This window comes from Streptomyces erythrochromogenes (genome assembly GCF_036170895.1).
In the GTDB taxonomy this organism is placed as follows: domain Bacteria; phylum Actinomycetota; class Actinomycetes; order Streptomycetales; family Streptomycetaceae; genus Streptomyces; species Streptomyces erythrochromogenes.
Genome location: NZ_CP108036.1, coordinates 6,412,844 through 6,639,354, shown reverse-complemented (window position 1 = coordinate 6,639,354; position 226,511 = coordinate 6,412,844). Strand labels below are relative to the sequence as shown.

At 72.1% G+C, this 226,511-nt stretch carries 212 protein-coding genes and 9 tRNA genes (2 of these 221 running past the window's edge); 69 read left to right on the top strand and 152 right to left on the bottom strand.

The genetic code is table 11. The features are described 5' to 3' along the window. The 12 genes from coaBC to pyrR form a co-directional block, all read right to left on the bottom strand. A protein-coding gene (gene coaBC / locus OHA91_RS30425) for a bifunctional phosphopantothenoylcysteine decarboxylase/phosphopantothenate--cysteine ligase CoaBC (protein WP_031150168.1) crosses the window boundary here: on the bottom strand, positions 1-789 show its 5' portion. Its footprint begins 426 nt before the window's first position; only the first 789 of its 1,215 coding nucleotides appear in the window; it begins with the start codon at positions 787-789; the stop codon falls past the left edge of the window. 129 nt (positions 790-918) lie between these two features. Next, positions 919-1,191, bottom strand: coding sequence for a DNA-directed RNA polymerase subunit omega (rpoZ, locus tag OHA91_RS30420; protein ID WP_004948662.1), 273 nt, complete (start codon positions 1,189-1,191; stop codon positions 919-921). A 74-nt stretch (positions 1,192-1,265) separates the two neighbouring features. Next, positions 1,266-1,829: a guanylate kinase gene (gmk, locus tag OHA91_RS30415; RefSeq protein ID WP_031150170.1), complete on the bottom strand. Its 564-nt coding sequence runs from the start codon at positions 1,827-1,829 to the stop codon at positions 1,266-1,268. A gap of 61 nt (positions 1,830-1,890) precedes the next feature. Next, positions 1,891-2,214 (bottom strand): integration host factor, encoded by a 324-nt coding sequence (locus OHA91_RS30410; RefSeq protein ID WP_030008746.1) that lies wholly within the window; start codon positions 2,212-2,214, stop codon positions 1,891-1,893. A 336-nt stretch (positions 2,215-2,550) separates the two neighbouring features. Next, a complete protein-coding gene (gene pyrF / locus OHA91_RS30405) occupies positions 2,551-3,390 on the bottom strand; it encodes an orotidine-5'-phosphate decarboxylase (RefSeq protein ID WP_031150173.1) in 840 nt (279 codons plus the stop codon). After that, positions 3,387-4,496 carry a quinone-dependent dihydroorotate dehydrogenase gene (locus OHA91_RS30400; protein ID WP_266503051.1) on the bottom strand — a complete coding sequence of 370 codons (1,110 nt, stop codon included), beginning with the start codon at positions 4,494-4,496 and terminating at the stop codon, positions 3,387-3,389. Before OHA91_RS30400 ends, pyrF begins: the two co-directional genes overlap by 4 nt. Positions 4,497-4,585: 89 nt before the next feature. Beyond that, the gene (gene carB, locus OHA91_RS30395) at positions 4,586-7,894 is read right to left on the bottom strand and encodes a carbamoyl-phosphate synthase large subunit (protein WP_031150176.1); all 3,309 of its coding nucleotides are present in this window, start codon (positions 7,892-7,894) and stop codon (positions 4,586-4,588) included. Beyond that, a complete protein-coding gene (carA, locus tag OHA91_RS30390; protein WP_031150178.1) occupies positions 7,887-9,035 on the bottom strand; it encodes a glutamine-hydrolyzing carbamoyl-phosphate synthase small subunit in 1,149 nt (382 codons plus the stop codon). The genes carB and carA overlap by 8 nt, the downstream gene beginning before the upstream one ends. Beyond that, on the bottom strand, positions 9,032-9,613 hold the full coding sequence (locus OHA91_RS30385) for a PH-like domain-containing protein (RefSeq protein ID WP_328740381.1): 582 nt from the start codon (positions 9,611-9,613) through the stop codon (positions 9,032-9,034). The genes carA and OHA91_RS30385 overlap by 4 nt, the downstream gene beginning before the upstream one ends. Then, positions 9,610-10,896 carry a dihydroorotase gene (locus tag OHA91_RS30380; RefSeq protein ID WP_031150182.1) on the bottom strand — a complete coding sequence of 429 codons (1,287 nt, stop codon included), beginning with the start codon at positions 10,894-10,896 and terminating at the stop codon, positions 9,610-9,612. The genes OHA91_RS30385 and OHA91_RS30380 overlap by 4 nt, the downstream gene beginning before the upstream one ends. A 2-nt stretch (positions 10,897-10,898) precedes the next feature. Next, entirely contained in the window at positions 10,899-11,894 is a 996-nt protein-coding gene (locus OHA91_RS30375) for an aspartate carbamoyltransferase catalytic subunit (protein ID WP_031150184.1), read from the bottom strand. 129 nt (positions 11,895-12,023) lie between these two features. Further along, positions 12,024-12,599, bottom strand: a complete 576-nt coding sequence (gene pyrR, locus OHA91_RS30370) for a bifunctional pyr operon transcriptional regulator/uracil phosphoribosyltransferase PyrR (RefSeq protein ID WP_030656222.1) — start codon at positions 12,597-12,599, stop codon at positions 12,024-12,026. Between the two features lie 287 nt (positions 12,600-12,886). Here pyrR and bldD point away from each other — a divergent pair, with 287 nt between their 5' ends. Then, a complete protein-coding gene (gene bldD / locus OHA91_RS30365) occupies positions 12,887-13,387 on the top strand; it encodes a transcriptional regulator BldD (RefSeq protein WP_030026184.1) in 501 nt (166 codons plus the stop codon). Between the two features lie 210 nt (positions 13,388-13,597). On the opposite strand, the gene nusB is transcribed toward bldD, so the two are convergent. From nusB to OHA91_RS30290, 15 genes are all read right to left on the bottom strand, one after another. After that, positions 13,598-14,032, bottom strand: a complete 435-nt coding sequence (nusB, locus tag OHA91_RS30360; RefSeq protein ID WP_030830207.1) for a transcription antitermination factor NusB — start codon at positions 14,030-14,032, stop codon at positions 13,598-13,600. A 2-nt stretch (positions 14,033-14,034) separates the two neighbouring features. Beyond that, positions 14,035-14,601 carry an elongation factor P gene (gene efp / locus OHA91_RS30355; protein ID WP_030830204.1) on the bottom strand — a complete coding sequence of 189 codons (567 nt, stop codon included), beginning with the start codon at positions 14,599-14,601 and terminating at the stop codon, positions 14,035-14,037. 59 nt (positions 14,602-14,660) lie between these two features. Beyond that, the gene (locus OHA91_RS30350; RefSeq protein WP_031150188.1) at positions 14,661-15,767 is read right to left on the bottom strand and encodes an aminopeptidase P family protein; all 1,107 of its coding nucleotides are present in this window, start codon (positions 15,765-15,767) and stop codon (positions 14,661-14,663) included. A gap of 109 nt (positions 15,768-15,876) precedes the next feature. Further along, the gene (locus OHA91_RS30345; RefSeq protein ID WP_031150190.1) at positions 15,877-16,653 is read right to left on the bottom strand and encodes an AAA family ATPase; all 777 of its coding nucleotides are present in this window, start codon (positions 16,651-16,653) and stop codon (positions 15,877-15,879) included. A 92-nt stretch (positions 16,654-16,745) separates the two neighbouring features. Continuing rightward, positions 16,746-17,186: a type II 3-dehydroquinate dehydratase gene (gene aroQ / locus OHA91_RS30340; RefSeq protein ID WP_031150192.1), complete on the bottom strand. Its 441-nt coding sequence runs from the start codon at positions 17,184-17,186 to the stop codon at positions 16,746-16,748. Continuing rightward, positions 17,183-18,274, bottom strand: a complete 1,092-nt coding sequence (aroB, locus tag OHA91_RS30335) for a 3-dehydroquinate synthase (RefSeq protein WP_031150195.1) — start codon at positions 18,272-18,274, stop codon at positions 17,183-17,185. The genes aroQ and aroB overlap by 4 nt, the downstream gene beginning before the upstream one ends. Continuing rightward, positions 18,271-18,789 carry a shikimate kinase gene (locus OHA91_RS30330; protein ID WP_031150197.1) on the bottom strand — a complete coding sequence of 173 codons (519 nt, stop codon included), beginning with the start codon at positions 18,787-18,789 and terminating at the stop codon, positions 18,271-18,273. Before OHA91_RS30330 ends, aroB begins: the two co-directional genes overlap by 4 nt. Continuing rightward, a complete protein-coding gene (gene aroC, locus OHA91_RS30325) occupies positions 18,786-19,970 on the bottom strand; it encodes a chorismate synthase (protein WP_031150199.1) in 1,185 nt (394 codons plus the stop codon). The genes OHA91_RS30330 and aroC overlap by 4 nt, the downstream gene beginning before the upstream one ends. Positions 19,971-20,103: 133 nt before the next feature. After that, on the bottom strand, positions 20,104-20,229 hold the full coding sequence (locus OHA91_RS30320) for a hypothetical protein (RefSeq protein WP_266503038.1): 126 nt from the start codon (positions 20,227-20,229) through the stop codon (positions 20,104-20,106). Between the two features lie 182 nt (positions 20,230-20,411). Further along, complete coding sequence (locus OHA91_RS30315; RefSeq protein ID WP_031150203.1) at positions 20,412-21,239, bottom strand: shikimate dehydrogenase; 828 nt, start codon at positions 21,237-21,239, stop codon at positions 20,412-20,414. 6 nt (positions 21,240-21,245) lie between these two features. Then, positions 21,246-22,994 (bottom strand): endolytic transglycosylase MltG, encoded by a 1,749-nt coding sequence (mltG, locus tag OHA91_RS30310; RefSeq protein WP_328740379.1) that lies wholly within the window; start codon positions 22,992-22,994, stop codon positions 21,246-21,248. A 129-nt stretch (positions 22,995-23,123) separates the two neighbouring features. Beyond that, positions 23,124-23,594: a Holliday junction resolvase RuvX gene (gene ruvX, locus OHA91_RS30305; protein ID WP_030028999.1), complete on the bottom strand. Its 471-nt coding sequence runs from the start codon at positions 23,592-23,594 to the stop codon at positions 23,124-23,126. A gap of 2 nt (positions 23,595-23,596) precedes the next feature. Next, positions 23,597-26,266 (bottom strand): alanine--tRNA ligase, encoded by a 2,670-nt coding sequence (gene alaS, locus OHA91_RS30300; RefSeq protein ID WP_031150207.1) that lies wholly within the window; start codon positions 26,264-26,266, stop codon positions 23,597-23,599. Further along, on the bottom strand, positions 26,266-26,610 hold the full coding sequence (locus OHA91_RS30295; protein ID WP_031150209.1) for a DUF6167 family protein: 345 nt from the start codon (positions 26,608-26,610) through the stop codon (positions 26,266-26,268). Before OHA91_RS30295 ends, alaS begins: the two co-directional genes overlap by 1 nt. A gap of 8 nt (positions 26,611-26,618) precedes the next feature. Then, positions 26,619-27,086, bottom strand: a complete 468-nt coding sequence (locus tag OHA91_RS30290) for a DUF948 domain-containing protein (RefSeq protein ID WP_031150211.1) — start codon at positions 27,084-27,086, stop codon at positions 26,619-26,621. A 161-nt stretch (positions 27,087-27,247) separates the two neighbouring features. Here OHA91_RS30290 and OHA91_RS30285 point away from each other — a divergent pair, with 161 nt between their 5' ends. Then, positions 27,248-29,461, top strand: coding sequence for an ATP-binding protein (locus OHA91_RS30285; RefSeq protein WP_328740377.1), 2,214 nt, complete (start codon positions 27,248-27,250; stop codon positions 29,459-29,461). A 100-nt stretch (positions 29,462-29,561) separates the two neighbouring features. Here the strand turns inward: OHA91_RS30285 and rpsD are convergent, their stop codons facing one another. Next, positions 29,562-30,173 carry a 30S ribosomal protein S4 gene (gene rpsD, locus OHA91_RS30280; protein ID WP_030026606.1) on the bottom strand — a complete coding sequence of 204 codons (612 nt, stop codon included), beginning with the start codon at positions 30,171-30,173 and terminating at the stop codon, positions 29,562-29,564. Positions 30,174-30,459: 286 nt separating this feature from the next. Here rpsD and OHA91_RS30275 point away from each other — a divergent pair, with 286 nt between their 5' ends. Continuing rightward, complete coding sequence (locus tag OHA91_RS30275; RefSeq protein WP_328740375.1) at positions 30,460-31,155, top strand: DUF2470 domain-containing protein; 696 nt, start codon at positions 30,460-30,462, stop codon at positions 31,153-31,155. An 88-nt stretch (positions 31,156-31,243) separates the two neighbouring features. Here the strand turns inward: OHA91_RS30275 and OHA91_RS30270 are convergent, their stop codons facing one another. From OHA91_RS30270 to OHA91_RS30250, 5 genes are all read right to left on the bottom strand, one after another. After that, positions 31,244-32,149 carry a DUF2199 domain-containing protein gene (locus OHA91_RS30270; protein WP_328740374.1) on the bottom strand — a complete coding sequence of 302 codons (906 nt, stop codon included), beginning with the start codon at positions 32,147-32,149 and terminating at the stop codon, positions 31,244-31,246. Positions 32,150-32,195: 46 nt separating this feature from the next. Then, complete coding sequence (locus OHA91_RS30265) at positions 32,196-33,554, bottom strand: replication-associated recombination protein A (RefSeq protein ID WP_328740372.1); 1,359 nt, start codon at positions 33,552-33,554, stop codon at positions 32,196-32,198. Between the two features lie 41 nt (positions 33,555-33,595). Then, positions 33,596-34,213 (bottom strand): vitamin K epoxide reductase family protein, encoded by a 618-nt coding sequence (locus OHA91_RS30260; protein WP_266503018.1) that lies wholly within the window; start codon positions 34,211-34,213, stop codon positions 33,596-33,598. A 120-nt stretch (positions 34,214-34,333) separates the two neighbouring features. Next, positions 34,334-35,596, bottom strand: coding sequence for a histidine--tRNA ligase (gene hisS / locus OHA91_RS30255; protein ID WP_031150223.1), 1,263 nt, complete (start codon positions 35,594-35,596; stop codon positions 34,334-34,336). A 10-nt stretch (positions 35,597-35,606) separates the two neighbouring features. After that, positions 35,607-36,320 (bottom strand): MBL fold metallo-hydrolase, encoded by a 714-nt coding sequence (locus tag OHA91_RS30250; RefSeq protein ID WP_031150225.1) that lies wholly within the window; start codon positions 36,318-36,320, stop codon positions 35,607-35,609. Between the two features lie 154 nt (positions 36,321-36,474). On the opposite strand from OHA91_RS30250, the gene OHA91_RS30245 reads away from it, so the two are divergent. Both OHA91_RS30245 and OHA91_RS30240 read left to right on the top strand, forming a co-directional pair. Next, positions 36,475-37,266, top strand: a complete 792-nt coding sequence (locus tag OHA91_RS30245) for a peptidylprolyl isomerase (RefSeq protein ID WP_031150227.1) — start codon at positions 36,475-36,477, stop codon at positions 37,264-37,266. 187 nt (positions 37,267-37,453) lie between these two features. After that, complete coding sequence (locus OHA91_RS30240; protein WP_031150228.1) at positions 37,454-38,683, top strand: DUF349 domain-containing protein; 1,230 nt, start codon at positions 37,454-37,456, stop codon at positions 38,681-38,683. Between the two features lie 67 nt (positions 38,684-38,750). Here the strand turns inward: OHA91_RS30240 and OHA91_RS30235 are convergent, their stop codons facing one another. The 12 genes from OHA91_RS30235 to OHA91_RS30180 form a co-directional block, all read right to left on the bottom strand. Then, complete coding sequence (locus tag OHA91_RS30235) at positions 38,751-41,201, bottom strand: RelA/SpoT family protein (RefSeq protein WP_031150229.1); 2,451 nt, start codon at positions 41,199-41,201, stop codon at positions 38,751-38,753. A 202-nt stretch (positions 41,202-41,403) separates the two neighbouring features. Then, entirely contained in the window at positions 41,404-41,958 is a 555-nt protein-coding gene (locus OHA91_RS30230) for an adenine phosphoribosyltransferase (RefSeq protein WP_037632259.1), read from the bottom strand. Further along, positions 41,955-43,013, bottom strand: coding sequence for a protein translocase subunit SecF (secF, locus tag OHA91_RS30225; RefSeq protein ID WP_031150233.1), 1,059 nt, complete (start codon positions 43,011-43,013; stop codon positions 41,955-41,957). Before secF ends, OHA91_RS30230 begins: the two co-directional genes overlap by 4 nt. A 3-nt stretch (positions 43,014-43,016) precedes the next feature. Further along, the gene (secD, locus tag OHA91_RS30220; protein ID WP_031150235.1) at positions 43,017-44,795 is read right to left on the bottom strand and encodes a protein translocase subunit SecD; all 1,779 of its coding nucleotides are present in this window, start codon (positions 44,793-44,795) and stop codon (positions 43,017-43,019) included. A gap of 153 nt (positions 44,796-44,948) precedes the next feature. Beyond that, positions 44,949-45,392: a preprotein translocase subunit YajC gene (gene yajC / locus OHA91_RS30215; protein ID WP_031150236.1), complete on the bottom strand. Its 444-nt coding sequence runs from the start codon at positions 45,390-45,392 to the stop codon at positions 44,949-44,951. 165 nt (positions 45,393-45,557) lie between these two features. Beyond that, a complete protein-coding gene (gene ruvB / locus OHA91_RS30210) occupies positions 45,558-46,631 on the bottom strand; it encodes a Holliday junction branch migration DNA helicase RuvB (protein WP_031150237.1) in 1,074 nt (357 codons plus the stop codon). Between the two features lie 99 nt (positions 46,632-46,730). Continuing rightward, positions 46,731-47,363: a Holliday junction branch migration protein RuvA gene (gene ruvA, locus OHA91_RS30205; protein WP_328740371.1), complete on the bottom strand. Its 633-nt coding sequence runs from the start codon at positions 47,361-47,363 to the stop codon at positions 46,731-46,733. Continuing rightward, positions 47,360-47,899 carry a crossover junction endodeoxyribonuclease RuvC gene (gene ruvC, locus OHA91_RS30200; protein WP_328740370.1) on the bottom strand — a complete coding sequence of 180 codons (540 nt, stop codon included), beginning with the start codon at positions 47,897-47,899 and terminating at the stop codon, positions 47,360-47,362. Before ruvC ends, ruvA begins: the two co-directional genes overlap by 4 nt. 205 nt (positions 47,900-48,104) lie before the next feature. Then, positions 48,105-48,857, bottom strand: coding sequence for a YebC/PmpR family DNA-binding transcriptional regulator (locus OHA91_RS30195; protein WP_031150240.1), 753 nt, complete (start codon positions 48,855-48,857; stop codon positions 48,105-48,107). Positions 48,858-48,914: 57 nt separating this feature from the next. Beyond that, the gene (gene pdxT / locus OHA91_RS30190; RefSeq protein WP_031150241.1) at positions 48,915-49,508 is read right to left on the bottom strand and encodes a pyridoxal 5'-phosphate synthase glutaminase subunit PdxT; all 594 of its coding nucleotides are present in this window, start codon (positions 49,506-49,508) and stop codon (positions 48,915-48,917) included. Positions 49,509-49,515: 7 nt separating this feature from the next. Then, complete coding sequence (gene pdxS / locus OHA91_RS30185; protein ID WP_030656154.1) at positions 49,516-50,433, bottom strand: pyridoxal 5'-phosphate synthase lyase subunit PdxS; 918 nt, start codon at positions 50,431-50,433, stop codon at positions 49,516-49,518. A gap of 127 nt (positions 50,434-50,560) precedes the next feature. Further along, the gene (locus tag OHA91_RS30180) at positions 50,561-51,103 is read right to left on the bottom strand and encodes a LemA family protein (RefSeq protein ID WP_031150242.1); all 543 of its coding nucleotides are present in this window, start codon (positions 51,101-51,103) and stop codon (positions 50,561-50,563) included. 130 nt (positions 51,104-51,233) lie between these two features. On the opposite strand from OHA91_RS30180, the gene OHA91_RS30175 reads away from it, so the two are divergent. Beyond that, positions 51,234-51,596: a hypothetical protein gene (locus OHA91_RS30175; protein WP_328740369.1), complete on the top strand. Its 363-nt coding sequence runs from the start codon at positions 51,234-51,236 to the stop codon at positions 51,594-51,596. An 18-nt stretch (positions 51,597-51,614) separates the two neighbouring features. Here the strand turns inward: OHA91_RS30175 and OHA91_RS30170 are convergent, their stop codons facing one another. Genes OHA91_RS30170 through pgsA form a run of 3 tightly spaced genes read right to left on the bottom strand, consistent with a single transcriptional unit; the run spans position 51,615 to position 54,354 of the window. Then, positions 51,615-52,787: a glycosyltransferase family 4 protein gene (locus tag OHA91_RS30170; protein ID WP_031150245.1), complete on the bottom strand. Its 1,173-nt coding sequence runs from the start codon at positions 52,785-52,787 to the stop codon at positions 51,615-51,617. Then, positions 52,784-53,689: a phosphatidylinositol mannoside acyltransferase gene (locus OHA91_RS30165; RefSeq protein ID WP_266503000.1), complete on the bottom strand. Its 906-nt coding sequence runs from the start codon at positions 53,687-53,689 to the stop codon at positions 52,784-52,786. Before OHA91_RS30165 ends, OHA91_RS30170 begins: the two co-directional genes overlap by 4 nt. Beyond that, positions 53,689-54,354 carry a phosphatidylinositol phosphate synthase gene (gene pgsA / locus OHA91_RS30160; protein WP_031150249.1) on the bottom strand — a complete coding sequence of 222 codons (666 nt, stop codon included), beginning with the start codon at positions 54,352-54,354 and terminating at the stop codon, positions 53,689-53,691. Before pgsA ends, OHA91_RS30165 begins: the two co-directional genes overlap by 1 nt. A gap of 301 nt (positions 54,355-54,655) precedes the next feature. On the opposite strand from pgsA, the gene OHA91_RS30155 reads away from it, so the two are divergent. From OHA91_RS30155 to OHA91_RS30145, 3 genes are all read left to right on the top strand, one after another. Then, a complete protein-coding gene (locus tag OHA91_RS30155; protein WP_031150251.1) occupies positions 54,656-56,851 on the top strand; it encodes an elongation factor G-like protein EF-G2 in 2,196 nt (731 codons plus the stop codon). Between the two features lie 139 nt (positions 56,852-56,990). Then, the gene (locus OHA91_RS30150; RefSeq protein WP_266502999.1) at positions 56,991-58,655 is read left to right on the top strand and encodes a hypothetical protein; all 1,665 of its coding nucleotides are present in this window, start codon (positions 56,991-56,993) and stop codon (positions 58,653-58,655) included. Between the two features lie 42 nt (positions 58,656-58,697). Further along, the gene (locus tag OHA91_RS30145; protein ID WP_266502997.1) at positions 58,698-59,099 is read left to right on the top strand and encodes a DnaJ family domain-containing protein; all 402 of its coding nucleotides are present in this window, start codon (positions 58,698-58,700) and stop codon (positions 59,097-59,099) included. 51 nt (positions 59,100-59,150) lie between these two features. Here the strand turns inward: OHA91_RS30145 and OHA91_RS30140 are convergent, their stop codons facing one another. Then, positions 59,151-59,711, bottom strand: coding sequence for an HIT family protein (locus OHA91_RS30140; RefSeq protein ID WP_030830117.1), 561 nt, complete (start codon positions 59,709-59,711; stop codon positions 59,151-59,153). A gap of 71 nt (positions 59,712-59,782) precedes the next feature. Then, entirely contained in the window at positions 59,783-61,759 is a 1,977-nt protein-coding gene (gene thrS / locus OHA91_RS30135) for a threonine--tRNA ligase (RefSeq protein ID WP_031150257.1), read from the bottom strand. Between the two features lie 757 nt (positions 61,760-62,516). Between thrS and OHA91_RS30130 the strand changes: the two genes are divergently transcribed. Next, positions 62,517-63,041: a GNAT family N-acetyltransferase gene (locus OHA91_RS30130; protein WP_328740368.1), complete on the top strand. Its 525-nt coding sequence runs from the start codon at positions 62,517-62,519 to the stop codon at positions 63,039-63,041. Here the strand turns inward: OHA91_RS30130 and OHA91_RS30125 are convergent. Further along, entirely contained in the window at positions 62,983-64,221 is a 1,239-nt protein-coding gene (locus OHA91_RS30125) for a hypothetical protein (RefSeq protein WP_266502992.1), read from the bottom strand. The genes OHA91_RS30130 and OHA91_RS30125 overlap by 59 nt on opposite strands. After that, positions 64,221-64,835 (bottom strand): DUF4365 domain-containing protein, encoded by a 615-nt coding sequence (locus OHA91_RS30120; RefSeq protein WP_031150263.1) that lies wholly within the window; start codon positions 64,833-64,835, stop codon positions 64,221-64,223. Before OHA91_RS30120 ends, OHA91_RS30125 begins: the two co-directional genes overlap by 1 nt. 222 nt (positions 64,836-65,057) lie before the next feature. Here OHA91_RS30120 and OHA91_RS30115 point away from each other — a divergent pair, with 222 nt between their 5' ends. Then, complete coding sequence (locus tag OHA91_RS30115; RefSeq protein WP_031150265.1) at positions 65,058-65,783, top strand: 3'-5' exonuclease; 726 nt, start codon at positions 65,058-65,060, stop codon at positions 65,781-65,783. 62 nt (positions 65,784-65,845) lie between these two features. On the opposite strand, the gene OHA91_RS30110 is transcribed toward OHA91_RS30115, so the two are convergent. Continuing rightward, positions 65,846-65,917: transfer RNA gene (locus OHA91_RS30110), tRNA-Val, on the bottom strand. A 139-nt stretch (positions 65,918-66,056) separates the two neighbouring features. Between OHA91_RS30110 and OHA91_RS30105 the strand changes: the two genes are divergently transcribed. Beyond that, positions 66,057-68,408: an SCO7613 C-terminal domain-containing membrane protein gene (locus OHA91_RS30105; RefSeq protein WP_328740367.1), complete on the top strand. Its 2,352-nt coding sequence runs from the start codon at positions 66,057-66,059 to the stop codon at positions 68,406-68,408. A gap of 59 nt (positions 68,409-68,467) precedes the next feature. On the opposite strand, the gene OHA91_RS30100 is transcribed toward OHA91_RS30105, so the two are convergent. Together OHA91_RS30100 and OHA91_RS30095 are read right to left on the bottom strand one after the other, a co-directional pair. Then, positions 68,468-68,539, bottom strand: a tRNA-Val gene (locus tag OHA91_RS30100). A gap of 46 nt (positions 68,540-68,585) precedes the next feature. Then, the gene (locus OHA91_RS30095) at positions 68,586-69,056 is read right to left on the bottom strand and encodes a TIGR02611 family protein (protein WP_031150269.1); all 471 of its coding nucleotides are present in this window, start codon (positions 69,054-69,056) and stop codon (positions 68,586-68,588) included. Positions 69,057-69,232: 176 nt separating this feature from the next. Here OHA91_RS30095 and OHA91_RS30090 point away from each other — a divergent pair, with 176 nt between their 5' ends. Together OHA91_RS30090 and OHA91_RS30085 are read left to right on the top strand one after the other, a co-directional pair. Next, the gene (locus tag OHA91_RS30090; protein ID WP_030011909.1) at positions 69,233-69,646 is read left to right on the top strand and encodes an SsgA family sporulation/cell division regulator; all 414 of its coding nucleotides are present in this window, start codon (positions 69,233-69,235) and stop codon (positions 69,644-69,646) included. A gap of 197 nt (positions 69,647-69,843) precedes the next feature. Then, positions 69,844-70,464 (top strand): CGNR zinc finger domain-containing protein, encoded by a 621-nt coding sequence (locus OHA91_RS30085; RefSeq protein WP_031150271.1) that lies wholly within the window; start codon positions 69,844-69,846, stop codon positions 70,462-70,464. Here the strand turns inward: OHA91_RS30085 and OHA91_RS30080 are convergent. Both OHA91_RS30080 and OHA91_RS30075 read right to left on the bottom strand, forming a co-directional pair. Further along, positions 70,405-70,578, bottom strand: coding sequence for a hypothetical protein (locus OHA91_RS30080; RefSeq protein WP_173675212.1), 174 nt, complete (start codon positions 70,576-70,578; stop codon positions 70,405-70,407). The genes OHA91_RS30085 and OHA91_RS30080 overlap by 60 nt on opposite strands. Before the next feature lie 252 nt (positions 70,579-70,830). Then, entirely contained in the window at positions 70,831-71,274 is a 444-nt protein-coding gene (locus OHA91_RS30075) for a hypothetical protein (protein WP_031150273.1), read from the bottom strand. 158 nt (positions 71,275-71,432) lie between these two features. Between OHA91_RS30075 and OHA91_RS30070 the strand changes: the two genes are divergently transcribed. Beyond that, complete coding sequence (locus OHA91_RS30070; RefSeq protein ID WP_031150275.1) at positions 71,433-71,927, top strand: DsbA family protein; 495 nt, start codon at positions 71,433-71,435, stop codon at positions 71,925-71,927. A gap of 48 nt (positions 71,928-71,975) precedes the next feature. On the opposite strand, the gene OHA91_RS30065 is transcribed toward OHA91_RS30070, so the two are convergent. Genes OHA91_RS30065 through OHA91_RS30055 form a run of 3 tightly spaced genes read right to left on the bottom strand, consistent with a single transcriptional unit; the run spans position 71,976 to position 74,762 of the window. Beyond that, positions 71,976-72,818, bottom strand: a complete 843-nt coding sequence (locus tag OHA91_RS30065) for a GNAT family N-acetyltransferase (RefSeq protein WP_031150277.1) — start codon at positions 72,816-72,818, stop codon at positions 71,976-71,978. 43 nt (positions 72,819-72,861) lie between these two features. After that, positions 72,862-73,683 carry an aminotransferase class IV gene (locus OHA91_RS30060; protein ID WP_031150279.1) on the bottom strand — a complete coding sequence of 274 codons (822 nt, stop codon included), beginning with the start codon at positions 73,681-73,683 and terminating at the stop codon, positions 72,862-72,864. Continuing rightward, positions 73,680-74,762 carry a chorismate-binding protein gene (locus tag OHA91_RS30055; RefSeq protein WP_328740365.1) on the bottom strand — a complete coding sequence of 361 codons (1,083 nt, stop codon included), beginning with the start codon at positions 74,760-74,762 and terminating at the stop codon, positions 73,680-73,682. The genes OHA91_RS30060 and OHA91_RS30055 overlap by 4 nt, the downstream gene beginning before the upstream one ends. A gap of 180 nt (positions 74,763-74,942) precedes the next feature. On the opposite strand from OHA91_RS30055, the gene OHA91_RS30050 reads away from it, so the two are divergent. The 5 genes from OHA91_RS30050 (at position 74,943) to OHA91_RS30030 (ending at position 75,407) form a co-directional block, all read left to right on the top strand. Further along, positions 74,943-75,015: transfer RNA gene (locus OHA91_RS30050), tRNA-Gly, on the top strand. Between the two features lie 39 nt (positions 75,016-75,054). Further along, positions 75,055-75,128 (top strand) — tRNA-Cys (locus OHA91_RS30045). Position 75,129: 1 nt separating this feature from the next. Next, a tRNA-Val gene (locus OHA91_RS30040) sits at positions 75,130-75,201 on the top strand. A 19-nt stretch (positions 75,202-75,220) separates the two neighbouring features. Continuing rightward, positions 75,221-75,292, top strand: a tRNA-Val gene (locus OHA91_RS30035). Positions 75,293-75,332: 40 nt separating this feature from the next. Continuing rightward, positions 75,333-75,407, top strand: a tRNA-Val gene (locus OHA91_RS30030). Between the two features lie 236 nt (positions 75,408-75,643). Here the strand turns inward: OHA91_RS30030 and OHA91_RS30025 are convergent. Then, on the bottom strand, positions 75,644-75,853 hold the full coding sequence (locus tag OHA91_RS30025; protein WP_381625941.1) for a hypothetical protein: 210 nt from the start codon (positions 75,851-75,853) through the stop codon (positions 75,644-75,646). 527 nt (positions 75,854-76,380) lie between these two features. Here OHA91_RS30025 and OHA91_RS30020 point away from each other — a divergent pair. After that, the gene (locus tag OHA91_RS30020; protein WP_078959264.1) at positions 76,381-77,577 is read left to right on the top strand and encodes a serine/threonine-protein kinase; all 1,197 of its coding nucleotides are present in this window, start codon (positions 76,381-76,383) and stop codon (positions 77,575-77,577) included. 6 nt (positions 77,578-77,583) lie between these two features. On the opposite strand, the gene OHA91_RS30015 is transcribed toward OHA91_RS30020, so the two are convergent. The 8 genes from OHA91_RS30015 to OHA91_RS29980 all read right to left on the bottom strand — a co-directional run bounded on the left by OHA91_RS30015 (position 77,584) and on the right by OHA91_RS29980 (position 88,537). Beyond that, on the bottom strand, positions 77,584-78,396 hold the full coding sequence (locus OHA91_RS30015) for a TrmH family RNA methyltransferase (protein WP_031150287.1): 813 nt from the start codon (positions 78,394-78,396) through the stop codon (positions 77,584-77,586). A 42-nt stretch (positions 78,397-78,438) separates the two neighbouring features. Further along, complete coding sequence (cobA, locus tag OHA91_RS30010; RefSeq protein WP_031150289.1) at positions 78,439-79,674, bottom strand: uroporphyrinogen-III C-methyltransferase; 1,236 nt, start codon at positions 79,672-79,674, stop codon at positions 78,439-78,441. A 364-nt stretch (positions 79,675-80,038) separates the two neighbouring features. After that, the gene (gene cobT, locus OHA91_RS30005; RefSeq protein ID WP_328740364.1) at positions 80,039-83,323 is read right to left on the bottom strand and encodes a nicotinate-nucleotide--dimethylbenzimidazole phosphoribosyltransferase; all 3,285 of its coding nucleotides are present in this window, start codon (positions 83,321-83,323) and stop codon (positions 80,039-80,041) included. A gap of 274 nt (positions 83,324-83,597) precedes the next feature. Beyond that, positions 83,598-84,800 carry a precorrin-6y C5,15-methyltransferase (decarboxylating) subunit CbiE gene (cbiE, locus tag OHA91_RS30000; protein WP_266502975.1) on the bottom strand — a complete coding sequence of 401 codons (1,203 nt, stop codon included), beginning with the start codon at positions 84,798-84,800 and terminating at the stop codon, positions 83,598-83,600. A 71-nt stretch (positions 84,801-84,871) separates the two neighbouring features. Next, the gene (locus tag OHA91_RS29995) at positions 84,872-85,588 is read right to left on the bottom strand and encodes a GNAT family N-acetyltransferase (RefSeq protein WP_328740363.1); all 717 of its coding nucleotides are present in this window, start codon (positions 85,586-85,588) and stop codon (positions 84,872-84,874) included. Between the two features lie 257 nt (positions 85,589-85,845). Next, the gene (locus OHA91_RS29990; protein ID WP_031150296.1) at positions 85,846-86,709 is read right to left on the bottom strand and encodes a MetQ/NlpA family ABC transporter substrate-binding protein; all 864 of its coding nucleotides are present in this window, start codon (positions 86,707-86,709) and stop codon (positions 85,846-85,848) included. Positions 86,710-86,825: 116 nt separating this feature from the next. Then, on the bottom strand, positions 86,826-87,494 hold the full coding sequence (locus OHA91_RS29985) for a methionine ABC transporter permease (RefSeq protein WP_031150298.1): 669 nt from the start codon (positions 87,492-87,494) through the stop codon (positions 86,826-86,828). Further along, a complete protein-coding gene (locus OHA91_RS29980) occupies positions 87,491-88,537 on the bottom strand; it encodes a methionine ABC transporter ATP-binding protein (protein ID WP_031150300.1) in 1,047 nt (348 codons plus the stop codon). The genes OHA91_RS29985 and OHA91_RS29980 overlap by 4 nt, the downstream gene beginning before the upstream one ends. Positions 88,538-89,133: 596 nt before the next feature. Here OHA91_RS29980 and OHA91_RS29975 point away from each other — a divergent pair. Continuing rightward, entirely contained in the window at positions 89,134-89,502 is a 369-nt protein-coding gene (locus OHA91_RS29975) for a hypothetical protein (protein WP_031150302.1), read from the top strand. Beyond that, entirely contained in the window at positions 89,495-89,914 is a 420-nt protein-coding gene (locus OHA91_RS29970) for a hypothetical protein (RefSeq protein ID WP_031150304.1), read from the top strand. Before OHA91_RS29975 ends, OHA91_RS29970 begins: the two co-directional genes overlap by 8 nt. A 32-nt stretch (positions 89,915-89,946) precedes the next feature. Here OHA91_RS29970 and OHA91_RS29965 read toward each other — a convergent pair whose 3' ends face one another. The 3 genes from OHA91_RS29965 to OHA91_RS29955 all read right to left on the bottom strand — a co-directional run bounded on the left by OHA91_RS29965 (position 89,947) and on the right by OHA91_RS29955 (position 92,321). After that, entirely contained in the window at positions 89,947-90,453 is a 507-nt protein-coding gene (locus tag OHA91_RS29965; RefSeq protein WP_031150306.1) for a GNAT family N-acetyltransferase, read from the bottom strand. 37 nt (positions 90,454-90,490) lie between these two features. Continuing rightward, positions 90,491-91,078, bottom strand: a complete 588-nt coding sequence (locus tag OHA91_RS29960; protein WP_078959260.1) for an RNA polymerase sigma factor — start codon at positions 91,076-91,078, stop codon at positions 90,491-90,493. Between the two features lie 73 nt (positions 91,079-91,151). Next, positions 91,152-92,321: a glycerophosphodiester phosphodiesterase gene (locus tag OHA91_RS29955; protein ID WP_328740362.1), complete on the bottom strand. Its 1,170-nt coding sequence runs from the start codon at positions 92,319-92,321 to the stop codon at positions 91,152-91,154. A 325-nt stretch (positions 92,322-92,646) separates the two neighbouring features. Here OHA91_RS29955 and OHA91_RS29950 point away from each other — a divergent pair, with 325 nt between their 5' ends. Beyond that, complete coding sequence (locus OHA91_RS29950) at positions 92,647-93,276, top strand: lysophospholipid acyltransferase family protein (protein WP_328740360.1); 630 nt, start codon at positions 92,647-92,649, stop codon at positions 93,274-93,276. A gap of 30 nt (positions 93,277-93,306) precedes the next feature. Here OHA91_RS29950 and OHA91_RS29945 read toward each other — a convergent pair whose 3' ends face one another. The 3 genes from OHA91_RS29945 to OHA91_RS29935 form a co-directional block, all read right to left on the bottom strand. Next, positions 93,307-94,782 (bottom strand): hypothetical protein, encoded by a 1,476-nt coding sequence (locus OHA91_RS29945; RefSeq protein ID WP_031150314.1) that lies wholly within the window; start codon positions 94,780-94,782, stop codon positions 93,307-93,309. Positions 94,783-94,855: 73 nt separating this feature from the next. Then, entirely contained in the window at positions 94,856-96,400 is a 1,545-nt protein-coding gene (locus OHA91_RS29940; RefSeq protein WP_266502962.1) for an MFS transporter, read from the bottom strand. Next, a complete protein-coding gene (locus OHA91_RS29935; RefSeq protein WP_266502958.1) occupies positions 96,397-96,948 on the bottom strand; it encodes a TetR/AcrR family transcriptional regulator in 552 nt (183 codons plus the stop codon). Before OHA91_RS29935 ends, OHA91_RS29940 begins: the two co-directional genes overlap by 4 nt. A gap of 90 nt (positions 96,949-97,038) precedes the next feature. Here OHA91_RS29935 and OHA91_RS29930 point away from each other — a divergent pair, with 90 nt between their 5' ends. Both OHA91_RS29930 and OHA91_RS29925 read left to right on the top strand, forming a co-directional pair. Then, positions 97,039-97,548 carry an HAD domain-containing protein gene (locus tag OHA91_RS29930; RefSeq protein ID WP_031150320.1) on the top strand — a complete coding sequence of 170 codons (510 nt, stop codon included), beginning with the start codon at positions 97,039-97,041 and terminating at the stop codon, positions 97,546-97,548. Positions 97,549-97,651: 103 nt separating this feature from the next. After that, positions 97,652-98,824: a hypothetical protein gene (locus OHA91_RS29925; RefSeq protein WP_031150322.1), complete on the top strand. Its 1,173-nt coding sequence runs from the start codon at positions 97,652-97,654 to the stop codon at positions 98,822-98,824. Positions 98,825-98,980: 156 nt separating this feature from the next. Here OHA91_RS29925 and argH read toward each other — a convergent pair whose 3' ends face one another. Together argH and OHA91_RS29915 are read right to left on the bottom strand one after the other, a co-directional pair. Further along, on the bottom strand, positions 98,981-100,411 hold the full coding sequence (gene argH, locus OHA91_RS29920) for an argininosuccinate lyase (RefSeq protein WP_328740359.1): 1,431 nt from the start codon (positions 100,409-100,411) through the stop codon (positions 98,981-98,983). Between the two features lie 99 nt (positions 100,412-100,510). Further along, the gene (locus tag OHA91_RS29915; RefSeq protein WP_031150326.1) at positions 100,511-101,704 is read right to left on the bottom strand and encodes an argininosuccinate synthase; all 1,194 of its coding nucleotides are present in this window, start codon (positions 101,702-101,704) and stop codon (positions 100,511-100,513) included. 171 nt (positions 101,705-101,875) lie between these two features. Here OHA91_RS29915 and OHA91_RS29910 point away from each other — a divergent pair, with 171 nt between their 5' ends. Genes OHA91_RS29910 through OHA91_RS29900 form a run of 3 tightly spaced genes read left to right on the top strand, consistent with a single transcriptional unit; the run spans position 101,876 to position 104,723 of the window. Then, positions 101,876-103,393 (top strand): hypothetical protein, encoded by a 1,518-nt coding sequence (locus tag OHA91_RS29910; RefSeq protein WP_328740358.1) that lies wholly within the window; start codon positions 101,876-101,878, stop codon positions 103,391-103,393. A gap of 43 nt (positions 103,394-103,436) precedes the next feature. Further along, the gene (locus OHA91_RS29905; RefSeq protein WP_031150330.1) at positions 103,437-104,018 is read left to right on the top strand and encodes a pyridoxamine 5'-phosphate oxidase family protein; all 582 of its coding nucleotides are present in this window, start codon (positions 103,437-103,439) and stop codon (positions 104,016-104,018) included. A gap of 6 nt (positions 104,019-104,024) precedes the next feature. Continuing rightward, complete coding sequence (locus OHA91_RS29900; RefSeq protein ID WP_328741186.1) at positions 104,025-104,723, top strand: L,D-transpeptidase family protein; 699 nt, start codon at positions 104,025-104,027, stop codon at positions 104,721-104,723. On the opposite strand, the gene OHA91_RS29895 is transcribed toward OHA91_RS29900, so the two are convergent. The 8 genes from OHA91_RS29895 to OHA91_RS29860 all read right to left on the bottom strand — a co-directional run bounded on the left by OHA91_RS29895 (position 104,720) and on the right by OHA91_RS29860 (position 112,942). Continuing rightward, the gene (locus tag OHA91_RS29895) at positions 104,720-105,628 is read right to left on the bottom strand and encodes a hypothetical protein (protein ID WP_328740357.1); all 909 of its coding nucleotides are present in this window, start codon (positions 105,626-105,628) and stop codon (positions 104,720-104,722) included. The genes OHA91_RS29900 and OHA91_RS29895 overlap by 4 nt on opposite strands. 79 nt (positions 105,629-105,707) lie before the next feature. Continuing rightward, a complete protein-coding gene (locus OHA91_RS29890; protein ID WP_030841787.1) occupies positions 105,708-106,244 on the bottom strand; it encodes an arginine repressor in 537 nt (178 codons plus the stop codon). 7 nt (positions 106,245-106,251) lie between these two features. Then, the gene (locus tag OHA91_RS29885) at positions 106,252-107,457 is read right to left on the bottom strand and encodes an acetylornithine transaminase (RefSeq protein ID WP_328740356.1); all 1,206 of its coding nucleotides are present in this window, start codon (positions 107,455-107,457) and stop codon (positions 106,252-106,254) included. Continuing rightward, positions 107,454-108,398 (bottom strand): acetylglutamate kinase, encoded by a 945-nt coding sequence (gene argB, locus OHA91_RS29880; protein ID WP_031150338.1) that lies wholly within the window; start codon positions 108,396-108,398, stop codon positions 107,454-107,456. Before argB ends, OHA91_RS29885 begins: the two co-directional genes overlap by 4 nt. Then, complete coding sequence (gene argJ, locus OHA91_RS29875) at positions 108,395-109,567, bottom strand: bifunctional glutamate N-acetyltransferase/amino-acid acetyltransferase ArgJ (RefSeq protein ID WP_266502947.1); 1,173 nt, start codon at positions 109,565-109,567, stop codon at positions 108,395-108,397. Before argJ ends, argB begins: the two co-directional genes overlap by 4 nt. Then, the gene (gene argC, locus OHA91_RS29870) at positions 109,564-110,592 is read right to left on the bottom strand and encodes an N-acetyl-gamma-glutamyl-phosphate reductase (RefSeq protein WP_328740355.1); all 1,029 of its coding nucleotides are present in this window, start codon (positions 110,590-110,592) and stop codon (positions 109,564-109,566) included. The genes argJ and argC overlap by 4 nt, the downstream gene beginning before the upstream one ends. A gap of 294 nt (positions 110,593-110,886) precedes the next feature. Next, a complete protein-coding gene (locus tag OHA91_RS29865; protein WP_266502943.1) occupies positions 110,887-111,462 on the bottom strand; it encodes a histidine phosphatase family protein in 576 nt (191 codons plus the stop codon). 31 nt (positions 111,463-111,493) lie between these two features. Further along, a complete protein-coding gene (locus tag OHA91_RS29860) occupies positions 111,494-112,942 on the bottom strand; it encodes an aminotransferase-like domain-containing protein (RefSeq protein WP_328740354.1) in 1,449 nt (482 codons plus the stop codon). On the opposite strand from OHA91_RS29860, the gene OHA91_RS29855 reads away from it, so the two are divergent. Together OHA91_RS29855 and OHA91_RS29850 are read left to right on the top strand one after the other, a co-directional pair. Further along, positions 112,941-113,870, top strand: coding sequence for a DMT family transporter (locus tag OHA91_RS29855; RefSeq protein WP_328740353.1), 930 nt, complete (start codon positions 112,941-112,943; stop codon positions 113,868-113,870). The genes OHA91_RS29860 and OHA91_RS29855 overlap by 2 nt on opposite strands. Before the next feature lie 33 nt (positions 113,871-113,903). Continuing rightward, entirely contained in the window at positions 113,904-114,101 is a 198-nt protein-coding gene (locus OHA91_RS29850; RefSeq protein ID WP_031150351.1) for a DUF1918 domain-containing protein, read from the top strand. Between the two features lie 2 nt (positions 114,102-114,103). Here the strand turns inward: OHA91_RS29850 and OHA91_RS29845 are convergent, their stop codons facing one another. Continuing rightward, positions 114,104-115,345: a glycoside hydrolase family 10 protein gene (locus tag OHA91_RS29845; protein ID WP_031150353.1), complete on the bottom strand. Its 1,242-nt coding sequence runs from the start codon at positions 115,343-115,345 to the stop codon at positions 114,104-114,106. A 139-nt stretch (positions 115,346-115,484) separates the two neighbouring features. Between OHA91_RS29845 and OHA91_RS29840 the strand changes: the two genes are divergently transcribed. Continuing rightward, positions 115,485-116,378: a 3-hydroxybutyryl-CoA dehydrogenase gene (locus tag OHA91_RS29840; protein ID WP_051893114.1), complete on the top strand. Its 894-nt coding sequence runs from the start codon at positions 115,485-115,487 to the stop codon at positions 116,376-116,378. 26 nt (positions 116,379-116,404) lie between these two features. On the opposite strand, the gene OHA91_RS29835 is transcribed toward OHA91_RS29840, so the two are convergent. From OHA91_RS29835 to infC, 10 genes are all read right to left on the bottom strand, one after another. Continuing rightward, positions 116,405-116,941, bottom strand: a complete 537-nt coding sequence (locus OHA91_RS29835; protein WP_078959262.1) for an NUDIX hydrolase — start codon at positions 116,939-116,941, stop codon at positions 116,405-116,407. Positions 116,942-116,994: 53 nt separating this feature from the next. Further along, on the bottom strand, positions 116,995-118,335 hold the full coding sequence (locus OHA91_RS29830) for a hypothetical protein (protein WP_031150360.1): 1,341 nt from the start codon (positions 118,333-118,335) through the stop codon (positions 116,995-116,997). A gap of 339 nt (positions 118,336-118,674) precedes the next feature. Beyond that, complete coding sequence (locus tag OHA91_RS29825) at positions 118,675-119,757, bottom strand: PP2C family protein-serine/threonine phosphatase (RefSeq protein ID WP_051893115.1); 1,083 nt, start codon at positions 119,755-119,757, stop codon at positions 118,675-118,677. Between the two features lie 152 nt (positions 119,758-119,909). Continuing rightward, a complete protein-coding gene (gene pheT, locus OHA91_RS29820; protein WP_031150365.1) occupies positions 119,910-122,438 on the bottom strand; it encodes a phenylalanine--tRNA ligase subunit beta in 2,529 nt (842 codons plus the stop codon). Then, the gene (gene pheS / locus OHA91_RS29815) at positions 122,438-123,565 is read right to left on the bottom strand and encodes a phenylalanine--tRNA ligase subunit alpha (protein ID WP_031150368.1); all 1,128 of its coding nucleotides are present in this window, start codon (positions 123,563-123,565) and stop codon (positions 122,438-122,440) included. The genes pheT and pheS overlap by 1 nt, the downstream gene beginning before the upstream one ends. A 152-nt stretch (positions 123,566-123,717) precedes the next feature. Next, complete coding sequence (locus tag OHA91_RS29810; protein WP_266502932.1) at positions 123,718-124,959, bottom strand: sensor histidine kinase; 1,242 nt, start codon at positions 124,957-124,959, stop codon at positions 123,718-123,720. A gap of 55 nt (positions 124,960-125,014) precedes the next feature. Continuing rightward, on the bottom strand, positions 125,015-125,875 hold the full coding sequence (locus OHA91_RS29805; protein WP_031150372.1) for a TrmH family RNA methyltransferase: 861 nt from the start codon (positions 125,873-125,875) through the stop codon (positions 125,015-125,017). A gap of 134 nt (positions 125,876-126,009) precedes the next feature. Then, positions 126,010-126,396: a 50S ribosomal protein L20 gene (gene rplT / locus OHA91_RS29800; RefSeq protein ID WP_007263143.1), complete on the bottom strand. Its 387-nt coding sequence runs from the start codon at positions 126,394-126,396 to the stop codon at positions 126,010-126,012. A gap of 107 nt (positions 126,397-126,503) precedes the next feature. Further along, positions 126,504-126,698: a 50S ribosomal protein L35 gene (rpmI, locus tag OHA91_RS29795; protein ID WP_030012385.1), complete on the bottom strand. Its 195-nt coding sequence runs from the start codon at positions 126,696-126,698 to the stop codon at positions 126,504-126,506. Positions 126,699-126,802: 104 nt separating this feature from the next. Further along, on the bottom strand, positions 126,803-127,516 hold the full coding sequence (infC, locus tag OHA91_RS29790; protein WP_030656016.1) for a translation initiation factor IF-3: 714 nt from the start codon (positions 127,514-127,516) through the stop codon (positions 126,803-126,805). A 325-nt stretch (positions 127,517-127,841) separates the two neighbouring features. Between infC and OHA91_RS29785 the strand changes: the two genes are divergently transcribed. Further along, positions 127,842-128,225: a DUF1844 domain-containing protein gene (locus OHA91_RS29785; RefSeq protein WP_031150375.1), complete on the top strand. Its 384-nt coding sequence runs from the start codon at positions 127,842-127,844 to the stop codon at positions 128,223-128,225. Between the two features lie 91 nt (positions 128,226-128,316). Here the strand turns inward: OHA91_RS29785 and OHA91_RS29780 are convergent, their stop codons facing one another. Genes OHA91_RS29780 through OHA91_RS29770 form a run of 3 tightly spaced genes read right to left on the bottom strand, consistent with a single transcriptional unit; the run spans position 128,317 to position 131,087 of the window. Then, positions 128,317-129,057 carry an SseB family protein gene (locus OHA91_RS29780; protein ID WP_031150377.1) on the bottom strand — a complete coding sequence of 247 codons (741 nt, stop codon included), beginning with the start codon at positions 129,055-129,057 and terminating at the stop codon, positions 128,317-128,319. Positions 129,058-129,078: 21 nt separating this feature from the next. After that, the gene (gene mycP / locus OHA91_RS29775) at positions 129,079-130,287 is read right to left on the bottom strand and encodes a type VII secretion-associated serine protease mycosin (protein WP_031150379.1); all 1,209 of its coding nucleotides are present in this window, start codon (positions 130,285-130,287) and stop codon (positions 129,079-129,081) included. Continuing rightward, a complete protein-coding gene (locus OHA91_RS29770) occupies positions 130,284-131,087 on the bottom strand; it encodes a hypothetical protein (protein ID WP_266502928.1) in 804 nt (267 codons plus the stop codon). The genes mycP and OHA91_RS29770 overlap by 4 nt, the downstream gene beginning before the upstream one ends. 704 nt (positions 131,088-131,791) lie before the next feature. Here OHA91_RS29770 and OHA91_RS29765 point away from each other — a divergent pair. Beyond that, the gene (locus OHA91_RS29765; RefSeq protein WP_266502926.1) at positions 131,792-132,994 is read left to right on the top strand and encodes an alanine racemase; all 1,203 of its coding nucleotides are present in this window, start codon (positions 131,792-131,794) and stop codon (positions 132,992-132,994) included. 7 nt (positions 132,995-133,001) lie between these two features. Here the strand turns inward: OHA91_RS29765 and OHA91_RS29760 are convergent, their stop codons facing one another. From OHA91_RS29760 to OHA91_RS29745, 4 genes are all read right to left on the bottom strand, one after another. Next, positions 133,002-134,297 carry a haloacid dehalogenase-like hydrolase gene (locus tag OHA91_RS29760; RefSeq protein ID WP_266502924.1) on the bottom strand — a complete coding sequence of 432 codons (1,296 nt, stop codon included), beginning with the start codon at positions 134,295-134,297 and terminating at the stop codon, positions 133,002-133,004. A 103-nt stretch (positions 134,298-134,400) separates the two neighbouring features. Beyond that, positions 134,401-135,192 (bottom strand): 3-oxoacyl-ACP reductase, encoded by a 792-nt coding sequence (locus OHA91_RS29755; protein ID WP_031150387.1) that lies wholly within the window; start codon positions 135,190-135,192, stop codon positions 134,401-134,403. Between the two features lie 3 nt (positions 135,193-135,195). After that, on the bottom strand, positions 135,196-136,560 hold the full coding sequence (locus OHA91_RS29750; protein WP_031150389.1) for an aldehyde dehydrogenase family protein: 1,365 nt from the start codon (positions 136,558-136,560) through the stop codon (positions 135,196-135,198). A gap of 37 nt (positions 136,561-136,597) precedes the next feature. After that, positions 136,598-137,968 (bottom strand): glutamine synthetase family protein, encoded by a 1,371-nt coding sequence (locus OHA91_RS29745; RefSeq protein WP_031150391.1) that lies wholly within the window; start codon positions 137,966-137,968, stop codon positions 136,598-136,600. Positions 137,969-138,045: 77 nt separating this feature from the next. Between OHA91_RS29745 and OHA91_RS29740 the strand changes: the two genes are divergently transcribed. The 4 genes from OHA91_RS29740 (at position 138,046) to OHA91_RS29725 (ending at position 142,115) form a co-directional block, all read left to right on the top strand. Then, positions 138,046-138,792, top strand: coding sequence for a FadR/GntR family transcriptional regulator (locus OHA91_RS29740; protein ID WP_328740352.1), 747 nt, complete (start codon positions 138,046-138,048; stop codon positions 138,790-138,792). A gap of 134 nt (positions 138,793-138,926) precedes the next feature. Continuing rightward, positions 138,927-140,405, top strand: a complete 1,479-nt coding sequence (eat, locus tag OHA91_RS29735) for an ethanolamine permease (protein WP_328740351.1) — start codon at positions 138,927-138,929, stop codon at positions 140,403-140,405. 72 nt (positions 140,406-140,477) lie between these two features. Continuing rightward, entirely contained in the window at positions 140,478-141,185 is a 708-nt protein-coding gene (locus OHA91_RS29730) for a gamma-glutamyl-gamma-aminobutyrate hydrolase family protein (RefSeq protein WP_031150395.1), read from the top strand. A gap of 120 nt (positions 141,186-141,305) precedes the next feature. Next, positions 141,306-142,115 carry a hypothetical protein gene (locus OHA91_RS29725; RefSeq protein ID WP_266502922.1) on the top strand — a complete coding sequence of 270 codons (810 nt, stop codon included), beginning with the start codon at positions 141,306-141,308 and terminating at the stop codon, positions 142,113-142,115. A gap of 45 nt (positions 142,116-142,160) precedes the next feature. On the opposite strand, the gene OHA91_RS29720 is transcribed toward OHA91_RS29725, so the two are convergent. After that, positions 142,161-142,511 (bottom strand): hypothetical protein, encoded by a 351-nt coding sequence (locus tag OHA91_RS29720; RefSeq protein WP_328740350.1) that lies wholly within the window; start codon positions 142,509-142,511, stop codon positions 142,161-142,163. Positions 142,512-142,745: 234 nt separating this feature from the next. On the opposite strand from OHA91_RS29720, the gene OHA91_RS29715 reads away from it, so the two are divergent. Then, positions 142,746-143,543, top strand: a complete 798-nt coding sequence (locus tag OHA91_RS29715) for a thioesterase family protein (RefSeq protein WP_328740349.1) — start codon at positions 142,746-142,748, stop codon at positions 143,541-143,543. On the opposite strand, the gene OHA91_RS29710 is transcribed toward OHA91_RS29715, so the two are convergent. Beyond that, entirely contained in the window at positions 143,540-144,463 is a 924-nt protein-coding gene (locus OHA91_RS29710; protein ID WP_328740348.1) for a LysR family transcriptional regulator, read from the bottom strand. The two genes, OHA91_RS29715 and OHA91_RS29710, sit on opposite strands and share 4 nt — an antisense overlap. A 70-nt stretch (positions 144,464-144,533) precedes the next feature. Here OHA91_RS29710 and OHA91_RS29705 point away from each other — a divergent pair, with 70 nt between their 5' ends. Beyond that, on the top strand, positions 144,534-145,646 hold the full coding sequence (locus OHA91_RS29705) for a TDT family transporter (RefSeq protein ID WP_051893116.1): 1,113 nt from the start codon (positions 144,534-144,536) through the stop codon (positions 145,644-145,646). Between the two features lie 891 nt (positions 145,647-146,537). On the opposite strand, the gene OHA91_RS29700 is transcribed toward OHA91_RS29705, so the two are convergent. Further along, positions 146,538-147,257, bottom strand: a complete 720-nt coding sequence (locus OHA91_RS29700) for a helical backbone metal receptor (protein ID WP_266502914.1) — start codon at positions 147,255-147,257, stop codon at positions 146,538-146,540. 8 nt (positions 147,258-147,265) lie between these two features. Next, the gene (locus tag OHA91_RS29695; protein ID WP_328740347.1) at positions 147,266-147,898 is read right to left on the bottom strand and encodes a helix-turn-helix domain-containing protein; all 633 of its coding nucleotides are present in this window, start codon (positions 147,896-147,898) and stop codon (positions 147,266-147,268) included. 219 nt (positions 147,899-148,117) lie between these two features. On the opposite strand from OHA91_RS29695, the gene OHA91_RS29690 reads away from it, so the two are divergent. From OHA91_RS29690 to OHA91_RS29675, 4 genes are all read left to right on the top strand, one after another. Then, positions 148,118-149,023: a 5'-3' exonuclease gene (locus OHA91_RS29690; RefSeq protein WP_031153827.1), complete on the top strand. Its 906-nt coding sequence runs from the start codon at positions 148,118-148,120 to the stop codon at positions 149,021-149,023. Between the two features lie 48 nt (positions 149,024-149,071). Then, complete coding sequence (locus OHA91_RS29685) at positions 149,072-149,911, top strand: siderophore-interacting protein (protein ID WP_031153829.1); 840 nt, start codon at positions 149,072-149,074, stop codon at positions 149,909-149,911. A 437-nt stretch (positions 149,912-150,348) separates the two neighbouring features. Continuing rightward, positions 150,349-151,887, top strand: coding sequence for a serine hydrolase (locus OHA91_RS29680; RefSeq protein WP_328740346.1), 1,539 nt, complete (start codon positions 150,349-150,351; stop codon positions 151,885-151,887). A 19-nt stretch (positions 151,888-151,906) separates the two neighbouring features. Further along, positions 151,907-152,863, top strand: a complete 957-nt coding sequence (locus OHA91_RS29675; protein WP_031153834.1) for an RluA family pseudouridine synthase — start codon at positions 151,907-151,909, stop codon at positions 152,861-152,863. Between the two features lie 167 nt (positions 152,864-153,030). Here OHA91_RS29675 and OHA91_RS29670 read toward each other — a convergent pair whose 3' ends face one another. From OHA91_RS29670 to OHA91_RS29615, 12 genes are all read right to left on the bottom strand, one after another. Beyond that, positions 153,031-155,871, bottom strand: a complete 2,841-nt coding sequence (locus tag OHA91_RS29670; RefSeq protein WP_031153836.1) for a DEAD/DEAH box helicase — start codon at positions 155,869-155,871, stop codon at positions 153,031-153,033. Positions 155,872-155,917: 46 nt separating this feature from the next. Beyond that, positions 155,918-156,805: a diacylglycerol kinase gene (locus tag OHA91_RS29665; protein ID WP_328740345.1), complete on the bottom strand. Its 888-nt coding sequence runs from the start codon at positions 156,803-156,805 to the stop codon at positions 155,918-155,920. A gap of 81 nt (positions 156,806-156,886) precedes the next feature. Next, positions 156,887-157,852 (bottom strand): twin-arginine translocase subunit TatC, encoded by a 966-nt coding sequence (gene tatC / locus OHA91_RS29660; RefSeq protein ID WP_031153841.1) that lies wholly within the window; start codon positions 157,850-157,852, stop codon positions 156,887-156,889. 47 nt (positions 157,853-157,899) lie between these two features. After that, positions 157,900-158,184: a Sec-independent protein translocase subunit TatA gene (gene tatA, locus OHA91_RS29655; protein ID WP_031153843.1), complete on the bottom strand. Its 285-nt coding sequence runs from the start codon at positions 158,182-158,184 to the stop codon at positions 157,900-157,902. 166 nt (positions 158,185-158,350) lie between these two features. Further along, positions 158,351-158,551, bottom strand: coding sequence for a hypothetical protein (locus OHA91_RS29650; protein ID WP_328740344.1), 201 nt, complete (start codon positions 158,549-158,551; stop codon positions 158,351-158,353). Positions 158,552-158,577: 26 nt separating this feature from the next. Next, positions 158,578-158,805 carry a CpXC domain-containing protein gene (locus tag OHA91_RS29645; protein ID WP_030025910.1) on the bottom strand — a complete coding sequence of 76 codons (228 nt, stop codon included), beginning with the start codon at positions 158,803-158,805 and terminating at the stop codon, positions 158,578-158,580. Positions 158,806-158,819: 14 nt separating this feature from the next. Continuing rightward, positions 158,820-159,788, bottom strand: coding sequence for a helix-turn-helix transcriptional regulator (locus OHA91_RS29640; protein ID WP_031153845.1), 969 nt, complete (start codon positions 159,786-159,788; stop codon positions 158,820-158,822). Between the two features lie 120 nt (positions 159,789-159,908). Further along, a complete protein-coding gene (locus OHA91_RS29635; RefSeq protein ID WP_031153846.1) occupies positions 159,909-160,865 on the bottom strand; it encodes a helix-turn-helix transcriptional regulator in 957 nt (318 codons plus the stop codon). 123 nt (positions 160,866-160,988) lie between these two features. Continuing rightward, entirely contained in the window at positions 160,989-161,375 is a 387-nt protein-coding gene (locus tag OHA91_RS29630) for an FKBP-type peptidyl-prolyl cis-trans isomerase (protein ID WP_030655948.1), read from the bottom strand. Between the two features lie 41 nt (positions 161,376-161,416). Beyond that, the gene (locus OHA91_RS29625; RefSeq protein ID WP_031153847.1) at positions 161,417-162,358 is read right to left on the bottom strand and encodes an FKBP-type peptidyl-prolyl cis-trans isomerase; all 942 of its coding nucleotides are present in this window, start codon (positions 162,356-162,358) and stop codon (positions 161,417-161,419) included. A gap of 126 nt (positions 162,359-162,484) precedes the next feature. Next, positions 162,485-163,846 (bottom strand): Pup--protein ligase, encoded by a 1,362-nt coding sequence (gene pafA / locus OHA91_RS29620; protein WP_031153848.1) that lies wholly within the window; start codon positions 163,844-163,846, stop codon positions 162,485-162,487. 140 nt (positions 163,847-163,986) lie between these two features. Next, the gene (locus tag OHA91_RS29615; protein WP_328740343.1) at positions 163,987-165,249 is read right to left on the bottom strand and encodes an MFS transporter; all 1,263 of its coding nucleotides are present in this window, start codon (positions 165,247-165,249) and stop codon (positions 163,987-163,989) included. 135 nt (positions 165,250-165,384) lie between these two features. Between OHA91_RS29615 and OHA91_RS29610 the strand changes: the two genes are divergently transcribed. Continuing rightward, positions 165,385-166,383, top strand: a complete 999-nt coding sequence (locus OHA91_RS29610; RefSeq protein ID WP_328740342.1) for a LacI family DNA-binding transcriptional regulator — start codon at positions 165,385-165,387, stop codon at positions 166,381-166,383. Positions 166,384-166,453: 70 nt separating this feature from the next. On the opposite strand, the gene prcA is transcribed toward OHA91_RS29610, so the two are convergent. The 6 genes from prcA to arc all read right to left on the bottom strand — a co-directional run bounded on the left by prcA (position 166,454) and on the right by arc (position 172,637). Then, positions 166,454-167,218 (bottom strand): proteasome subunit alpha, encoded by a 765-nt coding sequence (prcA, locus tag OHA91_RS29605; RefSeq protein ID WP_030655938.1) that lies wholly within the window; start codon positions 167,216-167,218, stop codon positions 166,454-166,456. Positions 167,219-167,264: 46 nt separating this feature from the next. Further along, positions 167,265-168,104, bottom strand: coding sequence for a proteasome subunit beta (gene prcB, locus OHA91_RS29600; RefSeq protein ID WP_328740341.1), 840 nt, complete (start codon positions 168,102-168,104; stop codon positions 167,265-167,267). Then, positions 168,056-168,337 carry an endonuclease VII domain-containing protein gene (locus tag OHA91_RS29595; RefSeq protein WP_328740340.1) on the bottom strand — a complete coding sequence of 94 codons (282 nt, stop codon included), beginning with the start codon at positions 168,335-168,337 and terminating at the stop codon, positions 168,056-168,058. Before OHA91_RS29595 ends, prcB begins: the two co-directional genes overlap by 49 nt. A 364-nt stretch (positions 168,338-168,701) precedes the next feature. Further along, positions 168,702-168,914, bottom strand: coding sequence for a ubiquitin-like protein Pup (locus OHA91_RS29590; RefSeq protein WP_030016348.1), 213 nt, complete (start codon positions 168,912-168,914; stop codon positions 168,702-168,704). A 182-nt stretch (positions 168,915-169,096) separates the two neighbouring features. Further along, a complete protein-coding gene (dop, locus tag OHA91_RS29585; protein ID WP_031153856.1) occupies positions 169,097-170,608 on the bottom strand; it encodes a depupylase/deamidase Dop in 1,512 nt (503 codons plus the stop codon). A gap of 262 nt (positions 170,609-170,870) precedes the next feature. Continuing rightward, positions 170,871-172,637, bottom strand: coding sequence for a proteasome ATPase (gene arc, locus OHA91_RS29580; protein ID WP_030655926.1), 1,767 nt, complete (start codon positions 172,635-172,637; stop codon positions 170,871-170,873). Positions 172,638-172,901: 264 nt separating this feature from the next. Between arc and OHA91_RS29575 the strand changes: the two genes are divergently transcribed. Next, the gene (locus OHA91_RS29575; RefSeq protein WP_328740339.1) at positions 172,902-173,222 is read left to right on the top strand and encodes a ferredoxin; all 321 of its coding nucleotides are present in this window, start codon (positions 172,902-172,904) and stop codon (positions 173,220-173,222) included. 4 nt (positions 173,223-173,226) lie between these two features. Here OHA91_RS29575 and OHA91_RS29570 read toward each other — a convergent pair whose 3' ends face one another. The 3 genes from OHA91_RS29570 to OHA91_RS29560 form a co-directional block, all read right to left on the bottom strand. Then, positions 173,227-173,820 (bottom strand): hypothetical protein, encoded by a 594-nt coding sequence (locus tag OHA91_RS29570; RefSeq protein ID WP_245240187.1) that lies wholly within the window; start codon positions 173,818-173,820, stop codon positions 173,227-173,229. A 188-nt stretch (positions 173,821-174,008) separates the two neighbouring features. Continuing rightward, positions 174,009-174,905 (bottom strand): tRNA (adenine-N1)-methyltransferase, encoded by an 897-nt coding sequence (locus OHA91_RS29565; protein ID WP_328740338.1) that lies wholly within the window; start codon positions 174,903-174,905, stop codon positions 174,009-174,011. A gap of 18 nt (positions 174,906-174,923) precedes the next feature. Continuing rightward, positions 174,924-176,057 carry a site-2 protease family protein gene (locus OHA91_RS29560; protein WP_107064758.1) on the bottom strand — a complete coding sequence of 378 codons (1,134 nt, stop codon included), beginning with the start codon at positions 176,055-176,057 and terminating at the stop codon, positions 174,924-174,926. Positions 176,058-176,280: 223 nt separating this feature from the next. On the opposite strand from OHA91_RS29560, the gene OHA91_RS29555 reads away from it, so the two are divergent. Next, positions 176,281-177,174: a RecB family exonuclease gene (locus OHA91_RS29555; RefSeq protein ID WP_209441524.1), complete on the top strand. Its 894-nt coding sequence runs from the start codon at positions 176,281-176,283 to the stop codon at positions 177,172-177,174. On the opposite strand, the gene OHA91_RS29550 is transcribed toward OHA91_RS29555, so the two are convergent. Further along, entirely contained in the window at positions 177,171-177,353 is a 183-nt protein-coding gene (locus tag OHA91_RS29550; RefSeq protein ID WP_245240188.1) for a hypothetical protein, read from the bottom strand. The two genes, OHA91_RS29555 and OHA91_RS29550, sit on opposite strands and share 4 nt — an antisense overlap. A 219-nt stretch (positions 177,354-177,572) precedes the next feature. On the opposite strand from OHA91_RS29550, the gene OHA91_RS29545 reads away from it, so the two are divergent. Beyond that, positions 177,573-178,244, top strand: a complete 672-nt coding sequence (locus OHA91_RS29545; protein WP_031153871.1) for a response regulator — start codon at positions 177,573-177,575, stop codon at positions 178,242-178,244. 111 nt (positions 178,245-178,355) lie between these two features. On the opposite strand, the gene OHA91_RS29540 is transcribed toward OHA91_RS29545, so the two are convergent. From OHA91_RS29540 to metH, 4 genes are all read right to left on the bottom strand, one after another. Further along, positions 178,356-179,939, bottom strand: a complete 1,584-nt coding sequence (locus OHA91_RS29540) for an ABC transporter substrate-binding protein (RefSeq protein WP_328740337.1) — start codon at positions 179,937-179,939, stop codon at positions 178,356-178,358. A gap of 71 nt (positions 179,940-180,010) precedes the next feature. Next, complete coding sequence (locus tag OHA91_RS29535; protein ID WP_031153876.1) at positions 180,011-181,615, bottom strand: ABC transporter substrate-binding protein; 1,605 nt, start codon at positions 181,613-181,615, stop codon at positions 180,011-180,013. A gap of 612 nt (positions 181,616-182,227) precedes the next feature. Then, positions 182,228-182,929 (bottom strand): HAD family hydrolase, encoded by a 702-nt coding sequence (locus tag OHA91_RS29530; RefSeq protein ID WP_031153878.1) that lies wholly within the window; start codon positions 182,927-182,929, stop codon positions 182,228-182,230. A gap of 111 nt (positions 182,930-183,040) precedes the next feature. Next, the gene (gene metH / locus OHA91_RS29525; RefSeq protein WP_031153879.1) at positions 183,041-186,553 is read right to left on the bottom strand and encodes a methionine synthase; all 3,513 of its coding nucleotides are present in this window, start codon (positions 186,551-186,553) and stop codon (positions 183,041-183,043) included. 275 nt (positions 186,554-186,828) lie between these two features. On the opposite strand from metH, the gene OHA91_RS29520 reads away from it, so the two are divergent. From OHA91_RS29520 to OHA91_RS29500, 5 genes are all read left to right on the top strand, one after another. Further along, complete coding sequence (locus tag OHA91_RS29520; protein WP_031153881.1) at positions 186,829-187,596, top strand: IclR family transcriptional regulator; 768 nt, start codon at positions 186,829-186,831, stop codon at positions 187,594-187,596. 314 nt (positions 187,597-187,910) lie between these two features. After that, complete coding sequence (locus OHA91_RS29515) at positions 187,911-188,693, top strand: MIP/aquaporin family protein (RefSeq protein ID WP_031153883.1); 783 nt, start codon at positions 187,911-187,913, stop codon at positions 188,691-188,693. A gap of 79 nt (positions 188,694-188,772) precedes the next feature. After that, positions 188,773-190,299 (top strand): glycerol kinase GlpK, encoded by a 1,527-nt coding sequence (glpK, locus tag OHA91_RS29510; protein ID WP_031153885.1) that lies wholly within the window; start codon positions 188,773-188,775, stop codon positions 190,297-190,299. Positions 190,300-190,340: 41 nt separating this feature from the next. Continuing rightward, positions 190,341-191,948 (top strand): glycerol-3-phosphate dehydrogenase/oxidase, encoded by a 1,608-nt coding sequence (locus OHA91_RS29505; RefSeq protein ID WP_031153887.1) that lies wholly within the window; start codon positions 190,341-190,343, stop codon positions 191,946-191,948. A gap of 126 nt (positions 191,949-192,074) precedes the next feature. Next, entirely contained in the window at positions 192,075-193,106 is a 1,032-nt protein-coding gene (locus OHA91_RS29500) for a PAC2 family protein (protein ID WP_051893363.1), read from the top strand. Positions 193,107-193,185: 79 nt separating this feature from the next. Here OHA91_RS29500 and mshC read toward each other — a convergent pair whose 3' ends face one another. The 4 genes from mshC to OHA91_RS29480 form a co-directional block, all read right to left on the bottom strand. Beyond that, entirely contained in the window at positions 193,186-194,415 is a 1,230-nt protein-coding gene (mshC, locus tag OHA91_RS29495; protein WP_031153892.1) for a cysteine--1-D-myo-inosityl 2-amino-2-deoxy-alpha-D-glucopyranoside ligase, read from the bottom strand. Between the two features lie 110 nt (positions 194,416-194,525). Continuing rightward, the gene (locus OHA91_RS29490) at positions 194,526-195,374 is read right to left on the bottom strand and encodes an SCO1664 family protein (RefSeq protein WP_266502900.1); all 849 of its coding nucleotides are present in this window, start codon (positions 195,372-195,374) and stop codon (positions 194,526-194,528) included. After that, a complete protein-coding gene (locus tag OHA91_RS29485) occupies positions 195,338-195,928 on the bottom strand; it encodes a DUF3090 domain-containing protein (protein ID WP_030963750.1) in 591 nt (196 codons plus the stop codon). The genes OHA91_RS29490 and OHA91_RS29485 overlap by 37 nt, the downstream gene beginning before the upstream one ends. Positions 195,929-196,005: 77 nt before the next feature. Further along, positions 196,006-196,725, bottom strand: a complete 720-nt coding sequence (locus OHA91_RS29480) for a histidine phosphatase family protein (RefSeq protein ID WP_328740335.1) — start codon at positions 196,723-196,725, stop codon at positions 196,006-196,008. Positions 196,726-196,780: 55 nt separating this feature from the next. Here OHA91_RS29480 and corA point away from each other — a divergent pair, with 55 nt between their 5' ends. Beyond that, the gene (corA, locus tag OHA91_RS29475) at positions 196,781-197,773 is read left to right on the top strand and encodes a magnesium/cobalt transporter CorA (RefSeq protein ID WP_031153900.1); all 993 of its coding nucleotides are present in this window, start codon (positions 196,781-196,783) and stop codon (positions 197,771-197,773) included. Here corA and OHA91_RS29470 read toward each other — a convergent pair. After that, a complete protein-coding gene (locus OHA91_RS29470; RefSeq protein ID WP_031153902.1) occupies positions 197,770-198,558 on the bottom strand; it encodes a hypothetical protein in 789 nt (262 codons plus the stop codon). The two genes, corA and OHA91_RS29470, sit on opposite strands and share 4 nt — an antisense overlap. Before the next feature lie 192 nt (positions 198,559-198,750). Beyond that, positions 198,751-199,800 carry an LLM class F420-dependent oxidoreductase gene (locus tag OHA91_RS29465; RefSeq protein WP_328740334.1) on the bottom strand — a complete coding sequence of 350 codons (1,050 nt, stop codon included), beginning with the start codon at positions 199,798-199,800 and terminating at the stop codon, positions 198,751-198,753. A gap of 100 nt (positions 199,801-199,900) precedes the next feature. On the opposite strand from OHA91_RS29465, the gene OHA91_RS29460 reads away from it, so the two are divergent. After that, the gene (locus OHA91_RS29460) at positions 199,901-200,884 is read left to right on the top strand and encodes an aldo/keto reductase (protein ID WP_031153906.1); all 984 of its coding nucleotides are present in this window, start codon (positions 199,901-199,903) and stop codon (positions 200,882-200,884) included. Positions 200,885-201,210: 326 nt separating this feature from the next. Continuing rightward, positions 201,211-203,328, top strand: coding sequence for an ATP-binding domain-containing protein (locus tag OHA91_RS29455; protein ID WP_328740333.1), 2,118 nt, complete (start codon positions 201,211-201,213; stop codon positions 203,326-203,328). A gap of 65 nt (positions 203,329-203,393) precedes the next feature. Here the strand turns inward: OHA91_RS29455 and OHA91_RS29450 are convergent, their stop codons facing one another. After that, positions 203,394-204,074, bottom strand: coding sequence for a hypothetical protein (locus OHA91_RS29450; protein WP_031153910.1), 681 nt, complete (start codon positions 204,072-204,074; stop codon positions 203,394-203,396). Between the two features lie 47 nt (positions 204,075-204,121). Here OHA91_RS29450 and OHA91_RS29445 point away from each other — a divergent pair, with 47 nt between their 5' ends. After that, the gene (locus OHA91_RS29445) at positions 204,122-204,310 is read left to right on the top strand and encodes a DUF5703 family protein (RefSeq protein ID WP_030037337.1); all 189 of its coding nucleotides are present in this window, start codon (positions 204,122-204,124) and stop codon (positions 204,308-204,310) included. A 40-nt stretch (positions 204,311-204,350) separates the two neighbouring features. Here the strand turns inward: OHA91_RS29445 and OHA91_RS29440 are convergent, their stop codons facing one another. The 3 genes from OHA91_RS29440 to OHA91_RS29430 form a co-directional block, all read right to left on the bottom strand. Then, positions 204,351-205,118, bottom strand: coding sequence for a chaplin (locus OHA91_RS29440; protein ID WP_328740332.1), 768 nt, complete (start codon positions 205,116-205,118; stop codon positions 204,351-204,353). 199 nt (positions 205,119-205,317) lie between these two features. Next, a complete protein-coding gene (gene chpH, locus OHA91_RS29435) occupies positions 205,318-205,551 on the bottom strand; it encodes a chaplin ChpH (protein WP_030963738.1) in 234 nt (77 codons plus the stop codon). 131 nt (positions 205,552-205,682) lie between these two features. Further along, a complete protein-coding gene (locus tag OHA91_RS29430; protein WP_031153916.1) occupies positions 205,683-207,008 on the bottom strand; it encodes a M20/M25/M40 family metallo-hydrolase in 1,326 nt (441 codons plus the stop codon). A 172-nt stretch (positions 207,009-207,180) separates the two neighbouring features. On the opposite strand from OHA91_RS29430, the gene OHA91_RS29425 reads away from it, so the two are divergent. Next, positions 207,181-207,265, top strand: a tRNA-Leu gene (locus tag OHA91_RS29425). A 146-nt stretch (positions 207,266-207,411) separates the two neighbouring features. Continuing rightward, a tRNA-Leu gene (locus OHA91_RS29420) sits at positions 207,412-207,496 on the top strand. Positions 207,497-207,583: 87 nt separating this feature from the next. Here the strand turns inward: OHA91_RS29420 and OHA91_RS29415 are convergent. The 5 genes from OHA91_RS29415 to OHA91_RS29395 form a co-directional block, all read right to left on the bottom strand. Beyond that, positions 207,584-208,993 (bottom strand): hypothetical protein, encoded by a 1,410-nt coding sequence (locus tag OHA91_RS29415; protein WP_328740331.1) that lies wholly within the window; start codon positions 208,991-208,993, stop codon positions 207,584-207,586. Positions 208,994-209,078: 85 nt separating this feature from the next. Then, a complete protein-coding gene (locus OHA91_RS29410) occupies positions 209,079-209,960 on the bottom strand; it encodes an aminoglycoside phosphotransferase family protein (RefSeq protein ID WP_328740330.1) in 882 nt (293 codons plus the stop codon). Positions 209,961-210,156: 196 nt separating this feature from the next. Continuing rightward, positions 210,157-211,596, bottom strand: a complete 1,440-nt coding sequence (locus tag OHA91_RS29405) for an amino acid permease (RefSeq protein WP_031153918.1) — start codon at positions 211,594-211,596, stop codon at positions 210,157-210,159. Between the two features lie 210 nt (positions 211,597-211,806). After that, positions 211,807-213,351 carry an APC family permease gene (locus OHA91_RS29400; protein ID WP_031153920.1) on the bottom strand — a complete coding sequence of 515 codons (1,545 nt, stop codon included), beginning with the start codon at positions 213,349-213,351 and terminating at the stop codon, positions 211,807-211,809. Between the two features lie 93 nt (positions 213,352-213,444). Continuing rightward, a complete protein-coding gene (locus OHA91_RS29395; RefSeq protein WP_031153922.1) occupies positions 213,445-214,392 on the bottom strand; it encodes a hypothetical protein in 948 nt (315 codons plus the stop codon). A gap of 376 nt (positions 214,393-214,768) precedes the next feature. Between OHA91_RS29395 and OHA91_RS29390 the strand changes: the two genes are divergently transcribed. After that, the gene (locus OHA91_RS29390; RefSeq protein ID WP_328740329.1) at positions 214,769-215,194 is read left to right on the top strand and encodes an ASCH domain-containing protein; all 426 of its coding nucleotides are present in this window, start codon (positions 214,769-214,771) and stop codon (positions 215,192-215,194) included. Positions 215,195-215,291: 97 nt separating this feature from the next. On the opposite strand, the gene OHA91_RS29385 is transcribed toward OHA91_RS29390, so the two are convergent. Continuing rightward, positions 215,292-216,947: an FAD-binding dehydrogenase gene (locus OHA91_RS29385; RefSeq protein WP_031153926.1), complete on the bottom strand. Its 1,656-nt coding sequence runs from the start codon at positions 216,945-216,947 to the stop codon at positions 215,292-215,294. Positions 216,948-217,031: 84 nt separating this feature from the next. Between OHA91_RS29385 and OHA91_RS29380 the strand changes: the two genes are divergently transcribed. From OHA91_RS29380 to OHA91_RS29345, 8 genes are all read left to right on the top strand, one after another. Continuing rightward, on the top strand, positions 217,032-217,553 hold the full coding sequence (locus OHA91_RS29380) for an NUDIX domain-containing protein (protein WP_031153929.1): 522 nt from the start codon (positions 217,032-217,034) through the stop codon (positions 217,551-217,553). Between the two features lie 9 nt (positions 217,554-217,562). Beyond that, the gene (locus tag OHA91_RS29375) at positions 217,563-217,961 is read left to right on the top strand and encodes a YidH family protein (protein WP_031153931.1); all 399 of its coding nucleotides are present in this window, start codon (positions 217,563-217,565) and stop codon (positions 217,959-217,961) included. After that, entirely contained in the window at positions 217,958-218,275 is a 318-nt protein-coding gene (locus OHA91_RS29370) for a DUF202 domain-containing protein (protein ID WP_031153933.1), read from the top strand. The genes OHA91_RS29375 and OHA91_RS29370 overlap by 4 nt, the downstream gene beginning before the upstream one ends. Positions 218,276-218,412: 137 nt before the next feature. Further along, positions 218,413-218,709, top strand: coding sequence for a hypothetical protein (locus OHA91_RS29365; RefSeq protein ID WP_031153935.1), 297 nt, complete (start codon positions 218,413-218,415; stop codon positions 218,707-218,709). A gap of 146 nt (positions 218,710-218,855) precedes the next feature. Next, a complete protein-coding gene (locus OHA91_RS29360) occupies positions 218,856-219,767 on the top strand; it encodes an MBL fold metallo-hydrolase (RefSeq protein ID WP_031153937.1) in 912 nt (303 codons plus the stop codon). Positions 219,768-219,901: 134 nt separating this feature from the next. Continuing rightward, on the top strand, positions 219,902-220,951 hold the full coding sequence (locus tag OHA91_RS29355; protein ID WP_031153939.1) for a phosphotransferase family protein: 1,050 nt from the start codon (positions 219,902-219,904) through the stop codon (positions 220,949-220,951). A gap of 10 nt (positions 220,952-220,961) precedes the next feature. After that, positions 220,962-222,194: an acyl-CoA dehydrogenase family protein gene (locus OHA91_RS29350; protein WP_328740328.1), complete on the top strand. Its 1,233-nt coding sequence runs from the start codon at positions 220,962-220,964 to the stop codon at positions 222,192-222,194. A 32-nt stretch (positions 222,195-222,226) separates the two neighbouring features. Beyond that, positions 222,227-222,649 carry a beta/alpha barrel domain-containing protein gene (locus tag OHA91_RS29345; RefSeq protein ID WP_328740327.1) on the top strand — a complete coding sequence of 141 codons (423 nt, stop codon included), beginning with the start codon at positions 222,227-222,229 and terminating at the stop codon, positions 222,647-222,649. Here the strand turns inward: OHA91_RS29345 and OHA91_RS29340 are convergent. The 3 genes from OHA91_RS29340 to OHA91_RS29330 all read right to left on the bottom strand — a co-directional run bounded on the left by OHA91_RS29340 (position 222,588) and on the right by OHA91_RS29330 (position 225,834). Then, positions 222,588-223,193, bottom strand: coding sequence for a TetR/AcrR family transcriptional regulator (locus OHA91_RS29340; protein WP_030661506.1), 606 nt, complete (start codon positions 223,191-223,193; stop codon positions 222,588-222,590). The genes OHA91_RS29345 and OHA91_RS29340 overlap by 62 nt on opposite strands. A gap of 68 nt (positions 223,194-223,261) precedes the next feature. Next, complete coding sequence (locus tag OHA91_RS29335) at positions 223,262-225,085, bottom strand: AMP-binding protein (RefSeq protein ID WP_328740326.1); 1,824 nt, start codon at positions 225,083-225,085, stop codon at positions 223,262-223,264. Beyond that, complete coding sequence (locus tag OHA91_RS29330; protein ID WP_031153950.1) at positions 225,070-225,834, bottom strand: SDR family oxidoreductase; 765 nt, start codon at positions 225,832-225,834, stop codon at positions 225,070-225,072. Before OHA91_RS29330 ends, OHA91_RS29335 begins: the two co-directional genes overlap by 16 nt. 94 nt (positions 225,835-225,928) lie before the next feature. On the opposite strand from OHA91_RS29330, the gene OHA91_RS29325 reads away from it, so the two are divergent. After that, a protein-coding gene (locus OHA91_RS29325) for an exo-beta-N-acetylmuramidase NamZ family protein (protein WP_328740325.1) crosses the window boundary here: on the top strand, positions 225,929-226,511 show its start. Its footprint extends 701 nt past the window's final position; the window shows 583 of its 1,284 coding nt (coding positions 1-583); it begins with the start codon at positions 225,929-225,931; its stop codon lies off the right edge, out of view.

Here is a 226,511-nt window from a genome sequence, read left to right as displayed (position 1 = left end):
CGCCTTGAGCACGGCTTCCCGCAGCTGTACGGCCGTCCCCACGCGTACGACGTCCACCCCGGCGGGATCGGCCAGCGCGGTGTTGGCCGCGATCAGGGTGACCCGCGCCCCGCGGGCAACGGCCGTACGGGCGAGCGCGTAGCCCTGCTTGCCGGAGGAGCGGTTCCCGAGGAAGCGCACCGGGTCCAGCGGTTCGCGGGTGCCGCCCGCGCTGATCACGACGTGGCGCCCGGCGAGGTCGGGCGCGGCCACGCCGCGGCGCAGGACCTGCCGGCACACCTCGAAGATCTCCTCGGGGTCGGGCAGCCGCCCCTTGCCGGTGTCCTTGCCGGTGAGCCGGCCCACGGCGGGCTCGATGACGAGGGCGCCGCGGCGGCGCAGCGTGGCCACGTTCTCCTGGGTGGCGGGGTGCTCCCACATCTCGGTGTGCATCGCGGGCGCGAAGACGACCGGACAGCGGGCGGTGAGCAGCGTGTTCGTGAGCAGGTCGTCGGCCAGCCCGTGGGCGGCCTTGGCCAGCAGGTCGGCGGTGGCCGGGGCGACGACGACGAGGTCCGCGCTCTGGCCGATGCGCACGTGCGGCACCTCGTGGACGGTCTCCCACACCTCGGTGGAGGCCGGGTTCCCGGAGAGGGCGGCCCAGGTGGCCTCGCCGACGAAGTTCAGGGAGGCCGCCGTGGGCACCACCCGCACGTCGTGCCCGGACTCGGTCAGCCGGCGCAGCAGCTCGCACGCCTTGTAGGCGGCGATCCCGCCGCTGACGCCCAGCACGACCTTCGGCTTACCCATCCGCGCACACCCCTTTGACACTCTCGACTCGTCCGACGCGTTCGGCTCTGATCGTCGTACCCACCCATGACACACCACAGGCCCGGCAGATGTTCTGCCGGGCCTGTGGTGAAGGAATTTCTCGGTGCCTTACTGGGCCGGGGCCTCGATGGCCTCGGAGGTCAGCAGACCCGCGTTGATCTCGCGCAGCGCGATCGAAAGCGGCTTCTCGTGGACGTGGGTGTCCACCAGCGGGCCGACGTACTCGAGCAGACCCTCACCGAGCTGCGAGTAGTACGCGTTGATCTGACGCGCGCGCTTGGCCGCGTAGATCACGAGGCTGTACTTCGAGTCAGTGGCCTCGAGCAGCTCGTCGATCGGCGGGTTGATGATGCCCTCGGGCGCAGTGATGGAAGAGGACACGCTCTACCTTCCGAAGATGGATGAAAGATTGGGCCGTCTGTGGTCGGGCGATGCAGTGAAGATCTACCGACGATTCAGACAACTTCCATCAAGGCTAGCAGCTCACGGGCCACGTCCTCGACGGAGGTGTTGACCAGGGTGACGTCGAACTCCGACTCGGCAGCGAGTTCGATCTTGGCAGCGCCGAGTCGGCGCTCGATCACCTCGGCCGATTCGGTACCCCGGCCGGTGAGCCGGCGGACCAGCTCCTCCCAGCTCGGCGGGGCCAGGAAGACCAGCTGGGCCTCGGGCATGGACTCGCGGACGAGCCGGGCGCCCTGGAGGTCGATCTCCAGCAGTACGGGCTCGCCGTTTTCCAGGCGCTCCAGCACCGCGCCGCGCGGTGTGCCGTAGCGGTTGCCCGCGAACTCGGCCCACTCCAGCAGCTCGCCGTTGGCGATCAGCTTGTCGAACTCGTCGTCGTTGACGAAGAAGTACTGGACTCCGTGTCGCTCACCGGGCCGCGGTTTGCGGGTGGTGGCCGACACCGAGAGCCATACCTCGGGGTGAACCTTGCGCATATGCGCGACGACCGTGCTCTTGCCGACCCCTGAGGGGCCGGAGAGCACGGTCAGCCGCGGACGAACCTCTGCTGCCATAGAGCGATTATCCAGGTTCTCAGGACTGCCTGAGAACGCCGGGAGAACTTCAGTCGACGCTTCAGGCGCCGGTGCTGCCGAACTCACGCTCCAGAGAGGCGATCTGGTTGGAACCGAGACCTCGGACACGCCGGGACTCGGAGATGCCGAGACGCTCCATGATCTGCTTGGCGCGCACCTTGCCCACGCCAGGCAGGGACTCCAGCAGGGCGGAGACCTTCATCTTGCCGATGACGTCGTTCTCCTGGCCCGTCTTGATGACCTCTTGGAGCGAGGCGCCGGAGTGCTTGAGTCGATTCTTCACCTCGGCCCGCTCCCGGCGAGCCGCGGCGGCCTTTTCGAGCGCGGCTGCGCGCTGTTCAGGGGTAAGGGGCGGAAGAGCCACGCCTACGTCACCTCGGATGTCGAACTGTCGGATACGGACCGGTGGGGAACCCAAGGGCACCACACCAGGCGAGCTCCCGAACAGCGATGGAACTCGTTCGCTGCACGTTCACTCTGCTCGGAGACTAGCGGCCAACACCGCTCCAGTCAGCGAGAACGAACGAAAAGTCCTGGTCAGCCTCCGCTGAACCGTACATCACGGACAAAATACCCCTGTTTTGTCCGGTGAAGAGCGTTCGATTTTCGTCAGAAAGTGCGAGACCCCACTCCGCGCAGATGCGGAGCGGGGTCCCACAGGGGTCTCCCAGGAGTCTCTCGGGGGTCCTTCCGGCACTCCTTACGCGGAAACGGCCTCGCGGATCTCGTCGGAGAAGCGGCGGGCCGCGCCGCGCAGCGCCGTGACGTCCGGTCCGTGCTTGAGGACGCCCCGCGAGACGTTCGGGACCACGTTGCGCACGGCCTTGCCGAAGACCGCCGGCAGGTCCGCCGCGGTCGCGCCCTGCGCGCCGATGCCGGGGGCCAGCAGCGGGCCGTTGATGTCCAGGTCGAAGGAGGACAGATCGCCCAGGGTGGCGCCGACCACCGCGCCGAAGGATCCCATCGGGGAGGCGTCCGCGTTCTCCGCGGCCAGGTGCGCCAGCATCGTGGCCCCGATGGTCCGGCCGTCCTCACGGACCGCCCGCTGGACCTCGGCGCCCTCCGGGTTCGACGTCAGGGCCAGGACGAACAGGCCGGCGCCCGACTCGCGCGCCAGCTCGACCGCGGGGGCGAGGGAGCCGTAGCCCAGGTACGGGGACACCGTCAGCGCGTCCGAGAACAGCGGCGAGGCCGGGTCCAGGAAGGCCGAGGCGTACGCGGCCATCGTCGAGCCGATGTCGCCCCGCTTGGCGTCCATGACGACCAGGGTTCCGGCCGCCCGGGCGTCCGCGACGGTCTGCTCCAGGACGGCGACGCCCTTGGAGCCGAACCGCTCGAAGAAGGCGGCCTGCGGCTTGAAGACCGCCACCGACTCCGCGAGCGCCTCGACGACCGTGCGGGAGAAGCGCTCCAGACCCGCGATGTCGTCCTGGAGGCCCCACTGCGCCAGCAGGGCGGCGTGCGGGTCGATGCCCACGCACAGCGGGCCGCGGGAGTCCATCGCGGCGCGCAGGCGGGTGCCGAACGGGGTCAGGGTCACTGTGCGGCCTTTCGGGTCTCGGCGCCCACCGCGTCGGCGAGCGTCGCGTACGGGCTGGCGGCCAGGCGTGCGGCCAGGCCCTTGTGGATGGCGCGGGCGTAGAAGGGGCCCTCGTAGATGAAGGCGCTGTAGCCCTGGATCAGCGTGGCGCCGGCCAGGATGCGCTGCCAGGCGTCCTCGGCGTTCTCGATGCCGCCGACCCCCACCAGCACCAGGCGGTCGCCCACACGGGCGTACAGGCGCCGCAGGACCTCCAGGGAGCGCTCCTTGACGGGCGCGCCGGAGAGTCCGCCGGTCTCCTTGACCAGGGACGGGGAGGACTTCAGGCCGAGGCCCTCCCGGGCGATGGTGGTGTTCGTGGCGATGATGCCGTCGAGGCCGAGCTCCAGGGCCAGGTCGGCGACGGCGTCGACGTCCTCGTCCGCGAGGTCGGGGGCGATCTTGACCAGCAGGGGGACGCGGCGGTCGGTCACGGTGCGGTCCGCGGCCTCGCGCACGGCCGTCAGCAGCGGGCGCAGCGACTCGGTGGCCTGGAGGTTGCGCAGGCCGGGGGTGTTCGGGGAGGAGACGTTGACGACGAGGTAGTCGGCGTGGCGGGCGAGCCGCTCGGTGGAGGTGACGTAGTCCCCCACGGCCTCCTCCTCGGGCACGACCTTCGTCTTGCCGATGTTGACGCCGACGGTCGTCCTGAAGACCGCCTCGCGGGCCGCCAGGCGGGCCGCGACGGCCGCCGAGCCCTCGTTGTTGAAGCCCATGCGGTTGATCAGGGCGCGGTCCGGCACGAGCCGGAAGAGCCGCTTCTTGGGGTTGCCGGGCTGCGGCTCGGCGGTGACCGTGCCGATCTCGATGTGGTCGAAGCCGAGCATCGACATGCCGTCGATGGCGACGGCGTTCTTGTCGAAGCCCGCCGCGAGCCCGAAGGGGCCGTGCATGCGCAGGCCCAGGGCCTCGGTGCGCAGCTCCTTGTGGCGCGGGGCCAGGGCGGCCGCCACGAAGGTGCGCAGCACGGGGGTGCGGGCCGCGAGGCGGATCCAGCGGAAGGCCATGTAGTGGGCGGCTTCCGGGTCCATCCGCTTGAAGACCAGGTTGAAGAAGATCTTGTACATCGTCGAGAGGATCCCTCTGCGCTCGTGAAGAGGGGGACACCCGTCGTGAAACCGGTGTCCCCCTCTCCCTGTCCGGGCTGTACGGGTGCTTAGTCGCGGGCCGCGGTCAGGTGCTCCGCGTGCTCCTGGAGGGAGCGGACGCCCACGTCGCCGCGGTTGAGCGCGTCGATGCCCTGGACGGCCGCGGCGAGCGCCTGGACCGTCGTCAGGCACGGGACGCCGCGGGCCACGGCCGCCGTGCGGATCTCGTAGCCGTCGAGGCGGCCGCCGGTGCCGTACGGGGTGTTGACGATCAGGTCGACCTGGCCGTCGTGGATCAGCTGGACGATGGTCTTCTCGCCGTTCGGGCCCTCGCCCTCGCTGAGCTTGCGCACGACGGTGACGTTGATGCCGTTGCGGCGCAGGACCTCGGCGGTGCCGGAGGTGGCCATCAGCTCGAAGCCGTGGGCGACGAGCTCGCGGGCCGGGAAGATCATCGAGCGCTTGTCGCGGTTGGCGACGGAGATGAACGCGCGGCCCTTGGTGGGCAGCGGGCCGTAGGCGCCGGCCTGGGACTTGGCGTAGGCGGTGCCGAAGACGGCGTCGATGCCCATGACCTCGCCGGTGGAGCGCATCTCCGGGCCGAGGACGGTGTCCACGCCGCGGCCGTGGATGTCGCGGAAGCGCGACCACGGCATGACGGCCTCCTTGACGGAGATCGGCGCGTCGATCGGCAGGGTGCCGCCGTCGCCGGTCTTCGGGAGCAGGCCCTCCTCGCGCAGCTCGGCGATGGTGGCGCCGAGCGAGATGCGGGCGGCGGCCTTCGCGAGCGGGACGGCGGTGGCCTTCGAGGTGAAGGGGACGGTCCGGGAGGCGCGCGGGTTGGCCTCCAGGACGTAGAGGATGTCGCCCGCCATCGCGAACTGGATGTTGATCAGGCCGCGGACGCCGACGCCCTTGGCGATGGCTTCGGTGGAGGCGCGCAGGCGCTTGATGTCGTAGCCGCCGAGGGTGATCGGGGGCAGGGCGCAGGCCGAGTCGCCGGAGTGGATGCCGGCTTCCTCGATGTGCTCCATGACGCCGCCGAGGTAGAGCTCGTTGCCGTCGTAGAGGGCGTCGACGTCGATCTCGATGGCGTCGTCGAGGAAGCGGTCGACCAGCACGGGGCGGGTCGGGGAGATCTCGGTGGACTCCGCGATGTACGACTCCAGGCGGGCCTCGTCGTAGACGATCTCCATGCCGCGGCCGCCGAGCACGTAGGACGGGCGCACCAGGACCGGGTAGCCGATCTCGTCGGCGATCGCCTTCGCGCCGGCGAAGGTGGTGGCGGTGCCGTGCTTGGGGGCCGGCAGGCCGGCCTCGGCGAGGACCCGGCCGAAGGCGCCGCGGTCCTCGGCGGCGTGGATGGCCTCGGGCGAGGTGCCCACGACGGGGACGCCGTTGTCCTTGAGGGCCTGGGCCAGGCCCAGGGGGGTCTGGCCGCCGAGCTGGACGACGACGCCGGCGATGGGGCCGGCCAGCGACTCGGCGTGGACGATCTCCAGCACGTCCTCGAGCGTGAGCGGCTCGAAGTACAGGCGGTCGGAGGTGTCGTAGTCGGTGGAGACGGTCTCCGGGTTGCAGTTGACCATCACGGTCTCGTAGCCGGCGTCGCTGAGGGCGAAGGAGGCGTGGACGCAGGAGTAGTCGAACTCGATGCCCTGGCCGATGCGGTTCGGGCCGGAGCCCAGGATGATGACCGCGGGCTTGGTGCGCGGGGCGACCTCGGACTCCTCGTCGTACGAGGAGTAGAAGTACGGGGTCTTCGCGGCGAACTCGGCGGCGCAGGTGTCGACCGTCTTGTAGACCGGGCGGACGCCGAGGGCGTGGCGGACCTCGCGGACGACGTCCTCGCGCAGGCCGCGGATCTCGGCGATCTGGGCGTCGGAGAAACCGTGGCGCTTGGCCTCGGCGAGCAGCTCGGGTTCGAGCTTCTCGGCGCCGGCGAGATCGTCGGCGATCTCCTTGATCAGGAAGAGCTGGTCGACGAACCAGGGGTCGATCTTCGTGGACTCGAAGACCTCTTCCTGGGTGGCGCCGGCGCGGATGGCCTGCATGACGGTGTTGATGCGTCCGTCGGTGGGGCGCACGGCGGTGGCGAGGAGCTCGTCCTTGTCGCCGGGCTCGCCGACGAAGGTGAACTGCGAGCCCTTCTTCTCCAGGGAGCGCAGGGCCTTCTGGAGGGCCTCCGTGAAGTTGCGGCCGATGGCCATGGCCTCGCCGACCGACTTCATGGTCGTGGTGAGGGTGGCGTCGGCGAGCGGGAACTTCTCGAAGGCGAAGCGGGGGGCCTTGACGACGACGTAGTCGAGGGTCGGCTCGAAGGAGGCCGGGGTCTTCTCGGTGATGTCGTTGGGGACCTCGTCGAGGGTGTAGCCGATGGCCAGCTTGGCGGCGATCTTGGCGATCGGGAAGCCGGTGGCCTTCGACGCGAGCGCCGAGGAGCGCGAGACGCGCGGGTTCATCTCGATGACGATGACGCGGCCGTCGACCGGGTCGATCGCGAACTGGATGTTGCAGCCGCCGGTGTCGACGCCGACCTCGCGGATGATCGCGATGCCGATGTCGCGCAGCCGCTGGTACTCGCGGTCGGTGAGCGTCATGGCCGGGGCGACGGTGATCGAGTCGCCGGTGTGGACGCCCATCGGGTCGAAGTTCTCGATGGAGCAGACGACGACCACGTTGTCCTTGGTGTCGCGCATCAGCTCCAGCTCGTACTCCTTCCAGCCGAGGATGGACTCCTCCAGGAGCACCTCGGTGGTCGGGGAGAGCGTGAGGCCCTGGCCGGCGATGCGGCGCAGCTCGTCCTCGTCGTGGGCGAAGCCGGAGCCGGCGCCGCCCATGGTGAAGGAGGGGCGGACGACGACGGGGTAGCCGCCGAGGGTCTCGACGCCCCCCAGGACGTCGTCCATCGAGTGGCAGATGACCGAGCGGGCGGACTCGCCGTAGCCGATCTTGGCCTTGACGGCTTCGACGACGCCCTTGAAGAGGTCGCGGTCCTCGCCCTTGTTGATGGCCTCGACGTTGGCGCCGATGAGCTCGACGCCGTACTTCTCCAGCACACCCTGCTCGTGCATGGAGATGGCGGTGTTCAGCGCGGTCTGGCCGCCGAGGGTCGGGAGCAGCGCGTCGGGGCGCTCCTTCGCGATGATCTTCTCGACGAACTCGGGGGTGATCGGCTCGACGTACGTGGCGTCGGCGATCTCCGGGTCGGTCATGATCGTCGCGGGGTTGGAGTTGACCAGGATGACGCGCAGGCCCTCGGCCTTGAGGACGCGGCAGGCCTGGGTGCCGGAGTAGTCGAACTCTGCGGCCTGTCCGATGACGATCGGGCCGGAGCCGATGACCAGGACGGACTGGATATCGGTGCGCTTAGGCACGCTCGGCCTCCATCAGGGATACGAAGCGGTCGAAGAGGTACGCGGCGTCGTGCGGGCCGGCGGCCGCTTCGGGGTGGTACTGGACGGAGAAGGCCGGCTGGTCGAGCAGCTGGAGGCCTTCGACGACCTGGTCGTTCAGGCAGACGTGGGAGACCTCGGCGCGGCCGTAGGGGGTCTCGGAGACCCTGTCGAGGGGCGCGTCCACGGCGAAGCCGTGGTTGTGCGCGGTGACCTCGACCTTGCCGGTGGTCCGGTCCTGGACCGGCTGGTTGATGCCGCGGTGGCCGTACTTCAGCTTGTAGGTGCCGAAGCCGAGGGCGCGGCCGAGGATCTGGTTGCCGAAGCAGATGCCGAAGAGCGGGGTCTTGCGCTCCAGGACGCCCTGCATGACGGCGACGGGGCCGTCGGCGGTGGCCGGGTCGCCCGGGCCGTTGGAGAAGAACACGCCGTCGGGGTTGACGGCGTAGACGTCCTCGACGGTGGCGGTGGCGGGCAGCACGTGGACCTCGATGCCGCGCTCGGCCATGCGGTGCGGGGTCATGCCCTTGATGCCGAGGTCGACGGCGGCGACGGTGAAGCGCTTCTCGCCGATGGCGGGGACGACGTACGTCTCCTTGGTGGCGACCTCGGCGGAGAGGTTCGCGCCCTTCATCTCGGGCTGGGAGCGGACCTTGGCCAGCAGGGCCTCGTCGCGGATGCCGACCCAGGCCTCGCCGGAGAAGATGCCGACGCGCATGGCGCCGCGCTCGCGCAGGTGGCGGGTCAGGGCGCGGGTGTCGATGCCGGAGATGCCGACGACGCCCTGCTTGACGAGCTCCTCGTCCAGCGTGCGCCGGGAGCGCCAGTTGGAGGGGACGCGGGCGGGGTCGCGCACGACGTAGCCGGAGACCCAGATGCGGGAGGACTCGGGGTCCTCGTCGTTGACGCCGGTGTTGCCCACGTGGGGGGCGGTCATGACGACGACCTGCCGGTGGTACGACGGGTCGGTGAGGGTCTCCTGGTATCCGGTCATGCCGGTGGAGAACACGGCCTCGCCGAAGGTCTCCCCCACTGCGCCGTAGGCGCGGCCGCGGAAGATGCGGCCGTCCTCCAGGACGAGTACGGCGGGAGCTTTGGCTGCTCCCCTGGTGGAGGTCGTCATCGTTCGGCGCCTTCCGTCGTGATGGATGAGTTCATGAGGTTGATCGCTTCGACCCATGCGGCGTGTTCGGCCGCGCGGTCGGAGCGGAATCCGGAGTCGATCAGCTTGTCGCCGTGCGCCCATGTGACGACGAGCAGACCGCCCTCGGTGAGTACCTTGCCCGCGATTCCCTTGTCGAGGCGGGCGCCGCGCAGCTGCGCGGCCGGTACGAAGAAGTCGTTGGCACCCGGTCGGACCACGTCCAGGCCCGCGTCGGTGAGCGTGAGCTCGACCCGACTGCGGACGCCCAGGCCGTGGGCGACGATCCGGTCGAGCCACTGCCCGGCGGTGGTGGACCCGTGGTACCGGCCGGTGAGTGCCAGCCGGTGCTCGGGGAGTCCGTCGGGGGCGGCGGGGAGTTCGGGCAGATCGTTCTGCAGGGCCCCTCGCCATTTCCAGCCCTGCCGCATCAGCCAGTACACGAACGCGATGAAGACGACCAGGCCGACCACCCATGCGATGCGGGCGCCTACGTTGGTCACCTCCGCCGACTGTCGTTCGGCGGCCTCGGCGGCCAGTTGGATTACTGCAGGTGTCACGCCAGTTTCCCGTCCACGACCGTTGCCCGGCCCCGCAGGAAGGTGTGAGTGACGCGTCCCGGCAGCTCACGGCCCTCGTAAGGCGTGTTGCGGCTGCGGGAGGCGAAGTGTGCGGGGTCCACGACACCACGGTACGAGGTATCGACCAAGGTCAGGTTCGCGGGTTCACCTGCCGAGACGGGACGGCCGTGGTTCTCGAGACTGCCGATGCGGGCCGGGGCGAAGCTCATGCGCTCGGCGACGCCCGCCCAGTCGAGCAGCCCGGTCTCCACCATCGTCTGCTGGACGACGGAGAGCGCGGTCTCCAGGCCGACCATGCCCATGGCGGCGGCGGCCCACTCGCAGTCCTTGTCCTCGTGCGGGTGCGGGGCGTGGTCGGTGGCGACGATGTCGATCGTGCCGTCGGCGAGGGCCTCGCGCAGGGCCATGACGTCGCGCTCGGTGCGCAGCGGCGGGTTGACCTTGTAGACCGCGTTGTACGAGCGGACGAGTTCGTCGGTGAGGAGCAGGTGGTGCGGGGTGACCTCGGCGGTGACGTCGATGCCGCGGGACTTGGCCCAGCGGACGATCTCGACGGAGCCGGCGGTGGAGAGGTGGCAGATGTGGACGCGGGAGCCGACGTGCTCGGCGAGGAGGACGTCGCGGGCGATGATCGACTCTTCGGCGACGGCGGGCCAGCCGCCGAGGCCGAGTTCGGCGGAGACGATGCCCTCGTTCATCTGGGCGCCCTCGGTGAGGCGGGGCTCCTGGGCGTGCTGGGCGACGACGCCGCCGAAGGCCTTCACGTATTCCAGGGCGCGGCGCATGATCACGGCGTCGTCGACGCACTTGCCGTCGTCGGAGAAGACGGTGACGCGGGCGGCGGACTCGTGCATGGCGCCGAGTTCGGAGAGCTGCTTGCCCTCCAGGCCGACGGTGACGGCGCCGATGGGCTGCACGTCGCAGTAGCCGGATTCCTTGCCCAGGCGCCAGACCTGCTCGACGACGCCGGCGGTGTCGGCGACGGGGAAGGTGTTCGCCATGGCGAAGACGGCGGTGTAGCCGCCGGAGGCGGCGGCGCGGGTGCCGGTCAGGACGGTCTCGGAGTCCTCGCGGCCCGGCTCGCGCAGGTGGGTGTGCAGGTCGACGAGGCCGGGGAGGAGGACCTGGCCCTCGGCCTCGATGACGGTCGCGCCCTCGGCGGACAGGTTCCGGCCCACCTCGGCGATGGTCTCGCCGTCGATCAGGACGTCCTGCGCCTCGCCGCCGAGTACCTTCGCGCCACGGATAAGGATCTTGCTCATGGTTACTTGCTCTCCTCGGTACGGGCGGGGGCGGCGGGGGTGGTCGTGACGGCGGGCTCGGAGCCTCCGAGCAGCAGGTAGAGGACGGCCATCCGGGTGGAGACGCCGTTGGCGACCTGCTCGACGGCCGTGCAGCGGTCGGAGTCCGCGACCTGGGCGGTGATCTCCATGCCGCGGTTCATCGGGCCGGGGTGCATCACGATGGCGTGCTCGGGCATCTTGGCCATGCGGTCGCCGTCGAGGCCGTAGCGGCGGGAGTACTCGCGCTCGGTCGGGAAGAAGGCGGCGTTCATGCGTTCGCGCTGCACACGCAGCATCATCACCGCATCGGACTTCGGCAGCACGTCGTCGAGGCTGTACGAGACCTCGCACGGCCAGGTCTCGACGCCGATCGGGACCAGCGTGGGCGGCGCCACCAGGGTGACCTCGGCGCCGAGGGTGTGCAGCAGGTGGACGTTGGAGCGGGCCACGCGGCTGTGCAGGACGTCGCCGACGATGGTGATGCGGCGGCCGCCGAGGTCCTTGCCGAGGCCCGCGTCGCGGCCGACGAGGCGGCGGCGCATGGTGAAGGCGTCCAGCAGGGCCTGGGTGGGGTGCTCGTGGGTGCCGTCGCCGGCGTTGACGACGGCGGAGTCGATCCAGCCGGAGGTCGCGAGCCGGTAGGGGGCGCCGGAGGCGTGGTGGCGGATGACGACGGCGTCGGCGCCCATCGCCTCCAGGGTCAGCGCGGTGTCCTTCAGGGATTCGCCCTTGGAAACCGAGGAACCCTTGGCGGAGAAGTTGATGACGTCGGCGGAGAGCCGCTTGGCGGCCGCCTCGAAGGAGATCCGGGTGCGGGTCGAGTCCTCGAAGAAGAGGTTGACGACGGTGAGGCCGCGCAGGGTGGGCAGCTTCTTGATCGGCCGGTCCGCGACGCGGGCCATCTCCTCGGCGGTGTCGAGGATCAGGACGGCGTCGTCGCGCGTGAGATCGGCGGCCGAGATGAGGTGGCGCTTCATCTGGATGGCTCCGTAGGTCGGGAGGGCGTGGTGCAGGCGGACTGACGTGCAGCGGACGGACGTGCAGGGGTGCGAGCGGGCAGGGCAGGGCTCGGCGCGGACCCCGCCGGGGTCCGTCGTCGTGGTGGGCTACTGCCCTGCTGCCTGGGCGGTCCGCTGGCCGAGCAGCACGGCGTCACGGCCGTCCTCCTCCTGGAGCTGGACCTTGACGGTCTCCCGCAGCGACGTGGGGAGGTTCTTGCCGACGTAGTCGGCGCGGATCGGCAGTTCGCGGTGGCCGCGGTCGACGAGGACGGCGAGCTGCACGGCGCGGGGCCGGCCGAGGTCGCCGAGGGCGTCGAGCGCGGCGCGGATGGTGCGGCCGGAGAAGAGGACGTCGTCGACGAGGACGACGAGGCGGCCGTCGAGGTCGTCGCCGGGGATCTCGGTGCGACCGATCGCGCGGGCGGGCTTCATCCGCAGGTCGTCGCGGTACATGGTGATGTCGAGGGAGCCGACCGGGATCTTCGTTCCGGTGATCTCTTCGAGCTTGGCGGCCAGCCGGCGGGCCAGGTACACACCGCGGGTGGGAATGCCGAGGAGCACCACGTCGTCGGCGCCCTTGGCGCGTTCGACGATCTCGTGGGCGATACGGGTCAGGACCCGTGCGATGTCCTGCGCCTCCAGTACGGGGCGCGCGGAATCGGAGTTCTGCTGGGCGTCCATGAAAAGGACCTCCTTCTCCGCCTCACGGGACGGACCTTAAAGGACGTCTGATGTACGTCTCCCACGGTACCAGGGCGTCGGCGGTGGGTCGGCACCCGGGGGTGGCGCGGGGGCGCTCACGGGGCTGCTGGCGCCGCCCTCGCGGGGGGAGGGAGACCATTCGGCTTGACGCACCCAAGTAACGCTGCGTAACCTCACAGTGAGTTACCAGCCGCGCGGCGGAGCCGCACGTAGTTACGTAGTCGCAGTGTCCATACAGTCACAGCGTCACAGCGTCCGGGAGCGTTATGTCCAGCGAATACGCCAAACAGCTCGGGGCCAAGCTCCGCGCCATCCGCACCCAGCAGGGCCTTTCCCTCCACGGTGTCGAGGAGAAGTCGCAGGGCCGTTGGAAGGCCGTGGTGGTCGGGTCGTACGAGCGCGGGGACCGCGCCGTGACCGTCCAGCGCCTTGCCGAACTGGCGGACTTCTACGGGGTGCCGGTGCAGGAACTGCTGCCGGGCACGACTCCCGGCGGAGCGGCCGAGCCGCCGCCGAAGCTGCGCCTCGACCTGGAGCGCCTGGCGGGCGTCCCCGCCGAGAAGGCCGGCCCGCTGCAGCGTTACGCGGCGACGATCCAGAGCCAGCGCGGGGACTACAACGGCAAGGTGCTGTCGATCCGCCAGGACGACCTGCGCACCCTGGCCGTCATCTACGACCAGTCGCCCTCGGTCCTGACCGAGCAGCTCATCAGCTGGGGCGTGCTGGACGCGGACGCCCGCCGCGCGGTGGCGCACGAGGACGTCTGATCCTCACGCTGCACACCAGCAGAAACGTTACCGGTGGCTGCCGGACCCTTGCGGGGTCCGGCAGCCACCGGTTTTTTCGTCCCTCGCGCCCCGACCGCGGAAACGGGACCTGGACCGGGACCGGCGACACAACGGAAGGGCCCGCAGCGTGTGCGCTGCGGGCCCTTCCGTAAGGCGGTGCCGGTGCTGCTGTGGGCGGCGGCGTGCGGGTCAGCTCTCGCTGCGCCGCAGGCTCGGCTTCAGGTCCTTGAAACGGGCCAGCAGCCCGTTCACGAACGAGGGGGACTCGTCCGTCGAGAACTCCTTGGCCAGCTGGACGGCCTCGTCGATGGCCACGGCGTCCGGGGTGTCGTCCACCCAGATCAGCTCGTAGGCACCGAGCCGCACGATGTTCCGGTCCACGACCGGCATGCGGTCGAGGTCCCAGTCCACGGCGTAGGTGACGATCAGGTCGTCGATGCGGTTCACCTTGTCGGCGTAACCCTCGACAAGATCCATCGTGAAGGCGCTGACCGGCGGCTGCCGGTCGTCCGACCGCGCGTGGCGGATCCAGTCCGCGAGGACCTCGCGGACGGACACCCCGCGCTGGTCGGCCTCGAAAAGGATCTGGAAGGCGCGCTTGCGCGCGTTGCTCCGGGCAGCCACGGTTAGCTGTTCACCCGGCCGAGGTAGTCGCTGCTGCGGGTGTCGACCTTGACCTTCTCGCCCGTGTTGACGAAGAGCGGGACCTGGATCTCGTGGCCGGTCTCCAGGCGCGCCGGCTTGGTGCCGCCGGTGGAGCGGTCGCCCTGGACGCCCGGGTCGGTGTGCTCGATGACGAGCTCGACGGCGGCCGGGAGCTCGACGTAGAGCACCTCGCCCTCGTGCTGCGCCACGGAGGCGGTGAAGCCCTCGATGAGGAAGTTGGCGGCGTCGCCGACAGCCTTCTTGTCGACCATCAGCTGGTCGTAGGTCTGCATGTCCATGAACACGAAGTACTCGCCGTCCATGTAGGAGAACTGCATGTCACGGCGGTCGATGGTGGCCGTCTCGACCTTCGTGCCGGCGTTGAAGGTCTTGTCGACGACCTTGCCGGAGAGCACGTGCTTGAGCTTGGTGCGCACGAAGGCCGGGCCCTTGCCGGGCTTGACGTGCTGGAACTCGACGACGGACCAGAGCTGGTCACCGTCGAGCTTGAGCACCATGCCGTTCTTGAGGTCGTTCGTGGAAGCCACGGTTGCGGAATCTCCTGCACTGGAAGACCACGGGTGCGCGCACAACCCGGCAGTGCGGGCTAGAGCGCGAGCAGCTCCTTGGTCGTAATGGTGAGTAGCTCGGGACCGCCGTCCGCCTCGGGGCGTACGACGAGCGTGTCATCGATCCGGACACCTCCCCGGCCGGGGAGGTGAACCCCCGGTTCGACGGTGACCGGCACGCAAGCGTCCAGTTTACCCATTGCCGTAGGTGCAAGCTGCGGGTCCTCGTCGATTTCGAGGCCGACGCCGTGTCCCGTCCACGGAGCGAGGGCCTCCGCGTGCCCGGCGGAGTCCAGTACGGATCGGGCCGCGTGGTCGACCTCGCGGTAGGCGGCCCCCGGCAGCAGCGCCTCGCGGCCCGCCCGCTGGGCGGTGAAGACGCAGTCGTAGAGCTCGATCTGCCAGTCGGCGGGGGTGGTGCCGATGACGAACGTCCGGCCGATCTCGCACCGGTAGCCGCGGTAGTTGGCGCCCAGGCAGACCGAGAGGAAGTCCCCCTCCTCCACCCTGCGGTCGGAGGGCCGGTGCCGGGAGCGCCCGGAGTGCGGGCCGGTGCCGACGGAGGTCGGGAAGGCCGGGCCGTCCGCACCGTGGTCGACGAGGCGCCGCTCCAGCTCCAGGGCGAGGTGGCGTTCGGTGCGCCCGACGAGGATGGACTCCAGCAGCTCGCCCAGGGCCTGGTCGGCGATCTCGGCGGCGATCCGCAGGCAGGCGATCTCCCCCTCGTCCTTGACGAGGCGCTGCTGCTCCACGGCCGTCCCGAGGTCCGCGAGGCGCAGCTTGGGCGCGACGGAGCGCAGGGCCCGGTGCCGGGCGACGGTGAGGTGGTGCTCCTCCACGGCGAGCGAGTCGGCGCGGACGGAGGAGGCGGCGTCGGCCGCCGCGACGGCGGGATCCCCGCCGCGGGCGGCCAGCACGGTGACACGGAGGTGTTCGTCGAGGCGGCCCTCGTCGGCTTCGCCGGTGGGTGCGCCGACGCAGAACATCGCGTCCTCGGTCGGTCCGACGAGGAGTACGGCGCCGAGCGGTGACGCCCCGGAGAGGTAGCGGACGTTCGCCGGACGCGTGATCAGCGCGGCGGCGTTCCCCGCGGCGGCGCATCGGTCGCGAAGCAGGCCCCGACGGGCGGCGTACACGTCTGACATGTCTTCGAGCGTACGAGCGCCCCGCGGATCCGGCCCGGCGAGCGCGTCCGGACGGGGCGCGGCACGGCAGAGCGGGGCGGGGCGCGGCGCCGCGCTCCCCCGCGGGCGGCTACCAGCCGCTGGGCGCCGGCATGGCCCTGGCCAGGGCCTCGTCGAGGGCGCGGGCGGTGCCCTCGACGTCGAGGTGGGAGTTGTCGATGATCGGCAGCCCGGAGCCGTACCAGCCGGCCATCCGGCCGTGGATGCGGGCGACTTCCTCGTCGGAGAGCCGTCGGTTGCCGGAGCGCTCGGCGTTGCGCTCCAGGACGATCTCCAGTCCGGGCAGGAGTACGACCGGCAGCAGCGTCGGGCCCACGTGCCGTTTCCAGCCGCCCAGGCCCACCACGGGCCGGTCGGGGAAGACGGCGTCGTCGAGGATGCAGGAGATGCCGTTGGCCAGGTAGTTGCGGGCCGCGAAGCCGCAGGTGCGGCGGGCGAGGCGGTACTGCGCCTCGGAGTGCTCGTTCCAGCCGGCCTGCGGGTCGGCGAAGCCGGAGCAGACCCATTCCCGCACGTCGTCCAGGCTGACGTGGGCGGTCGGCACGGGCCGGGTGCTGGCCCAGTGCCGGGCCACGGTGGTCTTCCCCGCGCCGGCCGGCCCGATCAGCAGTACGGCGAGCACCGCTCCGCCGGTTCCCGCCACCGCGGGCGGCAGCGGGATGTGCCCGGTGGCCTCCGGCACGGGCGCCACCTGCGGCGGCGGCGGTGGCGGGGCCTGGTGCTGGGCCGACGGCGGGGGCGGGTGCGAACCCGGCCAGCCCTGCGCCGGGGGTATAGGCGGCTGCGGGGGCGTCGAAGGACGCTGCCCCGGCTGCCCCCAGGCCCCGCCACCCACTCCTTGGTGCATCCGCTGCCACTCCGTCTCGTTCCTGCGACTGATGCGAGAACGTTATATGACCGCGGTGGCCCGGCCGTCCACCAGGCCACCGGGCGGGTGCGTCAGGCGTCGATCTCGTCCGCCAGCGCCCGCAGCGCCAGCCGGTAGGAGCCGATGCCGAAGCCTGCCACGGTCCCGGTCGCCACGGCAGCGATGACCGAGGTGTGCCGGAACTCCTCGCGGGCGTACGGGTTCGAGATGTGCACCTCGATCAGCGGCGCCGTGCGCTGCGCGGCCGCGTCCCGCATGCCGTACGAGTAGTGGGTGAAGGCCCCCGGGTTGATGACCACGGGGAGCTTCCCGTCGGCCGCCTCGTGCAGCCAGCGGATCATCTCGCCCTCGTCGTTGGTCTCGCGGACCTCGACGTCGAAGCCGAGCTCCTCGCCCAGCGAGCGGCAGCTGTCCACGAGTCCCGCGTACGAGGTGGCCCCGTACACGTCGGGCTCGCGCGAGCCGAGCCGGCCCAGGTTCGGGCCGTTCAGCACGAGCACGCGGCGGCTCACGCCGACACCTCGCCGTAGGCGGCGATCAGGTGCGCCGGGTCGGGGCCCTCCAGGACGGTCGGCTTGCCCAGTCCGTCCAGGACGATGAAGCGCAGCAGGTTGCCGCGGGACTTCTTGTCGACCTGCATGGTCTGGAGCAGCTTGGGCCACTGGTCGCCGCGGTAGGTCAGCGGCAGCCCGACCGAGGCGAGGACCGCCTTGTGCCGGTCGGCGGTGGCGTCGTCGAGGCGGCCGGCGAGCCGGCCGAGTTCGGCGGCGAAGACCATGCCGACCGACACGGCCGCGCCGTGCCGCCACTTGTAGCGCTCGTTCTTCTCGATGGCGTGCGCGAGGGTGTGGCCGTAGTTGAGGATCTCCCGCAGCCCCGATTCCTTGAGGTCGCTGGAGACGACGTCCGCCTTGACCTGGATGGAGCGCACGATCAGCTCGGCGGTGTGCGGGCCTGCGGGCGTACGGGCCGCCTGCGGGTCCTCCTCGATCAGGTCGAGGATCACCGGGTCGGAGATGAAGCCGGCCTTGATGATCTCGGCGAGGCCGCTGACGTAGTCGTTGACCGGCAGCGACTCCAGCGCCGCCAGGTCGCACAGCACTCCGGCCGGCGGGTGGAAGGCGCCGACGAGGTTCTTGCCCTCGGCGGTGTTGATGCCGGTCTTGCCGCCGACGGCCGCGTCCACCATCGCCAGGACGGTGGTCGGTACGGCGACCCAGCGCACGCCGCGCAGCCAGCTGGCCGCGACGAAGCCCGCGAGGTCGGTGGTGGCTCCGCCGCCGACGCCGACGATGACGTCGGTGCGGGTGAAGCCGGACTGGCCGAGCGCCTTCCAGCAGTAGGCCGCGACCTCGATCGTCTTGGCTTCCTCGGCGTTCGGCACCTGGATGGCGACCGCCTCGTAGCCCTGGTCGGCGAGGTCGTCGCGCAGGGCCTCACCGGTCGAGGCGAGGGCCTCGGGGTGGATCACGGCGACCCGCTGGGCCTTCGTACCGATCAGGGAGCCGAGCTCGCCGAGCAGCTGCCGCCCGACCAGCACGTCGTACGCGTCGTGTCCGGCGGTCGCGCCGACCTGGATCCGCGTCACCTGGTCTGTCATACGTCCTTCAACTCCAGAGCGTCGAGGACCGCCTGGGCGACCTCTTCGGGGGTGCGGTCGTCGGTGGCCACCACGACGCGCGCGACTTCGGTGTACAGGGGGCGCCTGGCCTCCATCAGCTCGCGCCACTGGCGGCGCGGGTTGACGGCGAGCAGCGGGCGCGCGGCGCCGAGGCCCACGCGCCGTACGGCTTCCTCGACGTCCATCGAGAGATAGGCGACGGGCAGGCCGGTCAGCAGCTCGCGGGTGCCCTCGTCGAGGACGGCGCCGCCGCCGAGGGCGAGGACTCCGGTGTGCCCGGAGACGGCGGCCGCGACGGCCTGCCGCTCCAGCTCGCGGAAGTACGGCTCGCCCTCGTCGACGAAGATGTCGGAGATCGGCCGGCCCTGGGCCGCGACGATGTCCGCGTCGGTGTCCCGGTAGCGGACGCCGAGCCGCTCGGCGAGCAGCGCCCCCACCGTGGACTTGCCGGACCCCATGGGCCCGACGAGGACGACGAGCGGTCCGGCCGTCACCGGATCTGCAGGTTGTCGAGGTAGGACCGGACGTTGCGGCGGGTCTCGGGGACCGAGTCTCCGCCGAACTTCTCGACGACGGCGTCGGCCAGCACGAGGGCGACCATGGCCTCGGCGACGATGCCGGCGGCCGGCACGGCGCACACGTCGGAGCGCTGGTGGTGGGCCACCGTCGCCTCTCCGGTGGCCACGTCGACGGTCGCCAGCGCGCGCGGGACGGTCGCGATGGGCTTCATCGCGGCGCGGACGCGGAGCAGTTCGCCGGTGGTCAGGCCGCCTTCGGTGCCGCCGGAGCGGCCGGAGGTGCGCTTGATGCCCTCGGGGGTGGAGACGATCTCGTCGTGCGCCTGCGAGCCGGGCACGCGGGCGAGCTCGAAGCCGTCGCCGACCTCGACGCCCTTGATGGCCTGGATGCCCATGAGGGCGGCGGCGAGGCGGGCGTCGAGCCGGCGGTCCCAGTGGACGTGCGAGCCGAGGCCGACCGGGACGCCGTAGGCGAGGACCTCGACGACGCCGCCGAGGGTGTCGCCGTCCTTGTGGGCCTGGTCGATCTCCGCGACCATCGCCTTGCTGGCATCGGCGTCGAGGCAGCGCACCGGGTCGGCGTCGAGCCTGTCGACGTCGGCCGGGGTCGGGTAGACGCCGTACGGGGCCTTGGCCGCGGCCAGCTCGACCACGTGGGAGACGATCTCGATGCCCGCGACCTCCTTGATGAAGGACCGGGCGACGGCGCCGAGGGCGACGCGGGCGGCGGTCTCACGGGCGCTGGCGCGCTCCAGGATCGGCCGGGCCTCGTCGAAGCCGTACTTCTGCATGCCCGCGAGGTCGGCGTGGCCGGGGCGCGGACGGGTCAGCGGCGCGTTGCGGCCGGTGTCCTTCAGGAGCGAGGGGTCGACCGGGTCGGCCGACATGACGGTCTCCCACTTGGGCCACTCGGTGTTGCCGATCATGACCGCGACCGGGCCGCCCTGGGACAGGCCGTGGCGGACGCCGCCGAGGAAGGTGATCTCGTCCTGCTCGAACTTCATGCGGGCACCGCGGCCATAGCCGAGCCGGCGCCGGGCCAGGTGATCGGCCACCAGCTCGGTGGTGACCGGGACGCCGGCGGGAAGACCCTCCAGCGTCGCGACCAGTGCCGGTCCGTGCGACTCTCCTGCGGTCAGCCAACGCAACCTGCTCAACGATGCTCCTCATGCTCGCGCCTGGTACTGCGACGGCGCGATCGGGTGCGCGGCCCGGACCCGCCTCACCCGAATCCTCCCACGTCCGGAGTGGTTTCACGGGCCCCGGTCCAGCTATCGGACGCCCTGCTGGTCAGCGGACCCGGCTGCGGCGCCCGCGGAGCCAGCTGATCGCCGTCCAGACGCCCACGGAACCTATGAGTCCGAAAACGACGGCCTTGGCCCAGACGGGCAGGTCCCCGAAGGCCACTCTGATCATGCCGAACAGCGCCAGAGGGACATCCCACTTCGACGCGAGTGCCTGATCCGTGTCCGTCCCGTCCAACCCGACCCCCTGTAAAAGTGCAGGTGAACAGGGTAACGGGCCAAATTACCGGCGAGTAGGCGAGATCCCGCCAAGATCATCCGACAGGGCTGGGGCCGCCTGCGGGCGCCGGAGCCTCAGTGGGCCCCGGAAAGGGCCGCGAGGCCCGCCCGCCGCATCACTTCGAGCGGCGCCGGGGAGCGGCCGGTCATCTGCTCGACCTGGAGGACCGCCTGGTGCACCAGCAGGTCCAGGCCGCCCAGCAGATTGCCGCCGCGCTGCGACCATGCTGCGGCGAGGGCCGTGGGCCAGGGCTCGTAGAGGACGTCGAAGAGGGTGCCCGGGGCGTCCGGGACGGCCGCGGCCAGTTCGTCGGTGGCTCCGGCCGGGGTGGTCGCGATGACCAGGGGCGCCTGGAGCGCACCGGCCGCCTCGGACCAGTCGGCCGTGCGGACGGCCACGCCGAGCCGCTCGCCCCACTGCCGCATCTCGTCGGCGCGCACCGACGAGCGGACGTACGCCGTGACCTCGCCGGTGCAGATCCGCGAGAGCGCGGCGAGCGCCGAGGAGGCGGTGGCCCCGGCGCCGAGGATGGCGGCCGAGGACACCTTCTCCACGCCGCGCTCGTGCAGCGCGGCGACGATGCCCGGGATGTCGGTGTTGTCGCCCAGGCGCCGGCCGTCCTCGGTGAGGACGACCGTGTTGACCGCCTCGACGGAGGCCGCCGTGTCGCTGACGCCGTCCAGCAGCGGGATGACCGCCCGCTTGAGCGGCATGGTCAGCGACAGTCCGGCCCACTCGGGACCGAGCCCGGAGACGAACCCCGGGAGCGCGGCCTCGTCGATCTCGAACCGGTCGTACGACCAGTCGTCGAGGCCGAGCTCCTGGTACGCGGCACGGTGCAGCACCGGTGAGAGCGAGTGCTCGATGGGCGAACCCAGCACCGCGGCCCGTATCCGTGTCATGTCCTGCTACCCGCCGTTCTTCTGCTTCTGCCGTTCCTGGAACTCGGCCACGAGCTTGAGGTGCTCGTCGTAGGTCTTGGTGAAGGTCGTCGTGTGGCCGTCGACCGACACGAAGAACATCCAGCCGCCGTGGTCCGGATTGAGCGTAGCGGTCAGCGCGTCCATGCCGGGGTTCCCGATCGGGCCGACCGGCAGACCCTTGATGAAGTGGGTGTTGTACGGGTTGTTGAACGCCTGGGCTTCCTTGAGGTTGAAGTTGATCTCGCTCTGGTTCTTGACGTAGTTGTACGTCGAGTCGAACTCGATCTTCTGGTTCGTGACGTCGTTGGTCTTCTTCATGCGGTTGTAGACGACCTCGGACATCTTGCGGAAGTCGTCGTGGTTCTTGCCCTCGGCGTTGACGAGACTGGCGACCGTGACGACCTGCAGCGGGTTCTCCAGCCCCAGCTCCTTGGCCTTGGCCTCGATGCCCAGCTCCGAGTACTTGTCGGAGGCGTTCTTGACCATCAGCTTGAGCAGCGACTCGGGGGTGCTGTCCTTGCTGAGGTCGTAGCGCGTCGGGAACAGGAAGCCCTCGAGCGGGTCGATGAGCTTGGGGTTGTTGCCGGCCCAGGCCGGCAGCCCCAGGTTCTTGGCCTCGCGCTGGGCGATCTCCTTGGTGGTGCCCTCCGGCTTGCCCAGCTTCTTGTCGATCGCCTCGTACACCTTGGAGTTGCGCATGCCCTCGGTGACGGTGATGACGTTGAGCTTGGTGGGGTCGATCATCAGCGCGACGGCGGCCGCACCCGACATCTTCTTGTTCATCGGGTAGACGCCGGGCTGGATGGACTTGCCCTTGGGGTTGGCATTCGCCGCGTCGACGAAGGCCTGGGCGCTGGCGACGACACCGGCTTCCTTGAGGATGCGGCCCATCTGCCCCAGGCCCGCGCCCTTGGGGATCTCGACGTCGACCACCTCGCCGGCGCCCTCCCCCGCGAAGTCCTCGGCGGGGGCGAACCTCGCCTTGATGTAGGAGTAGCCGTAGTAGCCGCCACCGCCGACCACGCCGAGGATGACCACGGCCGCGATCAGGCAGGCCATGCCGCTGCGCTGCTTGGGCTTGCCGCCCTTCGAACGGCCGCCGCGGCGGCCGTTGGACTCGTCGCCGTCGTCCTCGCCGTCGCGACCGCCGCCGGCGACGGGGAGGATGCTCTCGGGCTCCTCCTCCTGCTCGACGGGCTCCGGCTCCAGGTGGCGCCGGCCGGGGGGCTGCGGCGGCGGGTAGGCCTCGTCCGTGCTGTAGAGGTCAGGGGTCTCCCCCGGGTAGCCGGCCGACGGCTGCTGGGCGTAGTTCGCTCCCGCGTACGGGTCGGTCTGCACGGCCGCCGTGTACTGGCCCTGGCCGGTGTCCCAGCCCTGGCTGTCGTACGCCGGCTGCTGGGGCGGGTCCGGCTGCTGCGCGTACTGCTGCTGCGGGGCGTACCCCTGCTGCGGCTGCGCGTACTGCTGCTGGGCCTGCTGCGGGGCGTACCCCTGCTGCGGCTGCTGCTGGGCGTACTGCTGCTGGTACTCGGGGTACTGCTGATACTCCTGGTACTGCGGCTGCTGGGGATGCTGCTGCTGGTACTGGGGCTCCTGCTGGTACTCCTGCTGCGGGGCACCGGCGTACGGCACCTGGCCCTGCTGGGTCTGGTGCCCGGTCCACCCCTGGTCCCCGTACAGGGGGTCCTCGGGGTGCCAGGGTTCGGGGCCACGGCCCCGGCCATACTCAGTCATCGGTCCCCTAGAGCCGCGAGACGCGAGGCCACGGACTCCGTCGTCCGTGCCACCCGGTTCCGCCTCTTTGACGGTGGGCGACGGCTGTTCGAATGCCGTCTCATCGCGCGGAACGTTACCGTATCGCGATCAGACAACCACTTCGACGCACTCACCAGGCGGATTACCTGATACCCGTTCGGTCTCAAGAGCGTTCTGAAGGATCACCACAGCGGCGGCCTGGTCGATGACCGACCTGCCCTTCTTCGCGTTCCTGCCGGAGGCCCGCAACCCCTGGGCGGCGGTGACCGTGGTCATCCGCTCGTCCACCAGACGGACCGTCACCGGCTTGATGCCCTTGGCGAGTTCGTTCGCGAAGGCGCGCACCTTGGCCGCGGCCGGCCCCTCCCGCCCGCTGAGCGAGCGGGGGAGGCCGACCACGACTTCGAGGGGCTCGTACTCCTCGACGAGCTGCCGCAGCCGCCGGTGGGCGAAGGGGATGTCCCGGCCCGGAACGGTTTCCACCGGTGTGGCCAACACCCCATCGGGGTCACAGGACGCGACCCCGATCCGGGCGTCCCCGACGTCGATGGCCAGTCGGCGGCCGCGGCGCAGGGTCATCGTCAGACCGTCTCGACGACGAGGCGCTCGACGGCGCTGATGGCCTCCGGGACCGCGGCCGGGTTCTGGCCGCCGCCCTGGGCGACGTCCGGCTTGCCGCCACCGCCGCCGCCGAGGGTCTTGGCGGCCGTACGGACCAGGTCGCCGGCCTTGAGACCGCGCTCGCGGGCGGCCTCGTTGGTGGCGATGACGGTCAGCGGGCGGTCGTTCGCCACGGTGAAGAGGGCCACGACGGCCGGGCGGTCGCCAGGGATGCGGCCGCGGACGTCGAGGACCAGCTTGCGCAGGTCGTCGGCACCGATGCCGTCCGCCACCTGGCCGACGACGAGGGCGACGCCCTTGATGTCCTGGGCGTTCTGGGCGAGCCCGGCGGCGGCCTGGAGGACCTTCTCCGCGCGGAACTTCTCGATCTCCTTCTCGGCGTCCTTCAGCTTGCCGAGCATGGAGGCGATCTTCTCCGGCAGCTCCTCCGGACGGCCCTTGACCAGTTCCTGGAGCTGGGCGACGACCGTGTGCTCCTTGGCGAGGAAGTTGTACGCGTCCACGCCGACGAGGGCCTCGACACGGCGCACGCCGGAGCCGATGGAGGACTCGCCGAGCAGCTTGACCAGACCCAGCTGGGCGGTGTTGCCGACGTGCGTGCCGCCGCACAGCTCCTTGGAGAAGTCGCCGATGGTCACGACGCGGACCCGCTCGCCGTACTTCTCGCCGAACTCGGCGATGGCGCCCTGCTTCTTCGCCTCGTCGATGCTCATGATCTCGGCGGTCACTTCGAGCTCGCGCGAGAGCACGTCGTTGATCTTCTGCTCGACGTCGGTGAGGACCGAGCCGGGGACGGCGTTCGGGGATCCGAAGTCGAAGCGGAAGCGGCCGGGGCTGTTCTCCGAACCGGCCTGGGCGGCGGTCGGGCCGAGCGCGTCGCGCAGCGCCTGGTGGGTCAGGTGCGTGGCCGAGTGGGCACGGGCGATGGCCCGGCGGCGCCGGACGTCGATGGCGGCGTACGCGGAGGCACCCACCGTCACCTCGCCGACCTGGACGGACCCCTTGTGCACGGAGACGCCCGGGACCGGCTGCTGGACGTCGCGGATCTCGATGACGGCGCCGGTGTCGAGCTTGATCCGGCCCTGGTCGGCGAGCTGGCCGCCGCCCTCGGCGTAGAAGGGGGTGCGGTCGAGGACGACCTCGACCTCGTCGCCCTCGGAGGCGGCGGGCGCGGAGACGCCGTTGACCAGCAGGCCGACGATGGTGGACTCGCCCTGCGTGGTGGCGTAGCCGGTGAACTCGGTGGCGCCGGAGCCGTCGGCGATCTCCCGGTAGGCGGACATGTCCGCGTGGCCGGTCTTCTTGGCCTTGGCGTCGGCCTTGGCGCGGTCGCGCTGCTCCTGCATCAGGCGGCGGAAGCCGGGCTCGTCCACGGAGAGGCCCTGCTCGGCGGCCATCTCCAGGGTGAGGTCGATCGGGAAGCCCCAGGTGTCGTGGAGCAGGAACGCCTTGTCGCCGGAGAGGACCGTGCCGCCGGCGGCCTTGGTCTCGGTCACGGCGGTGTCGAGGATGTTGGTGCCGCCCTTGATGGCCTTCAGGAAGGCGGCCTCTTCGGCGAGGGCGACGGTCTCGATGCGCTTGCGGTCGGTGATGAGCTCCGGGTACTGCTGGCCCATCGTCTCGATCACGACGTTGATCAGGTCCTGGACGACCGGACCGGTGGCGCCCATGAGGCGCATGTTGCGGATGGCGCGGCGCATGATGCGGCGCAGCACGTAGCCGCGGCCCTCGTTGCCGGGGGTGACGCCGTCGCCGATGAGCATCGTCGAGGTGCGGATGTGGTCGGCGACCACACGCAGCGAGACGTCCGTGTGCTGGGCGGCGCCGTACTGCACGCCGGTCAGCTCGGTGGCCTTGTCCATGACGACGCGCAGGGTGTCGGTCTCGTACATGTTCTGCACGCCCTGCAGGATCATCGCGAGGCGCTCGAGGCCGAGACCGGTGTCGATGTTCTTCGACGGCAGGTCGCCGAGGATCGGGAAGTCTTCCTTCCCGTCGCCGGCGCCGCGCTCGTACTGCATGAAGACCAGGTTCCAGATCTCCACGTAGCGCTCGTCGTTGACGGCCGGGCCGCCCTCGACGCCGAACTCGGGGCCTCGGTCGTAGTTGATCTCGGAGCACGGGCCGCAGGGACCCGGGACGCCCATGGACCAGAAGTTGTCCTTCTTGCCCAGGCGCTGGATGCGCTCGGCCGGGACGCCGATCTTGTCGCGCCAGATCTGCTCGGCCTCGTCGTCGTCGAGGTAGACGGTGATCCAGAGCTTCTCCGGCTCCAGGCCGTAGCCGCCGTCCGCCACGGAGCTGGTGAGCAGCTCCCAGGCGTACTTGATGGCGCCTTCCTTGAAGTAGTCGCCGAAGGAGAAGTTGCCGCACATCTGGAAGAACGTGCCGTGGCGGGTGGTCTTGCCCACCTCTTCGATGTCCGGCGTACGGACGCACTTCTGGACGCTGGTGAGCGTCGGGGCCGGCGGCTTGGTCTCACCCAGGAAGTAGGGCTTGAACGGCACCATGCCGGCGGGCACCAGCAGCAGAGTCGGGTCGTCCGCGATGAGCGACGCCGAAGGGACAACGGCGTGACCGCGCTCCTCGAAGAAGCTCAGCCAGCGGCGGCGGATTTCAGCCGACTCCATCAGTGGTCCTCATTCCGGTTGTACGAAAGCTTTGGTCGGTTGTCGATCTGGTGGTTCTCGATGGCCCGCAGCCGCCTCGGCCCGGGGAGGGCGGTGACGTCGTCGGGCCGGTCGGGGTCCTGGTGGAGCCCCAGTGCATCGTTCAGCTCGTCCTCGCGCTGCGTCATTCCCGCTTTGACGTCGAGGGCGAAGTCCTTGAGGCGGTGGCCCGCCTCCACGGCCTTGTCGGCGGCCTGGGCCGCGAGGCTCTCCGGCGTCAGCTTCTTGAGCTGGCGGTTGACCTTGGTGGTGGCCCACACGCCGGCGGCTGCGCCGGCGGTGAACCAGAAGGCTCGGCGGAACATCGGCGGTCTCAGTCCTTCTGCTTCCGGCGCCGGGCGGCCGGCACCGTTCGGCCAACGATCACAGTACGGCCACCGCCGTCACTCCGTGTACGGCGGGAGGCCTTGGGCGGCACGGCGCCCGATGCCCCGGCATCCCCCTTGCCCAGCGCCTTGCGGACGCCGTAGCCGAAGGCCGCGACCTTCACGAGCGGCCCGCCGAAGGCGGTGGCCACGGTGGAGGACAGGGCGGAGGCGTTGGACGTGACCTCCTGGACGTCGCTCGCGATGGCGTCGACCCGGTCGAGCTGGGTGCGCGCGGAGCGGACGGTGCTGGAGGCGTCCGCCAGCAGCGGTACGGCCTGGTCGGTCACTTCGGACACCAGCTTGGTGGTCGCCCTGAGGACCTGCGCCAGCCGCACCAGGGCGACGGCGAGGAAGGAGATCAGGATGGCCCAGAAGACGGCCACGATGATCCCGGCCACCTCTACACCGGACACGTCACACCGCTCTCTGTCTCTACCCGAACCGCCGGCGGCAGCGATTCCTACAAATGGTCCTCCGACCCTATCGCGCCGGGGATCCCCGGCCCTACCCGAATTCGGGGTCGGGGGCACGCGTCTTGGACGCAGCGCATCCGGACCAGTACGCTCCGTGTCCCATGCGACACAGACCCCTTCGACGTACCGCCCGGGGCAATCTTCCCTCGGAGCTGAGCGGGTTCATCGGGCGGGGTGCCGAACTCGCCGAGCTGGGGGGCCTGCTGGAGGTCTCGCGGCTGGTGACCGTGACCGGTGTGGGCGGGGTCGGCAAGTCACGGCTGGTCCTCGCGGCTGCCCGGTCGGCCGCCGAGGACGCGCGCGAGGCCTCGGAAGCGCAAGGGGCACAAGGGGCGCACGCTCCGGTGGAGGAACGCTACTGCGACGGCGTCTGGCTGGCCGAGCTGGCCTGCGTACGGGATCCGGCGCTGCTGGAGCTGACGCTCTCCGAGGCGCTCGGGCTGACCGACCACACCACCCGGCCGCCCCGGACCGTCCTGGCCGAGCACCTGGCCGACAAGCGGCTGCTGCTGGTCCTGGACGGCTTCGAGCAGCTGGTGGACGAGACCGCTTCTCTGGTACGGGAGCTGCTGCTGCGCTCTCCCGGCCTGCGGGTACTGGCTGCGGGCCGGCGCCCGCTGGAGGTGGCCGGGGAGCGGACGTTCCCGCTGGCCCCGCCGGTCCCGGAGGAGGCACTGGCGCTGCTGGAGGCGCGCGTGTCCGCCGCCGACCCGGCCTTCGCGGCGAGCGCGGCAGACCGGGCGGCGCTCGTGGAGGTGTGCGCGCGCCTCGACGGGATCCCGCTCGCCCTGGAGCTGGCGGCGGGCCGGCTGCGGATGCTGTCCCCGGCCCAGGTGCTCTCCCGGCTGGAGGACCGCTTCGGGCTGCTGACGGGCGGCGCGCGCGGGGGGCTCCCCCGGCACCGGACGCTGCGTACGGCCATCGGCTGGAGCCATGAGCTGTGCACTCCGGCGGAGCGGCTGCTGTGGGCGCGCCTGTCGGTGTTCGCGGGGCAGTTCGACCTCGACGCCGCCGAGTACGTGTGTGCCGGGCCCGACATGCCGGTGGAGGGCGTGCTGGACCTGGTGGGCGAGCTGCTCGCCCAGTCCCTGCTGGTCCGGGAGGAGACGGCCGCCGGGGTGCGCTTCCGGATGTTGGAGACCGTACGGCTGTACGGGGCGGGCTGGCTGGAGTCGCTGGGTGACGCGGTGCGGCTGCGGCGGCGGCACCGGGACTGGTACATGGGGCTGGCGACCTGGTGCGAGCTGGACTGGTTCAGCCCCCGCCAGCACGAGGTGGCGGCGCTGGTGGAGGCGGAGCTGCCGAACCTGCGGCTCGCCCTGGAGTGCTGCCTCGACGAGCCGGACGAGCTGCACCTGGGCCAGTACCTGGCGGGCACCCTGTGGTTCTACTGGGCGGGCTGCGGGCGCCTGACCGAGGGCCGGCACTGGCTGGACCGGACCCTGGACCCCCCGGGCGGGCAGGAGACGCAGTACGAGGGCTCACGGCTGAAGGCCCTGTGGGTGCTGGGGTACGTCGCGGCCCTCCAGGGCGACGCGACGGCCTCGATGTGCGCCCTGTACGAGTGCCGGGACGGGGCGGCGCGCAGCGGGAACCGGGTGGCGGCCGCCTACGCGGTGCACCGCCTGGGCTGCCTGGCCCTCGTCTCGGACGACATGGCCCGGGCCCGGGAGCTGCTGGGCGAGGCGCTGGAGCAGTACCGGGCGGCCGGCGAGCTGAACAGCAACGTGCTGATGTGCCAGGTCGAGCTGGGGATGGCGCTGGCCTTCCTCGGGGACCTGCCGGGCGCGCTCGCGCTGTGCGGGGAGGTCCGGGAGATCTGCGACGAGCGCGGGGAGCGCTGGACGAAGGCGTACGCCCTCTACGTGCTGGCCTACGCGGCCCTGGAGGCGGGCGGCACGCAGGAGGCCCGGCGGCTGCTGACCGAGTGCGTGGAGATCAACCACGCCTTCAACGACCTGGTCGGGCTGGTCCTCGCGCTGGAGCTGCTCGCGCTGGTCACGGTCGCGGAGGGCGATCCGGCCGAGGCCGCGGTGCTCCAGGGCGCGGCGGAGCCGATGTGGGGCGGGGTGGGGCTGCAGCTGTTCGGCTCGGGGTGCTTCAACGCCCCGCGGCTGATGTGCCGGGAGCGGGCGGGGGAGGTGCTGGGCGCCGAGCGCTACGCGGCGTACGCGGCCGAGGGGCGGGAGCTGTGCCGGGAGTCGCTGGTGGTGCGGGCGCTGCGCGGGGCGGCGCGGGTGCCGCGTCCGGCGGGGCTGGGCGGGGTGCCGGGTCCGCGGGTCTCGCGCAGCACGGCCCGGGCGGACCAGCCGTAGCCGCCGTCACCCGCGTTCACCCGGAACGCGGAAAACCCGCCGCCCCATGGAGGGGACGGCGGGTTTCCACCAGCCTGTGAGGGCTACGCCTGCCGGAAGATCAGCGGGCGTAGTACTCGACGACGAGCTGCTCGTCGCAGATGACCGGGATTTCCTTGCGGTTCGGGTCACGGTCCAGGCGGAAGGCCAGGGCCTTCAGGTTGACCTGCAGGTAGCGCGGGGTCTCGCCCTCGCCTGCGTAGCCACCCTCACGGGCAACCTGGAACGGAACCTTCTCGCGGCTGCGCTCGCGCACGGTGATGACGTCGTCCGGGCGGACACGGAACGACGGCTTGTCGACCTTGGCGCCGTTGACCTCGATGTGGCCGTGAACGACCATCTGGCGGGCCTGGTAGATCGTGCGGGCGATGCCCGAACGCAGGACCAGGGCGTCGAGACGACGCTCGAGCTCGACGACCAGCGCCTCGCCCGTCTTGCCCTCGGCCTTCTTGGCGCGGTCGTACGCGCGGGCCATCTGGCGCTCGGAGATGTCGTACTGAGCGCGCAGACGCTGCTTCTCCAGCAGACGGACCTTGTAGTCCGAGTTCTGCTTGCGGCCACGGCCGTGCTCGCCCGGCGGGTAGGGGCGGGCCTCGAAGTACTTGACGGCCTTCGGCGTCAGGGCGATGCCGAGGGCACGAGACTTCTTGACCTTGGGTCGCTTCTGGTTCACGGGGAACCTACCTCCATGTAAGTTAGGTGAGGCTTACCTTAGCGAGGAGGACGTAATGTCTCGACCACATGGGATCCCCCTGCCCAGTGCGCAACGCAGTTCGGATTCCAACGAAACAGAATCCGCTTGCGCCGACGATAAGCAAGGTCAGCCGCGTCCCAGGGAAGGCGTTCGGCAGCTCACCGGAGCCGAACGCGTACGAACCCTCGTAGAGTCCAACGCCTCAGTATCCCTCACCCTGATCGGTGCTCGTGACAGTCACGGGCCCGAGGAGTTCGGGACGGGGATGCCGGTCGCGCGGACCGTCATCCCGGACGGGGACGTGATTCTCCTTGTTTCCGGGGAATCCACGGCTGCCAGGGCAGCCGCTCACGCCCAGGACGACGACGTCACCGCCGTGATCGAGATCACGGACGTGGCGCCGGTGTCCGTCCCACATCGTATCCGAGGCCGTGCGTGGCTGGCCGGGTGGCTGACACCGGTGCGTGGGGACGACCGCGCCGGGTGCGCCGCGCTGCTCGCCGAGCGGCACCCGGTGGGCGAGCTGCTGGGCCTGGGCGAGTCCCTCGACGCCCCGGCGGATCTTCTCCAGGGCGGGGGCCGCCCCGCCTGGATGATGCTGCGCCTGGAGGTCGGCGAGATCACGGTGGACGACCTGTGGGGCGCCGAGCACGTGGACCCCGAGGACCTGGCCGCGGCGGAGCCGGACCCGGTGTCCCCGCACGAGGCGGAGCTGCTCCAGCACCTGTACTCCTCCCACGGCGACCGGATCGGCGAGCTGTGCGGCCTGCTCGGCGACCGCGGGGTGCGGGGCATGACCGCCGTGCCGCTCGCCCTGGACCGCGTGGGCCTGCGCGTCCGCTTCACCGGCGGCGCCTCCGGCTCCTCCTTCGACGCCCGCTTCGACTTCCCGGAGCCGGTGGCGGACATCTGCGGCCTGCGCCGCGCGATGCGCGCCCTCTTCTCGGCCGCCTCTCACTGAGGGCAGCCGGCCAGCATCTCCTGGAGCGGCCGCTTCTCCAGCTCGGTCACGGACAGCCCGTACTCGGCCTTGATGCCGGTGTAGCGGGCTAGAGGGTGTTCACGGCGTGGTCGAGCGAGCGCCAGATCCGCTGGGCCCAGGCCAGGTCGGCGGCGTCCTCGTAGGAGCAGTACAGCCCGGCGGCGATGCCGGGGGCGACGGCCATGCCGTAGAACTCGTGCCGCGGCCGGCCGTTGTCCTGCGGGGTCAGCCAGAACGCGTACCGCACTCCCCCGCCCAGCGGTTCCCGTACGCGCTGGGCGGGCCGGGTGTCGGGCGCGCCGGACAGCAGCTCCGTGAGGAAGTCCGCGGGGGCGCGGCCGGGGACGTCGTCCCGCATCAGGCTGACGGAGGCGCTGCGGTCCTCGGCGGTGAAGTGGTCCGCGCCGTCGGCGAAGGAGGCGCTGAGACCGGCGGTGCGCAGGACCGACCAGCGGCCGCCGAGATCGGTGCGCACGTCCACCGGCAGCGGGTACGGGAAGCGGCTGAGGACGTGGTCGCGGTCCCAGGTCCGCGTCAGGACGCGGGAGGCCACCGGGTGGCGCACGTCGACGACGCAGGGCAGCTCCTCCGGGTCGGCGACCTTCGCGGTGACCGCGGCGCCGAGCAGGTCGTCGCCCCAGGGCTGGATCCGGTTGGCGAAGGTGCCCTCGACGGACAGGTCCGCGTAGCCGGGCTGCTCCCACAGCTCGTGGGCGCGCCGCAGGGTGGCGTCGTCCACCTCCACCCAGGCCCCGAGCACCAGCTCGGTGTCGTGGGTCAGCCGGACGGGCAGCAGGCAGCGGATGAATGAGCCGATCCCGTCCACCCGGAGCAGGGCGCGCACGCCGAGCCGGTGGAGGGCCTCCTCGGGCGCCCCGAGGGCGGCGTCGGGCAGGTTGAAGCCGAAGTCGATGCGGCGCTCGTCGGCGAGCGCGTCGCCGCAGCAGGCGCAGGTGGGGAGGTCCGTGGTCACCCGGGCAGCCTAGTACCGCGGCCAGGACGCCCCCGCCGGGGACGCCTCAGCCGCGGTCGGTCCCGCGCAGGCGCTCGCGGACCTTCTCCACCACGTCCGCGTAGCGCGCTTCGGCGCCGTAGCGGGTCGGCTCGTAGTACCGCTTCCCGTGGATCTCGTCCGGGGCGTACTGCTGGGCCGCGATGGCGCCCGGCACGTCGTGCGGGTACACGTACCCCACCGCGTGCCCGAGCTTCGCCGCGCCCTTGTAGTGGCCGTCCCGCAGATGCGTCGGGACGGAGCCCGCCAGGCCCGCGCGTACGTCGGCCAGCGCGGCGCCGATCGCGGTCGTGGCCGTGTTCGACTTCGGGGCGAGGGCCAGGGCGATCGTGGCGTGCGAGAGGGTCAGCGCGGCCTCCGGGAAGCCGATCATCGCCACCGCCTGGGCCGCGGCCACCGCGATCGGCAGCGCCGTGGGGTCGGCCAGGCCGATGTCCTCGCTCGCGGAGATCATCAGCCGGCGCGCGATGAACCGGGGGTCCTCGCCGGCCTCGATCATCCGCGCGAGGTAGTGCAGCGCGGCGTCCACGTCGGAGCCGCGGATCGACTTGATGAGCGCGCTCGCCACGTCGTAGTGCTGGTCGCCGTCCCGGTCGTAGCGGACCGCCGCCCGGTCGACCGCCCCCTCCAGCGTCTGGAGGGTGATCTCCTCCTCGCCCTTGGCGATGGCCGAGCCGGCCCCCGCCTCCAGCGCGGTCAGCGCCCGCCGGGCGTCACCGCCGGCGATCCTCAGCAGGTGCGCCTCGGCGTCCTCGGGCAGGGTCACCGCCCCGGCCAGGCCCCGCTCCTCCGTGAGCGCGCGCCGCATCAGCGCGCTCAGGTCGTCGTCGGTCAGCGGTTCCAGCGTCAGCAGCAGCGATCGCGACAGCAGCGGGGAGATGATCGAGAAGTAGGGGTTCTCCGTGGTGGCCGCGATCAGCGTCACCCACCGGTTCTCGACGGCCGGCAGCAGGGAGTCCTGCTGGGCCTTGCTGAAGCGGTGGATCTCGTCGAGGAAGAGGACGGTCTCCTTGCCGTAGCCCCCGGCCGCACGGCGCGCGCCCTCGATGACGGCCCGTACCTCCTTGACGCCCGCCGTGATGGCGGAGAGCTCCACGAAGCGCTTCTGCGTGGCCTGGCTGACCACGTAGGCGAGGGTCGTCTTCCCGATGCCGGGCGGGCCCCAGAGGATCACCGAGGAGGCACCGGCCGGGCCGCCGGCCCCTTCGCCGACCAGCCGCCGCAGCGGTGATCCGGGCTTCAGCAGGTGCTGCTGGCCGACGACCTCGTCCAGGGTGCGCGGACGCATCCGGACGGCGAGCGGCGAACTCGCGGGGTCCTTCTCCTGGCGCTCTTCGGCGGCTGCGGTGAACAGGTCTGGTTCCACACGGGAAGCCTAAGCGAGTCCACCGACAGGGCGGCCCGCCGTCAGGAGGTCCAGAAGTCCCACCAGCGGGTCAGGATCAGCATCCCGATGATCCCGATGTGCAGCGCCGGCAGCACCCAGGTGAACTCCTCGAAGAAGCTCTTGAGCCAGCCCGGCGCCGGCAGCAGCCCCTCGCGGACGTTGTGCGAGGTGACGTACCAGAACATCAGGATCGTGGCGACCCAGGCCAGGCTGCACCACAGGCACAGCGCGTTGATGTTGTAGAGCGACTGGTAGGTGAGCCATGCGCAGAAGACGACGCCGAAGAGGGTGCCGGCGTTGAAGGTGAGCCAGTACCAGCGGCGGAAGCGGGCCCCGGCCAAGATGCTCATGCCGACGCAGATCACGATGCCGTAGGCGACGAGGCCGAGCATGGGGTTCGGGAAGCCGAAGACGGCCGCCTGGTCGCTCTTCATGATGTTGCCGCAGGAGACGACCGGGTTGAGGCTGCAGCCCGGGGTGAAGTTCGGGTCCTCCAGCAGCTTGAACTTGTCGATCGTGATCACCCAGGCGGCGAGCAGGCCCGCAGCCCCCGTGATCACCAGCAGCAGGGCCAGCGCCCGGCTGGCCCCGAAGGTCGTCCCCCCGGCGGTGTCCGCGTCCGTGCTTCGTGTCGTCATACCGCCCGCTCCACATCTGCAAGGTGATCAAGCACGGGCCATTGTGCCGTACGAGCCTGTGAACGGACGGGGCCGGGGAAAGATCCCCGGCCCCGTCCTCACGCGTTCCTGCCGCAGCCGTCAGGCGAGGCGGGCCTTGACCGTGTCGATCAGCTCGGCGAGGGCGACCGGGGACTGCTCCCCGGACTCCATGTCCTTGAGCTGGACCATGCCCTCGGCCAGGTCGCGCTCTCCGGCGACCACGGCGAAGCGGGCACCGGAGCGGTTCGCGTCCTTCATCGCGCCCTTGAGGCCCTTGCCCCCGAACGAGAAGTCGGCCGCGACACCCGCCTTGCGGAGCTCGGTGACCTTGCCGAAGAGCACCCGTCGGGCCTCCTCGCCCAGCGCGACGGCGAACACCGACGTGGACGCCGGGATGTCGAGCTCGACGCCCTCGGCCTCCAGGGCAAGGACCGTGCGGTCCACGCCCAGCGCCCAGCCCACCGACGGCAGTGCCGGTCCGCCGATCATCTCGGACAGGCCGTCGTAGCGGCCGCCGCCGCCCACCGCGGACTGCGAGCCCAGACCGTCGTGCACGAACTCGAAAGTGGTGCGGGTGTAGTAGTCGAGCCCGCGCACCAGCTTCTCGTCGTCCTCGAAGGCGACCCCGGCCGCCGTGATCAGCGCCCGCACCTCCTCGTGGTACGCCTTGCACGCGTCGCACAGGTAGTCGCGCAGCACCGGCGCGCCGACGAGCTGCTTCTGCACGTCGGGCCGCTTGTCGTCCAGGACGCGCAGCGGGTTGATCTCGGCCCGTCGGACGGTCTCCTCGTCCAGGTCCAGGCCGCGCAGGAAGCCCTGCAGCGCCTCCCGGTACACCGGGCGGCACTCCTTGTCGCCGAGCGAGTTCAGCAGGATCCGGAAGTTGCGCAGGCCGAGCGAGCGGTAGGCCTGGTCGGCCAGGATGATCAGCTCGGCGTCCAGGGCCGGGTCCTCGGCACCGATGGCCTCGGCGCCCACCTGCGAGAAGTGGCGGTAGCGGCCCTTCTGCGGGCGTTCGTAGCGGTAGTAGGAACCGGAGTACCAGAGCTTCACCGGCAGGTTGCCCTGCTTGTGCAGGCTGGCCTCCAGAGCCGCGCGCAGAACCGAGGCGGTGCCCTCGGGGCGCAGTGCCAGCTGGTCGCCGCCCTTGGTCTCGAAGGCGTACATCTCCTTGGAGACGATGTCGGTGGACTCCCCGACGCCGCGGGCGAAGAGGCCGACGTCCTCGAAGCCGGGGGTCTCGATGTAGCCGTAGCCGGAGTTGCGGAGCGGGGCCGCAATGGCCTCGCGCACCGCCAGGTACTTGACCGAGACCGGCGGGATCAGGTCGTACGTGCCCTTGGGGGCCTTGAAAGTAGCCACGAAACTCTCGTCACATTCCTCGTCGTGGAGCGGCTGTCGGGTCCGCTGCCAGGCCGGCGGCGACCTCCCGCAGGTACGGGTTGGTCACGCGCTCGCGGCCGATGGTGGTCTGGGGACCGTGGCCGGACAGCACCACGGTCGAGTCGTCGAGCGGCAGGCACACGCGGGCCAGCGAATCGAGCATCTCGGCGTGGGAGCCGCCCGGCAGGTCGGTTCGTCCGATGGAGCCGGCGAAGAGCAGGTCGCCCGAGAAGAAGACCGGCGGGATGTCGGCCAGCTCGGGCATCCGGAAGGTCACCGACCCCTTGGTATGGCCCGGCGCGTGCGCCACGGAGAAGTCCATTCCGGCCAATTTCAGGGCGGCGCCGTCGGCCAGCTCGCGCACGTCGTCCGGCTCCCCCACGGTCAGCTCGCCCATGAGGGGCATCCCGATGGAGCGGCCGAGGGCCTTCTCCGGGTCGCTCATCATGTAGCGGTCCTCGGGGTGGATCCAGGCCGGTACGTCGTGTGCTCCGCACACCGGGACCACCGAGGCCACATGATCGATGTGGCCGTGGGTCAGAACGACCGCGACGGGCTTGAGCCGATGCTTCTTCAGCGTCTCCTCGACACCCTGGGCGGCCTGGTGGCCCGGGTCGATGATGACGCACTCCTCGCCGGCGGCGGGGGCGACCACGTAGCAGTTGGTGCCCCAAGCGCCTGCGGGGAACCCGGCAATCAGCACGTTCGTCCTCAATCGTCGTCCGGCGGGAGGCTGCAGGTCTTCAATCCTGCTGCTCAGAGCCTACCGGCGCCGCTCATTACACAGCGAACCCATATACGGTACGGCCTATCCCAGCCCGGACAGCAGTATCAGACACGTACAAGGAGACGACCCCGTGGTCACGAGCGATCAGCGGCGGCGACAGCTCGCCAGGGAGAAGTACGAGCGCCAGCAGAAGCGCCGCGCCGAGGCCCGGAAGAAGGGCCGCCAGCGGGCGGCGGTGATCGGCGCGGTGGTCGCTGTGGTGATCGCGACGCTGGTGGGCCTGATCGTGGGCGGTGTCTTCGACAAGGACAAGAAGGACCAGGCCTCGGACCCGGCGGCGAACCCGTCGTCCTCGGCGACCCCGCCCGAGCCGAAGCAGTCCCCCTCGCCGGAGATGGCGATCGACCAGAAGGGGAAGTACACCTTCGCGCTGAAGACCAGTGCCGGTGACATCAACTTCGCGATGGACGCGGCGAAGACCCCGCAGACCGTGAACTCGTTCAAGTCGCTCGCCGACAAGGGCTACTTCGACAACACCAAGTGCCACCGGCTGACGGCCGGCGGGATCTTCGTGCTCCAGTGCGGCGACCCCGAGGGCACCGGCCGCGGCGGCCCGGGCTACAACATCCCGGACGAGAACCTGGACTCCCTCGGCAAGGCCAACGAGCAGGGCCAGGTGATCTACCCGGCCGGCACGGTGGCGATGGCCAACACCGGCCAGCCCGGCTCGGGCGGCAGCCAGTTCTTCCTGGTCTACAAGGACAGCCCGCTGACGCCGACCTACACGCCGTTCGGCAAGATCGACGCGGCCGGCCTCAAGGTCCTGGAGGAGATCTCCAAGGCCGGCACGGTCGACGGCGGCCAGGACGGTGCGCCGAAGAACGAGGTCAAGATCGAGAAGGGCACGGTCACCCAGAACTGACGGGTGACGCGACCCCGGGCCGGCCGGCCCGCGCCCGTACGCCGATATTCCGTCGTGCGGGATGCGGACAGCCGGCCCGGCGGTCGCCTATGTTGGCGTTGTGCAGGGCGGGCGCTGCCCGCCCCAGGAAACTGTGGACGATGCCCAGGGGGTGAACCCCTCGCAGGCATCAGGTGGAGGAGGCGCTGTGAGCAGCGACCCGTGGGGCCGAGTCGACGAGACGGGCACCGTGTACGTGCGTACTTCCGATGGCGAGCAGGTCGTCGGTTCGTGGCAGGCGGGCACCCCCGAGGAGGCCCTGGCCTACTTCGAGCGCAAGTACGAGGGCCTGGTGGTCGAGATCGGCCTCCTCGAAAAGCGGGTGCGGACCACTGATCTGTCCGCCAAGGACGCGCAGACGGCGATCGACCACCTGCGTACGCAGGTCGACGAGCACCACGCCGTGGGCGACCTGGACGCCCTGCGCGTGCGGCTGGACAAGCTGGTCGAGACCGTGGAGTCCCGGCGCGAGGAGCGCAAGGTCGCCAAGGCCAAGCAGGCGGACGAGGCCCGGGCGGCCAAGGACGCGCTGGTCGCCGAGGCCGAGCAGCTGGCGCAGAGCGACCAGTGGCGCAGCGCCGGCGAGCGGCTGCGCGCCCTGGTGGACATCTGGAAGGGCCTGCCGCGCCTGGACCGCAAGTCGGACGACGAGCTGTGGCACCGGTTCTCGCACGCCCGTTCCGCCTTCTCCAAGCGCCGCAAGGCGCACTTCGCCTCGCTGGACGCGCAGCGCGAGGACGCCCGCAAGGTCAAGGAGAAGCTGGTCTCGGAGGCCGAGTCGCTGTCGAAGTCGACCGACTGGGGTCCGACGGCCGCCCGCTACCGCGAGCTGATGGCGGACTGGAAGGCGGCGGGCCGGGCGCAGCGCGAGGCCGAGGACGACCTGTGGAACCGTTTCCGCGGTGCGCAGGACGTGTTCTTCGCGGCCCGCAGCGAGGTGTTCGCGGAGCGTGACGCCGAGCAGATCGAGAACCTGAAGCTCAAGGAGGAGCTGGCCGACGAGGCCGAGAAGCTCGTTCCCGTTACGGACCTGAAGGCGGCCCGTGCCGCGTTCCGCTCCCTCAACGAGCGCTGGGAGGGCATCGGCCACGTGCCGCGCGACGCCCGGCCGAAGGTCGAGGGCCGGATGCACGCGGTGGAGCGGGCGATCCAGGAGGCCGAGGAGGGCGAGTGGCGCCGTACGAACCCGGAGGCGCGGGCGCGTGCGGCCGGCCTGACGGGTCAGCTCCAGGCGGCGGTCGACAAGCTGCGCCAGCAGATCGACGCGGCGCGCGCCGCGGGCAACAACGCGAAGGCCGACAAGCTGGCGCGTGAGCTGGAGGGCCGCCAGGCCCTGCTGGACCAGGCGCTGAAGGGCCTGGAGGAGTTCGGCGGCTGATTCGGGCCGCCCGTGCACGACGAGGGCCCCGGTACGGAGATCCGTACCGGGGCCCTCGCGCTGTCCGCTACGGCCGGCGGGCCGAGGTGACGCGGTAGACGTCGTAGACGCCCTCGACGCCCCGGACGGCCTTCAGGACGTGCCCCAGGTGCTTGGGGTCCCCCATCTCGAAGGTGAACCGGGAGGTGGCCACCCGGTCGCGGGAGGTCTGGACGGCCGCCGACAGGATGTTGACGTGCTGGTCGGACAGGACCCGTGTGACGTCCGACAGCAGCCGGGACCGGTCCAGCGCCTCGACCTGGATGGCGACCAGGAAGACCGAGGACTGGGTGGGCGCCCACTCGACCTCCAGCATCCGCTCGGGCTGCTGGGAGAGGGAGTCGACGTTGACGCAGTCCGCGCGGTGAACCGATACGCCACTGCCGCGCGTGACGAACCCGATGATCGGATCGCCCGGTACCGGGGTGCAGCAGCGGGCCAGCTTGACCCACACGTCGTCGACGCCCTTGACGACGACGCCCGGGTCGGCGTTGCTGCGCCGCTTGCTGCGGGCCCGCGCGGGCGGGATCGATTCCTCGATGTCCTCGTTGGCCGCCTCCTCGCCGCCGAGGGCCGCCACCAGCTTCTGTACCACGCCCTGCGCGGCCACGTGGCCCTCGCCGATGGCCGCGTACAGGGAGGAGATGTCCGGGTAGCGCATCTCGTGCGCGAGGGTCACCAGCGAGTCGCCGGTCAGGATGCGCTGGATCGGCAGGTTCTGCTTGCGCATGGCCCGCGCGATGGCGTCCTTGCCGTGCTCGATTGCCTCGTCGCGGCGTTCCTTGGAGAACCAGGCGCGGATCTTGTTCCGGGCGCGGGGGGACTTGACGAAGCCCAGCCAGTCGCGGGACGGTCCGGCGCCCTCGGCCTTCGAGGTGAAGACCTCGACGAGGTCGCCGTTGTCGAGGGTCGACTCCAGCGGGACCAGGCGGCCGTTGACCCGGGCCCCTATCGTCCGGTGGCCGACCTCGGTGTGGACGGCGTACGCGAAGTCCACCGGGGTGGCTCCGGCGGGCAGCGCTATGACGTCGCCCTTGGGGGTGAAGACGAAGACCTCGTTGCGCGAGAGGTCGAAGCGCAGCGAGTCGAGGAACTCGCCCGGGTCCTCGGTCTCCTTCTGCCAGTCCAGCAGCTGGCGCAGCCAGGCCATGTCGTTGACGGTGTCCTGGCCGGCGCTACCCTTGGCGGCCTGCGGGACGTCGGTGCGGACCTTGGAGGTGCCGGCGACGGTCTGCTGCTTGTACTTCCAGTGCGCGGCGATGCCGTACTCCGCGCGGCGGTGCATGTCGAAGGTGCGGATCTGCAGCTCGACGGGCTTGCCGCTGGGCCCGATGACCGTCGTGTGGAGCGACTGGTACATGTTGAACTTGGGCATCGCGATGTAGTCCTTGAACCGGCCCGGGACCGGGTTCCACCGCGCGTGCACCGTGCCCAGGGCCGCGTAGCAGTCCCGGACGGTGTCGACGAGGACGCGGATGCCCACCAGGTCGTAGATCTCCGCGAAGTCACGGCCGCGGACGATCATCTTCTGGTAGACGCTGTAGTAGTGCTTGGGGCGGCCCGTCACGGTGGCCTTGATCCGGGCGGCTCTGAGGTCCACCTGGACCTCGTCCGTGACGACGGCGAGGTACTCGTCGCGCTTGGGGGCCCGCTCGGCGACCAGGCGCACGATCTCGTCGTACATCTTGGGGTAGAGGATCGCGAAGGAGAGGTCCTCCAGCTCCCACTTGATCGTGTTCATGCCCAGCCGGTGCGCCAGCGGGGCGTAGATCTCGAGGGTCTCGCGGGCCTTCTTCTCCTGCTTCTCCCGCTTGAGGTAGCGCATCGTGCGCATGTTGTGCAGCCGGTCGGCGAGCTTGATGACCAGGACGCGCGGGTCCTTCGCCATCGCCACGACCATCTTGCGGACGGTCTCGGCCTGGGCCGCCTCGCCGAACTTCACCCGGTCGAGCTTGGTGACGCCGTCGACGAGCAGCGCCACGGCGTCGCCGAAGTCGCGGCGCAGGTCCTCCAGGCCGTACTCGGTGTCCTCGACGGTGTCGTGCAGCAGGCCGGCCATGAGGGTGGCCGGGTCCATGCCGAGCTCGGCGAGGATGGTGGTGACCGCGAGCGGGTGGGTGATGTACGGGTCGCCGCTCTTGCGCTTCTGGCCGCGGTGCCAGCGCTCGGCGACCTGGTAGGCCTGCTCGAGCTGGCGCAGCGTCGACGTCTCGATCTTCGGGTCATTGCTGCGGACTATGCGGAGCAGCGGTTCCAGTACCGGGTTGTACGGGTTCGAACGCTGCACGCCGAGGCGGGCCAGGCGGGCGCGCACCCGGTTGGAGGACGCAGCCGACTTCGCGGGCGCGGGCTTGACCGGCGCCGGCTTCGGGGCGGGCTTGACCGGCGGGGCCGGCGGGGGCGTGGCGGCGGCCGCCGTGGCCTGCTCGGCCTGCGGGTCGGGCTGCGCGGCGGAGATTGGCTGGACCTCGTCTGGCAAGAGCGCTCCTCACGGGGGTCCCCCCAGACGGAGTCCGGGGGAGGATCCGGTGCCCATGTCCGGTCCGGATAACCCATCGTAGCGAGGGTTGGGTCGCACCGTTCGCCGAGCCTGTCGCAACGGCCCGCGCACGCGGACGGCGGGCACCCGGGAGATTCCGGATGCCCGCCGTCTCGTTGCGGGGTGGGTGCGGTAGGACCGCTCAGACCACGATCAGCGCATCCAGCGGAGCCCCTGCGAGGGACCCGGCCAGCTTGGCGCGGCCCGGGAGGAACGAGAGCTCCATCAGGACCGCCACGCCGGCGACCTCGGCCCCGGCCCGCCGGATCAGCGAGAGGGAGGCCTCGGCCGTACCGCCGGTGGCCAGCACGTCGTCGATGACCATGACCCGGTCACCGGCCGACAGGTCCTCCGCGTGGACCTCGATCTCCGCCGTGCCGTACTCCAGCTCGTACGACTGTGCGAGCGTCGCGCCCGGCAGCTTGCCGGCCTTGCGGACCGGCACGAAGCCGATCCCAGCCTGCACCGCCACCGGGGCCGCGAGGATGAACCCGCGCGCCTCCAGCCCGACGATCTTCGTCGCGCCGTACTGCCCGGCCAGCTCCACGAGCGCGCCGGTCAGCGCGCCGAACGCCTCGGGGTCCGCCAGCAGCGGGGTGATGTCCTTGAACATCACGCCCGGCTTCGGGTAGTCCGCCACGTCCTTGATCCGGCTGAGCAGGAGGGCCCGCACGTCGTCGGACAGCTGTGCGGTCAACGTCGCCGCCCCGGCTGCCGGCCCTGCGACACGACCTGCGGCTCGTCCTCGGAGCCCTGGGCGTCGTCCGGGGACTCGCCCCTGGCCGCCGCGGACGCGCGCTTGGCGAGCACCCGCTTCTTCAGCGCCTTCATCGCCGGCTCGCGCTCCTTGAGGTCCACGACCAGCGGGGTCGCGATGAAGATCGAGGAGTACGCACCGGCCGCGAGGCCGACGAACAGCGACAGCGAGATGTCGTTCAGCATGCCGGCGCCCAGGAAGCCGCCGCCGATGAACAGCAGGGCCGCGACCGGGAGCAGCGCCACGACCGTGGTGTTGATCGAACGGACCAGGGTGCCGTTGATGCTGCGGTTGGCGATCTCGCTGAAGGTGTAGCGGGTCTGCTTGGTGATGTCCTTCGACCCCTCCTTGAGACCGTCGAAGACGACGACGGTGTCGTAGAGGGAGTAACCCAGGATGGTCAGCAGACCGATCACGGTGCCCGGGGTGACCTCGAAGCCGACGAGCGCGTACACGCCGACGGTGATGGTGAGGTCGTGGATCAGGGCGATCAGCGCGGCGACGGCCATGCGCCATTCGAAGGCGATGGCGAGGTAGATCACCACGAGGACCATGAAGACGCCGAGGCCGGTCCAGGCCTTGTTCGCGATCTGCTCGCCCCAGCTGGGGCCGACCAGGTCGGCGTTGATGTCGGCCTCGGTCACCTTGAGGTCGGCGGCCAGTTGCTTCTTCACGTCGGCCGCGGCGTCGGTGTCCAGACCGGAGATCTGGATGCGCATGCCGCCGGTGCCGAGCTCCTGGACGATCGCGTCGTGGCCGGAGGCCTTCTCCGCGTCCTCCGTGACCTTGGCGACCGAGGCGGTCGTCTTCGGGGTGGTGAAGACGGCTCCGCCCTTGAACTCGATGCCCATGTTCAGGCCCTGGACGGCCAGGGCGACGATCGCCGTGATGGTGATCAGGATGGAAACGCCGTACCAGAGAAAGCGCTTTCCGACGAAGTCGTAGCCGACCTCACCGCGGTACAGCTTGGCGCCGAGATCTCCCAGCTTCGACATCTCTCACGCCTCCTTTGCTTCGACGGGGGCGGGTGCGGCGGTACGCCGGGAGCTGCGCAGCGGGGGCTTGGCGCCGAGCCGCTTCGGGTCCAGCCCGGACCACGGGTGACCGCTGGAGAAGAACTTCGTACGCGCCAGCAGCGTCATGACGGGCTTGGTGAACAGGAACACCACGACCACGTCGAGCAGGGTGGTCAGACCCAGCGTGAAGGCGAAGCCCTGCACCTTGCCGACGGTGACGATGAACAGCACCGCGGCGGCGAGGAACGACACGAAGTCGGAGACCAGGATCGTGCGGCGGGCGCGCGGCCAGGCGCGCTCGACGGCCGGACGCAGGGTGCGGCCCTCGCGGATCTCGTCGCGGATGCGCTCGAAGTACACGATGAACGAGTCCGCGGTGATGCCGATGGCCACGATCGCACCGCAGACCGCCGGCAGGTTCAGCGCGAAGCCGATGCCCTTACCGAGCAGCGCCATGATCGTGTAGGTCAGGATCGCGGAGACCAGCAGGCTGACGATCGCGATGAAGGCCAGGCCGCGGTAGTACACCAGCAGGTAGACGACCACGAGGAGGAGACCGATCGCACCGGCGATCAGGCCGGCGCGCAGCTGCTCACCGCCGAGCGCGGCGGTGACGGTGGTGACGCTGTCCTCCTGGAAGGACAGCGGCAGGGCGCCGTACGAGAGCATGTTGCCCAGGTCCTGCGCGGACTGCTGGGTGAAGCCACCGGAGATCTGCGCGTTGCCGCCGGTGATCGCGGTGCTCACGGACGGGTCCGAGATGACGTCGCCGTCGAGGACGATCGCGAACTGGTTCTGCGGCATCTGCTTGGCCGCCAGCTCGCCGGTGACCTTCGCGAAGGCGTCGGCGCCGTGGTCGTTGAAGTTCATCGTGACGATCCACTGACCCGACTGCGGGTCGATCTCGCCCTTGGCGCTCTTGACGTCCTTGCCCTCGACCGCGGCCGGGCCCAGCAGCCACTTGCCCCACTGCTCGCCGCGCTGGCCGCAGGCGAGCGTCGGGTCGGTGGGCTTGACGCCCGTGCCGACGTTGGCGCGCTGCGCCTCGTTCGTGCAGTCGAGCGCGGCGAACTTGGCCTGCAGGTCGGCGGCGGCCGGGTCGGGTGCGGGGGCGCTCGCGGAGGGCGACGGGGCCGCCTTGTCGTCTGCCTTCTTCGACTCGCCCGCCGACGGCGTGGGAGTGGGCGCGTTCGGGGCCTTGAGGCCCTCGCTGAGCGCGCGGCCCTGGGAAGTGGCGCTGGACGACGGGGTGGCGGACGGGCTGGTCTTGTTCCCGTCCTCGGCCTTGGGGGCGCCGGAGCCGCTCGCGGAGGGGCTCGGGCTCTGGGCGCCCTCGGGAGCGGCGGGGGCGCCGTCCGCGAACGCGATGACCGGGCGGAAGTAGAGCTGGGCGGTGGTGCCGACCTGCTCGCGCGCCTGCTTCTCGTTCATCCCCTTGGGGATGTTCACGATGATGTGGTCGCGTCCCTGCGTCTGGACCTCGGCCTCGGAGACGCCGAGTCCGTTGACACGGCGCTCGATGATGCCGACCGCCGTGTTCATGTTGGTCTCGTTGACGGCGTTCTCTTTGCCGGGCTCGCTCTTGGCCTTGAGCGTGATGCTCGTGCCGCCGGCGAGGTCGATGCCCAGCCGGGGAGTCGTCTGCTTGGAGATGAACATCCCCGCGGTGAGCGCCACCATCGCGATCAGGATGATCGCCAGGGCACGCCCCGGCCTCCCCTGAGCCCCCGTGGGCCGCCGGCCCTTCTTCGGTGCTGCCACCTTGTCGTTTCTCCCTGTCCAACCGCCCCGCGCCGGGTCAGCGCGCGGACGGCCACGAAATGTGTGGTGGGGACCCCTGCCCCCCGCAGAAGTGTCACTGACGGGGACCGCGCCGACCGCCGGTCAGGCGCCCGCACGGTCCCCGGCCGCGCGCTACTTCGCGCCGGCCTCGCCGTCGGCCTTGCCGTCCTCGGGCTTGTCGTCGCCCTTGGGCTCGTCCTTCTTGCCCAGGTCCAGCTTCGGCGCCTCGCCCTCGTCCTTGGTGAGGGAGGAGGCGTCGTCCGGCACGACGGGCGTGTCGGTCGTCACGTCGTCGATGCCGTGGACGATGCGGTTGTACTCCGCGTCCTCCAGTACGGCGCCGATGGCGTTCTTCGCGTAGATCGCGTGGACGCCGGGAGCCACCTCGAGGGTGACCGTGTCGTCACCGATCTCCTTCACCGTGGCGTACATGCCGCCGATGGTGCGGACCCCGGTGCCGGGCGTCATCTGGTCGCGCATCTGCGCGGCCTGCTGCTGCTTCTTCTTCGCGGAGCGGGTCATCAGGAACATCGCCCCGATGAGCACGATGAACGGGAGGAGTGTCACGAGATTCACGGGACGGAAATCCTTCGCACGACCGCACGCGGACGGCGGCCTTTTCTACGGGGGTGGGCACGCCGACCCGAAGGGTCGGCATCGGCGGAGTCTAGGCGAGTCCGCACCGATGGAACAACGCCCAGCATGGCACCGCAGTTCCTGAGGGGGCGAACCTCCGCGCCGTCAGGCCCTGAACAAGCCCTGTTGCCCCGTTGATCCACTTCCGCCGTGCTGCGGTGCGACAAGGCCCAGGTGAGCCCATGCGGCGGGGGTCGCGACCCGTCCCCTGGGGGTGCGCGCGAGCAGGCCCTCGCGGACCAGGAAGGGTTCCGCGACCTCCTCCACGGTCTCCCGCTCCTCCCCCACCGCCACGGCGAGGGTGGACAGGCCGACGGGCCCGCCGCCGAACAGCTTCAGGAGTGCCTCCAGAACGGCTCGATCCAGTCGGTCGAGGCCGCGGGCGTCCACCTCGTACACCTGGAGGGCGGTGGCGGCCACCTCTCGGTTGATCACCCCGTCCGCCCGGACCTGGGCGTAGTCGCGCACGCGGCGCAGCAGCCGGTTGGCGATGCGCGGGGTGCCCCGGGAGCGTCCGGCGATCTCGGCCGCGCCGTCGGTGTCGATCTCCACGTCGAGGAGGCGGGCGGAGCGGTGGACAACGCGCTCCAGCTCCTCGGGAGCGTAGAACTCCATGTGGCCGGTGAAGCCGAAGCGGTCCCGCAGCGGCGGCGGCAGCAGTCCGGCCCGGGTGGTGGCGCCGACCAGAGTGAAGGGCGGCAGCTCCAGCGGGATCGCGGTGGCCCCCGGCCCCTTGCCGACGATCACGTCGACGCGGAAGTCCTCCATGGCCATGTAGAGCATCTCCTCGGCGGGCCGGGACATGCGGTGGATCTCGTCGAGGAAGAGGACCTCGCCCTCCTGGAGGGAGGAGAGGATCGCGGCGAGGTCGCCGGCGTGCTGGATGGCGGGGCCGGAGGTGATCCGGATGGGCGCCCCCATCTCGGCGGCGATGATCATGGAGAGGGTGGTCTTGCCGAGTCCGGGCGCGCCGGACAGCAGGACGTGGTCCGCGGTGGCCCCGCGCTGCTTGGCCGCCTTCAGGACCAGGTCCAGCTGCTGGCGGACCTTCTCCTGGCCGACGAACTCCCCGAGGTCCTTGGGGCGCAGGGCCGCCTCGACGGCGGTGTCCTCACCGTCCGCCGCGGCGGCGACGATACGTGCCTCGTCCTCGGCGGTGGTGTCGTCGTCCCAGTTCACGGTGTCAGTCTGCCTTCTCGGTTCGTACGGTGGTCGGTCGCGTGCGGCGGCGCCGCGGCGTCCGGGGCGGCCCCCCGGCCGCCGGGCGGCGCGGGCGGGTCAGCGGGCCCGGTTGAGGGTCTGGAGCGCGGCCCGCAGGAGTTGCGGCACGGGGGCCGCCCCGCCGGCGGCGATGGCCTCCTCCGCCTGCGGGGTCACCGCGGCAACGGCCTCCTCCGCGTCGCGGGAGGCGTAGCCGAGGCCGATCAGGGCGGCGGACAGCTGCTCCGTCCACGGGGACGGGGCGGACGCGACGGCGCGCTGGGCGCCCACCAGGCCGCTGCTGCCCAGCGGGGCGCCCAGCTTGCCCTTGAGCTCCAGCAGCAGCTTCTGAGCGCCCTTCGGGCCGATGCCCGGCACCGCCGTCAGCGCCTTCGCGTCACCGGCGGCGAAGGCCGCCCGCAGGGCGTCCGGGCTGTGCACGCCGAGCATCGCCTGAGCCACCCGCGGTCCGACACCGCTCGCGGTCTGCAGCAGCTCGAACACCTGGCGCTCGTCGTCGTCGGCGAAGCCGTACAGGGTCAGCGAGTCCTCCCGTACGACCAGGGAGGTCGCCAGCCGGGCCTGCTCGCCCATCCGCAGGCCGGCGATGGTGTTCGGCGTGCAGTGCACGGCCATGCCCACTCCCCCGACCTCGATCACGGCGAGGGTGGGGGTGAGCGCGGCGACCGCGCCGTTGACGAAGGCGATCATCGGGTACGGCCTTTCGGGGCGTGCTGGGCGTGCTGGGCGACCGCCTGCTGGAGGCGGTTCTGGGCGGGGGCCCGCCAGATGTGGCAGATGGCGAGGGCGAGGGCGTCGGCCGCGTCGGCGGGCTTGGGCGGCTCCGCCAGCCTCAGCAGCCGGGTGACCATCGCGCCGACCTGGGCCTTGTCGGCCCGGCCGCTGCCGGTGACGGCGGCCTTGACCTCGCTGGGGGTGTGCAGGGCGACCGGTATCCCGCGGCGGGCGGCGCAGAGCATCGCGACGGCGCTCGCCTGGGCGGTGCCCATCACGGTGCTGACGTTGTGCTGGCTGAAGACCCGCTCCACGGCGACGACTTCGGGCCGGTGCGTGTCGAGCCATTCCTCGATGCCCTGCTCGACGGCGACGAGCCGGTGGCCCAGCTCCGCGTCGGCGGGCGTCCGTACGACCCCCACCCCGAGCATGGTGAGGGGGCGGCCGGCGACGCCTTCGACGACGCCGACTCCGCATCGTGTCAGCCCCGGGTCCACGCCCAGTACGCGCACCGCGCCCCCTTTTGCGGCTAAACCGCCGCCGCTCTCGCGGAGGTGGCTGAGCACCGTCGTGGTTGCTCAAATTGATGGTTGCGGTCCGAAAACGGGCGCACACCCGGTTGACGCCGTCAGGCTATCCGCCCGCACTGACAATGCGACGGCGGGCCGACAGGGTGTGTCCTGTCGGCCCGCCGGATCCGCTCGGCTCGCGCCGGCGTTACGCGTCGACCTTCTCCATGACCTCGTCCGAGACGTCGAAGTTGGCGAAGACGTTCTGGACGTCGTCGCTGTCCTCGAGCGCGTCGATCAGCTTGAAGATCTTGCGGGCGCCCTCTTCGTCGAGCTCGACCTGCATGGTCGGGACGAAGCTGGAGTCCGCCGAGTCGTAGTCGATGCCGGCGTCCTGGAGCGCGGTGCGGACCGCGACCAGGTCGGTGGCCTCGCTGATGATCTCGAAGGTGTCGCCGTTGTCGTTGACCTCTTCGGCACCGGCCTCGAGCACCGCGCCGAGCACGTCGTCCTCGGAGAGCTCGGCCTTGGGCAGGATGATGACGCCCTTGCGGTTGAACAGGTACGAGACCGAGCCCGGGTCGGCCATCGAACCGCCGTTGCGGGTCATGGCGACGCGGACGTCGGAGGCGGCGCGGTTGCGGTTGTCGGTGAGGCACTCGATGAGCACCGCGACACCGTTCGGACCGTAGCCCTCGTACATGATCGTCTCGTAGTCGGCGCCGCCGGCCTCCAGGCCGCCGCCGCGCTTGACCGCGGAGTCGATGTTCTTGTTCGGGACCGACTGCTTCTTGGCCTTCTGAACCGCGTCGAAGAGCGTCGGGTTGCCCTCGATGTCGGCGCCGCCCATACGCGCCGCGACCTCGATGTTCTTGATCAGCTTCGCGAAGAGCTTGCCGCGCTTGGCATCGATCACGGCCTTCTTGTGCTTCGTCGTAGCCCATTTAGAGTGGCCGGACATCCGCCTGTCTCCTTCGCGTCACCAACAGTGTTCGTCTTCGATCCTACCGGGAGCTCGTCACAGCCCGGCGCGCACCATCTCGACGAAGTACGCGTGGACGCGGTCGTCGCCGGTCAGTTCGGGGTGGAACGAGGTCGCGAGGACCTTGCCCTGGCGCACGGCGACCGTGTGGCCGTCGTAGGTCGCGAGCACCTCGGCGGCGGCGCCGACGGACTCGACCCACGGGGCGCGGATGAAGACGCCCTCGACCGGGCCGCCCTCGATGCCCGCGAAGTCGATCTTCGCCTCGAAGGACTCGTTCTGGCGCCCGAAGGCGTTGCGGCGCACGATCATGTCGATGCCGCCCAGGGTCTCCTGGTCCTCGCGGCCGTCGAGGAGCTTGTCCGCGAGCATGATCATGCCGGCGCAGGTGCCGTACACGGGCATGCCGGCGGCCACGCGCTCGCGCAGCGGCTCCAGCATGCCGAAGAGCACGGCGAGCTTCGACATCGTCGTGGACTCGCCGCCGGGGATCACCAGGGCGTCGACCTCGGCGAGCTCCTCGGGGCGCCGGACCGGCCTGGCCACGGCGTCCGCCGCGGCCAGGGCGATCAGGTGCTCCCGTACGTCGCCCTGGAGGGCCAGGACACCGATCACGGGGGTGTTCGTCATGTCGGGACTACCAGCCGCGGTTGGCGTAGCGCTCGGCCTCGGGGAGGGTGTCGCAGTTGATGCCGACCATGGCCTCGCCCAGGTTGCGGGAGGCGTCCGCAATGATCTTCGGGTCGTCGAAGAAGGTGGTGGCCTTCACGATGGCGGCGGCGCGCTTGGCCGGGTCGCCCGACTTGAAGATGCCGGAGCCGACGAAGACACCCTCGGCACCGAGCTGGCGCATCAGGGCGGCGTCGGCCGGGGTGGCGACACCACCGGCGGAGAACAGCACGACGGGGAGCTTGCCGAGCTCGGCGACCTCCTTGACGAGCTCGTACGGGGCGCGCAGCTCCTTGGCGGCGGCGTACAGCTCGTTGTTGTCGAAGCCGCGCAGCTTGGCGATCTCGTTCTTGATCTGGCGCAGGTGGCGGACGGCCTCGACGACGTTGCCCGTGCCGGCCTCGCCCTTCGAGCGGATCATGGCCGCGCCCTCGGCGATGCGGCGCAGGGCCTCGCCCAGGTTGGTGGCGCCGCAGACGAAGGGGGTGGTGAACGCCCACTTGTCGGAGTGGTTGACCTCGTCGGCCGGGGTCAGGACCTCGGACTCGTCGATGTAGTCGACGCCGAGGGACTGCAGGACCTGGGCCTCGACGAAGTGGCCGATGCGGGACTTGGCCATCACGGGGATGGACACGGCCTCGATGATCTCTTCGATCATGTTGGGGTCGGACATGCGCGCGACGCCGCCGTCCTTGCGAATGTCGGCCGGGACCCGCTCCAGGGCCATGACGGCCACGGCGCCGGCGTCCTCGGCGATCTTCGCCTGCTCGGCGTTGACCACGTCCATGATCACGCCGCCCTTGAGCTGCTCGGCCATGCCGCGCTTGACGCGCGAGGTGCCGATCGCCGACTCGGCGGACTGGGGGGAGGTGGGAAGCGTGCTCACGGATTGACCTCACTCGAAAGGAAGACGGGGTACTGCGCGTACTACTGGGCCGAGGAAACCCCAGGGGACCAGTCCACTACAAGGGCCAATGTGGAGCCAGTGGCTCTTTCATTTGTCCCTCGTGGCCCTAGGCCGGCCGGTCCGCGAGGTCCGCCGGAGGTTCGTCGTCCATTTCGAAGGCCAGCGGGAACGGCGCGTGCCCGGCCAGTCTGAACCAGCGGACCTTGCGGTGGCGGCGCAGCGCGCGGGCGGCCCGTACGGCGTCGTTGTGGAACCGGCGGGCCATCGGCACCCGGCGGACGGCCGCCGCGAGTTCCTCGGTGGCCTGTGCCCCGCCGGGAGCGGCCTTCAGCACCTCGACCTGGTCCGCGTCGGCGAAGACCGCCCGCAGCGCCTGGCTCAGCTCGCTCTCGGCGACCTCGCGGTGATCCTCCTCGGCCTGCCGGGCGGCGTGCGCGGCCTCGTACAGCACCAGCGAGGAGGCGGGGTCGAGCGCCCCGGAGGTGGCCACCTCCAGCACCACGGAGGCGCGCCGGACGAGCTGTGCGTCGAGCGCGGCCCGCGCGGCGTCCATCCGCGAGTGCAGCCGGTCCAGCCGGCCGGCGGTCCAGCTGAGGTAGACGCCGACGGCAGCCAGGGCCAGGGCGATCCAGACAAGGGTTTCGATCACGCTGCGCGACCCTACCGTTCCGGGGGCACCGGGCTCCCATCGGCCCTGGCCGCCGCCCCTGGCCGCGCTGACCGGGGCCATCCTGCTGGGCCCGCCGAAGTCCCAGCTGCGGGGGCCCCTGGCCGGCCTGGTGCTCGTCTTCGGCGTCCCGGCGATGCTGCTCGCCGGCTTCCTCTCGACGGGGACGGACGGCCCGGAGCCCCGAATCGACGCGGAGGCGGCCGCCCCCGGCCGGACGGACCGCCGACTCGTCGTGGTGACCGCGGCGGGCTACCTGGATCCGGTCCGGTGCGTCTACGTCCACGACGGGAGCCGGCTCCTGGAACGCCGCTGGCTTGCCGGCTGTTTCAACGGCGACGCGGAGGAGAGCGGACTCGCCGAGGCCGTGTGGGCGGCCGGCGACCGGGTACGCATGACCACGGTCGGGGGCGAGGTCCACGAGGTGGCTGTCGGCGCCGACGGACGGCCGTACCGGACCGTCGGCGCCCGCTGACCCGTCTCCCCGGCCCGGTCAGGAGGGTGAGGTGTCCTTCGAGAAGCCCAGGCGGGTGCGGAGGGGGACGCGTTCGTCCGGGCCCACGGCCGCCGCGCCGTCCGTGACCGTCTCGTAGACCGCCAGGATGTCCGCCCCGACCGTGGACCAGTCGAAGCGGCGGACGTGCGCCGAGCCGCTGGCGCTGAGCCGCGCCCGGCGGTCCGGGTCCCGCAGGAGGGCGATCGCCCCGGCCGCCAGGGCGTCCGGGTTCTCGTTGGCGAAGAGGTCGCCGGCCCCGCCCTGGTCCAGGACCTGCGCGAAGGCGTCCAGGTCGGAGGCCAGTACCGCCGCGCCCGCCGACAGGGCCTCGACGAGGATGATGCCGAAGCTCTCGCCGCCCGTGTTCGGGGCCACGTACACGTCGACGCTGCGCAGCAGCCTCGCCTTGTCCTCGTCCGAGACCATGCCGAGGAACTCGACGCGCGAGCGGAGACCGGCCGGCAGCGAGGCCACCGCCTCCTCCTCGTCGCCGCGGCCCGCGACCAGCAGCCGTACGTCCGGGCACGCCTCCACGATCTTGGGGAAGGCAGCCATCAGCACGGGCAGGCCCTTGCGCGGCTCGTCGATGCGGCCGATGAAGCCCAGGGTCTGCCCGGTCCAGTCGGGGTTCGGCTCGGCCTTGGCGAAGAAATCCACGTCCACGCCGTTGGGGATGACGACCGCGTCGCCGCCGAGGTGCTCCACCAGCGTGCGCCGCGCGTACTCGCTCACCGCGATCCGCGCGCTGATCTTCTCCAGCGCGGGCTGCAGGATCGGGTACGCGGCGATCATCGCCCGGGAGCGCGGGTTCGAGGTGTGGAAGGTGGCCACGATCGGCCCCTGGGCCGCCCAGCAGGACAGGAGCCCCAGCGACGGCGAGGCCGGCTCGTGGATGTGGATGACGTCGAAGGTGCCGTCGTGCAGCCAGCGCCGGACCCGGGCCGCCGAGAGGAAGCCGAAGTTCAGCCGGGCCACGGATCCGTTGTACGGGACCGGCACGGCCCGCCCCGCGGACACCACGTACGGCGGGAGCGGGGTCTCGTCGTCGGCCGGGGCCAGTACCGACACCTCGTGGCCGAGGCCGATCAGGTGCTCGGCCAGGTCCCGGATGTGGAACTGGACGCCGCCCGGCACGTCCCACGAGTACGGGCACACGATGCCGATCTTCACAGCGTGCGCTCCTCCAGGTCTTCCAGCCAGAGCCGCTGAAGCATGTGCCAGTCCTCCGGGTGCTCGGCGATGCCCCACGCGAAGGCGTCCGCCACCGCCTGGGTCATGACGGTGGTCTTCTCGGCCCGGGTCCCGGTCTTCGGGACCTCCACCTCGGGGTGGATCCGGCCGTACATCTTCGGCGTGTCGCCGTAGTGCAGGGTGGCCGGGAGCAGCACCGCACCCGTCTGCTGGGCCAGCAGCGCCGGTCCGGCCGGCATGCGTGCCGTGGCGCCGAAGAAGTCGACCTCGACGCCGGAGGCGGACAGGTCCCGGTCCGCGACCAGGCAGACCAGGCCGCCGGAGCGCAGCCGCCGGGCGAGGATGCCGAAGGCGGCGCCGCCGCTGTGCGGCAGGACCTCCATGCCCAGGCTCTCGCGGTAGGCCACGAAGCGGTCGTAGAGGGTCTCGGGCTTGAGGCGCTCGGCGACCGTGGTGAAGGGCACCCCGATGTGGCCGATGGCCCAGGCCCCGGCAAGGTCCCAGTTGGCGAGGTGCGGCAGGGCGACGACGACCCCGCGTCCGGAGGCGAGGGCTTCGCGCAGGATGTGCTCGTCCTTGAACTCGACGTCCGTGCCGAACCGCTCCGGGTCCATGGTCGGCAGCCGGAAGGACTCCATCCAGTACCGCATGTACGAGCGCATGCCGGCCCGGGAGAGCTCGCGCAGCCGCTCGGGGCCGGCGTCGGGCACCACCCGGGCCAGGTTCGACTCCAGGCGCAGCACGCTCTTGCCGCGGCGCTTCCACGCGAAGTCCGCGATCCGCCGGCCGAGGGCAACGGCGGCCGGCTCGGGCAGCTTCTTGACCCCGGCCCAGCCGAGCCCGTACAGGCCGTCCACCAGCTTGTCCTGTGCGGCGCCCATCAGGCGGCGCCCCCTTCGGAGGCGGCCGCCGCGGCGTCGGCCTCAGCGGACTCGCGGCGTACGGTGACCACGCGCTGGATCAGGGTGACGAGCGACCCGACGGCGACCACCCACAGGGCGATCGGCAGGAGGACGCCGATCCAGGACGGCACCCCGAAGGTCTGCAGTCCGGACAGGCCGGCCGCGACCAGCGAGATCACCAGGCGCTCGGCGCGCTCGATGAGCCCGTTGACGGCCACCGGCAGCCCGATCGACTCGCCGCGCGCCTTGGTGTAGGACACCACCTGGCCGCTGGCCAGGCAGAAGATCGCCACCGCGCACAGCGCGTTGTCGTTGCCGGAGCCGGCGTACCAGAGGGCGAGGCCGCCGAAGATCGCCGCGTCGGCCACCCGGTCGAGGGTGGAGTCGAGGAAGGCGCCCCACCGGCTGGAGATCCCGGCCTGGCGGGCCATGTTCCCGTCGACGAGGTCGGAGAAGACGAAGAGGGTGATGGTGATGGTGCCCCAGAAGAACTCCCCGCGGGGGAAGAAGACCAGCGCGCCCGCCACCACTCCGGCCGTGCCGATCAGGGTGACCGCGTCCGGGCTCACCCCCCGCCGGAGCAGAAATGCGGCGAATGGCGTGAGAACACGCGTGAAGAATGCACGCGCGTACTTGTTCAGCATGGCCTTCCCGGAGGGTCGCTGGGCCGCACGGCCACCACGGCCACCGGCTGGCCCATCGTAGCCAGCACGCCGCCGCCGGAACGCCGCGCACCCACCGGTTCTCGCCCGTAAGGCGTTCTTCATGCCGCGGACCGCCGCCTGTGCGTCACGGGTAAGGCCCCCGTACGTCCCCGGTACGTCCCCGGTACGACGTATGGACGCGGTGTGACAGCAGTGCAAAGCTCGTAGAACCGCGCATTCCTCATGCGCGGGGACAAGGAACCCACCCTCCTCACCGTCACCACCGGGAGGCACGAGCACCATGGGAGCCACATCACACCAAGCCGGAGCCGCCGGCAGGGCACTGACGGCCGACCGCCCCTCGTCCATACGGAACGTCGTGCTGGTCGGCCACAGCGGATCCGGCAAGACCACACTGGTCGAAGCCCTCGCCCTGACCGCCGGAGCGGTCAACCGGGCCGGTCGGGTCGAGGACGGCGCCACCGTCTCCGACTACGACGAGATCGAACACCGACGCCAGCGTTCCATCCAGCTCTCCCTCGTCCCCGTCGAATGGGACGGGATCAAGATCAACATCTTGGACACCCCCGGATACGCCGACTTCGTCGGGGAACTCAGGGCCGGTCTGCGCGCAGCGGACGCGGCCCTTTTCGTCGTCTCGGCCTCGGACGGGATCGACGGCGCCACCCGCATGGTCTGGGACGAGTGCGAGGCCGTAGGCATGCCCCGCGCCATCGTCGTGACCCACCTGGAGGCCGCCCGCTCCGACTACGCGCAGATGACCACCGTCTGCGGCGAGATCTTCGGCGCGGAGGACCCCGACGCGGTCATCCCGCTCTACCTCCCCCTGCACGGCCCCGCCGGCCCGGACGGGCACGCCCCCGTCACCGGCCTGCTCGGCCTGCTGTCCCAGCGCGTGTACGAGTACGCCTCCGGCGAGCGCGTGGAGCGCGACCCGGACCCGGCCGAGCTGGACCTCATCACCGCGGCCCGCGCGCGGCTCATCGAGGGGATCATCGCCGAGAGCGAGGACGAGACCCTCATGGACCGCTACCTCGGCGGCGAGGACATAGACCTCAAGACCCTCGTCGACGACCTGGAGCGCGCCGTCGCCCGCGGCACCTTCCACCCCGTCCTGATGGCCGCCCCGGCCGCCGACGGCGCCCGCCAGGGCCTCGGCACCGTGGAACTCCTCGAACTGATCACCGGCGGCTTCCCGACCCCCCTGGAGCGCCCCGCCGTCACCGTCACCCGTCCCGACGGCTCCGCCCGCCCCGACGTCACCTGCGATCCCGCCGGACCCCTGGTCGCCGAGGTCGTCAAGACCTCCTCCGACCCCTACGTCGGCCGCGTGTCCCTCGTACGCATCTTCTCCGGCACCCTGAACCCGGAGGAGACCGTCCACGTCAGCGGGCACGGCCTGGCCGACCGGGGGCACGAGGACCACGACGTCGACGAGCGGATCGGCACCCTGACCGCCCCCTTCGGCAAACAGCAGCGCGTTCTCGGCCGGTGCATCGCCGGGGACCTGGCCTGCGTGGCCAAACTCAGCCGCGCGGAGACCGGCGACACCCTCTCCGCCAAGGACGACCCCCTCCTCATGGCGCCGTGGACCATGCCCGACCCCCTGCTCCCCCTCGCCATCGAGGCCCACAGCAAGGCCGACGAGGACAAGCTCTCCCAGGGCCTGGCCCGGCTCGTCGCCGAGGACCCCACCATGCGGCTGGAGCAGAACCCACACACCCACCAGGTGGTCCTGTGGAGCCTGGGCGAGGCACACCAGGACGTCGCCCTGGAGCGGCTGCGCACCCGCTACGGCGTCCAGGTCGACCCCGTCCCGCACAAGGTGAGCCTGCGCGAGACCTTCGGCGGCAAGGCGGCCGGCCGCGGCCGGCACGTCAAACAGTCCGGCGGCCACGGCCAGTTCGCCATCTGCGAGATCGAGGTGGAACCGCTCCCGCCCGGCAGCGGCATCGAGTTCGTCGACAAGGTCGTCGGCGGCTCCGTGCCCCGCCAGTTCATCCCGTCCGTGGAGAAGGGCGTGCGCAGCCAGGCCGCCCGCGGGGTCGCCGCCGGCTACCCGCTGGTCGACGTACGCATCACCCTCCTCGACGGCAAGGCGCACTCGGTGGACTCCTCGGACGCCGCGTTCCAGACCGCGGGCGCGCTCGCCCTGCGCGAGGCCGCGGCGGAGGCCCGGATCGACCTGCTCGAACCGGTCGCCGAGCTCGACGTCCTGATCCCCGACGAGTACGTCGGGCCCGTCATGAGCGATCTCGCGGGCCGCCGCGGCCGTGTCGTCGGCACCGACCAGGCCGGGGCCGGGCGCACCCGGGTCCGCGCCGAGATCCCCGAGATCGAGATCGGCCGCTACGCCGTCGAGCTGCGCTCCGTCTCGCACGGCACCGGCCGCTTCGCCCGCGCCTACGCCCGGCACGAGCCCATGCCGCCCCAGATCGCGGAAAAGGTGCGCGAACAGACGGAGAAGGGAACGTAGTTGAGGTAGCACCGGGGTGCCGCCCACCCAACCGTCTTGCGGTGGGCGGCATTTCCCTGTCCCATGACCATGGGGCGAGATCCGCCGATAGGCTCGTCGGCGCACCAAAAGAGCAGGAACGCAAGCGAGGGGGGCAGCGGTGGCGGACGACGGATTCGATTTCAGGCCCGGCGCGCAGATTCCACTGCAGAACGGCGGGGGGCAGACGGCGGCGACCAACGCCCTCGCCTCGGCCGCGTACCGCGACGGCGGCAAGGACAGCAAGCTCGAGGCCATACTCGGGGCCAACAGCGAGAACCACCCGGCCACGGTGAAGCCCCCGAAGCTCTCCCTCTTCGAGCCCAGCCTCGGCGAGGCCTTCTGCCGGGCCGTCGAGGCCCGCACCCTGGGGTCCGGCCGCAAGCCGCTCATCCAGTCCTTCGGCGCCGACCCGCAGACGGTCGTGGAGCACTGCCTGGCCGCGTCCCGCATCCGCAAGGAGCGCGACCGCAGGCTCCGGCTGATCATGCTGGTCTGCGGTGTGCTGTTCCTGCCCGGGCTGCTGCTGTGGCTGGGCCTCTTCCAGCTCCGCAAGTCCCTGGCCTCCAAGCAGGGCAAGCACTCCTGGCTGGGTACCACGCTCCTGGTGGGCATCGGCATCGTGGTGGCCGTCCTGATGTTCAGGCTGCCGCTCACCGGCTTCCTCGGCCTCTACGTCCGCGGAATGATCATCGTTCCCGCGCTGGGCTGGCTGCTCGCCCGCCGCACCTGCGAGTCCACCGCCCGCGACCTGCGCGAACGCTGGGACGGACTGCTGTCCGGCGGCGGGGTCGCCGCCAAGATCCCGGAGGCGGTGCCCGGCAACCCCGACGAGAAGGCCCGCGAGGACCTGCGCCTCCAGCTCGCCAAGCTCACCGCGGAGGACCGCAGCAACCAGGTCTTCTACGCCGGCCCCAAGGGCATCCTGGGCATGGGCACCCGCTGGGGCAACTGGCAGATGGCCGAGGAGCTCGCCCCGAAGGACGAGGGCAAGGAGATCCACCCCTTCCGCGCCTGGGACGTCATACGCGCGATCGACGCCCAGCTGCGCAAGCTGGAGCGCGGCCCGCTGCACACCGGCGGCTTCCCGCCCGCCGCGATCCAGCACTGGATCGTCACCCCGGTCGGCGAGGGCGCCGCCGAGGTGGCCCGCCCCACCGGCGAGAACGTCGACGCCTTCCTCGTCAAGCCGCACGAGGTCACCCGGATCTGCAACGAGCAGCAGTTCAACTCCGGGAACCGCCACTACCTGGGCATCCAGTACCCGCTCTGGGACGGCCAGCTGATCATCAACATGCTGGTCACCGTCACCGTGCTCTACAAGACGCTGCGCGTGGACGTCACCGCGCACGCCCTGGGCCCCGTGCACGGCCTGTTCACCACCAAGTCCAAGGCCCCGGTGGTGGAGGTGCCCAAGAGCATCCGCTTCTGGGAGACCGTGGAGAAGCCGCTGCCGCTGGTGGACGCCCAGGAGGTGGTGCGCCTCGCCGTGCGGGCGCCGCTGACCTGGTACCCGCCGGTCCTCGACTTCTTCGGCGGCAAGCTGGTCCTGCCCGAACCCTTCGGCCTGCGCCACGTCTGGGCGAGTTCGATGTGGCGCCACCGGTTCATGGCCGACGACGCCCTGCGCACGGTGGCTCCGGTCCTGCGGTCGATCCACGCGGCGACCTTCAAGGTCCTGGAGGAGAACGGCGTGGACACCGATCGCTTCACCAACCGCTCCTCGATCATGAGCGGCCTCATCCAGGAGCCCGCCCCGCGCAAGGCGGACGTCTACGACGCCTAGTTAGGCTGGAGGGAGACGAGGAGACGGCCCGAGGAGGCAACCATGACCGAGCGCAAACCGCCTGGCGTGGACTTCGAGTCCTTCGTGGACCGGCAGATCAGGCAGGCCACCGCACGCGGCGACTTCGAGGAGCTGCCCGGCTTCGGCAAGCCGATGGCCTCGCTGGACGCCCCGTACGACGAGCTGTGGTGGATCCGGGGCAAGATGCACCGCGAGGGCTTCGCGGCCCTCCCGCCGGCGCTCGCCCTGCGCAAGGAGGCCGAGGACGCCCGCGAGGCGGCCGCGGCGGCGCGCACGGAGCGCGAGGCGCGGGCCCTCCTCACCGAGGTCAATGACAAGATCCGGGCGGCCTTGCGGATGCCCCCGCCGGGCCCTCCCCTCAACCTGAAGGAGTTCGACGTCGAGGCCGAGCTGCGGGCCCGGCGCGAGAACCGCGAGGCGTAGGCCGCGAGGCGTGGGCACCGCCGCCCGCCGGGCGTGCGGAGCCCCCGGAGGTCAGCCCACGGGCCAAGCGTCGGCGAGCATCTGGCGCGTGTCCGCCAGGAGTTGGGGCAGCACCTTGGTGTGGCCGACCACCGGCATGAAGTTCGTGTCCCCGCCCCAGCGGGGCACGATGTGCTGGTGCAGGTGCGCGGCGATGCCGGCGCCGGCCGCCGCGCCCTGGTTCATGCCGATGTTGAACCCGTGCGCACCCGAGGCCTTGCGGAGCGCCACCATCGCCCGCTTGGTGAGGTCGGCCAGCTCGGCCGTCTCCGGGGCGTCGAGCTCGGTGTAGTCGGCGACGTGGCGGTACGGCACGACCATCAGGTGGCCGCCGTTGTAGGGGTAGAGGTTCAGCACGGCGTAGACGTGCTTGCCCCGCGCCACGACCAGGCCGTCCTGGTCGGACATCTCCGGAATCCCGCAGAAGGGACAGCCGTCCCCGGCCTCCGGGCCGGTCGGCTTGTTCTCCCCTTGGATGTAGGCCATCCGGTGGGGCGTCCACAGACGCTGGAACGCGTCCTGCGTGCCGACCCCGATCTGCTGCTCCGGCTCAGTCGTCATGGCATGCAGCATATGACCTTGCCTGCGCGGACGAGGAAGGCCCCCGGAAAGTGATCACTTCCCGGGGGCCCCGACGTTGCGGATCAGACCTGGACGCGGTCCGCGACGACCTTCGCCAGCTTGGCCAGCGCCTCGTCCTTCGGGATGCCGTTCTCCTGCGAACCGTCGCGGTAGCGGAAGGAGACCGTGCCCGCCGCCATGTCCTCGTCACCGACGATGATCATGAACGGCACCTTGAGCTTCTGGTGGTTGCGGATCTTCTTCTGCATGCGGTCGGAGGAGGCGTCCACCTCGACCCGCAGACCCTGCTTCTTCGCCTCGGCGGCGAACGCCTGCAGGTACTCGACGTGCCCGTCGCCGATCGGGATGCCGACGGCCTGGACCGGCGCCAGCCACGGCGGCATGGCGCCCGCGTAGTGCTCCAGCAGCACGGCGAAGAACCGCTCGATGGAACCGAACAGCGCGCGGTGGATCATGACCGGACGCTGACGGGAGCCGTCGGGCGCGGTGTACTCCAGGTTGAAGCGCTCCGGCAGGTTGAAGTCGAGCTGCACGGTCGACATCTGCCAGGTACGGCCGATGGCGTCCTTGCACTGCACCGAGATCTTCGGACCGTAGAAGGCGGCGCCGCCCGGGTCCGGGACCAGCGGGAGGCCCTGCTTCTCGGCGACCTGCGCGAGGACCGCGGTCGCCTCCTCCCAGGCCTCGTCCGAGCCGACGAACTTCTCCGGGTCCTTGGTGGACAGCTCCAGGTAGAAGTCGGTCAGGCCGTAGTCGCGCAGCAGGTTGAGCACGAAGGTGAGGGTGGTGTCGAGCTCCTCCGCCATCTGCTCACGGGTGCAGTAGATGTGCGCGTCGTCCTGGGTGAAGCCGCGGGCGCGGGTCAGGCCGTGGACGACACCCGACTTCTCGTACCGGTACACGGTGCCGAACTCAAACAGGCGCAGCGGCAGTTCGCGGTAGGAGCGGCCGCGCGCGTCGAAGATCAGGTTGTGCATCGGGCAGTTCATGGGCTTGAGGTAGTAGTCGGTACCACCGTCGAGCTGCATGGGGGGGTACATGCCCTCCGCGTACCAGTCCAGGTGGCCGCTCTTCTCGAAGAGGGCGCCCTTGGTGGCGTGCGGGGAGTAGACGAACTCGTAGCCCTCCTCCTCGTGCCGCTTGCGCGAGTAGTCCTCCATGACCCGGCGGATGATGCCGCCGCGCGGGTGGAAGACGGCGAGGCCGGAGCCGATCTCGTCCGGGATGGAGAAGAGGTCGAGCTCGTTGCCGAGCTTGCGGTGGTCGCGCTTCTCGGCCTCGGCGAGGAAGTCGAGGTGGGCCTTCAGCTCCTCCTTCGACGGCCACGCGGTGCCGTAGATGCGCTGGAGCATCGGGTTCTTCTCGCTGCCGCGCCAGTAGGCGGCGGCGTTGCGCATGAGCTTGAACGCCGGGATGTTGCGGGTGGTGGGCAGGTGGGGACCGCGGCAGAGGTCCTTCCAGCACAGGTCGCCGGTCTTGGCGTCCAGATTGTCGTAGATGGTCAGCTCGCCGCCGCCCACCTCGACGTTCGCGCCGTCGTCGGTGGACGCGGAACCCTTGATGCCGATGAGCTCCAGCTTGTACGGCTCGTCGGCGAGCTCCTCGCGGGCCGCCTCGTCGGTGACGACGCGGCGGGAGAAGCGCTGGCCGCGCTTCTGGATCTCCTGCATCTTCTTCTCGATGGCCTTGAGGTCCTCCGGGGTGAAGGGCCGGGCCACGTCGAAGTCGTAGTAGAAGCCGTTCTGGACCGGCGGGCCGATGCCGAGCTTGGCCTCGGGGAACAGCTCCTGCACGGCCTGTGCCATGACGTGCGCGGTCGAGTGGCGCAGGATGTTGAGGCCGTCCTCGGAGGAGATCTCCACCGGCTCGACGGTCTCGCCGTCCTGCACCTCGTAGGCGAGGTCCTTGAGCTCGCCCGCCACACGGGCGGCGACGATGGTGCGCTCGCCGGCGAAGAGCTCCGCCGCCGTAGTGCCCGTGGCCACCACGCGCTCGTCCCGCTCGGAATCGCGTTGGATGATCACACGGACGTCTGACACCGGTCTCTCCTGACTCAGGGGATGCGCGAGCGAACGCTGCGCGCCTGAATCGTACCGAGCCGAGTGGCTGCGCCGCTAAACGGTTCCTCCCCGGCCCGGCCCGGACCCCCTCCCGACGGCTCGGGCACCGCCCACCCGAGCCGGACCCGGACGCACGGCCCCCGCTACCGGGCACTGGCACCGCTCGGCACGGGCATCCGCAGGCGGGGCGTGGCGCGGGGTCCCCCCGGGATCTCTCCTCGGCTCGCGAACCCCGTGCCGAGCCGGTCCGCTGGTCAGGGGTGGGTTCGCTCGGCCTGCGGGGAGATCCCGGAGTGGGCCCGGGCTCACAGGCGGAGACGGCCCGTGGGGTGGGGACACTCCGGGGCGTCCCCGCAGGCCGAGCGAACCCAGCGCCGACCAGGGGGCCGATCCGGCACAGGGTTCGCGAGCCGAGGAGACGCCCCGGAGGGGCACCGCCCCACCCCGAAGCCCCGGCTCACGGCCCGAACCGTCACGCGCAGCGCAGGCGCACCGCCCCACCCCGAAGCCCCGTCACGCACCGCGCAGCGGACGCGCACCGCCACACCCCGAAGCCCCGGCTCACGGCCCGAACCGTCACGCGCAGCGCAGGCGCACCGCCCCGCCCCGAAGCCCCGTCACGCACCGCGCAGCGGACGGGCAGCGGACGGGCAGCGGACGCGCAGCGGAAATTCCGGGTCCGCCGCCGGAAGCCGGCGGTAGCGTGGGGGCCGCCCCAGCCCACGGAGGGACCCCTGTGCCGAGCCCGCACATACGCCCGCACCTACGCACGCTCGACCTGAGCGACGACGCCACCGCGGCCGCCGTGCACCGGATCGGCCGGGCCGCGTACGCGGTCGAGGCGGAGCTCATCGGCTTCGACGGCATCCCGGCGCTCCGCGAGAGCCTCCCGGAGCTGCGCGCGCAGGACCTGCGCTGGGTCGGCGCCGTCGCCGAGGGCGGCGAGCTGGCCGGCTTCCTCGCCTGGGAGGAGGAGCCCGACGGCGGCATCGGCATCGACCGGCTCTGCGTGGCCCCGGCCTTCTTCCGCCGGGGCGTCGCCTCCCTGCTGCTGCGCCACGCCCTGGCCGAGCTCTTCCCCGGCCGCCCCGTCCAGGTCACCACGGGGGCCGCCAACACCCCCGCAGTCCGCCTCTACGAGGCGCTCGGCTTCGTCCGCGGCGCCGACTTCTCCCCCGCCCCGGGCCTGGTCATGGCGTCCTTCAGTCGTCCGACGGCAAGACGTCCGCCGGGTCGAAGGACTCGTCCAGGGACTTCATGAGGCGGTCCCGCTCGACCTCGTCCAGTGGGACGGGGCTCACGTCCGTGGCGTCGGTGAGCCGGCGGAAGCCGCCCCGGCGCTGGAGCCGTCCGCTGATCCGGATCGGCAGGCCCACCAGGTGCGCGTGTCCCGCCACCCGGTACGCCTCCTCGTCGAGGGCGGCCCGTACGTACGGGACCTCCGCCCCGGCGAGGACCCGCAGCCGGACCGTGCCCCCGCCGCCCGGGGCCGAGCGCCGCATCCGGACCACCGCCCCCGCGACGCGCACCTGCACGGCCGGCTCGTCGCGCGTGTAGCGCGCCGCGGCCTCCCGCAGCACGGGCAGGTCGCCCGGGGAGAACTCCACCGGCTCCGGCCGGGCCGCGCAGCCCGCCGGCACCCCCGCCGCGGGCGCCCAGGCCAGCGCGACGCGCGCGCCCTCCGAGCCGCGCACCAGCGCGATGAGCGCCTCGGCGAGCTCCCGGCTGACCCCGGCCGCCACCGCGGCGTCGAAGGCCTCCATGCCGCCGGTGGCCCGCTGGTAGTCGACGGCCTCGCGGGCCGCGTGCAGCGCGTGGTGCAGCCGCGTCACGGTGCCCCGCCCGCCGTCCACCGGAACGTACGCGCTCAGCCGCCGCCCGCCCGGCTGCGGCCCCACCAGGACGGCGTCCAGGACCCGTTCGGCCTGGGCCCGGTGGCGGGCGCCGTAGTAGCCGGCCCGCGCCCGCGCCGCGAGCGCCCCCGCCAGCAGCAGTTGCCGGGCGGCCGAGCGCAGTTGCTCCTGCACGGTCCAGGCGGCCTCGCCCTCCAGCCCGTACGCCCCCGGCGGGACCTCCCGCTCCCAGCGGATCTCGTCACTGGGCACGCTCAGCCCGTAGAGCACCTCCCGTGCGGACGGCAGCGTGCTGCGCGAGAGGGCGGTGAGCGCCTCCTCCAGCAGGTCGGCGCAGTCGGGGAAGGCCCTGTTCTCGGGGACGAGCACGCTGGTGCCGGCGTACCCGGGCGGTGTCCAGCGCCCGTACCGGCCGGCGGCCCCGCCCCGGCGCAGCCAGCCGTGCCGGTGCAGCAGCGCGCCGAGCACGGCGGGGTCGACCTGCGCGGGATCGGGGGCTGCGGAGGAGTGCGGGAAGTCCGGGAAGTGCCCGGGCCGGCCGTGGTCCGGGGGCAGCAGTGGTTCGAGGTTCGACGGGTGCCAGTGCATCAGGGTGTCCCTCCCGACCCGACCCGGGTCATGATCTCGCACAGCGCCCGGTCGTCGAAGATCCGCGCGGTCGGGATCCGTACGGTGGTCCGGCGCCGGCCGGTCACGGGGTGTCCGGCGAGATTGGTCCAGTAGCAGCAGTGCCGCAGGTCGAGCCGGTCGTGTCCGGCGGCGAGCCACTGGTCGCGCTCCCGCGGGACGAGCATCACGACGAGGATCTTGTGGACGGCGACCGGGGTGCGGGCCAGTTTCACCAGGTGCTCGTTGTCGAGGGTGAAGGCGAAGGTGGGCCCGGGCGGCCGGGGCGGTACCTGGTAGGTCGCCTTCAACTGCACCTTGAGGGTGACCTCGTCGTCGACGACGTGCTCGGGGGCGCCGTGGCTGACGTGCCAGTCGACGCCGTTGTCGGGGAAGGGCTGGGACAGCGAGCAGCCGGCCGCGGCGGCGACGGCGTGCAGGTATCCCACCTGGAGGGTCTCCATGCAGGCGGTGGTGGCGAGTGTGCCGCGCAGCGGTACGGCCCGCGTCCCGTCCGGTGTGTCCGTACCGGTTCCGGTCCGCGGATCGATCTGCCCCGCCAGCACCCCGCCCGGTTCGGGCTGTGCGAGCGCCATGGCCGGCTCCCCATGCCTTCCGGGCTCTGCCTTCGGTGGGTGGGTGGGTGACGACCGGTCATGTGTACGGTCCCCCAAGGTTGTTGTCTCCGCACCCGGGTCGCCGCAAACGGCGTACGGAACAAACAGCCCGGGTATCACCGATTCGGGCAGGGGCGGCACGTTCCGAGGCGGCGGCGCCCGGCTGCACCCCAACTGCCGACCGGGGACGAGGAGTTCGCCATGACACGCTGGTATGAGGGCCCGCTGGCCGCATTCGACACGGAGACCACCGGGGTGGACGTGGAGCAGGACCGGATCGTGTCCGCCGCGCTCATCGTGCAGGAGTGCGCGGGCGGCCGGGTCCGCACGACGCGCTGGCTGGTCAATCCCGGCGTTCCGGTGCCCGCGGGCGCGACGGAAGTGCACGGCCTCACCGACGAGCACCTGCAGCGCCACGGGCGCTGGCCGGCGCCGGTGGTGGAGGAGATAGCCCGCGCGCTCGGGGAGCAGCAGGTCGCGGGCCGGCCGGTGGTGGTGATGAACGCGCCGTTCGACCTGACGCTGCTGGACCGGGAGTTGCGCCGGCACCGGGCGTCGTCGCTGTCGCGGTACCTGGACAACCGGCCGCTGACGGTGCTGGACCCGCGGGTGCTGGACAAGCACCTGGACCGGTACCGCAAGGGCCGCCGGACGCTGACGGACCTGTGCGCGCACTACGGGATCGAGCTGGAGGGCGCGCACGACGCGGCGGCGGACGCGCTGGCCTCGCTGGAGCTCGTACGGGCGGTGGGCCGCCGGTTCGCCTCGCGACTGGAGCGGCTGACGCCGGCCGAACTGCACACGCTCCAGGCCGTGTGGCACGCGGCGCAGGCGCGGGGCCTCCAGGCGTGGTTCGCGCGGCAGGGGACCCCGGAGGCGGTGGACCCGCACTGGCCGCTGCGGCCGGACCTGTCGGCGGCGGCGTAGCCGGGCAGGGGGACCGGACATGCGGAAGGCCGGTCCGTCATCGACGGACCGGCCTGACCCGGTGGGCGATACTGGGATCGAACCAGTGACCCCTTCGGTGTGAACGAAGTGCTCTCCCGCTGAGCTAATCGCCCGGGAACGCACTGAACAATACAGAAGCCTCGGGGCTGGTTCAAACCGCTTCCCCGGCCGGGGGCCGCCCGGCGGTACTCAGTACGTATTTGAGTACCCCCGCCCATGTCCTGACCGGGTGACGGGCGCCACACTCCGCATATGAACTCCCCTCTGCCGCCGGCCGAAGAGCTGGCGCTCATCGACCGTGAGCTGGCCCAACTCGATGCCCGGCGCCTGCACTTGCTGGCCCGCCGGGACTGGCTGCTGCGCCTGCTCCAGCAGTCGGGCACGGCGGTTGTCCGCTGGGGACCCGCCGCTTCCGGCTCGCCCTCCTGGTCCGCCGGCCCCTCAGGGCCCGCGAAGGAGGCTTCGGCCCCCAGTGCGCAGAACGTGCTGCTCGCCCTGGGCGCGGTGCTGCTGGCCGTGGCCGCGCTGGCGTTCACTCTGGTCAGCTGGGGCTCGATGGGGATCGCCGGGCGCTCGGCGGTGCTGGCCGTGGTGACGGCGGCGGCTCTGGCCGCACCCGTGCCGCTGGTGCGCCGCGGGCTGCGTTCGACGGCGGAGTCGGTGGCCGCCGTGGGGCTGCTGCTGACGGTGCTGGACGCGTACGCGTTGTACGCGGTCGGCATGCCGGACGCCGACGGCACCGGGTACGCGGCGGGCGCGGCGGCGGTGCTGGCGGCGGTGTGGGCCGGGTACGGGGCGGCGCTGCGGACGCTGCGGCTGCCGCTGCCTGCGGCGGTGCTCGCCGCGCAGCTGCCGCTGCCGCTGGCGGCGGTCGCCGGGGATGCGGGTGCGCTGGGTCTCGGCTGGGCGCTGCTGGTGACGGCGGCACTGGACGCGGCGCTGGCGCTGCGGGTCCGTGCGGCGGCGGTCCCGGCGGCGGTGCTGGGCTCGGCCGCGCTGCTGGTCGGCGCGGCGCAGTCGTGGTCGGCGGGCTCGGCGGGGCAGGCCCTGGCTCCGGCGGCGCTGCTGCTGGCCGGCGCGGCCCTGGGTGTGGCGGCCGCCTGGCGGGAGCCGCGGGCCTGGGCCGCGGCGCTGGTGGGCGCCGTGGCGGCGGTGGCGGCCGTCGGCGGCGTGGCCCGGCCGGAGCTTGAACCGGGCTGGGCGGTGGTGGCGCACCTGCTGGTGGGCCTGCCGCTGCTGGCGGCGGTACGGGTGCCCGCGCTGCCGGAGGCGGTCCGGCGCGGGGCGGTCCTCGCCGGTGCGGTGGTGGGCGCCCTGGGCGCGCTGACGGCCGGCGCGGCCGTGGCGGCGGTGCTGGTGGCGCGGCTGCGGGTGCTGGAGGAGGTGTGGGCGGTGACGACCCCGGCGGCGGATCCGTACGCTCCGGGGGCGGCGGCCGCGGTCGCGCTGCTGATGACGGCGGGGGCGGCCTGGTGGCTGTCGCGGGTGTCGGCGCGGCCGGAGCCCGGGGTGCTGGCGGTGGTCCTGGGCTGGGCGGGTCTGTTCACGGCGCCGGTGCTGCTCGGGTTCCCGGTGGCGGCGGTGTTCGCGGTGCAGCTCCCGGTGACGGGGGCGGCCGGGGTCCTCGCCCTGCGCCCGCCGGCGCGGGGGGCCGGGATCGCGGCGGCGGTGTGCGCGCTGGCGGGGGCCGCGAACGTGTCCCTGGGCGCGCTGGACGGCCGCGCGGCGACCTTCGCGGTCTGGGGCCTGCTGGGCGCGGGCTGTGCGGCGGGAGCGGCGTACGGGCCCGCCGCGCGGTGGGTCCGGTCGGGGGCCGCGGTGTGCGCGGTCGGTTACGCGACGGGGCTGCTGGTGGCCGCGTCCGCGGTGACGGACCTGGCGGTGGCCTGGTGGGCGCTGCCGGTCCTGGCGGTCCCGGCGCTCGTGGCGGCGCTCGGGCCGCGGCTGGGCGCCGTACGGCTGCCGGCCGAGATCGCGGCGGCCGTGTCGGGTGTCCTGGCGCTGGTGCTGTCCGCGGGGCGGCCCGGGACGCTGGCCCTGGCCCTGGCGCTGGCCGGGGTGGTCTGCGCGGGGGCCGCGGTGCGGCCGGAGCGGCGGGTGCTGGGTTGGGCGGCGGGTGCGCTGTTCGTGGCGGCGACGTGGGTGCGGCTGGCGGAGGCCGGGGTGACGGCGCCGGAGGCGTACACGCTGCCGGTCACGGTGCCCGCGCTCGCGGTGGGCTTCCTGCGGCGCCGCCGGGACGCGGAGGCCTCGTCCTGGACGGCGTACGGGCCGGGGCTGGCGGCGACGCTGGTGCCGAGCCTGCTGGCGGCCTGGGGCGACGCGGACTGGGTGCGCCCGCTGCTGCTGGGGGCGGCCGCGCTGGCGGTGACCCTGGCGGGTGCGCACCGGCGGCTCCAGGCTCCGCTCCTGCTGGGCGGCGCGGTGCTGGCGGCGGTGGCGGTGCACGAGCTGGCCCCGTACGTGGTGCAGGTCGCGGGGGCGCTGCCGCGCTGGGTGCCGCCGGCCCTGGCGGGGGTGCTGCTGCTGGCGGTGGGTGCGACGTACGAGAAGCGGCTGCGGGACGCGCGCAGGCTGCGTGCGGCGATCGGGCGGCTGCGCTAGGGGCGGCGAAAACGCCAGGGGCCCGGAGACGGTGAATGTCTCCGGGCCCCTGGTCCGGGTGGGCGATACTGGGTTCGAACCAGTGACCCCTTCGGTGTGAACGAAGTGCTCTCCCACTGAGCTAATCGCCCGGACGCACCGCAAACATTACCCCATGTCAGCGGTGCTCTTTGACCATCACTGGTCCTTGAGGTCCCAGGGCAGGACGAGCCCGTACTTCCACAGGTAGAAGCCGATCAGGGCGCCCGCGACGACGAGGCCGACGGTGGTCAGGATGATGTTGCGGCGGCGCACCTTCGGGTCGAGCGCCTTCTGTGCGGCCTCGGTGACCTTGCGCTTGGTCCAGCGCAGCACGAGGTGGGCCCAGGCGAACTCGGTGGCCCAGATCGCCAGGCCCGCGAAGATCGCGACCCAGCCGGGGCCGGGCAGGACGAGCATGGCGACGCCGGCGGCGATCACCGCGAGGCCGACGATGAAGACGCCGACCTGCCAGCTGAGGTGCAGGCTCTTGCTGGCCTTGATGAAGGCGGGCGCCTTCGACACGTGCGGCGTTTCCTCCGCGGTCTCCGCGGCGCTCTGCGCGCTGGTTTCCGTGGTGGTGTCGCCGGTAGCGGACTCGTTCGTTCCGCGGTCACTCCCCGTATTCATGAGTCGAATCTACCCGAGCGCGAAGCACACGGGAACGACGGTTTGGATCCGCCGTCCGAGGGACCCAGAGGTCCACAAAACGGTCAGAGGGGTTTACAACGACACCGTAGGTGGCATGTCGATTTCGCCGACGTGCGAATCCCCGAGCGCACACTGAGCGAAAGGCCCTGGCGCTTATGAACACCACGGTCAGCTGCGAGCTGCACCTGCGCCTCGTTGTGTCGAGCGAGTCCTCACTGCCTGTTCCCGCGGGCCTGCGGTATGACACGGCCGACCCCTACGCCGTGCACGCCACCTTCCACACCGGCGCCGAGGAGACGGTCGAATGGGTGTTTGCCCGCGACCTCCTCGCAGAGGGTCTCCACCGGCCCACCGGTACCGGCGACGTCCGCGTCTGGCCCTCCCGCAGTCACGGTCAGGGCGTCGTCTGCATCGCCCTGAGCTCACCGGAGGGAGAAGCGCTTCTCGAAGCACCCGCCCGAGCCCTGGAGTCGTTCCTCAAGCGGACGGACGCCGCGGTTCCACCCGGGACCGAGCACCGGCACTTCGACCTCGACAAGGAGCTCTCCCACATCCTGGCCGAAAGCTGAGCCAGGCTCACGGCCGCTCGACACCGTCCGACTCGGGGCGACGGTGCGGAGCGGACAACCACATACGCGTGCGCCGGCGCTGTTCCCGCGGAAGCCACCCGCGAGGACGGCGCCTGTGTGCTGTGCGGGGACCGGCTATTGTCGGGCGGCATCGGCGGCACGCCCGTCGCCGCAGGCCCGGCCCCCAGGGAGACACCGTGCAGATCCCACACGACACCCGTCGCGCGCTCGACGTCGTCGTCGCGCTGGTGAACACCGCGGCCGAACCCGACCAGCCCGACGGTCTCTCGGACATCGGCGCGCTGCGCGGCTTCGTCCAGGAGTACTCGATCAGCGACGTCGGCGAGCTCGGCGCCCGTGATCTGGCCGGCGTCCGGACCGTGCGCTCGAAGTTCGCCCAGGTCTTCGCGGCGCCGAACGCGCGCGCCGCGTCCGTGCTGATCAACGAGCTCGTGGCGACCGCGGGCACCACCCCGCAGCTGACCGACCACGACGGCTACGACTGGCACGTGCACTACTTCGCGCCGGGCGCGTCGGTGGGCGACCACCTGGCGGCCGACGGCGGCATGGCGCTGGCCTTCATCGTGGTCTCCGGCGAGGAGGAACGGCTGCGCCGGTGCGAGGCCCCCGACTGCCGGCGCGCCTTCGTGGACCTCTCGCGCAACCGCTCCCGGCGCTACTGCGACAGCCGGACCTGCGGGAACCGGCTGCACGTCGCGGCGTACCGGGCCCGCCGCAAGGAGGCCGACGCGGGGCCGTCAGAGCAGGAAGAGATCGTGCACGGCGGCGAGCAGCAGCAGGATCCCGATCACCGCTAGGAAGATCATCAGCGGCGGCTGGGAGAGGGCGAAAAGGCAGCCCCGCGGCTCGTCGGCGACGGGGTCGGGTACCGGGACGGGCACCGCGGGGTCACTCTGCGATGTCTCGAACATGTCGCGCCGATGATGGCGCAGCGGGCCGCCACGCACGCCTCAACACGCCAACACTCGCGCGGCAGTTCGCTCGATCTTGTGGACGTACCGCGATCCGCCTCCCGCCACCCCGCCCGCCGTGCTTCCCGCGCGGGCGCGGTGGTCGATGCCGTGCCCGCCGGCTGCGTCGCCCGCCCCGGGGCGACTGGAACCGCCCGCAGCGGAAGCAGACCAAGAAGTGCTGACCGGCTGCGTGCCCGGCCCGGGGCGTCGTCAGATGCCGTGCTTCTTGAGGATGGCTTCGATGTCGGAGAAGTCGTCCGCGGGGGCGGCGGGCGGCTGGTCGCGGCGGGGGGTGGTGGGGCCGGCGGTGCCCAGGGAGGGCTGGGAGGCGGCCGGGGCGACGGCCTCCGGGGAGGCGCCCGCCTTCGCCTTCTTCGCGGGCTTCCCGGAGCTGCCCGGACTGCGCCGCTCGACGGCGCGGGTGGTGAAGAGGATCAGCCAGGCCAGCCCCAGCAGTGCGAAGCCGATCCAGACGGTCGGGTTGAAGACGATGCCGGTCAGCCACTCCACGACACCCGTCAGCACGAGGCCGATCGGCACCAGCGAGTACGCGGTGATCCGCGCGGCGGCCAGGAACCGCCTGCGGTAGGCGGTCACCACGGCGATGCCCAGGCCCGCCGCGGACACCGCGGAGCAAATGGTCTCGGCAAGCATGCGGTCCTCCGGACTCTTCGAGGGCGGGGCGGTCTGTCCCCGTCCGTCCATCGTGCACCGCCCGCCGCCGCAGGGGCCAGGCACGGGGCCTCCCCCGTGCGGATCTCCGGGAGATATCGGGGTCGGATCTCCTCCCCAGGTCCTGGGAGACTGTCCGCATGACCGATTCCGTGATCCTCGACGTCTGGTGCGAACTGCAGTGCCCGGACTGCCACCGCGCCCTGGACGACGTCCGCGCCCTGCGGGCCCGCTACGGCGACCGGCTGGACATCCGGCTGCGCCACTTCCCCCTGGAGAAGCACAAGCACGCGTTCGCCGCCGCGCAGGCGGCCGAGGAGGCCGCCGAGCAGGGCCAGGGCTGGCCCTACGCCGAGGCCCTGCTGGCCCGCACCGCGGAGCTGTCCGAGCGGGGCGAGCCGGTGCTGTTGGACGTGGCCCGCGACCTGGGTCTCGACGTCGAGGAGTTCGACACCGCCCTGATCGACGGCCGGCACATCCTGATCGTCGACGCCGACCAGGCCGAGGGCAAGGCGATCGGCGTGACGGGCACCCCGACCTACGTGATCGACGGCGAGCGCCTCGACGGCGGCAAGAGCCAGGAGGGCCTGCGCGCCCGCATCGAGGAGATCGTCGACCGCCTCCTCGCTGACTAGGCGTCGGCGCCGGGCGGCGCGGGTCGGGCAGGATCCGGAAGAGACGGCCTAGATCAGCACCTTGGAGGCGTTCACCGCGACGTCCCGGTACCCGAGCGACTCGTAGAGCCGCCGGGCCGGGGTGTTGCCCTCGACCACGTGCAGGCCCAGCCGGCTCCCTCCGGCGGCCAGGACGGTCCGCTCGGCGAGGAGCATCAGGGTCCGCCCGTGGCCCTGCCCGCGGTGCTCGGGCGCGACCTTGACGTCGTACACGTACGGGGCGGCGCCGAGGCCGGGCAGTTCGCACTCCCCGATCCACACGGTGCCCAGCGTCTCCCCTGCCGGGGTCTCCAGCAGGAGGAAGTCCGTCCCCGGTGTGTCGGGGCCGTCGGGCAGCATCCTGGCGTGTTCGGCGCGGGAGGCGGCCACGCCCTGCTCCTCGGTCATGCCCGGGGCGACGAGCCGGCGGCCGTACTCCACGATGCCCGGCTCCAGCCAGGCGTCGAACTCGGCCCGGGTCATCGGCCGGCCGATGCTGCCGGCGGGGAGGTCCGGCGGCGGCTCCGGCAGTTCCTTGACCATGACCCGGCCGGTCTCCCGGTAGCCGAGGGCCGCCGCCATCCGCAGCGCCGGCCCGGCGTCGGCGGGCACCGACACGGCGACCCCGGTGCAGCGCCAGGAGCGCAGCACCTCCTCGGCGGCGAGCGCGGCGACCGTGCCGCGTCCGCGCCGGCGGTCGCCCTCGTCGATCCACAGCCCCCGGATCACACCGATGCCGGGCTGGGCGGCGGACCTGGTGGCCAGTTCGAGGGTGCCGACCCGGCGGCTGTTGACCCGGACCTCGTAGGCCCTCCGTCGGGTGCCGTCACTGTTTCGCTGAAGCGGCTGCGCGGGCCGCAGGGTGGTGGTCATCACCTCGAGTTCTACCTGCCCCGCGGCTCCGCGTCACCGGTGTTCACGGATCGAGGTCGGCGCCGGCCTTCACCTGGAAGATCCGCATGACCTCGGCGGTGACCGGTCCGGGCCCCGTCCCCAGTTCCCGGCCGTCGAGGCGGACGACGGCCTGGGCGTCGCGCAGCGAGGAGGTCACGAAGACCTCCTCGGCCTGTTCCAGCGCCTCGAAGGGCAGGTCGGTCTCCTTGGCGCCGGCCCACTCGACGACGAGGGCCCGGGTGATGCCGGCGAGGCAGCCGGATTCCAGGGGCGGGGTGTGCAGTTCCCCGTCGAGCACGACGAACACGTTGGAGCCGGTGCCCTCGCAGAGCCGGCCCACGGTGTTGGCCAGGAGCGCCTCGGAGGCGCCCGCCCGGTGCGCGGCGGCGAGGGCGACCACGTTCTCCGCGTACGAGGTGGTCTTCAGGCCGGCCACGGCGGAGCGCTCGTTGCGGACCCAGGGCACCGTGACGACGGCGGTGGTGTCCGGGCGGCGGGGGGACGCGGCGACGGCGGCGATCAGGGTGGGCGCTGCGTCGCCGCGGTCGGAGCCGAGCGGGGCGAGGCCGCCGGTGTAGGTGACGCGCAGCCGCCCGTGTTCGACGGGTTCGGCCTCCAGGACGGCGGCGCAGGCGCGGCGCACCTCGTCGAGGTCGGGGTCGGGGAGGCCGAGGCCCCGGGCCGAGCGGGTCAGCCGCTCCAGGTGGCGGGTGAGCGCGAAGGCCCTGCCGCGCTCCGTCTTGAGCGTCTCGAAGACGCCGTCGCCCACGGTGAGCCCGTGGTCGAGGACGGACACGGTCGCGCTGTCGACGTCCCTCAGGGCTCCGTCGAGCCAGATCCTCATGGTGCTGTCCTTCCCGTGGTGCCGTTCGCCCAATGGGGGCCGTTGGTCTCCCGGTCGGCAGCGACCCGCAGCAGGCGGGCCGCCTTGAGCTCGGTCTCCGCCCACTCGCGGTCGGGGTCGGAACCCCAGGTGATGCCGGCCCCGGTGCCGAAGAGGAGGCGGGGGGCGCCGGGGGCCTCCCGGTCGATCCAGAAGGTACGGATGCCGACGGCGAGCTCGCCGGTGCCCCGGTCCGCGTCGACCCAGCCGATGCCCCCGCAGTAGGGCCCGCGGGGGGCGGTCTCCAGGGCTTCGATGATCCGCAGGGCGGAGGACTTGGGCGCGCCCGTGACGGATCCGGGCGGGAAGGTCGCGGCGAGCAGTTCGGGCCAGCCGGCCCCGTCGGCCAGCTCGCCGCTCACGGTGGAGACGAGGTGCACGAGGCCGGGGTGCTCCTCGACGGCGCACAGTTCGGGGACGGACACGGAGCCCGTGGCGCAGACCCGGCCGAGGTCGTTGCGTACCAGGTCCACGATCATCACGTTCTCGGCGTGGTCCTTGGGCAGGAGGTCGGCGACGGTGCGGCCGGTGCCCTTGATGGGTCCGGACTCGACGCGGCGGCCGTCTCGGCGCAGGTACAGCTCGGGCGAGGCGGTGGCGATCTCCACGCCGTGCGCCGCGAGACGAATCGTTCCTGCGAAGGGTGCGGGGTTGCCGCGCGCGAGGAGCGCGGTGAGGGCGTCGACGTCGGCGCGGTCCGGGCGCGGCAGCGGTGCGGACATCACCCGGCAGAGGTTGGCCTGGTAGACCTCGCCGGCCGCGATGTGCTCGCGGATGCGGCGCACTCCGGCGACGTACGCGGCCCGGTCGAGGGAGGAGGTCCACTGGTCGGCGTCGGGACCGGTCCAGGCACCGGGGACGGGCGCGGGAACGGGGTCGGGCCGTACGTCCCCGAAGCGCGCGCAGACGAGGCGCCCTTCGAAGTCGGCGGCCACCGCCCAGAAGCCGGTGGAGTCGAGGGCGGCGGGATCACTGGTGACATCCCGCAGGTCGGTCGCGAGGAGGCCGCCGAAGCGGGCCATGGGGGGCAGGTCGTGCACGGCTGCGAGTCTATGACCGGCGACGCGAGGGCGCCGGTGCGGTGACGGCCGGGTGACCTGTGGTGATCGAGCGGCAGCACGCTGCGGAAACGCGTTTTTGAGCTGGACCGGGAATCCGCTAGAGTTCAACACGTCGCCAGGGAGCGAAGGGGGAAAACCCCGGAGCGAACACGGTGACCTGCGGACGTAGCTCAGTTGGTAGAGCACCACCTTGCCAAGGTGGATGTCGCGAGTTCGAGTCTCGTCGTCCGCTCGAAGTGGGGGATCTTCCCGAGAACCCCTGCAGCTCCATGGTGGAGTGGCCGAGAGGCGAGGCAACGGCCTGCAAAGCCGTCTACACGGGTTCAAATCCCGTCTCCACCTCCAAGGACGATTAGCTCAGCGGGAGAGCGCTTCCCTGACACGGAAGAGGTCACTGGTTCAATCCCAGTATCGTCCACTGGTCCGCAAGGATCCCCGCGCGATTAGCTCAGCGGGAGAGCGCTTCCCTGACACGGAAGAGGTCACTGGTTCAATCCCAGTATCGCGCACGCAGTACACGCACCATCTGCGGTTTCGCACCGCGGTCCCGCGCGATTAGCTCAGCGGGAGAGCGCTTCCCTGACACGGAAGAGGTCACTGGTTCAATCCCAGTATCGCGCACCACCGGGAAGCCCCGGCCGTATCCACGGCCGGGGCTTTCGCGTTCCTCCACACGGGTGCGGGGTGCATGCGCGGGGTCTGCGCGGGGTCTGCGCGGGCGTCAAAAAGGGTGCTGCCCGTACGACTCCCCAGTCGTGCGGGCAGCACCCTTCACCTGCCGTCCGTCGCGCCCCCGTCCCCACGGGGTACGACAGGCCGATGTCCCGGCCCGGGCCGCTCTCCCGGGCCCGGGGCGCCGCTCAGCGCCCCGGCATCATGCCCACGGACGACGCCTGTGCCGCCAGCTGATCGAACCCTCCGAAGAGGAAGAGCAGCAGGGCGGCCAGGGGGAGCACCATGGCCGCGGCCACCAGCGGGTGGCGGGTGCCGGACTCATGGCTGTTGAACGCGAATGCCTTGCGTCCCTGCCGTGCGATGTCCGCCATGGTCCTCTCCCTGTCGTCTGGCAGCGGCGGGCTCTTGACCTCGGGGGACGAGTGCATCACCCGCCGCTTGACTTCAACACTAGGCGGGCGGACGGCCGCAGGCCTCATGCCCTCGTACCCATTGCCGGGCCTCCAGGAGGATGAGGGCGACCCCGCCGCGTACTCCCCTGGGTGGAGACCGTCCCCCTTGTGTCGGGGTCATCCCGGAGGGGATGACCGGAGGGTAGTGACTTCCCTCACTTCCGTCACTCCCTGTTCATGCGTGTCCGTCGATCGGACATGGTCAAGATCGACTCTGGTCGCGGCGGCGCCGGTGCGCGCTCCGGCGCACTCCGACCTGCGCCGGAGCGCCAATCCCCTTGCCCGAAGGGCTGTTTGGGCCCGCGGCCGGCCTTCTCCGGGCCGGCGGGCGAGATCCCTGAGGCTCCCTCAAGTGTGCTGTGCCGCACTGACAATCGAATCTCCCGACGAGGGCGCGGCCTCTGAGCACGCATGCCGGATGGTCCGTAAGCTGTGGCAGGTCAACAGGACGACCGGTCAGCGGGGTGGACATGGCGATGATGCGGCTCCGGCGCGAGGACCCGCGTGTCGTCGGCTCGTTCAGACTGCACCGGCGGCTCGGGGCCGGCGGCATGGGCGTGGTCTACCTGGGATCGGACCGGCGCGGGCAGCGCGTCGCGCTCAAGGTCATCCGGCCGGACCTGGCCGAGGACCAGGAGTTCCGTTCGCGGTTCGCCCGCGAGGTGTCCGCGGCCCGGCGGATCCGGGGCGGGTGCACGGCGCGCCTGGTCGCCGCGGACCTGGAGGCCGAGCGGCCGTGGTTCGCCACCCAGTACGTGCCCGGGCCCTCGCTGCACGACAAGGTGGCCGAGGAGGGCCCTCTGACGGCCGCGCAGATCGCCGCCGTCGGCGCCGCGCTCTCCGAGGGCCTGGTCGCCGTACACGAGGCGGGGGTCGTCCACCGGGACCTCAAGCCCTCGAACATCCTCCTTTCCCCCAAGGGCCCCCGGATCATCGACTTCGGGATCGCCTGGGCCACCGGGGCCAGCACCCTCACCCATGTGGGTACGGCCGTCGGCTCCCCCGGCTTCCTCGCGCCCGAACAGGTGCGCGGCGCCGCCGTCACCCCGGCCACGGACGTCTTCGCGCTCGGCGCCACCCTCGCCTACGCGGCCACCGCCGACTCGCCCTTCGGGCACGGCAGTTCCGAGGTCATGCTGTACCGCGTGGTGCACGAGGAGCCGCACCTGCAGGGGGTCCCCGACGCCCTGGCGCCCCTCGTACGGGCCTGCCTGGCCAAGGACCCCGAGGAGCGGCCCAGCACGCTCCAGCTGTCGATGCGGCTCAAGGAGATCGCGGCCCGCGAGGCGCAGGGGCTGTCGGACGGCCGCCCGCCGGCCCAGCGGGTGCGGACGGAGCGGCCGACGGGACGGCTGCCGGAGGGCGCCCCGGACCACGCGGAGCAGCGTACGGAGCGCCGTACGGGCGGCGGCGCGCCCAGGGTGCAGGGCGGCTCTCCGGGCGGCCCCCACTCGCGGCCCTCCTCCTCGCGCAACCCGCGCAGTTCCGGCGGCCCGTCCTCCCGGCCGACCGCGGGGCGCACGGGCGGCCGCCCGGCGCCCAGGACGACGGGCGCGGGGCGCCGGCCTTCACGGCCGGACCCGAAGCTGATGCGCCAGCGCCTGATCGTGTTCATCGTGGTCACGCTGATCGTGGCGCTGGGCATCGCCGCCGCCCAGAAGCTGTAGCGCCCGCTACGGGTGGCTCTGGGCCACCGCGTAGAAGGCGACCGCGGCGGCGGCGCCCACGTTCAGCGAGTCCACGCCGTGGGCCATGGGGATGCGCACCCACTCGTCTGCGGCGACCAGCGCCCGCGTGGACAGGCCGTCGCCCTCGGCGCCGAGCATCAGCGCGACCCGCTCCAGGGACTGCGGCGCGGCCACGTCGATCGGCGTCGCCTTCTCGTGCGGGGTCAGCGCGAGCAGCTTGAAGCCGGCCTCGCGCACCGAGTCCAGGCTCTTGGGCCAGGCCTCCAGGCGGGCGTAGGGGACGGAGAACACCGCGCCCATGGAGACCTTCACCGAGCGCCGGTAGAGCGGGTCGGCGCAGTCGGGCGACAGCAGCACCGCATCCATGCCGAGGGCGGCGGCGCTGCGGAAGATGGCCCCGATGTTGGTGTGGTCGTTGACCGCCTCCATGACGACCACGCGGCGGGTCGCGGCGAGGAGTTCCTCGGCCGTCGGCAGCGGCTTGCGCTGCATGGAGGCGAGGGCGCCGCGGTGCACGTGGTAGCCGGTGACGCGTTCGGCGAGGTCGGGGCTGACGGCGTAGACCGGTGCCGGGATCTCGTCGATGACGTCGCGCATGACGTCGACCCACTTGGCGGAGAGCAGCATCGAGCGCATCTCGTAACCCGCGTCCTTGGCCCGTCTGATGACCTTCTCGCCCTCGGCGATGAAGAGGCCTTCCGCGGGCTCGCGCCTGCGCCGGAGTTCGACGTCGGTCAGGCCCGTGTAGTCGCGCAGGCGGGGGTCGTCGGGGTCGGTGATGGTGATGAGATCAGCCACAGGGTGATACTGCCTTGTCCTGGGTGCGGTGCCAACGGCCTGTCAGGCGCTGGTGGTGGGAACGTCCGGGGTTCCGACGCGGACGACCTCGCCGATGACGATGACCGCGGGCGGGCGGACCTCCTCGGCGCGGACCGTCTCGCCGACCGTGGCGAGGGTGGCGTCCACGCGGCGCTGGGTGGCGGTGGTGCCCTCCTGGACGACCGCGACCGGGGTGTCCGCGGAGCGGCCGTGCCGGACGAGCGCCTCGGCGATCAGGCCGATCTTGTCGACGCCCATGAGGATCACCAGGGTGCCGGTGAGCTTGGCGAGGGAGGCCCAGTCCACGAGGGACCGCGGGTCGTCGGGGCCGACGTGGCCGCTGACCACGGTGAACTCGTGGGCGACCCCGCGGTGGGTGACCGGGATGCCGGCGGCACCGGGGACCGAGATGGAGCTGGAGATGCCGGGGACGACGGTGCAGGCGATGCCGGCCTCGGCGAGCGCCTGGAGCTCCTCCATGCCGCGGCCGAAGACGTACGGGTCCCCGCCCTTGAGCCGGACCACGGCCTTGCCGGCCTTGGCGTGCTCGATCAGCGCGTTGTTGATGGCCTCCTGGGCCATGAACCGGCCGTACGGGATCTTCGCGGCGTCGATGACCTCGACGTGCGGGGGGAGTTCGTCGAGCAGGTCGCGGGGGCCGAGCCGGTCGGCGATGACCACGTCGGCCTCGGCGAGGAGGCGGCGGCCGCGCACCGTGATCAGGTCGGGGTCGCCGGGGCCGCCGCCGACGAGGGCCACGCCGGGAGTGGACTTGTGGCGGTGGCCGGGGGCGGCGAGGCTGCCGTCGCGCAGGCCCTCGACCACGGCGTCCCGGACGGCGGCGGAACGGCGCGGGTCGTTGCCCGTCAGCACGGCGACGGTGACGCCCTCGATGCGGCCGGTGGCCGGAGTCCACGCGGTGGCCGCGGAGGCGTCGTCGGCGCGGACGCACCAGACGCGCTCGCGCTCGGCCTCGGCGGAGGCCTGCTCGTTGACGTCGCGGTGCTGGGTGGCGATGAGGGCGTACCAGGCGCCGGCGAGGTCGCCGTCCTGGTAGCGGCGGCGCTCCCAGCGGATCTCGCCGGTCTCGGCCATGGCGTCCACGGAGGGGGTGGCGGAGGGCGAGACGAGCAGGACGTCGGCGCCGGCCGCGATGAGCGCGGGGAGGCGGCGCTGGGCGACCTGGCCACCGCCGATGACGACGACGCGGCGGCCGGCGAGGCGGAGTCCTACGGGGTAGGCGGGGGTGTCGGCCATGGCGGTGCGGCTCCTGATGCGGCGGTCGTTCTGTCTTGCCGCTGCGGCTCTGGAGCGGCGGGGGTACTGACGTGCGGGTTCCTGGTGCGGGTCCACCATACGGCGCGGGCCGTCCCACAGCGCGGACGGGGCCCGCGGCTGCCCGGGCGGCTACGCGGCCCGATTCCCCGGGGCGCCGCCCCGGACCCCGCGCCTCAAAGGCCGGTGGGGCTGGTGGTGTGCGGCGGTGCCGGGCCGCGGGCCGGGGTGGCTTCGCGGCGGAGCGGGGCCCTCCGCGGCGTCTCCTCGGCTCGCGCACCCTGAGCCGGACCGGCACGCGCGCCGAAACCCATCGGGCGGACCCGCCCCGCCGGACCGGTGCGGGTTACTTCTCGGTGACGCCCGCCGAGTCGAAGGTGGCGACTTCGTGCATGGCCCGGGCCGCGCTCTGAACCAGCGGGAGGGCCAGCAGGGCGCCCGTGCCCTCGCCGAGGCGGAGGTCCAGGTCGACCAGGGGGCGCAGGCCCAGCTTGTTCAGGGCCGCCACGTGGCCCGGCTCGGCGCTGCGGTGGCCCGCGATGCAGGCCGACAGGGACTCGGGCGCGATGGCGCGGGCCACCAGGGCGGCCGCTCCCGCGCTGACGCCGTCCAGGATCACCGGAGTACGCAGGGAGGCGCCGCCGAGGAGGAGGCCGACGATGGCCGCGTGCTCCAGGCCGCCGATCGCCGCCAGGACGCCGATCGGGTCCGCCGGGTCAGGCTGGTGGAGTTCCAGGGCCCGGCGGACGACCTCGACCTTGCGGGCGTGGGTCTCGTCGTTGATGCCCGTGCCGCGGCCGGTGACCTCGGACGGGTCGACGCCGGTGAAGACCGAGATGAGGGCCGCGGAGACCGTGGTGTTCGCGATGCCCATCTCGCCCGTGAGGAGCGCCTTGTTGCCGGCCGCGACCAGGTCGCGGGCCGTCTCGATGCCCACCTCGATGGCGGCGACGGCCTCCTCGCGGGTCATCGCCGGGCCGGTGGAGAGGTCGGCCGTGCCGGGGCGGACCTTGCGGGGCAGGAGGCCGGGGGTGGCCGGGAGGTCCCCGGCGACACCGACGTCGATCACGCAGACCTCGGCGCCCACCTGGTTGGCGAAGGCGTTGCAGACCGCACCGCCGCCCAGGAAGTTGGCGACCATCTGCGTGGTGACCTCCTGGGGCCACGGGGTGACGCCCTGGGCGTGCACGCCGTGGTCGCCAGCGAAGATCGCGACCGCGGCCGGCTCCGGGATCGGCGGCGGGCAGACCCGGGAGAGGCCCGCGAGCTGGGCGGAGATGATCTCCAGCATGCCCAGGGCCCCGGCGGGCTTGGTCATGCGCTTCTGCCGCTCCCAGGCCTCGCCGAGCGCCTTCGCGTCGAGCGGGCGGATGCTGGCGACGGTCTCGGAGAGGAGGTCGTGCGGCTCCTCGCCGGGCAGCGCGCGGCGGCCGTAGGTCTCCTCGTGGACCACCCAGGAGAGCGGGCGGCGCTGCGACCAGCCGGCCTGGGCCAGCTCGGGCTCCTCCGGGAACTCGTCGACGTAGCCGACGCACAGGTACGCGACGACCTCCAGGTGCTCGGGCAGGCCGAGCTCGCGGACCATTTCGCGCTCGTCGAAGAAGCTCACCCAGCCGACGCCGAGGCCTTCGGCGCGCGCGGCGAGCCAGAGGTTCTCGACGGCGAGGGCCGAGGAGTACGGGGCCATCTGCGGCTGGGTGTGCCGGCCGAGCGTGTGGCGGCCGCCGCGGGTGGGGTCGGCGGTGACGACGATGTTCACCGGGGTGTCGAGGATGGCCTCGATCTTGAGTTCCTTGAACTGCTTCGCCCGGCCCTTGGGCAGCGACTTCGCGTAGGCCTCGCGCTGGCGCTGGGCGAGCTCGTGCATCGTCCGGCGGGTGTCGGCGGAGCGGATGACGACGAAGTCCCATGGCTGGGAGTGGCCGACGCTCGGGGCGGTGTGGGCCGCCTCCAGGACGCGGAGCAGCACCTCGTGCGGGATCGGGTCGGTACGGAAGCCCTTGCGGATGTCACGGCGCTCGCGCATGACGCGCAGGACGGCCTCGCGCTCCGCGTCGTCGTAGCCGGGGGCCGGGTCGCCGGCGGGCTCTGCCGCGACGGGCGTCTCGGGCCCGGCCTCGGGCTCCGCCTCGGCGGCGACGGCCTCGACCGGCTCGGGCACCACGGCGTCGGCCTGCTCGGCGGGCTCCACCGGGGCGGCGGGCTCTACCGGGGCGGCGGGCTCTACCGGGGCGGCGGGCTCCACCGGGGCGGCGACGGCGGGCTGCGGCTCGGTGGCCACCGGCTCGGCCACGACGGGCTGCGGCTCGGTGGCCACCGGCTCGGCCGGTACGGGAACGACCGCCTCGGCCGGCACCGGCTCGACCACGACGGCTTCCACGGGCTCGGCGGCCTCCACCGGGGCGGCGACGGGCTCGGGCTGGACCGGCTCGGGCGCGACGGGCGCGGCCGGCTCCTCGGGGGCGACCGCCATGGGCTGTGGCAGGTCGGCCACCGGCTCGGCCGCGGCGGGAGCGACGGCCTCCGCCGGCACCGGCTGGACGGGCTCGACGGCGACGGGTGCGACGGGTGCGGCGGCGACGGGCGCGACCGGCTCTGCGGCCGCAGCGGGAGCGGCCTGCTCGGCGTCGGCCGCGGGCGCCTCGGCGACCACGGGCTCGGGGGTCTGCGCCGGCGCGGCGGACGCCTCGGCAGGTACGGCCTCGGTCTGCGGCGGCTGGGCCGGCGTCTCCGCGGGGGCGGCCAGGGGCTCCGGCCCGGGCTCCACGGCGGCCTGCACCGGCTCGGGGGCCTCGGCAGGCTCGGGGGCCTGGACGGCCTCGGCCGGCGTCGGCTCCGGCACGGAGACGGGCTCGGGCGCGGCGACCGGCTCCGACGTCCACGGCGTCCCGGCCTGCGGGGGGACCTCGCCGAGCTGCGGGGCGGGCTCCTGGGCGGCCTCGGCGCGCGGGACGTCCAGGTACTCGGGCCCGATGGTCGGGGGGCCCGCCTGGTGGAGCGGGGTGGTCGGCACGGCGGCGCTGAGCGCGGAGACGAGCGGGGCGGGCTGCGCGGGCGCGGCGGCCGGGCCCCGGTCTGCGAGGGAACGTACGACTCCGCCGGTGGCGTCGGGCATGGGCGGGCCCATGTGCAGCGGACGCCGGGCGGGGGCTGCGGGGGCCGTCGGGGCGGCGGGGGCCGCGGGCGGCGGGACGACGAGCCCGCCCAGGTCGAGCGCACCGGAGTCCCGGCCGCCCGTCTCGTGGGCGCCGGCGCTGTAGGAGCCGTCGGGGAAGGCGGGCTGGGGGAACTCGGAGTACGCGGCGGGCTCGGGGTACGCCGCCGGGGCGCCGGCGTACGCGGACTCGGCGCCGTAGGACGCGTCGGCGTACATCTGCGGCTCGCCGATCTGGGGCTCCACCGGGAAGGCGGGGACCTGCGGGACGACCTGCGGGTCGCTCCAGGCGCCCTGGCCGCTCGGCATGAGCAGCAGTTCCTCGTCCTCCGGCTCGGCCGGGTTGTCCATGAGGTCCTGGAAGGCGTAACCGGGCATCGGTGCCGGGATCTGGGCCGGGGCGGGGATGCCCTGCTGATCCACCATGCCCGTGTTGTCCGGGAGACCCTCGCCCGGGACCTGGCCGGTGTCAGTCATGCTTACCCCTCGCCCATCGGTGTTGCCTCTTCGTCACCCGGTCGCCCACGAGGCCTCCGAGCGGAGTTGCCGTGCGGTGTCGCGGGTGCGACGAGTCCGTCTCACGTGCGCCTGCACGACAACCAGTAAGCATTGTCGCGCCCGTTAGCGATCGTGGCGGCCATAACCACCACGGTCCTCTGTGGACTGCGCCACGTCGCGCGTCCAGGCCGTGTCGCGATGCCCGAAACGTCCGCGCAGTACGACGATCGGCCAGCCTACCCCGGCCCTCGTCTCAGCGGGCGACAGGGCGCTGAGCTGCCAGGAGGAACACCACGGAACGGTCCTGTTCCGCCCAGGTGCGGGGGTCCAGGCCGACGGCCTGGAGGAGGGCGCACTCGACGTCGTAACCGTGTTCGGTGAGGGCCCGGCCGATGGCCTCCGCCTCGTCGCGGGTGGAGGCGTGGCTGACGATCCGTTCGGGGCGCCGGTCGGCGACGGCCGCGACCACCTCGGCGCCGCCGCCGCCGACGCGGACGACGTCGGGCTCGGGCAGGTTCTCCAGGACGTGCGGTGCGCGCCCGGCGACGAACTGCAGTTGCACGCCCCGCCTGCGGGCCGCGGTGGTCACCCGCTCGCGGGCCCCGGGGTCGGCGTCGACGGCGATGACGGCGGCGCCGAGGGCTGCCGCGTCGACGGCCACGCCGCCGGATCCGGTGCCGATGTCCCAGACGAGGTCGCCGGGACGCGGGCCGAGCCGGGCGAGTTGGGCCGCGTGCAGCAGCGCCGACTCCCCCTCCCCCGCGCCGGTCTGCGGGCGGGCCCAGCCGCGCTCGGCGGAGTGGGCGGCGCTCTGGCCGAGGAGCCAGCCCGGGTCGGCGGTCTGCGCCTGTCCGGCGCCGCCGATGACGATGACGACGTTGGGGTCGCGCCAGCTGTGGTCGGCGGCCTTGTCGGAGGTGAGGACGCTCACCTGCTCGCGGTCCGTGCCGAGTTCCTCGCAGACGACGAAGGTGCGGTGGACCCCGTCGAGGAGCAGGGCGAGTTCGGCGGGACCGGCCCCGGGCGAGGTGAGGACGGCGACCTTGGGGTGGGCGCGGCAGACGTTGACGGCACGGCGCAGGGTGCGGGGGTGGGCGACGACCACCTGGGCGTCGTCCCAGGGCATGCCGGCGCGGGCGAAGGCGGCCGCGACGGAGGAGACTGCGGGGACGACCTCGACCTCGAGGCCGTGCTCCGGGGCGCGCAGGGTGCGGACGACTCCGAAGAAGCCGGGGTCACCGTCGGCGAAGACCACCGCGGTGCCGCGGTGGCCGGCGATGCGGCGGGCGGCCAGGCCCAGGCTGCCGAGGCGGATGCGTTCGGCGGTGGGCGGGACTTCGGGAAGGGCGAGGTGGTGGGCGGCGCCGGCCACCAAGGTGGCGGCGGAGAGCGCGGACCGGGCGGCCGAGGTCAGGGGCGAACCGTCCCAGCCGATCACCGTGACCCGGTCGGCCATCGTCGTCTGTCTCCTGGTGTGGGGGGGGCTGGAGGGAGGGGCGGGCACGGTGAGACTACCGGGTCATCGGTTCATTTCCGGTCGGCGCCGACCGGGTGCCCGTTCGCGTCGGACCGCTGTCCGGGGACCGGGTGGCCGGGGTGGGCGCCGCGGCCGCCGTAGGTGTCGTGGCTCTCGTAGCCGTCGTACCCGTCGAAGCCGTCGCCCTCGTCGAGGTCCTCGGGCAGGAGGCTCCACACGATGAGGTCGGTGCGGGTGTCGGTCCAGCCGCCGTCGGCCGTCTGCGTGCGCACGGTCCACGCGTTGCGCAGGACGCCCTCGCTGATGCAGCCGATCTTCTGGGCGACCTGCTGGGAGGCGGTGTTGTCGGCGGCGGTGCGCAGTTCGAGGCGCTCGAACCCCTGCTCGCGGAACAGCCATTGGGCGACGGCCAGGACGGACTCGCTGGCGTAGCCCTCGCCGCGGGCCCAGGGTGCGGTGACGTAGCCGACCTCGGTGGCGCGGGTGCGCCAGTTGGTGTTGCGGAGGTGGACGATGCCGACGAGGCGCTGGGTGAGGAACTCGGTGACGGCGAGGACGATGCCGCGGCCTTCGGTGCGTTCGGCGTGGGAGTCCCGGGTGGCCCATGCGTGGGCGTCGGCCTGGGTGTAGGGGTACGGCGCGGAGGTCCAGGCGGTGATGTTCTCGTCGTTCATCATCTCGGCGAGCGCGGTGACGTCCTCCTCCTCGAACGGGCGCAGCACCAGCCGTTCCGTGCTGATGGTGACGTCCGGGAAGGTGGTAGTCATGCGCAGCTCCATGCCTGAGAACGTGGTGCGACCGTGGTGCGATGCGACTGTGGTGCGGGGCCGTTGGTGCGGGACCTGATCCACGGGTCGTAGGCCACAGCATGCAGCATCGAACGGGGGATGTGCAGGGCCGGGTTGCCCGGGAGCGGGCAGGACCGGGCTCCGGGGGCGGGCAGGACTCGGCCCCGCGCGCCGACAGGGGCGTGCGGGGCCGAGATGCATGACCGTCCGGGGCCCGACGGGGTCGGGCGGCGGGGTCAGGAGGCGGGGGTGCCGAAGGCCGGGACGACCGAGCCCTGGTACTTCTCCTCGATGAACTTCTTGACGTCGTCGGAGTTCAGGAGCTTGGCGAGCTTCTGGATCCGCGGGTCGTTCTGGTTGCCGTCCTTGACCGCGAGGAAGTTGGCGTAGGGGTTGCCCTCGGCCTTCTCCAGGACGAGCGCGTCCTTGGCGGGCGCCAGGTTGGCCTCGAGGGCGTAGTTGCCGTTGATGACCGCGGCGTCCACGTCGCCCAGGGCGCGCGGGACCGTGGCGGCCTCCAGCTCCTTGAACTCCAGGCCCTTCTTGTCGGTGATGTCGGACAGCTTGGCGCTGGTGCCGACACCCTCCTTCAGGGTGATCAGGTTGTTCGCGGCCAGCAGCTGGAGCGCGCGGCCCTCGTTGGTGGTGTCGTTGGGGACGGCGACGGTCTGGCCGGGCTTGATGTCGGAGAGCGCCTTGACCTTCTTGGAGTAGAGGCCGAGGGGCTCCAGGTGCACGTTCACGACCGGGACGACGTGGGTGTTGTTCTTCTTGTTGAAGTCGTCGAGGTACGGCTTGTGCTGGAAGTAGTTGCCGTCGACCTGGCCCTGCTCGGTGGCGGTGTTGGGCAGGACGTAGTCCGTGAACTCCTTGACCTCCAGCTTGAGGCCTTCCTTGGCCGCGAGCTTGTCCTTCACGAAGTTCAGGATGTCGGCGTGGGGGCTCGGGGAGGCCGCTATGACGAGCGGCTTGCTCTCGTCGGCCTTGCCGCCGTCTGCCTTGGCGGAGGACGGGTCCGAGGAGCTGCCGCAGGCGGTGAGGCCGAGGGTCAGCGCGGTGGCGGTGGCGGCGAGGGCGGTGAGCTTGATGTTCTTACGCACGAAGAGTGCCTTTCTTGCTGAACAAGTACCGAGGACTTGCTGGTGGTGGCGGCCCAAGCACGACAAGTGCGGGCTCTTTGGGGGAAATCAGTGGGGGCGGCGGCCCGTGGTGGCGGTCAGGCGGTGCGGCCGCGGCGGGCCAGCAGGCGTACGGCGCCGTCGCCGATCAGCTGGACCACGGTGACGAGGACGATGAGGACCACGACGGTGGCGACCATGAAGCCGGTCTCGAAGCGCTGGAAGCCGTACGTGATCGCCTTGGAGCCGAGTCCTTCGCCGCCGACGGCGCCCGCCATGGCGGAGTAGCCGACGAGGGTGATGACGGTGGTGGTGACGCCGGCGACCAGGGAGGGCAGGGCCTGCGGCAGGAGCACCTTGCCGACCAGGGTCGGGATGCCGCCGCCCATGGACTCGACGGCCTCGATGAGACCGTGGTCCACCTCGCGGACGGCGGTCTCGACGAGCCGGGCGAAGAAGGGGATGGCGCCGATGGCGAGCGGCACGATCATGGCGGTGGGGCCGATGAAGGTGCCGACGACCGCCGTGGTGACCGGGATCAGGAAGATCAGCAGGATGATGAACGGCAGCGAGCGGCCTATGTTCACGATCACGCCGAGGACCTTGTTGAGCGGCTGGTTCTGCAGCAGGCCGCCCTTGTCGGTGAGGACCAGCAGGATGCCGATGGGCAGTCCGCCGAGCACGGTCACCAGGGTGGACCACAGCACCATGTAGAGGGTGTCGTAGGTGCCCTGGGTGAGCAGGGGCTGCATCTCGGACCAGGTCACTTGGCACCATCCTTGACCAGTTCGGCCAGTTCGTTGTCGATCTCGTCGACGACGTCGACCTGGAGGCCCTGTTCGCGCAGGAAGCCGACGGGTACGACGTTGTCCTCGTAGCGGCCGGGCAGTTCGATGCGCATGCGGCCGATCAGCCGGCCGGCGACGGTGTCCATCGCGGCGCCGAGGATCGAGATGTCGATGTTGTACGTGCGCGAGAGCTGCGAGATGACCGGCTGGGCGGCGGCCTCGCCGTGGAAGGTGACGTCGACGACCGTGCGGTCGGGGCCGGAGGCGGCGCCGGTGACCGGGAACAGCTCGCCGGCGAGCTCGGAGCCGGGGGTGGCGAGCAGTTCGGCGACGGTGCCGGACTCGACGATGCGGCCCTTCTTCATCAGGGCGGCCGAGTCGCAGACGGTCTTGACGACGTCCATCTCGTGCGTGATGAGCAGGACGGTGAGGCCGAGCTGCTCGTTGAGGTCGCGCAGCAGGCCCAGGATGGAGCGGGTGGTCTCGGGGTCGAGGGCGCTGGTGGCCTCGTCGGAGAGCAGCACCTTGGGGTCGCCGGCCAGGGCGCGTGCGATGCCGACGCGCTGCTTCTGCCCGCCTGAGAGCTGGGTGGGGTAGGCCTTGGCCTTGTCGCCGAGGCCGACCAGGTCGAGGAGTTCGAGGGCCTTGCGGGTGCGCTCGCGGCCGGAGACGCCGAGGATCTCCAGGGGCAGCTCGACGTTGGCCTGGACGGTGCGCGAGGACAGCAGGTTGAAGTGCTGGAAGACCATGCCGATGCGGCTGCGGGCCTCGCGGAGTTCCTTGCCGGCGCGGCGGCCGCGGCCGGCGAGAGCGGTGAGGTCGACACCGTCGACGTGCACGGTGCCGGTGGTGGGGCGCTCCAGCAGGTTCACGCAGCGGATCAGGGAGGACTTGCCCGCGCCGCTCTGGCCGATGACTCCGTATACCTCGCCCTCGCGGACGTGGAGGTCGACGCCGTCCAGGGCGGTGACCTCGCGGCCACGGGACTGGTAGACCTTCGTGAGGCCCGATGTGGTGATCACAGGAATTCCGTCGCTGTCGAGTGCGCGGCGCAGCGGGGTGCGCCGGGCACGGGGCAAACATCTGGGGACGCGATACGGGACGAACCGTCAGAAATCGATGGCTTCGACGCGTGCGCGGGGCATGAGTGGGCCGTGCTGTCCATCAGGCGGTGACGTACTGGCGCGGCTGGTCTCGCTTCGGGGCGCGAGGCTCAGGAAGGGGCCCTCAGAAGGCGCACATTCGACACATACAGCGAGCACCGGGCGTCATCGTCGCCTCGGTCGCAAGGGTGCGGCTGCTCGTCGTGGTCATGGGCCCCAGTAAAGCAGACGTATCCCCTCACCGATCAAAGCTGTCCGGATAGCGGACGCAATTCGACCGCATACCGGACAACACCGGTCAGTCCCGTCCGCCCGTCCCACCCGGCCGCCATCGCCCCTGACCTGCACCGACGCAGCCCTCCCGTCCCGCCGCCGGACCTCGTCGCGGGGGCCGGCGGCGGGCCCCTCTGTGGTCAAGACCACGGCCGGATCCAGGGTGCCGGCGGCAGCGCCCGGGCCGCCGTACGGGAAGGGGCGCGCGCATCGGGTCTTTCGGGCCGTAATACCCTCGCTGCATGCTCGACGCCCTGACGGTCGCCATCGGCGTGGCCGCACTCGCCCTCGCCGCCTGGTGCGGTTTCGCCGCGCTGCGGGACCAGCCGACCAAGGACTGGCACTTCATCGGCATGGCCGTCGTGACCGTGCTGGTCCTGGCCCAGCTGGTGATCGGCCTGGTCCAGCTGGCCAGGGGCGAGAAGCCCGACGAGGGCTCGGTGATCTTCGTGGCGTACCTGCTCGGCGCCTTCGCCGCGGTACCGGCCGCCGGGCTGCTCTCGCTGACCGAGCGGACCAAGTGGGGTTCGGTGACGGTGGCCGCGGGCGCGGTCGTCCTCGCCGTCCTCGAAGTACGGCTCTACGACATCTGGGGAACCACCGGTGCCTGACGCTGACACGACGACCGCCGCTCCCACCGGGCGCAAGCGGCTGGTCTCCGGGCCCGGGCTGCTGCTGGTGTGGCTGTACGGGGTGATGGTGGTGGGCGCGGTCTCGCGGTCGGCCTTCCAGATCTCCACCGAGTTCGACCGGGCGCCGCTGGCCTACGCGCTGTCCGCGGTGGCGGCGCTGGCCTACGCGTTCATCACGTACTCGCTCGTGCGCGGCGGCGAGACGGCGCGCAAGGCGGCTCTGGTCTGCTGCGCCGCGGAACTGGCGGGCGTACTGGCCGTGGGCACGTGGACCGTGCTGCGCCCGGAGTCCTTCCCCGACACGACCGTCTGGTCGCAGTTCGGGCTGGGCTACCTGTTCATCCCGGTGATCCTGCCGATCACCGGGATGCTCTGGCTGCGCAAGCGCTAGGTCCTGTCGTCAAGGACAGGACCCAGGCGGGCTCAGGCGCTGACCGCGAAGTCGGTCGGGTCCTTGGCTTCCTTCTCCAGGATCACCAGCTGCACGCCGTCGGACGCCGTGCGCCCGCCGACCTTGACGTAGCCGGCCTTGCGGTAGAGGCGCAGGTTGGACTCGCTCTTGTGGCCGGTGTGCAGGCGGAAGCGGGTGGCGGTGCCGGGGCTCGCGAGGGCATCCTCCACGGCGCGCAGCAGGCGCGCTCCGAGTCCGTGTCCCTGCAGGCGCGGGTGGACGCAGAGCTTGGCGATCTTGGCGGTGCCCTCCTCGTCCACGCTGCCGCGCACGGTGCCGACGATCTCGTCGCCGAGCCGGGCCACGAGGACGGTGTCCGTCGCGAGCTCCCCCTTCAGGGAGTCCAGGGACTGGGTGAGCGGCTGGATGAGGTAGTTGCCGTACAGCTCCGCCTCGCGCTGGAAGGCCAGGTACTGCAGTTTGAAGATCTGCTCGGCGTCCTCGGCGACCGCCGCCGAAATGGTCACGCTCATGCCCATGTGCGCATGCCTCCAGCTCACCTGGTAGCCCTTTGGTCTACCGCTCCATTCCCCGAAGGCCAGGAGCCGCAACCTCTGCCGCCAGCATTCTGCGCAGACATCCCAGGCAACGGGAACGCACGGGCCCTAAACTTCCTTGTGAGATACCCAACTCTCCTGCGATTTCACGGTATGTGAGGTCTCTGGGCGAAAGAAGTGCCTTCATCAGCTCGGGACAGCGTCCGGGCAACCGGGCGACGGCCGATCGGAGTGCGCGGTTCTCCTCCCCGTGCAGCAGGGCGTCTTCGGGTACGGGCCCGGCGGCCGCACCGGGCTGCGGGCCGCCGTCCGCGGGATGGTGGCGCCGGCCGTCCGCGGAGTGGCGACGGTGGTCGTACGGGATCTCGCGCCTCGCCCGGCGCCTGGCCAGGCGGGCCTCCGCCCGTACCGCCCGGCGCAGCCAGCGGGCCGGCTCGGCCGGGTCGGCGGGATCGGGCGCGCGCCGGCCGCTCTCCAGCAGCCTGACCCAGACGGCTTGTTCGAGGTCGGCCGCGTCCACTCCGGCGCCCGGGGCCTCCGCCGCCGCCTCCGCGGAGAGCAGCGGGCCCAGTTCGGTCACGAGGTCGGGGTCCTTCAGCAGGTCCATGCCGAGCGGGACGAGCAGGGCGCGCCCGGCGGTTTCCCCGCCGGGCGCGGCCCACTCGTTCGGGAAGCGGGGCTCAGCCGTTGACGGGGCGCCGGCCCGGGCGGAAGGCCTCGGCGGCGAGCAGTCCGGTGTCCGGGTTGTCGGTGAAGATGCCGTCGATGCCCTGTTCGAAGTAGGTGCGGAAGGCGCCGAGGGCGTCGCCGTACGCGGCCGGATCCGTACCCCTTCGGTACTCGGCCGGCAGGAAGCTGTTCTCGTTGCGCGCGGTATAGGGGTGCAGGAGCAGTCCGCGGGCGTGGGCGTCCTTGACCAGGGTGGTGGGAGTGCCGAGCCGGCCGGCCGCGTCGCGCGGGAGGATCAGGTCCATGGTGGGGCCGATGCCCTGGGCGAATCCGGCGATCCACCTGAGGCCCTCGGGCTCGACCAGGTCGGCGACCGTACGGGGGTCCCCCGCCTGCTCGAAGTCCCAGGGGCGGGTGGCCGCGGCGGAGAGCAGGACGACGCGGGGCGCGGAGACCAGCCGGGAGAGCCGCTGGATGCTGGTGGGCTCGAAGGACTGGAGGAAGACGGCGGCGTCGCGGCCGTCGCGGCCGTAGCGGCGCAGCAGCCGGGCGAGGGGCTCCTCCAGGCCGAGGCCGAGGCCGCGGAAGTAGCTGGGGTGCTTGGTCTCGACGTGCAGCCAGACGCGCTCGCCGCGTCGCCGGCCCTCGCGGTCGGCCCAGCGGAGCACCTCTTCGAAGGTGGGCACGGCCCACTGGCCGTCGTAGAGCGTGTTGCGCTGGCGGACGGCGGGGATGCGCTCCTTGGCGCGCAGGGTCTTCAGCTCGGCGAGGGTGAAGTCCTCGGTGAACCAGCCGGTGACCGAGACCCCGTCGACGGACTTGGTCGCGCGCCGGGAGGCGAACTCGGGGTGGTCGGCGACGTCGGTGGTCCCGCCGATCTCGTTCTCGTGGCGGCACACCAGGTGGCCGTCCCGGGTCGGGACCAGGTCCTGCTCGACGACGTCCGCGCCCAGGTCGAGGGCCAGCTGGTAGGAGCCGAGCGTGTGCTCCGGCCGGTATCCGCTGGCGCCGCGATGGCCGATGACCGTCGGGTACGGAAGACCCCGGTAGCCCTTGCCGCCTTGCCCGCCGCCCTCGGCGGACGCGGAGGCCGTTCCCGCCGCGAGACCGGTGATCCCCGTCCCCGCCGCCAGGACCGCCGCCCCCAGGACCGTGCGCCGCGCTGCCCCACCCTGTGTCATGAGTGCCACTCCTCGTCGTGAAAGGGGCCGGCGGTCCCGGGACCTGTGGCGTCACGGCATTCCGCGGCCCGCGATCGGCGTGCCGATGGTAGGCAAAAGGGGGTGGCCGCAGGGGGTGCCTCGAAGGCACATCCGGGGAACTTGGCGAAAACGCGCGTCAACAATACGTATCCGACACGTGAACCCGATGTGCGCTGGGAGCTGACCCACGAGTATCGTCCTCACCTGCGCTACCGCCGAGCGGTGGGGGCGCGAGCCGCTTTTCGATGCCGGAGGGCCCACGTTGTTCCGTACGAAGCTCATCAAAGCCACTGTCGGACCGGTCATGCGCACGATGTTCCGCACCCGCGTGGAGGGCGCCCGGAACATCCCCGGCTCCGGACCGGTGATTCTGGCGGGCAACCACCTCACCTTCATCGACTCCATGATCCTCCCGCTGGTGTGCGACCGCACGGTCCACTTCATCGGCAAGGACGAGTACGTGACCGGCAAGGGCATCAAGGGCCGGCTCATGGCGTGGTTCTTCACCGGCGCCGGCATGATCCCCGTCGACCGTGACGGTGCCAACGGCGGGGTCGCGGCCCTGATGACCGGCCGCCGGATCCTCGAAGAGGGCAAGATCTTCGGCATCTACCCCGAGGGCACCCGCTCCCCCGACGGCCGGCTCTACCGCGGCCGCACCGGCATCGCCCGCTTCACCCTGATGACCGGCGCCCCCGTGGTGCCGTTCGCGATGATCGGCACGGACAAGCTGCAGCCCGGCGGCGCCGGCATGCCGCGCCCGGGCCGGGTCACCGTCCGCTTCGGCGAGCCGATGGAGTTCTCCCGCTACGAGGGCATGGACCGCGACCGGTACGTGCTGCGGGCCGTCACGGACTCGGTGATGGCCGAGGTCATGCGGCTCTCGGGCCAGGAGTACGTCGACATGTACGCGACCAAGGCGAAGGCCGCGTAGTACCTCGGCTCCCCGCGGTCCCGGCGGTTCTCACTGCCGCCTCAGTGACCGGCTGACGCCCGCCGCCGTCGTGGTGGCGAGGACCCAGCCGGTCACGATCAGCAGGTACGACAACCACTGGTGCCAGCCGCTCGGCGCGAAGGCCTGCTCCTGGCCGAAGCCGATGATCGGCAGCATCAGGTCGATGGTGTAGAAGACGGCGTTGAAGTCCGGGGCCTCGCCCTGCTTGAGCGGGCGCGGGGGCTGCAGCGCGAACGCGATCGCCCCGGTGAGCAGCAGCGCCGCCAGCCAGCCCGCCGCGCGCAGCGGCCGGAAGCCGTAGCCGACGGTCGCGTCCTGGAGCAGCCCCCACAGGCGTGTGTGCCGGGGCAGTGTGCGGCGGTGCCTGCGCAGCTTGGCGAGCATGACCGTACGGGCGGCCTCCTCGTCGCCCGCGGTGCGGTAGGCCGCGGCCAGCTGCTCGTACGGGTACGGGAGGTATCCGGGCTCGCCGGTCTCCAGCGCGGCCAGCCGCTCCTCGGCGGGCAGGTGGGGCCCCAGCGTGCGGTAGGTCAGGCCGTCCAGGCGCAGCGGGTCCCGCCAGGTCCCGGCCCGCATGTTCAGCAGGTCGAACTGCGAGCGCCGCAGGTTCACGGTGCCCCGTACGTCCTCGCAGGCGGGCAGCCACACCTCGCCGACCGTGCAGCTGGAGGCGCGCAGGGCGATGCCGCCCGGGTTCTCGAGGACGGCGTGGGCGAGGTTGAGGCGGCCGGGTATCCGTGAGCCGGTGAGGTTGAGGCGGCCCTGCGTCCGGGCCCGCGCGGCGTGGAGGTTGGTGCCGACCAGGAGGGTCTCGGCCTGGAGAGCGGTGCCGTCGGGGGCAAGGAGGCGGGCGTCGTCCAGGTTGATCTGGCCGCCGACGACCGCTCCGTTGAGGCGGAGCTGGCCGTGGACGGTCAGGTCGTTGGCGATGATGTCGGTGCCGACTTCCGCGTGGTTGAGCTGGAGCGGGGGTTCGTCCGCCTCCTCGCCCGACATGGGGCCGACCACCGCGCCCTGGAGGAAGAGGCCGCCGGATATCTTGGCGCCCTGGAGCCGGACGGGGCCGGTGATCCGGCAGCAGGAGAGCCGCAGGACGACGTCGACGCGCAGGGTGGCCGCGGTGAGGCCCGGCAGGGTGGAGTAGCCGAGGACGAGGGCCTTGAGCTGGGCTCCGTACAGGAGCGGTTTGCGTTCGAACCAGCAGTCGCGCATCCGGATCGGGTGGTCGATCACCGCGTACCGCAGGTCGAGCTTGCCGACGATCCTCGCGCCCTTGATCTTGAGCCCGGCTACCCGGCCCTCCGCGGCGGGGGCGGCGCCCAGCAGGAGGGCCCGCAGCACCTCGGCCCGCAGCGTGCGGTCGGGTCCCCAGCCGGCCCCGTCGACGGAGCTGTCCTCGGGGTGCTCCCTGAAGTCGACTCCGTCGCCGCGCGGGAAGGCCTCCCATACGCGGCGCTCGGCCGGGGTCAGATCGTTGATCTCCATCGCGGGGATGGTGTCCCGGGTTCCACGGACTGTCAACTCGGTCCGGGACAGCGCCCCTTGATACGGCGACGGGTCAGTGCTCGACGCCGTCCTGGAGCCGCTGGCCCCTGAGGAGGAACCAGGCGGCCACGGCGGTGGCGAGCAGTACGGCCGCGCCGACGCCGGAGGCGAACCGCAGGCCGTCGACGAAGGCGTCCTGGGCGGCGCCGACCATGTGGGCGGCGGTCTGCGGGTCCAGCGTCTTGGCGGCTTCCACGGCGCCGCCGAGGGACTCGTGCGCGGCGTCGGCCACCGGTCCGTCGACGGAGGCCGGGGCGGTGAAGCCCTGGTAGACGCCGGTGACGATGGAGCCGAGCAGGGCGATGCCGAGGGCGGCACCGAGCTCGTACGCCGTCTCGGAGACGGCGGAGGCCGATCCGGCCTGCTCCTTGGGCACGCTGGAGAGGATCACGTCGGCGGTGACGGTGAAGGAGAAGCCGGCGCCGAGGCCGACGACGAGCAGGGCCGCGCCGAGCAGCGGGTAGCCGCTCTCCTTGTGGATCACGGTCAGGACGGCGAGGGCGGCGCCGATGGCGGCGAGGCCGCCGGTGACGACGGAGCGCACCGAGTACCGGCGGGCGTACCTGCCCGCGACCAGGCCGGTGGCCACCGCGCCGATGGCGGCGGGCAGTTCGGCCAGGCCGGCCTCCAGCGGGCCGCGCCCCTGGACGAGCTGGAGGAACTGGGAGAGGAAGAAGACCAGTCCGGACAGGCCGAAGACGGTGAGCAGGTCGGCGAGGACCGCGCCGGAGAAGCCGCGGTGCCGGAAGAGCCGCATGTCGAGCAGCGGGGACGGCAGGGTGAACTGGCGTCGGACGAAGGCGTACAGGGCGCCGGCGCCGAGGCTCGCGGCGACCGCGACCTCCCAGGTCATGCCGTGCGTGGCGGCTTCCTTTACGGCATAGACCACGCCGATGACGCCGACGAGGGAGAGGCCCACGCTGAGCAGGTCCCAGGGGCCGGCGACCGGGTTCTTGGACTCGGGAAGGAGCTTGATTCCGACGAGGACCAGGGCGATCATCACGGGGAGGTTGATGAGGAAGACCGAGCCCCACCAGAAGTGCTGGAGGAGGGCTCCGCCGACGACGGGTCCGACGGCCGCGCCGGCCGAGGCGGTGGCGCCCCAGATGCCGATGGCGAGGCTGCGCTCCCGGGGGTCGGTGAAGATGTTGCGGATCAGCGCGAGGGTGGACGGCATCAGGGTGGCGCCGGCCACGCCGAGCAGGGCGCGGGCGACGATCATCATCTCGGGGCTGGTGGCGTAGGCGTTCAGGACCGAGACGGCGCCGAAGGCGGTGGCGCCGACGAGGAGCAGCTTCTTGCGGCCTATCCGGTCGCCGAGGGAGCCCATGGACACCAGGAGTCCGGCGATGACGAAGGAGTAGATGTCGCCGATCCACAGCAGCTGGGTGCCGGACGGCTTGAGGTCTTCGCTGAGGGAGGGTGTGGCGAGGCCGAGGACCGTGGCGTCGACCGCGACGAGCAGCACGGCAAGGACGAGCACGGAGAGCGCGAGCCAGCGGCCGCGACTCTTCTCCTCCACCCCCGTCTGACGTATCAGCTGTTCGGTACGGCTCATTTCTCCACACTCCGTCGGGCGCCACCGAGCAGCAGCTCGATGATCATGTATTGGAAGTCCTTGGCGGCGACCCGGCCGTCGATGACGGCCCAGGCGCAGCTGCCGATGAGGCCGTAGAGGGCCTCGGTGAGCCATGCGGGGCTCAGGTCGATGCGGATGTCGCCCTCTTCCTGGCCGCGCCGGAACAGGGCGATGACGCGGGCGTCGAGCCGGGCCCAGCCCTCGTTGACCTCGTCGCCCTCGAACAGCTGGTTCTCGGTGACGAGGAAGGCCAGCAGTTGGGCGTTGGGCTCGGCCTCGGCGACGAGGCGCCGGAGCGCCTCCACCGCGGTGCCCTCGTCGAGGCGGGCGTTGTCGAACGCCACCTCGAACTCGCGGATGCCGAGGTCTTCCAGGGCGCGTACGAGCGCGTCGCGCCCGGCGAAGTGCCGGTGGAGGGTGGCGCGGCCGATTCCGGCGGCGCGGGCGACCTCGTCCATCGTGGCGGTCGATTTGCGGGAAAGCAGGGCGGCCGCGTCGCGGAGCACCTGGTCACGATCCATGGCCATGAGACAAGCATAACCCGATTGAGACATCCACGTCTCATTCTTTTGGTAAATGGGCTGCCCCGCAGGCGGCCGGAAGGGAATCCTGCCGAGATGAAGCCACTGCTGCTGATCGACGTCGACGGACCGCTGAACCCCTACGCGGCCAAGCCGCAGCGCCGCCCCGAGGGGTACTCCACCCACCGGATGCGGCCGACGGGCTGGACGGAGGAGGAGAGAGCGAAGCCCCTGCGGGTCTGGCTGAACCACGGCCACGGCGCGGAGCTGCTCGCGCTCGCGGACGCGTACGAGCTGGTCTGGGCAACGACCTGGAAGGACGAGGCCAACGACTGGATAGGCCCGCACCTGGGACTGCCCCGGCTCCCGTTCATCGACTGGCCGGTGATGCACGGCCGGGCGCCGCGCGGCACCTTCTGGAAGACCCAGTACATCCTGGACTACGCGGGCGAGCGGCCCTTCGCCTGGATCGACGACGACATCACGGCGATGGACCGCGAGTACGTCGACCAACGCCACCCCGCGCGGACCCTGCTGATGCGCATCGACGAGCAGATCGGCCTGGTCCGGGAGGACTTCGACGCGCTGGCAGAGTGGGCGGCATGACGCGCAGCGGCGAACGGCCGCCGCGGACCGGGGTTTTGATCATGCTCCGGCAGCGACTTAGCATGCTCATGCCCCCCCAACCCGTACCCGACGAGAGCGACCCATGCGCCTTCAGCGGATCATCGCCGCGACCGCCACCCTCTGTTGCCTGACCGCACTCTCCTCGTGCAAGGAGGGCGGGCAGCCGGGTGCGCCGGCCGCATCGCCGTCCACGTCCGCGGCCGCCGCCGCGGGCCCCCTCGCCGAGGCCCAGCAGTACCTGCGGCAGTTCGCCAATTGCGACGACCTGAGCGACAGGCCCGACGACCCCCGGGTGCCCGCGGGCGACTTCCCCAAGGCCGGGCAGTGGTCGGTGAAGGAGCTGGGCGTCTGCAGCGACAAGGTCCGGCAGGGCGAGATCGTCATCGCCGTTCCCGCGGACATGAAGCAGTTCCAGGAGGGCTACAAGAAGTACGTGCTGGACAGGATCGACGGCGGTGACGGCGCGTACGGGCTGGAGAGCCGGGTTCTGATCGGCAAGGGCTTCGTCGCGTTCCCGACGAGCACCAAGACGGCGCTCGCGCTGGTCCGCTCCGACCTGCGGGTCCTGACGTGCAACCCGGGCGCCCCGGTCCCCAAGGGCTACAAGCGGGAGAAGCCGCTGGTCGAACACTGCAACCTCAGCGACTTCGTCGGCTCCGAGGACGGATCCGGCAGCCCGAACCTGGAGACCCCGCAGGATCCGGCGGGCGGGGGCGAGAAGCTGGGCCAGCCGAAGACAGGCAGTCTGGGGCTCCCCCGCGCCGGCAGCATGGCCGAGCTCCGGACACTCGTGGGCAACAGCCTCGACTGCGAGAAGCACTTCTCGACCGACCCCGACGCCGTCGCGATCGAGTCGATCGACTACGCGCCGGTGGTGACGGGCAGCGCGCCGGAGTGGGGCGTGACGGGCCGCGCCCTGTGCGGGGAGCCCGCCGGGGCGCAGCGCGCCCGCAACCTGAGCTGGCTCGACACCGTCGTGGACATGAAGCTGCTCCAGACCAAGGCGAAGGCCGCCCAGTTGGCCGACTACAAGGACGACGGCAAGCTGAGGGAGACCGCGAGCCGGCTGCTCGTCGGGGAGAACATCGCCGTCGAGACCAACAGCCCGTCGTCCCGCCGCGGCCTCTACCAGCTCCAGTTCCTGTACCTGAACTGCATTCCCGGCTTCTCCGCCCCGTCGGGCTACCGGCTGGAGAAGTCCAAGGTCGAGGGCTGCGTCCTGACCAACTGGGAGCCGGACCATCCGCTGGACTGAGCCGGCGCAGGAGCCGGACGCGCCGGAGGGGCGGCGGGAGCACAGGGCTCCTGCCGCCCCTCCGGGCATTCCGCCGCGTGCGGACGTACAGGCCCGGACCCGGAGCCGGGTCCGGCGGGCGTGCGGGCCGCAGGGCGGCGGAAGCGGTGGGGGCGTCTACTGCTTGTGGACGGCCCAGGCGTGCTGGATGACCAGGTCGGCCTTGAGCTCGGTGAGCTGGACCGCGACCGCCGAGGGGGCGGTGCCGCCGCGGCCGTTGCGGGAGGCGAGCGCGCCCTTGACGTTGAGGACCGTGCGGACCTCGGGGGTCAGGTGCTCCGAGATCTTCGCGAACTGCTCGTCCGTGAGCTCGTCCAGCTCGATGCCGAGCCCCTCGCACTCCTTGACGCACTCGCCGGCCACCTCGTGCGCCACCCGGAACGGGACGCCCTGCTTGACCAGCCACTCCGCGATGTCGGTGGCGAGCGAGAAGCCGGCCGGGGCGAGCTCCTCCATTCGCTCCCGGTTGACGGTGAGCGTGGCCATCATGCCGGTGAAGGCCGGCAGCAGGACCTCGAGGGTGTCGCAGGAGTCGAAGACCGGCTCCTTGTCCTCCTGGAGGTCCCGGTTGTAGGCCAGGGGCAGCGCCTTGAGCGTGGCGAGCAGCCCCGTCAGGTTGCCGATGAGGCGGCCGGACTTGCCGCGCGCCAGCTCGGCGATGTCCGGGTTCTTCTTCTGGGGCATGATCGACGAGCCGGTGGAGAAGGCGTCGTGCAGCGTCACGAAGGAGAACTCCTTCGTGTTCCAGATGATGATCTCCTCGGCGATCCGGGACAGGTTGATCCCGATCATCGCGGTGACGAAGGCGAACTCGGCGACGAAGTCGCGCGAGGCGGTGCCGTCGATCGAGTTGCCCACCGAGCCCCGCTCGAAGCCCAGCTCCGCGGCGACCGCCTCCGGGTCCAGGCCCAGCGAGGAACCGGCCAGCGCGCCCGAGCCGTACGGCGAGACCGCCGTCCGCGTGTCCCACTGCCGCAGCCGCTCCGCGTCCCGGGACAGGGACTGCACGTGGGCCAGTACGTGGTGGGCGAAGAGCACCGGCTGCGCGTGCTGCAGGTGGGTGCGGCCCGGCATCGCCACGTCCGCGTGGCTCTCCGCCAGGCCTACCAGCGCGTCCTGGAGGTCGGCGATCAGGCCGCCGATGATCCGGGCGTGGTCGCGCAGGCACATCCGGAAGAGGGTGGCCACCTGGTCGTTGCGGGACCGGCCGGCGCGCAGCTTGCCGCCGAGGTCGGCGCCGAGCCGCTCCAGCAGGCCCCGCTCCAGCGCGGTGTGCACGTCCTCGTCGGCGACGGTGCCGGTGAAGGAGCCGTCGGCGACGTCCGCCTCCAGCCGGTCCAGGCCGGCGATCATGCGCTCGAGCTCGTCGGCCGTGAGCAGTCCCGCCGTGTGCAGGACGCGGGCGTGGGCGCGCGAGCCGGCGATGTCGTACGGCGCGAGGCGCCAGTCGAAGTGGACCGACGCGGACAGCTTCGCGAGGGCCTCGGCGGGACCGTCGGCGAACCGGCCGCCCCAGAGCCGGACGTCACCAGCGTTGTTGCTGCTCACAGCTACTGCTCCTCAAGACTGCATGTATGGATGTGCAACGGCCTCCCCGCCGCGGAGGTAACGGGGAGGCCGTCTTCGTGCGGGCTGGGCGGCGGGGGATCAGGCCAGGTCGCGCTTGGCCGCGATCTTCGACGACAGGGCGAAGATGTCGATGAATCCCTGTGCCTTGGACTGGTCGAAGGTGTCGCCGGTGTCGTAGGTCGCGAGGTCGAAGTCGTACAGCGACTCCTGGGACCTGCGGCCGGTGACGACGGCGCGGCCGCCGTGCAGGGTCATCCGGATGTCACCGGTGACGTGCTGGTTGGCCTCGTCGATGAAGCCGTCCAGCGCCCGCTTGAGCGGGGAGAACCACAGGCCGTCGTAGACCAGTTCGCCCCAGCGCTGCTCGACCTGCCGCTTGTAGCGGGCGAGCTCGCGCTCCACGGTGACGCTCTCCAGCTCGGAGTGGGCGGTGATCAGCGCGATCGCGCCCGGGGCCTCGTAGACCTCGCGGGACTTGATGCCGACGAGGCGGTCCTCGACCATGTCGATCCGGCCGATGCCCTGCGCGCCGGCGCGCTCGTTGAGCTGCTGGATGGCCTGGAGGACGGTGACGGGCCGGCCGTCGACGGCGACGGGCACGCCCTCCTTGAAGGAGATGACGACCTCGTCGGCCTCGCGCGGGGTGGCCGGGTTCGAGGTGTACTCGTAGATGTCCTCCACGGGGCCGTTCCAGATGTCCTCCAGGAAGCCCGTCTCGACCGCGCGCCCGAAGACGTTCTGGTCGATGGAGTACGGGGACTTCTTGGTGGTCGCGATCGGGAGGTCCTTCTCCTCGCAGAAGGCGATGGCCTTGTCCCGGGTCATGGCGTAGTCGCGGACCGGGGCGATGCACTTGAGGCCGGGGCCGAGGGCCTGGATGCCGGCCTCGAACCGCACCTGGTCGTTGCCCTTGCCGGTGCAGCCGTGGGCGACGATCCCGGCGCCGTGCTTCTCGGCGGCGGCCACCAGGTGCTTGACGATGACCGGCCGGGAGAGGGCCGAGACCAGCGGGTACCGGTCCATGTAGAGGGCGTTCGCCTTGACCGCCGGGAGGCAGTACTCGTCGGCGAACTCGTCCTTGGCGTCGGCGACTTCGGCCTCGACGGCACCGCAGGCGAGGGCGCGCTTGCGGATGACGTCCAGGTCCTCGCCGCCCTGGCCGACGTCCACGGCGACGGCGATGACCTCGGCGCCCGTCTCCTCGGCGATCCAGCCGATGGCGACGGAGGTGTCCAGGCCGCCTGAGTAGGCGAGTACGACGCGCTCGGTCACGGGACTTCTCCTTGCGGTGCATTCAACGACAGGCATAACTATGCACTGCTCCGTATGTTTCGTCAATCGTGGGCGGGTGGCAGGCCCGTGACCAGGGCGGATATTCCGAGCAGGGGGCATGGCCGCCGCCTACGATCGGGGCCCATGGGCCTTCGGGAGGGGTGGCGACGGATGAACCGCACAGGACGCGGCACGGGACCCGGCAACGACGCCGCGACGGGGCGCGCCCTGGCGGAGGAGCTGTTGGACGGGCGGGCGGCCGCGGTACCTGCGCCCGGTGCGGGGCCGGACGTCTGGCTGGCCTTCGCGGAGCAGGTCCGCAGCCGGGCCCACGGCGGGCGCCGGCTCCCGGTGCCGGCTCCCCCGGCGCTACGGCTCTGCCACCCGCGGGGGTGGATCCGCGAGGCCGCCCTCGCCGAGCCGGGCGCCCCCGTGGAACTGGTCGCCGTCCTGACCACCGACTGGGCCGCGCCCGTACGGGACCGGGCCCGCGCCCTCATGGAGGACACGCTCCGCGCCCACCCGGAGGCCACCCTGCGGGCGGTGACCCCGCTCGCGCTGCGGCTGGGGCGGCGGAGCCGGGGCGACTGGATCCTGGAGCGGTTCGAGGACGCCCTGCGCCGGCAGGCCGCAGCCGCCACGCCCTGGTGGCACCTGCCCGGCCCCTCGACGGCACCGGGCGGCACGACGGCGCCGGGCAGTGCGACGACAGCGGACGGTGCGGCCGCACCCGGCGGTGCGACGGCCCGCGTCCTCGCCGCACTGCTGGACTGCCCCGACCGGCAGGCCCGGCAGTTCGCCGTCCGCCTCGCCCTCGCCGGCCCCGGCCGGGCCGACGCCCTGGAGTGCGCCCGGCGGGCCGCCGCCGAGTCCGACCCGGCGACGGCCGCGCTCTGGACCGACGCAGCCCTGGCCGGGCCGGGCTCCGAAGGCGGAGCGGTGATCGACGTCCTGATCGGCGCCCGGTTCCCCGCCGTGCGCGCCGCCGGGGTCACCGCCCTGCGCCGGGCCGGCCGCGCCGCCGAGGGCGTGTCGCACCTCGCCGACCGCTCCGGGCTCGTCCGCGCGTGCGCCCGCTGGCTGGTCGGCCAGGACGGCGGCGACGCCCACGGGCACTACCGCTGGCTGGTCCGCGACCCCGCCGGGCCGTCCCCGTACGCCGTGGCCGGACTCGCCGAGTGCGGCCGGAGCGAGGACACGGACCTGCTGCGGGGGCTCGTGGCGCACCCGGTGGGCCCGGTCCGGGCCGCCGCGCTGGCCGGGCTGCGGCGCCGGGAGGCCGTCGTGGAGGACTCCGTCCTGCTCGCGCTGCTGGACGACCCGGCGCCGTCCGTGGCCCGCGAGGCGAGCCTGGGCCTGCTGCCGGCGGTCCGGCGCCTGGACCCCTCGTACCTCGCCGAGCGGCTGGACGTCCGCGGCCCCCTGCACGTCCGGCGCGCCACCTTCCGGCTGTTGCGCGCCCGGGGCGGGATCCACGCGCTGCGGGCGGCCGTCGCGCTGATCGACGACTGGCACCCGAGGACGCGTACGACGGCGCGGGCCGCGGTGTGCGCCTGCCAGTGGCAGCCGGCCCAGTTCGACGGGGAGGCGGACACGGCGGAGCTGGCGGCCCTGCTGAAGCGGTCCGCGAAGCTCTTCGACGACTACGGACTGGGCCTGCGACGCAGCCGGTTGGGCCTCAAGACCTGAAGTCCTCCGACCCGCACCGCCGGTGCGGGCAGATAATCGGCTCATGGGAAAGATCTACGAACGCATAGACGGCAGGCTGCGCACGTTCATCGAGGAGCAGCCTGTCTTCTTCACCGCGACCGCCCCGCTCTCGGGTGACGGCCATGTCAACCTGTCCCCCAAGGGCCGCGCCGGCACCCTCGTCGTCATCGACGAACAGCGGCTCGCCTACCTGGACTTCGGCGGAAGCGGCGCCGAGACCATCGCCCACGTCCGCGAGAACGGCCGGATCACCCTCATGTGGTGCGCCTTCAGCGGGCCCCCGAACATCGTCCGCATCCACGGCGACGGCGAGGCCGTCTTCCGCGACGACCCGCGCTGGCCCGAGCTGATCGGCCTGTTCGGCGAGGCCGACGGGCCCGGGGCGCGGGCGGTCATCCTGGTGCACGCCCGCCGGATCGCCGACGTGTGCGGGTACGCGGTGCCCTTCATGGAGTACCAGGGCGAGCGCACCCTCCATTCGGAGTACCTCGCCCGCAAGACGGACGAGGAGTTCGCCGAGTACTGCGAGAAGAAGGAACACATCGCGACGAGCCTCGACGGCCTGCCTGCGCTGCCCCTGCCCCTCCCTGCCCGTACCGTCTGACATGTGCTGCGCACCGCTCTCGTCACGGGCTCACTGATCGTCACGACCCTGCTCCCGCAAGGAGCCGGGTCCTCGTCCGGGCCCCTGCCCGCCCGTCTCGCCGACACCGGCGGCGGCAGTCAGCTGATCACCGCCGTCGCGCCCGCGCCCGGATCCACGACCGGTCGCCTGACCTGGTGGGACCGGCGGGCGGGGCGCTGGTACCGGGCCGGGAGCGCGCCCGCCCGGTTCGGTGCCAACGGCCTGACCGAGGGCGCGACCCGTACGCAGGGCACGAACACCACCCCGACCGGCCTGTACGAGCTGCCCTACGCCTTCGGGATCCGGCGGGCGCCGGCCGGGACGGAGTACCGCTACCGGCGGGTGACCGCGGACTCCTGGTGGTGCCAGGACAACGCCTCGACCGCGTACAACCGCTGGGTGGAGCCGCTGCCCGCGGACTGCGCGCCCGGCGAGGCCGAGCACCTGGTCACCTACGAGAAGCAGTACGCGCACGCGCTGCTGATCGCCTTCAACTACGACCGGCCGGTGCGCGGACGGGGCGCCGGGATCTTCCTGCACGTCAACGGCAAGGGCGCGACGGCCGGGTGCGTGTCGGTGCCCGAGCGGGACATGCGGGCGATCCTGCGCTGGGCGGACCCGGACCGGCGCCCGCACATCGCGATCGGCACGCAGGACGGGCCGCTCGCCGTCACCCGCTACTAGGAGGGGCTGGGCGCGGCGTCGGGCTCGTCCTCGTCGGAGGCCCGGTACTCGTACGCGTCCTCCCACCAGACCTTCTCGTCCAGCCACTCGTCGCCCTCGTCGTCGTCCTCGTCGTCGGCCTCCTCGTGGACGACCGTGTCGACGCCGCGCCACCTGTACCGCTCGCCGATGCTCCCCAGCACGAGGGTGCGCTGCTCCTCGTCCAGCGCCGCGAAGGCCGGGTGCGGCTGGGAGCGCACCAGGTCGCCCAGCGGGTCGCCGCCGTCCGTGCGCTCCCGGACCACCCGGCCGGCCTTCTCGGCCAGCAGCAGCGCCGCCAGACCGAGGGCGGCCACCACGGTGAAGGCCCATTCCCGCAGACCGTGCGGGCGACCGGTCACCAGCAGCGCGCCCGCGAGGAGCCAGAACAGCATCACCAGGGCGATGCCCACGCAACTGCAGCAGGCCAGGAACGTGTTTCCCTGGCCGTCGGGCATCCGCGGGAGCTTGGGAAGCAGAGCGTCCCGTTCGCTCCGGTACGCGCTGCGCTGCTCCAGGTACCCGTCGTCGCACCAGTCGATCCAGCCGATCGACACGGGCTCGGGATCGTGCCGGCGTACGGCCTCCAGGAGGGCGGCGGGCATCGGGTGGGCTGGAGTCCGGGCGGGGTCGCGGCCCTGCTCGGTCAGGAACGCGGCACCCTCTTCGTCGATCCGGAGGTACCCGCCGAGGACGAGTTCGGCGGCGGCCGCCTCGGTCGCCTCCTGCCGCAACAGGGCGCTGTCGTACGGCTCCAGCTCGACGGCGGCGACGAGCCGGAGCCTCCGGCTGCGGACCCGCGCACGGCGCCACCACAGCAGGGCGACGGGCCCGTAGACGGCTGCGGTCACGGCGGACACCAGTATGGCGAGGGCGAATTGGCGCACGGGCCGAGGCTATGTCGGCTGACGCCGCTGGGGCACCGGGATTTCCGGCGCCCCCGACCTGCCCGCCGACCCGTACCGCTCAGCCCTCCTTCTGCGCCAGCCGCAGGAGGTGGTCGGCGAGGGCCTGGCCGCCCGCCGGGTCCCGGCTGATCAGCATCAGGGTGTCGTCGCCGGCGATCGTGCCGAGGATCTCGCGGAGCTCGGCCTGGTCGATGGCCGAGGCGAGGAACTGCGCCGCGCCCGGCGGGGTGCGCAGGACCACGAGGTTCGCCGAGGCCTCCGCGGAGATCAGCAGCTCCCCGGAGAGGCGCCGCATGCGCTCCTCCTTCGCGGATTCGCCGAGCGGCGCCTGCGGGGTGCGGAAGCCGCCCTCGCTGGGCACGGCGTAGATCAGCTCTCCGCCGGTGTTGCGGATCTTCACCGCGCCCAGCTCGTCGAGGTCGCGGGAGAGCGTCGCCTGGGTGACGCTCAGCCCGTCGTCGGCGAGCAGCTTCGCGAGCTGGCTCTGGGAGCGGACCGGCTGCCGGTTGAGGATGTCCACGATCCGGCGGTGCCGCGCGGTGCGGGTCTGCGGGACGGCCTGCCCGCCGTGCTCGTTGTCCTGCGGCTGGCTCATCGTCGTCTCATTCTCCGGATCCGTCCCCGTTGGCAGCGTCGAGGATGCCGGGCAGCGCCCGGACGAACGCGTCCGCCTCGGCCTCGGTGAGTACGTACGGGGGCATGAGCCGTACGACGTCGGGGGCGGGCGCGTTGACCAGGAAGCCGGCGTCCTGAGCCGCCTGCTGCACCTTGGGTGCGAGGGGCTCGGTCAGCACGATACCCAGCAGCAGTCCGGCGCCGCGGACGTGGGACACCAGTGGGTGCCCCGAGGACTCGATGCCCGAGCGCAGCCGCTCGCCCCGCGCCTTGACCCGGTTGAGCAGGTCGTCGGCGGCGATGGTGTCGATGACGGCGAGGCCCGCGGCGCAGGCGACCGGGTTCCCGCCGAAGGTGGTGCCGTGCTGGCCGGGCCTGAGCAGGTCGGCGGTGGGCCCGAAGGCGACCACGGCGCCGATCGGCAGGCCGCCGCCCAGCCCCTTCGCCAGGGTGACGATGTCGGGCTCGACGCCCTCGTGCGCCTGGTGCTCGAACCACTGGCCGCAGCGGCCGATGCCGGTCTGGACCTCGTCGAGGACCAGCAGGGTGCCGGTGGCCCGGGTGATCTCGCGGGCGGCCGTCAGGTATCCGGCCGGGGGCACGACGACGCCGTTCTCGCCCTGGATCGGCTCGATGACGACGAGCGCGGTCTCCTCGGTGACGGCGGCCCGCAGGGCCTCGACGTCGCCGTAGGGGACGTGGGTGACGTCGCCGGGCAGGGGCAGGAAGGGCTCCTGCTTCTTCGGCTGGCCGGTGAGTGCGAGGGCGCCCATGGTCCGGCCGTGGAAGCCGCCGTCGGTGGCGACCATGTGGGTCCGCCCGGTCAGTCGGCCGATCTTGAAGGCGGCCTCGACGCTCTCGGCGCCGGAGTTGCAGAAGAAGACCTTGCCGGCGCGGCCGAAGAGCTGCAGCAGCCGCTCGCCGAGCGCGATGACCGGCTCGGAGGCGAAGAGGTTGGAGACGTGGCCGAGCGTCGAGATCTGCTCGGTCACGGCCGTCACGATCGCCGGGTGGGCGTGGCCGAGGGCGTTGACGGCGATGCCGCCGACGAAGTCGGTGTACTGGTTGCCGTCGGCGTCCCAGACCTGGGCGCCCTGGCCGCGTACGAGGGCGAGGGCGGGCGTGCCGTAGTTGTCGGCCAGCGCGCCCTGCCACCGTGCGCCGTACTCCTGGTTGCCGGTGCCCTTCGTCATGCTGCTCCCCCTGGCTGTTGGTCGGGCACGACCATCGTGCCGATGCCGGAGTCCGTGAAGATCTCCAGCAGGATCGAGTGCGGGATCCGTCCGTCGAGGACGCGGGCGGTGCCGACGCCGCTGCGCACGGCGTGCAGGCAGCCCTCCATCTTGGGCACCATGCCGCTGGACAGCTCGGGCATCAGCTTCTGCAGCTCGCTGACGGTGAGCCGGCTGATGACCTCGTCGCTGTGCGGCCAGTCGGCGTAGAGGCCCTCGACGTCGGTGAGGACCATCAGCGTCTCGGCGCCGAGGGAGGCCGCGAGGGCCGCGGCCGCCGTGTCGGCGTTGACGTTGTAGACGTGGTGGTCGTCGGCGCTGCGGGCGATCGAGGAGATGACCGGGATCCGGCCGTCGGCCAGGAGCGCCTCGATGGCGCCGGTGTCGACGTCGGTGATCTCGCCGACCCGGCCGATGTCGATGAGCTCGCCGTCGATCTCCGGGCTGTGCTTGGTGGCGGTGATGGTGCGGGCGTCCTCGCCGGTCATGCCGACGGCGAGCGGCCCGTGCTGGTTGAGCAGTCCGACCAGCTCGCGCTGGACCTGGCCCGCCAGGACCATCCGTACGACGTCCATGGCCTCCGGGGTCGTCACGCGCAGGCCGGCCTTGAACTCGCTGACCAGGCCCTGCTTGTCGAGCTGGGCGTTGATCTGCGGGCCGCCGCCGTGCACGACGACCGGCTTGAGGCCGGCCTGGTGCAGGAAGACCACGTCCTGGGCGAAGGCGGCCTTGAGGTCCTCGTCGATCATGGCGTTGCCGCCGAACTTGATGACGACGACCTTGCCGTTGTGGCGCCGGAGCCAGGGCAGGGCCTCGATGAGGATCTGCGCCTTGGGCAGGGCGGTGTGCTTGCGTGCGGTGCTGCCGGAGGCGCCGGGCTGCCCGGCCTTCTCGTCGCTCATGAGGAGTAGGCGCTGTTCTCGTGGACGTACTCGGCGGTCAGGTCGTTGGCCCAGATGACGGCCGACTCGCCGCCGGTGGAGAGGTCGGCGGTGATGCGGACCTCTCGGTCCTTCATCGAGACCAGGTCGCGGTCCTCGCCGACCGAGCCGTTCCTGCAGACCCACACGCCGTTGATGGCGACGTTCAGCCGGTCCGGGTCGAAGGCGGCCCGGGTGGTGCCGATCGCGGACAGCACGCGGCCCCAGTTGGGGTCCTCGCCGTGGATGGCGCACTTGAGCAGGTTGTTGCGGGCGATGGAGCGGCCGACCTCGACCGCGTCGTCCTCGGTGGCCGCGCCGATGACCTCGATGCGGATGTCCTTGCTGGCGCCCTCGGCGTCGCCGATCAGCTGGCGGGCCAGGTCGTCGCAGACCTTGCGCACCGCGTCGGCGAAGTCCGCGTACACGGGCACCTGGCCGGACGCCCCGGAGGCGAGCAGCAGCACCGTGTCGTTGGTGGACATGCAGCCGTCGGAGTCGACCCGGTCGAAGGTGGTGCGGGTGGCGGAGCGCAGCGCCTTGTCGAGGGTGGCGCCGTCCACGTCGGCGTCGGTGGTGAGGACGACGAGCATGGTGGCCAGGCCCGGGGCGAGCATGCCCGCGCCCTTGGCCATGCCGCCGACCGTCCAGCCGTCCCTTGAGACGGTGGCGGTCTTGTGCACGGTGTCGGTGGTCTTGATGGCGATGGCGGCGGCCTCGCCGCCGTCCTCGGACAGGGCCGCGGCGGCGGTCTCGATGCCGGGGAGCAGCTTGTCCATGGGGAGCAGGACGCCGATCAGGCCGGTGGAGGCGACCGCGATCTCGCCGGCGTTGTGCTCGCCGGCGGAACCGTGTCCGTTGAGCGTGGCGGCCACCTTCTCGGCGGTGGCGTGGGTGTCCTGGAAGCCCTTGGGGCCGGTGCAGGCGTTGGCGCCGCCGGAGTTGAGGACCACGGCGCTGACGGTGCCGCCGCGCAGGACCTGCTCGGACCAGTGGACGGGCGCGGCCTTGACGCGGTTGGAGGTGAAGACGCCGGCGGCGGCCAGGCGCGGCCCGTTGTTGACCACGAGGGCCAGGTCCGGGTTGCCGTTGGCCTTGATCCCGGCGGCGATGCCCGCCGCCGTGAATCCCTGTGCAGCCGTAACACTCACGGCGCGACTCCAATCGTGGAAAGCCCGAGCTGCTCGGGGAGCCCGAGGGCGATGTTCATGCTCTGCACCGCACCGCCGGCGGTGCCCTTGGTGAGGTTGTCGATGGCGCTGACGGCGATGATCCGCTGGGCGGACTCGTCGTAGGCGACCTGGACGTGGACGGCGTTGGAGCCGTGGACGGACTTGGTGGACGGCATCCGGCCCTCGGGCAGCAGGTGGACGAAGGGCTCGTCGGCGTACGCCTTCTCGTAGGCGGCGCGCAGCGACTCCGCCGTGGTGCCGGGGCGGGCCTTGGCCGAGCAGGTGGCGAGGATGCCGCGGGCCATGGGTACGAGGGTCGGCGTGAAGGAGACGGAGACGCGCTCGCCCGCGAGCGGGCTGAGGTTCTGCACCATCTCGGGCGTGTGCCGGTGGCCGCCGCCCACGCCGTACGGGGTCACGTTGCCCATGACCTCGGCGCCGAGCAGGTGCGGCTTGAGCGCCTTGCCCGCGCCGGAGGTGCCGGTGGCGGCGACGATCACGGCCTCGGGTTCGGCGAGCTGTGCCTGGTAGGCCGGGTAGAGGGCGAGGGAGACGGCGGTGGGGAAGCAGCCGGGGACCGCGATCCTCTTGACGCCTTCCAGTCCGGCGCGGGCGCCGGGGAGTTCGGGGAGGCCGTAGGGCCAAGTGCCGGCGTGCGGGGCGCCGTAGAACTTGTCCCAGTCGGCCGCGTCCTCGAGCCGGTGGTCGGCGCCCATGTCGACGACGAGGACGTCGTCGCCGAGCTGGGCGGCGACGGCGGCGGACTGGCCGTGCGGGAGGGCGAGGAAGACGACGTCGTGGCCGGCGAGGGCCTCCTGGGTGGTCGCCTCCAGGGTGCGCCCGGCGAGCGGCACAAGGTGCGGTTGCAGGGACCCGAGGAGCTGTCCGGCGTTGGAGTTTCCGGTCAGGGCGCCGATCTCCACCTCGGGGTGCGAGAGCAGCAGGCGCAGGACTTCTCCGCCCGCGTACCCGCTCGCTCCGGCCACCGCTACACGTACCACCATCGGACCCTCCTCATCGATGGCATGACTATACGTACCGACGCACGTTTATGCAATGTCGTGGATCTCGGCGGAGGGCCTCACCGAAGGAAAGGGCGCGTCACGTTCCCGCCGAAAGATGTCTAGCAGGAAAGCCCCCGCCGCGGCGGGGATTGCGCCGGTGACGCAGGGAGCCGGTCGCGCAGTTGGACCGTGCTGGACCGTCCGGTGCCGCGACGGGGGTCCCGTCGACGAGACGGGCTCGGCCCGGCCCCCGTCGGGGGCCGGGCCGAGCCCGGGCGGGATGTCACGCCGTTTTCATGCGGGGGCCTGCAGGCAGAGGTGCCATTGGCCGGGGCAGCCCGTGAGGGTCATCGTCGACAACGGCCGGACGTCCACGTTCCAGTAGGTCAGCGGGGGCGCCTTCAGGGCGTAGACCAGAGCGGCGCGGACCACCGAGGGCTCCGCCACCGCCACGATCGCGCCGCCGTCGTCGGCGGGCCGGGTGTCGAGCCACCCGCCGATCCGGGAGATGAAGGCGAGCAGCGACTCGCCCCCGTGCGGGGCGGCCCGCGGGTCGCTGAGCCACTGGTCCACCGCTTCGGGTTCCTGGGCGGTCACCTCCGCGAGGGTCAGCCCCCGCCAGCGGCCCATGTCGCACTCGCGCAGCGCCGGCTGGGCCAGGGGCGCGTACCCGAGGGCCTCGCCCGTGGCCCGGCTGCGCGGGGTCGGCGAGCAGTAGCGCAACTCGGCCGCGCCCAGGGGCACGAGGCCCTGCGCGGCGGACTCCACCGCCCGCCAGCCGACCCCGTCCAGCGGGCGGTCGTCGTCGAAGCGCTCGGCGAGCAGCGAGGAACTACGGGCTGCTGCGACAAGCGAAACCCGAACATGCATGCGGTGATGGTGGGCCGCGCGGGGCGGCGGGTCAAGCGTCCGGAGTGTGCGCCTCCTCCCCCAGGCCCGCTCGGACCCGCTGCACGGCCTCCACCAGTTCGCCCGGGCCGGAGACCCCGGCGAAGCTCAGGCGGACGTACGGAGCGGGCGGTTCGGCACAGAAGTAGGGGCGGCCGGGGGCCACCGCCACCCCGGCGCGCAGGGCCGTCGCCGCGAAGGACGCGTCGTCACCGTCCCCGGTCATCCTGGCCCACAGCTGATAGCCGCCCGAGGGCAGGTGGGGCACGGTCAGGCCGGGCAGCTCCCGCCGCAGCGCACCGGCGAGCACGTCCCGCCGGTGGCGCAGTTCGGCGGCCACCGTGCGCAGGTGGCGCGGCCAGGCGGGCGCGCCGACCAGTTCCAGCGCCGCCTCCTGCAGCGGCCGGGGCACGAAGAAGCTGTCCACGACCTGGACGGCGCGCAGCCGGTCCACCACCGGGCCGCGGGCCGCCAGTGCGCCGACCCGCAGGCTGGGCGAGGTGGCCTTGGTCAGGGACCTCACGTGTACGACCACCCCGTCGTGGTCCTCGGCGGCCAGGGTCGCGGGCAGCGGCCCGGAGTCGTCGTGGCCGAGGGCGCGGGCGTAGTCGTCCTCGACCACGAAGGCCCCGGCGGCCCGCGCGATGCGCAGCACCTCGGCCCGCCGCGCGGGGGCCAGTACCGCGCCGGTGGGGTTCTGGAAGAGCGGCTGGCAGACGAACACCCGCGCCCCGGTCGCCTCGAAGGCGGCGGCCAGCAGCTCCGGCCGGACCCCGTCGGCGTCCACCGGCACGGGCACCGGCCGGCACCCGGAGGCGCGGGCGATGGCCAGCAGCCCGGGATAGGTCGGGGACTCCACGAGGATCGGCGCCCCCGGCGGGGCCAGCGCCCGCAGGGCGGTGGTCAGCGCGCTCTGCCCGCCCGCGGTCACCAGCACGTCGGCGGCTCCGACCGCGCCGCCGATCTCGCGGGCGAACCAGTCGCGGAGCTCGGGCAGCCCCTCCATGGGCGGCCGGTCCCAGGCGCCGGGGCGCCGCCCGGCCCGGGCGAGCGCGGCGGCCATGGCCCGCTCGGGCTGGATGGAGGCGTGCAGGTATCCGCTGTTGAGGGGGATCACCGACGGCGGCGGCGCGGCCAGACAGGCCAGCACCCCGGAGGCGTCCACCGAACGCGGAACGACGTCCCCGGCCCCCTCGGCGCTGAGCGCGACCTCCTGCCAGGAGGTGTCCCCCGCCGCGGGGAGCGCCGTACGCGGGGCGGCGCGGAAGACGCCGGCGCCGGGCCGGGTGACGACGAGGCCCTCGGCGGCGAGCTGCGCGAGGGCCCGGGAGACGGTCACGGGGCTGACCCGGTAGCGCTCAACCAGGGCCCTGCTCGACGGGAGCTTTCCACCCACCGAGTAGCGGTTGAGTTCGGACCTCAGGGAATCTGCCAGCTCCGCCACACTGCTACGCTCATACATGACAGCACAGAATAGCGCTACTCTCGCGACCGCGATAGCGGTGAAGAATCCGCTGCTGCGGGGCACGGCCCTCGCCTCGCTCGGTGTCGTCGCCTTCTCGCTGACCTTCCCCGCCACCGCCTGGGGCCTGGAGAGCTTCGGCCCGTGGTCACTGGTGGCCCTGCGCAGCGTCCTGGCGGCCGCGATCGCGGGCGTCTTCCTGCTGGCCCGCCGGGTGGCACCGCCGGCCCGCGAGCACTGGGCGGGCCTCGCCGTCGTCGCCGGCGGGGTGGTCGTCGGCTTCCCGCTGCTGACGACCCTCGCGCTGCAGACCTCCACCACCTCGCACGCCGCCGTCGTCGTCGGCCTCCTGCCGCTGACCACGGCCGCGCTGTCCGCGCTGCGCACCGGCAACCGGCCCCCGCGGGCCTTCTGGGCCGCGGCCGTGGCCGGGGCCGTGGTGGTGCTCGGCTTCACCCTCGCGCAGAGCGGCGGCTCCCTCTCCGCGGGCGACGGCTACCTGTTCGCCGCGCTGCTGGTGTGCGCGGCCGGGTACACCGAGGGCGGGCGGCTGGCCCGTACCCTGCCGGGCTGGCAGGTGATCGGCTGGGCCCTGGTGCTGTGCCTGCCGCTCACCGCGGCCGGCTCGGTGCTCGGGCTCGCGTACGAGCCGGTGCACCTCACCGGCCACGGGCTGGCCGGGCTGGTCTGGGCGGCGGCCGGCTCCACCTTCCTCGGCCTGTACGTCTGGTACCGCGGCATGGCCGAGATCGGAGCACCCCGGGCCAGCCAGCTCCAGCTCGCGCAGCCGCTGCTGACGCTGGTCTGGTCCGTGGCGCTCCTCGGGGAGCACCTGGCCCCCGCCGCACCGGCCGCGGCCTGCGCGGTTCTCGTCTGCATTGCGGTGACCCAACGGGTCAAACACCCCCGGAACGACCTAAACTGCTAGCACCGGATCGGAGCGCCACCGAGGAGGTCAGACATGCGAGCTACCGAGGGCGACCAGCTGGTGCAGCACGGCAGGATCGTCGGACAACCCGACAAGGTGGGCGAGATCACCCAGGTGCTCGGCGAGAACGGGACGCCCCCGTACCGGGTCCGCTTCCAGGACGGACACGAAGCGCTGATGGCTCCCGGACCCGACTGCGTCGTCCGCCACCCTTCAGAGCCCGGGCACTGAATTCACCGCGGGGGCACGGCCGAGCCGTAGTGGTCGGCGACGACACGTGCCATCGCCCCGTTGGGGTCCGCGGCCACCTGCTTCGCGGAGAAGTAGACGTGGCCGCGGACCTCCGGGTATCCGCGGGCGAACCGCACGTGCTTCGACAGCTCCGCCGGATCCCGCCAGGCCGCGGTGGGGCTGCCCGCGTCGCAGCGGTAGAGCGCCTCCCCCACGTACAGGTCCGCCTTCGTGCCCGCGACGGTCCGGGCCCACCAGGGGACGAGCGCCGCGTAGTCGGCCGTCGAGTGCCCGATGTGCCAGTAGGCCTGCGGCACGACGTAGTCGATCCAGCCCTGCCTGACCCACTTGCGGGTGTCCGCGTACAGGTCGTCGTACGCCGCGAGCCCGCGGGTCGGCGAGCCGGCCGGGTCCCGGTCGGAGTTGCGCCAGATCCCGAAGGGGCTGATGCCGAACCTGACCGCGGGCCGCAGGGCACGCAGCCGCTGCGACATCTCGCGGACCAGGGTGTCGGTGTTGTTGCGGCGCCATGCCGCCCGCGACGAGAAGCCGCCGCCGTACTCGTCGTAGGCGTCGTCGTCGTCGAAGTACTCGCCCTCCACCGGATAGGGGTAGAAGTAGTCGTCCCAGTGCACGGCGTCCAGCGGGTAGCGGGTGACCGCGTCGAGCATGGCCTCCTGCACGAACCGCCGCACCTCGGGCACCCCGGGGTTGTAGTAGAGCTTCCCGCCGTACTCGACCGTCCAGCCGTCCTGCCGGGCCGGGTGCTCGGGCACCAGCCGGTCGAAGTCGGTGTGGTTGGCCACCCGGTACGGGTTGAACCAGGCGTGCAGCTCCAGACCGCGTGCGTGCGCCTCCGCGACGGCCGTGCCGAGGGGGTCCCAGCCCGGATCGACCCCCTGCTCCCCCGTGAGCCACTGCGACCAGGGCTCGAACGGGGAGGGCCACAGCGCGTCGGCCGCCGGCCGGACCTGGAGGACCACCGCGTTGAGCCGGCGGCGGACGGCGGTGTCGAGCAGGGCCAACAACTCCTTGCGCTGCGTCGCGGCCGACAGCCCGCTGCGCGAGGGCCAGTCCACGTTCGAGACGGACGCGATCCACATGCCCCGGAACTCGGGGGTGCCGGCGCCCCTTCCGGGGAGCGGGCCGGAGCTCCGCGGCGCGGCGAACGCCGGTCCCCCCGTCACGGCGGCGATCACCCCCGCCGCTCCTGCCAGCAGTGCCCGTCGACCGATGTGCGCCATGTGACGCCTCCGTTTCGCTGAGTGACGATGCGCGGTGCCCGCCCAGCATGCCCGCCCCGGCCCGCCGCGCCGCGCAAGGGCGGGAGTAACGTCGGGGGGCGTGGCGGGCGCCGGAATCACACGGGGGACCCGCCGACGGATGAGCTGCGAAAGGCACGAAGTGACTGACCTCCCTTCCGACATCACACGGGTCGGCGTAGTGGGCTGTGGCCAGATGGGCGCGGGTATCGCCGAGGTGTGTGCCCGAAGCGGCCTTGAGGTCAAGGTCGCCGAGACCACCGGCGAAGCCCTGGAGATCGGCCGCACCCGGCTGCACAACTCCCTGACCAAGGCCGCCGAGCGCGGCAAGATCACCGAGGAGGAGCGGGACGCCACCCTGGCCCGCCTCACCTTCACCACCGACCTCGGCGAGTTCGCCGACCGTGACCTCGTCATCGAGGCGGTCGTCGAGAACGAGCAGATCAAGACCGAGATCTTCCAGGTCCTCGACCAGGTGATCACCCGTCCGGACGCGATCCTCGCCTCCAACACCTCCTCGATCCCGCTGGTCAAGCTGGCCGTCGCAACCTCGCGGCCCGACCAGGTCATCGGCATCCACTTCTTCAACCCGGCCCCCGTGCAGAAGCTCGTCGAGCTGATCCCGGCGCTGACCACGGGCGAGGAGACGATCAAGCGGGCAGAGGCCCTGGTGCGGGACGTGCTCGGCAAGCACGCAGTCCGCGCCCAGGACCGTTCCGGCTTCGTCGTCAACGCGCTCCTCGTCCCCTACCTGCTGTCCGCGATCCGGATGTTCGAGTCGGGCATCGCGAGCCGCGAGGACATCGACAACGGCATGGAGCTGGGCTGCGCCCACCCGATGGGCCCGCTGAAGCTGTCCGACCTCATCGGTCTGGACACCATCGCCTCGATCGCCGACTCGATGTACGCCGAGTACAAGGAGCCGCTGTACGCCGCTCCCCCGCTGCTCCAGCGCATGGTCGACGCCGGCCGCCTGGGCCGCAAGACGGGCGCGGGCTTCTACCCGTACGGCTGACCGCGCGGCCGGCCGCCGGGTGACCCCTACGGCCGGCCGAGCCGCAGGTGGTGCAGCAGGAGCAGCCCGGCCGCCATGTTGGCGGCCGGGATCTCCCCGTCGGCGATCATGTCCGGCACGAGCTTGAGTGGGACCCACTCCCGGCGCGACGACTCGAAGTCGTCCTCGGGGTGGCCGGTGTAGGTGGCCCCGTCCGCCCAGAACAGGTGGTGGCGGGCGTCGGTCAGACCGTTGGACGGCTCGACGGTCATCAGGTGGTGGAGCGGGCCCGGCCGCCAGCCCGACTCCTCCTCCATCTCGCGGGCCGCCGCGGCGGCGATGTCCTCGCCGTCCTCGACCACCCCGGCGGGCAGTTCCCAGCCCCAGCTGTCGGTGATGAAGCGGTGCCGCCACAGCAGCAGCACCTCGTTGGCCTCGTTGACGGCCGTGGCCACGGCCACCGGGCGCAGCCGGATCACGAAGTGGTCCAGGTGCCGGCCGTCGGGGAGTTCCACATCGGCGAGATTCACATCGAACCATCGGTTCTTGTACACAGTCTGCTCACTCAGGTTCGTCCACTGCACGGCTGTGCCACCTTCCGTTCGAGTAGGTGGCAAACATCGCAGCAGCTGCCCTGTCACAGCGGAACGCGCAGCGCCCCGTCGATGAGCCGTACGGTCTCCTGCGCGTCCGAACAACCGCTGGTCAGAAGCTGTTCGCGGACCGCCCACAGCCGGTCGCGCAAGCGCAGCGACTCCATCCCCCGGGCCCGCTCGGCCATCTCGGCCGCGCCCGCCGCGGCCCGGTCCGCCTCTCCCTGGCAGAGCTGGATCTCGCAGAGCATCGCCAACCGGTGCACCCGGCCGCGGTCGTGCGCGGGGGTGCCGACGGCGGCGGCCGCCTGGACCCGCGCGGCCTCCAGATCCCCCAGACTGAGCAGTGCCTCGGCGACCTGCACGTTGACGAGGCCGGGCTGGACGTAGCCGGTCTCGTCCGGTTCGCTGCCCGGGCGGATCCGCGCCGCGGCCGCCTCGGCGCCGCGGATGCACGCCAGCGCGGCCTGCGCGTCGCCCAGTTGGGCGTAGGCCTTGGCCTGCATGGCGTGCAGGTCGGCGGCGAGCGCCGGGGTGGTGTGCCGGCCGGCGGCGCGCAGCGCGGCCTCGGCGAAGGCGACGGCCTGGCGGTACTCCCGCAGGTGCAGGGACTGGTTGACGATCAGGGCGATCACGTACGCGCCCAGCCCCCGGTCCCCGCTCGCCTTGGCCAGGCGCAGCGCCTGGTGGAAGTAGCGCTGGGCCAGCCCGTGCGCGTCCGAGTCGTACGCGCAGATCCCCGCCACCGCCACCAGGGACCCGGTGGCCCGGTGCAGCCGGCGGCCGAGGTCGTCGGAGTAACTCCCGCGCAGCATCGGCGCGGTCTCCGTGCCGAGGAAGCGGACGATCCGGTCGCGGGTGGCGATGCCTCCGGCCCGGCGGTACATCAGCTCGTAGTGGGCGCGGGCGGCCTTGAGGATCTCGACGTGCTCGGGTCCGATCCGGTTCGGGCCGTCGCGCGAGACGTCGACGTCCTCGGGCGGGTTCTCCCATTCCCAGACCGGGATGACGGCCGGGGTGCCGGTGACCGCCTCGGCGGTGAGCAGTTGGGGCCGGACCTGGCCGTCGGAGCGCCACAGGGCGGCGGCCCGGTCCACGAACCCGCTGAGCGGGGAGGCGTGCAGGGACACCGGGTGGTCGGACACCCCGAGGCCGACGTCGTCCAGCCCGACGGGCCTCCGCAGCCGGCCGCCGAGCACCTCGCAGATCAGGTCGGGTACCTGGCCGCGGGGGCGCTGCCCCTTCAACCACCGCGTCACGGCGGTGTGTTCGTAGCGCAGGGCCAGCCCGCGCGTGCGCCCCGCCTGGTTCACGTGGGCTGCGAGCCCGGCGTGGGACATGCCCGCCTCGGCGAGAAGGGCGTCGAGCAGGACATTGGGCTGCATGGGCCGCTCCCGGAGCTCGTCGGTATCAGGCTAGTGGGTGCGCGGTTCACACGGGGTGTGAAGTGAGTACGCGCATAAATGCGATCCGCACTCTGCCGCACGGACCCCTGGAGGCGCTTCACTGAAGACCCTCGCCAAGAGGAGCTCGGGTCGTCGGCTCCCCCTCGAACAGTGCGACGACCCGTCACCGCGCCGCCCGTCCTGCTGTCTGCCCGACACTCCATGGCAGGCGGGCGGCGCCTTCCGGTTCCGCCGGCGCCCGGTTGGTCGCCGGGCCCCGGCAGCGGACCGGACCGGACGTGCGCCGGGCCCATCCACCGGGCCCGGCGTGCGTGGTCACTACCGGTCGTTGCGGAGCACCAGCAGGGCGACGTCGTCGGCGAGCCGCCCGCCCGTGTGCCGGAGCAGGGCCTCGTGCACGCCCGCGACCAGCCGCGCGGGCGTGAGCGGTGCCCGTGCCAGGACGCTCCGCAGGGGGAAGAACCGCCCGGCCGGGTCGCGTGCGTCCTCGGCCCCGTCGGTGTGCAGGAACAGCGTCTCCCCGGGCCGGAGTTCCCCGCACGCGTGCGCCCGCAGGGCCGGCGGTAACGGCACCACGCCGAGCGGTGGCAGCGTCTCGCCGCCGAGCGGTCTCACGTCCATGGCGGGCTGCGGGGTGCGTTCCCCCGTGCCGGGCGCCGGATCCAGCCCCGCCGGCCGCCTTCGGGACGCGGGGTCCGGGGCGGAGCCCCTGCTGCCCGCCGCGCAGGGTTCCGGGACCGGGTCCGGACGGATCCGGTACGGCCAGGGATGGCCGCAGTTCAGGGCCCTCAGGGCGCCGTCCGCAGCGATCTGCAGGAGCAGCACGGTCACGAACTCCTCCGCCGCCGGGGACTCCGGCTCGGCCGGACAGGCCGACGGGTGCTCGGCCCGCGCCCGGTCCCGTACGTGCCGGCCCAGGGCCCGCTCCATCCGCCGCAGGACGCCGCCGAGCGAGGGCTCGTCGTACGCCGCCTCGCGGAAGGCCCCGAGGACGGCGGCCGCCGCGCCCAGCGCCGGCAGCCCGTGGCCCCGTACGTCGCCGATGACCACCCGTATCCCGTGGGCCGTCGGCACGGCCTCGTACAGGTCGCCGCCCACCGCGGCGCCCCGGCTCGCGGAGAGCTGTGCAGCGGCCAGGGCCAGGCCGTCGATCCGGCCCGGCAGCGGCCGCAGCAGGGCCCGCTGCGCGGCGCCCGCGATCTCCTGCGACCGGCGCAGCTCGGCCAGCAGTCCGCGCCGGATGTGCAGGGCGCACCCGGTGGCCAGCAGCAGGAAGGCGGCGCACGTGGCCAGGCTGGGCACGAGCATGCCCGGGGTGGACAGCTCCCAGGACACGGCGGCGCCGCCCCAGGCCGCGACGCACACCCGGCGCACCCGGGTCGTCTCCCCGCGCGTGATCATCCGTCGGACTCCCCTCCGGCCGGATCGATTGTGTCGACCGGACGGCGGCCCCCGACATGGGCCATGGGGGTTCTCACCCGAATGAGTGAGGGGCACATCCGGTTGCGGATGCGCCCCTCATCAGGCCTTGAACGGGTCCGAGGACCGTTCGGCTACGCGCCCCGGAGCACCGCCCCGGTGCGCTCGCCGGCGAGCGCCACCGCCGCGTCGCGCGCGGCCGTGGACTCCTCGGCGGTCAGCGTGCGGTCGCTCGCGCGGAAGCGCAGCGCGTACGCCAGGGACTTCTTGCCCTCGCCGACCTGCTCACCGGTGAACACGTCGAACAGGCGCAGCGACTCCAGGAGTTCGCCCGCTCCCTTGCGAAGGGCGGCTTCCACGGAGGACGCCGGCACGGACGCGTCCACGATCAGTGCGACGTCCTGGGTCGCCACCGGGAAGGAGGAGATCCGGGGCGCCTGGACGGCCTCTCCGCCGGCCGCCGCGAGGCGGTCCAGGTCGAGCTCCATCGCGCTGGTGCGGGCCGGCAGGCCCATGGCCTTGACCACCCGCGGGTGCAGCTCGCCGGCGTGGCCGATGACCTGCTCCACACCGTCGACGGTGACGACCAGCTCGGCACAGCGGCCCGGGTGCCAGGGGCCGTACTGGCCCTGGCGGACGACGAGCTCGGTGCCGGCCTCGACGGCCAGCGCGCGGGCTGCCTGGATCGCGTCGGCCCAGTCGGCCGGGCGGCCCTTGCCCCACCAGCCGGCCTGCTCGCGGGCACCGGCCAGCACGACCGCGGCGTAGCGCGGCTGCGCGGGCAGCGCCGCGTCCAGGGTGCCGATCTCCTCGTCGGTGGGACGCCGGTCGACGGGCAGCCGTACGGCGACGCCCGGCTGCGCGGCGGCCCGGAAGACCGAACCGGTCTCGAAGAGCGCGAGGTCGTGGCTGCCCCGGCTGTCGTTGCGGCGCAGCGCGCCGAGCAGACCCGGCAGCAGCGTGGTGCGCAGCGCCGGCTCCTCGTCGGAGAGCGGGTTGACCAGCTTGACGACCTGGCGGGCGGCGTCGTGCGCCGGCAGCTGGAGCTGGTCGAAGACGCCCTCGCCGAGGAACGGGTAGCTGAGCGCCTCGACGTAGCCGGCGCCGGCCAGCGCGCGGCCGACCCGGCGGTGCAGCTGCTGCCGGGCGGTCAGACCGCGGCCGGAGGGCACCTGCGGCAGGGTCGACGGGAGGTTCCCGTAGCCCTCCAGCCGGATGACCTCTTCGGCGAGGTCGTTGGGCGCGGCGAGGTCGGGCCGCCACGAGGGCAGCGTGACGACGAGCTCGTCCTGGCCGTAGACGTCGCAGCCGATCTCCTGGAGGCGGCGCACGACGGTCTCACGGCCGTAGTCCATGCCCGCGACCCGGTCCGGGTGGTCGGCGGCCATCGCGATGGTGCGCGGCGCGCCCGGAGCGATGACCTCGGTGACCCCGGCCTCGGCGGTGCCGCCGGCGAGGAGCACGAGCAGGTCGACGGTCCGCTGGGCCGCCGCGGCGGCGGCCAGCGGGTCGACGCCCCGCTCGAAGCGCTTGGACGCCTCGGAGGAGAGCTTCATGCGGCGGGCGGTGCGCGAGATCGCCACGGAGTCGAAGTGCGCTGCCTCGATGACCACGTCGGTGGTCCCGGTGACGGCGCCGGTCTCCGGGTCCGTGACGGAGTCGGCGATCTCGGTGTTGGCGCCGCCCATGACACCGGCGAGCCCGATGGGCCCGCTGTTGTCGGTGATCACCAGGTCCTCGGCGTCGAGCGTGCGCTTGACCCCGTCGAGGGTGGTGAACTTCTCGCCCTGCTCGGCACGGCGGACGCCGATGGTGCCGTCGATCCGCGAGCGGTCGTAGGCGTGCAGCGGCTGGCCGAGCTCGAGCATCACGTAGTTGGTGATGTCCACGGCGAGCGAGATCGGGCGCATGCCGGCCTTCTGGAGGCGGCGCTGGAGCCAGATCGGGGAGCGGGCCTCGGGGTCGAGACCGGTGACGGTGCGGGCGGTGAACCGGTCGCAGCCGGCCGGGTCGTCGATCTTGACCGGGTAGCCGTACGAGTTCGGCGCGGGCACGTCGAGCAGCGCGGGATCGCGCAGCGGCAGGCCGTAGGCGGTGGCCACCTCGCGGGCGATGCCGCGCAGGGACATGCAGTAGCCGCGGTCCGGGGTGACGTCGATGTGCAGCACCTCGTCGACGAGCTGGAGCAGCTCGATCGCGTCGGTGCCGGTCTCGTGCTCCGGCGGCAGCACGATGATGCCGTGCGTGCCGTCGTCGCCCATGCCGAGCTCCTCGCCGGAGCAGATCATGCCGTGCGAGGTCTTGCCGTACGTCTTGCGCGAGGCGATCGCGAAGTCTCCGGGCAGGACGGCGCCGGGCAGGACCACGACGACCTTGTCGCCGACGGCGAAGTTCCGGGCGCCGCAGACGATCTCCTGCGGCTCGCCGGTGCCGTTGGCGGAGCCGACGTCGACCGTGCAGAAGCGGATCGGCTTGCGGAAGCCCTCCAGCTCCTCGATGGTCAGGACCTGTCCGACGACGAGCGGGCCCTTGAGGCCGCCGCCGAGCTGCTCGACGGTCTCGACCTCGAGGCCGGCGTCGACGAGCTTGGCCGCGACGTCGCGACCGGATTCACCGGCGGGGAGGTCGACGTACTCCCGCAGCCACGAAAGCGGGATCCGCATCAGATCTCCATCCCGAAAGGCCGGGTGAAACGAACGTCACCCTCGACCATGTCTCGCATGTCTTCAACGTTGTGACGGAACATCAGCATCCGCTCGATGCCGAAGCCGAAGGCGAACCCGCTGTACTTCTCCGGGTCCACACCGCAGGCGGTCAGCACCTTGGGGTTGACCATGCCGCAGCCGCCGAGCTCGATCCAGCCCTCGCTGGAGCAGGTACGGCACGGGCGGTCGGGGTTGCCCACCGACTCGCCGCGGCACACGTAGCACTGCATGTCCATCTCGGCGGACGGCTCGGTGAACGGGAAGAAGTGCGGGCGCAGCCGGGTGGTGGTCTCCTCGCCGAACAGCTCCTTGACCATGTGGTCGATGGTGCCGCGCAGGTCCGCCATGGTCAGGCCTTCGTCCACGGCGAGCAGCTCGACCTGGTGGAAGACCGGGGTGTGCGTCGCGTCGAGCTCGTCGGTGCGGTACACGCGGCCCGGGCAGACGATGTACACGGGGGGCTTGCGCTCCAGCAGCGAGCGCGCCTGCACCGGGGAGGTGTGGGTGCGCAGCACGACGCCGGACTCGTCGCCCTCGGTGCCCTCGGGACCCTGGACGAAGAAGGTGTCCTGCATCTGGCGCGCCGGGTGGTCGGGCGTGAAGTTGAGGGCGTCGAAGTTGAACCACTCCGCCTCGACCTCGGGACCCTCCGCGACCTCGTACCCCATGGCGACGAAGATGTCCGCGACGCGGTCCATCAGCGTGGTCAGGGGGTGCCGGGCGCCCGCGGGCGTGCGGTCGTAGGGCAGCGTGACGTCCACCGCCTCCTCGACCAGCACCCGCTCGTCGCGCTCGGCCTCGAGCTCGACGGTGCGGGCCCCGAAGGCCTTGTTCACGGCGCCGCGGGCCTGGCCCACGCGCTTGCCCGCCTCGGCCTTGGCCTGCGGGGGCAGGGCGCCGATCTCGCGGTTGGCGAGCGCCAGGGGCGAGCGGTCGCCCATGTGCGCGGTCTTCGCCTCACGCAGCGCGTCGAGGTCGCCGGCGGACGCGAAGGCGGCGAGCGCCTCGTCCCGCATGCGCTCGATCTCTTCCGGTTTCAGTGCCTCGACCTCGACAGGGTCGTACGACTTGTTCGGTGCCGACATCTCTTCCCGTACTTCCGATGGCTGGCTGGTGGGTCCCCCGCGCGACGCGCAGGACGCGCTCGGCACAAGGACACAAAGGTGCCAAAGGACGAGTCTAAAGGTCGCTGGGGGTGAAGGAGCCCGTGGGCCGCCTGCCGGGACGCTCCGCAGGACTACTGCGTGAGGTACGCGGGGGCGCTCACGGGCAGGATAAATCGGAACTCGGCGCCGCCGCCGGGGCCGCGGCCGACCGTGATGGTGCCGCCGTGCGCCTCCACGATGCCCTTGACGATGTAGAGGCCCAGGCCGGTGCCGCCGCGCTTGCTCCCCCGCCAGAAGCGGGTGAAGACGCGGGCCATCGACTCCTCGGGGATCCCGGGGCCTTCGTCGGACACGGTGACGGCGGTTCCCTTCTCATGCGGCGACACCCCGATGGTGACCGTTCCTTCTCCGTGGCGCACCGCATTTTCGAGGAGGTTGCCCAGGATCTGGTCGATCTTGTCCGGATCGGCCCACAGATCGGGGAGCGGGCGGCTGACGCTGACGAGGAAGCGCTCGGGGGCCTGGCCGTTCGCGGTGAGCGCCTGTACGTGGCGGCCCACCGCGGTGGCGATGTCGACCGGCTGGCGGCGCACCTCCAGGCGGCCGGAGTCGATGCGCGAGATGTCGAGGAGCTCGGCGATGAGGCGGGTGACGCGGTTGGCGTCGGCGTCGACGGTCTCCAGCATCAGCCGCTTCTGGTCGTCGGTGAACCGCTCCCACTTGGCGAGCAGGGTCGCGGTGAACCCCTTGACGGAGGTCAGCGGGGAGCGCAGCTCGTGGGCGACCGTGGCGATCAGCTCGGCGTGGCTGCGCTCGGTGCGGCGGCGGGCCTCGGTGCCGCGCAGGGTGACGACGAGCCGGCGCACGGGGCCGGTGGGGTGGGTGCGGACGTAGCTGGCGGAGACGAGCACCTCGCGGCCGCCGGGGAGCAGCAGGTTCCGCTCGGGCTGCCCGCGGCGGGTGGCAAGGCCCCCGTACGGGTCCGTCAGGGCCCACCAGCGGCGGCCTTCGAGGTCCTCCAGCGGGAGGGCCCGGTCGATGGGGGCGCCGAGCGCCTGCTCCGCCGCCAGGGCGGTGATGCGCGCGGCGGCCGCGTTGAAGCAGACCACCCGGCCGGTGTCGTCGGCGACGACGAGCCCGTCGGGCAGGCTGTCCGGGTCCACGGCGAATCCGAGGCGGTCTCCGGGGGCCTCGACGGCCTCCCGGGCGGCGGGCACCACCGGGCGGGCGGCGCGGGCCCGGCCCGAGTCCACCGCCTGCGGCGGTACGCCGCACAGCCCGTCGGCGGCCGCGGCCGGGGGTTCGAGGGCGTCCAGGAACCGCTCCTTGGCCGCGTCCGCGGCTCCGGGTGAGCTGTTCGTTCCGACGGTCATGTCCCCGTACCCCACATCTCCGAGTAGCGCAGTGGGCCCCCGGGCCGCCACATTACTAGCTGGGGGTCACGGAGCGGCACCCTCCGGGCGCCCGCTGTGCACGCGCGGACGCGTAGAGGCACACGGCGGCGGCCGTCGCGAGGTTCAGGCTCTCCGCCTTCCCGTGGATCGGGACCCGCACGACGGCGTCCGCGAGGGCCCGGGTCTCCTCCGGCAGGCCCCAGGCCTCGTTGCCGAACACCCAGGCGGAGGGGCCGCCCATGGTGCCCGCGTCCAGTTCGGCGTCGAGGTCGTCCTCGCCGGCGCCGTCGGCCGCGAGGATCCGTACGCCGGCGGCGCGCAGCCCCTCGACGGCCTGCTCCACCGGGACGCCGACGGCGACCGGGAGGTGGAAGAGGGAGCCCACGGAAGCCCGTACGGACTTGGGGTTGTAGAGGTCCACGGAGGCGTCGGTCAGCACCACCGCGTCGGCGCCGGCGGCGTCGGCGCAGCGCAGCACGGTGCCCGCGTTGCCGGGGTCGCGGACGTGCGCGAGGACGGCGACGAGCTTGGGCTCGGCCTTGAGGATCTCCTCGAAGGGCGAGTCGAGGAAGTGGCATACGCCGACGAGGCCCTGCGGGGTGACGGTCTGGGAGACCTCGGCGAGCACCTCGTCGGAGGCGTAGTGCACGCGGGCGCCGGCGTCCAGGGCCGCGCCGATGATCTCGGAGTAGCGCTCGGCGGCCTCGACGGTGGCGAAGAGCTCGATCAGGGTCGGGGCGCCCGTGGGGCCGCGGTGCTCGACGGCCTCGCGGACCGCCTGGGGGCCCTCGGCGATGAACCGGCGCTCCTTGGTGCGGAAGTTGCGCCGCGCCAGTCGCCTGGCGGCGGCCACCCGAGGGGATCGGGGGGAGATCAGCTCGGCGGGGTGACCCAGGTCAGCCATGGTCTCTGCGGTTCTCTCTCGGGGTGCGGGCGCCGGGGGCGCGATGGTGCGGGAAAGCACTCGGACCCGCAGGCGAATCGCCTGCGGGTCCGAGGGTGCCGACCGCCGGTGCGGCCGGCCAGGCCTTACGCGGCAGCCTTGGGGGCGTTGACGTCGGCCGGAAGCGCCTTCTGCGCGACCTCGACGAGCGCGGCGAACGCGTTGGCGTCGTTGACGGCCAGCTCCGCGAGGATCTTGCGGTCCACCTCGATGTTGGCGGCCTTCAGACCCTGGATGAGGCGGTTGTACGTCATGCCGTTCTGGCGGGCAGCGGCGTTGATGCGCTGGATCCACAGCTGACGGAAGTCGCCCTTGCGCTTCTTGCGGTCGTTGAAGTTGTAGACCAGCGAGTGGGTGACCTGCTCCTTGGCCTTGCGGTACAGGCGCGAACGCTGACCGCGGTAGCCGGAGGCCGCCTCGAGGATCGCCCGGCGCTTCTTGTGGGCGTTTACTGCCCGCTTGACGCGTGCCACTTTTTAACTCCTTGTAGCGGGGCCGTGGGTGTCTTCACACGACCCGGAAATTCGATGGGGTCCCGGTCTCGACATGCATCCGCTCCCTGCAGGGGGAGCGGCGGATGTCAGATGCCGAGAAGCTTCTTGATCTTCGCGGCGTCGCCGGGAGCCATCTCCGCGTTGCCGGTGAGGCGGCGGGTGACACGGGACGACTTGTGCTCGAGCAGGTGGCGCTTGCCGGCGCGCTCGCGGAGCACCTTGCCGGAGCCGGTGACCTTGAAGCGCTTCTTGGTACCGCTGTGCGTCTTGTTCTTCGGCATGGCGCCGTTATCTCCTCGTCGGTGGCGCTCCCTCGCCGGTCCGGACCGGACCGGCTTGTGGGAGCGTCATGTTGTGTAGGTGATTCGAGACAGGTGCCTCGGAATCAGGCCTCGGCGTTCGCCTCACCGGCGTCGGCCTCGGTGACCTCGGCATCCGTGGCGTCCGTCGCCTCGACCGGGGCGGCCTCCTCGGAAGGAGTCGCCTCGTCGGCAGCGGCGGTGCCCTGGCGCTCGGCCTTGCGGGCGGCCTGCGCCTCGCGGGCTTCGGCCATCGCCTCGGTCTTCTTCTTGTGCGGACCGAGGACCATGATCATGTTTCGGCCGTCCTGCTTCGGGTTCGACTCGATGAAGCCGAGCTCCTCGACGTCCGAAGCGAGACGCTGCAGCAGTCGGTAGCCGAGTTCCGGCCGGGACTGCTCGCGACCGCGGAACATGATCGTGATCTTGACCTTGTCGCCCTGCTTGAGGAACCGAACGACGTGACCCTTCTTGGTGTCATAGTCGTGCGGGTCGATCTTCGGCCGGAGCTTCATTTCCTTGATGACCGTGTGCGCCTGGTTCTTGCGCGCCTCACGGGCCTTCATGGCCGACTCGTACTTGAACTTGCCGTAGTCCATGAGCTTGCAGACCGGCGGGCGTGCGGACGCCGCGACCTCGACCAGGTCGAGGTCGTACTCCTGCGCGAGCTCAAGCGCCTTGGCAAGCGGCACGATGCCGACCTGCTCGCCGCTGGGACCGACGAGTCGTACCTCGGGAACGCGAATCCGGTCGTTGATGCGGGGCTCGGTGCTGATGGATCCTCCTCGGTAGCACCACACGACTGCCTGGCAGACAGCCGCTGACGTGTATTTCCGTCAGACCGACCACAGCGGGAGAATGAAAAAAGCCCCGCCGGGCACAGGCAGGGGCTCCAAAACAACCGGAGCACCGCCGCATGCAACACGCGGGGCGCAGACTCGGGCGGCTTTCCATCGTCCGTACGGAACGATGGATGCCGCCTGACCGGTGACCCGCCGCCCCGGAAGGCGGTCAGGTGGGAGAACGGAGCCTCCACTTGTGGGCCGGACACCACAGCATCCGGCCGGTCGATGTACATACTAGCACCCGCGTTGCAAGCCCGCCGCACGGCATATCGTGGTGCGCATGACTGACGCGACACCCCCCGCCTCCACCGAATCCGATGCCGACGGCACCCCCGACTACGACGCCATGACCCGCGACATCGCGGACGTGCCCGCCGTCGAGGTGATCACCACGGTGGCCGTGCACCTGCTGAGCGCCGCGGCGGTCAACCTGGGCCTGGACAAGCCGGACTCCGAGCACAAGGACCTCGACGAGGCCCGCAAGCTGATCACGGCCCTCGCCGGTCTGGTCACCGCGAGCGCCACCGAGATCAGCTCCTTCCACGCCGCCCCGCTGCGCGACGGCCTGAAGTCGCTGCAGCTGGCCTTCCGCGAGGCCTCGATCGTCCCGGACGAGCCGGGCCAGGGCCCGGGCGAGAAGTTCACCGGCCCCGTCTTCGGCTGATCCGGCTCGGAGACACGGCGCGGAGACGCGACGCAGGAGGGGCGGGCCGTGATGTCACGGCCCGCCCCTCCTGCGTCGTGCTCCGCGCCGTTCAGCGCGTGAAGAGGGGCTCGCCGGGCGGAACCGGGGCGTCCGACGGCAGCAGCGCCAGGTTCAGGCCTCGCACCAGGCGGGCCCGCAGGGTCGTGTCCGCCGCCAGGGCTTCGGCGACGCGGCGGGCCGCGGCCGGGGCCTGGGCGTCGGCGGCCAGCACGATCGCGAGGATTCCGTCGGCGTCCGCGCCGCCCGGGCCGAGGTGGGCGCGCAGCACGGCCGGCTCTCCGGACACGGCGGCCCGTACGGCCTCCCGTACCGCGGGGTCGGCCAGCGGGTCGGTGTCCGTGCGGCCCTCGGCGAGGGCGAGCAGCGCGGGGCCGGTCAGCTGGTAGGCGACCGGGCCGGCCAGGTCGAGCACGAGGGTGTCGGCCTTCTCGTGCGCGGCGGCCGCCAGGGCCTGGTGCAGCGGGACGGCCACCGGCCGGGCGGCCGGGTCCCAGAGCGCGAGCGAGGCGGTCGAGGTGAAGGCGGGCAGTGCCCGCCGGTCGCCCGCCCTCAGGGTCGGGACGGCCATGTCGCTGGTCTTCTCCCGCTTGAGGCCGGTCTCCGGGTCGGTCTCCACCTCGCCGAGCACGGCGACCACCGGGACCAGGAGCCGGGCGCCCTTGAGCGCGGCCAGCACCCGAGGCTCCTGCGTGCGGTCCTCGGCCCATGCGGCGAGGGCCGCGGTCAGCTCGGGGTCGGCGGAGCCGTCGTCGTCGGAGAAGCCCGGGTCGGGAATGTTCTTGTTCGCCATGTTCGCCACAGTTACCCGACCCTACTGTGCCGGGTACGCGTCGCCGCCCCGGGGACCCCGTCGCGGGCGCCGGGCCAGTACGGCGGCCAGCACGAGCAGCGCCGCCCCGGCGACCGCGGCGGCCGGCGCGCCAAGCCGGGCGCCGCGCTCGGGCGGGCGGGCCGGCTCGGGGCCCGGGCCGAAGTACTGGCCGGCGGCCGCGGCCGGGGCGGGAACCGCGGCCTCCGCCTGCATCGCCTCCGCGACCTGGAGGGCGGCGGCGGGATCCACCGTCCCGTGGCCGCGGGCGTCGTCGCGGCCGCCGGCCGGGGAGTCGGAGGCGGTGTCCTCCAGCAGTTTCTTGATCTGTGCCGGGGACAGGTCGGGGTGCGCGGCCTTGACGAGGGCGGCCGCCCCGGAGACGAAGGCCGCCGCGGCGCTGGTGCCCCAGCCCTCGTAGTAGGAGCGGTCGGGGTCGGCGATGACGACGTCGACGCCGGGGGCGCTCACGGTGGCGTACCAGTTGCGCGTGGAGAACTTGGCCTTCCGGCCCCGGCGGTCGACCGCGGTCACGGCGATGACCCCCGGATAGGCGGCCGGGTAGGAGACGCGGTCGCCCGACTCGCCGCCGTTGCCCGCGGAGGCGACGACGACCACGCCCTTGGCGAGGGCGTACTGCACGGCCTCGTCCTCGCCCGCCTCGTGGTGGGCGGAGTCGCTGTCGTCGCCGAGGGACAGGTTGATCACGTCGGCCCCGTGGTCCGTGGCCCAGCGGATGCCTTCGGCGAGGGCGCCGCCCTTGCTCTCGCGGGCCTTGGCGCGGCCCGGGTCGCCCTCTTCGAGGATCACCCGCACGGGCAGGATCCGTGCCTGCGGGGCGATGCCGAGGACGCCCTGGCTGCGGCTGGGGCCGTGGCCGTGCCCGGCGATGATGCTCGCCATGGCGGTCCCGTGCCGGGCCCAGGCGCGGTCGCCGGGGCCGGCGCCCATGCCGATGAGGTCGGTGCCGGCGAGGACCTGGCCGGACAGGTCGGGGTGGGACTCGTCGACGCCGGTGTCGAGGACGGCGACGGTCACGCCGTCGCCCCGGGTGGTGCCCCAGGCCTCCTCGGCACGCAGGGCCAGGAGTCCCCACTGGCGGTCGCGGATGGTGTCGGCGGCGGCCGGGGCGGCGGTGGCGGTCGCGAGCAGGGCCGCGGCGGCGAGCACGGCCGCTCCGCGGAGGGCGCCCGGGGCGGGGGCGGGGGTCATCGGGCGGCCTTCGGCGCGGGGGTGGCGGGCGGTGCGGCGAGAGCGGCGAGGCCTTCTCCGAGGCGGGCGGTGATCGCCTTGGCCTCGTGGCCGAGGCCCGCCTGGGCTGCGGCTCCCGTGGCGTCCTTCTTGACGAGGTCCTCGGCGGGGCGGGGGGCGTCCTGGGGGCGGCCGTCGGCGAAGGCGGAGACGGCGTAGACGACGACGGGGGCCTCGGTGCGTACGGAGGCCGCCCAGGCGGCCCGCTGGTTGTCGGCGAACCCGTAGGCGGGCGGGGCGGTGAGCCGGCCGTTGAGCGCGTTCATCGTGGGCTCGTCGGCGGGGGTGAAGACCATGCCGACGGTGATCAGGGAGCTGCGGGTGGCGTCGGTGTAGGTGGCGCGCAGTACGCGGGTGCAGCCGGTCGCGGCGACCGTGGCCTGCCAGTCGGCGGGGAGGGCGGTGGGGCAGTCGGCGTCGGGGGCGAGCGCGATGCGGGTCCAGGTGCGGTCGGCTCCGCCGGGGCCGGCCGAGGGGCCGGCGAGGACGGGCGGGAGGAGGCTGTCCACGGGGGCCGCGCGCCACAGCGAGCCGGCCTTGCGGTAGGCGGCGTCGGCGGGCAGGGGGCGGTTCGCGGCGCGGTGTTCGGCCCAGGTGGTGACGGCGGCGCCGCCGATGAGGCCGCCGCCGAGGATGACGCAGAGGGTGGCGGCCGCGACGCGGGCGGGGTGGCGGCGCGGTGGGGCGTGGGCGGGCTGGGGCGGCGGGGACCAGGGGTCGGGCTCGCCCGGGATCGTGGTCCGCGGTGTCGTCGTGGTCATCCGGCGGCTCCGCCCCCCGTTCCGTACGGCTGCCTGTCCGTACTCTACGGGGTTCACGGACACGGCCCGGCGGGCCGGTCCCCCGACCGCCGGGGCGGGATCCTGGGCCGGCCCGGTACCGGGGCCTGCCGCCCGGGCGGCATGCGGGGCTGGGCCGCTGTCGTACTGGCCTGCCGCCCGGACGGGAACCCGACGCCGGGCCGGTGCCCCGGGCCTGACCCGGGCGGGATACGGGGCCGGGCCGGTACCCCGGGCCTGACCCGGCCGGGCGGGATCCGGGGCCGGGCCGGTACCCCGGCGCTGACCCGGCCGGGCGGGATCCGGGGCTGGGCCGGTGCCCCGGGCCTGACCCGGCCGGGCGGGATCCGGGGCTGGGCCGGTGCCGGGGCCGGGGTGGGGTGCCGTCCGGGACTGCATGATTTATGGCGCCCGAGGCGGGCCCGCCCGTACGGGCTCCTACCGCGCCAACAAATCACGTTCTACGTCCCGGCCGACACCCCACCCCGTCCCCACCCCCGCCCCGACCGATCCAGCCGGCCCCGCCAAGTTCCCTCCATCTCCGCCGGGGTCTCCCCCTCCAGCCCCGCCGGCGATTGAGGCGCGGGGTTCGGGGCGGAGCCCCGGGGTTGGCGGCGGGGCCGGCGGCCCGCGATTGGGGCGCGGGCCCCTACCCACCGGTACAGACCTCTGGCAAGCTGCCGCCCATGAACTCCCCCGCCGCCGACCGCGCCCGGTACGACCGGGCGACCGCGCACCTGGACGCGCCGCTGGCCATCGTGGATCTCGAGGCCTTCGACGCCAACGCCGACGATCTCGTGCGCCGGGCCGGCGGCAAGCCGGTCCGGGTCGCCAGCAAGTCGGTCCGGTGCCGCGCCCTGCTCGAACGGGTGCTGGCCCGGCCCGGGTTCGCGGGGATCATGTCGTACACGCTCGCCGAGTCGCTCTGGCTGGCCCGCTCCGGGTTCGAGGACGTGCTCCTCGCCTATCCCTCCGCGGACCGGGCCGGTTTCGGCGAGCTGGCGAACGACGCCAAGCTGGCCGCCGCCGTCACGGTGATGGTCGACGACCAAGCGCAGCTGGAGCTGATCGACGCGGCCCGCGACGGCGGTGCCGAGGAGATCCGGGTCTGCCTGGAGCTGGACACCGCCCTGCGGTTGCTGGGCGGCCGGGTCAGGGTGGGCGCGCGCCGCTCCCCGCTGCGCGAGCCCGCGCAGCTGGCCGCGCTGGCCCGCGCGGTCGCCGCCCGCCCCGGGTTCCGGGTGGTGGGGCTGATGGCGTACGAGGGCCATGTCGCCGGGGTCGGGGACGCGCTGGCGGGGCGCCCGCTGCGGTCCCGGGCGATCCGGCTGATGCAGGGCGCGGCCCGCAGGGAGCTGGCGGCGCGGCGGGCCGCGGTGGTGGCGGCCGTGCGGGAGGTCGTACCGGACCTGGAGTTCGTCAACGGCGGCGGTACGGGGAGCGTGCAGCAGACCGCGGCCGAGGACGCGGTGACGGAGATCGCCGCCGGGTCGGGGCTGTACGTGCCGCGGCTCTTCGACAACTACACCTCGTTCAGCGGGCGTCCGGCGGCCCTGTTCGCGCAGCCGGTGGTGCGCCGGCCCGGTGTGGGGGTGGTGACGGTGCTCGGCGGCGGCTATCCGGCGTCCGGTGCGGCCGGCCCGGACCGGCTGCCGGTCCCGTACCTGCCTCAGGGGCTGCGCTACGACCCGCAGGAGGGCGCGGGCGAGGTGCAGACACCGCTGCTGGGGAGCCCGGCCGACGATCTGCTGATCGGCGACCGGGTCTGGTTCCGCCATGCCAAGGCGGGCGAACTGTGCGAGCGGTTCGACACCTTGCACCTCGTCGAGGGCGACCGGGGCACGGGCAGCGTGCCGACCTACCGGGGCGAGGGCCGCACCTTCCTGTGACGGTCCGCTAGTACACGGTGTCCGCCTGGTCCGGGACGACGCCGGTGTCGTCGCGGCGGACCGGTCCGGGCGTGCCGTCGTGGTCGACGTAGCCCGTGGTGGAGCAGGGGTAGGGGCCGGTCTTCTGCTTCTTCGGCTCGATGAACATGGGGTTGACGATCCACTTGCCGTCGCTGTTGTCGTAGGCGCGGCACATCAGCTCGTTCTTGTTCCGGTTCACCACGAGCCGCAGGGCGGTCGCGTCTCGCAGGAACGAGACGTCGGTGTCGGAATCGCCCGCCGCGAACACCTGGCGGCGGGCGGCCGGCTGGACCTTCTCGGCGTCGGGGCCGCGCACCCCGTAGATCTCCTTGTTGATCCAGCAGCGCTTGCCGTCGATGTACGTGATCATCGTGTCGGCGCCGTCCCGGACGGATCCGCAGCCCTGGAGGCGGGGGGTGTACACCCCGCCGCGGGTCGTGGTGTTGCGGATGCCGATGACGTGGTCCGCGTCGATGCCGACGCCCTCGGCCCAGACCTCGACGACCGGCTGTGGGGAGGCCGAGCTGATCCAGACGTCGAAGCCGGCTTTCCGAAGGCTCTTGATCAGGTCCTTCTGCTGGTCGTAGTAGCGCACCCAGCCCGTGGCGCGGCCGGTGCCGACCTGCTGGGTGGCGCCGACGGGCGCGGCGAGGTTCTCGGTGCGGGCGGCGGCGGCGAAGCCGCGGATCTCGCGGGCGGTCCAGCCCTGCATCAGCTGGGGCAGCCAGGCGTACCCGGGTTCCATGGTGCGGCGGTCCCAGCCGGCGAAGGCGGCGGCTGCGGTGCGGGTCGCGGCGGTGCCGTAGACCGCGTTGATCTCGTCCGCGCAGCCGGCTCCGGCGGGGGTCCCGGTGGGCAGCGGGGTGCCGGGGCGGGCGAGGGCGCCGCAGGCGTCGGCGAGGGCCTTGGCGGCGGCGGGGGTCAGGAAGCGGCTGGTGGTGCTCCAGTCGCCGCGGGCGGGCTGGCGGATCCGGGAGTTGCGGAGCAGCCAGAACATGGTGGCGTCGCCGACGTCGTTCTTGACGACGGTGTTGTCCCAGTCGAAGACGGCGACGGGCCTGGCCCGGGCGGGCCGGTACGGGTTGCAGCGGCCGTAGCGGTCGATGAGCTGCTGGAGGCGCGCCTGGTTGTCGCCGTACCAGCCGGGCTCCAGCTGCGGGGTGGTGCAGGGCGCTCCGGGGTGTGCGGCCTCGGCGGAGGGGGCGACGGCGACGAGCGCCGCCACGGTGATCGCGGCGGCGGCGAGCGCCTGGAGGCGCCGGGTGGTGTCGCGTGGGGACATGGGTGAACGCTCCTTGGCGGTGAAGGCGTCACGGGCGGTGGAGCACGACAGCCGGGCGTCGTGCGACGCCCGGCTGTCGGGTGGGTGGTGGTGGGGTGAGCGCTTACAGGGGGGTGACGTACGCGCCGGAGATGCCGCCGTCGACGAGGAAGTCGGTGGCGTTGATGAAGGAGGAGTCGTCGCTGGCGAGGAAGGCGACGGCGGCGGCGATCTCGGTGGGCTCGGCGAACCGGCCCAGCGGGATGTGCACGAGCCGGCGGGCGGCGCGCTCGGGGTCCTTGGCGAACAGTTCCTGGAGCAGCGGGGTGTTGACGGGCCCGGGGCACAGGGCGTTGACGCGGATGCCCTCGCGGGCGAACTGGACGCCGAGCTCGCGGGACATGGCGAGGACGCCGCCCTTGGAGGCGGTGTAGGAGATCTGGGAGGTGGCGGCGCCCATGATGGCGACGAAGGACGCGGTGTTGATGATGGAGCCGCGGCCCTGGCGCTGCATGTAGGGCAGGGCGGCCTTGCAGCAGAGGTAGACGGAGGTGAGGTTGACGTCCTGGACCCGGCGCCAGGCGTCGAGCTCGGTGGTGAGGATGGAGTCGTCGTCCGGGGGCGAGATGCCCGCGTTGTTGAAGGCGATGTCGACGGAGCCGTAGGTGTCGAAGGCGGTCTTGAAGAGGGCGTCGACGTCCTCCTTGTCGGTGACGTCGACCTTCACGAAGAGGCCTCCGACCTCCTCGGCGGCGGCCTTGCCGGCCGTCTCGTCGATGTCGGCGCAGACGACGTGGGCGCCTTCGGAGGCCAGTCGGCGGGCGGTGGCGAGGCCGATGCCGCTGCCTGCTCCCGTGATGACGGCGGTGCGGCCGACGAGGCGGCGGCAGATGATCTCGGTGGGCTCTACGGACATGGGTCAGGCCTCCGTGCTGATGAAGACGTTCTTGGTCTCGGTGAAAGCGGTGAGGGCGTCGGGTCCGAGCTCGCGGCCGAGTCCGGACTGCTTGTAGCCGCCGAAGGGGGTCCAGTAGCGGACGCTGCTGTGGGAGTTGACGGACAGGTTGCCGGCGGCGACGGCGCGCGAGACGCGCAGCGCGCGGCCGATGTCGCGGGTCCAGAGGGAGCCGGAGAGGCCGTATTCGGTGGCGTTGGCCAGCCGTACCGCGTCCTCCTCGTCCTCGAAGGGCAGGACGACGGCGACGGGGCCGAAGACCTCCTCGGCGGCGACGGGCGCGGTGGGGGCGACGTCCGTGACGAGGGTGGGCGGGTACCAGAAGCCGCGGCCCTCGGGGGCGGTGCCGCGGATCGCGGTGAGGTCGTCGGTGACGAAGGACCGTACGCGGTCCAGCTGGGTCCGTGAGATCAGCGGGCCCATCTGGGTCTTCTCGTCGAGCGGGTCGCCGACGGCGACGGCCGCGATGCCGGGGGCGACGAGGTCGAGGAAGCGGTCGTACACGGAGCGCTGGACGAGGATGCGGGTGCGGGCGCAGCAGTCCTGGCCGGTGTTGTCGAGGAAGGACATGGGTGCGGCGGCCGCCGCCGCTTCCAGGTCGGCGTCGGCGAAGACGATGTTGGGGCTCTTGCCGCCGAGTTCGAGGGTGACGCGCTTCACCCGGTCGGCGCACTTGGCCATGATCTGCTTGCCGACGCGGGTGGAGCCGGTGAAGACGATCTTCGCGACGCCGGGGTGTTCGACGAGGGCGTCGCCCGCGGTGTCCCCGCGGCCGGGGAGCACCTGGAAGAGGTGTTCGGGGATCCCGGCTTCGAGGGCGAGTTCGGCGAGGCGCAGCGCGGTCAGCGGGGTGGTCTCGGCGGGCTTGAGGATGACGGCGTTGCCGGCGGCGAGGGCAGGGGCCAGGCCCCAGGCGGCGATCGGCATGGGGAAGTTCCAGGGGGCGATCACGCCGATGACGCCGAGGGGTTCGAGGAAGGTGACGTCGATGCCGCCGGCGACGGGGATCTGGCGGCCGGAGAGCCGTTCCACTCCCCCGGCGGCGAAGTCGAGGAGGTCGCGTACGTTGCCGGCTTCCCAGCGGGCGTTGCCGATGGTGTGGCCGGCTTCGCGGACCTCCAGCCGTGCCAGTTCCTCGATGTGCCCGTCGACGACGGCGGCGAAGCGCCGCAGCAGGCGGGCGCGGTCGGCGGGGGCGGCCGCGGCCCAGGCGCGCTGGGCCGCGGCGGCCCGGGCGACGGCGGCGTCGACGTCGTCCCGTGTGGCGGCCGGGACGACGGCGACGGTTTCCTCGGTGGCCGGATTCAGCACTTCCAGCGCATCGGACACGTGGTGCCTCACAGTTTCGTTCGGTGGCGTGCGGTGGCTACAGGCGTTCGAAGGAGCGGCGCAGCTCCCAGTCGGTCACCGCGGAGTCGTAGGCGTCGAGTTCCACGCGGGCCATGTTGCGGTAGTGGGCGACGACCTCGGGGCCGAAGGCGGCCTTGGCGATCTCGCTGTTCTCCCAGAGTTCGGCCGCCTCGCGCAGGGTGGCGGGTACGTGTGCGTAGTCGCCGGTGTAGGCGTTGCCGGTGCACATCGGCGGCAGCTCCAGGCGGTTCTCGATGCCGTAGAGCCCGGCCGCGACCAGGCCGGCGACGGCGAGGTAGGGGTTGACGTCGCCGCCGGGGAGGCGGTTCTCGAAGCGCATGGAGCGGCCGTGGCCGACGACGCGCAGGGCGCAGGTGCGGTTGTCGAGGCCCCAGGCGACGGCGGTCGGCGCGAAGGATCCCGGCCGGAAACGCTTGTACGAGTTGATGTTCGGGGCGTAGAGAAGGGAGAAGTCGCGCAGCGCGGCCAGCTGGCCGGCCAGGAAGTGGCGCATCACGGGGGACATGCCGTGTTCCTCGTGGCCCTCTCCGGCCATCGCGTTGCGTCCGTCGGCGTCGGTGAGCGAGAGGTGGATGTGACAGGAGTTGCCCTCGCGCTCGTCGTACTTGGCCATGAAGGTGAGCGAGACGCCTTCCTGGGCGGCGATCTCCTTGGCGCCGGTCTTGTAGACGGAGTGCTGGTCGCAGGTGGTGAGCGCCTCGTCGTAGCGGAAGGCGATCTCGTGCTGGCCGAGGTTGCACTCGCCCTTGGCCGACTCGACGACCAGGCCGGCGGCCTGCATCTCGTTGCGGATCCGGCGCAGCAGGGGCTCGACGCGGCCGGTCCCGAGGACCGAGTAGTCGATGTTGTACTGGTTGGCGGGGGTCAGGCCGCGGTAGTTGGCGTTCCAGGCCTGCTCGTAGGTGTCCTGGAAGACCATGAACTCCAGCTCGGTGCCGACCATCGCGGTGTATCCGTGCTCGGCGAGGCGTTCCAGCTGGCGGCGCAGGATCTGCCGGGGTGCGGCCACGACGGGCGTGCCGTCGTTCCAGGCCAGGTCGGCCAGGATGAAGGCGCTGCCGGGGTTCCAGGGGATGCGGCGCAGGGTGGCGAGGTCGGGGTGCATGGCGAAGTCGCCGTAGCCCCGGTCCCAGGAGGACATCTCGTAGCCGTCGACGGTGTTCATGTCGGTGTCGACGGCCAGGAGGTAGTTGCAGCCCTCGGTGCCGTGCGCGAGGACCTCGTCCAGGAAGAACTGTGCGGCGAACCGCTTGCCCTGGAGCCGCCCCTGCATGTCGGGGAAGGCCAGGACGACTGTGTCGATCTCACCGCTGGCGACGAGGGCGCGGAGCTCCTCGGGCGCGAGCGGCGGCTTGCGGTCTACCACGGGAATCTCTCCTTCGGTGAGCCGAGGAGGCCTAAGGTATTGAATAGAACCATTGCTTGGGAAGGGGAGGAGCCGAGATGACCGATACGGCGAGCGAAGGCGACGCCGCCCGGCGCCTGAACCCGGTGCTGCGCCAGGTGCGGGCGGGCAACGGGTTCGAGGAGGCGCTGGAGCAGATCCTCCAGGTGGTCCGCCTGGGTCTGGTGCCCGGCGGCGAAAGGCTGCCGCCCGAGCGCGAGTTGGCGGAGCGGATGGGGATCAGCCGGGTCACCCTGCGCGAGGTCCTGAAGGTACTGCAGGACCAGGGCCTGGTGGAGGCGCGGCGCGGCCGGTACGGCGGGACGTTCGTACTGCCCCGCCCCGACACCCCGGCCGGCGGCACCGAGGAGGAGCTGCGCAGACGGGTGGCGGGCGTGGACATCGAGGACGTCCTGCGCTTCCGCGAGGTCCTGGAGGTGGGGGCGGCCGGACTGTGCGCCTCCCAGGGGCTGACCGAGGAGGGCGCCGAGCGGCTGCTCGCCGCGCTCGGGGCCACCCACGACGCCCCGCTCGCCGACTACCGCCGCCAGGACACCCTCTTCCACCTCACCCTGTGCGAGCTCGCCGGGTCCGCCACCCTGACGGCCCAGTACGCGGCCGTCCGGGCCACGGTCAACGACCTGCTCGACTGCATCCCGCTGCTGGTCCGCAACCTGGAGCACTCACAGCAGCAGCACAGCGCGCTGGTGGAGTCGGTGCTGGAAGGGGACGCCGCGGGGGCCCGCGAGACCATGCGCGAGCACTGCTGCGGCACGGCGGCGCTGCTGCGGGGGTTCCTCGCCTGAGCGGCCGGGGAGGGGGGTTCGCGGGGCGTCCGAGAGGTTTTCGTAACTTCTGTTTTACGCAGAGGTCTTGCGCGCTCCGCTCCACTAGGACAAAGGTACGCCCCACAACCATTGCCCTGAGGCAGGAGCGCACGATGGCCGACGACCTCGAGGCACGGCTGGCAGCCGTGCCCGCACCCACCACGTCACCCGCCGGGGGCGACGGCCCGGACGACTACCTGGAGCGCCGCACGCTGCGCCGCGGCAGCGCCGGCTGGCTGCTCCTGACCGGTCTCGGCGTCGCCTACGTCGTCTCCGGGGACTTCTCCGGCTGGAACGTCGGTCTCGACAAGGGCGGCTTCGGCGGTCTCGCCATCGCCACCGTCCTGATGGGCGCCATGTACGCCTGCCTGGTCTTCTCCCTTGCGGAGCTGTCCACCATCCTGCCGACGGCGGGGGGCGGCTACGGCTTCGCCCGCCGCGCGCTGGGCCCCTGGGGCGGCTTCCTCACCGGCACCGCCATCCTCATCGAGTACATCCTGGCCCCGGCGGCGATCGTCATCTTCATCGGCGACTACGTGGAGTCCCTCGGCCTCTTCGGCCTCACCTCCAGCTGGCCCGTCTACCTCGGCTGCTTCGTCATCTTCATCGGCGTGCACCTGTGGGGCGTCGGCGAGGCGCTGCGCTTCAGCCTCGTCGTGACCGCCGTCGCCGTCGCCGCCCTGCTGATCTTCGCGGTGGGCGCGTTCACCGAGTTCAGCGCGGACGGCCTCAACGACATCCCGGTCGACCCGAGCGCCTTCGGCTCGAACTCCTGGCTGCCGCTCGGCGTGCTCGGCATCTGGGCCGCGTTCCCCTTCGGCATGTGGTTCTTCCTCGGCGTGGAGGGCGTACCGCTGGCGGCCGAGGAGGCGAAGGACCCGGTCCGCTCCATGCCGAAGGCGCTGTCCATCTCCATGGGCATCCTCGCCCTGCTGGCCCTGATCACCTTCTTCGCGGCGACCGGCGCGCAGGGCGCCGACGCCGTCAAGTCGGCCGGCAACCCGCTGGTCGTCGCCCTGGAGGGCGACGGCGGCCCGACCGCGCTGAGCCGGTTCGTGAACTACGCCGGCCTGGCGGGCCTGGTGGCCTCCTTCTTCTCGCTCATCTACGCGGGCTCGCGCCAGCTCTTCGCCCTCTCGCGCGCCGGCTACCTGCCCCGCTTCCTGTCCCTGACCTCGAAGCGCAAGGCCCCGTACCTGGGCCTGATCATCCCCGGTGCGATCGGCTTCGCCCTGGCCGCATCCACCGGCAACGGCGCCCGCATGCTCAACATCGCGGTCTTCGGCGCCACCATCTCCTACGCCCTGATGGCGCTCTCGCACATCGTGCTGCGCCGCCGGGAGCCGCAGCTGGAGCGTCCGTACCGCACCCCGGGCGGCATCCTGACCTCCTCGGTGGCCTTCGTACTCGCCCTGTCGGCCCTGGTCGCCACCTTCCTGGTGGACAAGGACGCGGCCTTCATCGCCCTGGCCGTATACGCCGTCGCCCTCGCCTACTTCGCCTTCTACAGCCGGCACCACCTCGTGGCATCGGCCCCCGAGGAGGAGTTCGCGGCCCTCGCGGAAGCAGAGGCGGAGCTGGCCCGCGACTGAGATCCTGTCCTGTCCTGCTCCTTCCCGTCGCCGTCGTCCGTCGTCCCCGTCCCGTTCCCGGAGGTAGAGAACGTGCCCAGGCCGCTCATCGGCATCACCACCTACGTCGAGGAATCCACCCGCTACGGGGTGTGGGACCTCCCGACGTCGCTCGTACCGACCGGGTACTGCGAACTCGTCCAGGCGGCGGGCGGCGCGGCCGTGCTGCTGCCCCCGGACGAACCCGGTTCTGCGGCGGAGGTGTTGAGCCGGGTGGACGGCCTGGTCGTCGCGGGCGGCCCGGACGTGGACCCGGTCCACTACGGCGCCGCACGCGACCCCCGTACGGGCGCCCCCGCCACGGTCCGCGACCACTGGGAGCTGGCCCTGGTCAACGCGGCGCTGGAGGCGGACGTGCCCGTGCTCGGCATCTGCCGCGGGATGCAGGCCCTGAACGTGGCCCTGGGCGGCACGCTGATCCAGCACATCGACGGCCACGTCGACACCCCGGGCGTCATGTCCTGGCATCCGGTACGCCCGGTCCCGGGCACCCGGTACGCGGACCTGGTTCCGGAGGAGGCGCAGGTCCCGACCTACCACCACCAGGCGGTGGAGCGCCTGGGCCACGGCCTCGTCGTCTCGGCCCACGCGCTCGACGGCACGGTGGAGGCGATCGAGCTGCCCGATCCGGCGCGCTGGGTGCTGGGCGTCCAGTGGCACCCGGAGCGCGACAAGGACACCCGGGTGATGGCGTCGCTGATCGAGGCGGCCACGGCGCGCAGCGCGGTGCCGGTGGCCTGACGACCGCCGGCCGCGGGGCTCCGGCACCTTCCCCAGCGCCGGGGCCCCGCGCCCGGCCCCTCCGCCGTCCCCGCCTCCGCACGAATGGCCCTGCGGCCTGGCGACGTGCAGGCTGGAAAGGTGAGCACACGGGCACACGGCAAGGCGACCGGGCCGGTGGCCGGGTTCCTGGAGAACCCGGTCGTGGGCATGGCGCCCTGGATCATCTTCTCGCTGCTGGTCGGCCCGGGACGGTTCGAGCTCGCGGTCGGGCTGGCGCTGGCGGTGTCGGTCGCCCTGACCGCGCTGAGCCACCTGGTCAACCGCGGCAGCTCCTGGAAGCTGCTGGAACTGGCCGACATCGTCTTCTTCGCCACGATGGCCGTGATCGGAGCCCTGGCGAGCGAGGGGACCCTGAACTGGCTGGAGACGTACGCGGGCGAAGTCGCCAACATCGCGCTGGCGGTGATCGCCTTCGGCTCGATGGCGGTCCGGACGCCTTTCACCCTCCAGTACGCCCGCGAACAGGTCGATCCGTCGCTCTGGCACACGCGCGGCTTCCTGCGGACCAATTACATGATCACGGGGGCCTGGGGCATCGCCTTCCTGGTGGCGGCCGCCGCAGGGGCGTACGGGGACCTGGTCCTGCGCAACTCCGGCAACATCTGGACCGGCTGGGTCATCCAGATCCTGGCGATCGTGGCCGCGGTGAAGTTCACCGTCTGGTACCCGGACGTCGCCCGCGCCCGGGCCGTCCGCGAGGCTTCCGGCCTGCCCCCCGAGCCCACGCCGTGGGCGGGCTTCCTGGTACCGCTGGCGGGCACGCTCGTACCGGTCGGCATCGTCGTCCTGGTCTTCGACAACATGTGGTGGCTGGGAGTCGCCCTGATCGTCGCGGGCTCGCTGCTGACGAAGACCCTCCAGTCGCGGGCCGGCCAGGAGCCCGCATGACGGCGTGCTCCTGGGGCCCGGCGGCCGGGTGGACCTCCCGTCCGGTCAGCGGCTGAAGACGACCGACCGGAGCTTCAGCCGCTCCGAGCCGTGGCCCGTGACGGGCCGCAGCGTGAAGTGGTCGCCCTCGCAGCCGGGCTCGGTGAACACCGTCGCCGTGGAGGTCGTCCTGTTGCGCGGCGAGTGCGCGGGGGAGGCGGCACCGGGGTCGGCGACCTCGGGCAGCGTGATGCACTCCTCGCTCTCGGGGTCTTCCAGGATCACCCGCAGGGGGCGGCCGTCGAGGCCCGTGACCGTGTACTGGAACTCTCCGGTGGCGGCCGTGGCCGAGGTGGGGACGGCCAGCAGGAGCGTGAAGGCGCCGAAAGCGGCGACGGCGGCATGGCGTGGACGCATCAGGGGGTCTCCTCGGGGGCGGAGCGACGACGTGCAGGAGCCACCTTTCCTGCGGTCCGGGCCGGGGTCACCGCCCGCACCGTGCCGAATCGATCCGCCTTCGCCCGAACGGACGCACGCACCTCGCCCCGCTGTCCGGCAGATCACAGTGACGGACGGGGCGCCGCCTCCTACGATGCGTGATCGATACACACATCCCCGTGCCTTCCCGTCCCGTCCGAGGAGACCGATCCCGTGACCACCGGCGCCGCCACACGCGAGAGCTACTACGAGCGGACGGGCGGACACCGCTACAAGCCCACGGCCCACGCGGGCGGTGCGTGGAACACCGACGAGCAGCATTTCAGTCCGCTCGCCGGCCTCGTGGTCCACGCGATCGACGGGCACCTGGCGCGGCGGCCCGAGCCGTTGGCGCTCGCGCGGATCAGCTACGACATCCTCGGCCGCATCGCCCTCGACGAGTGCGAGATCACCGTCGAGACCGTCCGCCCGGGCCGGACCATCGAACTCCTGGAAGCGACCGTGGTCATCGGAGGCCGGCCGGTGGTGCGCGCCCGCGCCTGGCTGCTGGCCACGCTGGACTCCTCCGCCGTGGCCGACAGCCCGCACGACCGCCTGCCCGCCCCCGAGGAGCTCGGCGTCTGGGCGATGGACGACGAGTGGGACGGCGGCTACGTCTCCTCCATCGAGGTCCGCCGTACGCCGCCCACCCGCCGGGGCCGCACCGCGGCCTGGGTGTCCTCGCCCGTCGCCCTGGTCGCGGGCGAGCCGAGCAGCGCCCTGGCCTCGTACGTGGCGCTCGTGGACACCGCGAACGGGATCGCGGTCCAGCAGGACCCCACCGCCTGGATGTTCCCGAACCTCGACCTGACGATCCACCTGCACCGCCAGCCGCGCGGCCCGTGGACCGGCCTGGACACCACCGTCACCTTCGGCCCGTCCGGGCAGGGGCTCACCAGCAGCGTCCTGCACGACGCCGACGGCCCCGTCGGCCACGCCGAACAGATCCTCACGGTCCGGCCCGTCACCTAAGGCATACCCCGGGTCAGGGACAGCAGGTCCCGGGCCGGGCCCGCCGGGCGGGCGCCCGCCGGCCAGACCGCCCGCAGGGCCCGGCCGAGCTCGGCTCCCGTCACCGCCACCTCCACCAGCCGGCGGGCCGCCACCTCGTCCACCACGGCCAGCTCCGACAGCACGCACGGCCCGGCGCCGCCCAGCGCGGCCGCCTTCACCGCCGTCGTCGACGCCAGCTCCAGCAGCGGCGCGGCCAGTCCGCCGTGCCCGGCGAGCGCCGCGTCCAGCACCTGCCGCGTGCCCGAGCCGCGCTCCCTCAGGATCAGCGGGGTCGCCGCGAGTTCCGCCGCCTCCACGCCCCGCGTGCGCCGCGCCCACGGATGGACCGGCGCCACCGCCACGACGAGCCGGTCCTGCGCGATCACCGCCGAGTCCAGCCCCTCGGGCACCGTCAGCCCCTCCACGAAGCCGAGGTCGGCCTCGTGCGTGAGCACCCGCTGCACGACCACCGCGGAGTTGCCGGCGTGCAGCGACACCGCCGTGTCCGGCCGCTGCCCGCGCAGCGCGATCAGCCACCCCGGCAGCAGGTACTCCGCGATCGTCATGCTGGCCGCCACCCGCAGCCGGGAGTCCCGCCGCCCGCGCAGCGCCTGCGCACCCGCGTCGAAGGCCTCCGCAGCCTCCACCACCCGCCGGGCCCAGTCGGTGACCAGCGCACCCTCGGCCGTCAGCGTCGAACCCCGGGGCGAACGGTCCACCAGCGCCACCCCCAGCCGGGTCTCCATCGCCCGGATCCGGCTGCTCGCCGCGGGCTGTGTGATGCCCAGCCGCCGGGCGGCGCCGCTCAGGCTCCCGACCCGGGCGACCGCGAGCAGCAGCTCCAGCGCACCCAGGTCCGGTACGCGGTGCGCCAGCGGAACCCACTTCTCATCACCCATAACATCAGTTTATGGCCTTATAGAAAGATGATCCCTGCCGTTCGGCCCGCCCCGGCGTGACGCTGGACCCATGGCCACCACCCTCGTGCGACCCCGCACCCTCACCGAAACCGCGCCCACCGCCCACAAGGCACCGGCGCTGCGACACCTCGGCCCCAACTGGTACGCCTCTGTCATGGGCACCGCGATCGTCGCCAACGCCGGCGCGGCCCTCCCGTACCAGCTCCCCGGCCAGCGCGTGGCCTGCCAGCTCGTCTGGGCGCTGTCCGCCGCCGCCCTCGCCGTCCTGCTGGCCGCCCGGGCCGGGCACTGGCTCCACCACCGCGACCAGGCCCGCGCCCACCTCCTCGACCCGGCCGTCGCCCCCTTCTACGGCTGCCTCTCGATGGCGCTGCTGGCCGTCGGCGGAGGCACCCTCATCGTCGGCAAGGACCTCATCGGGACCGGTGCCGCCGTGGCGGTGGACACCGTCCTGTTCACCGCGGGCACCGCGATCGGCCTGGTCGCGGCCGTGGCCGTGCCCTACCTGATGGTGGTGCGCCACAAGGTCGAGCCGAAGCAGGCCAGCCCCGTCTGGCTGCTCCCCCTCGTCGCCCCCATGGTCTCGGCCGCGCTCGGTCCGCTGCTGATACCCCACCTGCCCGCCGGCCAGCCCCGCGAGGCCATGCTGCTCGCCTGCTACGCCATGTTCGGCATCAGCCTGCTCGCCACCCTGCTGATGCTCCCCCTGATCTTCGGCCGGCTGATCGTGGGCGGCCCCCTCCCCCTGGCCCTGACCCCGACCCTGTTCCTCGTCCTCGGCCCACTCGGGCAGTCCACCACCGCCGTCAACCAGCTCGCCGACATGGCCCCCCAGGCCATCGGCGCCCCCTACGCCGGTGCGCTCGGCGCCTTCGCGGTCGTCTACGGGGTACCCGTGATGGGATTCGCCCTGCTGTGGCTGGCGCTCGCCGTATGCATGCTGGTCCGGGCGGCCCGCGCCGGCATGGGCTTCGCGATGACCTGGTGGGCGCTGACCTTCCCCGTCGGCACCTGTGTCACCGGCGCCGCCGGCCTGGCCCGCCACACCGGGCTCACCGCCCTCGGCTGGCTCGCCGCTGCCCTCTTCCTCGCCCTGCTGACGGCCTGGCTGCTCACCGCCGGCCACACCCTGCGGGGCCTGCTCTCGGGCCGCCTGCCGTAACCCGCGCGGGGCGACGCGGATCCCAGTCCGTGCCCGTTCCCCTGCCGGGGGGCGGGCGAATCCGGGCGCGGTGTGGCCGGGCGTGGCATCGCGGTACGGCGGAATCCAGGGCGGGTCGCGGTGCCGTTCCCCTCCCGGGGGGCGGGCGGATCCGGGCGCGGTGTGGCCGGGCGTGGCATCGCAGTACCGGCGGAATCCATGCCCCGTGCGGGTGGGTCGCGGTGCCGTTCCCCTCCCGGGGGGGCGGGCGGATCCGGGCCGGGCCGTGGCATCGCAGTGCCGGCGGAATCCGGGCGCGGTGCGGGCGGGTCGCGGTGCCGCGGAGGGGTGTCTCCTCGGCTCGCGCCAGGCGGGCACTTCTCGGTTGTGCGGGGTGGTTGCGCGCTCGTCCTGCGGGGACACCCCTCCCCGTCCCCGCTCCAGCAGTACGAACCCGGTTCCGGGGCGCCATCCGTGCCGGCCCGGAGCGCGCAGTACGGGCATGTCCCCCTGCACGGGCAGGAGTACCGGATCGCCGGCGTGGGGTGGGGACACGGCGGAGTGTCCCCGCAGGACGAGCGCGCGACCTCGGCCGCCTGGCCGCGACGCACCCGCACGCGCCGAGCCGAGGAGACACTCCGGCGGGGCACCGCCCCACCCGACACATCCCGCCCCGCGACAACCCGCAACCCCGGCGGGAGCCAAGCGGCACCGCCCCACCCGACACATCCCGCCCCGCGACAACCCGCAACCCCGGCGGGAGCCGAGCGGCACCGCCCCACGCCATCCATCCCGCCCCACGACAACCCGCAACCCCGGCAGGAGCCGAACCGTTCCACCCGGCCGCACCGAAGCCACCCCGCCACAACCGGCCACCCCGGCGGGAGCCGAGCGGCGGCGGGAGCCGAGCGGTCAGCGCGCAGCGCGCAGGGCATCAGCCAGCACCCTCGGCGCGTCGGCCAACGATGGCCCGTACCAGGTCAGATGCCGTCCGTCGACCAGGGCCGCCGGCAGGCCGGGGAAGGCCTCCGGGCCGTCCTCGGCCGTGAAGCGGTACGGCTCGTCCGGCAGCACCACCAGATCGCATCCGGCCGCGGCCAGCTCCTCCACCGGAATCCTCGGGTACCGCTCCGCGTGCCCGGCGTAGACGTTGCGCACTCCGAGCCGCGCCAGCAGGTCACCCGCGAAGGTGTCCCGGCCCAGCACCATCCACGGCCGCCGCCACACCGGCACGAAGGCCGTGAGCCCTCCCACCGGCTCCGCGCGGGCCCAGGCCGCCTCCGCGTCCGCCAGCCACGCCGGCCTCGCCAGCCCCAGCGCACCCACCAGCACCCGGTCCAGCTCCCGCAGCGCCTGCGGCAGGTCCCGGACCTCGGTGACGAGCACCTCCACTCCGGCCGCGCGCAGCGCGGCCAGGTCCGGCGCCCGGTTCTCCTCCTCGTTGGCGATCACCAGGTCCGGGCGGAGCTGCGCGATCCGGCGCACGTCGGGGTTCTTCGTACCCCCGATCCGCTCCGCCGCCCCGAGGTCGCCGGGGTGCGTGCACCAGTCGGTGACCCCGACCAGCAGCCCCGGCGCGCTCACCGCCACCGCCTCGGTCAGCGACGGCACCAGCGACACGACGCGCCGCACGCCGCCGCTCACTGCCCGGGTGACGGGGGCTCGGAGGTCGCGTGGATGTGGTCCCCCACCGCGACCACCAGGATCCGGGTGTCCTCGGTGACGGCCCGCCAGCGGTGGCGCACGCCCCCGGACAGGAACAGCGCGTCCCCGCTCTCCAGCCGGTACGCCCGCCCCTCGGCCTCGACCTGGCAGGCGCCCTCGACCACGTACATCACTTCGTCGTTGCGGTGCTGGTACTCGCGCCCGGCGTCCTGGTCCCCGGTGAACTCCATGGCGTGCAGCTGGTGGTGTCCGCGCACGAGGGGCCGTACGCCGGGGATCGGGGTGAGCCCGGACTCGTCGCCGGCGCGCACGAGGTCCACCGTGCGCGCGGTGTCGGAGGCGGCGAGCAGCTCGACGGCCGTGGTCTCCAGGGCGTCCGCGACGCGCTCCAGGGACCGCATGCTGGGCCGGGCCCGCTCGTTCTCTATCTGACTCAGGAAGGGCACCGACAGGCCGCTCCGCGCCGACACGGCGGCCAGCGTGAGGTGGAGCGCGCGGCGGCGCTTGCGCACGGCCACACCCACCCGCAGCGGCTCTTTGCCGTCCTTGTCCTTGCTCTTGTCGTCCAGCTTGCCGTTGAGGCCGTCCGTGCCGTCCCTGTCGTTCATGTCGGGGCTGCCCTCCCCATGTCCGTCGCACATCGGTGTGCTGTAAGCACCTTACGCAGCAACCGGCTCCGGTTTCGCCCGCACCGACCTTCCCGTACCCGTCCGCTCACCGTGCGTGGTGCTCGGGGGGCGGACGGGAGCACGCCGGGGCGTCCCGGCGGCCGGGACGGCGGCGCACCGCGTTGCGGCATCATCGTCTGCGTGACGACACGACGCCTGATGCTCCTGGACACCGCCTCCCTCTACTACCGCGCCTACTTCGGCGTGCCGGACTCCGTGAAGGCTCCCGACGGCACCCCGGTCAACGCCGTGCGCGGGCTCCTCGACTTCATCGCCCGGCTCGTCCAGGACCACCGGCCGGACGAGCTGGTGGCGTGCATGGACGCCGACTGGCGGCCGCACTGGCGGGTGGAGCTGATCCCCTCGTACAAGGCCCACCGGGTCGCCGTCGAGACCGAGACGGGTCCCGACGTGGAGGAGACCCCGGACACGCTCGCCCCGCAGGTGCCGATCATCGAAGCGGCCCTGGACGCCTTCGGCATCGCCCGGGTCGGCGTCGCCGGGTACGAGGCGGACGACGTGATCGGGACGCTCACCGCCCGCGCGACGGGACCGGTCGACATCGTCACCGGCGACCGGGACCTGTACCAGCTGGTGGACGACGCCCGGCAGCGGCGGGTGCTGTACCCCCTCAAGGGCGTGGGCACCCTCCAGGTGACCGACGAGGCGTGGCTGCGGGAGAAGTACGGGGTGGACGGCCCCGGTTATGCCGACCTCGCCCTGCTGCGCGGCGACCCGAGCGACGGCCTGCCGGGCGTTCCCGGCATCGGCGAGAAGACGGCGGCGAAACTGCTCGACGCCTACGGCGACCTGGCCGGGATCATCGCGGCGGTCGGCGACCCGAAGTCGAAGTTGACGCCCACGCAGCGCAAGCGGCTGGACGAGTCCCGGCCGTACCTCGCGGTGGCCCCGAAGGTGGTCCAAGTGGCCTCTGACGTGCCACTTCCGGAGTTCGACGCGGCCCTTCCGGCGGTCCCGGCGCAGCCCGAGCTGGTCGACGCACTAGCCCATCGGTGGGGATTGGGCGGAGCTGTGTCCCGTCTGAGCGGCGCGCTGCGCTCCTGAGGTGCTAACTTAGGTAAGGCTAAGTTTCATGGGAGTCAGGGAGTCACCGTGGCAGAAGGACGCGGCCGCACTGTCGGCACCGCCGTTGTCGTGCGCACCGAGCGGCTGTCGCCGCACATGGTGCGGCTCGTGCTGGGTGGTGAGGGGCTGGCCGACTTCGGTGCGGGCGAGTACACCGACCATTACGTGAAACTCCTCTTCGCTCCCGAGGGTGTCACTTACCCCGCCCCGTGGGACCTGGAACGCATCCGCGGCGACTTTCCGCGGGCGCAGTGGCCGCGCCAGCGCGCCTACACCGTCCGGAACTGGGACCCGGTGCACCTGGAGCTGACCCTCGACTTCGTCGTCCACGGCGACGAGGGCCTGGCCGGCCCCTGGGCGGCCCGGGCCCAGCCGGGCGAACTCGTACGGTTCCTCGGACCGGGCGGCGCCTACGCCCCGGACCCGGCGGCGGGCTGGCACCTCCTGATCGGCGACGAGAGCGCCCTGCCGGCGATCGCCGCGGCGATGGAGCGGATGCCGCTGGGCGCGAAGGTCCACGCCATCGTGGAGATCGACGGCCCCGCCGACGAATTGAAGATCGCCACCCCCGACGGCATCACCCCGCTCTGGCTCCACCGCGGCGACCGCCCGGTCGGCGAGGCCATCGTCGAGGCGGTCCAGGCCATGGAGTTCCCCTCCACGGACGTCCACGCCTTCGTCCACGGCGAGGCCGGCTTCGTCAAGGACCTGCGCCGCCACCTCCGCCTGGAGCGCGGCATCGCCCGCGAACGCCTGTCGATCTCGGGCTACTGGCGCCTGGGCGAGACGGACGAGGGCTGGCGCGCCATCAAGCGCGACTGGAACGCCACGGTCGAACAGGAACAGGAACACCGCGCCGCGGCCTGACCCGTCCGGGGCGGTCCGCAGTCACGGGGTCCGCCCCCGGTTCCCCACCAGGCCCCGGCCCGTGCCCGCGCGGGCCCGCCCTTCAGGCACATGGCCGCGGAGCCGGTGGCCCGCGGGCCCCAAGGGCCCCTCGGCCCGAAGCGCGCACACCCCAGCCCCACCCCCCGCCGGCTCCCCCGGACCCGCCGCCGCACAGGCCCGGGGCCCGGGACGACGCGCCCCCGCCTTCCCCCGGCCCGCCAGGGGTACCTCCCAGCGGTGGCCAATGGAGTTACGGGCGCTGCAGTGGGGGCAGCGCGCGCCATTCGGCCCCGCCGGCGCTTGCGGCGCGCGGACCCGGGGCGGCGCCGCACCACCCAGGCGATCCCGGCCCGCATCCGCCGGGGTCCGGGCCCCCGCGGCGCGCGCCGACGGGCGTACGGCGGGACAATATCCCCATGCGTACGCTCCGCGCCCTCGGGGCTGCGGGGGCCGCGGCCCTCCTCACCGCCTCGGCGGCCACAGCGGCACCGAGCCCGCCCCCGGCTCCCCGGGCCCAACTCACGGACGCCGCCGTCGACAAGGCCGTCGCCGGCCTCGACGGCACCGTCACGGACATGATGCGCCGCACCGGCGTCCCCGGCGTCGCGGTGGCCGTCGTCCACAACGATGAGGTGGTCTACCTCAAGGGCTTCGGCCTCCGCCGCACCGGCGAGAGCGCCAAGGTCGACCCCGACACCGTCTTCCAGCTGGCCTCCGTCTCCAAGCCCGTGTCCTCCACCGTCATCGCCGACGCACTGGCCGATCCCGGCGCCTGGGACGAGCCCCTCGCCGGTACGCTCCCCGGCTTCGCCCTCAAGGACCCCTGGGTCACCTCGCACGTCACACCCGCCGACCTGTTCTCGCACCGCAGCGGACTCCCCGACCACGCCGGGGACCTCCTGGAGGACCTCGGCTACGACCGGGCGTACATCCTCGGCCACCTGCGCGAAGAGCCGCTGAGCCCCTTCCGGGCGAGCTACGCGTACACCAACTTCGGACTCACCGCCGCCGCCGAGGCCGTGGCCCGCGACCACGGCGTGAGCTGGCAGAAGCTCAGCGAGGACAAGCTCTTCAAGCCCGCCGGGATGACCCGCACCAGCACCGAGTTCGCCGCCTACGCCGAATCCCCGGACCGGGCGTGGGGCCACGTGCGCAACCCGGACGGCACCTGGAGCCCCCGCTACGTCCGCGACGCCGACGCGCAGACCCCGGCGGGCGGGGCCAGTTCCACCGTCCGCGACATGTCCCGCTGGCTGCGGCTCCACCTGGACACCGGCAGCCTCGACGGGAAGCGGATCGTCCCCGCCGACGCCCTCGCCCGCACCTACCAGCCCGAGGTCGTGTCCCAGGCCGTGACCGGCCGCGGCACCCCGCAGTTCTACGGGCTCGGCTGGAACGTCTCCTACGACGACGCGGGCCGGCTGCGCCTGAGCCACTCCGGGGCCTTCGCGCTCGGCGCGAACTCCAACGTCACGATGCTCCCGCTGGAGCGGCTCGGCATCGTCGTCCTGACCAACGCCGCGCCGGTCGGCCTGGCCGACGCCGTCGCCCTGAACTTCTTCGACACCGCCCAGTACGGCAAGCCCACCACCGACTGGATGCCGCTCGTGGCCGCGAGCTACACGCAGACGTTCGAGGCGGGCCGGTCCGACACCGACTACGCCCACCCGCCCGCCGGTGCGAAGCCGGCCCGCGACAGCGCCGCGTACACCGGCACCTACGACAACCCGTACTACGGCAGGGCCACCGTGACCGCCGACGACGACGGCGCGCTCACCCTCGCCCTCGGCCCGAAACCGATGCGCTTCCCGCTGACCCACTACGACGGCGACACCTTCAGCTTCGTGACCACCGGCGAGAACGCCGTCGGCCGCACCGGGGTGACCTTCGCCGACGGCACGCTCCGCGTCGAATACCTCGACGCCGACCACCTGGGCACCTTCACCCGGCAGTAGCCGCATAGCCTGTCCCCCGATGAGACGCAGAGCCCAGGCACCCCCCTCGCCCCTCCCCCAGCGGGCCGGCATCGATCCCGTGCGGCTCCGGCTGCCGGCCGACCCGGAGGGCAGCTGGCCGGACCTCGGCAGCTACCTCGCCGCCCGCTACGCCGGCACCCGCGGCGAGGAGTCCATGGCGCGGCTGCTCGCCGCGGGCCGGGTGCTCGGCCCGGGCGGCCGGGTCCTGCACGCGCGGGACCCGTACGAGCCGGGCGCCCACCTGTGGTTCCACCGCGACATGGAACCCGAACCCCGGGTGCCGTTCACGGTCCGCGTGGTCCACCGGGACGAGCACCTGCTGGTCGTGGACAAGCCGCACTTCCTGGCGACCACCCCGCGCGGCAGCCACATCACCGAGACCGCCCTCGCCCGGCTGCGCGAGGAGCTCGACCTGCCCGGGCTCAGCCCCGCGCACCGCCTGGACCGGCTCACCGCCGGCCTGGTGATGTTCAGCGTCCGGCCCGAGGACCGCGGGGCCTACCAGCTCCTCTTCCAGCGGCGGGAGGTGCACAAGGAGTACGAGGCCCTCGCGCCCCGCGATCCGGCGCTCACCTTCCCGCGCACCGTCCGCAGCCGGATCGAGAAGCTCCGCGGGGTGATCGCCGCGACCGAGGTCCCCGGCCCGCCCAACGCCGAGAGCCTGATCGAGCTCGTCGACGTACGCGGCGGCCTGGGCCGCTACCGGCTGACCCCGCACACCGGCCGCACCCACCAGCTGCGCGTGCACATGAACGGCCTGGGCCTGCCCATCCTGGGCGATCCGGTGTACCCGGAGGTCGCCGATCCGGCTCCGGACGACTACCGCAGGCCCCTGCAACTCCTGGCCCGGGTGCTGGCGTTCACCGACCCGGTCACCGGCGCCGCCCACCGCTTCGAGAGCACCCGCACCCTCCAGGCCTGGCACGACCGCCCCGGCTGGGAAGCCGGCCCCTGAAAAGCGTCCCGGCCGCCGATGCCCTGCTCGTCCCCGACCGGCGACCGCCCGCGCGGCGGCCGGCCGCTCTGCCGTCCCATCCGGTCGTCGCACCCGGCACGCCGGTTCGATCCTGGCAAGAGCTCGGATCAGGCCAGCCCCGCCCTCGGACGAAGCGCCGCAACCCCCTAGCCGACGGAGCTGTAGGCCACTACGCCCCGCAGGAGCGCGTCCACGGCCTTGCGGGCGTTCTTCGCGACCGTGCTGCCGCTGTCGCCGGCGGCCGAGGGGGCCGCCGCCGCGATCTGCCCGAGCACGTCGATGACCTGCTTGCACCAGCGCACGAAGTCGCCGGCCGGCATCTCCGCCTCGCGCAGCACCTCGTCCAGGCTCTTGTCGGAGGCCCACTGGTACGCCGCCCACGCGAAGCCGAGATCGGGCTCGCGCTGGCCCACGCCCTCCGCCTGGTTGATGCGGTGCTCCTCCTCCAGCGCGTCGAGCCGGCCCCAGATGCGGACCATCTCGCCGAGCGCCGCCTTCGCCGCGCCGCCGGGCACCTTCGGCGCGACCGCGTCGTCGGACTGCCGCGCCTCGAAGACCAACGCCGAGACGCAGGCGGCCAGTTCCGCGGGGCTCAGGCCCTCCCAGATCCTGGCGCGCAGGCATTCGGACGCCAGCAGGTCGAGCTCCCCGTACAGCCGGGCGAGCCGCTTGCCGTGCACGGTGACCTCGTCCTCGCGCAGGTAGTCCAGCTCGGTCAGCAGCGCGTGGATGCGGTCGAAGGTACGGGCGATCGTGTTCGTCCGGCCCTCGATCCGCCGCTCCAACTGCTGGGTGTCCCGCTGGAGCCGGTGGTAGCGCTCCGCCCAGCGGGCGTGGTCCTCGCGCTCGTCGCAGCCGTGGCAGGGGTGCGCCCGCAGCTCGGTGCGCAGCCTGGCGATCTCGCGGTCGTCGGCGGCCGCCGCCCGGCCGCGGGAGCGCCGCTCCGGGGTGATGTGCCCGGCCTTGCTCCGCAGCTGGGAGGCGAGGTCCCGACGGGACTGCGGCGAGCGCGCGTTGAAGGTCTTGGGGATCCGCATCCGGTCCAACGCCTCGACCGGGACGGGGAAGTCGATCGCGGCGAGCCGCTTGACCTGCCGCTCGGCGGTGAGCACCAGCGGGCGCGGGCCCTCGGCGTACTCGTACCCGCGGTGCCCGTGGACCCGTCCGGCCGGCACGCCCGGGTCGAGGACCAGCGCGAGCCCGGCGAACTTGCCCGTCGGCACGTGGATGATGTCGCCCGGCTTGAGCTTCTCCAGCGAGCTGGCCGCCTGCACCCGCCGCTGGGCCGCGCCCTGCTTGGCCAGCTCCGTCTCACGGTCCTTGAGGTCGCGGCGCAGCTGCGCGTACTCCTCGAAGTTCCCCAGGTGGCAGGTCATGCCCTCCCGGTAGCCCTCCAGGCCCTCCTCGTTGCGCTGCACCTGCCGGGAGATCCCGACGACCGAGCGGTCGGCCTGGAACTGCGCGAAGGAGGTCTCCAGCAGCTCGCGCGAGCGGTGCCGGCCGAACTGGCTGACCAGGTTGACGGCCATGTTGTACGACGGCTTGAAGCTGGAGCGCAGCGGATACGTACGGGTGCCCGCGAGCCCGGCGAGTCCGGCCGGGTCCATGCCCCGCTGCCAGAGCACGACCGCGTGGCCCTCGACGTCGATGCCGCGCCGGCCGGCCCGGCCGGTCAACTGCGTGTACTCGCCGGGGGTGATGTCGGCGTGCTGCTCGCCGTTCCACTTGACCAGTTTCTCCAGGATCACCGTGCGCGCGGGCATGTTGATGCCCAGCGCCAGGGTCTCCGTGGCGAAGACGGCCTTCACCAGGCCGCGGACGAAGAGCTCCTCCACGACCTCCTTGAAGGTCGGCAGCATGCCCGCGTGGTGCGCGGCGATGCCCCGCTCCAGGCCTTCGAGCCACTCGTAGTAGCCCAGGACGTGCAGGTCCTCGGTGGGGATGGCGGAGGTGCGCGCCTCCACGATCTCGCGGACCCTGAGCCGGGCGGATTCGTCGTTGAGGCGCAGGCCCGCGTACAGGCACTGCTGGACGGCGGCCTCGCAACCGGCCCGGCTGAAGATGAAGTTGATGGCGGGCAGCAGCCCGTCGTTGTCGAGGCGGGCGATGACCTCGGGGCGGGACGGGGTCCAGATCCGGCCGCGGGAGCGCCGCTCGCGCTCGCGGTCGGCCTCGCGGACCATCTTGCCGCGCCGCCGGTCCTTCGGGTTGTAGGTGCGGCTGTTCTCCTCGCGCGCCATGCGCAGCAGGTCCGGGTTGACCTCCCGGCGCGCGGAGCCGCGGCCGCCGTGGTCGGACTCCTCCTCGAAGAGGTCGTAGATCCGGCGGCCGGCCATGACGTGCTGCCACAGCGGGACGGGCCGCTCCTCGGAGACGATCACCTCGGTGTCCCCGCGCACGGTGTCCAGCCAGTCGCCGAACTCCTCGGCGTTGGACACGGTGGCCGACAGGGACACCAGGGTCACCGATTCGGGGAGGTGGATGATCACTTCCTCCCAGACGGCCCCGCGGAACCGGTCGGAGAGGTAGTGGACCTCGTCCATCACGACGTAGCCGAGGCCGCGCAGCGACTGGGAGCCCGCATAGAGCATGTTGCGGAGCACCTCGGTGGTCATCACGACCACCGGCGCCTCGGAGTTGACGCTGTTGTCGCCCGTCAGCAGGCCCACCTTGTCGGCGCCGTAGCGCTTGACGAGGTCGGCGTACTTCTGGTTCGAGAGCGCCTTGATCGGCGTCGTGTAGAAGCACTTGCGGCCCTGCGCGAGGGCCAGGTGCACGGCGAACTCGCCGACAATGGTCTTGCCCGAGCCGGTCGGGGCGGCGACGAGGACGCCCTTGCCGGCCTCCAGCGCCTTGCAGGCCTCCACCTGGTACGGATCCAGGTCGAAGTCGTACATCTCGCGGAAGGGGGCCAGGGCGGAGGCCTCTTCGGCGGCGCGGATCCGGGCAGCGGCGTACCGCTCGGCGGGTGAGAGTTCTTCGGTCATCTTGCTGTCGAGCCTACCCGCCGGGTCTGACAACAGTCGCGATCATTTATGTGAGCAGCCGGACCGCTCCGGGTATGCACTCCGCGGTCACCGGGAGGGGCCCCAGCGGCTCCCCGTCCGCGTAGGCGGTCAGCCCGGGCGCCTCCAGGGTGATCTTGCGGGCGCGGTGGACGCTCACCTTCGGGTGGGAGAGGTGTCCGCCCCGGTAGACCTGCGGGAACACCTTCAGCAGGGTGGCCCGGCTGCAGTCGCCGACGACGGTGACGTCGAAGAGGCCGTCGTCGGGTACGGCGCCCGGGCAGATGCGCATGCCGCCGCCGTAGGAGGAGCCGTTGCCGACGGCGACCAGCGTGGCCTCGGTCTCGATCACCGGGCCGTCGTCGAGGGTGATGCGGTAGGGGAAGGGCCGGAAGGCGGCCAGTTCCGCGATCATCGCCAGGTCGTACTTGAAGCGGCCCGCCGGCAGCCGCATCCGGTTGCCGCGGTCGTTGACCTTCGAGTCGAAGCCGGAGCACAGCACGGTCCCGTACCAGGTGGCACCCACGCGCCCGAGGTCGGTCTCGCGGATCCGGCCCTCCTTGAGCGCCTCGGCGGCGATCCGCCCGGCCAGCGCGGGCTCCCGTACGGGCAGTCCCGTGGCCCGTGCGAAGTCGTTGCCGGTGCCCACCGCGACGACCCCGAGCGGCACCGGGGTGCCCGCGAGGGCCTGGAGCGCCAGGGAGACCATGCCGTCGCCGCCCACCGCGACCACGGCGCCGGTGCCCTCGCGCACCGCGGCCGTCAGCCGGGCCAGCGCGTCCGGGGCGTCGGCGCCCACCAGGGTCCGTACGGAGAAACCGGCCGCCCGCAGAGCCGAAGCGGCCGGCTGCGCGGCGTGCGCGCCCCGGCCGCGTCCCGCGGTGGGATTGACGAAGAGGGTGACCTCGTAGCTCACCCCGGGAATGTACCGGAGCCCTTTCCCGGGCCCCGGTCGCCCCCGGGGGCACTTCCCGGGAGGGTGGCCGGGGCGTTGCTGTCAGGTGGCGTCGTCGTACCCGTTGATCCGCTGTCGTCCGCCGTCGGCCTGTCCGGGCAGCGCGGCCGGAGCGGGCGCCGCGTCGATCGTGCCGATCGGCGCCGGGGTGAGGTCGAGCTCCGAGGCCTCGTCGTCGCTCAGCCCCGCGTCGGGGTCGTTGCGCCGGCGGCGGCGGTCGTTGAGGAGGCAGATGCCGACGGCCGCGAAGTAGAGGGCCACGATGGGCAGGGCCAGCGCGAGCATGGTCGGCGGGTCACCGGTGGGCGTGGCGAAGGCGGCGAAGACGGTGATGCCGAGGACCATGCCCCGCCACCAGCCGGCGAGGCGCTTGCCGGTGAGCACGCCGGTGAAGTTCAGCAGGATCAGCAGCAGCGGCAGCTCGAAGGCCAGGCCGAAGACGATCACCATGCGGGCGACGAGGTCGAGGTAGTCGTCGACCGGCAGCAGGTTGCGCGCGTGGTCGGGGGTGAACTCGAGCATGATCGTCGCGGTCTGCGGGAGGATCTTGTACGCGAGCACGGCGCCGGCCATGAACAGGGGCGCGCCGACCGCGACGAAGCTGCGCGCGTACTTCTTCTCGTGACTGTGCAGCCCGGGGGCGGCGAACGCCCACAGCTGGTAGAGCCACACCGGAGCGGAGAGCACCACGCCGGCCATCAGCGAGACCTTCAGGGCGATCGAGAACGCCGAGATCAGGCCGTTCACGGTCATGTCGGCGCAGGGGCGCCCGTTGCGCTGGGTCACCACCCCGTTGGTGCAGCCGACGGAGTCCAGCATCGGCTTCAACAGGAAGTTGATGATGTCCCGGTAGAAGAAGGCCGCGATGATCGTGATGACGAGGATCGCCAGGACCGACTTCAGCAGGCGGTTACGCAGTTCGCGCAGGTGCTCGACGAGAGGCATGCGCCCTTCGGCGTCCTTTGCCTGTCGTTCTTGTTTCCCCTGCTTGCGGGCAGACTTGAGCAACCCACGTCCCTTGTCTCGTTGCAGATGACTGGCGTGAAGGGCGTCCGTCAGCCCTGGGCGGTGCGGTTCGGCTCGCTGACCGGCCGGGAGCTGGTGACGTCACCGGGCGCGGCCTGGATGGTGCGCGGGGCGACCGGCTGCTGTGCGGACTGGTCGGCCGGGGCGGCCGCGTCGTCGGCCTCGCCGTCCTTCTTCATGGCCTTGGCCTCGCTCTTGAGGATGCGGGCCGACTTGCCGAGGGAGCGGGCCATGTCGGGCAGCTTCTTGGCGCCGAAGAGCAGGATGATGACTCCGACGATGACGAGGATTTCCCAACCCCTGAGGTTGCCCATGAAGTCTTCCTTTTCTCCGAGGTTCGCAGCGCACCGGTACGGGCGCCCGGGATGTCTCTACCGAGGATCGTAACCCCAGGGGGTTAACGCCCGGCAATCCCCCGGCGTACCCCGTCTTGCGTCCTGGCCGGTTGTCAATCCCCCGGTCACACGCCTGTCGCGTTCGTTACGGCCGCGCGTCGTGGCCCGCCCGGGCCAGACCGGCCGCCTCCCGCTCCAGATCGGCCGACGCGGAGGTGATCCGGTGGCTGGCCAGCGCGACCTCCGCGGAGAGCCGGCGCACCTCCGCGAACACGCGCACGGCCAGCACGGCGAGCACGGCCACTCCGAGGAAGCCCAGGGCAATTGCGAACATCGGCCACAGCATGGGCCGAGCCTAGGCCACCGCGCGCCTCAGATGCTGCGCAGGGTGCTCACGCCGCCACCGGTCAGCAGTTCCACGATGCGGTCACCGGCCGGTTTGCGGACGGCGGCGCCGCATTCGGGACACGTGAAGGAGTAGAAGGTGGCCCTGCGGCTGCCGCCGATGGCCAGCCGCAGGGCGCCCGCGTCCAGCTCGAAGCGGGCGCGGCACTCGGGACAGGAGGCCTTGAAGGCGACCGGCCCGGACGTTGGCGACATCGACCGCGCTCCCCTCAGACCTGTTCCCCGTACCCCGCGAGTGCCTCCCGTGCGGCGCTGCGCGCGCTGTCCGCCAGCTCGGCGGGGGCGGTGATCCGCCCCTCTCGGCCCAGCCGCAGCGCGAGGCGCCGCAGCGAGCCCGGGTCCGGGGTGCGCAGCGTGATCCGCAGGCCGCCGTCCGCGAGCTCCTCGGCGCTGTCGTGCGGGTAGTACTCGGCGACCCAGCGCCCGCCCGGCCCGACCTCGACCACGACCTCGGGGTCCTCGGCGGACGGCTGGACGAGGCCCTCGGACAGGTCGCGCGGCTCGATGGCGGGCGGCTCGGCCCGCTCGTCCAGCAGTCGGATCTCGGCCACCCGGTCGAGCCGGAAGGTGCGCCGGGCCTCGGAGAGGTGGCACCAGCCCTCCATGTAGGTGTGCCCCACCGCGAAGAGCCGGATCGGGTCGACCTCGCGCTCGGTGAGCTCGTCCCGGGCCGGCGAGTAGTAGCGCAGCCACAGCCGCCGGCGTTCCGAGATGGCCCGGTCGACGTCCGCGAAGACCCCGCCCTCGGACTCGAAGGTCACCGACAGCCGGGAGCTGGCACCGGCCGCCTCGCCCGCGGCCGCCTCCAGCTTGGCGGTCGCCCGCAGCAGGGCGTCGCGGTCGCTCTCGCGCAGGCCGGGCAGCGTCGCCACGGCGCGCGCGGCGACCAGCAGCGCGGTCGCCTCGTCGGCGGCGAGCCGCAGCGGCTCGGCGGTGGACTCCCCCGAGGCGTCGGGATTGCGCCACCAGATGCGCTCCCCGTCGGTGTCGATGTCGAGCAGGTCCCCGCCCCGGAAGCTGGTCCCGCACATGGGCAGCACGTCGAGGTCCGAGATCAGCTCGTCCTCGGTGATGCCGAAGGCGCGCGCGACGTCGGCGACGTGCGCCCCCGGGCGCTCGCGCAGGTACGTCACCAGGGACAGCATCCGGCGGGTCTGGTCGATGGCGTTGGCAGCCATGCTGGTACGTCTCCCCCTCAGGGCACGTCTGTGGATGTCGCGGTTTCGAATGGTGCGGCGGGCGGACCGGCCCCGCACCGCGGGCGGTACCCGGACGGCGGGCGGTACCCGGACAGCGTGTCAGGCGCCGGCGACGGCCCGCAGCCGGTCCACCACGTCCGCCCGCAGGTCGGCGGGGCCGACCACGACGACGTCGGGGCCGAACTCCACCAGCCAGGCGTCGAGCCCGTGCCCGTAGGGGATCTCCAGCTCGTCCCAGCCGTCCGCGCCCTCGCGCACCGCCGTGGCCTTGGCCCGCAGCGGGTAGCCCGCCCCGGCCCGCAGCCGGATCAGCGCGGAGCGGTCCGCGCTCTCCCCGGCCCAGCTCGCCACGGTCTCCCGCACGGTCACCACGTCCGGTACCTCAGCGGTGTACTTCGCCGCGCGCGAGCGGACCTTCCCGGTGATCCGTGACAGCCGGAACACCCGCTCCGCCCCGCGGTCACGGTCGTAGCCCGCCAGGTACCAGTGGCCGCGCCAGCACTCCAGCGCCCAGGGCTCCACCTGACGGGTCTCGGGCCGGGCCGCGGTGGACTTGCGGTAGTCGAAGACCACCGGCCGGCGGTCCCGGCAGGCCAGCATCAGGGGCTCGAAGGCCGCCTCGTGGACCGGGATGCGCGGCTCGATGGCACTGTGCTGGCCCTCGTACGGGTTGTCCGCCTCCGGCATCCCGCCCGCCCGCAGCTTCTGCAGGGCGCCGCTGGCGGCTCCCGCGAGGCGGGCCTGCTGCCAGACCTTGGCCGCCAGCCCCAGGGCCGCGGCCTCCTCGGCGTCCAGGGAGACCGGGGGCAGCCGGTTGCTGTCCCGGCGGGCCAGATAGCCCGTCTCCCCCTCCAGGTTCTCCACCGTCTCGATCACCAGACCGAGCTCGCGCAGGTCGTCCTTGTCCCGCTCGAACATGCGGTTGAAGGACTCGTCGTTGCCGGCTTCCATGTAGGCCTCGATGGAACCGCGCAGCTCGCGCTTGCTCAGCGGCCGGCGGGTCCCCAGCAGACACAGCGCCAGATTCATCAGACGCTCGGCCTTGGCAATCGCCATCGACGCCCATCCCCCGTTTCTCGACACACTCGTGACCGTTGACCGTACCGCCCCGGCCGTCCCGGACAAAAGCGAGGGCCCCCGCCTCACGGCGGGGGCCCTCGCGCTCTCGGCGGCCCGGTATCAGGCGGCCATCAGGTCGCAGACGAAGATCAGCGTCTCGCCCGGGGCGATCGCACCGCCCGCGCCACGGTCGCCGTAGGCGAGGTGGGCGGGGATCGTCAGCTTGCGGCGGCCGCCCACCTTCATGCCCTGGACGCCCTGGTCCCAGCCCGCGATGACCTGGCCGACACCGAGCTGGAACTGCAGCGCGGAGCCGCGGTTCCAGGAGGCGTCGAACTCCTCGCCGGTCGAGAACGCCACGCCCACGTAGTGGACGGAGACGCGAGAGCCGGCCTTGGCCTCGGCGCCGTCACCCTCCCAGATGTCCTCGATGACGAGGTCGGTGGGGACCGGGCCCTCCGGGAAGTCGATCTCGGGCTTCTCGAGCTTCTCAGGCTTGCTGCTCACGGAACTGCTCCTCAAAACTGATGGGGACAACCGGGACAGTCTTACACCACCGCGAGGATGTCGAGGCTGAAGACCAGCGTCGAGTTGGCCGGGATGGTCCCCTGCTCCTTGTCGCCGAAGCCCATGTCCGGCGGGATGACCAGCAGGATGCGGCTGCCGACCTTCTTGCCGACGATGCCGTCCTTGAGGCCCTTCACCTGCAGCTGCTCCAGCGGCCAGGTCACCGACTGGCCCGAGGTGTAGGTGCTTTCGAACGTCTTGTCGTCCTTCCACGTCTTGCCGTGGAACTTGACGACGACGCTGTTCTTGTCCGTCACGGCCGGACCGTCGCCCTCCAGGACGTAGTTGGAGACCAGCTTCGCCGGCGGGGTGACGTCCTTCGGGACGGCCACGGAGACTTCCTTGCCGTCCGTGTTCGTACCGACCTTCGGCAGGTCCTTGTTGTCCTGGGCGACTTCCTTGCCCGTGGCCGAGGCCGGGACCGTGGCGCCCTTGACGATGTCCACGACGAACACCAGCGTGGCGTTGCCCTTGATCTTCGGGGGCGAGCCCTGCTCTCCGTAACCGAGGTCCGGCGGGATCACCAGCTCGATACGGCTGCCGACCTTCTGGCCCTCCAGGCCCTGGTCCCAGCCCTTGATGACGGCGCCCGCGCCGATCGTCACGTCGAACGGCTGGCCCTTGCCGAAGCTCTGGTCGAACGGCTCGGTGCCGTCCCACACCTGGCCGTAGTAGTTGACCTGGGCGATGTCGCCCTTCTTCAGCGCCGGGCCGGTGCCCTCCTTGACGGTCACCACCTTCAGCTCCTTGGGCGGCTCGCCCTTCCCCTTCGACAGGGTGGGCGTCTCCCCGAACTCGGCGCCCTTCGTGATCGCGGGCGCTCCGTTCTTCATCTGGGCGGAGTCGGAGCCGCCGTCGTCGCCACACGCCGCTGTCGACAGCAGCAGAAGGGGTACGACAAGCAGGCCGGCAAGTCGGCGCACGGGTTCCTCAGATCTCAGACGGCAAGACGGTCGCCCGCCACTCTAAGCCGTGCACAGGGCCCCGTACGAGAAACGTACGGGGCCCTGGTGAGAAGGGGGACGTCACACCGGCTGCCTACGTGCTGCCTACATGCCGGCGATCAGCTTCTCCACGCGGTCGTCGACCGACCGGAACGGGTCCTTGCACAGCACCGTGCGCTGCGCCTGGTCATTGAGCTTCAGGTGCACCCAGTCGACCGTGAAGTCGCGCCGCTGCTCCTGCGCCCGGCGGATGAAGTCGCCGCGCAGCCGCGCCCTCGTCGTCTGCGGAGGCACCGACTTGCCCTCGAAGATCTTGAGGTCGTTGCAGATCCGCGCCGCCTGCCCCTTGCGCTCCAGCAGGTAGTACAGCCCGCGCCGGCGGTGGATGTCGTGGTAGGCGAGGTCTATCTGAGCCACCCGCGGATTCGACATGGTCATGTTGTGCTTGCCCCGGTACCGCTCGATCAGCTGGTACTTCATGACCCAGTCGATCTCGGTGCCGATCCGGTCCAGGTCCTCGGCGTCGATCGCGTCCAGCGTGCGGCCCCACAGCTCCAACACCTGGTCCACCACGCCGGTGCGGATGCCCCGGCGCTCGGCGAAGTCCACGGCCTTGTCGTAGTACTCCCGCTGGATCTCCAGCGCGGAGGCCTCCCGGCCGCTCGCCAGGCGCACCTTGCGCTGGCCCGTGATGTCGTGGCTGACCTCGCGGATCGCCCGGATCGGGTTCTCCAGGGTCAGGTCCCGCATCACCGTGCCCGCCTCGATCATGCGCAGCACCAGGTCGGTCGCCCCGACCTTCAGCAGCATGGTCGTCTCGGACATGTTCGAGTCGCCCACGATCACGTGGAGGCGGCGGTACCGCTCCGCGTCCGCGTGCGGCTCGTCGCGCGTGTTGATGATCGGCCGCGAACGCGTCGTCGCGGAGCTGACGCCCTCCCAGATGTGCTCGGCCCGCTGGCTCACGCAGTAGACCGCGCCCCGAGGGGTCTGCAGCACCTTGCCGGCGCCGCAGATCAGCTGCCGCGTGACGAGGAACGGGATGAGAATGTCCGCCAGGCGGGAGAATTCCCCGTGCCGGGCCACCAGGTAGTTCTCGTGGCAGCCGTACGAGTTGCCCGCCGAGTCGGTGTTGTTCTTGAAGAGATAGACGTCGCCCGCGATTCCCTCCTCGTGCAGGCGGCGTTCGGCGTCGACGAGCAGTCCTTCGAGAATGCGCTCGCCTGCTTTGTCGTGCGTGACCAGCTCGGTCACGTTGTCGCATTCGGGAGTTGCATATTCCGGATGCGAACCCACGTCGAGGTACAGGCGGGCGCCGTTCCGCAGGAAGACATTGCTGCTGCGGCCCCATGACACGACACGGCGGAAGAGGTAGCGCGCCACTTCGTCAGGAGACAGTCGGCGCTGTCCCCTGAACGTGCACGTGACGCCGTACTCGTTCTCCAGCCCGAAAATGCGGCGGTCCATGACTGAACATTACGCCTTCTGCCCTCTTCTGAAACCGGGTTCGGAGCCGCCGTTTCGATCAGTTCCCCCGAGGAGGCCCCCGAACACCGGGCGGGCTACCGGTGAAAGCCACGGGCGCGCCGCACCGACGCGCCCGCCCGTCACTGCGCCGACCGGGCCTGCGGGGCCACCTCATCGGCGCCGCCCGGCACTCCCTGCGCCGAGCCCGCCACCGCACGGCTGTGGCCCGCAGTTGACAGCGCCCCCTGAGTCACCATCAGAACCAGCAGCGCCGCACCGCCCGCGGCGCACGCCACGCCGAAGCCCCACGCGGTGCCGCCCAGCTCCACCGCCGGACCCGCGGCCGCCGTACCGATCGCCGCGCCCACGCCGAAGAACGTCACCAGCCACGAGAAGGCCTCCGTCACCGTGCCCGCCGGCGCGTGCCGGTCCACCACGATGAACGCGCACGCCAGGGACGGCGCCAGGAACACGCCCGACAGCGCAGCCAGCGCCGTCATCGCCACCGGCCCCGGGATCAGAAGCAGCGGCAGGTAGCCGACCGCGAGCAGCGCCACCAGCAGCCGCAGCCGCCGTTCGGGCGCACCCGCCCACTGGCGTGCGCCGTAGAACACGCCGCCGATCAGCGCGCCCAGCCCCAGCGCCGCCATCAGCCAGCCGTACACCGCCTGGCCCCCGTTGTCGTCCGCGTACGCCACACCGGCCACCGTGATCGAACCCAGCGCCATGCCCACGAAGAAGAACGCGCCCAGCAGCGCCAGCAGCCCGCGCGAGCGCAGGGCGCCCAGCCAGTGGGCCTCCCGCGGCTCCGAGCGCCACGTCCGCGACGGCTCGCTGACCACCACCGACAGCGCGCCCAGCACCCCGATCGCGTTCAGCGCCAGCAGCGCCCCGGCCGGCGACCACACCGCCACGAACAGCGTCACCAGCAGCGGACCGACGGTGAACATGACCTCCTGGGCCACCGCGTCCATCGCGTACGCCGCGTGCACCTTCTCCTCGCGGCCCCCCAGCACGCTCGGCCACAGGGCCCGCAGCCCGCCCTCCAGCGGCGGCGTGAAGAGCCCGCCGACCACCACGGCGGCGTACGCCGCGACCACCGACCCGGTGCCCGCGAGCGCCAGCCACAGCATGCCGAGCGCGGACAGCAGCGCCGCCGGCAGCTGCACCCGCGGCTGCCCGAACAGGTCCACGGCCCGCCCGAGCAGCGGCTGGCCCACCGCGTTCGCCAGCCCGTACACGGCGGCCAGGGCCCCCGCCAGGCTGTAGCTGCCGCCCTCCGCGCGCGTGAACAGCACGATCGCGATCGGCGCGGTGGCGTTCGGCAGCCTGCCGACGAGCGTGCCCACCAGCAGCCTCGCGGCGTGCCGGGTCCGCAGCAGCTCCGCGTATCCCGCGGCCATGTCGGCCCCCTTCTGCCCGGATCCAGCCGGGGTAATACGTATAACGTGACGAGTCATACGTACCATGGCCACAGTCCACGGGTCCACCCCACGGACCGTGCAACCACCCCTGACCTCGCACTACAGGAGCCCCGTGTGACGAGACCCACCAGCCGGGACGTGGCCACCGCCGCCGGGGTCTCGCAGGCCACCGTCTCCCTCGTCCTCGGCGACAAGTGGCCCGGCCGCGTCTCCGAGCGCACCGCCGCCCTCGTCCGCGAGACCGCCACCCGACTCGGCTACCGGCCCAACCTCGCCGCCCGCAACCTCCGCCTCGGCTCCACCCGCACCGCCCTCCTCGTCGTCCCCGCCCTCACCAACGAGTTCTTCGCCCGCGTCTACACCGGCGCCGCACGCGTCGCCGCCGAACACGGCTTCGGCGTCGTCCTCTACCCCTCCCCCGACGGCACCGGCCCCGCCCGCGACCCCTTCGCCTCCGCCCGCGCCGCCCTCGACGGGGTCATCGCCTCCTCCATGGCCGCCCACGCCCTCCAGGCCATCGGCGGCGACACCCTCCCCCTCGTCATGCTCGACAGCGACCCCCGCGCCGCAGGCTCCGCCGCCCACGTCAACCTCGCCATGGCCGACGGCATGCGCCAGGTCACCGAGCACCTCCTCGCCCTCGGCCACCGGCGCTTCCTCCACCTCGCCTCCGCAGTCGACTCCTGGACCTTCGACACCCGCGCCGAGGCCCTCACGACCCTCCTGGGCCCCGGAACCGAGCTGCGCACCGTACGGTCCGCCCTCACCGCCGACAACGCCCGTACGGCCATGGAGGCCGCCCTCGCGGCCCCCCGGGGCCGGCCCACCGCCATCGTCTGCGACGACGACATCCTCGCCGCCGGCGCCTGCAAGGCCGCCCGCCGCCTCGGCCTGCGCGTCCCCGAGGACCTCTCCGTCACCGGCTTCGACGACCTCGCCCTCGCCACCGCCGTCGAACCCGAGCTCACCACGGTCCACCTCCCCGCCGAACGCGTCGGCGAGCAGGGCATGACCGCCCTCCTCGCCGTTCTCGAAGGCACCCCCTGGACCGCCCCCGACATCCCCGTCACCCTCGTCGTCCGCGACTCCACGGGACCGGCCCCCACCCCGTAGCCGCCCGGACACGACGAAGCCCCGGCCACCCCGCGAGGGGCGACCGGGGCCACGCACCCGGATCCTGGTCCTACTCCGCGTCGTCCTCCGGAGCCTCGTCGTTCGACACGGCGTCCGCCTGCGCGGCCGCCGGCACGTCCGCCTCCAGCAGCCGCGACAGCTGCCGGCCCCGGATCCGCTTGAACTTGCGCTGCTGCGACCGGGTCCGGTCCAGCACCGCCACCTCCAGCCGCTCGGCCGGAATCGCCTTGTCGGCACCGTTGGCCTGGCTGGACAGCGCCGCCACCGCCAGCTTCAGCGCCTCCGACAGGGTCATACCGTCCTGGTGGCGCTGGTCCAGGTAGGTGCTGATCTGCTCGGCGTTGCCGCCGACCGCGACCGAGCCGTGCTCGTCCACGATCGAACCGTCGTGCGGGAGCCGGTAGATCTGGTCGCCGGCCGCCGTCGCACCGACCTCGGCCACCACCAGCTCCACCTCGTACGGCTTCTCACCGGCCGAGGAGAAGATGGTGCCGAGGGTCTGCGCGTACACGTTCGCCAGCCCACGGGCCGTCACATCGTCACGGTCGTAGGTGTATCCGCGCAGATCCGCGTACCGCACTCCGCCGATCCGCAGGTTCTCGTACTCGTTGTACTTGCCGGCGGCCGCGAAGCCGATCCGGTCGTAGATCTCGCTGAACTTGTGCAGCGCGCGGGACGGGTTCTCGCCGACGAACACGATGCCGTCGGCGTACTGCAGCACGACAAGGCTGCGACCGCGGGCGATGCCCTTCCGGGCGTATTCCGCCCGGTCGGCCATGGCCTGCTGGGGTGACACATAGAACGGAGTCGACACCGGCTTTCCGTCCCTTTCTTCTGGGCTCCTACGAAGCGACGGATGGTCAGAGCAGGGCGGCGCGCGGGCCGTCGGGCTGCTCCAGCCTGCGGTTGGTGACCGAACGGGCGAGTTCCTGCGACTCCTCGTCTGTCAGCCTGCGGAACCCCTCGTCCGTGATGACGGTGACGATCGGGTAGATGTGGCGGTACAGGTCCGGCCCGCCGGTCGCCGAGTCGTCGTCGGCGGCGTCGTACAGCGCCTGCACCACCAGCGTGGTGGCCTGCTCCTCGGTCAGATCCGGGCGGTAGAGCTTCTTCATGGAGCCCCGCGCGAAGATCGAACCGGAACCGGTCGCCGCGTAGCCGTGCTCCTCGGAGCGGCCGCCGGTGACGTCGTAGGAGAAGATCCGGCCCTTCTCCTTGCCCTCGTCGTAGCCGGCGAAGAGCGGCACCACGGCCAGGCCCTGCATCGCCATGCCGAGGTTGCTCCGGATCATGGTGGAGAGCCGGTTGGCCTTGCCCTCCAGGGAGAGGGTCGCCCCCTCCACCTTCTCGAAGTGCTCCAGCTCCAGCTGGAACAGCTTGACCATCTCCACGGCCAGGCCGGCCGTACCGGCGATGCCGACCGCGGAGTACTCGTCGGCCGGGAACACCTTCTCGATGTCCCGCTGCGCGATCATGTTCCCCATGGTCGCCCGCCGGTCACCGGCGAGCACGACCCCGCCGGGGAAGGTGGCGGCCACGATGGTCGTCCCGTGCGGCGCCTCGACGACACCCTCCGGCAGCTTGCGGTTGCCGGGCAGCATCTCGGGCGAGTGCGCGCCCAGGAAGTCCATGAAGGACGAAGACCCCGGCGTCAGGAAGGCTGCCGGTAGACGCCCTGTGCTACGAGTGTTGGGTTCCACAGGTTTCCTTCCACGTAAGCGGCTGCACGCCTCATGACGTCCGGCCGATCCTTGAACTGCCCCAGGGCTGCGTTACAGCTGAAGCACAGTACGCCTCGGACCTTACCCGTCTGATGATCGTGATCCACATGCTCTGCCGGAGCGATCCGACAGAGCAGGCAGCTCCCGCCCTGGGCTTCGATCATGGCGTCACGCTCGTCTTCGGTGATGCCGTAGTGGCGCTTGAAGTACAAGGCCCGGTTCCGTTGGGCTCGGCAATCTCTGCAGTAGCTGGCCCAGCCGTCCGAACTCGTCTTGTTCCGCTCCCACTGCGAGTGAGGTCTGATCTCCCCGCACTGGGGACACCGTTTATGACCGGACGGCACAGGCACCTTCACCCGTACCATCCGCCCCTTCGCCTCTTGCTTCTGCTTGTAATGCTCGGCCTGGCATTCGCGGCAGTACGCCTGCAGACCGTCCCGCATCGCGCGATTACTTGCGAAGGCCTCACGTATTTGAACGCGTTTGCATCGCGAGCAGCGCTTCATGCCTTCTGGCACCGCTTCGGCCACCCCGCCCCCAACCTTCGATTCGAAGGCTAAACGACTCCGGCGAGTCCTACTGGCCACCCTTTTGCACGAACGACCTCACGAAATCCTCGGCGTTCTCCTCCAAGACATCGTCGATCTCGTCGAGTACGGAGTCGACGTCGTCGGAGAGCTTTTCCTGGCGCTCCTTGAGGTCGGTCGATTCCTCGACCGCGGCCTCCTCGACCTCCTCGGTCGAGCGCGTCGCCTTCTGCTGTCCGCCGCCGGTGTCCTTGGTCGCCATGTCTACCTCACCCCGCTCGGTTCGCACGCTCATGTCGAGAGACCCCGGGATTCGGGATCTCCCAAGATCAGACCCTACGTCGGACCCTATAGGGAGGGTCCGACATTCGTCCCCGTACTTTCACAGTCCGGTTCTTCTCATGATTCCCGGACCGATCGCATTTCAGGCCCGCCGAGGCCCGCTCACTGCCCCGAAAGCACCCGGACCAGGTCCTCCGCCGTGCGGCAGCGGTCCAGGAGCTCCTTGACGTGGTTGCGGGTCCCCCGCAGGGGTTCCAGCGTCGGGACCCGCTGGAGCGAGTCGCGGCCCGGGAGGTCGAAGATCACCGAGTCCCACGAGGCCGCCGCTACGTCGTCCGCGTACTGTTCCAGGCAGCGGCCGCGGAAGTACGCCCTGGTGTCCTCCGGAGGCTTGCTCTGGGCCCGCTCCACCGCGGACTCCTCCACCAGCCGCTTCATCTTGCCGCGGGCCACCAGACGGTTGTAGAGGCCCTTCTCGGGCCGTACGTCCGAGTACTGGAGGTCCACCAGGTGGAGCCGCGCCGCGTCCCATTCGAGGCCGTCCCGGCGCCGGTAGCCCTCCAGGATCTCCCGCTTGGCGATCCAGTCGAGCTCCCCCGACAGGCTCATCGGGTCGCTCTCCAGCCGGCCCAGCACGTCCTCCCAGCGGGCCAGCACATCCTTGGTCTGCTCGTCCGCGTCCGAACCGAAACGCTCGTCCACGTACTTCCTGGCCAGCTCGAAGTACTCCATCTGGAGCTGTACGGCGGTCAGTGTCCGGCCGCTGCGCAGCGTGATGAGGTACTTCAGCGAGGGGTCGTGGGAGACGTGGTGGAGGGTGCGTACGGGCTGGTCGACGGCCAGGTCGACGCCGATGAACCCGTCCTCGATCATGGACAGGACGAGCGCCGTGGTGCCGAGCTTGAGGTAGGTGGAGATCTCCGAGAGGTTCGCGTCGCCGATGATCACGTGGAGCCGGCGGTACTTCTCGGCGTCGGAGTGCGGCTCGTCCCGGGTGTTGATGATGGGCCGCTTCAGGGTGGTCTCCAGGCCGACCTCGACCTCGAAGTAGTCCGCGCGCTGGCTGATCTGGAAGCCGTGCTCGCGGCCGTCCTGGCCGATGCCCACGCGTCCCGCGCCGGTCACGACCTGTCGCGAGACGAAGAAGGGGGTCAGGTGGCGCACGATCTCCGAGAAGGGGGTCTCCCGCTTCATCAGGTAGTTCTCGTGCGTGCCGTAGGAGGCGCCCTTGTTGTCGGTGTTGTTCTTGTAGAGGTGGATCGGCTGGGCCCCGGGCAGCTGGGCGGCCCGTACGGCGGCCTCGGCCATGATCCGCTCGCCGGCCTTGTCCCAGAGCACGGCGTCCAGCGGATTGGTGATCTCCGGGGAGCTGTACTCGGGGTGGGCGTGGTCGACGTAGAGCCGTGCGCCGTTCGTCAGGATGACGTTGGCGAGGCCGATGTCCTCGTCGGTCAGCTGGCTGCTGTCGGCGGCCTCGCGGGCGAGGTCGAAGCCGCGGGCGTCCCGCAGCGGGTTCTCCTCCTCGAAGTCCCAGCGGGCGCGTCGCGCCCGGTGCATCGCCGCCGCGTAGGCGTTGACGATCTGGGACGAGGTGAGCATGGCATTGGCGTTCGGGTGACCGGGGACGGAGATCCCGTACTCCGTCTCGATCCCCATTACTCGCCGTACGGTCATGCGGCCCTCCTTGCCCGGCGGCGCCCCCCTCCGGGGGCGGCGCTCAAGTACCGCTGGTGCTCCGGTGCGTGTGACTGTGCGGTGCCCGTCCCCGCACTGCGCGACCGGCGGTACGGAAGAGCCTAGAACCACTGCGCGCTCGTGGGGAGATCATTTCCGTCATTGAATCTGCCCTGTCACCGGCTGGAATACGGCCGGTAAAGCGGTCGGGTAAAGCAGTCGGCTGCGGATGCCCGGGGAGGGCATCCGCAGCCGCTCCGCTTCAGAGGTACTGACCGGTGTTCGCCACCGTGTCGATGGAGCGTCCGGTGTCCGCGCCTTGCTTTCCGGTGACGAGGGTGCGGATGAATACGATCCGCTCGCCCTTCTTGCCGGAGATTCGGGCCCAGTCGTCCGGGTTGGTGGTGTTGGGCAGGTCCTCGTTCTCCTTGAACTCGTCCACGCACGCCTGGAGGAGGTGGGAGACCCGGAGGCCCTTCTGGTTGTGCTCGAGGAAGGCCTTGATGGCCATCTTCTTCGCACGGTCGACGATGTTCTGGATCATCGCGCCCGAGTTGAAGTCCTTGAAGTACAGGACTTCCTTGTCGCCGTTGGCGTACGTGACCTCGAGGAAGCGGTTCTCCTCGGTTTCGGCGTACATCTGCTCGACGACGGTCTGGATCATGCTGTGGACGGTGCCGGCCGTGGAGCCCTGGTGTTCGGACAGGTCGTCCGTGTGCAGGGGCAGCGAGGCCTTGAGGTACTTCGCGAAGATGTCCTTCGCGGCCTCGGCGTCCGGACGCTCGATCTTGATCTTCACGTCGAGGCGGCCCGGGCGCAGGATGGCCGGGTCGATCATGTCCTCGCGGTTGGAGGCGCCGATGACGATGACGTTCTCCAGGCCCTCCACGCCGTCGATCTCGGCGAGGAGCTGCGGGACGATGGTGTTCTCGACGTCCGAGCTGACACCGGATCCGCGGGTGCGGAAGAGGGATTCCATCTCGTCGAAGAAGACGATGACGGGGGTGCCCTCGCTGGCCTTCTCGCGGGCCCGCTGGAAGACCAGGCGGATGTGCCGCTCGGTCTCGCCAACGTACTTGTTGAGGAGCTCGGGGCCCTTGATGTTCAGGAAGTACGACTTCCCCTGGGCCTGTCCGGTCACCTCGGCGACCTTCTTGGCAAGGGAGTTGGCGACGGCCTTGGCGATGAGCGTCTTGCCGCAGCCGGGCGGGCCGTAGAGCAGGATGCCCTTCGGGGGCCGCAGTTCGTGTTCCTTGAACAGGTCGGGGTAGAGGTACGGGAGCTCGACCGCGTCGCGGATCAGCTCGATCTGGTCGCCCAGGCCGCCGATCTTGTCGTAGTCGATGTCGGGGACCTCTTCGAGGACCAGGTCCTCGACCTCGCTCTTGGGGACGACCTCGTAGACGTAGCCGGAGCGGGGTTCGAGCAGGAGGGCGTCGCCGGGACGGATGGTGATGTCCAGGAGCGGCTCGGCGAGCCTCACCACCCGTTCCTCGTCGGTGTGCCCGACGACCAGGGCGCGCTCGCCGTCCTCGAGGATCTCCTTGAGGGTGACGATGTCCCCGGCCCGCTCGAATTCCATGGCCTCGACCACGTTGAGGGCCTCGTTGAGCATGACCTCCTGGCCGCGCCGGAGGTCTTCCGGGTCGACGCTGGGGCTGACGTTCACGCGGAGCTTTCGGCCTCCGGTGAAGATGTCGACGGTGCCGTCCTCGTTCGCCTGGAGGAAGACACCGAAGCCTGCCGGCGGCTGTGCGAGCCGGTCGACTTCTTCCTTGAGGGCCACGATCTGGTCGCGGGCCTCACGGAGGGTATTCGCCAGTCGTTCGTTCTGTGCGGAGACGCCGGCCAGATTCGTCTGGAGCTCGACGATCCGCTCTTCGAGAATCCTCGTGTGTCGCGGAGAGTCGGCGAGCTTACGTCGCAGGACGGCGATTTCCTGCTCGAGATAGGCAACCTGGCCGGCGGGGTCCTCGGACCCTCGCGCGGGCCGGATGCCGCGGTTGATGTCGTCGTCGTGGGCTGCCACGGTCCTCACCTCCTCCAAGGGGAGCTGGACGCTTCCTGACCCTACCTGGGCTGGTGGTGATTGAAACCCCTAGATCACAAAGACGATAGAGGTGTGTCCGATCTTCACCCTTGCGTACTCCCTCACGCCAAGGAAATACCCACCCATCAAACTCGGGAAGCAGCCGGTTGTAAGGTCGAAGTGTTCAACACCCGTCAGGGCCCGCGCGACTTGCTGCGGGTTGTGATCGGGATGGATCACTCACCGCAGGGAACGGCAGGAGATATGACCGTGCAGCAGGACGCTCCGACGGGCGGCGCCGGCGGGGCCGGCGAGTCGCTCGAGGTCTGGATCGACCAGGACCTCTGCACCGGGGACGGCATCTGCGTGCAGTACGCGCCCGAGGTGTTCGAGCTGGACATCGACGGTCTGGCGTACGTGAAGAGCGCGGACGACGAGCTGCTGCAGGAGGTGGGGGCGACCACTCCGGTGCCGCTGCCGCTGCTCCAGGACGTGGTGGACTCGGCGAAGGAATGCCCGGGCGACTGCATTCACGTAAGGCGCGTTTCGGACGGTGTGGAGGTCTTCGGTCCGGACGCGGAGTGACGCTTCAAACCCTCCTGGCGGCTGAGTCCGTCAGCTCCTGGCGGAATTTTCCGTCGCTCCAGCGCCACTTGGCGAGCTGCTTCTTGTCGGGGCAGCAGCGCGGGACCTCGGGGCCGGAGTAGCCGAGGAGGCTCGCGGTGACGGTTCGGTCGCGCACGGTCAGTTCCGTGGCGGTCTGGCGTTGCGGGGTGTCCAGGAGGGTGGCCACGACGCGGGGGCGGGAGCCCTCGGCGGGGTCCTGGGTGAGTACGTAGACGGCGTGGGGCGGGGTGCCGGAGCCCGCGTCGCAGCGGACGGCCGCCACGGTTTCGGGGCGGCCGTCTCCGTCGAGGTCGCCCTGGGCGGTGGCGGTGACGGCCCGGGGCGCGCCCTTGCAGTCGAGGGGGTAGGTGACGGCGGCCGCGTCGGGGGCGGCGGCCTGCGGCCCCTTCGCGGGGGGCTCCTCGGCGGCCGCCGGGCTGCCGGTGGCCGGCTGTACGAGTCCCGCTGCGGCTATGACGGCGGCCATGGCGGTGGCCGTGGCGAGCCAGTGGAGGGGCCTGGTCCGGGTGTGGGCCAGGGTGTCCGGGGTTGCCAGCGTGGCGGGGGTGTGCAGCACGCGGGGTGTCTCCTGTGCGAAGGGTGACGGGGAGCCAGCATCGTGCCACACCTCACACGGGGGTGGAACGGCAGGGTCCGAGGTCGGTACGGAGACAACGAAAAGGCGCTGCGGTGCAGTTCCCCCGAGGTCGGGGGAACTGCACCGCAGCGCCGTCGTGTTGGGTCGGCGGAGGGGGTGGACGGTCCCTACGCGGAGCGGTCGCTGCCGGGGCCCTCGTAGTCCTCGCCGTAGGCGCCCTTGGCGGGGCGGCGGCGGCGCATGGGGGGCTCGACGCCGTCCGCGAGGCGGCGGGCGGTGACGAGGAAGCCGGTGTGGCCGATCATGCGGTGGTCCGGGCGGACGGCCAGGCCTTCCACGTGCCAGTTGCGGATCATCGACTCCCACGGCTGCGGCTCGGCGAAGCAGCCGATCTCGCGGATGGACTCGACGGTCTTGGACAGCTGGGTGGTGGTGGCCACGTAGCAGCAGAGGATGCCGCCGGGGACGAGGGCCTTGGAGACGGCTTCCAGGCATTCCCAGGGGGCGAGCATGTCCAGGATGACGCGGTCGACGTCGGTGTCGGTCAGGTTGTCCTGGAGGTCGCCGACGGTGAGCTGCCAGGCCGGGTGGGGTCCGCCGAAGTAGCGTTCCACGTTGGCGGTGGCGATCTCGGCGAAGTCCGCGCGGCGCTCGTAGCTGTGGAGCATGCCCTGGTCGCCGATGGCGCGCAGCAGGAAGCTGCTCAGGGAGCCGGAGCCCACCCCCGCTTCCACGACGCGGGCGCCGGGGAAGATGTCGGCGAAGGCCAGGATCTGGCCCGCGTCCTTGGGGTAGACCACGGCGGCGCCGCGGGGCATGGACAGGACGTAGTCGGGGAGCAGGGGGCGCAGCGCGAGGTACGCGACGTTCCCCGTGGTACGGACAACACTGCCTTCGGGAGCACCGATCAGCTCGTCGTGGGGGAAGGAACCCTTGTGGGTGTGGAAATTCTTCCCGGCTTCGAGCGTGAACGTGTAGTGGCGGCCCTTGGGGTCGGTGAGCTGAACCTGGTCCCCGACCTTGAAGGGCCCGCGTCGGCGGGCGGCACCGGTCGGTTCGGACATGTGAACAGTGTATTGGCTTCAGGACTGGGGCCGTGCCATGGCCTTCACGAAGGCCTTCTCGACGTCGAGGGTGGACAGGACGCCGTAGATGGCGCCGCCGGGTTCGAGGACGAGGTATTCGGTGGCGGGGGTGGCGCGGAGGTGGTCGAGGAGTTCTTCGCCGGTGAGTTCCGCGGAAACCTTCATGCCGTCGGTGAGGTCCTGGGCGAGGGTGCTGACGGCGACCCAGGGGCGGCGGTGTTCGGGTACGGAGGCGATGGCGCTCTCGCGGACGATGGCGGTGGGGTCTCCGTGGCCGTCGACGACGACGAGGGCGCGGGCTCCGGCTTCGTTGGCGCGGCGGAGGGCTTCGGAGAGGGGGGTGGCGTTCTCGACGGGGATGGCGCGGCGGGTGAGGCTGCGGGCGCGCAGTTCGGGGAGGTGTTCGCGCAGCCGGGCCATGCGGAGGCTGTTGCCGGCTCCGGTCCAGATGATGGCGGCGAGGATGGCGGCGAGGAGGGCGTCCATGACGGTGTCCATGCCGCCGATCTCCTCGGTGCGGTTGCCGAGGAATCCGGTATGGGTGAGCAGGGGCAGGCCGAGGAGGACGGCGACGGCGAGGGCGCGTCCGACCCAGGCGGCGACGACGGTGCCGGCCATGGGTTTGCCGGTGATGCCCCAGATGACGGCTCGGAGCATGCGTCCGCCGTCGAGGGGGAGGCCGGGAAGCAGGTTGAAGGCCGCGACGAGCAGGTTGGAGATCATCAGGCCGGCGAGGAGGACGCCGGGGACGGTCGCCGGGTCGACGGCCTTCATGCCGAGGTAGAAGCCGCCGGCGAGGAGGAGGGAGAGCAGGGGGCCGACGAAGGCGAGGACGAATTCGCGGCCGGGGGTCTCGGACTCCTTCTCGATCTCGGAGACTCCGCCGAAGAACTGGAGCTGGATGCGGCGCACGGGGAGTTTGAAGCGGAGGGCGGCGACGGTGTGGGCGAGTTCGTGGACGAGGACGGAGGCGTAGAAGGCGACGGCGAAGAAGAGGGATACCAGGTAGCGGACGGGTCCGAGGTCGGGCAGGACGCGGTCGAGCTGGTCTCCGAAGACCCAGGTGATGAGGGCGGCGACGAGGAACCAGCTGGGTGAGACGTAGACGGGCACGCCGAAGGGGCGGCCCATGAGGAGTCCGCCGCCCGGTCCCGAGCGCCGGTTATCGCGCTCGCCGGTCTGGTCGGTGTCTGACACGTCTGTCCTTCGTTCGGTGCTGGGGGTTCACGTGTGGTTCTCGTCGCGTACGGCGCGGTGTGTGTAGCGCCTGGTGATGCTCCGATCATGCAGTGCGAGGGGGCTTGCCGTCGATGGTATGCGCGTGCTGTCCGTGGCGGGTCGTAGGGTTTTGTGCATGACGACGAGCCCCGGTGCCGTGCCTGGCGCGGCCGAAGCCGTAGCGCCGAGCGCTGTGGCACCTTCTTCGCTCTCTCCTTCCCGGGCGAGCGATTTCATGCAGTGCCCGCTGCTGTACCGGTTCCGGGTGATCGACAAGCTGCCGGAGAAGCCGAGTGCGGCGGCCACGCGGGGGACGCTGGTGCACGCGGTGCTGGAGCGGCTCTTCGATCATCCCGCGCAGGAGCGGACGGCGCCGCGGGCGAAGGAGCTGATCCCGGGGCAGTGGGACCGGTTGCTGGAGTCGCGGCCGGAGCTGACGGAGCTGTTCCCGGAGGGGGACGAGGGGGCGGCGCTGGCGCGGTGGCTGACGGAGGCGGAGGCGCTGGTCGAGCGCTGGTTCACGTTGGAGGACCCGACGCGGCTGGAGCCGGTGGAGCGGGAGTTCTTCGTGGAGACGGAGCTGGAGTCGGGGCTGCGGCTGCGCGGGATCATCGACCGGGTGGATGTGGCGCCGACGGGTGAGGTGCGGATCGTCGACTACAAGACGGGGAAGGCGCCGCGGCCGGAGTACGCCGAGGGTGCGCTGTTCCAGATGAAGTTCTACGCCCTGGTGGTGTGGCGGCTGAAGCAGGTAGTGCCGCGGCGGCTGCAGCTGGTGTACCTGGGCAGTGGGGACGTGTTGACGTACGACCCGGTGGTGGCGGACCTGGAGCGGGTGGAGCGCAAGCTGCTGGCGCTGTGGGAGGCGATCCGGGAGGCGACGGCGACGGGTGAGTGGCGGCCGCGGCCGACGAAGCTGTGCGGTTGGTGCGACCACCAGGCGTCGTGTCCGGAGTTCGGCGGTACTCCCCCGGTGTACCCCCTGCCGGTGGTGCCGAGGCCGGCCGGGGGTCCGGACGGGGTCAGCTAGGGGTTGTCTCGGGCCGGGCCGGTCGATGCCCACCAGGTGACCAGCCGGGCGGCGATCGCGTCGGGCCGCGGGCACGGGGATGCGAGGCCGAAGTGGTCCTCCAGCTCGTGCTGCAGGAACTCGGCGATCTCCGTCCGGCCGGCGCCGCCGCGGAGCCGTCCGAGGAGCGGGGGAAGCATGCAGTCGTACTCGTCCCGCACCGAGTCGGCGACGCCGATCGGGTCCCACTCGTTGATCAGGCGCCGCAGCTCGTTCTCGGTGGCGGTGCTCCAGGCTCAGCCTGCCAGAGGGGGATCGTCCGCCGTCGCACGGGCCCCGGGGCCGGGAGTTCTTGATCGTCGGGTCAGGGCAGAATGGGCGTGCCCGTCCAGCCGTCCCACGAATACGAGGTATCGCCCGTGGCCATCCGCGTTCTTCTGGTCGACGACCAGCCACTGTTGCGCACCGGCTTCCGGATGATCCTGGAGGCGGAGGAGGAGCTGGCGGTGGTCGGCGAGGCCGGGGACGGCCTGCAGGCGCTGGACCAGGTGCGGGCGCTGCAGCCGGACGTGGTGCTGATGGACATCCGGATGCCGCGGATGGACGGGGTCGAGGCGACGCGCCAGATCACGGGTCCGGGCCGGGACGGTCCGGCGAAGGTGCTGGTGCTGACCACGTTCGATCTGGACGAGTACGTGGTGGAGGCGCTGCGGGCCGGGGCGAGCGGGTTCCTCCTGAAGGACGCGCCGGCCAACGAGCTGGTGCAGGCGATCCGGGTGGTGGCGGCGGGCGAGGCGATGCTCGCGCCGAGCATCACGCGGCGGCTGCTGGACAAGTACGCGGGGCACCTGCCGTCGGGTGACGAGCGCGTCCCGGACACGCTGGGGACGCTGACCGAGCGCGAGGTGGAGGTGCTGAAGCTGGTGGCGCGGGGCCTGTCGAACGCGGAGATCGCGGCGGACCTGTTCGTGAGCGAGACGACGGTCAAGACGCACGTGGGGCACGTCCTGACGAAGCTGGGGCTGCGCGACCGGGTGCAGGCGGCGGTGTACGCGTACGAGAGCGGTCTGGTGCGCCCCGGGGCGCAGTAGCAGTAGCAGTAGCGGTCGCGGTCGTCGTAGCTGTAGGGAACGGGCACGGGGCCGCACGCGCGAGTGGACCTCGCGCGTGCGGCCCCGTGGTGTGTCCGGGGGCGGCCCGGATCAGCCCTTGCTGATCTCCCAGAAGCGGAAGACCGTGGAGGCGTCCAGGGACCACTGCAGGCCGTTCACGTTCTGGCGGGTGACGGCGTACTGCTTGCCCTGCCAGAGCGGGAGGAGCGGGAGCTCGTCGGCGACGATGTCCTGGAGCCGGTTGTAGTCGGTGTTGGCCGCGGTGCGGTCGGACTTCGCGGAGGTCGACGGGATGATCGTCCCGGTGATCTCCTTGTTGTCGTAGTTGTTGTTCAGGACGTTGCCCGGGCCGAAGAACGGCTGGGTGAAGTTGTCGGCGTCCGGGTAGTCGGGGACCCAGCCCTTGACGTAGATGCCGTACTTGCCCGCCTGGATGTCCTGCTCGTACTGCTCGTACTCGACGGACTTGACGTCGGCCTCGAAGAGGCCGCTGTCGTTGAGCTGCTTGGCGATGACCTCGAACTGCTGGTCGGTGGAGGGGCCGTAGCGGGACGGGGTCGAGTACAGGGTGACCTTGACCTTGCCGTTGATGTTCGCGGCCTTGAGGACGGCCTTGGCCTTCTCGGGCTGCGGGCTGCCGCCGTAGCGGTCGAAGAACGGCGTGGTGTGGCCGGCGATGCCGGTCGGGACGATGGAGTACAGCGCGGTGGCGGTGCCGGCGTACACGTCCTTGACGAGGGCCTCGCGGTCCACGAGGTAGGCGATGGCCTTGCGGACGGGGAGCTTGCCGACGACCGGGTCGTTCATGTTGAAGACCATGTGCTCGACCTCGGCACCGGTGCCCTGGACGACGTCGACCTTCTCGTCGCCGGTCTTGCTGGAGGCGAGGGCGGCGATGTCCTTCGCGGCGAGGCCGCGGAAGGCGAAGTCGACGTCTCCGCTCTCCAGGACGGTCTTGAGGCCGGCCTGGTCGCCGTTGAAGAACTTCAGGGTGACGCCGGTGTTCTTGGCCTTGGCCTTGCCGGTGTAGGACTCGTTGACCGAGAAGCTGGCGCTCTTCTCGCTGAAGGAGTCGAGCTTGTAGACGCCGGAGCCGACGGCCTTGTTGTCGGTGCGGAGCTTGTCGGCCGGGTACTCGCGGTGGTCGACGATGGAGCCCGCACCCGAGGCGATCTTGCTCGGGAAGGTGGCGTCGGAGGTCTTCAGGCGGAAGACGACGGTCTTCTCGTCGGGGGCGTCGATGCCGGCGATCGAGGCGAGCATGACGGCGGGGCCGTTCTCGTCGTTGATCTTCAGCGTGCGCTCGAAGGAGTACTTGACGTCCTTCGAGGTGAGCTCGTGGCCGTTGCTGAACTTCAGGTCGGGCTTGAGCGTGCACTTGAAGAGCTTGCTGTCGCCGCCCTCGAAGCCGCAGCTCTGGGCCGCGTCGGGCTCGGGGGTGGTACCGCCCTTGGGGAAGCTCAGCAGCGACTGGAAGACGTTGTTGAAGAGCAGCCAGGAGCCCGGGTCGTAGCCGGACGCCGGGTCGGTGGACTTCACCTTGTCGGATATGCCCATGACCACGCCCTTGCCGCTGCCGGCATTGGAGCCATCGGTCGAACCGCAACCGCTGAGCAGCGCGGCGGCGGTGGCCGCGCCGAGCGGGGCCGCCAGCCACTGGTTACGTCGATTCACGCGAACGTCCTTCACAGTCGAACTGTTTCGTTGCTCCGGCCCGCGACACCCGCTGCCGGTCTTTGCCTTGCTCAGCCGCTTACGCCACGGCCGAGCTCCCACAACTGGAGGTCGGAGATGGCGTTGACCGACCACTCCACTCCGGTGATCCCGTCGCGTGCGGCGACGTACTGCTTGCCCTGCCACAGGGGCAGGACGGGTACGTCCTCGGCGACGATGTCCTGCATCTCCGTGATCGCGGGGGCGGCGACGTTTCGGTCGACCGCGCGCCGGGATTCGGGGAGGAGCCTGGTGCGCACCGTGTTGTTGGCGTACGGCGTGCCCAGGAAGTTGTCCTGCTCCAGGAACGGGGCGAGGAAGTTGTCGGCGTCCGGGTAGTCGGGGAACCAGCCGAGCCCGTAGGCGGCGTGGTCGCCCTTCTTCTGCGCGGGGCGGAAGTCCGCCCACTCGCTGCCCTGGACGGTGATGTCGAACAGCTGGGTGGCGTTGAGCTGGGCCTTGAGGGCCTCGAACTCGGCCGCCGTGCCGTCGCCGTAGTGGTCGTTGGTGTAGTGCAGCGTCAGCTTGACCGGGGTCTTGATCCCGGCCTCCTTCAGCAGTGCGGCGGCCTTGGGCGTGTTGCCGTCGCCGTACTTGTTGTAGAAGGAGTTGACGTGGCCGGTCACGCTGGTGGGGACCAGTGAGTAGAGCGGCTGGGCGGACTTGCCGTAGACCTTGGAGATCAGCGCGCCGCGGTCGACGGCGGCGGCGAGCGCCTGGCGCACGGCCTTGTCCTTGACGACGGGCGCGTCGGTGTTGAAGCCGAGGTAGCGGATCTCCAGGCCGGGCATCGGGACCAGCTTGACGCCCTTGGGCGGGTTGGCGCTGAGCTCGGTGATCTGGGCGGGCGACAGGGTGCGGGAGACCACGTGGATCTTCCCGTCCGTGAGGGCCTTGCCCATGGCCGGGGAGTCGGGATAGGTGCGCAGCTCGACCTTGTCGTTCTGCAGCTTGATGTCGCCCTTGTAGTGGGGGTTCTTGCTGAAGACGGCGCGGACGAGGCGGTTCTCCTTGACCTCGGCCTTCATGGTGTAGGGCCCGGAGCCGTCCACCTCGAAGCCCTCGCGGAGCTTCTTGGCGTCGTAGTCCTTCTCGCTGACGATGCCGGCGGCGGGGGTGGAGAGCTTGAAGGGGAAGGTCGCGTCCGGGGTCTTCAGGTGGAAGATCACGGTGTCCTCGCCCTTGACCTCGACGTTGTCGAGGGTGGAGAGCAGCGAGGAGGGGCCGTTCTCGTCCTTGATGGCGAGGACGCGGTCGATGGAGAACTTGACGTCCTTGGCGGTGAGCGGGTCGCCGCTGGCGAACTTGAGCCCGGGGCGCAGGGTGCAGCGGTAGCTCTCGTTGCCGGAGTCGGTGAAGCGGCACGCGGAGGCCGCCTCGGGGACGGGCTGGCCGCCGCCGCGCGGGGTGTGCATCAGCGTCTGGACGGTCTGGCGCAGGATGTTCCAGGCGCCGGCGTCGTAGGCGTAGGCGGGGTCGAAGGGGGCGGGAGCGAAGTCTGCGGCCTCGAACCGGTCGGTGGTCCCGACGACGATCGCCGCGGATCCTGCTCCTCCGCCACTCGCGGTGCCGCATGCGGCCAGCGCGGGGGTGAGCAGTCCGGCCGCGGCCGTCAGCACCATGGTCTTGCGGTTCATGCTGGAAGTACTCCCTGTAACCGGCACTTGCTCAAAGCGGTGTGAAGGGCACTTCGCGGCGGTCGCCCGTTCAGGGCGGAACGATCGGGCCGGTGTTGTGACGATCGGTCCACGCGGTCCGGCACAGGGGTGTGTGTCCGGGACGCGGCTGGGTGCGGCGCAGTGCCCGGCTCGACACTAGTGGTCCGGGGCGGGATGGCTGGAACTGGCCGGACTTGGGGCGTAATCGCACCGTGATCGGAGCGAACTGCCTGTTCACAGGCAGGGCTGCGCAGATTCGGTCAGGGGCTGATCAATGTGGACACATTGGAAGCCGTCGGGGCCTCCGGACAGGCCCGTCGGGGGTGTGACGCGTGACCAAGGTCACCCTGCGCAACGACCCCGGAGGGGATGGAATTTCAGCCTCCGGGGCCTGCGACGGAAGATCCTTCCGTCAGGACGCGACCCGACGGGGTTCCATTCGGCACGGAGCGTACTCATGGAATCTCGGTGCGTGGCGATGCATACCGATGTAGGGCACTGCATGCCGATGTGTCCAATTGAGTCGGGCGCGTGCCGGACCGGGAGCGGGCCGGGGGGCCGGGGGGGTCCGGGCCGGCCCTTCCGTCACTCTCAGTTCATGGGGGCGATGAGGGAGCGCAGGAACGCCAGGTCGACGTCCTCCAGCGAGCGGACGACCGTACGCCCCGGAGCCGGTTCGATCACGCCGACCGAGGGGATGGCCACGACCCGGCAGCCGGCGGCCTCCGCGGCCGCCACACCGGTGCGGGTGTCCTCGATGACCGCGCACCGCGAGGGGTGCGCGCCGAGCGTCCGCGCGGCGAGCAGGTAGGGGTCGGGGTGCGGCTTGGTACGCGCGACCTCGTCGCCGGCGACCGTCAGCGTGAAGCGGTCGCGGCCGAGGGTGAGCAGGACCTGGTCGATGACCCGGCGGTGGGAGGCGGAGACCAGGGCGGTGGGCACGTTGTGCCGGGCGAGCTCGGCCAGCAGCCGCTCGGCGCCGGGCATCAGGGGGACCTGGTCGGCGATGCGGGCCTCGAAGCGCTCGTTGAGCAGGACGCTCAGTTCGGCGATGGTGATGGCGGCCCCGGTGGCCTCGATCAGGAAGCCGGCGCTGCGGGTCATGGGCCCGCCGACGACCTCGTCGCGCCAGGCGTCCTGGAGGCGGTGGCCGAGCTCGTGGAAGACCTCCGCCTCGATCTCCCACCAGAAGCCCTCGGTGTCCACCAGGGTGCCGTCCATGTCGAGCAGCACCGCCTGCAGGGCCGAGCCGTCGGCCGTGCGGGTGACCGGGGCGGGAACGGTGCTCGTCATGCGCGTACCTCTCGAAGGGACGAGAAGGCCGGTCACCTCTTCCCGCGGGGCATCCCCCGGGGGAACAGGCGACCGGCCTGTATGGGACCGACAAGTGTACGTCGCCGGAGCTCAGCGTGCGTTGAAATACTTCGCTTCGGGGTGGTGGATCACGATGGCGTCCGTCGACTGCTCCGGGTGGAGCTGGAACTCCTCCGAGAGGTGGACGCCGATCCGCTCCGGCTGGAGGAGGTCGGCGATCTTCGCGCGGTCCTCCAGATCGGGGCAGGCGCCGTAGCCGAGGGAGAAGCGGGCGCCGCGGTACTTGAGGTCGAACATGTCCTCGACCTTGGCCGGGTCCTCGCCGCCGAATCCGAGCTCGGCGCGGACCCGGGCGTGCCAGTACTCGGCCATGGCCTCGGCGAGCTGGACGGACAGGCCGTGCAGTTCCAGGTACTCGCGGTAGGAGTCGGACGCGAACAGCTTGGCCGTCGCCTCGCCGATCTTCGAGCCGACGGTGACCACCTGGAGGCCGACGACGTCGGTCTCGCCGGACTCCTCCGGGCGGAAGAAGTCCGCGAGGCACAGGCGGCGGCCGCGGCGCTGGCGCGGGAAGGTGAAGCGGGTCCGCTCGTTGCCGGCGTCGTCGAGGATGATCAGGTCCTCGCCCTTGGAGACGCAGGGGAAGTAGCCGTAGACGACGGCCGCCTCCAGCAGGTTCTCGGTGTGCAGCTTCTCCAGGAGGCCGCGCAGCCGCGGGCGGCCCTCGCTCTCGACGAGCTCCTCGTACGTGGCCCCGCCGGCGCGGGCCTGCTTGAGGCCCCACTGGCCCTTGAAGAGGGCGCCCTCGTCCAGCCAGGAGGCGTAGTCCTTGAGCGGGATGCCCTTGACCACCCGGGTGCCCCAGAACGGCGGGGTGGGCACCGGGTTGTCGACGGACACGTCGGAGCGGCCGCCGGACTCCTCCGGCTCCTCCACCTGGAGGGCCGGCGTGTCGCGCTTGGCGACGCGGCGCTGCTTGAGCTCGGGCAGGGTGGCGCCCGGCACGCCGCGCTTGACGGCGATGAGGGCGTCCATGAGGCGCAGGCCCTCGAAGGCGTCGCGGGCGTAGCGGACCTCGCCCTCGTAGATCTCGTGGAGGTCCTGCTCGACGTAGGCGCGGGTGAGGGCGGCGCCGCCGAGGATCACCGGGTAGTCGGCGGCCAGCTTGCGCTGGTTGAGCTCCTCCAGGTTCTCCTTCATGATCACGGTCGACTTCACGAGCAGGCCGGACATGCCGATGACGTCGGCCTTGTGCTCCTGGGCGGCTTCGAGGATCGCGGAGACGGGCTGCTTGATGCCGATGTTGACGACGTTGTAGCCGTTGTTGGTCAGGATGATGTCGACGAGGTTCTTGCCGATGTCGTGGACGTCGCCGCGGACGGTGGCCAGGACGATGGTGCCCTTGCCCTCGTCGTCCGTCTTCTCCATGTGCGGTTCGAGGTGGGCCACGGCCGACTTCATGACCTCGGCGGACTGGAGGACGAAGGGGAGCTGCATCTGGCCCGAGCCGAAGAGCTCGCCGACGACCTTCATGCCCTCCAGGAGGGTGTCGTTGACGATGTCGAGGGCGGGGCGGGTCTGGAGGGCCTCGTCGAGGTCGGCCTCCAGGCCGTTCTTCTCGCCGTCGATGATGCGGCGCTGCAGGCGCTCGTCCAGGGGCAGGGCGAGGAGTTCCTCGGCGCGGCCCGCCTTCAGGGACTTGGTGTTGACGCCTTCGAAGAGGGCCATCAGCTTCTGCAGCGGGTCGTAGTCCTCGGTGCGCCGGTCGTAGACCAGGTCGAGGGCGGTGGAGACCTGCTCCTCGTCGAACCGGGCGATCGGCAGGATCTTGGAGGCGTGGACGATGGCCGAGTCGAGTCCGGCCTTGACGCACTCGTCGAGGAAGACGGAGTTCAGCAGGACGCGGGCGGCCGGGTTCAGGCCGAAGGAGATGTTCGACAGGCCCAGGGTGGTCTGGACGTCGGGGTGGCGGCGCTTGAGCTCGCGGATCGACTCGATCGTGGCGATGCCGTCCTTGCGGGACTCCTCCTGGCCGGTGCAGATGGTGAAGGTCAGCGTGTCGATGAGGATGTCCGACTCGCGGATGCCCCAGTTGCCCGTGAGGTCCTCGATGAGCCGTTCGGCGATGGCGACCTTGTGCTCGACGGTGCGGGCCTGGCCCTCCTCGTCGATGGTCAGCGCGATGAGCGCGGCGCCGTGCTCCTGGGCCAGCCGGGTGACCTTGGCGAAACGGGACTCGGGGCCGTCGCCGTCCTCGTAGTTCACCGAGTTGATGACCGCGCGGCCGCCGAGCTTCTCCAGGCCCGCCTTGATGACGGGAACCTCGGTGGAGTCCAGGACGATCGGCAGGGTGGAGGCGGTGGCGAAGCGGCCGGCGAGCTCCTCCATGTCGGCGACGCCGTCGCGGCCGACGTAGTCCACGCAGAGGTCGAGCATGTGCGCGCCCTCGCGGATCTGGTCGCGCGCCATCTCGACGCAGTCGTCCCAGCGGCCTTCCAGCATGGCCTCGCGGAACTTCTTGGAGCCGTTGGCGTTCGTGCGCTCGCCGATCGCCATGTACGAGGTGTCCTGGCGGAAGGGCACGGTCTGGTAGAGCGATGCGGCGCCGGGCTCGGGCCGGGGGTCGCGCGGGACGACGGCCGTGCCGCGGACCCGCTCGACGACCTGGCGCAGGTGCTCGGGGGTGGTGCCGCAGCAGCCGCCGACCAGGGAGAGGCCGTACTCGCGGACGAAGGTCTCCTGGGCGTCGGCGAGCTCGGCGGCGGTCAGCGGATAGTGCGCGCCCTCCTTGGTCAGGACGGGCAGGCCGGCGTTGGGCATGCAGGAGAGGGGGATGCGGGCGTTGCGCGCGAGGTAGCGCAGGTGCTCGCTCATCTCGGCGGGGCCGGTGGCGCAGTTCAGGCCGATCATGTCGATGCCGAGGGGCTCCAGCGCGGTCAGGGCCGCGCCGATCTCGGAGCCCAGCAGCATGGTGCCGGTGGTCTCGACGGTGACGGAGCAGATCAGCGGGACGTTGACGCCGAGCGCCTCCATGGCGCGGCGGGCGCCGATGATGGAGGACTTCGTCTGCAGGAGGTCCTGGGTGGTCTCGACGAGCAGCGCGTCGGAGCCGCCGGCGAGCAGGCCCTCGGCGTTGGTCTGGTAGGCGTCGCGGATCTGCGCGTAGGTGATGTGGCCGAGGGTGGGCAGCTTGGTTCCGGGGCCCATGGAGCCGAGGACCCAGCGCTGCTGGCCGGTGGAGGCGGTGAACTCGTCGGCGACCTCGCGGGCGATGCGGGCGCCGGACTCGGACAGCTCGAAGTTGCGTTCGGCGATGTCGTACTCGGCGAGGGCCGCGTAGTTCGCGCCGAAGGTGTTGGTCTCGACGCAGTCCACGCCCACCGAGAAGTACGCCTCGTGCACCGTGCGGACGATGTCGGGGCGGGTGACGTTGAGGACCTCGTTGCAGCCTTCGAGCTGCTGGAAGTCGTCGAGGGTGGGGTCCTGTGCCTGGAGCATCGTTCCCATGGCTCCGTCGGCGACGACCACGCGGGTCGCGAGCGCCTCCCGGAGGGCGTCGGCCCGGGTCTGGGTGTCGGCGGGCGGGTTCGGCAACGAGGCCATGGAGTGCTCCCTGGGATGCGACGGCTGTCGGCTTTGCGCCCCCGCTGTGTCAGGGGCGCACGCGGCCAGGGTAACCGCGGGGCGCCCGCCCCGGTGTGGGTGTCCCACGTGGCGGACTGCATTCTGTGGCGGGAACGTGGCGGGGGATGTCCCGGCGACCGTACGGCGAACAGATCTCCGACGGTGCGCGAGGTCGGCATCGACCGATACTGTTCAGCATTGTCGAACCGCGTCAAGATGGTCAGTAGTAACGAAGGTCAGCAGGAGGCTGCGCGATGGCACGGAACATCCAGTCGCTCGAACGAGCCGCTGCGATGCTGCGACTCCTGGCGGGCGGAGAGCGCCGGCTGGGGCTCTCCGACGTGGCCTCGTCACTGGGGCTGGCCAAGGGCACGGCCCACGGCATCCTGCGCACCCTGCAGGCAGAGGGCTTCGTGGAGCAGGACCCGGCCTCCGGCCGCTACCAGCTGGGCGCCGAGCTGCTGCGCCTGGGCAACAGCTATCTCGACGTCCACGAGCTGCGCGCCCGCGCCCTGGTGTGGACGGACGACCTGGCCCGGGCGAGCGGCGAGAGCGTGTACGTGGGCGTGCTGCACCAGAGCGGGGTGCTGATCATGCACCACGTGTTCCGGCCCGACGACAGCCGCCAGGTGCTGGAGGTCGGGGCCATGCAGCCGCTGCACTCGACCGCCCTGGGCAAGGTGCTGTCGGCGTACGACCCGGTCGCGCACACCCAGGCGCACGAGGTGGAGCGCGAGGCCTTCACCCCCCGCACGGTCACGGACGGCACCGACTTCGAGGCGATCCTGAGCCTGACCCGGGCGCGCGGCTGGGCCTGCGACGTCGAGGAGACCTGGGAGGGCATCGCCTCGGTGGCGGCGCCGATCCACGACCGGCGCCGGATGCCGGTGGGCGCGGTGGCGGTGGCGGGCGCGGTGGAACGGGTGTGCGGCGAGGGCGGTGAGCCCCGCGCGGCCCTCGTGGCCTCGGTGCGCGACTGTGCGCGCTCCGTTTCACGCGATCTCGGCGCAGGCCGGTTCTGACCTTCCCTTAGCAGGCTTCGGCCATCACCTGGCCCTGTTCTGCCCATTTTTCGCCATATCTCGACCTTCGAATGGCCGGATTTGGCTGATCGCACCTACGGGTAACGATCCGACACATTGGCCTGGCCGACCCTTGACGCATTCTTCACCTGGGCGGAAAACTGCCGTTCATCGGTCGGCATTGTCGAACACCTACCGGCAATACGCGCTAGGATGCGACAAGGCCAAGGACCGGTGCAGCACTCACCGAGTGCGCGGAACCACCGGAGGGACCCGGTGTCCGCCCACCCCTGGACGTACGTAAGGAGTCGCGGGTGTCCAGCTCCGACATCTTCATCGGCGAGACCATCGGTACCGCCCTGCTCACCCTGCTCGGTGGTGGCGTGTGCGCCGCCGTGACACTCAAGAGCTCCAAGGCCCGCAATGCGGGCTGGCTCGCGATCACCTTCGGCTGGGGCTTCGCGGTCCTGATCGCGGCCTACGTGTCCGCGCCGCTCTCCGGTGCGCACCTCAACCCGGCGGTCACCGTCGGCCTCGCCGTCAAGACCGGCGAGTGGGGCGACACGCCCGTCTATTTCGCCGGCCAGCTCCTGGGCGCCATGCTCGGCGCGGTCCTGATGTGGATCACCTACTACGGCCAGTTCCGCGTCCACCTCGCGGACCCCGAGCACATCCGCGACGCCAAGCTCGGCCCGGAGGACCCGCACCCGCACGACGTGGCCGGACCCGTGCTCGGCATCTTCTCCACGGGCCCCGAGATCCGTAACGTCGTGCAGAACCTCACGACCGAGATCATCGGCACCGCCGTCCTGGTCCTGGCGATCCTGACCCAGGGCCTCCAGGACGACGGCAAGGGCCTCGGCGTCATAGGTGTCCTGATCACGTCCTTCGTGGTGGTCGGCATCGGCCTCTCCCTGGGTGGCCCGACCGGCTACGCCATCAACCCGGTCCGCGACCTCGGACCCCGCATCGTCCACGCCCTGCTGCCGCTCCCCAACAAGGGCGGCTCCGACTGGGGTTACTCCTGGATCCCGGTGGTCGGCCCGCTCGTCGGTGCCGCGCTCGCCGGCGGTCTTTACAACATCGCGTTCGCCTGATCAGCATCTGCCGCGCTCGTAAGATCCGCACTGCACTCCTGATTCCGCCTACTCACCAGACCTGCCAGGAGCAGCCATCATGACCAGCAGCACCGGCCCCTTCATCGCCGCGATCGACCAGGGCACCACCTCCTCCCGCTGCATCGTCTTCGACCGCGACGGCCGCATCGTCGCCGTCGACCAGAAGGAGCACGAGCAGATCTTCCCGAAGCCGGGCTGGGTGGAGCACGACGCCACCGAGATCTGGACCAACGTCCAGGAGGTCGTCGCCGGCGCCATCGCCAAGGCCGAGATCACCGCCGCCGACGTCAAGGCGATCGGCATCACCAACCAGCGCGAGACCACCCTGCTGTGGGACCGCCACACCGGCGAGCCGGTCCACAACGCGCTCGTGTGGCAGGACACCCGCACCGACTCCCTGTGCAAGGAGCTCGGCCGCAACGTCGGCCAGGACCGCTTCCGCCGCGAGACCGGCCTGCCGCTGGCGAGCTACTTCGCGGGCCCGAAGGTCCGCTGGCTGCTCGACAACGTCGAGGGCCTGCGCGAGCGCGCCGAGGCGGGCGACATCCTCTTCGGCACCATGGACTCCTGGGTCATCTGGAACCTCACCGGTGGCGCCCAGGGCGGTGCGCACGTCACGGACGTCACCAACGCCTCGCGCACCATGCTGATGAACCTGCACACCCTGGCCTGGGACGAGAAGATCGCTGAGTCGATGGGCGTCCCGCTCAACGTGCTCCCCGAGATCAAGTCCTCCGCCGAGGTCTACGGCCACGTCAAGGACGGCGTCCTCGCCGGCGTCCCGGTCGCCTCGGCGCTCGGCGACCAGCAGGCCGCGCTGTTCGGCCAGACCTGTTTCGCCGAGGGCGAGGCCAAGTCCACGTACGGCACCGGCACGTTCATGCTCATGAACACCGGCGACAAGATCATCAACTCCTACAGCGGCCTGCTGACCACGGTCGGCTACCAGATCGGCGACCAGAAGCCGGTCTACGCCCTGGAAGGCTCCATCGCCGTCACCGGCTCGCTCGTCCAGTGGATGCGCGACCAGATGGGCCTGATTAAGTCCGCGGCCGAGATCGAGACCCTGGCCTCCTCCGTGGAGGACAACGGCGGCGCCTACTTCGTGCCGGCCTTCTCCGGCCTGTTCGCCCCGTACTGGCGCTCCGACGCCCGCGGTGTGATCGCCGGCCTCACCCGGTACGTCACCAAGGCGCACATCGCCCGTGCCGTCCTGGAGGCCACCGCCTGGCAGACCCGCGAGATCACCGACGCCATGACCAAGGACTCGGGCGTCGAGCTCGCGGCCCTCAAGGTCGACGGCGGCATGACCTCCAACAACCTGCTGATGCAGACGCTCTCGGACTTCCTGGACGCCCCCGTGGTGCGCCCGATGGTCGCCGAGACCACCTGCCTCGGCGCCGCCTACGCCGCCGGCCTGGCCGTCGGCTTCTGGCCCGACACCGACGCCCTGCGCGCCAACTGGCGCCGCGCGGCGGAGTGGACCCCGCGGATGCCCGCCGACCAGCGGGACCGCGAGTACAAGAGCTGGCTCAAGGCCGTGGAGCGTTCCATGGGCTGGGTCGACGACGAAGACGCCAGCTGATCCGCACCAGCTGAGTCAATCGACGAGGAGCTGAAAGAGATATGAGCACCCTGCAGAGCGTCCCCGCCCTGGGTACGCACCCGACCGCCGGCGCGAACGCGAGCCGTGCCGAGACCCGCGAGCAGCTGGCGAAGGCCACGTACGACCTGCTGGTCATCGGCGGTGGAATCCTGGGCACCTCGGTGGCCTGGCACGCCGCGCAGTCGGGTCTGCGGGTTGCCATGGTGGACGCCGGCGACTTCGCCGGCGCCACCTCCTCGGCCTCCTCCAAGCTCGTCCACGGTGGCCTGCGCTACCTGCAGACCGGCGCGGTCAAGCTGGTCGCGGAGAACCACCACGAGCGGCGGGTGCTGGCCAAGGACGTGGCCCCGCACCTGGTCAACCCGCTCACCTTCTACCTGCCGGTCTACAAGGGCGGTCCGGTGGGTGCGGCCAAGCTGGGCGCGGGCGTCTTCGCCTACTCCGCCCTCTCGGCCTTCGGCGACGGCATGGGCAAGGTCATATCCCCGGCCCGTGCCGTCGCCGACAACCCCGGTCTGAAGACCGACAACCTCAAGGCCGTCGCGGTCTACTACGACCACCAGATGAACGACTCCCGCGTCGCCGTCATGACGGTCCGCGCGGCCGTCGAGTCGGGCGCGGTCGTCCTCAACCACGCCGAGGTCACCGGCCTGCGCAAGACCAACGGCCGGGTCACCGGCGCCGAGCTCAAGGACCGCCTGGACGGCACCGAGTTCGGGGTCGACGCACGCGTCGTGCTCAACGCCACCGGCCCGTGGGTGGACCACCTGCGGCGCATGGAAGACAAGCACTCGATGCCGTCGATCCGCCTCTCCAAGGGCGCGCACATCGTCATGAAGCGCAAGTCGCCGTGGAAGGCCGCCATGGCCACCCCGATCGACAAGTACCGCATCACCTTCGCCCTCCCGTGGGAGGACCAGCTGCTGCTCGGCACCACCGACGAGGTGTACGAGGGCGACCCGGCGGACGTGCGCGCCACCGAGTCCGACATCCAGCAGATCCTGGACGAGGCGGCCTTCTCGGTGAAGGACGCCGACCTCGACCGCTCGCTGATGACGTACGCCTTCGCCGGCCTGCGCGTGCTGCCCGGCGGCCCCGGCGGCGTGGAGAAGGCCAAGCGCGAGACCGTCGTCTCCGAGGGCGCGGGCGGCATGCTCTCGGTCGCCGGCGGCAAGTGGACCACGTACCGCCACATCGGCCGCGTCGTCATGGACAAGCTGGCCAAGCTCCCGGGCAGCCCGCTGACCGAGGACATGGAGCCGGTGAAGTCCCTCGTGCGCCGGATCGCGCTGCCGGGTGTCGCCAACCCGAACGCGGTCGCGCACCGTCTGCTGGTGGACCGTGAGCCCGGCACCCGCATGGACCCGCTGACCGCGCGCCACCTGGCCTCCCACTACGGCTCCCTGGCCTTCGACATCGCCCGCCTGGCGAACGAGGACCCGGCGCTGGCCGAACGCATCCACCCGGACGGTCCGGAGATCTGGGCGCAGGTCGCCTACGCCCGTGACAACGAGTGGGCCGAGACGGTCGACGACGTGCTGCGCCGCCGCACGACGGTGACGATCCGCGGCCTGGACGACGACTCCGTGAAGGCCCGGGTCGAGGAGATGCTGGCCCGCAAGGCATAGCTCTCACGCAGGTGGGGAAGAGGGGCGGTTCCGAGGGGAACCGCCCCTCTGTCGTGGGCTGTGGCCGGTGTCCCCACAAGGCTTAGGCTGACCCACGTACGCAAGGAACTTCGGAAGGAGACCTGGGTGATCGAGCTTGAGGGCGTGCCCGAGCTGATCGACCCGGTCATGGTGGCCGCGTTCGAGGGCTGGAACGACGCGGGTGACGCGGCCTCCGGTGCGGTCGCACACCTGGACCGGGAGTGGAAGGGCGAGGTCTTCGCGGCTCTGGACGCCGAGGACTACTACGACTTCCAGGTCAACCGGCCCACGGTGTGGCTGGACAACGGGGTACGGAAGATCACGTGGCCGACGACCCGGCTCTCGGTGGTCCGCATCGGCGGGGCCAAGCCGCGCGACCTGGTGCTGGTACGCGGAATCGAACCGTCCATGCGGTGGCGGTCGTTCTGCAACGAGATCCTCGGCTTCGCGCACGAGCTGGGCGTCGAGATGGTGGTCATCCTCGGGGCGCTCCTGGGGGACACGCCGCACACCCGGCCGGTGCCGGTGAGCGGGGTCACCTCGGACGCGGACCTGGCGCGGACCATGGACCTGGAGGAGACCAAGTACGAGGGCCCGACGGGCATCGTGGGCATCCTCCAGGAGGCCTGCACGCACGCCGGGGTGCCGGCGGTGTCGCTGTGGGCGGCCGTGCCGCACTACGTGTCGCAGCCGCCGAACCCGAAGGCGACGCTGGCCCTCCTGAACCGGCTGGAGGACCTGATCGACATCAGGATCCCGCTGGGCGAACTGCCGGAGGACGCCCGCGCCTGGCAGCTGGGCGTGGACCAACTGGCCGCCGAGGACAGCGAGGTGGCGGAGTACGTCCAGACGCTGGAGGAGGCGCGGGACACCGCCGACCTGCCGGAGGCCTCGGGCGACGCGATCGCGCGGGAGTTCGAGCGGTACCTGCGGCGGCGGGATCCGGCGGCGGGCCCGGAGACGGCCACGGACACCGGCTCGTACTTCCGGGACCTGTCGGGCGGCCGCCCCCAGCCGAAGCCGAAGCCGGAGGAAGCAGCGGACCAGAACGGCCCGGCCGGCCCGGACGCCCCGGCGGAAGGCCCGGCGGAGGGTCCCGCCGGGGGCGACGGAGAGGGCGACGGGGAGACCCCGTAGCCCACCGGCACCGGACGAAGCCGTGAAACGGCAGGAGCGCGCCCCCGGCACCGGGCCGGGGGCGCGCTCCTGCCGTTTCCTAGAGCGCTACGCCCAGGAGGGCGTCCACGGTCCGGGAGACCAGGCCGGGGGCCGACTCGTCGTCGCCGTCGGTGGCGTTCTGGAGCTCCACCCAGCGGTCCACGGCCGCCAGCGCCCCGGGGGCGTCCAGGTCGTTGGCCAGGGCCTCGCGGACCTCTTCGAGGACCGCGTCCGCCGGGATGCCGTCCGGCCGGGACACCGCCGCGCGCCACCGCTCCAGGCGGGCCACGGCCTCGTCGAGGACGGCGTCCGTCCACTCCCAGTCCGCCCGGTAGTGGTGCGAGAGCAGGGCCAGGCGGATCGCCGCCGGGTCCACCCCGGCGCGGCGCAGCGCCGACACGAAGACGAGGTTGCCCTTCGACTTCGACATCTTCTCGCCGTGCAGGGCGACCATGCCCGCGTGGACGTACGCCTGGGCCATCGGGAACTCGCCCGTCAGCGCCTGGGCGTGCGAGGCGCCCATCTCGTGGTGCGGGAAGGCGAGGTCGGAGCCGCCGCCCTGGATGTCGAAGCCCATGCCCAGGTGGTCCAGGGCGATCGCGACGCACTCGATGTGCCAGCCCGGCCGGCCGCGGCCCAGCGAGCCGCCGTCCCAGCTCGGCTCGCCCGGACGCGCCGCCATCCACAGCATCGGGTCCAGCGGGTTCTTCTTCCCCGCACGGTCGGGGTCGCCGCCCCGCTCCGCCGAGAGCAGCCGCATCGCCTCGGCGTCGAGGTGGGAGACCCCGCCGAAGTGCGGGTCGGACTCCACCGAGAAGTAGATGTCGCCCTCGAGCTCGTACGCGGCGCCCGCGTCCCGCAGCCGCTCGACCAGAGGCACGATGCCGGGTATGGCCTCGACGGCTCCGATGTAGTGCTGCGGCGGCAGCATCCGCAGGGCCGTCATGTCCTCGCGGAAGAGCGCGGTCTCGCGCTCGGCCAGCTCGGTCCAGTCGTGGCCGTCGCGCAGCGCCCGCTCCAGGAGCGGGTCGTCCACGTCCGTGACGTTCTGGACGTAGTGGACCTGCCGCTTGGTGTCGAGCCACACGCGCTGCACGAGGTCGAACGCGTTGTAGGTCGCCGCGTGACCGATGTGGGTCGCGTCGTACGGGGTGATGCCGCAGACGTAGATGCGGGCGACGGGACCGGGGGCGAGGGTGATCGTCCCCTGGGTCGCGGTGTCGTGGATCTGGAGGTCGCGGCCCTTGCCAGGAAGGGCGGGGACCTCAGAAGCGGGCCAGGCATGCATGTCTCGAGCCTAACCGGACGGATGTTCCGGAAACGAACTGGACCTGCACTGTTGTCTTGATCGGCACTCTTGCGGTCTGGCTGGTTCTGTGCGTACCGGCGATGGCCGGTTCAGACCGGTGGCCAGGGGATCGACGGCCACTGCCCGGACGGCAGCGGATGCGTCCCGGTGCGCAGCATGTGCGCCACCCGCTCCCGTACGGCGGCCAGCTCGGCCGCCGTGATCAGTTCGGCCAGCCGGGTGGCGAGGGGGGCTCCCTCGGCCAGTTCCGCGGCCAGCGCGGCGAGCGCCTCGCGGGCCTCGTCCGGCAGCGGCTCCCCCGCCCAGCCCCACAGCAGGGTGCGCAGCTTGTCCTCGGTGTGGAAGGTCACGCCGTGGTCGATGCCGTAGATCCGCCCGTCGGGCGCGGGCAGCAGGTGCCCGCCCTTGCGGTCGCCGTTGTTGATCACGGCGTCGAGGACGGAGAGCCGCCGCAGCCTCGGGTCGTCGGCATGGACGAGCAGGGCCGTGCGGCCCTCGCCGACCTCGGCGAAGGCCACGGGCTTCCAGCCCTCACCGGCCTCCTCGCCCTCGACGAGCGCGAGGAGCTCTTCCTGCGGGGAGTCCTCCTGCGGCTGCCGGGCCTCGATCCACTGCTGGACCATGCCCTCGCCGTAGGGTCCGTCGCGCAGCACGGTGGCGGGCACCAGGCCCCAGCCGGTGGCCTCGGAGACCAGGTAGGCGGCGACCTCCCGCTGGGCGAGGCTGCCGTCGGGGAAGTCCCACAGCGGCCGCTCCCCCTTGACCGGCTTGTAGACGCAGTCGGCGCTCGCGCCGTCGTAGGTGACGGTGCACAGCAGGACCGCGTTGGACGCCTCGCGGATCCGGCCGACGACGGTCAGCTCGCCCTTGGCGAGCAGTTCCTCCATGTCCCCCTGGCCCGTCACGCCTGGCGCCGGTAGCCGTTCTGGCGCGGGCACACGTGCCCCTCCGGGTCCAGCGGCAGGCTGCACAGCGGACACGGCGGGCGGCCGGCGTTGACCACGTCCAGGGCTCGCTTGGCGAAGGCGCGGGCCTGGGCGCCGGTGAGGCGGACCCGCAGCATCGGCGGGCCGTTCTCCTCGTCCTGGAGCAGCCGCTCCTCCGCCTCGGCGAGGTCCTCGTCGGACTCGGCGTCGAGCTCCACCAGGGCCTGGGCCTCGACGATCATCCGCTGCTCCTCGCCGTCCCAGGCCAGGGCCATGGTGCCGACGCGGAACTCCTCCTCGACGGGGACGTCCAGCGGGGCGGTGTCGGCGGCCTCCGTCGGGGCCATGGCAGGGACCGGGGCGTTTCCGCCGGTGCGCCGCACGACCTCGTCCAGCAGCTCGTCCATCCGCTCGGCCAGTGCGGCGACCTGGGTCTTCTCCAGGGAGACGCTGGTGACGCGGGGGCCGGAGGAGGCCTGCAGGAAGAACGTACGGCGTCCCGGCAAGCCGACCGTGCCGGCCACGAAGCGGTCCGGCGGGTCGTAGAGGAACACCTGACGGGGCACGTCCAGTCTCCAAGTCTCGGCGGCGGGGGCGGGTCTGCGCCCGTGTGTGGGCCCGTCCACCCTACTGCGCCGCGCGATCACACCGCGCCCGCGCCGCCCCCCACGACGGCGTTCCCGGAGTCCTCGGCGTCCTTGTCGGAGGCGACGGGCTCGGGTGCGGCCGGGCGCCGCACGAGGGAGCCGAAGTCCCCCGTGTCGCCGAGCCGGAACACGAACGGGCGGGTCGGCGTGTAGCGGATCGCCGTCACCGAGCAGGGGTCGACGTGGATGCGCTGGAAGAGGTCCAGGTGCATGCCCAGGGCGTCCGCGACAAGGGACTTGATGATGTCGCCGTGCGAGCACATCAGGAAGACGGCGTCGCTGCCGTCGCTCTCCTCGATCCGCGCGTTCCACTCGCGCACGGCGTCCACGGCGCGCGCCTGCATGGCCCGCATGGACTCGCCGCCGGGGAAGGCGGCCGCCGACGGGTGCTGTTGCACGATCTTCATCAGCGGTTCTTCGGAGAGTTCGGAGAGCTTGCGCCCGGACCAGTCGCCGTAGTGGCACTCGCCGATCCGCTCGTCGGTGTGGAGTTCCAGCTCGGGCCTCGCCGCCAGCAGGGGTGCGAGGGTCTCCCGGCAGCGTTGCAGCGGGCTGGTGACGGCGGCGGCGAGCGGCACGCCCGCCAGCCGTCCGGGGAGCGCGGCGGCCTGCTCGGCGCCGCGCTCGTCGAGGGCCACGCCGGGGGTCCACCCGGCGAGCAGCCCTGCGGTGTTGGCGGTGGACCGCCCGTGTCGTACGAGGATCAGCGTGGCCATGAGGGCCAGCGTAGGCGGTGCCGGACGGGTGCGGGCCCGTCGGCGGAGGGGGAGAATGTTCGGCGTGATTGTCGACTGCGCGATTTACCGGGACGGTCGGCGCGCCGAGGGTCCCCAGGACTTCTCGGACGCCCTGGACGAGGCCCGGGCGAGCGGTGACGCCTTCCTCTGGATCGGCACGTACGAGCCGACGGAGGCGGAGTTCGATCACGTCCGCCGGGAGTTCGGCCTGCACCCGCTGGCGGTGGAGGACGCGCTCAACGCCCACCAGCGCCCCAAGCTGGAGGTGTACGACGACTCGCTGTTCGTCGTGCTGAAGCCGGTGCTCTACGACGAGGCCACGGACACGGTGTCCGCGGGCGAACTGATGCTGTTCATCGGCGATTGCTTCGTCGTCACGGTCCGGCACGGCGAAGGGGCCCCGCTGGCCGCCGTGCGCCACCGGCTGGAGCAGGAGCCGGACGTGCTGCGGCACGGCCCGACGGCGGTGCTGTACGCGGTGTCCGACGCGGTGGTGGACCACTACATCGAGGTGGCGGCCGAACTGCAGTCGGACCTGGAGGAGCTGGAGGCGGAGGTCTTCGCCCCGAACGCCTCGGACACCAAGAACACCGCCGCCCGGATCTACGGCTTCAAGCGGCAGGTGCTGGAGTTCCGGCGGGCGACGAGCCCGCTGCTGGCGCCGATGGACCGGCTCGCCTTCGGGGAGGTGCCCTTCGTCCACGAGCACGCCCAGCCGTTCTTCCGTGACGTCGCCGACCACCTGACCAAGGCGAGCGAGTACATCGAGGGCCTGGACCGGCTGCTGTCGGACGCGCTGGCCGCGCACCTCGCACAGACGGGCCTGCGGCAGAACGACGACGTGCGCAAGATCTCGGCCTGGGCGGCGATCGCGGCCGTCCCGACGATGGTGGCGGGGATCTACGGCATGAACTTCGACCACATGCCCGAGCTCCACCAGTGGTGGGGCTATCCGGCGGTGCTGGCCCTCATGGCGTGCGCCTGCCTGGGCCTGCACCGGTTGTTCAAGCGCCGCGGCTGGCTCTAGGCGTACTCGGGGGTGGTGACGGGTGCGCCGCCGAGGGCGTTGCGCCGTTCGGGCATGCGCAGGTCGACCATCCGGTGCCAGCCGCTGAAGCGCTCGTACGCGTACATCGCGCGGATGCCGGCGGCCAGCAGGGCCGCCTTCGGCGCGGGCCAGTGCAGCAGCCGGCCCATGTGGTCCATCACGGCGAGGCTCACCTCGCGGTAGACGGCGATCTCCGCGAGCGCGCTCTCGCGGAGCACCCGCTGGATGGTCCGGCCGTGGCCGGCGCGGGCCAGCCGCAGCAGTTCCTCGTGGCAGTAGGCGAGGTGGTTGTCCTCGTCGTTGCTGATCATGTGGATGGCCTTGCCCACCACGGGGTGGTCGCCGAAGTACTTGACCAGCATGTCCATCTGGTCGGCGGCACGCTGTTCGGTGACGCGGCTGTGCGCGAGGTAGACGACGATGTCCTCCTCGCTCAGTGCCTCCTGACGGCGCAGCTTGTCGTGGGCGAGACCGATGCCGCGACGCTCCAGCAGCATCGTGTAGTCGGTCTCGGGCGGCACGGGGACGGCCTGCAGGCCGCGCTTGCGGAGCAGGGCGTGGAAGATCCGGCCGTGCTTGTCCTCGTCGGCACCGTGCCGGGTGATCTTGGGTGCGAGGTCGCGCATGGCGTCCGGCACCAGGGCCGCGATACGGGCGTTCTCCCAGCCGCCCTGGGCTTCCCCACTGGCGGCGATGGAGCAGAACAGCTGGAAGGAGTCGTCGTTGTCGACGATCTCCTGGAACAGGCTGCGGGCAGAGAGCATGCAACGAGTCAAACGCCGGTCCGCGGGGCGGGCAACCGAGGGGTGGCGGTACTCGTCCGAATGAACGAACCCCCGGCCGGGCCCGCGTGCGTAACCCCGCGGGCGTCCGGCGCGTTGTTGGCTGTGTCGGCCGTGGCGGGGAAGACCCCCGAGCCCCCACCACGGCCGCAGAACCCATCGGCGGCAGCCGGCTCAGGCGAGGCCCGCGCGCTCCATGGCCTCGGTGCCGGCGCGCAGGGCGGCGACCCGCTCGTCCAGGGTGAAGCCGGCCGGGGCGAGCGTGAGGGTGGTGACCCCGGCCTCCGCGTAGGCCCGCATCCCGTCCGCGATCCGCTCGACCGGGCCGAGCAGCGTCGTCGAGTCGATCAGCGAGTGCGGGACGGCCTCGGCCGCGCCGGCTTTGTCGCCGGCCAGGTACTTGTCCTGGATCTCGGCGGCTTCCTTCTCGTAGCCCATGCGCTGGGCCAGCTGGTTGTAGAAGTTCTGCTTCCGGCTGCCCATGCCGCCCACGTACAGGGCGGTGTACGGGCGGAACATGTCGGCGAGGGCGGTCACGTCCTCGCCGAGGGCCAGCGGCACGGTCGGGCAGACGTCGAACCCGTCCATCGTCAGCCCGGCCTTCTCGCGGCCCGCCCGGATGTGGGTGAGCGCGGTGGCCTCCAGGTGCTCGGCGGCGGGGAAGATCAGCAGGGCGCCGTCGGCGATCTCGCCGGTCTGCTCCAGGTTCTTGGGCCCGATGGCCGCGATGTAGAGCGGGATGTGCTCGCGCTCGGGGTGCACGGTCAGCTTGATCGGCTTGCCCGGGCCGCCCGGCAGCGGCAGGGTCCAGTGCTCGCCCTCGTAGCTCAGCCGCTCGCGGGACATGGCCTTGCGGACGATCTCCACGTACTCGCGGGTGCGGGCGAGCGGCTTGTCGAACTTGACGCCGTACCAGCCCTCGGAGACCTGCGGGCCGGAGACGCCGAGGCCGAGCCGGAAGCGGCCCTTGGTGAGCGAGTCGAGGGTGGCCGCGGTCATCGCGGTCATGGCGGGCTGCCGGGCGGGGATCTGCAGGATCGCCGAGCCGACGTCGATGCGCTCGGTCTGGGCGGCCACCCATGCGAGGACGGTCGGGGCGTCCGAGCCGTAGGCCTCCGCCGCCCAGCAGACGTCGTAGCCGAGGCGGTCGGCCTCCTGGGCGACGGCGAGGTTGTCGGCGTCCATGCCCGCACCCCAGTAACCGAGATTGATGCCGAGCCGCATGTGTCGTCCCCTTACCGGTGTACCGATCAGTAACGTTGGTGTGCGGGGACTGTAGCGCGCCCGGGTGCTCCACGTCAGCGCCCCAGTAGTCTCAGCGCTCATGGAGCAGAGGCATCTCGGCCGCACCGGACTGCGCGTCTCCCGGATCGGCCTCGGCACCCTCACCTGGGGCCGCGACACCGGCGAGGAAGCCGCCGCCGAACAGGTGAAGACGTTCTGGGAGGCGGGCGGCACCCTCGTCGACACCGCCGACGTGTACGGCGACGGGGAGGCGGAGTACCTCCTCGGGCGGCTGGTGGGAGGGCTCGTCCCGCGCCGGGACCTGGTGATCGCGACCAAGGCGGGCAGCGTGCCCGACCCCGACCGGCGCTTCGACGGCTCGCGCGGCCATCTGCTCGCCGCCCTGGACGACTCGCTGGACCGGCTGGGCACCGACTACGTCGACCTGTGGCAGGTGCACGCCTTCGATCCGGCGACCCCGGTGGAGGAGACCCTGCAGGCCCTGGACCTGGCGGTGAGCAGTGGCCGGGCCCGGTACGCGGGGGTGGCCGGCTTCTGCGGCTGGCAGCTGGCGAAGGCGGCGACCTGGCAGCTCGCGGCCCCGGGGGTACGCACCCGGATCGCCTCGACGCAGATGGAGTACTCCCTGCTGCAGCGCGGCGTCGAGCGGGAGGTGCTGCCGGCCGCGCTGGACCTGGGGGTCGGCCTGCTGCCCTCCTCGCCGCTGGGCCGCGGGGTGCTGACGGGCAAGTACCGGGAGGGCACGCCGGCCGACTCCCGGGGCGCCTCGCAGTCCCTGGCCGCGCTGGTGGAGCCGTACCTGGACGAGGCGGCGGGCCGGATCGTGGACGCGGTGGTGACGGCGGCCCAGGGGCTGGCCGTGACCCCGCTCCAGGTGGCCCTGGCGTGGATCAGGGACCGGCCGGGGGTGGTCGCGCCGATCGTCGGCGCGCGGACGTCGGCGCAGCTCGCGGCGGCCTTGTCGGTGGAGGAGCTTAGTCTTCCGGAGGAGATCTGCCGGGCGCTGGACGACGTGTCGGCGCCGGAGCACCGCTATCCCGATCAGGACTGGAGCACGCTGTGAGTACGGACCGCCAGGCCGATACCGCTACCGCTGCCGCGGAAGAACCGGCCGCGGCGCAGGCCGGCACCGCTGACGCGGAAGACCGGGCCGAGATGCAGGCCGACTCGAACGGGCCCGAGGCCGGAGCCGAGGCTGCCGCCGCGGCGCACGGCGAAGCCGACACCGCTGGCGCGGCAGACCCGGCCGATTCGGGCCGGCCCGGGACGGGGCCTGCCGAGCCGCACGGTGGGGGCGGCGGGGGCGGCCGGGGGTCGGAGCCCCCCGTAGGCGACCCGGCACGTGACGAGGACCCGGGGGCGGAGCCCCCGGTTTCGGGAAGGGGCGGGATGGGGGAGAGCCCCGCAGGGCCCGACGACGCCGGACCCGAGGCCGAGGGAGAGGCGGGGACCGGACCCGACGGTGGGGCCGAGGACGAGGCCGGGTCCGGGGCCGCAGCCGAGGGGGAGGCCGGGGGCGAAGCCCGGGAGGCGGGGGCTGAGCCCGCCGCAGGCGGCGGGCTCAGCGAGGCCCAGGCCGAGCTGGCCGCGCAGAAGGTCGAGCGGGAGCGGATCGCCCGGCGCAAGGCCGAGCGGGACCATCCCGTCGAGGCCGGCGCGAAGCTCAGCGGGAAGGCCGCCGACCTGCTGGCCGCCGTACGGGCCGTGGAGAGCGGCGCGAAGCCCTCCGCCGTCTACTTCGACGAGGCACCGGCCGCGCCCCGCAAGGCGGCCCCCGCTCCCCCGGCGCCGCGTCCGGCCGCTCCGGCGCCGGCGCCGGCGCCCGTACCCTCGGCCGACGTCGTCGACGGCGTACGGGCCGTCCTGGCCCGCGGTGGCGCTCCCGAGTCGCTGGCGGGCCCCGTGGCGGCGGCCCTCGGCGACGGAGCCGCGGAGGAGCTCGCGGAGAACCCGTGGCGGCTGCTGGCGGTCCCCGCCGTGCGCCCGACGCAGGCCGACGGCTTCGCCCGCGCGCTGCTGGGCGCCGGGGCCGGCCCCGGGGACGAGCGCCGCACGGGCGTCCTGGTGGGCTGGCTGCTGGACCAGGCGGGCCTGAAGGGGCACACCGCACTGGAGGCCCCGGTCCTGGAGAAGGCCCTGGCCCAGTACGGCGTGCCGGATCCGGGCGAGGCGCTGGAGCAGGCCATCGCGGAGGCCTCGGTACTGGTCTTCCACGAGCCCCTCGGCCCGCCGGTCGAGGAGGGGGAGGAACAGCCGGTACGGATCCTCGTGGGCCTGGAGGGTGCCGCGATGGCCGAGGAGAGCCTGGCCGACGGCTTGGCCCGGCTGGCCGGCACCTTCGGCGGCCCGGCGGACTGGGAGCAGGCCGCCGCGGCAGCGCCGGACGGGTCCACCGGCGAGCTGATCCGCGCGGTCGCCGGCCACGGCCTGGTCACCCACACGGGTGGTGAGGCCGCCCGGGCCGAGCCGCTCGCGCTGGCCGCGGCCGCCCGTGGGCTGGGCCTGCGCGTCTGCGTGGCCGCGCACGCCGCAGGCGGCCACGACGCGGTGACGGTGGCGGAGCTGCTGTCCGGTCAGGAGGGGCCCGGGCGGGACGCGGACGGGCAGTTCGCGCTGGACCTGCTGGTCGTGCTGGACGCGCCGCAGCTGGATGTGGAGAGCGCGGCCGCGCTGGTCGAGGGCGTGCCCGACGGGGCCCGGCTGGTCCTGTCCGGGGATCCCGGAGTGCTCGGCTCCGCGGGGGCGGGGCGGGTGTTCGCCGATCTCCTGGCGGCGCGTACCTGCCCGCAGCTGGTCTCCCGCACCCCGGACCCGGGCCCCCTCGGCGAGCTCGTCTCCGGCGTGGGCATCGGGGAGCTGAACCAGGTCGACGCGCCCGGCAAGGAGGTCGTCATCGTCCCGGTGCAGGACGCCGGGGAGGCCGTGCACCGCGCGGTGCAGCTGGTGGCCGAGTCGGTGCCGCGGGCCTTCGGGATCCCGGCGGACGGCGTGCAGGTGATCACCCCGGGTCACGGCGGCTCCGCGGGGACGCGGGCGTTGAACGCCGCGCTCAAGGAGCGGCTCAATCCCGGCCCGGGCCGGTTCGGCGGCTTCGACCCCGGGGACCGGGTGGTCCACGTGCCGTCCCCGGGACAGGCCCTGCCGGCCCGTGTCGTGTCGGCCGACGCCCAGGGGCTGCACCTGGACCGCGCGGGCGCGCGGATCGTCGTACCGAAGGAGCTCGTCGAGTCCCAGGTGCGGCACGGCTGGGCGATGACGGCGCATCAGGCGGTGGGCGCGCGCTGGCCCGCGGTGGTCGTCGTACTGCCGGGTGACGCGGCGCAGGCCCTGTCGCGGGACTGGGTCTACACGGCGTTCGGGCGGGCCGAGCGGCACCTGTCGGTGGTGCACGGCGTCGACCAGGCGCTGCCGCGCGCGGTCGCCGAGGTGCTGCCCAAGCCGCGTACGACGCGGCTGGCGGGTCTGCTGAAGGCCCTCGCGGCGGCGGGCGAACAGCCGGAGCAGTAGTCGGCCGTGGCCTCCCGCCCCTCGGGGCGGGAGGCCACGGCGTGCGGTCGCGCCCGCTCTCGCGGTCAGGCGGGGGTCGTCAGGCCCGGCCGTGCGGTTTCGTCCTCGTCCTCGACGTCCTCGTCCTCGACGTCGTCGAACTCGTCCGCCTCCTCGTCGAAGACGGAGCTGACGTCGAACCGGTGCAGGACGTCCTGCGGGTCGATGTGCCCGAAGGGCGAGCCCAGCCACTCCCCCGGTTCCGCCACCTCCTCCGAGGCGGCGATCCAGAGCGTGGAGTCGCCCTCCTCCAGCCCGAAGTCCTTGCAGCGGGAGGCGATCTCGTCGGGTTCGTACTCCCCGAAGAGCACGCCGAGGGCGTCGGCGCTGCCGCCGTCGTGGACGAAGTCGGCGTCCCGGTCGTGCGCGGCGACACGCTCGGCCTGCGCGATCAGCCGCGCCGGTTCGACGACGGCGTAGTCGCGGCGGATGAGCACGCTGAAGGCGGCGGGTTCGGCGGGGCCGGTGTACGGGACGCCGTCCTCGGGCGTCGGGATCTCGAAGGGCGTGACCTCGTCGTAGCGGTCGTAGAGGAGTTCGTCGTACTCCTCGGCGGCGGCGGCGAGTTCGTTGAAGGCGGCGTAGACGTCCGGATCCTCGTCCCCGATCCTGCGCTCGACCGCGGCGAGGTGACGGTCGAGCGCGGCCTTGACCGCCTCGGCGGCGGCGCGGACCTCGGCAACAGTGGGCAGAGCGGCATCAGACATAGAGCAGACGCTATCCGTAGCAGGGCTCTGCCCGCACAATAGATGCGATGCCGGAATACGAATTTGTCGACGTGTACGTGCCCCGCGGGGTTCCTCGCAAGGAAGCGACCCGCCTGCTGACCGACCATGCCGAGTACGGGAACTGGGAGATCGACCGGCTGAGCCTGCACCGGGACGGCAGCCGCCGCGTGCGGCTGCGCCGCCGGATCATCCGCCAGGTCCGCGCGACCTGGTGAGCGCGGGCCCCGGGGGCGGGGCCCGCGTCGTGAGCAACCGTCAGGCGGCGTTCCGGGAACGCCGGTAGAGCACGGTGCCGGCCAGCAGCAGGCCACCCGCGATCGGGAGGCCGGCGGTCAGGACGTCACCGGAGCCGGTGGCGGCGAGACCGGGGTTCGCCCCGGTCCCGGTGCCCGTTCCCGTACCGGGGTGCGTGACGGGGGTGCCCGTACCGGTGCCCGGGTTTCCGGGGGTGCCCGGGGTACCGGGGGTGCCCGGGTTGCCGGGAGTACCGGGGTTCCCAGGGTTGCCGGGAGTACCCGGGTTCCCAGGAGTACCGGGGTTACCCGGGTTCCCGGGGTTGCCGGGGTTGCCGGGGTTCCCAGGGTTGCCCGGGTTCCCAGGGTTGCCCGGGTTGCCGGGGTTGCCCGGGTTGCCCGGGTTCCCAGGGTTGCCGGGGTTGCCCGGGTTGCCGGGGTTCCCGGGGTTGCCCGGGTTCCCAGGGTTGCCGGGGTTCCCGGGATTGCCCGGGTGGTCGTCGCACGGTTCGTCGTCGCCCGGGTGACCGGGGTTGCCCGGGTGTCCCGGGTGGCCGGGGTGACCCGGCTTGCCGTGGCCCGAGGCGTTGGCGCAGTGGTTCCCGAAGGCCGGGTTGAGGCCTCCCACCACCGTCACCGTGTTCCCGCAGGCGTTCACCGGCGCCTCCACGGGCGCCTGCACGGTGTTCCCGGACAGCAGGCCCGGAGAGTTCTTCGCATGCCCTGTAGCGGCGGAATCCGCGTGTGCGTAGCCCCCGCCCAGCGCGAGGACACCCCCCGCGGCAGCCATGGTGATCAGGGTCTTCCTGGTGACCTGTGCCGGTCGTCGCATCTGTACTCGTCCCCTGGTGTGTACGTGTCGGCCGGCGCTCGGAGGCCCGGCCGTCCAGGCTCCCCCGCCTGGTACGCCGATGAATGGTTCCGGGCCGTAAAAGGCCGGTGGCCCCGGAGCGCTGGATTGCGCTCCGGGGCCGAAGACTTCAGACGCGTCAGGCGTTGACGCAGGTGTTGCCGAAGGCCGGGTTCAGCAGGCCGATCACGGACACGGTGTTGCCGCAGACGTTGACCGGGATGTGGACCGGGACCTGGACGACGTTGCCGGACAGGACGCCGGGGGAGCCGATGGCCGCACCCTGTGCACCCGCGTCGGCGACGGCCAGACCCGCACCCGCGAGAACCAGACCACCGGTGGCAGCCGCAGCGGCGACAACCTTCTTGAGCATTGTTCCTCCTAGTAGGCAAAGTGCGGTCCCAGCCGCGGACCGCACCACCTGTAACGAGGAGGGATCACCAGGGCTACGAGCGTATGAGTGCATTCACTCTTCTCAGTGGAGTGCGCACACCTTCTCGAATCTCAGGCGTTGTCGATGAATCGGTCGAGCACGCGCACCCCGAACTTCAGTCCTTCCACCGGCACCCGCTCGTCAACGCCGTGGAACATCCCGGCGAAGTCCAGCTCCGGCGGCAGCTGCAGCGGCGCGAAGCCGAAGCAGCGGATGCCGAGGTCGTCGAAGGACTTCGCGTCCGTGCCGCCCGAGAGCATGTACGGGACCGCCCGCGCGATCGGGTCCTCCGCCTTCAGGGCGCCCTGCATCGCCTCCACCAGCCGGCCGTCGAAGTCCGTCTCCAGCGCCTTGTCGCCGTGCACGTCCTCCCGCTTCACGCGGGGGCCGAGGATGCGGTCCAGGTCGGCGAAGAACTCGTCCTCGTAGCCCGGCAGGAAGCGGCCGTCGACGTGGGCCGTCGCCTGGCCCGGGATGACGTTGACCTTGTAGCCGGCGCCGAGCATCGTCGGGGCGGCCGAGTTGCGCAGGGTCGCGCCGACCATCTTGGCGATGCCGCCGAGCTTGGCGAGCGTGGCGTCCATGTTGTCCGGGTCCAGGGGGGTGCCGAGCGCGTCCGAGAGCTCGTCCAGGAAGGACCGTACGGTCTTCGTCACGCGCACCGGCCACTGGTGGCGGCCGAGGCGGCCCACGGCCTCGCACAGCTCCGTGATGGCGTTGTCGTTGTTGGTCATGGAGCCGTGGCCCGCGGTGCCCTCCACCGTCAGGCGCATCCAGTGCATGCCCTTCTGGGCGGTCTCCACGAGGTAGAGCCGGAGGTTCTCGTTCACGGTGAAGGAGAAGCCGCCGACCTCGCCGATCGCCTCGGTGACGCCCTCGAACAGGCCCGGGTGCTTGTCGACGAGGTGCCGGGCCCCGTAGATGCCGCCCGCCTCCTCGTCGGCGAGGAAGGCCAGCACGATGTCCCTCGGGGGCTTGCGGCCGCTGCGCATCCGGTCGCGGACGACGGCGAGCGTCATCGCGTCCATGTCCTTCATGTCGACGGCGCCGCGGCCCCACACGCAGCCGTCGGCGATCTCACCCGCGAACGGGTCGTACGTCCAGTCCGCGGCGTTGGCCGGAACCACGTCGGTGTGCCCGTGGATCAGCAGCGCGGGCCGCGTGGGGTCCTCCCCCTCGATCCGCGCCACCGTCGAGGCGCGGCCCTTGTGGGATTCGAAGATCTGCGGCTCCAGCCCGACCTCGGCGAGCTTCTCGGCGACCCACTCCGCCGCCTTGCGCTCCCCGGGGCCCGAGTGGTCTCCGTAGTTGCTGGTGTCGATCCGGATGAGGTCCCGGCAGAGGTCGACGACCTCGTCCTCGCCGGAAACGGTCTTGCCCGCGCTCGACTCGCTCACGCTGCTTCCTCCCACTGATCCACTCAGTACCGAACGTTCCCATCCTCGCCCCCCGGGCCGCTGTCCCCAAGGGCGATCCCCGGCCGTCGGGGGGTGTGATCGAGGACCCCCCGCCGTTTGGTAATGTTTTCCACGTCGGAACGGCCCGCGAGGGACGGACGGCACACACCCGGTCCGGGTGGCGGAATGGCAGACGCGCTAGCTTGAGGTGCTAGTGCCCTTTATCGGGCGTGGGGGTTCAAGTCCCCCCTCGGACACAACAGGAGGACCCCGCTTCGGCGGGGTCCTCCTTCGTTCCCGGGAGCGGCCTCGGCCGGCGCCGGGCACGCGGCGGCGGCCCTGGAATGTTTGGTAGTGTTTCGCTCGTCGCAACGGCCCGCGAGGGACGGACGGCACACACCCGGTCCGGGTGGCGGAATGGCAGACGCGCTAGCTTGAGGTGCTAGTGCCCTTTATCGGGCGTGGGGGTTCAAGTCCCCCCTCGGACACAACAGCGAGAGGCCGGTCGGGAGAAATCCCGGCCGGCCTCTCGCGCGTCCGCGCCCCTGTTGTTGCCCCCACCGGCGGTCAACCCCTCACTCAGGGTGAAGGCCGGTGGCGGGCCGGGATGCCTGGTCGTACGCTCCGGTGGCTTCCGTGCTCCGTGGTTGCGGAACCCTCGAGGGCCGGCCGTCGAGGAGCGCCGTGCCCAGCTCCGCGGCCAGCAGCCTGTGGGTTCCGTGCCAGGTGGGCGCGGGCGCCGCGAACCGGCGCAGGGCGGCCCGGTCGACGGCGTGCAGGACGCTGTACACCAGGAAGCCCAGCACGAGCACGGTGGCGATGAGGCCGTAGATCGGCATGTAGGCCGAGTCGAACATGGAGCGCGCCTCGTCGACTTCCCTGGCGTTGATGCCGAAGAAGGCGAAGAGCAGTCCCAGGGTCGCTGTGATGGTCGTAATGAAGGTGATGGCGACCACGGTCCGCACCCGCCGCCGGTCCGCGGCCCTGAGCTCCGTCGACTCGACCGACGTCAGCTCGGCGGCTGTGGCATTGCCGAGGCGCTGGAGCGTCTGGCTGACGGCTGCCGCGCGCTCGGTGAGACCCATGGCCTCGTACAGGGCCGAGTGGTAGGAGGTGGGGCGCAGCGAAGGAACGAGGGTGGCCAGATCCGCGGGGACCTCGACGCTGTAGCCGAGCTCCAGCTCCAGGTGCCCCTGGGCCGTGGTGATCCTCTCCAGGAGGGCGCGCCGATCGCGCGGAGAGGCGTTCCCGCCGGGCCGCGCACGGAATCGCCGTGCGTACGATTCCGCCAGCACGCGGATCTCCCGGAGGCGGGCGGCGGAGGCGACGGCCTGGACGGCGGAAAGGAAGGCCGCGTTCTCCACGTAGTCCTGGTGTCCGGTCAGCAGGCTCACGTAGGGGCCCAGGACTCCCGAGGTGGTCGGGCGCCGGTTGAGCTCGTCGGGCGTGCACAGCGGGTCGAGCCCCGGGCGGACGGGGAGGTCGGCCCGGTAGATGATCCGTTGCGCGACATCGGGTGTCGGGACGTCACTTGCCGAGGGCGACGCCCGGAGAACGAGCTGGTGCCTTTCGGGCAGCAGCCCCGAGGGGACCGTGCCGATCCGCGCCGCGGCCAGCTGCTCGACGTCCTCACCTCCGAAGGTGACCTCGGCGTAGTACAGGTCCTCGAGGAGCGGGATGCACTGCAGGAGCGGCGCGGCGACGTCGAGGGTCAGGGCGAGCATGATCTGGCCGGAGGGCGCCGCGAACTGCCACAGGGTGGCTGCTGTCGGAGGGTCCTGCCCGGCGGCCCGCCATCGGCGCGCGTCGAAGCCTGCCAGATCCAGGCGCCCGCTCTGCAGGACGCGGGGCAGCTGGTCGGCATGGCGGTCGTAAGCTGCGCCGAGGCGCCCCAGATTCAGCATCGCGGACGGGCGCAGGGACGCGACCTCGCTGTCGCCTCCGTCACTCGTGTCGGGGGCGTAGGTCCATGAGGTGGCGTACACGGTGGTGAGTCTGGTGCCGAGGCGTGAGACGTACGGATCGAACGGCGCCGCGGCTCCTGGAGACGCATCCGGGCTCGGCTCGGACTCAGAGGGCGTGCCAGCGGGCGACATGGTCCCCCTCTCGCAGGGAGGTCATGCGGATGGAGAACTCCTCGGCGGCCGCGGCCGAGTGGGGGACGTTCTGCATGAGCCAGGTCGTCATGCCGAGCTCGCGCACGGTGCGCAGCAACCGGTACTCGTGCCGGCGGGTGACGTCCGCTCCATAGAGGGTGCAGAACTCGTCGTACTCGTTCTGCACCAGGCCGAACCGGTCGACTGCCGTCGCGGTGGGGAGCAGGTCCCAGCTGCGCGGGCCGAGTGCCACGGCTTCGTAGTCGATGAGCAGCACCCGGTCGCCGTCGCGCAGCAGGTTGCCCCGGTGCGCGTCGCCGTGGACGAGGCCGACGTCGGGGTCGGAGGCGACCAGGTCGCGGAATGCGGCTTCGTTGGCGTCGCAGGCCGCTGTGAGGAAGGCGAGGTCCTTCTCGGAAACCGCGGCGTCCGCTCCGGTGCCGTCGGGGGTGCCTGCCGTACGGAGCCGGTCGCGCATGACCGGGAACGGGTCGAGGGACGGCAGCGGGAAGTCCGGGGCGGGCAGGGCGTGAAGATCACGCAGGAGCGCGGCGAGATCCGCCAGCGCCGGTGTGGGTTCCGTGGGCGGCACGTACTCCCAGAAGGTGACCAGCCGACCGTCCGACGGTAATGGCTGGGGAATCTCGTCGCGGGGCGGCAGGCCCGGGAAGCCTTGTGCGAGCAGCCATCGGGCGGTGGCCAGTTCCTTGTCGACCTTGTCCCGCGCGGTGTCGGAACGGGCGACGCGGTAGACGAGGCCCTGTGCGGGACTGGCGAAGAGGGCGTTCTCGCCCAGCCGGAGCAGGCGAAGATCGTGGGGGTGGGGGGCGCCGGCGTCCCGGACGGCCCCCAGCACGGCACGTGTGGCTGCGGATTCAGTGAACGGGCTTTTACCTGCGGGAAGTTGAGATCGACTCATAGCCGGATCAGCTTCACGAGCCCGCGAGGGGGTGTCAAGGGTGCCACTCCCCCTCCGAGCAGGGCAGGGGCGGGAAGCACTGGACCCCGCGCCGGGTCGGCACGGGGTCCAGGAGGGTGGGGCAGTGCGAACGTCAGTCGCGGTCGGCGGCCAGTTCGGCCACTCGGCCGCGGACCAGGAACCAGCCGCCGACCAGGGCGGCGGCGATGGCCGGGAGGAGCATGACCGTGGTGCGGCCGACGCCGCCGTCGCTCCACATCAGGACCAGGACCGTGACGAGGAAGAGCAGGGTCGCGATCTGGGTGTAGGGGGCCCAGGGCAGGCGGTAGGACGGGCGGGAGACCAGGCCGTTCTTCGAGCGGTGCCAGAAGAAGAGCGAGCAGAGCATGACCATGCCCCAGGTGCCCAGGATGCCGATGGAGGCGAGGTTGAGGACGATCTCGAAGGCCTCGCCCGGCATCCAGTAGTTCAGGCCGACGCCGGCGACGCCGAAGGCGGCGGTGAACAGGACGCCGCCGTAGGGGACCTTGCCCTTGTTCATGACGCCGGTGAACTTCGGGGCGGAGCCGGACAGGGCCATCGAGCGCAGGATGCGGCCGGTGGAGTACAGGCCCGAGTTCAGCGAGGAGAGCGCGGCGGTCAGGACGACCAGGTTCATGATGCCCGCGGTGCCGGGGATGCCCAGCTTGTCGAAGACGGTCACGAACGGGGACTGGTCGGCGGAGTAGGCGGTGTACGGGAGCAGCAGGGCCAGCAGGACGACCGAGCCGACGTAGAAGACGCCGACGCGCCACATGATGGAGTTGATCGCCTTCGGCATGATCTTCTCCGGGTTCTCGGTCTCGCCCGCGGCGACGCCGCACAGCTCGACGGAGGCGTACGCGAAGACGACGCCCTGGACCACCAGGAGCATCGGCAGCACGCCGGAGGGGAAGAGGCCGCCGTTGTCGGTGATCGTCGCGAGGCCGGGGGTGTGGCCGTCGATCGGGTGGCTGGTGGCGACCAGGTAGATGGCGACCAGCATGAAGATCACCAGGGCGCTGACCTTGACGATCGAGAACCAGAATTCCATCTCGCCGAAGTACTTCACCGAGATCAGGTTGGCGGTGAGGACGATGGCGAGCGCGATGAACGCGAGGACCCACTGGGGGACGTCGGTGAACGCGGACCAGTAGTGGGCGAACACGGCGGCGGCCGTGATGTCGGCCACGGTGGTCGTGGACCAGTTCAGGAAGTACAGCCAGCCGGCGGTGTAGGCGCCCTTCTCGCCCATGAACTCACGGGCGTAGGAGACGAAGGCGCCGGAGGAGGGCCGGTAGAGGACCAGCTCGCCGAGGGCCCGGACCACGAAGAAGGCGAAGACGCCGCACACCGCGTAGGCGATCGCGAGGGAGGGGCCCGCGCCGGCGAGGCGGCCGCCGGCGCCGAGGAACAGGCCGGTGCCTATCGCTCCGCCGATCGCGATCATGTTGATGTGGCGGGACTTGAGGTCCTTGCTGTAACCCTCGTCACCGGCGTCGACATGGCGGGAGGGCGCCGGGGCGGGGGCCTCGGTCATGGTGCGGTCACTCATGTATGACATTCGCCTTCGTGGGTGGGACAGGCAGCCCGGAGGGCCCCGCAGGGGAGCTGGGTGGTGTCCCCTGTGACGCGTTCCGGGTGTTTTGATCGCCATAGGAGACCACGAGGCTCGGCCAGCCGCCAAAATCGCCCCCTGTACGTCGAAGCCCCCGACGACCTTGGAAAAGGGCGTCGGGGGCTTCGCGGGGGCTGGAAAGCGAGGTCAGTCGCCGGGTGTTCCCTCTGCCGCCTGGTCGAGGCGGAAGGCTTCGTTGCCGAGCCCGATGCGGGCGTGGACCTCCGGGCGGTTGCGGCGCAGGAGGACTCCGTACAGCAGTCCGGCCACGACGGCGGCGCCGATGATGCCGGGCAGGGCCCAGCTGAGCGCGGAGCCCTTCTCGGCGCCGACGAGGACGCCGAAGTCCTTCACGGTGTAGGCGGCGATGGCGAGCAGGGCGAGGCCGGCTGCGGCCGCCGCGACGAGCCGCCAGACCTGGGCGCCGGCGGTGCCGCGGCGGACGAAGAAGGCGATCACGGCGAAGGAGGCGGCGGCCATGAGGAGCGTCACACCGAGGGCGCCGACGCTGCCCATCCAGGTGAACAGGTGCAGCACGGGGGCGGTGGGGTCGCCGGCCGGGAGGTCGTCGGTGACCGCGAAGGCGAGGACGACGACGGTCGCGATGCCGGTCTGGAGGAGCGAGCCGGTGGCGGGGGCGCCGGTGCCGGCGTTGGTACGGCCGAAGGCGGCCGGGAGCAGGCCCTCGCGGCCCATGGCGAAGGCGTAGCGGGCGACGACGTTGTGGAAGCTGAGCATGGCGGCGAACATGCCGGTCACGAAGAGGACGTGCAGGACGTCGGTGAAGGCGGTGCCGAGGCGGGCCTCGGTGAGCTGGAAGAGCAGGCCGGGGCCGGCTTCTGCGGCGGTCTTGACGACCTCGCCGGGGCCGGTGGCGACGGTGAGGGCCCAGGCGCTGAAGGCGAAGAAGAGGGCGGCGAAGCCGACGGCGAGGAACATCACGCGGGAGACGACGATGTGCGGCTTGCTGGTCTCCTCGGCGTACACCGGGGACTGCTCGAAGCCGACGAAGGCGGCGATGCAGAAGCACAGGGCGGTGCCGAGGCCGGCTCCACTGAGCGTCTCGGGGTTGAAGGCGTGGAGCGAGAGGCCTTCGGGTCCGGGCTTGGCGAGGGCGGCGGCGTCGAAGACGACGACCAGGGCGCACTCGATCAGGAGCAGGACGCCGAGGACCTTGGCGTTGAGGTCGATCTTGAGCCAGCCGAGCGCGCCGGTGACGGCGACCGCGAGCAGGGCGGGGATCCACCAGGCGAGCTGGATGTCCAGGTAGGTGGCGAAGAGGCCGGAGATCTCGAAGCCGAGGATGCCGTAGACGCCGACCTGCATGGCGCTGTACGCGACGAGGGCGACGAGCGAGGCGGCGGCGCCGGCGGTGGGGCCGAGGCCGCGGGCGATGTAGGCGTAGAAGGCGCCGGCGTTGTGGACGTGGCGGCTCATCTCGGCGTAGCCGACGCTGAACAGCGCGAGGACGAGGCCCAGGATGACGAAGAGCAGGGGCTGGCCGACGACGCCCATCAAGCCGAAGGTCGTGGGCATGACACCCGCGACCACCATCAGGGGGGCGCTCGCGGCGAGTACGGAGAGCAGCAGGCCGGCGGTGCCGAGGCGGTCGGCGCGCAGTGCGCGGTCCTGGCCCTTGTAGGTGCGTATCTCGGCCGGTTCCTGGAGCGTGGTGGATCTGCCCGTCGGCATGGCGGCGTCCTTTCCGGGGCGCGGTTCTTTCGGGGGCGGATGGGGAAGCGGGGGGTGAAGTGGTGGGGGTGAGGCGGTGTGGCCGTGGGGGGGTCAGGCGGTGCCGAGTGCCACGTTGCGCGCGGCGAGGAAGGCCTTGTGCGGGTCGCGGTCGGGATAGGACCAGGGGGCGCGGGTGGCGTGGCTGCCGATGCGGTGGAACAGCGCGGCGGCCTCGGCGGGGCGGCCCTCGCAGAGTTTGGCGTGGGCGAGGAAGTTGAGGTCGACCCGGTTGCGGGGGTGGTCGTCGCGCTCCCACTCCAGCCACCAGTCGAAGGCGGAGCGCAGGACCTGGCGGGCGCGGCGGCCCTCCCAGTGCGCTGCGGCCGCCTCGGGGGTGTGGCCGTGCGTGGCGGCGAGCACCCGGTAGCGCTCGGCGTGCGCGACGACGGGGAGCACGGCCAGCGGTGAGTCGGCCGGGGACTCCTCGGCGGCCCAGGCCGCGAAGTCGTAGACCTCGTGGAGCGGGTCCTGGCCGGGGGCGAGGGTGCGTTCGGCCAGCTTCGCCACCATGAGGTGGTGGGCGTGGTGGTGCTCGCGGTGGCGGGCCCGGACCTGGTCGAAGTGGCGGCTGAACTCCTCCTCGGTGCCGAAGGCGCGGGAGAGCAGGAGCAGTCCGAGCCAGGGGGTGGGGTCGTCGGGGAGCAGGGCGGCGGCCCGGCGGCAGGCTTCCTCGGCCGCGGCCGGGGTGCCCTTGTGGCGCAGGGCGGCGAAGACGGCGGCGCAGGCGAGGAGGGTGGCGGCGTCGGCGCTGTCCGGTTCGGCGAGCAGCCACTCGCGGGCCCAGGCGGTGGCCGCCGGGGTCTGGGCGAGGACGACGACGCGGTGGCCCCGGCGGTCCCAGTCGTCGCCGGTGCCGACGAGGAGGGAGCGGACCCTGGCCCAGCGCCCCTGGGTGAACTGGGAGCGCACGTCGATGAGTTCGGCGTCGCAGAGGGCGGGGTCGAAGAGCTGGGCGTCCCGCTTGCGGGTGCGGCCGAGGGGCGGCGGAGGCGGGGACATCCGCGGGGTTTCCCTCCAGGACGCGGGCGGACGGGGATCGGGTCGGCGGCGGCCTCCCCCGCGCGCGCAGGGCGCACGCGCGCGGTCGGGCGGTCGAGCCGTGAGGTCTGGGGATCGTGCCGGTGGAGCTCCGCGGAACTCCGGAGGAACTGCGGAGGAACCGCGGTGGTGCTGCGTCGGGTCGCCGGCGCGCAGGCGGAATTCGGTCGGAACTCCGTTGAGCACTCCGGTGATCACGCACAGCAAAGCGGTACGCGCAGCTCCGAGTCAAGGTCCAGTCCACTGCGTGGCGGGTTTCAACTGCTGCGGTGAACGTGCCAGTTGGGCGGGCGATATTCGTTCCGGCAGGCCGCGGGCGGCGCCGTAGGGTGGCCGTATGACGGCATATGACGATCTTCCCCCGTACCTGCTGGGCTTCCCCGGCCCGCTGCGCGACCAGTTGGTCGCGGCCGTGCTGAGCGGGGCGAAGACCAGCACCACCGGCCTGCTCGCGGAGTACGAGGCGGAGCGGGAACCGCTGCCCGAGCCCGGCGCGCGGTCCCTGCTGGTCGACTCCGACGGGCGGGGTGTGGCGGTGGTGGAGGTGACGGCCGTGGAGGTGCTGCGGCTCGCCGACGTGGGGCTGGGGCACGCCCTTGACGAGGGCGAGGGGTACGCGTCGGTGGCCGAATGGCGTACGGCACACGAGGAGTTCTGGCACAGCGAGCCAGTGCGCACGGTGATCGGCGACCCGGGGTTCACGGTCGACGACGACACCCTCGTCATCGCGGAACGGTTCCGGGTCACCGAGCGGCTGGTCTGACGCCCCGGCGCGGGTCGCGGGAGGTTCCGGAAGAGACGGCCTGGGCCGACCCCGCCCGCGCCGACCCCGCGGCGCGCCGCACGCACCGGAGCCGGCCTCAGCCGACCGCCTGCGCCGCGGCCCGGCCCGCCGCGCGCCCCGAGAAGATGCACCCGCCGAGGAAGGTGCCCTCCAGGGCCCGGTAGCCGTGGACCCCACCGCCGCCGAACCCGGCCGCCTCCCCCGCGGCGTAGACGCCCGGCAGCGGTTCGCCCGTCCCGGTCAGGACCCGCGAGGAGAGGTCGGTCTCCAGGCCGCCCAGGGACTTGCGGGTCAGGATGGAGAGCCGTACCGCGATCAGCGGGCCGGCCTTGGGGTCGAGGATCCGGTGCGGGGCGGCGGTGCGGATCAGCTTGTCGCCGAGGTACTTGCGGGCCCCGTGGATGGCCGTGACCTGGAGGTCCTTGGTGAAGGGGTTGGCGATCTCCCGGTCGCGGGCCACGATCTGGCCCCGGACCGTGGCTTCGTCGAGGAGGTCCTCCTTGGTGACCGCGTTCATGCCGCGCACGAGGGCGGACAGGTCGCGCTCGACGACGAAGTCGGCGCCGCGGTCCATGAAGGCCCTGACCGGGCCGGGTACGGCCTGGCGCGCCCGGGTGATGACGTCGCGCACCGACCGGCCGGTGAGGTCCGGGTTCTGCTCGGAGCCGGAGAGGGCGAACTCCTTGCCGATGATGCGCTGGTTGAGCACGAACCAGGTGTGGTCGTGGCCCGTCTTCATGATGTGGTCGAGCGTGCCGAGGGTGTCGAAGCCGGGGAAGAGCGGGACGGGCAGCCGCTTGCCCGTGGCGTCCAGCCAGAGCGGGGACGGGCCGGGGAGGATGCGGATCCCGTGCTTGGACCAGATCGGGTCCCAGTTCTGGATGCCCTCGGTGTAGTGCCACATCCGGTCCTTGTTGATGTGGCTGGCGCCCGCCGCCTCCGCGATGCCCAGCATCAGGCCGTCCACGTGTGCGGGGACCCCGGAGAGCATCCGCTGCGGCGGGGTGCCGAGGCGGGCGGGCCACTGCGCGCGCACGAGGTCGTGGTTGCCGCCGATGCCGCCGCTGGTGACGATCACGGCCTGGGCCCGCAGGGAGAAGGACCCGGTGGCCTCGCGGCTGCTGGCGGTGCCCCGTACGGCGTCGGAGGGTTCCAGGATCTCGCCGGTGACGGTGTCCACGGCGCCGGCGGTGGCGGCCAGTCCTGTCACCCGGTGGCGGAACGCCAGCCGGACCAGGCCGCGGGCCACGCCCTCCCTGACCCGTCGTTCGAACGGCTCCACCAGGCCGGGTCCGGTGCCCCAGGTGATGTGGAAGCGGGGGACGGAGTTGCCGGGGCCGCCCGCGTCGTAGCCGCCGCGCTCGGCCCAGCCGACGACGGGGAAGAAGCGGACGCCCCGGGAGTGCAGCCAAGGGCGCTTCTCCCCGGCCGCGAAGTCGACGTAGGCCTCGGCCCAGCGGCGCGGCCAGGCGTCCTCCTCGCGGTCGAACCCGGCGGTGCCCAGCCAGTCCTGGAGGGCGAGGTCCCGGTTGTCCTTGATCCGCATCCGGCGCTGCTCGGGCGAGTCCACGAAGAACAGCCCGCCGAAGGACCAGTGCGCCTGGCCCCCGATGGACCGTTCCGGCTCCTGGTCGAGCAGGATGACCTTGCGGCCGGCGTCGACGAGCTCGGCGGTGGCCACGAGCCCCGCGAGCCCGGCTCCGATCACGATCACGTCTGCGTCGTACGTCATGCGGATACCCGTCCTCCGTCGATGGTGGGGCAGATCCTTTGCTACGGAGCGGTAACCAGTCAACAGCGGTGGTTGGATGAACCCGTGAGTGCCGCTGATGAAGTACTGGACGTGGTGGACCGGGACGACCGGGTCACCGGGCAGGCCCCGCGGGGCGAGGTGTACGCCCGCGGGCTGCTCCACCGCTGTGTGTTCGTGCTGGCCAGGGACGCGCAGGAGCGGATCTTCGTGCACCGGCGGACCGCCTCGAAGCTCGTCTTCCCCTCGCACTACGACATGTTCGTGGGCGGGGTGCTGGGCGCCGGCGAGAGCTACGGGGAGGCCGCGCTGCGGGAGGCCGAGGAGGAGCTCGGGGTGCAGGGGCTGCCGCAGCCGGAGCCGCTGTTCAAGTTCCTGTACGAGGGCCCGGGCGGGGCCTGGTGGTCGTATGTGCACGAGGTGCGGTGCGAGCTGCCGGTGGCACCGCAGGTCTCGGAGGTGGACTGGCACACCTTCCTCACGCGGGAGGAGCTGGACCGGCGGGTCGGGGACGGGGAGTGGGACTGGGTGCCGGACGGGCTGGAGGCCTACCGGCGGCTGCGCGCGCGTCGGGACTCCCGCCAGTAGATTGATCAGGTGATCGACTTCGTCAAGGACGTACGCCTGTGGTTCGCGCCGTCGCGGCTGAAGGACGAGGGCGACACCCCCGACTACCGCTTCTCGCTGGCCAACGAGCGTACGTTCCTCGCCTGGATCCGGACCGCCCTGGCCCTGGTCGGCGGCGGTTTCGCCGTCGACCAGTTCCTGCCCGACCTGCGCTGGGGCGTGCGGGTGGGCATGGCCCTCGCGCTGCTCGTGGTGGGTGCGGCCTGCGCGCTGCGGGCGGTGAACCACTGGGTGCGCTGCGAGCGGGCGATGCGGCGGCACGAGGACCTTCCGCTGTCGCGGTTCCCGGTGGTGCTGAGCCTGGGGGTGGGGCTGGTCGCGGTGGCGATGGTGGTGGTCGTACTGCTGGGCTGGACGTCGGGGCGGTGAGCGTTCCGGGGACGGACCGCGACGCCGGGCTCCAGCCGGAGCGGACCCGGCTCGCGTGGCGGCGTACGACCCTGGCGTCCTCGGTGGTGGCGGTGCTGGCGCTGCGGCAGGCGCTGCGCGGGTCCGGGTCGTCGGCGGAGGTGGCCGGGGCGGCGGTGATCGTGCTGGTCTGGCTGGCGTTCCTGGGGGTGGCGCACCGCCGGATCCGGGCGCTGGCGACCGGCCGGCCGCGGGTGCTGGGGGCCGGGTCGGCGCTGGCCGTGGTCGCGTGCACGGTGGCGCTGGCGGCGTTCGCGGTGGCGGTCATCCTCTGAGCCTGGTCCTGAGCCTGTACGTGGGCCTGGGGCTGGGGCTGGGCCTGGGGCTGGGCCGCCTGACCGATCATCCCACTTCTCCCCGAATAACGGGACACAACGGGCGATAGCCGACCATTCGCACTAGTCTCGGCGCCATGACGACCCTCCACCACGAACACCCCACGCACCAGCACGCCCACGGCGCGGACTGCGGCCACCAGGCGGTCCCGCACGGCGACCACGTCGACTACGCGCACGACGGCCACCTGCACCGGGAGCACTCGGGGCACTGGGACGAGTGCGAGCCGGCCGGGCACACCACTCACGAGGGCCACGCCCACGCGCACGGCACGGACTGCGGGCACGACACCGTCCGGCACGGCGACCACGTCGACTACCTGCACGACGGACACCGCCACGCCGCGCACGACGGACACTACGACGACCACTGACCGGCGCCGCCGCCCCTGACCGGCTCTCCTTCACCGGCCCCGCACGGGCTGCCCGGCCGGCCGGGGTCCGGCACCCGCTCTCCCCCGGCGCGACGACGGCTGACAGGATGCTGACCGCCCGTCACAGCGACCCGGGGAGAGCGCAGATGCCCGTCGACGACCCGTACCTCGTCCAGCCGGCGCCGGGGGTGTACGCCTACGTCCAGCCCGACGGCGGCTGGTGCCTGAACAACGCCGGCTTCGTGAGCGACGGCGGCCGGACCCTGCTCGTCGACACGGCCGCCACCGAGCGGCGGGCCCTGGCACTGCGCGAGGCGGTCGTCGCGGCCGGGGTGCCGCTCCCGCGGACCGTGGTGAACACCCACCACCACGGCGACCACACCTACGGCAACTCCGTCTTCACCCCCGAGGCACTGATCCTCGGGCACGACAACGCGCGGACCGAGCAGCTCGCCGCCGGCCACCAGCTGGAGATGATCTGGCCCGCGACGGACTTCGGGGCCATAGCCATCACCGCGCCCGACCTCACCTACAGCGACCGGGCGACCGTGCACGTGGGCGGGACCGAGGTGCAGGTCGTCCACCCGGGCGTCGCGCACACCACCGGGGACTCGGTCGTGTGGCTGCCCCGGCAGCGGGTGGTCTTCACCGGGGACCTGGTCTTCGCCGGGGGCACGCCGTTCCTGGCGATGGGCTCGCTGGCCGGCTCCCTGCGGGCACTGGAGCTGCTGCGGTCGCTGGACGCGGAGACCGTCGTACCGGGCCACGGACCGCTGACCGACCCGTCGGCCTACGATTCCACCGAGCGCTACCTGCGGTACGTGGCCGAGCTCGCCCGGGAGGGGCGGGCCAAGGGGCTGACCCCCCTGGAGGTGGCCCGGCAGGCCGACCTCGGCGAGTTCGCGGCGTGGCGGGAGAGCGAGCGGCTGGTGGCGAACGTGCACCGGGCGTACGCGGAGCTGGCCGGGGAGCCGGAGGGTGCGCCGCTCGACATACTGGCGGTCCTCACGGACATGACGGTGATGAACGGCGGTACGCCGATCCTCTGCCACGCGTGAGCCCGGCGGGCCGGAGGTGTTCTTTCGGCCCGCCCTCTGGACGGCATACCGACTGGTCGGCATGATTACGTGCGGTGGTGCGCCGACGCACCGCCGTTCGTCCTTCATCGACTCTCCGCACGGAGGTGCGCACCATGACCTCAGCCCCGGCCGACCCGCGAGGCCTGGATCTGGAGCGGCTGCGCGGTCATCTCGACCGGGCCCGGCCGGGACTCGTGGCCGGTGCGCTGCGCGGCCGGCTGATCGAGGGCGGCCGGTCGAATCTCACGTACGAGATCACCGACGGGACCGCCCGCTGGGTGGTGCGCCGGCCGCCGCTCGGCCACGTACTGGCCACCGCCCACGACATGCGCCGCGAGCACCGGGTCATCGCGGCGCTGCACGGGACGGCCGTGCCGGTTCCGGAGCCGGTGCTGCTGTGCGAGGACGAGGAGGTGCTCGGGGCGCCGTTCTACGTCATGGAGTACGTGGACGGGGTGCCGTACCGCACGGCCGGAGAGCTCGCCGCGATCGGCCCGCAGCGCACCCGGCAGGCCGTGCTGGGGCTGGTGGACACCCTGGTCGAGTTGCACGCGGTGGACCCGGAGGCGGTGGGCCTGGGCGACTTCGGCCGGCCGGAGGGCTTCCTCGACCGGCAGCTGCGGCGCTGGGGCAAGCAGCTCGCCGCTTCCCGGGGGCGTGAGCTCGCCGGGATCGACGAGCTGCACGGCGCCCTGGGCCGCAGGCTGCCCGACTCCCCCGCCCCGACCGTGGTGCACGGCGACTACCGGCTCGACAACGTGCTCATCGGCGCGTCCCCGTCCGGCACCGACACGATCCGGGCGGTGCTGGACTGGGAGATGTCCACGCTCGGTGATCCGCTGACCGACCTCGGGCTGCTGGTGATGTACAGCTCCGACCTGGGCCTGCCCGCGTCCCCGGTCGGCACGACGAGCCGGGCTCCCGGCCATCCGGCGCCCGCCGAGCTGGTCGAGCGGTACGCCGCCCGCTCCGGGCGGGACACCGGGGCCATCGCCTGGTACACGGCCTTCGCCTGGTTCAAGCTCGCGGTGATCCTCGAGGGCATCCACTACCGCTACACGCTCGGGCAGACCGTCGGTGCGGGCTTCGACCGGATCGGCGAGCTGGTTCCGGTCTTCATCGAGCACGGACTGACCACCCTCCAGGAACTGCAGGAAGGCTGAGGCACCCAGCATGGACTTCGCATTCGACGCCCGGACCGAGGAACTCCGCGAACGGCTGCTCGCGTTCATGGAGGAGTACGTCTACCCGGCGGAGCCCGTCGCCGCCGAGCAGCGCGCACGGCTGGCCTCGCCCTGGGACACCCCGGCCGTCTTCGGTGAACTGAAGGCCGAGGCACGCCGCCAGGGTCTGTGGAACCTCTTCTTCGTAGACCAGCACAGCCTGCCCGACCCGGAGTACGGCGCGGGGCTGACCAACCTCCAGTACGCGCCGCTCGCCGAGATCACCGGCCGCAGCCCGCACCTGGCGCCCACGGCGACCAACTGCGCGGCCCCGGACACCGGGAACATGGAGCTGCTGGCCCAGTTCGGGAGCGAGGAGCAGAAGAAGCAGTGGCTGGAGCCGCTGCTGAACGGCGAGATCCGCTCCGCGTTCGCGATGACGGAGCCCGAGGTGGCCTCCTCGGACGCGACGAACATCGAGACCCGGATCGAGCGGGCGGGTGACGAGTACGTGGTCACGGGCCGCAAGTGGTTCATCTCCGGTGCCATGAACCCGGACTGCAAGGTCTTCATCGTGATGGGCAAGACCGACCCGGAGGGCGCCGATCCGCGCCGTCAGCAGTCGATGGTCCTGGTCCCGCGGGACACCCCGGGGGTCGAGGTGCGGCGGGCCATGACGGTGTACGGGTACGAGGACCACGACCACGGCGGCCACGCCGAGGTGGTCTTCGACGGGGTGCGGGTCCCGGCGGCGAACCTGATCGGCGAGGAGGGCGGCGGCTTCGCCATCGCCCAGGCGCGGCTCGGCCCGGGCCGCATCCACCACTGCATGCGGCTCATCGGCATGGCGGAGCGGGCCATCGAGCTGATGTGCCGGCGCGCGGTGGAGCGTACGGCCTTCGGCAAGCCGCTGGCCGCGCAGGGCGTCGTACAGAACTGGATCGCCGACGCCCGGGTCACGGTGGAGCAGTTGCGGCTGCTGGTGCTCAAGACGGCCTGGCTGATGGACACGGTCGGGAACCGGGGCGCGCACACCGAGATCCAGGCCATCAAGATCGCGACCCCGCGGGCGGTGGTGCAGATCCTGGACGACGCGGTGCAGCTGCACGGCGCGGGCGGGGTGAGCCAGGACTTCCCGCTGGCCGAGCTGTGGGCGGCGGCCCGGACCCTGCGGCTGGCCGACGGTCCGGACGAGGTGCACCAGCGCTCCCTGGCCCGTCGTGAGCTGAAGCGCTACATGTAGCCGGGGCGGGCGCGGGCGTTCAAGGAGCGCCTGTGCGGCCCGTCGCCGCACAGGCGCCGGCGCGCCTCGGGCCGGTCCACCTGACCCAGGTGTACGCCGACCCGGACCTGCCCCTCTACTCCGGGATCCGCAGGGCCTGGCCCGGGACGCTGATCGCCGACCCGGCACTGACCCGCGAGGAGGTGGCGGCCGACGGCGGCATGCGCAGCGGCGAGCGGCTGCCGGCCGCGGGCGCCGACCTGATCGCGCTGGGCCCGGGCTTCCCCGCCAACCCCGACCTCGTGGAACGGCTGCGCACGGGCGCGCCGCTCAACGAGGTCCGGCCGGAGTTCCTGATGTACGTCCAGGGCGCGGAGGGCTACACCGACCACCCCGTGCTGGACGCCTCGGGGATCAGGGCCGCAGCGCCCTCAGCAGGAGGTCCGCGAGGTGGTCGGCGACCTGCTGCGGTGTGAGCGGGCCGTCTGCCCGGTACCAGGTCGACAGGTGGTGCACGGACCCGAAGTGGTAGTCCACCACAAGGTCGGCGGGGGTGGCGGTGGAGAACACGCCGGTCCGCTGACCCTCCTCGATCAGCGCCCGGAAACGCTCGTGGTAGCGCCGGCGCTCCGCCCGTACCTGCTTGAACTTCTCCGGGCTGAGCTGGTGCATCGACCGGAAGAAGATCATGGCGTCGTCGAGGTTCTCGATGGTGGTGACGACCACGTCGGCGGCAGCGGCCCGCAGGCGTTCCTCGACGGGGGCGTCGGAGGCGGCCACCGCGTCGAGGCGCTGTTGCTGGAGGCGCAGCATGCGCGCGTACACCTCGTGCAGCAGGTCGTCCTTGGACCCGAAGTAGTGGTAGAGCGCGCCCTTGGTGACCCCGGCCGCCTCGACGATCTCCTGGACGGACGTGCGGTCGTAGCCGCGCTCGGCGAACAGCCGGGTGGCGACGGCCAGCAGCCGCTGCGGTACCGGGGCCTCGTGCGTGCCTGCGGGTTCCGTGGTCCTGGCCGCCATGGTGCCGACCCTCCCTTTCTCGTTCCTGCCTGGTCGGTGCGACCAGCTGTACGACCGTCCGACTGTTTTCAGCCGCGATCGCGCAGTTCCCGTCGCAGGATCTTGCCACTGGTCGTCTTCGGAAGGACAGGCAGGATCTCGACCTGGCGCGGGTACTTGTACGCGGCTATGCGCTCGGCGCAGTAGGCGGAGAGCTCCTCCGGCCCGGCCGAGGTGCCGGGGCGCAGGCTCACGTACGCCTTGACGCTCTCCCCGCGGTACGGGTCGGGGACGCCGACCACGGCGGCCTCGCGGACGGCGGGGTGGGTGTAGAGCACGTCCTCGACCTCGCGCGGCCAGACCTTGAAGCCGGACGCGTTGATCATGTCCTTCTTGCGGTCGACGACGTAGAGCCAGCCGTCCGGGTCCATGAAGCCGACGTCCCCGGTGCGCAGTTCGCCGTCCGGGAAGGCCTCGGCGGTCTCGGCGGGCAGGCCCCAATAGCCGGGCACGACCTGGGGGCCGCGCACCGCGATCTCGCCGGTCTCGCCGATGGGCAGCTCGGCCCCCTCCTCGTCGAGGATGCGGACGAGGGTGTCGGCGCCGGGCAGGCCGACGGAGAGGGTGCCGGAGGCGGGGTCGACGGGGGCTTCGAGGTGTACGGGCACGCTGGCGCAGGGGGCGGTGCACTCGGTGAGGCCGTAGCCGTTGCGGAGGTAGAAGCCGAAGGCCGCGCGCAGGCGGTCGACGAGGGCGGGCGGGAGCGGGGCGCCGCCGGAGGAGAGCACCTGGAAGGAGGCGAAGTGGTCCGGGGTGGCGGCGGGGTGCGCGGCGAGGGCCATGAAGGCGGTGGCCGGGCCGACGGTGTAGGCGGGGCGGTGTTCCAGGAAGGCGTCGAGCACGGCGCCGGCGTCGAAGCGGTGGGCGAGGACGAGGGTGCCGGCGTTGACGAAGCAGGCGGCGAGTTCGCAGACCATGCCGGTGATGTGGAAGAGGGGTGCGAGGGCGAAGTAGCCGGCGCCCTCGGCGATGGGGTGGGAGGTGACCTGCCGTACGGCGTTGTAGGTGAGCGCGCCGTGCGGGTTCATCGCGCCCTTGGGAGTGCCGCTGGTGCCGGAGGTGTAGCTGATGAGGGCGGTGTCGGCGGCGGTGAGGTCCGGGCCCTGCGGGGCGGGCCGCCCGCCGCGGGCCACGGTGGACAGGTCGGCGGTGAACAGGTCCGCGGTGACGGCATCGGCGGGGTCCGAGTCGGCCGGCTGCTCCCGGCCGGGCACCGCTTCCGGCGCGACCGCCTGCGCGGGCACGAGCGGACGGTCGGGGGCCGTGGCCGGGTCCGGGTCCGGTGCCGGTGCCGCGCCGAAGACGCGCGGGTCGTTGCGGGTCTGGAAGTCCCGGTCCGATGCGGTCAGCACGGTCCGCACGGTGCTGCCCCGCACCGCCTGACGCAGGTACGCCGTCCAGGCGCGGCCGTCGCACACGAGCGCGGCGGCCCCCGAGTCGCGCAGGACGTGGCCGACCTCGCCGGACTTGTACATGGGGTTGAGGGGAACGACGACGGCCCCGGCCTTCCAGGCGCCGAGGACGGCGAGCACGAAGTGCGGGGTGTTCTGGAGCATGACCGCGACCCGGTCGCCGCGGCGGACGCCCCGCGCCGCGAGGTGGCCGGCGACGGAGTCGGAGAGCGCGTCGGCCTCGGCATAGCCGATCCGGCCGTCGAAGTAGGCGAGCGCGGTGCGTTCGGGGGCGCGGGCGACTGCCTCGCGGAAGGCGTGCAGGACGGTGGGCGGCGGCGCGACGGGCGCCAGCTGGACCGGGGAGAGCAGTCCGCGCCACGGCCGGGCGGCATAGCCGGAGGTCGAGGCGGAGGTAGGGGCGGAGGCGGATCCGGAGGCGGGGGTCACCGGGTCTCCCATGTCTGCTGGAGATGGTTCATGCCGCTCAGCCAGCGGTCCGGGTCGGTGGCGCGGACCGCGTAGTAGTCGGCGACCTCGGGGTGCGGGAGGATCAAGAAGCGGCCCTTCTCCATGCCGTCGAACAGCGCGTCCGCGACCGCTTCCGGCTCGATCGCGGTCGGTGCGAGGACGAGTTCGCCCGCCGAGCCCGCGGCGGTCAGCATGTCGGTGCGCACCCCTTGCGGGCAGACGGCGTGGACCTGGACACCGCGGTGCCGGTAGGTCAGCGAGAGCCATTCCGCGAAGGCGAGCGCACCGTGCTTGGTGACACTGTACGGGGCGGCCCCGATCATGCTGAGCAGTCCCGCGGCCGAGACGGTGGAGACGAAGCGGCCGCTCCCCCGCTCCAGCCAGTCGGGCAGCAGCAGCCGTGCGGCGCGGACGTGGGCCATGACGTTGACGTTCCAGGCGGCTTCCCAGACGGCCTCGTCGGCGCCGGCGTCACCGCCCGAGGCGAGTCCGGCGTTGGCGCAGTAGACGTCGACCGTCCCGCCGAGGGCCTCGCGGGCCTCGGCCACGATCTGCGAGGCGTCGCCCGGCACCGGGATCGCCCGGGCGCCGATGGCGCCCGCGACCGCGGCGGCCCTGGCGGGGTCGAGGTCGTTGACGACCACCGTGGCGCCCTCGGCCGCGAAGCGGTGGGCGAGCGCGGCGCCGATGCCGCCGCCCGCGCCGGTGACGACGACTCGCTGGTCCTGGTACGCGCTCACGGGATCACACCTCTCGTACGGCGGGTTGCGGATGCGGGCAGACTAACCAGTCGGTATGTCGGGGCGGAAGGGGCTCGTCTCTTAGCGTGTCGGGATGACGCTGTCGCGACGCGGGGTGCTGGGGCTGGCGGGGGCCGTGGGATCGGCGGGTGCGGTGGGCGCCCTGGGTGCGGCGGGTACCGCCGGGGCTGCCCCGGCTGCCGGGACCGGCGCGCCGCGGGCGGCGGGCCGGGTGCGTACCGGCTTCGAGCGGCTCGCGGCGGACGGGTACGCCGTCCTGGCCGGACAGAAGGTCGGGGTGGTCACCAACCCCACGGGGATCACCGCCGATGCCCGGCACCTGGTGGACGTGCTCCACGCGGACGAACGGGTCGACCTCGTCGCGGTGTTCGGGCCCGAGCACGGGTTCCGCGGTACGGCGCAGGCCGGAGACTCCGAGGGGGCCTCGCGGGACCCGGCGACCGGGCTGCCCGTGTACGACACGTACGACAAGAGCGGGCAGCGGCTCGCCGACGTGTTCACGGCGGCCGGGATCGACACCGTCGTCTTCGACATCCAGGACGTCGGGGCCCGCTTCTACACCTACATCTGGACCCTCTACGACTGCATGCGCGCGGCCGCCCTCGCCGGCAAGGCGGTGGTGGTGCTGGACCGGCCGAACCCGGTGGGCGGCCGGC

Coding starts and splice junctions, on each gene's coding strand:
- gmk (WP_031150170.1), bottom strand. CDS start 1,829: ATGGCAGCAGAGGTTCGTCCGCGGCTGACCGTGCTCTCCGGCCCCTCA.
- OHA91_RS30400 (WP_266503051.1), bottom strand. CDS start 4,496: ATGTACAAGATCTTCTTCAACCTGGTCTTCAAGCGGATGGACCCGGAA.
- carA (WP_031150178.1), bottom strand. CDS start 9,035: ATGACGACCTCCACCAGGGGAGCAGCCAAAGCTCCCGCCGTACTCGTC.
- OHA91_RS30380 (WP_031150182.1), bottom strand. CDS start 10,896: ATGAGCAAGATCCTTATCCGTGGCGCGAAGGTACTCGGCGGCGAGGCG.
- OHA91_RS30375 (WP_031150184.1), bottom strand. CDS start 11,894: ATGAAGCGCCACCTCATCTCGGCCGCCGATCTCACGCGCGACGACGCC.
- pyrR (WP_030656222.1), bottom strand. CDS start 12,599: ATGGACGCCCAGCAGAACTCCGATTCCGCGCGCCCCGTACTGGAGGCG.
- bldD (WP_030026184.1), top strand. CDS start 12,887: ATGTCCAGCGAATACGCCAAACAGCTCGGGGCCAAGCTCCGCGCCATC.
- OHA91_RS30350 (WP_031150188.1), bottom strand. CDS start 15,767: ATGTCAGACGTGTACGCCGCCCGTCGGGGCCTGCTTCGCGACCGATGC.
- OHA91_RS30345 (WP_031150190.1), bottom strand. CDS start 16,653: ATGCACCAAGGAGTGGGTGGCGGGGCCTGGGGGCAGCCGGGGCAGCGT.
- aroB (WP_031150195.1), bottom strand. CDS start 18,274: ATGACAGACCAGGTGACGCGGATCCAGGTCGGCGCGACCGCCGGACAC.
- OHA91_RS30320 (WP_266503038.1), bottom strand. CDS start 20,229: ATGATCAGAGTGGCCTTCGGGGACCTGCCCGTCTGGGCCAAGGCCGTC.
- OHA91_RS30315 (WP_031150203.1), bottom strand. CDS start 21,239: ATGACACGGATACGGGCCGCGGTGCTGGGTTCGCCCATCGAGCACTCG.
- mltG (WP_328740379.1), bottom strand. CDS start 22,994: ATGACTGAGTATGGCCGGGGCCGTGGCCCCGAACCCTGGCACCCCGAG.
- ruvX (WP_030028999.1), bottom strand. CDS start 23,594: ATGACCCTGCGCCGCGGCCGCCGACTGGCCATCGACGTCGGGGACGCC.
- alaS (WP_031150207.1), bottom strand. CDS start 26,266: ATGGAGTCGGCTGAAATCCGCCGCCGCTGGCTGAGCTTCTTCGAGGAG.
- OHA91_RS30295 (WP_031150209.1), bottom strand. CDS start 26,610: ATGTTCCGCCGAGCCTTCTGGTTCACCGCCGGCGCAGCCGCCGGCGTG.
- OHA91_RS30285 (WP_328740377.1), top strand. CDS start 27,248: ATGCGACACAGACCCCTTCGACGTACCGCCCGGGGCAATCTTCCCTCG.
- OHA91_RS30275 (WP_328740375.1), top strand. CDS start 30,460: ATGCCGGTCGCGCGGACCGTCATCCCGGACGGGGACGTGATTCTCCTT.
- OHA91_RS30260 (WP_266503018.1), bottom strand. CDS start 34,213: ATGACGACACGAAGCACGGACGCGGACACCGCCGGGGGGACGACCTTC.
- secF (WP_031150233.1), bottom strand. CDS start 43,013: ATGTCGAAGCTGGGAGATCTCGGCGCCAAGCTGTACCGCGGTGAGGTC.
- ruvA (WP_328740371.1), bottom strand. CDS start 47,363: ATGATCGCCTTCGTCAACGGCGCGGTCGCCGCGCTCACCCCCACCCTC.
- OHA91_RS30195 (WP_031150240.1), bottom strand. CDS start 48,857: ATGTCCGGCCACTCTAAATGGGCTACGACGAAGCACAAGAAGGCCGTG.
- pdxT (WP_031150241.1), bottom strand. CDS start 49,508: ATGACGAACACCCCCGTGATCGGTGTCCTGGCCCTCCAGGGCGACGTA.
- OHA91_RS30165 (WP_266503000.1), bottom strand. CDS start 53,689: ATGGGCGCCGCACAGGACAAGCTGGTGGACGGCCTGTACGGGCTCGGC.
- pgsA (WP_031150249.1), bottom strand. CDS start 54,354: ATGCTGAACAAGTACGCGCGTGCATTCTTCACGCGTGTTCTCACGCCA.
- OHA91_RS30155 (WP_031150251.1), top strand. CDS start 54,656: ATGGGAGCCACATCACACCAAGCCGGAGCCGCCGGCAGGGCACTGACG.
- OHA91_RS30145 (WP_266502997.1), top strand. CDS start 58,698: ATGACCGAGCGCAAACCGCCTGGCGTGGACTTCGAGTCCTTCGTGGAC.
- OHA91_RS30140 (WP_030830117.1), bottom strand. CDS start 59,711: ATGCTGCATGCCATGACGACTGAGCCGGAGCAGCAGATCGGGGTCGGC.
- OHA91_RS30125 (WP_266502992.1), bottom strand. CDS start 64,221: ATGCACTGGCACCCGTCGAACCTCGAACCACTGCTGCCCCCGGACCAC.
- OHA91_RS30120 (WP_031150263.1), bottom strand. CDS start 64,835: ATGGCGCTCGCACAGCCCGAACCGGGCGGGGTGCTGGCGGGGCAGATC.
- OHA91_RS30115 (WP_031150265.1), top strand. CDS start 65,058: ATGACACGCTGGTATGAGGGCCCGCTGGCCGCATTCGACACGGAGACC.
- OHA91_RS30105 (WP_328740367.1), top strand. CDS start 66,057: ATGAACTCCCCTCTGCCGCCGGCCGAAGAGCTGGCGCTCATCGACCGT.
- OHA91_RS30095 (WP_031150269.1), bottom strand. CDS start 69,056: ATGAATACGGGGAGTGACCGCGGAACGAACGAGTCCGCTACCGGCGAC.
- OHA91_RS30090 (WP_030011909.1), top strand. CDS start 69,233: ATGAACACCACGGTCAGCTGCGAGCTGCACCTGCGCCTCGTTGTGTCG.
- OHA91_RS30080 (WP_173675212.1), bottom strand. CDS start 70,578: ATGTTCGAGACATCGCAGAGTGACCCCGCGGTGCCCGTCCCGGTACCC.
- OHA91_RS30075 (WP_031150273.1), bottom strand. CDS start 71,274: ATGCTTGCCGAGACCATTTGCTCCGCGGTGTCCGCGGCGGGCCTGGGC.
- OHA91_RS30070 (WP_031150275.1), top strand. CDS start 71,433: ATGACCGATTCCGTGATCCTCGACGTCTGGTGCGAACTGCAGTGCCCG.
- OHA91_RS30065 (WP_031150277.1), bottom strand. CDS start 72,818: ATGACCACCACCCTGCGGCCCGCGCAGCCGCTTCAGCGAAACAGTGAC.
- OHA91_RS30060 (WP_031150279.1), bottom strand. CDS start 73,683: ATGAGGATCTGGCTCGACGGAGCCCTGAGGGACGTCGACAGCGCGACC.
- OHA91_RS30020 (WP_078959264.1), top strand. CDS start 76,381: ATGGCGATGATGCGGCTCCGGCGCGAGGACCCGCGTGTCGTCGGCTCG.
- cobA (WP_031150289.1), bottom strand. CDS start 79,674: ATGGCCGACACCCCCGCCTACCCCGTAGGACTCCGCCTCGCCGGCCGC.
- cobT (WP_328740364.1), bottom strand. CDS start 83,323: ATGACTGACACCGGCCAGGTCCCGGGCGAGGGTCTCCCGGACAACACG.
- cbiE (WP_266502975.1), bottom strand. CDS start 84,800: ATGGCCGACCGGGTCACGGTGATCGGCTGGGACGGTTCGCCCCTGACC.
- OHA91_RS29995 (WP_328740363.1), bottom strand. CDS start 85,588: ATGACTACCACCTTCCCGGACGTCACCATCAGCACGGAACGGCTGGTG.
- OHA91_RS29975 (WP_031150302.1), top strand. CDS start 89,134: ATGCTCGACGCCCTGACGGTCGCCATCGGCGTGGCCGCACTCGCCCTC.
- OHA91_RS29965 (WP_031150306.1), bottom strand. CDS start 90,453: ATGGGCATGAGCGTGACCATTTCGGCGGCGGTCGCCGAGGACGCCGAG.
- OHA91_RS29960 (WP_078959260.1), bottom strand. CDS start 91,078: ATGGACCTGCTGAAGGACCCCGACCTCGTGACCGAACTGGGCCCGCTG.
- OHA91_RS29955 (WP_328740362.1), bottom strand. CDS start 92,321: ATGACACAGGGTGGGGCAGCGCGGCGCACGGTCCTGGGGGCGGCGGTC.
- OHA91_RS29950 (WP_328740360.1), top strand. CDS start 92,647: ATGCGCACGATGTTCCGCACCCGCGTGGAGGGCGCCCGGAACATCCCC.
- OHA91_RS29945 (WP_031150314.1), bottom strand. CDS start 94,782: ATGGAGATCAACGATCTGACCCCGGCCGAGCGCCGCGTATGGGAGGCC.
- OHA91_RS29940 (WP_266502962.1), bottom strand. CDS start 96,400: ATGAGCCGTACCGAACAGCTGATACGTCAGACGGGGGTGGAGGAGAAG.
- OHA91_RS29935 (WP_266502958.1), bottom strand. CDS start 96,948: ATGGCCATGGATCGTGACCAGGTGCTCCGCGACGCGGCCGCCCTGCTT.
- OHA91_RS29930 (WP_031150320.1), top strand. CDS start 97,039: ATGAAGCCACTGCTGCTGATCGACGTCGACGGACCGCTGAACCCCTAC.
- OHA91_RS29925 (WP_031150322.1), top strand. CDS start 97,652: ATGCGCCTTCAGCGGATCATCGCCGCGACCGCCACCCTCTGTTGCCTG.
- OHA91_RS29910 (WP_328740358.1), top strand. CDS start 101,876: ATGAACCGCACAGGACGCGGCACGGGACCCGGCAACGACGCCGCGACG.
- OHA91_RS29905 (WP_031150330.1), top strand. CDS start 103,437: ATGGGAAAGATCTACGAACGCATAGACGGCAGGCTGCGCACGTTCATC.
- OHA91_RS29890 (WP_030841787.1), bottom strand. CDS start 106,244: ATGAGCCAGCCGCAGGACAACGAGCACGGCGGGCAGGCCGTCCCGCAG.
- OHA91_RS29885 (WP_328740356.1), bottom strand. CDS start 107,457: ATGACGAAGGGCACCGGCAACCAGGAGTACGGCGCACGGTGGCAGGGC.
- argB (WP_031150338.1), bottom strand. CDS start 108,398: ATGAGCGACGAGAAGGCCGGGCAGCCCGGCGCCTCCGGCAGCACCGCA.
- argC (WP_328740355.1), bottom strand. CDS start 110,592: ATGGTGGTACGTGTAGCGGTGGCCGGAGCGAGCGGGTACGCGGGCGGA.
- OHA91_RS29865 (WP_266502943.1), bottom strand. CDS start 111,462: ATGCATGTTCGGGTTTCGCTTGTCGCAGCAGCCCGTAGTTCCTCGCTG.
- OHA91_RS29855 (WP_328740353.1), top strand. CDS start 112,941: ATGACAGCACAGAATAGCGCTACTCTCGCGACCGCGATAGCGGTGAAG.
- OHA91_RS29860 (WP_328740354.1), bottom strand. CDS start 112,942: ATGTATGAGCGTAGCAGTGTGGCGGAGCTGGCAGATTCCCTGAGGTCC.
- OHA91_RS29850 (WP_031150351.1), top strand. CDS start 113,904: ATGCGAGCTACCGAGGGCGACCAGCTGGTGCAGCACGGCAGGATCGTC.
- OHA91_RS29845 (WP_031150353.1), bottom strand. CDS start 115,345: ATGGCGCACATCGGTCGACGGGCACTGCTGGCAGGAGCGGCGGGGGTG.
- OHA91_RS29840 (WP_051893114.1), top strand. CDS start 115,485: ATGAGCTGCGAAAGGCACGAAGTGACTGACCTCCCTTCCGACATCACA.
- OHA91_RS29830 (WP_031150360.1), bottom strand. CDS start 118,335: ATGCAGCCCAATGTCCTGCTCGACGCCCTTCTCGCCGAGGCGGGCATG.
- OHA91_RS29825 (WP_051893115.1), bottom strand. CDS start 119,757: ATGATCACGCGCGGGGAGACGACCCGGGTGCGCCGGGTGTGCGTCGCG.
- pheT (WP_031150365.1), bottom strand. CDS start 122,438: ATGCGGATCCCGCTTTCGTGGCTGCGGGAGTACGTCGACCTCCCCGCC.
- pheS (WP_031150368.1), bottom strand. CDS start 123,565: ATGTCGGCACCGAACAAGTCGTACGACCCTGTCGAGGTCGAGGCACTG.
- OHA91_RS29810 (WP_266502932.1), bottom strand. CDS start 124,959: ATGACCGTCGGAACGAACAGCTCACCCGGAGCCGCGGACGCGGCCAAG.
- rpmI (WP_030012385.1), bottom strand. CDS start 126,698: ATGCCGAAGAACAAGACGCACAGCGGTACCAAGAAGCGCTTCAAGGTC.
- OHA91_RS29785 (WP_031150375.1), top strand. CDS start 127,842: ATGACTGACGCGACACCCCCCGCCTCCACCGAATCCGATGCCGACGGC.
- OHA91_RS29780 (WP_031150377.1), bottom strand. CDS start 129,057: ATGGCGAACAAGAACATTCCCGACCCGGGCTTCTCCGACGACGACGGC.
- mycP (WP_031150379.1), bottom strand. CDS start 130,287: ATGACCCCCGCCCCCGCCCCGGGCGCCCTCCGCGGAGCGGCCGTGCTC.
- OHA91_RS29770 (WP_266502928.1), bottom strand. CDS start 131,087: ATGACCACGACGACACCGCGGACCACGATCCCGGGCGAGCCCGACCCC.
- OHA91_RS29765 (WP_266502926.1), top strand. CDS start 131,792: ATGAACTCCCCCGCCGCCGACCGCGCCCGGTACGACCGGGCGACCGCG.
- OHA91_RS29760 (WP_266502924.1), bottom strand. CDS start 134,297: ATGTCCCCACGCGACACCACCCGGCGCCTCCAGGCGCTCGCCGCCGCC.
- OHA91_RS29755 (WP_031150387.1), bottom strand. CDS start 135,192: ATGTCCGTAGAGCCCACCGAGATCATCTGCCGCCGCCTCGTCGGCCGC.
- OHA91_RS29740 (WP_328740352.1), top strand. CDS start 138,046: ATGACCGATACGGCGAGCGAAGGCGACGCCGCCCGGCGCCTGAACCCG.
- eat (WP_328740351.1), top strand. CDS start 138,927: ATGGCCGACGACCTCGAGGCACGGCTGGCAGCCGTGCCCGCACCCACC.
- OHA91_RS29720 (WP_328740350.1), bottom strand. CDS start 142,511: ATGCGTCCACGCCATGCCGCCGTCGCCGCTTTCGGCGCCTTCACGCTC.
- OHA91_RS29710 (WP_328740348.1), bottom strand. CDS start 144,463: ATGGGTGATGAGAAGTGGGTTCCGCTGGCGCACCGCGTACCGGACCTG.
- OHA91_RS29705 (WP_051893116.1), top strand. CDS start 144,534: ATGGCCACCACCCTCGTGCGACCCCGCACCCTCACCGAAACCGCGCCC.
- OHA91_RS29695 (WP_328740347.1), bottom strand. CDS start 147,898: ATGAACGACAGGGACGGCACGGACGGCCTCAACGGCAAGCTGGACGAC.
- OHA91_RS29690 (WP_031153827.1), top strand. CDS start 148,118: ATGCTCCTGGACACCGCCTCCCTCTACTACCGCGCCTACTTCGGCGTG.
- OHA91_RS29680 (WP_328740346.1), top strand. CDS start 150,349: ATGCGTACGCTCCGCGCCCTCGGGGCTGCGGGGGCCGCGGCCCTCCTC.
- OHA91_RS29675 (WP_031153834.1), top strand. CDS start 151,907: ATGAGACGCAGAGCCCAGGCACCCCCCTCGCCCCTCCCCCAGCGGGCC.
- OHA91_RS29670 (WP_031153836.1), bottom strand. CDS start 155,871: ATGACCGAAGAACTCTCACCCGCCGAGCGGTACGCCGCTGCCCGGATC.
- tatA (WP_031153843.1), bottom strand. CDS start 158,184: ATGGGCAACCTCAGGGGTTGGGAAATCCTCGTCATCGTCGGAGTCATC.
- OHA91_RS29650 (WP_328740344.1), bottom strand. CDS start 158,551: ATGCTGTGGCCGATGTTCGCAATTGCCCTGGGCTTCCTCGGAGTGGCC.
- OHA91_RS29645 (WP_030025910.1), bottom strand. CDS start 158,805: ATGTCGCCAACGTCCGGGCCGGTCGCCTTCAAGGCCTCCTGTCCCGAG.
- OHA91_RS29640 (WP_031153845.1), bottom strand. CDS start 159,788: ATGGCTGCCAACGCCATCGACCAGACCCGCCGGATGCTGTCCCTGGTG.
- OHA91_RS29635 (WP_031153846.1), bottom strand. CDS start 160,865: ATGGCGATTGCCAAGGCCGAGCGTCTGATGAATCTGGCGCTGTGTCTG.
- pafA (WP_031153848.1), bottom strand. CDS start 163,846: ATGGACCGCCGCATTTTCGGGCTGGAGAACGAGTACGGCGTCACGTGC.
- OHA91_RS29615 (WP_328740343.1), bottom strand. CDS start 165,249: ATGGCCGCGGGATACGCGGAGCTGCTGCGGACCCGGCACGCCGCGAGG.
- OHA91_RS29590 (WP_030016348.1), bottom strand. CDS start 168,914: ATGGCGACCAAGGACACCGGCGGCGGACAGCAGAAGGCGACGCGCTCG.
- dop (WP_031153856.1), bottom strand. CDS start 170,608: ATGACCGTACGGCGAGTAATGGGGATCGAGACGGAGTACGGGATCTCC.
- OHA91_RS29575 (WP_328740339.1), top strand. CDS start 172,902: ATGACCGTGCAGCAGGACGCTCCGACGGGCGGCGCCGGCGGGGCCGGC.
- OHA91_RS29565 (WP_328740338.1), bottom strand. CDS start 174,905: ATGTCCGAACCGACCGGTGCCGCCCGCCGACGCGGGCCCTTCAAGGTC.
- OHA91_RS29560 (WP_107064758.1), bottom strand. CDS start 176,057: ATGGGCCGCCCCTTCGGCGTGCCCGTCTACGTCTCACCCAGCTGGTTC.
- OHA91_RS29555 (WP_209441524.1), top strand. CDS start 176,281: ATGACGACGAGCCCCGGTGCCGTGCCTGGCGCGGCCGAAGCCGTAGCG.
- OHA91_RS29550 (WP_245240188.1), bottom strand. CDS start 177,353: ATGCTTCCCCCGCTCCTCGGACGGCTCCGCGGCGGCGCCGGCCGGACG.
- OHA91_RS29535 (WP_031153876.1), bottom strand. CDS start 181,615: ATGAACCGCAAGACCATGGTGCTGACGGCCGCGGCCGGACTGCTCACC.
- OHA91_RS29530 (WP_031153878.1), bottom strand. CDS start 182,929: ATGACGAGCACCGTTCCCGCCCCGGTCACCCGCACGGCCGACGGCTCG.
- metH (WP_031153879.1), bottom strand. CDS start 186,553: ATGGCCTCGTTGCCGAACCCGCCCGCCGACACCCAGACCCGGGCCGAC.
- OHA91_RS29520 (WP_031153881.1), top strand. CDS start 186,829: ATGGCACGGAACATCCAGTCGCTCGAACGAGCCGCTGCGATGCTGCGA.
- glpK (WP_031153885.1), top strand. CDS start 188,773: ATGACCAGCAGCACCGGCCCCTTCATCGCCGCGATCGACCAGGGCACC.
- OHA91_RS29505 (WP_031153887.1), top strand. CDS start 190,341: ATGAGCACCCTGCAGAGCGTCCCCGCCCTGGGTACGCACCCGACCGCC.
- mshC (WP_031153892.1), bottom strand. CDS start 194,415: ATGCATGCCTGGCCCGCTTCTGAGGTCCCCGCCCTTCCTGGCAAGGGC.
- OHA91_RS29480 (WP_328740335.1), bottom strand. CDS start 196,725: ATGGCCACGCTGATCCTCGTACGACACGGGCGGTCCACCGCCAACACC.
- corA (WP_031153900.1), top strand. CDS start 196,781: ATGTTCGGCGTGATTGTCGACTGCGCGATTTACCGGGACGGTCGGCGC.
- OHA91_RS29470 (WP_031153902.1), bottom strand. CDS start 198,558: ATGCTCTCTGCCCGCAGCCTGTTCCAGGAGATCGTCGACAACGACGAC.
- OHA91_RS29465 (WP_328740334.1), bottom strand. CDS start 199,800: ATGCGGCTCGGCATCAATCTCGGTTACTGGGGTGCGGGCATGGACGCC.
- OHA91_RS29460 (WP_031153906.1), top strand. CDS start 199,901: ATGGAGCAGAGGCATCTCGGCCGCACCGGACTGCGCGTCTCCCGGATC.
- OHA91_RS29455 (WP_328740333.1), top strand. CDS start 201,211: ATGGGGGAGAGCCCCGCAGGGCCCGACGACGCCGGACCCGAGGCCGAG.
- OHA91_RS29450 (WP_031153910.1), bottom strand. CDS start 204,074: ATGTCTGATGCCGCTCTGCCCACTGTTGCCGAGGTCCGCGCCGCCGCC.
- OHA91_RS29445 (WP_030037337.1), top strand. CDS start 204,122: ATGCCGGAATACGAATTTGTCGACGTGTACGTGCCCCGCGGGGTTCCT.
- OHA91_RS29440 (WP_328740332.1), bottom strand. CDS start 205,118: ATGGCTGCCGCGGGGGGTGTCCTCGCGCTGGGCGGGGGCTACGCACAC.
- chpH (WP_030963738.1), bottom strand. CDS start 205,551: ATGCTCAAGAAGGTTGTCGCCGCTGCGGCTGCCACCGGTGGTCTGGTT.
- OHA91_RS29405 (WP_031153918.1), bottom strand. CDS start 211,596: ATGAGTGACCGCACCATGACCGAGGCCCCCGCCCCGGCGCCCTCCCGC.
- OHA91_RS29400 (WP_031153920.1), bottom strand. CDS start 213,351: ATGCCGACGGGCAGATCCACCACGCTCCAGGAACCGGCCGAGATACGC.
- OHA91_RS29395 (WP_031153922.1), bottom strand. CDS start 214,392: ATGTCCCCGCCTCCGCCGCCCCTCGGCCGCACCCGCAAGCGGGACGCC.
- OHA91_RS29390 (WP_328740329.1), top strand. CDS start 214,769: ATGACGGCATATGACGATCTTCCCCCGTACCTGCTGGGCTTCCCCGGC.
- OHA91_RS29385 (WP_031153926.1), bottom strand. CDS start 216,947: ATGACGTACGACGCAGACGTGATCGTGATCGGAGCCGGGCTCGCGGGG.
- OHA91_RS29365 (WP_031153935.1), top strand. CDS start 218,413: ATGACGACCCTCCACCACGAACACCCCACGCACCAGCACGCCCACGGC.
- OHA91_RS29360 (WP_031153937.1), top strand. CDS start 218,856: ATGCCCGTCGACGACCCGTACCTCGTCCAGCCGGCGCCGGGGGTGTAC.
- OHA91_RS29355 (WP_031153939.1), top strand. CDS start 219,902: ATGACCTCAGCCCCGGCCGACCCGCGAGGCCTGGATCTGGAGCGGCTG.
- OHA91_RS29350 (WP_328740328.1), top strand. CDS start 220,962: ATGGACTTCGCATTCGACGCCCGGACCGAGGAACTCCGCGAACGGCTG.
- OHA91_RS29340 (WP_030661506.1), bottom strand. CDS start 223,193: ATGGCGGCCAGGACCACGGAACCCGCAGGCACGCACGAGGCCCCGGTA.
- OHA91_RS29335 (WP_328740326.1), bottom strand. CDS start 225,085: ATGGGAGACCCGGTGACCCCCGCCTCCGGATCCGCCTCCGCCCCTACC.